The 172,633-nt window shown below is 48.6% G+C and carries 152 protein-coding genes and 5 tRNA genes; 73 read left to right on the forward strand and 84 right to left on the reverse strand.

The genetic code is table 11. The features are described from left to right. The first annotated feature begins 57 nt into the window (after positions 1 to 57). The 8 genes from J7619_RS22410 (at position 58) to J7619_RS22445 (ending at position 11,747) form a co-directional block, all read left to right on the forward strand. On the forward strand, positions 58 to 1,854 hold the full coding sequence (locus tag J7619_RS22410) for a hypothetical protein (RefSeq protein ID WP_291203959.1): 1,797 nt from the start codon (positions 58 to 60) through the stop codon (positions 1,852 to 1,854). Positions 1,855 to 1,954: 100 nt separating this feature from the next. Continuing rightward, on the forward strand, positions 1,955 to 2,989 hold the full coding sequence (locus J7619_RS22415) for a tail fiber domain-containing protein (RefSeq protein ID WP_291203961.1): 1,035 nt from the start codon (positions 1,955 to 1,957) through the stop codon (positions 2,987 to 2,989). A 132-nt stretch (positions 2,990 to 3,121) separates the two neighbouring features. Beyond that, the gene (locus J7619_RS22420; protein WP_291203963.1) at positions 3,122 to 4,216 is read left to right on the forward strand and encodes a tail fiber domain-containing protein; all 1,095 of its coding nucleotides are present in this window, start codon (positions 3,122 to 3,124) and stop codon (positions 4,214 to 4,216) included. Positions 4,217 to 4,245: 29 nt separating this feature from the next. Continuing rightward, complete coding sequence (locus J7619_RS22425; RefSeq protein WP_291203966.1) at positions 4,246 to 5,241, forward strand: T9SS type A sorting domain-containing protein; 996 nt, start codon at positions 4,246 to 4,248, stop codon at positions 5,239 to 5,241. A 158-nt stretch (positions 5,242 to 5,399) separates the two neighbouring features. After that, positions 5,400 to 8,966, forward strand: coding sequence for a PVC-type heme-binding CxxCH protein (locus J7619_RS22430; RefSeq protein WP_291203969.1), 3,567 nt, complete (start codon positions 5,400 to 5,402; stop codon positions 8,964 to 8,966). 53 nt (positions 8,967 to 9,019) lie between these two features. Further along, positions 9,020 to 10,207, forward strand: a complete 1,188-nt coding sequence (locus J7619_RS22435) for a VCBS repeat-containing protein (RefSeq protein WP_291203971.1) — start codon at positions 9,020 to 9,022, stop codon at positions 10,205 to 10,207. Positions 10,208 to 10,213: 6 nt separating this feature from the next. After that, positions 10,214 to 11,059 (forward strand): sugar phosphate isomerase/epimerase, encoded by an 846-nt coding sequence (locus tag J7619_RS22440; protein ID WP_291203974.1) that lies wholly within the window; start codon positions 10,214 to 10,216, stop codon positions 11,057 to 11,059. 97 nt (positions 11,060 to 11,156) lie between these two features. After that, complete coding sequence (locus J7619_RS22445; RefSeq protein WP_291203977.1) at positions 11,157 to 11,747, forward strand: Uma2 family endonuclease; 591 nt, start codon at positions 11,157 to 11,159, stop codon at positions 11,745 to 11,747. 54 nt (positions 11,748 to 11,801) lie between these two features. On the opposite strand, the gene J7619_RS22450 is transcribed toward J7619_RS22445, so the two are convergent. Both J7619_RS22450 and J7619_RS22455 read right to left on the reverse strand, forming a co-directional pair. After that, entirely contained in the window at positions 11,802 to 13,331 is a 1,530-nt protein-coding gene (locus J7619_RS22450) for a malate:quinone oxidoreductase (RefSeq protein ID WP_291203980.1), read from the reverse strand. A 230-nt stretch (positions 13,332 to 13,561) separates the two neighbouring features. Next, complete coding sequence (locus J7619_RS22455) at positions 13,562 to 14,152, reverse strand: hypothetical protein (RefSeq protein WP_291203982.1); 591 nt, start codon at positions 14,150 to 14,152, stop codon at positions 13,562 to 13,564. Positions 14,153 to 14,536: 384 nt separating this feature from the next. Between J7619_RS22455 and J7619_RS22460 the strand changes: the two genes are divergently transcribed. Both J7619_RS22460 and J7619_RS22465 read left to right on the forward strand, forming a co-directional pair. Then, positions 14,537 to 17,491, forward strand: a complete 2,955-nt coding sequence (locus J7619_RS22460) for a C25 family cysteine peptidase (protein ID WP_291203985.1) — start codon at positions 14,537 to 14,539, stop codon at positions 17,489 to 17,491. A 265-nt stretch (positions 17,492 to 17,756) separates the two neighbouring features. Further along, positions 17,757 to 20,876: a C25 family cysteine peptidase gene (locus J7619_RS22465; protein ID WP_291203987.1), complete on the forward strand. Its 3,120-nt coding sequence runs from the start codon at positions 17,757 to 17,759 to the stop codon at positions 20,874 to 20,876. A gap of 58 nt (positions 20,877 to 20,934) precedes the next feature. Here J7619_RS22465 and J7619_RS22470 read toward each other — a convergent pair whose 3' ends face one another. From J7619_RS22470 to gcvT, 8 genes are all read right to left on the reverse strand, one after another. After that, positions 20,935 to 22,872: an asparagine synthetase B family protein gene (locus tag J7619_RS22470; protein WP_291203990.1), complete on the reverse strand. Its 1,938-nt coding sequence runs from the start codon at positions 22,870 to 22,872 to the stop codon at positions 20,935 to 20,937. Positions 22,873 to 22,904: 32 nt separating this feature from the next. Beyond that, positions 22,905 to 23,060 carry a lasso RiPP family leader peptide-containing protein gene (locus J7619_RS32310; protein ID WP_409012758.1) on the reverse strand — a complete coding sequence of 52 codons (156 nt, stop codon included), beginning with the start codon at positions 23,058 to 23,060 and terminating at the stop codon, positions 22,905 to 22,907. 135 nt (positions 23,061 to 23,195) lie between these two features. Further along, positions 23,196 to 23,915, reverse strand: a complete 720-nt coding sequence (locus J7619_RS22475) for a hypothetical protein (RefSeq protein ID WP_291203992.1) — start codon at positions 23,913 to 23,915, stop codon at positions 23,196 to 23,198. A gap of 23 nt (positions 23,916 to 23,938) precedes the next feature. Continuing rightward, positions 23,939 to 24,592, reverse strand: a complete 654-nt coding sequence (locus J7619_RS22480; protein ID WP_291203994.1) for a uridine kinase — start codon at positions 24,590 to 24,592, stop codon at positions 23,939 to 23,941. Between the two features lie 48 nt (positions 24,593 to 24,640). Further along, on the reverse strand, positions 24,641 to 26,467 hold the full coding sequence (locus J7619_RS22485; RefSeq protein WP_291203997.1) for a T9SS type A sorting domain-containing protein: 1,827 nt from the start codon (positions 26,465 to 26,467) through the stop codon (positions 24,641 to 24,643). 9 nt (positions 26,468 to 26,476) lie between these two features. Continuing rightward, on the reverse strand, positions 26,477 to 28,444 hold the full coding sequence (locus J7619_RS22490) for a hypothetical protein (RefSeq protein WP_291203999.1): 1,968 nt from the start codon (positions 28,442 to 28,444) through the stop codon (positions 26,477 to 26,479). Between the two features lie 21 nt (positions 28,445 to 28,465). Next, positions 28,466 to 29,176: a 2-phosphosulfolactate phosphatase gene (locus J7619_RS22495; RefSeq protein WP_223402319.1), complete on the reverse strand. Its 711-nt coding sequence runs from the start codon at positions 29,174 to 29,176 to the stop codon at positions 28,466 to 28,468. Positions 29,177 to 29,205: 29 nt separating this feature from the next. Continuing rightward, positions 29,206 to 30,288 (reverse strand): glycine cleavage system aminomethyltransferase GcvT, encoded by a 1,083-nt coding sequence (gcvT, locus tag J7619_RS22500; protein ID WP_291204004.1) that lies wholly within the window; start codon positions 30,286 to 30,288, stop codon positions 29,206 to 29,208. A 160-nt stretch (positions 30,289 to 30,448) separates the two neighbouring features. On the opposite strand from gcvT, the gene J7619_RS22505 reads away from it, so the two are divergent. After that, complete coding sequence (locus J7619_RS22505; protein ID WP_291204005.1) at positions 30,449 to 31,618, forward strand: VCBS repeat-containing protein; 1,170 nt, start codon at positions 30,449 to 30,451, stop codon at positions 31,616 to 31,618. 151 nt (positions 31,619 to 31,769) lie between these two features. Here J7619_RS22505 and J7619_RS22510 read toward each other — a convergent pair whose 3' ends face one another. The 4 genes from J7619_RS22510 to panD all read right to left on the reverse strand — a co-directional run bounded on the left by J7619_RS22510 (position 31,770) and on the right by panD (position 34,453). Further along, a complete protein-coding gene (locus J7619_RS22510; protein WP_291204008.1) occupies positions 31,770 to 32,447 on the reverse strand; it encodes a zinc metallopeptidase in 678 nt (225 codons plus the stop codon). 8 nt (positions 32,448 to 32,455) lie between these two features. Beyond that, on the reverse strand, positions 32,456 to 32,944 hold the full coding sequence (rfaE2, locus tag J7619_RS22515) for a D-glycero-beta-D-manno-heptose 1-phosphate adenylyltransferase (protein ID WP_291204010.1): 489 nt from the start codon (positions 32,942 to 32,944) through the stop codon (positions 32,456 to 32,458). A gap of 80 nt (positions 32,945 to 33,024) precedes the next feature. Then, complete coding sequence (locus J7619_RS22520) at positions 33,025 to 34,062, reverse strand: lysylphosphatidylglycerol synthase transmembrane domain-containing protein (protein ID WP_291204012.1); 1,038 nt, start codon at positions 34,060 to 34,062, stop codon at positions 33,025 to 33,027. A gap of 40 nt (positions 34,063 to 34,102) precedes the next feature. After that, the gene (gene panD, locus J7619_RS22525; protein ID WP_090157403.1) at positions 34,103 to 34,453 is read right to left on the reverse strand and encodes an aspartate 1-decarboxylase; all 351 of its coding nucleotides are present in this window, start codon (positions 34,451 to 34,453) and stop codon (positions 34,103 to 34,105) included. 304 nt (positions 34,454 to 34,757) lie between these two features. On the opposite strand from panD, the gene J7619_RS22530 reads away from it, so the two are divergent. Then, on the forward strand, positions 34,758 to 36,236 hold the full coding sequence (locus J7619_RS22530) for a Gfo/Idh/MocA family protein (RefSeq protein WP_291204017.1): 1,479 nt from the start codon (positions 34,758 to 34,760) through the stop codon (positions 36,234 to 36,236). Positions 36,237 to 36,365: 129 nt separating this feature from the next. Here the strand turns inward: J7619_RS22530 and panC are convergent, their stop codons facing one another. After that, positions 36,366 to 37,208: a pantoate--beta-alanine ligase gene (gene panC / locus J7619_RS22535; RefSeq protein ID WP_291204019.1), complete on the reverse strand. Its 843-nt coding sequence runs from the start codon at positions 37,206 to 37,208 to the stop codon at positions 36,366 to 36,368. Positions 37,209 to 37,414: 206 nt separating this feature from the next. Here panC and J7619_RS22540 point away from each other — a divergent pair, with 206 nt between their 5' ends. From J7619_RS22540 to J7619_RS22555, 4 genes are all read left to right on the forward strand, one after another. Continuing rightward, a complete protein-coding gene (locus J7619_RS22540) occupies positions 37,415 to 38,221 on the forward strand; it encodes a glycogen/starch synthase (RefSeq protein WP_019941941.1) in 807 nt (268 codons plus the stop codon). Between the two features lie 207 nt (positions 38,222 to 38,428). After that, the gene (gene glmS, locus J7619_RS22545; protein WP_291204021.1) at positions 38,429 to 40,267 is read left to right on the forward strand and encodes a glutamine--fructose-6-phosphate transaminase (isomerizing); all 1,839 of its coding nucleotides are present in this window, start codon (positions 38,429 to 38,431) and stop codon (positions 40,265 to 40,267) included. A gap of 128 nt (positions 40,268 to 40,395) precedes the next feature. Continuing rightward, positions 40,396 to 40,989, forward strand: coding sequence for a gliding motility lipoprotein GldD (gene gldD / locus J7619_RS22550; protein WP_291204023.1), 594 nt, complete (start codon positions 40,396 to 40,398; stop codon positions 40,987 to 40,989). Positions 40,990 to 41,065: 76 nt separating this feature from the next. Further along, positions 41,066 to 41,773, forward strand: a complete 708-nt coding sequence (locus tag J7619_RS22555) for a hypothetical protein (protein WP_291204025.1) — start codon at positions 41,066 to 41,068, stop codon at positions 41,771 to 41,773. 2 nt (positions 41,774 to 41,775) lie between these two features. On the opposite strand, the gene J7619_RS22560 is transcribed toward J7619_RS22555, so the two are convergent. Together J7619_RS22560 and J7619_RS22565 are read right to left on the reverse strand one after the other, a co-directional pair. Beyond that, positions 41,776 to 42,573, reverse strand: a complete 798-nt coding sequence (locus tag J7619_RS22560; protein ID WP_291204028.1) for an SDR family NAD(P)-dependent oxidoreductase — start codon at positions 42,571 to 42,573, stop codon at positions 41,776 to 41,778. 10 nt (positions 42,574 to 42,583) lie between these two features. Further along, positions 42,584 to 44,302: an IlvD/Edd family dehydratase gene (locus J7619_RS22565; protein ID WP_291204031.1), complete on the reverse strand. Its 1,719-nt coding sequence runs from the start codon at positions 44,300 to 44,302 to the stop codon at positions 42,584 to 42,586. A 149-nt stretch (positions 44,303 to 44,451) separates the two neighbouring features. Here J7619_RS22565 and J7619_RS22570 point away from each other — a divergent pair, with 149 nt between their 5' ends. Then, positions 44,452 to 45,666 carry a serine hydrolase gene (locus tag J7619_RS22570; RefSeq protein WP_291204034.1) on the forward strand — a complete coding sequence of 405 codons (1,215 nt, stop codon included), beginning with the start codon at positions 44,452 to 44,454 and terminating at the stop codon, positions 45,664 to 45,666. 2 nt (positions 45,667 to 45,668) lie between these two features. On the opposite strand, the gene J7619_RS22575 is transcribed toward J7619_RS22570, so the two are convergent. Further along, positions 45,669 to 46,064 carry a MerC domain-containing protein gene (locus tag J7619_RS22575; protein WP_291204037.1) on the reverse strand — a complete coding sequence of 132 codons (396 nt, stop codon included), beginning with the start codon at positions 46,062 to 46,064 and terminating at the stop codon, positions 45,669 to 45,671. A gap of 191 nt (positions 46,065 to 46,255) precedes the next feature. Between J7619_RS22575 and J7619_RS22580 the strand changes: the two genes are divergently transcribed. Continuing rightward, complete coding sequence (locus J7619_RS22580) at positions 46,256 to 46,666, forward strand: Fur family transcriptional regulator (protein ID WP_291204040.1); 411 nt, start codon at positions 46,256 to 46,258, stop codon at positions 46,664 to 46,666. A gap of 92 nt (positions 46,667 to 46,758) precedes the next feature. Here the strand turns inward: J7619_RS22580 and J7619_RS22585 are convergent, their stop codons facing one another. Beyond that, entirely contained in the window at positions 46,759 to 47,313 is a 555-nt protein-coding gene (locus J7619_RS22585; protein ID WP_291204043.1) for a hypothetical protein, read from the reverse strand. Between the two features lie 81 nt (positions 47,314 to 47,394). Beyond that, entirely contained in the window at positions 47,395 to 49,725 is a 2,331-nt protein-coding gene (locus J7619_RS22590; RefSeq protein WP_291204046.1) for a TonB-dependent receptor, read from the reverse strand. A 195-nt stretch (positions 49,726 to 49,920) separates the two neighbouring features. On the opposite strand from J7619_RS22590, the gene J7619_RS22595 reads away from it, so the two are divergent. Further along, the gene (locus J7619_RS22595) at positions 49,921 to 50,646 is read left to right on the forward strand and encodes a hypothetical protein (RefSeq protein WP_291204048.1); all 726 of its coding nucleotides are present in this window, start codon (positions 49,921 to 49,923) and stop codon (positions 50,644 to 50,646) included. Between the two features lie 41 nt (positions 50,647 to 50,687). Here J7619_RS22595 and J7619_RS22600 read toward each other — a convergent pair whose 3' ends face one another. The 5 genes from J7619_RS22600 to J7619_RS22620 form a co-directional block, all read right to left on the reverse strand. Beyond that, positions 50,688 to 51,749, reverse strand: coding sequence for a 6-bladed beta-propeller (locus tag J7619_RS22600; RefSeq protein ID WP_291204051.1), 1,062 nt, complete (start codon positions 51,747 to 51,749; stop codon positions 50,688 to 50,690). 73 nt (positions 51,750 to 51,822) lie between these two features. Continuing rightward, positions 51,823 to 52,782: a 1-phosphofructokinase family hexose kinase gene (locus J7619_RS22605; RefSeq protein ID WP_106597721.1), complete on the reverse strand. Its 960-nt coding sequence runs from the start codon at positions 52,780 to 52,782 to the stop codon at positions 51,823 to 51,825. A 113-nt stretch (positions 52,783 to 52,895) separates the two neighbouring features. Then, positions 52,896 to 53,588: an SDR family NAD(P)-dependent oxidoreductase gene (locus J7619_RS22610; protein WP_291204054.1), complete on the reverse strand. Its 693-nt coding sequence runs from the start codon at positions 53,586 to 53,588 to the stop codon at positions 52,896 to 52,898. A 112-nt stretch (positions 53,589 to 53,700) separates the two neighbouring features. Further along, positions 53,701 to 54,945, reverse strand: coding sequence for an ATP-dependent Clp protease ATP-binding subunit ClpX (gene clpX / locus J7619_RS22615; RefSeq protein WP_291204057.1), 1,245 nt, complete (start codon positions 54,943 to 54,945; stop codon positions 53,701 to 53,703). A gap of 243 nt (positions 54,946 to 55,188) precedes the next feature. Then, positions 55,189 to 55,863 carry a ClpP family protease gene (locus tag J7619_RS22620; RefSeq protein ID WP_291204059.1) on the reverse strand — a complete coding sequence of 225 codons (675 nt, stop codon included), beginning with the start codon at positions 55,861 to 55,863 and terminating at the stop codon, positions 55,189 to 55,191. A 249-nt stretch (positions 55,864 to 56,112) separates the two neighbouring features. On the opposite strand from J7619_RS22620, the gene J7619_RS22625 reads away from it, so the two are divergent. Next, complete coding sequence (locus J7619_RS22625) at positions 56,113 to 56,487, forward strand: helix-turn-helix domain-containing protein (protein ID WP_106597725.1); 375 nt, start codon at positions 56,113 to 56,115, stop codon at positions 56,485 to 56,487. A 79-nt stretch (positions 56,488 to 56,566) separates the two neighbouring features. Here the strand turns inward: J7619_RS22625 and tig are convergent, their stop codons facing one another. Together tig and J7619_RS22635 are read right to left on the reverse strand one after the other, a co-directional pair. Continuing rightward, the gene (gene tig, locus J7619_RS22630) at positions 56,567 to 57,913 is read right to left on the reverse strand and encodes a trigger factor (protein WP_291204062.1); all 1,347 of its coding nucleotides are present in this window, start codon (positions 57,911 to 57,913) and stop codon (positions 56,567 to 56,569) included. Positions 57,914 to 58,080: 167 nt separating this feature from the next. Continuing rightward, a tRNA-Leu gene (locus J7619_RS22635) sits at positions 58,081 to 58,162 on the reverse strand. Between the two features lie 168 nt (positions 58,163 to 58,330). Here J7619_RS22635 and J7619_RS22640 point away from each other — a divergent pair. From J7619_RS22640 to J7619_RS22650, 3 genes are all read left to right on the forward strand, one after another. Then, positions 58,331 to 60,619 carry a bifunctional (p)ppGpp synthetase/guanosine-3',5'-bis(diphosphate) 3'-pyrophosphohydrolase gene (locus tag J7619_RS22640; RefSeq protein WP_291204064.1) on the forward strand — a complete coding sequence of 763 codons (2,289 nt, stop codon included), beginning with the start codon at positions 58,331 to 58,333 and terminating at the stop codon, positions 60,617 to 60,619. 128 nt (positions 60,620 to 60,747) lie between these two features. Further along, a complete protein-coding gene (locus J7619_RS22645; RefSeq protein ID WP_291204066.1) occupies positions 60,748 to 61,248 on the forward strand; it encodes a Fur family transcriptional regulator in 501 nt (166 codons plus the stop codon). A 78-nt stretch (positions 61,249 to 61,326) separates the two neighbouring features. Beyond that, positions 61,327 to 62,619: an adenylosuccinate synthase gene (locus J7619_RS22650; RefSeq protein WP_291204069.1), complete on the forward strand. Its 1,293-nt coding sequence runs from the start codon at positions 61,327 to 61,329 to the stop codon at positions 62,617 to 62,619. A gap of 133 nt (positions 62,620 to 62,752) precedes the next feature. Here J7619_RS22650 and J7619_RS22655 read toward each other — a convergent pair whose 3' ends face one another. The 7 genes from J7619_RS22655 to J7619_RS22685 all read right to left on the reverse strand — a co-directional run bounded on the left by J7619_RS22655 (position 62,753) and on the right by J7619_RS22685 (position 70,415). After that, positions 62,753 to 65,695 (reverse strand): DEAD/DEAH box helicase, encoded by a 2,943-nt coding sequence (locus J7619_RS22655; RefSeq protein WP_291204072.1) that lies wholly within the window; start codon positions 65,693 to 65,695, stop codon positions 62,753 to 62,755. A 234-nt stretch (positions 65,696 to 65,929) separates the two neighbouring features. Beyond that, a complete protein-coding gene (locus J7619_RS22660) occupies positions 65,930 to 66,700 on the reverse strand; it encodes an isocitrate lyase/phosphoenolpyruvate mutase family protein (RefSeq protein WP_291204075.1) in 771 nt (256 codons plus the stop codon). 93 nt (positions 66,701 to 66,793) lie between these two features. Then, complete coding sequence (locus J7619_RS22665) at positions 66,794 to 67,606, reverse strand: helix-turn-helix domain-containing protein (RefSeq protein WP_291204077.1); 813 nt, start codon at positions 67,604 to 67,606, stop codon at positions 66,794 to 66,796. A 105-nt stretch (positions 67,607 to 67,711) separates the two neighbouring features. Then, complete coding sequence (locus J7619_RS22670) at positions 67,712 to 69,253, reverse strand: FAD-dependent monooxygenase (RefSeq protein ID WP_291204080.1); 1,542 nt, start codon at positions 69,251 to 69,253, stop codon at positions 67,712 to 67,714. A 41-nt stretch (positions 69,254 to 69,294) separates the two neighbouring features. Continuing rightward, complete coding sequence (locus J7619_RS22675; protein ID WP_291204083.1) at positions 69,295 to 70,113, reverse strand: helix-turn-helix domain-containing protein; 819 nt, start codon at positions 70,111 to 70,113, stop codon at positions 69,295 to 69,297. Between the two features lie 79 nt (positions 70,114 to 70,192). After that, positions 70,193 to 70,278 (reverse strand) — tRNA-Leu (locus tag J7619_RS22680). Positions 70,279 to 70,342: 64 nt separating this feature from the next. Further along, a tRNA-Gly gene (locus tag J7619_RS22685) sits at positions 70,343 to 70,415 on the reverse strand. 378 nt (positions 70,416 to 70,793) lie between these two features. Between J7619_RS22685 and J7619_RS22690 the strand changes: the two genes are divergently transcribed. Further along, positions 70,794 to 71,867 carry a TerC/Alx family metal homeostasis membrane protein gene (locus J7619_RS22690; RefSeq protein ID WP_291204086.1) on the forward strand — a complete coding sequence of 358 codons (1,074 nt, stop codon included), beginning with the start codon at positions 70,794 to 70,796 and terminating at the stop codon, positions 71,865 to 71,867. Between the two features lie 25 nt (positions 71,868 to 71,892). Continuing rightward, a complete protein-coding gene (locus tag J7619_RS22695; protein WP_291204089.1) occupies positions 71,893 to 75,891 on the forward strand; it encodes an AAA domain-containing protein in 3,999 nt (1,332 codons plus the stop codon). Here the strand turns inward: J7619_RS22695 and J7619_RS22700 are convergent. Further along, positions 75,886 to 76,590: a DUF1080 domain-containing protein gene (locus J7619_RS22700; RefSeq protein WP_291204092.1), complete on the reverse strand. Its 705-nt coding sequence runs from the start codon at positions 76,588 to 76,590 to the stop codon at positions 75,886 to 75,888. The two genes, J7619_RS22695 and J7619_RS22700, sit on opposite strands and share 6 nt — an antisense overlap. Positions 76,591 to 76,717: 127 nt before the next feature. Here J7619_RS22700 and J7619_RS22705 point away from each other — a divergent pair, with 127 nt between their 5' ends. Next, positions 76,718 to 77,107: an HIT family protein gene (locus J7619_RS22705; RefSeq protein ID WP_291204095.1), complete on the forward strand. Its 390-nt coding sequence runs from the start codon at positions 76,718 to 76,720 to the stop codon at positions 77,105 to 77,107. A gap of 3 nt (positions 77,108 to 77,110) precedes the next feature. On the opposite strand, the gene J7619_RS22710 is transcribed toward J7619_RS22705, so the two are convergent. The 13 genes from J7619_RS22710 to aspS all read right to left on the reverse strand — a co-directional run bounded on the left by J7619_RS22710 (position 77,111) and on the right by aspS (position 95,078). Next, complete coding sequence (locus tag J7619_RS22710) at positions 77,111 to 78,595, reverse strand: capsule assembly Wzi family protein (RefSeq protein ID WP_291204098.1); 1,485 nt, start codon at positions 78,593 to 78,595, stop codon at positions 77,111 to 77,113. 107 nt (positions 78,596 to 78,702) lie between these two features. Beyond that, positions 78,703 to 80,145 (reverse strand): capsule assembly Wzi family protein, encoded by a 1,443-nt coding sequence (locus J7619_RS22715; RefSeq protein WP_291204101.1) that lies wholly within the window; start codon positions 80,143 to 80,145, stop codon positions 78,703 to 78,705. A gap of 47 nt (positions 80,146 to 80,192) precedes the next feature. Further along, positions 80,193 to 81,614 carry a capsule assembly Wzi family protein gene (locus tag J7619_RS22720; RefSeq protein ID WP_291204104.1) on the reverse strand — a complete coding sequence of 474 codons (1,422 nt, stop codon included), beginning with the start codon at positions 81,612 to 81,614 and terminating at the stop codon, positions 80,193 to 80,195. 37 nt (positions 81,615 to 81,651) lie between these two features. Further along, complete coding sequence (locus J7619_RS22725) at positions 81,652 to 82,653, reverse strand: sugar transferase (RefSeq protein ID WP_291204107.1); 1,002 nt, start codon at positions 82,651 to 82,653, stop codon at positions 81,652 to 81,654. Positions 82,654 to 82,992: 339 nt separating this feature from the next. Beyond that, positions 82,993 to 84,060: a glycosyltransferase gene (locus tag J7619_RS22730; RefSeq protein WP_291204110.1), complete on the reverse strand. Its 1,068-nt coding sequence runs from the start codon at positions 84,058 to 84,060 to the stop codon at positions 82,993 to 82,995. A 48-nt stretch (positions 84,061 to 84,108) separates the two neighbouring features. After that, complete coding sequence (locus tag J7619_RS22735; RefSeq protein ID WP_291204113.1) at positions 84,109 to 85,224, reverse strand: glycosyltransferase family 4 protein; 1,116 nt, start codon at positions 85,222 to 85,224, stop codon at positions 84,109 to 84,111. Between the two features lie 30 nt (positions 85,225 to 85,254). After that, positions 85,255 to 86,331: a glycosyltransferase family 4 protein gene (locus J7619_RS22740; RefSeq protein ID WP_291204116.1), complete on the reverse strand. Its 1,077-nt coding sequence runs from the start codon at positions 86,329 to 86,331 to the stop codon at positions 85,255 to 85,257. After that, positions 86,324 to 87,631 (reverse strand): hypothetical protein, encoded by a 1,308-nt coding sequence (locus J7619_RS22745; protein WP_291204119.1) that lies wholly within the window; start codon positions 87,629 to 87,631, stop codon positions 86,324 to 86,326. Before J7619_RS22745 ends, J7619_RS22740 begins: the two co-directional genes overlap by 8 nt. After that, positions 87,621 to 88,352, reverse strand: coding sequence for a glycosyltransferase family 2 protein (locus tag J7619_RS22750; protein WP_291204123.1), 732 nt, complete (start codon positions 88,350 to 88,352; stop codon positions 87,621 to 87,623). Before J7619_RS22750 ends, J7619_RS22745 begins: the two co-directional genes overlap by 11 nt. Positions 88,353 to 88,355: 3 nt before the next feature. Next, positions 88,356 to 89,507 carry a glycosyltransferase family 4 protein gene (locus J7619_RS22755; RefSeq protein ID WP_291204126.1) on the reverse strand — a complete coding sequence of 384 codons (1,152 nt, stop codon included), beginning with the start codon at positions 89,505 to 89,507 and terminating at the stop codon, positions 88,356 to 88,358. A gap of 160 nt (positions 89,508 to 89,667) precedes the next feature. Continuing rightward, on the reverse strand, positions 89,668 to 90,750 hold the full coding sequence (locus tag J7619_RS22760; RefSeq protein WP_291204129.1) for a hypothetical protein: 1,083 nt from the start codon (positions 90,748 to 90,750) through the stop codon (positions 89,668 to 89,670). 2 nt (positions 90,751 to 90,752) lie between these two features. Then, complete coding sequence (locus J7619_RS22765; protein ID WP_291204132.1) at positions 90,753 to 93,176, reverse strand: SLBB domain-containing protein; 2,424 nt, start codon at positions 93,174 to 93,176, stop codon at positions 90,753 to 90,755. A 132-nt stretch (positions 93,177 to 93,308) separates the two neighbouring features. After that, positions 93,309 to 95,078, reverse strand: coding sequence for an aspartate--tRNA ligase (gene aspS, locus J7619_RS22770; protein WP_291204135.1), 1,770 nt, complete (start codon positions 95,076 to 95,078; stop codon positions 93,309 to 93,311). Positions 95,079 to 95,170: 92 nt separating this feature from the next. Here aspS and J7619_RS22775 point away from each other — a divergent pair, with 92 nt between their 5' ends. The 7 genes from J7619_RS22775 (at position 95,171) to J7619_RS22805 (ending at position 107,547) form a co-directional block, all read left to right on the forward strand. Further along, entirely contained in the window at positions 95,171 to 96,091 is a 921-nt protein-coding gene (locus J7619_RS22775; protein WP_291204138.1) for a PE-PGRS family protein, read from the forward strand. Positions 96,092 to 96,100: 9 nt separating this feature from the next. Beyond that, entirely contained in the window at positions 96,101 to 97,987 is a 1,887-nt protein-coding gene (locus tag J7619_RS22780; protein WP_291204141.1) for a CocE/NonD family hydrolase, read from the forward strand. A 32-nt stretch (positions 97,988 to 98,019) separates the two neighbouring features. Next, a complete protein-coding gene (locus J7619_RS22785; RefSeq protein WP_291204144.1) occupies positions 98,020 to 100,110 on the forward strand; it encodes a prolyl oligopeptidase family protein in 2,091 nt (696 codons plus the stop codon). A gap of 178 nt (positions 100,111 to 100,288) precedes the next feature. Further along, the gene (locus J7619_RS22790; protein ID WP_291204146.1) at positions 100,289 to 101,962 is read left to right on the forward strand and encodes a leucine-rich repeat domain-containing protein; all 1,674 of its coding nucleotides are present in this window, start codon (positions 100,289 to 100,291) and stop codon (positions 101,960 to 101,962) included. Between the two features lie 24 nt (positions 101,963 to 101,986). Next, positions 101,987 to 103,819, forward strand: a complete 1,833-nt coding sequence (locus tag J7619_RS22795) for a T9SS type A sorting domain-containing protein (RefSeq protein WP_291204147.1) — start codon at positions 101,987 to 101,989, stop codon at positions 103,817 to 103,819. Between the two features lie 251 nt (positions 103,820 to 104,070). Beyond that, on the forward strand, positions 104,071 to 106,194 hold the full coding sequence (locus J7619_RS22800) for a bifunctional aldolase/short-chain dehydrogenase (protein ID WP_291204148.1): 2,124 nt from the start codon (positions 104,071 to 104,073) through the stop codon (positions 106,192 to 106,194). A gap of 69 nt (positions 106,195 to 106,263) precedes the next feature. Beyond that, positions 106,264 to 107,547, forward strand: a complete 1,284-nt coding sequence (locus tag J7619_RS22805) for a sugar isomerase (protein WP_291204149.1) — start codon at positions 106,264 to 106,266, stop codon at positions 107,545 to 107,547. 90 nt (positions 107,548 to 107,637) lie between these two features. Here the strand turns inward: J7619_RS22805 and J7619_RS22810 are convergent, their stop codons facing one another. Beyond that, positions 107,638 to 108,657, reverse strand: a complete 1,020-nt coding sequence (locus tag J7619_RS22810; protein ID WP_291204151.1) for a GntR family transcriptional regulator — start codon at positions 108,655 to 108,657, stop codon at positions 107,638 to 107,640. Between the two features lie 141 nt (positions 108,658 to 108,798). Then, positions 108,799 to 110,040: a DUF6600 domain-containing protein gene (locus J7619_RS22815; protein WP_291204152.1), complete on the reverse strand. Its 1,242-nt coding sequence runs from the start codon at positions 110,038 to 110,040 to the stop codon at positions 108,799 to 108,801. Positions 110,041 to 110,168: 128 nt separating this feature from the next. Between J7619_RS22815 and arfB the strand changes: the two genes are divergently transcribed. Together arfB and J7619_RS22825 are read left to right on the forward strand one after the other, a co-directional pair. Continuing rightward, entirely contained in the window at positions 110,169 to 110,576 is a 408-nt protein-coding gene (gene arfB / locus J7619_RS22820; RefSeq protein ID WP_291204154.1) for an alternative ribosome rescue aminoacyl-tRNA hydrolase ArfB, read from the forward strand. Between the two features lie 14 nt (positions 110,577 to 110,590). Beyond that, on the forward strand, positions 110,591 to 111,832 hold the full coding sequence (locus J7619_RS22825) for an MFS transporter (protein ID WP_291204156.1): 1,242 nt from the start codon (positions 110,591 to 110,593) through the stop codon (positions 111,830 to 111,832). A 22-nt stretch (positions 111,833 to 111,854) separates the two neighbouring features. Here J7619_RS22825 and J7619_RS22830 read toward each other — a convergent pair whose 3' ends face one another. The 4 genes from J7619_RS22830 to J7619_RS22845 form a co-directional block, all read right to left on the reverse strand. Beyond that, entirely contained in the window at positions 111,855 to 112,199 is a 345-nt protein-coding gene (locus J7619_RS22830; RefSeq protein WP_291204158.1) for a DUF6984 family protein, read from the reverse strand. Positions 112,200 to 112,226: 27 nt separating this feature from the next. Further along, positions 112,227 to 113,258, reverse strand: a complete 1,032-nt coding sequence (locus J7619_RS22835; RefSeq protein WP_291204160.1) for a hypothetical protein — start codon at positions 113,256 to 113,258, stop codon at positions 112,227 to 112,229. Positions 113,259 to 113,775: 517 nt separating this feature from the next. Further along, positions 113,776 to 117,207 carry a PVC-type heme-binding CxxCH protein gene (locus J7619_RS22840; RefSeq protein WP_291204162.1) on the reverse strand — a complete coding sequence of 1,144 codons (3,432 nt, stop codon included), beginning with the start codon at positions 117,205 to 117,207 and terminating at the stop codon, positions 113,776 to 113,778. A 233-nt stretch (positions 117,208 to 117,440) separates the two neighbouring features. Beyond that, the gene (locus J7619_RS22845; protein WP_291204164.1) at positions 117,441 to 118,646 is read right to left on the reverse strand and encodes a DUF763 domain-containing protein; all 1,206 of its coding nucleotides are present in this window, start codon (positions 118,644 to 118,646) and stop codon (positions 117,441 to 117,443) included. A gap of 144 nt (positions 118,647 to 118,790) precedes the next feature. Here J7619_RS22845 and J7619_RS22850 point away from each other — a divergent pair, with 144 nt between their 5' ends. Next, a complete protein-coding gene (locus J7619_RS22850; RefSeq protein ID WP_291204165.1) occupies positions 118,791 to 120,083 on the forward strand; it encodes a hemolysin family protein in 1,293 nt (430 codons plus the stop codon). 117 nt (positions 120,084 to 120,200) lie between these two features. On the opposite strand, the gene J7619_RS22855 is transcribed toward J7619_RS22850, so the two are convergent. The 7 genes from J7619_RS22855 to atpA form a co-directional block, all read right to left on the reverse strand. Continuing rightward, on the reverse strand, positions 120,201 to 120,890 hold the full coding sequence (locus J7619_RS22855) for an SDR family NAD(P)-dependent oxidoreductase (protein ID WP_291204166.1): 690 nt from the start codon (positions 120,888 to 120,890) through the stop codon (positions 120,201 to 120,203). Positions 120,891 to 120,910: 20 nt separating this feature from the next. After that, positions 120,911 to 121,774 (reverse strand): UTP--glucose-1-phosphate uridylyltransferase GalU, encoded by an 864-nt coding sequence (galU, locus tag J7619_RS22860; protein ID WP_291204167.1) that lies wholly within the window; start codon positions 121,772 to 121,774, stop codon positions 120,911 to 120,913. A 161-nt stretch (positions 121,775 to 121,935) separates the two neighbouring features. After that, the gene (locus J7619_RS22865; protein WP_291204169.1) at positions 121,936 to 122,931 is read right to left on the reverse strand and encodes a mevalonate kinase; all 996 of its coding nucleotides are present in this window, start codon (positions 122,929 to 122,931) and stop codon (positions 121,936 to 121,938) included. A gap of 184 nt (positions 122,932 to 123,115) precedes the next feature. Next, the gene (locus J7619_RS22870; RefSeq protein WP_291204170.1) at positions 123,116 to 123,643 is read right to left on the reverse strand and encodes a YceI family protein; all 528 of its coding nucleotides are present in this window, start codon (positions 123,641 to 123,643) and stop codon (positions 123,116 to 123,118) included. 127 nt (positions 123,644 to 123,770) lie between these two features. Beyond that, positions 123,771 to 124,502 carry an outer membrane lipoprotein-sorting protein gene (locus J7619_RS22875; protein ID WP_291204172.1) on the reverse strand — a complete coding sequence of 244 codons (732 nt, stop codon included), beginning with the start codon at positions 124,500 to 124,502 and terminating at the stop codon, positions 123,771 to 123,773. Between the two features lie 151 nt (positions 124,503 to 124,653). Further along, the gene (atpG, locus tag J7619_RS22880; RefSeq protein ID WP_291204173.1) at positions 124,654 to 125,538 is read right to left on the reverse strand and encodes an ATP synthase F1 subunit gamma; all 885 of its coding nucleotides are present in this window, start codon (positions 125,536 to 125,538) and stop codon (positions 124,654 to 124,656) included. A gap of 90 nt (positions 125,539 to 125,628) precedes the next feature. Beyond that, the gene (gene atpA, locus J7619_RS22885; protein ID WP_106597775.1) at positions 125,629 to 127,206 is read right to left on the reverse strand and encodes a F0F1 ATP synthase subunit alpha; all 1,578 of its coding nucleotides are present in this window, start codon (positions 127,204 to 127,206) and stop codon (positions 125,629 to 125,631) included. 289 nt (positions 127,207 to 127,495) lie between these two features. Here atpA and J7619_RS22890 point away from each other — a divergent pair, with 289 nt between their 5' ends. Continuing rightward, positions 127,496 to 128,254 carry an FKBP-type peptidyl-prolyl cis-trans isomerase gene (locus tag J7619_RS22890; protein WP_291204175.1) on the forward strand — a complete coding sequence of 253 codons (759 nt, stop codon included), beginning with the start codon at positions 127,496 to 127,498 and terminating at the stop codon, positions 128,252 to 128,254. 11 nt (positions 128,255 to 128,265) lie between these two features. Beyond that, a complete protein-coding gene (locus J7619_RS22895) occupies positions 128,266 to 130,392 on the forward strand; it encodes a carboxy terminal-processing peptidase (protein ID WP_291204177.1) in 2,127 nt (708 codons plus the stop codon). Positions 130,393 to 130,457: 65 nt separating this feature from the next. On the opposite strand, the gene J7619_RS22900 is transcribed toward J7619_RS22895, so the two are convergent. Then, complete coding sequence (locus J7619_RS22900; RefSeq protein ID WP_291204179.1) at positions 130,458 to 130,715, reverse strand: helix-turn-helix transcriptional regulator; 258 nt, start codon at positions 130,713 to 130,715, stop codon at positions 130,458 to 130,460. A gap of 173 nt (positions 130,716 to 130,888) precedes the next feature. Here J7619_RS22900 and J7619_RS22905 point away from each other — a divergent pair, with 173 nt between their 5' ends. From J7619_RS22905 to J7619_RS22915, 3 genes are all read left to right on the forward strand, one after another. Continuing rightward, on the forward strand, positions 130,889 to 132,352 hold the full coding sequence (locus tag J7619_RS22905) for an SGNH/GDSL hydrolase family protein (RefSeq protein WP_291204182.1): 1,464 nt from the start codon (positions 130,889 to 130,891) through the stop codon (positions 132,350 to 132,352). 46 nt (positions 132,353 to 132,398) lie between these two features. Beyond that, on the forward strand, positions 132,399 to 134,114 hold the full coding sequence (locus J7619_RS22910) for a sialate O-acetylesterase (protein WP_291204185.1): 1,716 nt from the start codon (positions 132,399 to 132,401) through the stop codon (positions 134,112 to 134,114). Positions 134,115 to 134,244: 130 nt separating this feature from the next. Next, positions 134,245 to 135,543 (forward strand): hypothetical protein, encoded by a 1,299-nt coding sequence (locus J7619_RS22915; RefSeq protein ID WP_291204187.1) that lies wholly within the window; start codon positions 134,245 to 134,247, stop codon positions 135,541 to 135,543. Between the two features lie 41 nt (positions 135,544 to 135,584). Here J7619_RS22915 and J7619_RS22920 read toward each other — a convergent pair whose 3' ends face one another. The 4 genes from J7619_RS22920 to J7619_RS22935 all read right to left on the reverse strand — a co-directional run bounded on the left by J7619_RS22920 (position 135,585) and on the right by J7619_RS22935 (position 142,038). After that, positions 135,585 to 137,030 (reverse strand): efflux transporter outer membrane subunit, encoded by a 1,446-nt coding sequence (locus tag J7619_RS22920; RefSeq protein WP_291204190.1) that lies wholly within the window; start codon positions 137,028 to 137,030, stop codon positions 135,585 to 135,587. A gap of 65 nt (positions 137,031 to 137,095) precedes the next feature. Further along, a complete protein-coding gene (locus J7619_RS22925; protein WP_291204192.1) occupies positions 137,096 to 140,254 on the reverse strand; it encodes an efflux RND transporter permease subunit in 3,159 nt (1,052 codons plus the stop codon). A gap of 28 nt (positions 140,255 to 140,282) precedes the next feature. Next, the gene (locus J7619_RS22930) at positions 140,283 to 141,428 is read right to left on the reverse strand and encodes an efflux RND transporter periplasmic adaptor subunit (protein WP_409012760.1); all 1,146 of its coding nucleotides are present in this window, start codon (positions 141,426 to 141,428) and stop codon (positions 140,283 to 140,285) included. Between the two features lie 190 nt (positions 141,429 to 141,618). Beyond that, complete coding sequence (locus J7619_RS22935) at positions 141,619 to 142,038, reverse strand: hypothetical protein (protein WP_291204197.1); 420 nt, start codon at positions 142,036 to 142,038, stop codon at positions 141,619 to 141,621. 325 nt (positions 142,039 to 142,363) lie between these two features. On the opposite strand from J7619_RS22935, the gene J7619_RS22940 reads away from it, so the two are divergent. After that, positions 142,364 to 143,626 carry a phage integrase SAM-like domain-containing protein gene (locus J7619_RS22940; RefSeq protein ID WP_291204200.1) on the forward strand — a complete coding sequence of 421 codons (1,263 nt, stop codon included), beginning with the start codon at positions 142,364 to 142,366 and terminating at the stop codon, positions 143,624 to 143,626. Here J7619_RS22940 and J7619_RS22945 read toward each other — a convergent pair. From J7619_RS22945 to J7619_RS22955, 3 genes are read right to left on the reverse strand one after another with little or no spacing between them, the layout of a single operon-like run. Continuing rightward, complete coding sequence (locus J7619_RS22945) at positions 143,618 to 144,850, reverse strand: hypothetical protein (RefSeq protein ID WP_291204203.1); 1,233 nt, start codon at positions 144,848 to 144,850, stop codon at positions 143,618 to 143,620. The two genes, J7619_RS22940 and J7619_RS22945, sit on opposite strands and share 9 nt — an antisense overlap. 60 nt (positions 144,851 to 144,910) lie before the next feature. Then, a complete protein-coding gene (locus J7619_RS22950; protein ID WP_291204204.1) occupies positions 144,911 to 145,351 on the reverse strand; it encodes a hypothetical protein in 441 nt (146 codons plus the stop codon). A gap of 7 nt (positions 145,352 to 145,358) precedes the next feature. After that, positions 145,359 to 146,123, reverse strand: coding sequence for a helix-turn-helix domain-containing protein (locus tag J7619_RS22955; protein ID WP_291204206.1), 765 nt, complete (start codon positions 146,121 to 146,123; stop codon positions 145,359 to 145,361). A 428-nt stretch (positions 146,124 to 146,551) separates the two neighbouring features. Between J7619_RS22955 and J7619_RS22960 the strand changes: the two genes are divergently transcribed. The 25 genes from J7619_RS22960 (at position 146,552) to J7619_RS23080 (ending at position 160,734) form a co-directional block, all read left to right on the forward strand. Next, positions 146,552 to 146,628, forward strand: a tRNA-Pro gene (locus J7619_RS22960). Positions 146,629 to 146,837: 209 nt separating this feature from the next. After that, positions 146,838 to 146,967, forward strand: a tRNA-OTHER gene (locus tag J7619_RS22965). Between the two features lie 226 nt (positions 146,968 to 147,193). Then, a complete protein-coding gene (locus J7619_RS22970) occupies positions 147,194 to 147,973 on the forward strand; it encodes a phage antirepressor KilAC domain-containing protein (RefSeq protein WP_291204209.1) in 780 nt (259 codons plus the stop codon). A 47-nt stretch (positions 147,974 to 148,020) separates the two neighbouring features. Then, positions 148,021 to 148,224, forward strand: coding sequence for a hypothetical protein (locus J7619_RS22975; RefSeq protein WP_291204212.1), 204 nt, complete (start codon positions 148,021 to 148,023; stop codon positions 148,222 to 148,224). 6 nt (positions 148,225 to 148,230) lie between these two features. Next, entirely contained in the window at positions 148,231 to 148,404 is a 174-nt protein-coding gene (locus J7619_RS22980) for a hypothetical protein (protein WP_291204214.1), read from the forward strand. After that, positions 148,401 to 148,751, forward strand: a complete 351-nt coding sequence (locus J7619_RS22985; protein WP_291204216.1) for a hypothetical protein — start codon at positions 148,401 to 148,403, stop codon at positions 148,749 to 148,751. The genes J7619_RS22980 and J7619_RS22985 overlap by 4 nt, the downstream gene beginning before the upstream one ends. 31 nt (positions 148,752 to 148,782) lie before the next feature. Then, positions 148,783 to 149,514 carry a hypothetical protein gene (locus J7619_RS22990; protein ID WP_291204218.1) on the forward strand — a complete coding sequence of 244 codons (732 nt, stop codon included), beginning with the start codon at positions 148,783 to 148,785 and terminating at the stop codon, positions 149,512 to 149,514. Positions 149,515 to 149,556: 42 nt separating this feature from the next. Further along, a complete protein-coding gene (locus tag J7619_RS22995; protein ID WP_291204219.1) occupies positions 149,557 to 149,916 on the forward strand; it encodes a hypothetical protein in 360 nt (119 codons plus the stop codon). Further along, positions 149,909 to 150,094 carry a hypothetical protein gene (locus tag J7619_RS23000; RefSeq protein WP_291204221.1) on the forward strand — a complete coding sequence of 62 codons (186 nt, stop codon included), beginning with the start codon at positions 149,909 to 149,911 and terminating at the stop codon, positions 150,092 to 150,094. The genes J7619_RS22995 and J7619_RS23000 overlap by 8 nt, the downstream gene beginning before the upstream one ends. Before the next feature lie 345 nt (positions 150,095 to 150,439). Next, on the forward strand, positions 150,440 to 151,444 hold the full coding sequence (locus tag J7619_RS23005; protein ID WP_291204224.1) for a DUF4373 domain-containing protein: 1,005 nt from the start codon (positions 150,440 to 150,442) through the stop codon (positions 151,442 to 151,444). Positions 151,445 to 151,463: 19 nt separating this feature from the next. Continuing rightward, a complete protein-coding gene (locus J7619_RS23010; protein WP_291204226.1) occupies positions 151,464 to 152,246 on the forward strand; it encodes an ATPase in 783 nt (260 codons plus the stop codon). A 201-nt stretch (positions 152,247 to 152,447) separates the two neighbouring features. After that, positions 152,448 to 153,281 carry an SPFH domain-containing protein gene (locus J7619_RS23015; protein ID WP_291204228.1) on the forward strand — a complete coding sequence of 278 codons (834 nt, stop codon included), beginning with the start codon at positions 152,448 to 152,450 and terminating at the stop codon, positions 153,279 to 153,281. Positions 153,282 to 153,303: 22 nt separating this feature from the next. Beyond that, positions 153,304 to 153,834, forward strand: coding sequence for a hypothetical protein (locus tag J7619_RS23020; RefSeq protein ID WP_291204229.1), 531 nt, complete (start codon positions 153,304 to 153,306; stop codon positions 153,832 to 153,834). A gap of 26 nt (positions 153,835 to 153,860) precedes the next feature. After that, the gene (locus tag J7619_RS23025; RefSeq protein WP_291204231.1) at positions 153,861 to 154,229 is read left to right on the forward strand and encodes a hypothetical protein; all 369 of its coding nucleotides are present in this window, start codon (positions 153,861 to 153,863) and stop codon (positions 154,227 to 154,229) included. Further along, a complete protein-coding gene (locus tag J7619_RS23030; RefSeq protein ID WP_291204234.1) occupies positions 154,226 to 155,449 on the forward strand; it encodes a hypothetical protein in 1,224 nt (407 codons plus the stop codon). Before J7619_RS23025 ends, J7619_RS23030 begins: the two co-directional genes overlap by 4 nt. 54 nt (positions 155,450 to 155,503) lie before the next feature. After that, entirely contained in the window at positions 155,504 to 155,734 is a 231-nt protein-coding gene (locus J7619_RS23035) for a hypothetical protein (RefSeq protein WP_291204237.1), read from the forward strand. A 23-nt stretch (positions 155,735 to 155,757) separates the two neighbouring features. After that, positions 155,758 to 156,111, forward strand: a complete 354-nt coding sequence (locus J7619_RS23040; RefSeq protein WP_291204240.1) for a hypothetical protein — start codon at positions 155,758 to 155,760, stop codon at positions 156,109 to 156,111. Between the two features lie 85 nt (positions 156,112 to 156,196). After that, positions 156,197 to 156,484: a hypothetical protein gene (locus J7619_RS23045; RefSeq protein WP_291204243.1), complete on the forward strand. Its 288-nt coding sequence runs from the start codon at positions 156,197 to 156,199 to the stop codon at positions 156,482 to 156,484. Between the two features lie 24 nt (positions 156,485 to 156,508). Beyond that, a complete protein-coding gene (locus J7619_RS23050; protein ID WP_291204245.1) occupies positions 156,509 to 156,706 on the forward strand; it encodes a hypothetical protein in 198 nt (65 codons plus the stop codon). Positions 156,707 to 156,727: 21 nt separating this feature from the next. After that, entirely contained in the window at positions 156,728 to 157,060 is a 333-nt protein-coding gene (locus J7619_RS23055; RefSeq protein WP_291204247.1) for a DUF3850 domain-containing protein, read from the forward strand. 22 nt (positions 157,061 to 157,082) lie between these two features. Next, the gene (locus J7619_RS23060; protein ID WP_291204249.1) at positions 157,083 to 157,724 is read left to right on the forward strand and encodes a DUF3560 domain-containing protein; all 642 of its coding nucleotides are present in this window, start codon (positions 157,083 to 157,085) and stop codon (positions 157,722 to 157,724) included. Between the two features lie 70 nt (positions 157,725 to 157,794). Further along, entirely contained in the window at positions 157,795 to 158,460 is a 666-nt protein-coding gene (gene thyX, locus J7619_RS23065; RefSeq protein WP_291204251.1) for an FAD-dependent thymidylate synthase, read from the forward strand. A gap of 5 nt (positions 158,461 to 158,465) precedes the next feature. Next, positions 158,466 to 158,873 carry a PcfK-like family protein gene (locus tag J7619_RS23070; RefSeq protein WP_291204253.1) on the forward strand — a complete coding sequence of 136 codons (408 nt, stop codon included), beginning with the start codon at positions 158,466 to 158,468 and terminating at the stop codon, positions 158,871 to 158,873. Positions 158,874 to 158,880: 7 nt separating this feature from the next. Beyond that, positions 158,881 to 160,179 (forward strand): PcfJ domain-containing protein, encoded by a 1,299-nt coding sequence (locus J7619_RS23075; RefSeq protein WP_291204255.1) that lies wholly within the window; start codon positions 158,881 to 158,883, stop codon positions 160,177 to 160,179. A 57-nt stretch (positions 160,180 to 160,236) separates the two neighbouring features. Further along, complete coding sequence (locus J7619_RS23080) at positions 160,237 to 160,734, forward strand: DUF4494 domain-containing protein (protein ID WP_291204256.1); 498 nt, start codon at positions 160,237 to 160,239, stop codon at positions 160,732 to 160,734. Between the two features lie 194 nt (positions 160,735 to 160,928). On the opposite strand, the gene J7619_RS23085 is transcribed toward J7619_RS23080, so the two are convergent. From J7619_RS23085 to J7619_RS23095, 3 genes are read right to left on the reverse strand one after another with little or no spacing between them, the layout of a single operon-like run. After that, a complete protein-coding gene (locus J7619_RS23085; protein ID WP_291204259.1) occupies positions 160,929 to 161,843 on the reverse strand; it encodes a hypothetical protein in 915 nt (304 codons plus the stop codon). 45 nt (positions 161,844 to 161,888) lie between these two features. Continuing rightward, positions 161,889 to 162,671, reverse strand: coding sequence for a DNA-formamidopyrimidine glycosylase family protein (locus J7619_RS23090; protein ID WP_291204262.1), 783 nt, complete (start codon positions 162,669 to 162,671; stop codon positions 161,889 to 161,891). A gap of 27 nt (positions 162,672 to 162,698) precedes the next feature. After that, entirely contained in the window at positions 162,699 to 163,151 is a 453-nt protein-coding gene (locus J7619_RS23095) for a hypothetical protein (RefSeq protein WP_291204264.1), read from the reverse strand. 75 nt (positions 163,152 to 163,226) lie between these two features. Here J7619_RS23095 and J7619_RS23100 point away from each other — a divergent pair, with 75 nt between their 5' ends. After that, the gene (locus tag J7619_RS23100; RefSeq protein ID WP_291204266.1) at positions 163,227 to 163,514 is read left to right on the forward strand and encodes a hypothetical protein; all 288 of its coding nucleotides are present in this window, start codon (positions 163,227 to 163,229) and stop codon (positions 163,512 to 163,514) included. On the opposite strand, the gene J7619_RS23105 is transcribed toward J7619_RS23100, so the two are convergent. From J7619_RS23105 to J7619_RS23115, 3 genes are read right to left on the reverse strand one after another with little or no spacing between them, the layout of a single operon-like run. Further along, positions 163,503 to 164,369, reverse strand: a complete 867-nt coding sequence (locus J7619_RS23105; RefSeq protein WP_291204267.1) for an SOS response-associated peptidase — start codon at positions 164,367 to 164,369, stop codon at positions 163,503 to 163,505. The genes J7619_RS23100 and J7619_RS23105 overlap by 12 nt on opposite strands. Beyond that, positions 164,362 to 164,619 (reverse strand): hypothetical protein, encoded by a 258-nt coding sequence (locus J7619_RS23110; RefSeq protein ID WP_291204269.1) that lies wholly within the window; start codon positions 164,617 to 164,619, stop codon positions 164,362 to 164,364. Before J7619_RS23110 ends, J7619_RS23105 begins: the two co-directional genes overlap by 8 nt. A gap of 41 nt (positions 164,620 to 164,660) precedes the next feature. Then, positions 164,661 to 165,146: a hypothetical protein gene (locus tag J7619_RS23115; RefSeq protein ID WP_291204272.1), complete on the reverse strand. Its 486-nt coding sequence runs from the start codon at positions 165,144 to 165,146 to the stop codon at positions 164,661 to 164,663. Between the two features lie 134 nt (positions 165,147 to 165,280). Between J7619_RS23115 and J7619_RS23120 the strand changes: the two genes are divergently transcribed. The 4 genes from J7619_RS23120 to J7619_RS23135 all read left to right on the forward strand — a co-directional run bounded on the left by J7619_RS23120 (position 165,281) and on the right by J7619_RS23135 (position 167,238). After that, on the forward strand, positions 165,281 to 165,712 hold the full coding sequence (locus tag J7619_RS23120) for a hypothetical protein (RefSeq protein WP_291204275.1): 432 nt from the start codon (positions 165,281 to 165,283) through the stop codon (positions 165,710 to 165,712). Positions 165,713 to 165,730: 18 nt separating this feature from the next. Beyond that, on the forward strand, positions 165,731 to 166,267 hold the full coding sequence (locus J7619_RS23125) for a hypothetical protein (protein ID WP_291204278.1): 537 nt from the start codon (positions 165,731 to 165,733) through the stop codon (positions 166,265 to 166,267). A gap of 156 nt (positions 166,268 to 166,423) precedes the next feature. Continuing rightward, positions 166,424 to 166,639 carry a DUF6965 family protein gene (locus J7619_RS23130; RefSeq protein ID WP_291204280.1) on the forward strand — a complete coding sequence of 72 codons (216 nt, stop codon included), beginning with the start codon at positions 166,424 to 166,426 and terminating at the stop codon, positions 166,637 to 166,639. Between the two features lie 173 nt (positions 166,640 to 166,812). Continuing rightward, a complete protein-coding gene (locus tag J7619_RS23135) occupies positions 166,813 to 167,238 on the forward strand; it encodes a hypothetical protein (RefSeq protein WP_291204282.1) in 426 nt (141 codons plus the stop codon). Between the two features lie 58 nt (positions 167,239 to 167,296). Here J7619_RS23135 and J7619_RS23140 read toward each other — a convergent pair whose 3' ends face one another. The 5 genes from J7619_RS23140 to J7619_RS23160 are packed head-to-tail and all read right to left on the reverse strand — an operon-like array spanning position 167,297 to position 170,791. Beyond that, on the reverse strand, positions 167,297 to 167,743 hold the full coding sequence (locus tag J7619_RS23140; RefSeq protein ID WP_291204284.1) for a M15 family metallopeptidase: 447 nt from the start codon (positions 167,741 to 167,743) through the stop codon (positions 167,297 to 167,299). Beyond that, a complete protein-coding gene (locus tag J7619_RS23145; RefSeq protein ID WP_291204286.1) occupies positions 167,740 to 168,324 on the reverse strand; it encodes a hypothetical protein in 585 nt (194 codons plus the stop codon). The genes J7619_RS23140 and J7619_RS23145 overlap by 4 nt, the downstream gene beginning before the upstream one ends. 7 nt (positions 168,325 to 168,331) lie before the next feature. Further along, entirely contained in the window at positions 168,332 to 168,544 is a 213-nt protein-coding gene (locus J7619_RS23150; RefSeq protein ID WP_291204288.1) for a hypothetical protein, read from the reverse strand. A gap of 40 nt (positions 168,545 to 168,584) precedes the next feature. After that, positions 168,585 to 168,917 (reverse strand): hypothetical protein, encoded by a 333-nt coding sequence (locus tag J7619_RS23155; protein WP_291204291.1) that lies wholly within the window; start codon positions 168,915 to 168,917, stop codon positions 168,585 to 168,587. Beyond that, entirely contained in the window at positions 168,914 to 170,791 is a 1,878-nt protein-coding gene (locus J7619_RS23160; protein WP_291204294.1) for a hypothetical protein, read from the reverse strand. Before J7619_RS23160 ends, J7619_RS23155 begins: the two co-directional genes overlap by 4 nt. A gap of 110 nt (positions 170,792 to 170,901) precedes the next feature. On the opposite strand from J7619_RS23160, the gene J7619_RS23165 reads away from it, so the two are divergent. Continuing rightward, positions 170,902 to 171,090, forward strand: coding sequence for a hypothetical protein (locus tag J7619_RS23165; protein WP_291204297.1), 189 nt, complete (start codon positions 170,902 to 170,904; stop codon positions 171,088 to 171,090). On the opposite strand, the gene J7619_RS23170 is transcribed toward J7619_RS23165, so the two are convergent. From J7619_RS23170 to J7619_RS23185, 4 genes are all read right to left on the reverse strand, one after another. Further along, complete coding sequence (locus J7619_RS23170) at positions 171,087 to 171,425, reverse strand: hypothetical protein (protein ID WP_291204300.1); 339 nt, start codon at positions 171,423 to 171,425, stop codon at positions 171,087 to 171,089. The genes J7619_RS23165 and J7619_RS23170 overlap by 4 nt on opposite strands. 27 nt (positions 171,426 to 171,452) lie before the next feature. After that, on the reverse strand, positions 171,453 to 171,764 hold the full coding sequence (locus tag J7619_RS23175; protein ID WP_291204303.1) for a hypothetical protein: 312 nt from the start codon (positions 171,762 to 171,764) through the stop codon (positions 171,453 to 171,455). Next, positions 171,754 to 172,221 carry a hypothetical protein gene (locus tag J7619_RS23180; protein ID WP_291204305.1) on the reverse strand — a complete coding sequence of 156 codons (468 nt, stop codon included), beginning with the start codon at positions 172,219 to 172,221 and terminating at the stop codon, positions 171,754 to 171,756. Before J7619_RS23180 ends, J7619_RS23175 begins: the two co-directional genes overlap by 11 nt. 29 nt (positions 172,222 to 172,250) lie before the next feature. Further along, positions 172,251 to 172,633 (reverse strand): hypothetical protein (locus J7619_RS23185; protein WP_291204307.1); only part of this gene is annotated, 383 nt, incomplete at its 5' end.

Below are 172,633 nucleotides of genomic sequence, written 5' to 3' on the forward strand. Positions count from 1 at the left end.
AGAATTGTAGAAATGAACAGTCCAATAAGGTGCAGCGCACCGCAAGAATTGTAGAACATGAAAATCAGATATTGCAACATTGTGTGGATGTTGTTTTCGGGATTTTTCATTCCGAATGTATTTGCACAGAATTACACCGCCGACGTCACCGCCACCGACGCAGTGGGCCGCAAGCTGCCGGATCATGCCGAAGTCGGCGATTTGAAAAAGGACAAATTCGTGGGGCTTTTTTACTGGACATGGCACACGCAGCAGGCCAAAAACAATCCTCCGCTGAACGTGACAGAATACCTCGCGCGAGATCCGAAAGCTGTCCACGATTTCAAGAACCCTATCTGGCCGAAGCGCAGCAGTCCGTGGTTCTGGGCTGAGCCGTTATTTGGGTATTACATCGATACCGATGAATGGGTACTGCGCAAACACGCCGAAATGCTAGCCGACGCGGGCGTGGATATGATCATTTTTGACTGTACCAACGGCAACATTACCTGGAAGGAATCGTACATGAAGCTTTGTGAAGTATTCACGCAAGCACGAAAGGATGGTGTTAACACGCCGCAAATCGCATTCATGCTGCCATTTTGGGTGAGTGACGGCGGAAAGGAAATCATCCGTGAAATCTACCGCGACCTTTACAAGCCCGGTAAATACAAGGATCTGTGGTTTCAATGGAAAGGTAAACCGTTCATTATGGCCGATCCGGCATTTACCGAAACAATGAAAGGCCAGCCGGCTCAGCCGGAACTGGAAAAGGAAATGCGGGAATTTTTCACATTCAGGCCCGGCCAGCCGGTATATAACAAAGGCCCCGAAAAAGCCGATCATTGGGGGTGGCTGGAAATTTACCCGCAGCATGGTTTTAGAAAAAATGCCGATGGAGGTTTCGAGCAAGCCACAGTGGGTGTCGCGCAGAACTGGACCAAAGAACGGGGCCTGACCGCATTGAATGCAACCGGCTCGTTCGGGCGGAGCTACACGTATGCGAAAGGGCACATTACCGATGCCGGCGCGGTGAATTACGGGCATAATTTCCAGGAACAATGGGACCGCGCGAGGGAAATCAATCCCGAACTGATATTTGTCACAGGCTGGAATGAGTGGATCGCCGGGCGTTATGACGTATGGCAACAGCAAACCAACGCATTCCCCGACGAATTCGATCAGGAAGGCAGCCGCGACATCGAGCCGATGAAAGGCGGGCACGGGGACAATTACTATTATCAGATGGCCGCCAATATCCGGCGCTTTAAGGGCCTGCCTGCGCCACAGCGTGCCTCGGCGGCAATTACCATTAAGGTTGACGGGCAGTTTAAAGAATGGGAGCGCGTTTCGCCGACATTTAAGGCCCATAAGGGCAATACGCTTCACCGAAATAGCCCGGGCTGGGGTAGTATGGTTTACCGCAATACCACGGGACGCAACGATATTGTGCTTTCCAAAGTCGCCCGTGATCAGGACCACATTTATTTTTACGTAGAGACCGCCAAAGCGCTCAGCCCGCCCACAGACCCAGGCTGGATGCGGCTTTTTATCAATACGGATCGGGACAAGAATACCGGTTGGGAAGGCAATGACTTTGTAATCAATCGCATTAACCCGGGGCCGAAAGCCATTGTCGAAAAAACGGATGCTGCCTGGAACTGGCAAAAAGCCGGGGAAGCGGAGTATTCTGTTTCGGGGAACAAGCTGGAAATCAAAGTTCCGAAATCTGTGCTGGGCATATCGGGAGAGCCCGATTTGGAATTTAAATGGAATGATAACATGCAGAATGACGGCGACGTGATGGATTTCTGGTTGAACGGGGATACCGCGCCGGCGGGGCGGGGAAACTATCAATATAAGCCCGGAAAATAACTGAACCCTACCGAACGGAGATCGGGTAACGTGATTGTAAATCAATACATTGAGATTGAAGGTTTCAATTTTCAATGTTAAACCAAATACATCACGAACGATGAAAAAATTAAATGAAGCGGGACGAATAGTACTGAGTGCAGTTGCTTTGAGTTTAGCCGCGTACAATGCGAACGCACAGGTAGGGATCGGGACGACGTTGCCACAGGCACGATTGCATGTTCATGATGGATCGGTACTGGCCACCAGTAAAAGTATGGATCCTCAGAATCATCCGTTGTATGATCCGTCAAATCCAACGCCTATCGAATATATGGTCAAATGGTTTTACGACAAGAGTGCTTTCAGGGTTGTAAGTCAAGCTGTTGGCGGAGGCATTTTAGATCCGTTAACGACGGGCAATTTTTCGTTTGCCTCAGGATTTGAAGTTTCCGCGCAAGGTATTGCAGGAACGGCGCTGGGAATAAAAACATCGGCGAGTGGGCGGGCTTCGCTGGCGACGGGATATTTTTCGGCCGCAAGTGGTCTACAGTCGTTCGCGCACGGGACTTTTTGCACAGCTAACGGAGATCGTTCCGTTGCAATGGGTTATCAGGTTTCGACCAACCAAAAAAGCAGCTCATTCATATTCGGGGATGGCAGTGGTGTTTCACAAAATGATGCTGATAACCAGATGATGATGCGGTTTGCGGGAGGATACAAATTATATAGTAGCGCTAATGCCGGTACAGGTGTTTTCCTATCCCCTAATGGGAATGCATGGTCGATGGTTTCCGACGTCAACAAAAAAGAAAACTTTGCCCCTGTTAATGGCGAGGACTTCCTGCAAAAGATTAGCAAGATGAGCCTGACATCATGGAACTATAAAGGTCAGGATCCTAAGCAATACCGCCACTACGGACCAATGGCGCAGGATTTTTACAAAGCATTCGGACAAGACGCGTATGGCACGATCGGATCGGACACAACCATTAACCAGGCAGATTTCGACGGCGTGAACCTGATAGCCGTGCAGGCATTGATTCGAAGAATGGAAGAAATGAGTGCGGAGATTGCCACAATCAAGACTGAGTTGGCAGCGGCCCGATCCGAACAGGGAAGGAAGAAGAAACGTATACTGGCGGTTCGGAAGTAGTATCCGTGGAACTACTACATTCCGGCAAATAAACATAAAGAACCACTCGGGTATCGATCTGTGTGATTGTAGAGTAATTGGCTGACATTCGGCATTAAAATGTCAAATGTTAAACTTTTACAATCACGCACGATGAAACATTTAAAGAATGCAGGGCGCATTGCATTGGGTGCAATGGCTTTGAGTTTGATTACACACTTTTCCAAAGCCCAGGTTGGGATCGGTACCGAAACACCGCAGGCTAAGTTGCATGTACATGATGGCTCATTTTTGATTACAACGCCCCAGTTACCGGCCGAAAATGATCCATTTTACGATCCGGGAATGCCGGAACCCATGGAGTATGGTTTGTTATGGGCGCAGAGCAAAGGCGCTTTTCGATCAATAGGGCAGCGCGTAGGAGTAGCAGGGCTCGACCCGAATGGTTTTGGAGCATTTTCGTTCGCAGTGGGTTACGAAACCTTCGCTACCGGGAATAGCGCTTTTTCTTTTGGGCAACGGACATCTGCAAGCGGAATGGGCTCCTTCGCCGGTGGGTTTAGCACGAGTGCGTCAGGTAATTATTCATACGCTTATGGGAGCCAAACCCTGGCAAGCGGACACAATGCGATTGCTTTGGGAAGCGGTGCCATTGCAGACGCAACCAATTCTGTCGTCATTGGGAACGGCTCGACCAACGGCAAAACAGGCTCCTTTGTTTTGGGTTATGGAAATACACAAGTCAAGAGCGTTTCCAATTATCAAATGACAATGGCATTTACAGGTGGCTACCGATTGTATACGGATAATATGGCTACCGTCGGAGTTCTCCTTCCAGCCAATGGAAATGCCTGGCAGGTTACTTCTGACGTAAACAAGAAGGAAAACTTCGCCCCGGTCAACGGCGAGGACTTTTTGAATAAAATCGCCAGAATGAACCTCACATCCTGGAACTACAAAGGTCAGGACCCGAGGACACTCCGGCACTACGGCCCCATGGCGCAGGATTTTTTTGCGGCATTCGGGAAAGATGAATATGGCACGATCGGGACTGACACGACGATCAACCAGGCGGATTTCGATGGCATTAATCTGATTGCCATTCAGGCGTTGGCTAAGAGGACTGAGCAGTTGGAGAAGCAAAACCATGAGTTGCTGGTAGAGCTGGCGGAAATCAAGGCTCAACTGGCAACAAGCAACAGAATGCCCGGAGGAAGTAAGGAAACGGGGTTTGCAGTGAAAAAATGAATATCGGTTCACACACAAAATTTTTACAAATGAAGATCAAAACATCAATTGCGTTGGCATTGTGTTGTATATGGTCGATGCAGGTGCAATCGCAGATTGTAACAGGAAATAGTATGTATGTCAAAATCGGGACGATATTGGCGATGGACAGCCTCGTTTTGGTGCCCAGCGAAGATCTCAATCTCGGCAACAACTATTCGCTCACGGTAGAACATACCGCTGTGCCGGGTAACCCGAACGCCAGTATTAACAAGAAGTATGTTTTCAATAATCCGGTCAATTTTCACGGGAATTTGGGTATTATATACGATCCGGCCGAGTTGAATGGCAATACGGAATCCCTGTTGGAGTTGGCGAATTCATGGTCGGATGAGTCGGGGTTTGTGACGATGTCAGGCTCTGCACGTGACCTGGGTTTGCACTTTGTGTCCAAGGACGTCGCCGACCTGGACATTAAGTTGCTTACGCTCGTAAATGCTCAAAGCGCGCTGCCGGTTACGCTGGTGACATTCGATGCGGAAAAGGAAGGAAGAAGTGTGAAGTTATCGTGGAAAACGTCCTTTGAAACAAACAGCGATTTCTTTGAAATCCAGCGAAGCCATGACGCAAAAGATTGGAAGGCATTGGATCAGGTGCGGTCGGCGGGTGAAAGCAGCCGGCAATCAAGCTATGGTTATATAGATGCTAAGCCGGTTACAGGGACGGGTTACTACCGGTTGAAAATGGTTGACCGTGACGGCACTTTTGCATTCAGTCAGATCCGGAAAGTATTGTGGGACGGATCGGATCTGGTTGTCTTCCCCAACCCGGCAGGCGATCGGCTTGAAATGGGCGTAAAAGACTGGTCAAAGGTCACGAAGATCAGTGTATTGAATGCCGGCGGTAACGTTGTCAAGGAAGCCCGTGGAATAAATGGACCAAAGGAGAAATATGTTCCTTTAACCGGCTTCCAACCGGGGACTTACATTCTGCAGGTCGAATATGGTGACGGAAGCTCCGAACGTGCACATTTTGTCAAGTACTGATATTCCCCGATCCGGGCTATGGTGTTGCCGGTAACGCACACAATAGCCCGGATTCTGATTTTAATCCTAATTATCATAGTAAAATTACCGGCTTGCCGGGTTTAGTTACCAATACTTATTCAACGAAATTCCTTAACCCTGCTTTCCTTCTCGATCGTATGCCGCCATTCCGAAGTGCTTTCAGAATCGGTCTGTCATTGCTGACCGCCTGCCTGTTGTTCTATGCACAAAGTTGCAAATCTCCCAAAAAGTCTGGCCAGAATGTAACGGTGGCCAACACGCCTCAGAAAGCTGAACCGGACATTTACGCAGAACATATCCGGACGACTGGCTTCCAAACGCCGGAAGATGAACGCCTCAGTTTTGTACTCCCCGAAGGTTTCGAAGTGACCCTTTTTGCTTCCGAACCAGACATTACCAAACCGATGAACATGGAGTTCGATGATCGGGGTCGGTTGTGGGTGACGCAATCATCGGAATATCCGGTGGCAGCGGGAGAAAGTGACGGCAAGGACCGGATCACGATCCTCGAAGACAAAAACGGCGATGGCCGGGCCGATACTTTCACGCATTTCGACGATAACCTCAATATCCCGATCGGCATTATGCCTGTTGCCGACGGCGCGATCGGGTACAGCATTCCCAATCTTTATCATTTCAAAGACGCTAATAACGACGGTAAGGCCGACAGCAGGGAAGTGCTGCTTGGTGGTTTCGGGCATAAGGACACGCATGGGATGGTGAATAACCTCATGCGCGGGTACGACGGCTGGCTGCATGTGTGCCACGGTTTCTCTAATGTGTCGAACGTTGCGGGGACGGATGGCGATTCGATACGTATGACTTCCGGGAATACTTTCAGGGTGAAAATGGATGGGAGCCACGTGGAGCAGACTACCTTCGGGCGCGTGAACCCATTCGGCTACGCCTATGATGAGAAGGGCTATTTGTATTCCGTGGATTGCCATACCAAACCTATTACCCAGCTGATATTTGGCGGAGATTATCCGCATTTCGGGAAGAAGGCACCTGTCGGGCTGGGTTTTGCACCGGCGATGATGACATACGACCTAGGTTCGACCGCATTGGCAGGACTGATTTATTACACGGGAAGACAATTTCCGGCCAGGTACCGCGGCAGTTTTTTCACCGGCGATGTGGTCACCTGCCGCATCGACCGGAATACGGTTAGCTTTAATGGTTCAACACCCTCTTCAAAAAAGGAAGAGCCGCTCCTGATCAGCAAAGATCCGTGGTTCAGGCCGGTAGATATCAAAGTAGGGCCGGATGGGGCCCTTTACATTGCCGACTTTTATAACAGGATCATCGGACATTATGAAGTCGCCTTAAATCATCCAGGTCGCGACCGGGTTAGCGGGCGGATTTGGAAGGTGACTTATAAGGGCACCGAGGCACATGAAAACCTGCCGGTTACCGATTGGTCGAAAGCCCCGATAGCACAACTGTTGGAAGGGCTGAAACATCCGCAGTTGAATACACGCCTCAAAGTGGCCGACCGGCTTGTGGATACCTGGAAGGAGCGTGCTATCGTACCGGTAAAGGGCCTTTTGGGCCACGCCGATGCCGTTGCTCAGGTACATGCATTGTGGATATTACACCGGCTTGGCGCGCTCGACGACCGGCTACTGGATAATGCATTGGTAAGCACCGACCAGGCAGTGAAAATTCATGCATTGCGTATTTTGGGAGAGCGAAATGCGATCACCGATGCGCATTACCAAACGGTTACCGAAGTAATAAAATCTGATGATCCGTTTATCCGTAGAGGAGCTGCGGAGGTTTTGACGCGTTTCCCCAAGCCTGAAAATCTGGCGTTGTTGATGGATTTGTATGAAAAAACGTTGCCTGAGGACACGCATTTGCGCTATACTGCATTGCTGGGCGTTCGTAACAACCTGAAAAATACCAGCGTGATGTGGCGCGTTCCTGCGATGCGATGGACGGACAGGCAATTGGCACTGCTGAATAAAGCGCTATTGGATGAGCCGTCATCCGCGGGCGCTGCATTCGTGCTCAACTACACGCTCACGCACGAGCTGGATTCCAACGACCTTTTGAATAACCTCGAATACATTGGCCGGCTCGCAGCGCCTTACCAGATCGAGAAGGCTATTGGCCTCATCAATGCGAAGTTTGCCCATGAACCGGAAAAGCAGCTTTCGCTGTATCGTACAATTCAGGCGGGTATACGGCAAAGCGGAGCTGCGCCGAGTCCGAAAATGGTTGCCTGGGGCGAACAGTTGGCCCGTAAATTTTTGGACAATATATCGGCTGAGGCCGAAACGTGGAAAATCAGAAAAGTTGCTAAGGATGCCGATCCGGTGAATTCCTGGACTGTTTCCGAGCACTTTCTCGTAGATGTAATGCCTGCATTTCGAATTGTTTTAAGCGAAAAAGGAGGCTATGGGCCGCAATCGGCATTGTACTCGGTGCCGTTCAAGCTGCCGTCGACATTGAAAATGAATGTGTTTGATAATGATGTCCATAATCGCGCCGAGAAAAGGGGCATTTCGAAAAACTCGGTAAAAATCCGCTTAGCCGATAGCGGAAAGGTCGTGGCGGAGTATCGGGTTAATCAGGCGGAGCCTATGCAGTTCAGGGAACTGATCCGCAATGCCACATTCAATCTGGCCGGGTATGAAGGGCAAATGGGGTATATCGAGGCACTGGACAGCTCGCGCACGGGTTCGATTGGCATCGGTCAGTTTGAGCCGGCTGTCGTTACGATTCCCAAAATAGGGCCATCCACCACTTCGGAACAAAGGATTGCAGCTGCGGAAATTGCCGGAGAGTATCGTATTCAATCCCTTCAACCTGCATTGAGAAGTATTTTGCAAACCAGATGGATGGATTACACGGTAAGAAGTGCCGCTGCGGGGGCGCTGATGAACATTGATCCAAAAGGAAATACGGATGTGCTTTCGGATGTGTTCAACGATCCGGCGGAGCTGCCGACCCTGCGAGAGAAACTTGCCGTGGCCCTCGGGCAGGCAGCGTCTCCGTCGGTTTACGAAATATTGAAAAAGCAACTGGCAACTGGCGCACGTAATCTTCAGATCGTAATTGCGACCGTACTGGCCAATACTTCGGAAGGTATAGGCTATTTGTTGAATGCATTCAAAGACGAGGAGCTTGGGGCCGATATCGCCACCGAGGTGCCGGTGCAGGAACGGCTTACCAACAATGCGGACGCTTCGCAGCAAACCCAAATGAGGCAGCTGCTTACATCGGGGGCATCTGAGCGGGAAGAACGTCAGAAGCTGATCGATGCACGCATTGCGAATTTCAAACCGGCTGCTACGTTTTCAGACGCAGGAAAGGTCATTTTTGTACAGAATTGCAGCGGTTGCCACCAGATACAGGGCTCGGGAGGGCTCGTTGGACCGCAACTTGACGGCATCGGGAACTGGGGCCATAAGGCATTAACCCAAAAAATCCTTGACCCCAACAGGAATATAACTGAGGCGTTTCGTACTTATAATATCACATTGAAAAATGAAAAGACCCTCACGGGCTTGTACCGCAGGACCGAAGGCGAGACGATTGTGTTCGCGGACATGACAGGACAGGAGTTTTCGGTGGCAAAAGGCGATATGAAAGAATACCGGGCGTCCAAGTACACTTTAATGCCCGACCAGTTCCGCAATATCATTCCTGAAAAGGACTTTTATGCATTGCTCGACTACCTGTTGGGGGTAAAATGATATTTGAGTATTAATCCTAACCCATAAATCCGATGCTGTTAACCGGAAGAGTTTTGAAGTGGTTTTGTTTGATCAATATAGTTGCTTTCGCATGGACGAATGCGTCGGCACAGAAGAAAGGAAAGAGCGGAGCGGCTCTTGTATTTAAAAAAACAGAGCTCACCAAGCGATTCATTGCGGAAGGTGCCGCCATGGGCGATGTAAACAAGGATGGCAAAAAGGATATTCTTTCCGGGGCCTATTGGTTCGAAGCGCCGGACTGGAAGGAACACGAACTCGCCAAGCCGCAAGAATTTATCGTGAATGGCAGTTACAGCGATTCTTTCCTGGATTTCGCCATGGATGTGAACCAGGATGGCTGGATAGATCTTATTCGCATTGATTGGCCGGGAAAGGCTGCTGCCTGGCACGAGAACCCACAAAACAAACCGGGACATTGGCCGGTGCATACCATTTATTCTTCGGTAGGGAATGAGTCGCCGCAGTTGGTGGATATCGATGGGGACGGCCGGTTGGATCTACTTTGCAATGATCCGACGGGTAAGAAAGTGATTTGGTTGAAATGCCCTTCCAAAAAAGGCGAAACGACCTGGGAGAAATATGTGATCAGTAACGATCCCAACAATTCCACGCATATGTACACGCACGGGATCGGCTATGGCGATATTAATGGTGATGGCCGTAAGGATGTGCTCGTGCGAAGCGGATGGTGGGAAGGACCGGCGGAAGGGCCTGCCAAATACCCCAAGGACAAGGACTGGAAGTTCCATCCGGCTGATCTGGGACAGGATTGTTCACAAATGTATGTCTTGGATTTGAATGGCGACGGCCTGAACGACGTGTTGAGCGCTTCTGCGCATAACTACGGCATCTGGTGGCACGAGCAGCGGAAGGAAGGCAATGAAACGGTCTGGATCCATCACGATATCGATAAAACCATTTCGCAGACGCACGGCCTCGCGCTGAAAGACATGAATGGCGACGGACACCCCGATTTTGTAACAGGCAAACGCTATTTCGCGCATAATGGAAACGACCCCGGCGAGTTCGAGCCGGCATTTATATCATGGTTTGAATATAAGCCCGGTAAAGTCCCCACCTGGATCAGGCATGATATTGATGATAATTCGGGGGTAGGCTTGCACGTGACTGTCGAGGACCTGAATGGCGACGGCTTGCTCGACATCGTTACCGGCAACAAAAAAGGCGTACGCATCTTTACACAACAAAAAGGGAAGTAAGCTCGGATGAAGTTTGGCATCAATACCTACCTGTTTTCTTCACCATTCACGAACGAAAGCGTGTCATTTTTCCCGCAGTTCAGGGAATGGGGCTTTGATTTTGTTGAAATAGCTTTGGAAGACCCGGCGGACATCGATCCGGATTTTGTCCGGAAGGCATTAGACGATAGCGGGCTTGCATGCAGGTCTGTATGCGCGGCTACCGGCCCGGGGCGTGACCTGCGCGGAACGCGCAAGGACCAGGTGACGGCCATCGAATATGTGGAAGCACTTATCCGCATTGCGCCGGTGTTGGGAAGTAAGTTGGTGGCCGGACCTATTTATTCTGCGGTAGGCCGTGCGGAACTGGTGCCTGATGATCAAAAGCGTAAACAGTGGGACCTGGTTGCGGATAACCTGAAAGTACTGGCAGATTTTGCCTTAAAGCACGATGTAAAGCTGGCAATTGAGCCGCTGAACCGATACGAGACTGATTTTATCAACACCTGTGAGCAGGCGTTGCGAATGATCGAGACAGTAGGTAGCGATGCATTGCAGGTACACCTCGATACTTTTCACATGAACCTGGAAGAAAAGGACCCGGCGCTCGCTATCCGGAAGGCGGGAAGCAAGCTTGGCCTGCTGCATGCGTCCGGCAGCGATCGCGGTACACCCGGTGGTGATCAGATCAACTGGGACCGCATTTTCGCTGCGCTGGACCATATCCACTATCAAGGCGACATCGTTATCGAATCGTTCACACCGGATGTGAAGGTGATTGCCAAAGCGGCTTCCATCTGGCGACAAGTAGAGCCCTCACGCGAAGCGATCGCGGTCGAAGGTTTGCAATTTCTGCGGTCGCTGGCGTTTTGAGCCGGATGATTTTCAATCGGTTCTTTTGTTATATCGTTAGCATTCGTTGTGGGAATGGGCAGCGGGATTTGGTAATATTGTAAAAACGAACTGGCTCATGATCACAAGTTTTGACGAACTGGACCTTACCAAGCAGTATACTTACGCTGATTACCTGAAATGGCAATTTCAGGAACGTTTGGAGTTGATTAAGGGGTATATTTATAAGATGTCGCCTGCGCCGTCACGGCGGCATCAGGACATTGTCTGGAACTTGAACGTAGCTATTGGGAACCATATTAAGGGGTATCCTTGCAAAGCTTATTCTGCACCATTTGATGTAAGGCTACCGATCAAAGACAAAAAGAGCAATCAAGAAATCACAACGGTTTTGCAGCCGGACATTTGTGTGATATGTGATTTGACGAAACTAGATGATAGGGGATGCCTTGGAGCGCCCGATCTTGTAATTGAAGTTCTTTCTCCTGGCAATACGCAGAGAGAAATGAGCCAAAAATTTAATGCGTATGAAGAAAGCGGCGTTCGGGAGTATTGGGTAGTGTATCCTGAATATGGACATGTCAATATCTTTTTGCTTGACGGAGACAGGAGATTTGTGGGACAACATCCGAAAGTAAACGGTGAGATATTACGATCGGTTGTGTTTCCGGATCTGGAAATTAATCTCTCTGAAGTATTTGTAGATTAAAACAGAAAGCCCCGGCACCGGCCGGGGCTTTAATGTTTCTATATTAACCTAAAATCAAGCAGTCACTTCCTCTTCCAAATGCGGGGCGCTCAAATGCAGCACTTCGGTAGTCCAGGCACGGGTTTTCGCGGCCAAGTCTTTTTCTTTGGAAAGTGATTTGCCGAATGAAGGAATGATCTTCTTGAATTCGCGCTGCCATTCCGGAGATTTAGCTTCGGCGAAACATTTGTGAATCAATTCCAGCATGATCGATACGGCGGTCGAAGCGCCGGGAGACGCGCCCAGCAACGCAGCCAATGAACCGTCTGCGGCAGTTACCATTTCGGTACCGAATTCAAGTACACCACCTGCTTTTTTATCTTTTTTGATCACCTGAACACGCTGGCCGGCCGTTTCGAGATTCCAATCTTCCAGTTTCGCTTCCGGGAAATAGTCTTTCAGCGCTTCCAACCGGTCTTGCGGCGATTGCCGAACCTGGTCGATCAGGTATTTGGTGAGCGGAATGTTGTGCAGTCCCGCCGCCAGCATTGGTTTGATATTGTTCAGTTTAATAGAAAGCGGAAGGTCCAGGTAGGAACCGTTTTTCAAAAACTTGGTTGAAAACCCGGCATATGGCCCGAAAAGCAATGCCTTTTTACCGTCGATAATGCGGGTATCGAGGTGAGGAACAGACATCGGTGGTGAGCCCACGGAAGCCTTGCCATACACTTTCGCCTGGTGTTTTTCGACGATTTCCGGTTTGTTACATACCAGCCATTGTCCGCTGACGGGGAAACCTCCGAACCCTTTACCTTCGGGGATATTCGATTTTTCGAGCAATGGCAACGAGCCGCCTCCTGCGCCGATGAATACGAACTTTGCATTGACCTTACTTTCTTTTTTTGTGGCGCGGTCCTTCACCTCGATGAGCCAGGAGTTATCCTTCTTGCGAGAAAGATCATCAACCTCGTAGTTGAGGAAGAGATTCACGCCATCCTGCTTTTCGAGGTAGTTGAACATGGCTTTGGTCAGCGCGCCAAAGTTGACGTCCGTACCAAGTTCCATGCGGGTTGCAGCGACCTTTTCATCAGCGTTCCTGCCGTTCATGACCAGCGGTATCCAGCTTTCGATCGTATCCTTGTCCTCGGTATATTCCATTCCGTGGAACAAATGGTGGCTGGTTAGCGCTTTGTAGCGCTTGCGGAGATACTCCACGTTTTCCTCGCCCCAAACAAAGCTCAAATGAGGAATATTGTGGATAAATTCGTCAGGTGAATCAATCACGCCATTTTCAACCAGGTACGCCCAGAACTCCTTCGATACTTCGAATGACTCGGCGATTTTGACGGCCTTTTTGGTTTCGATGGAGCCGTCGGCCAGCTGTGGCGTGTAGTTCAATTCGCAGAAAGCGGAATGGCCGGTACCGGCGTTATTCCACGGATCTGAGCTCTCCGCGGTTACGCGGTCAAGACGTTCGAAAACCGAGATGGTAATGGATGGATTAAGCTTTTTCAGTAGAACCCCGAGCGTAGCGCTCATAATGCCTGCCCCAATCAAAACCACGTCAGGTGAGCTCGTTTTTGAAGACTTCTTGGTATTCATCACGAAAAAAAGAAATATGGTAAGAAGGCCTAAGCCCGGAAAAGTACAAATCACTGTCAGGTAACAATCGTCCTAACAATATTTGTTTCGAAAATAGTATAATTTCAAAAATAAAAGTTATGGCGATCTGTAAGTTCTTGGCAGGGGGCAATTAAAACTTTCTTTGTTGCAAAAGTGGGGCGGGGTAAAAGAAAAAGGCGACCCTAAGATCGCCCTTTCTTTGGATGGGATAATTACTTAACGTCGGCTTGCAAAATATCCGATTCTTTTATTCCGAAGGTTGATACAACTTCCTCGTAATTCTTCATATCTACCTCGGCATTTAGTCTTAGTTTTTCGGCAGGAATGATCACCGCACGAATAGCTTCAAAATCGCGCTCAGGAGCTGTATCCTGTTGTTCCGACCAACTCTGGGGTCTGATGTCGACGAAGAATGTGTTGTTTCTGAGAAGTGTTACGAACGTGAAATTTGTCCATTTATCATCAGCGAAACGGACAATTCCCGGTTGAGACCACCACACTCCCTGACTCTTAATGAAAACGACTACTACGCTTTTGTTAATCAACGCGGTATCTGCTGCCGACAGATTCGATTTACCGAGGGTATATCCTCCTTTCGTGCTTTTCACCGCCGTTGCAACGATCTCTTTGGCCCCTACACCGTCCTTACCGTCTTCGCCGTCCGCACCATCTTTACCGGGGGCTCCTGTTTCGCCTTTAGGACCTGCCGGGCCCGCTGGTCCGACGTCACCTTTGTCGCCGTCGCAACTTGCAATCAGACCGATTAATGCTATCCAAGCGATAAAAGTCAGCCTTCTAATCATAATTGTATGAGTTTAGTTTATAAGTGAGAAAGAATTTTTAAGCAAATAAAGCACGAATTAACTCGGATAACAATGATTAAAAAGATACACTTTATTAACGGTAGATCATTGGGGTATTGCCGAGCGATAAATAAGACTAAAAAATTGTACCAGCGAAGCCACATTTTGCGTTGTACGATCGTGCGCGACAAGTAACCGTTGAAATTTTTTGCGGCTAAAAACATAATAGGCGGGAGATAAGCAGGTTACTACACTTTGATAATTATATTTGCTGCAGTATTAAAGATATTGTAGCTTTAATATGGTACAAATCGCGAATATCCTGATTCTGACACATCTAGAAGAAGGAGAATAAATCACACATAATAATTTAAACAGGACTTTATGAGCACAAAAAAGTTTACTACTCTTTTTTTCATTGCCGCCTCACTACTAATTCAACTGAATGGATTTGCGCAGACGCCCTGGAGTGGGAAGTACGGAAATGAATGGTTAAATGGAAAGTATGGTCAGACATGGGTGAAAATTGCCGTGTCCAAGGCGGGACTATACAAGGTAACGTTGCCGGACGCATTCAAGAACAAGCCGAATTTCCTCCACCTTTACCACCGGGGAGAAGAGGTTACCTTGGTAAGCGCTTCCAATACGGAGATCGAATTTTATGGCGTTCCAAACGACGGCTCTACCGATGAGTTGCTCTATCGTTTGCCGACAACGAGAAAGAATACTTATTTCAGCACGTATTCAGACGAAAGCTCTTACTTCCTGACATTTGATTCCAATGCTCGACCGGTTGCAACGAGCGAGACGCTTTCGCCGGATCAGGGATTACCGAAGCAGGGATTTCACAAATTTACTTTTTTGAAGAAGTTCGTGATCGAGAATTCGCACATGACTTCTTATCCTACACGACCAGCTACTCTGAACAGCTATTTTGAAGAAGGAAAAGCGGGAACCGGCACAAGAATTGCGAACAATCAGGCTGTGCGTACAACGAACGCGAAACCGGCGGTTTTTACGAACACTTATGTGGCGGAGCCTTTCGCTTTTCAAATCAAATCGAAGTACGGATCGAATGCTCCGGAAGTCAATGTACACTTCAAAGGTCGAGGATATCAATTCAGTGCCAATCCAATCATAGAGACGAGCGTCGGTAAAGATGCCGGCACTTTGCGTGTAGTAGGCACCACTGGTGTTACAGGCTTTCTCGACGCGGATTATCCTTTCACACTGCAGGATAACGATTATGCAAACGGAGCAGGATTGCTGGGCTTCCGGGCGACTGGCGCGGCGACGGACGGTTTCTCGGTTTCGTATTATACTGTGACTTACGACCAGAACATCGACATGCAGACGTTAACCTCTTACGAGTTTAATTTCCCTGCAGCGTCTGGTAATACACGTTTTACGATTCTCAATCCACCGGCAACAGGGACATTGCGGCTTATCGATGTTTCCAACACTCACAGCCCTAGGATCATTAATGGCTCCGCGGCTGATTTGATGGTATCCAGAAATGGAGGTGCTATGAAACTGTTTGCGGGGACCGAAGTTCTGACCGGTACGCCTACTGCTGTCTCATTCCAGCAAATTAATCCGGCAGCATTCGATTATCTGATCCTGACTGCGGACACGCTGCTTAGTTCTGCAAATGAATATGCGACTTACCGGCAGACCGAATCTCCTGGTAAAAAGTATAAGCCGTTGGTTACGAGGATTAAAGATGTATACAACCAATTTAACTATGGAGAGCCGAGTCCTGTTGCAATCAGAAGATTCGTGGATTACATGGTTTCTGATAGCAACACGGATAAATTCCTGTTGTTACTTGGACGATCGGTGACCTACTATGAACGAAGCGTTCGTGAAATTCCGGACGAAATACCGACAATAGGCTTTCCAGGGTCGGACATGTTGCTGGCAGATGGATTGGGCGGCGCTCCCGATGACGTTCCTGTAATCCCGGTCGGAAGGATTTCAGCGATTACGAACCAGCAGGTGAAAGACTATCTCCAAAAGATCAGGACTTACGAAAAACAAAAAGACCTGGCCTGGCGAAAAAATGTAGTACATATCAACGGCGGAAAAACGTTGGACGAAGTTAATGCGTTTGCCAAGTATTTGTCAGATATCAGCGGTCCGATTTTCGCTGCCCCTTTCAAGGGTGACACGATTCAAAGAAAGAAATTCCCCATAAGTTCTGCGACAGTTCCTACGACGATTTCGGCCGATCTGAATGGAGTAGGAGCTGGTATGGTCACCTATTTTGGTCATGGAAACGTTGATGCCACTGACTTCGATTTCGGTTATGCTACGGATCCCGCAAAGGGTTATGCAAATACGGATAGGTACCCTGTGTTGTTCTACAACGGATGTGGTGTGAATAACATTTATAGCAACAGGTTTTCGCCATTTAGCGGAGCGGTTCCACCTAACTATCCAACTTCTTCAGGGAAAAGACCATTGTCGCTCGACTGGCTTCTGGCTCCTAACGCGGGCGCGATTGTAGTATTTGGAAATGACTGGGATGCTTACGCTTCTACATCCAACGAGTATCTTGATCGCCTGTATCCGAAAATTTTTGGTCAGGACGATGCAAATCGAGGTACTATCGGACAAATTCTGCGTACAGTAGCGCTGGAAACCAAAACTGCAAAAGGGTATACCTATAATCCGGCACAAAATGCGCGCGTTGCCTCCTACTATGACGCGGACAGAGCGAATGTTCACCAAGTTATTCTTCAGGGCGACCCTGCGTTGCGCATCTTGATAAACGAAGGGCCAATGCCTGTTAGCCTTGTCTCATTTGATGCAAAGGCGGCAGGAAGCGATAAGGTGAATGTTACCTGGGTTACCGCATCAGAAAAAAATAATAGCCATTTTGTAATCGAAAGAAGCTACAATGCAAAAAACTTCGTGGAGATTGGCTCGGTAGAAGGAAAAGGAGACAGCGATGTGGCGACTTCATATGAATTTGCGGACCGGAACCCACTCGCAGGAACAAATTATTACCGTCTGAAGCAGGTTGACCGCGCCACCACGGTGAATGGCCAAATAGTTGAAGGCGAAATTACCTATTCAAGAATTGTATCTGTAACAAGAGAAGGTACTTCTGCCTTGGTAGCGTGGCCAAACCCGACCCTTGGCAAGGTGGATTTGAAATTGAATGTGCCAACCAAGATCAAAAGCTGGGATGTTATGGACCAGAAAGGCATATTCTATCAGAGAGAAGGAACCGGGACAGAGGTAAACCTGGAAAACCTACCGTCAGGCGAGTACATCATTAAGATTTCGACCGAAAATGATGACGTATACCTGCGTAAGGTTTTGAAAAAATAAACGGAAGTTAAAACGAGTATCAGTAAGGGAAGAACGAAAGGCCAGTATGTTCCACACAGAATTGAAGACGAGGATAGCTATTACAGCAATATTGTTTTTGCAATGTTTTAAAGTATTAGCTCAATGGGGGGCGCCATATGCCAACAGTTGGATTCCTTACAATAAACCGTTTGTCAAAGTAACGATAGCGCAGAAGGGGGTTTATAAAATCCCCTTCACTTCGCTCCCTGCAGGGTTCTCCACAAATGAGCCGGAAAAACTCCAGTTGTGGCATCGTGGAAAGCAGATCGCTCTCCTAAGCGCCTCCAAAAGTGAAATATCGTTCTACGCAGTGCCTAACGACGGCCAGACGGATTCGCTGTTTTACCGGCCCATGAGTGCGCGTAAGAACCCATATTTCAGTTTTTATTCCGACCAGAGCTCATATTTTCTGATCAATGGCGATACGGCCGGCTTGCGTGCCGAAACGCAGAATGTAGGCAACGACCCTGCATCAACACTGCTGACGGAAGCAACAGCAGCGGCGGCGAATGTCTTCTTACAGGAATATTCGTTAAGTACTGAGTTCCCGATTCGCCCCAACTTCTTCAACAGTTTCTTCGAGCTCTCGGCAAGCAAGACCGGTAAAGTACAGCTTGGCCAGAAACAGGTGCCATATGCATTTACGCTTACCAGCCTTGGTAAGGAAGGTGCTGAAAAAGCAACATTGAAGTTGCTTGTGCACGGGCGTAGCAACAACTCCAGGAATATTGAGATTTACATCGGAAAAACCGATCAATCGTTGAGACTGGTACAAACCGTAAGCAATGCGGGATTTGCTGGCACAGAAACTTCTTTCGAATTGAAAGCCGGGGACGTTGGTGCTGATGGAAAAGGAGTTTTGGCTTTGAAATCGGTTAGCGCAGACGCGCTTGACCGGTTCTCTCCAGCTTACTTCACTATTTCCTATGCACGTGATCTGGATATGGCAGGACTGAAAACGCTCCAATTTGCGGTTCCTGCAACGACTTCCAAAACCTCTCGTATTGGTTTAAAAAATGGAGCAGTCGGTGCGCGAATTCTGGACATTACGAACGAGGATAAACCGGTCATTATTTCAGGAAACCTGACCGATTTCACTTTTAACCGTCAGGCAGGTAAGGTAGCTAATCTGCTCGTTACCTCCGACGTTACCACGGTAGCAGCAGCTAATATCAGCTCTGGGAAGTTTACCAAAATTGATCTCGCTGCCGCAAATTACGTCATCATCACAAGCGAAAACCTGCTAGACGGAGCCAAGCTATATGCCGATTATCGGGCCAGCGCCGCCGGAGGCAATTACAAGACGCTGGTAGTAAGCATTAAAGATATTTACAATCAGTTCAACTATGGTGAGCCCAGCCCGGTTGGTATCCGTAGATTCGTGGACTTCATGCTTACACAGGGAAACAGAGATAAGCAACTTTTACTTATTGGCAAGTCGATTACCCACAACGAAAGAATGAAGCGCGAGCTTCCGGATGAGGTTCCGACAGTTGGGTACCCTGGCTCCGATGTGTTGCTCGTAGAAGGACTTGGCGGCACACCGGCTAATGTTCCAAGTGTGCCAATAGGCAGAATTCCGGCTGTTACCAATGATAATATCAAGGACTATCTTCAGAAAGTGAAAGATTATGAGTCCAATGCATTTGGTGATTTAGGATGGAGGAAGAAAATTCTGCATTTGAATGGAGGTAAGTCAATTTCGGAGATTACCCAACTTAAGAACATGCTGGGAAATCTGGTGCCGGTTGTGAAGAATGGCCAGGTTGGCGGGCAAGTTACCGCATTTGTCAAGCAGCAGGGAATTATTGAGGTTGAGAAGGTAAATATAACTCCCGAAGTTAACGCCGGTGTTGGCTTGATTACCTATTTCGGGCACGGTTCAACAACAGTTACCGACCTTGACATGGGTTATGCTACCGACGAAGCCAGAGCGTACAACAATGCATTGAGATATCCGATGATGTATTTCAATGGCTGTGGTGTAGGGAATATTTTCAGCGGCAGGTTTAACCCGGTAGCTAACACAAGTGACCGGTACTCGCTGTCGATGGACTGGTTATTGGCGGCAAGGCGGGGAGCGATCGTCGTGGTGGCCAACTCGTTTGAGAGTTTTGTAAGTCCTTCCGAAGATTACCTTAGCCAGTTGTATCAGGACCTGTTTAATAACCCGGAGATGGTCAATCAAACAATTGGAAAAATTCAGGTGGCCGTCGCCAAAAAAATAGCCAACGAGGACAAGGGAGTATATGCTACTGCTAACATTCACCAATCGCTGCTGCAAGGCGATCCGGCGCTTAGATTGATTACGATAGATAAGCCCGACTATGCAATTGATCCGGAGGAAGGTATTTCAATACATTCAGAATTCGGGGATAAAACAATCGGGAATTCCGCCAATTTGAAGTTGCGAGCCATTCTGTCTAACAAAGGCAGGTTCCTGAAAGGAAGTAATGTCCCTGTGGAGATTTCGTATCGTTACAAGGAAGGTAATGTTACCAAAACGGAGTCAGTTCAGGCTTTTGGCTATTCCGATACGGTTGAAGTGACTTTTGCGAATGACAAAATTCTCCAGAGCGTTCAGGTAGTAATCGATCCGAAGATCACATTGTCGGAGATGACTCGTAAAAACAATGTTGCAGAATTGCTTATAGACTGGGACCATGCAAAAGATGAGAAAGTATATCCTGCGACCGCAATCAAAGACATTGTTCCGCCAGTGTTGAGTGTAAATTTCAACGGCAGGCAGCTGGAAAATAACGAGGTGATCAGGCCTAATCCGAGAATTACGGTCAATCTCGAAGACGACAGACTGATTATAGCTGATACCAGCCTGATAGAAGTGTTTTTGAAAGCTTGTCAGGATGAAAGCTGCAAGTTCAAAAAGCTCTATTTCTCGGATCGTAACCTGACTATCAACTCTGTAAGTAGTCATGCAATTCGCTTAAATTATGTATCGACAGAGTTGGTCGCAGGCAAATACGAGCTGTTGGTTAATGGAAGGGATGCGTCGGGGAATGCAACTGCTCAGCCGTATCAACTGTTCTTCGAAATTAGTGACAGCAATATTGCGGGCGTAGAAGTTGTAGCCAGCCCGAACCCAGCATTCTCTTATTTGCGGTTTGAAGCCAGAATGGGAAGCTTTGGAACGGAAAGGGCGTCGATAAAATCCCTTCTTTTTGATAGGAATGGAAATCAGGTTTTTGAAAAAGTGATCGATATCGATGTTACCGAGAAGTTCACTTGGTATATGCCGGTTGATTCTCTCAGTTCAGGCCTGTATGTTTATAAGGTTAAAATTACCCCGAAAAACGGTTTCGGTGGCGAGCTTGAGAAGACAGGACGAGTGGTCATTATCCGATAGGAACGAGGAGCAAGATAGAAGAATATCGAGCCGCTGTCAGCTATTTGCTGGCAGCGGTTTATTTGTTACCGGATAGCCAGTCCAGCCAGGATGACAATGTAACCACGCGGGTGATGTGGACCCAAGTCTTAGTTTTATGATCGTACGATACATTGGGGTTGTTCAAAATCCCGACTTCATGCAACAGTTTTTTCCGGTCTATAAAATCCCACAGAAGTTGCGAGTCCATCACGGACTCCTTGGCCTGATTCCAAAGCCGAGACGTCATGTCTTGTCCGTATTGTGAGGAGAGCGTTGCTTTACTGGCACGGTTATAGACCTCCTGCGGCAGCAAATCCTTCATGGCTGCTCTAAAATGCTCGCGTCCCCTGCCGTCTCCATACTTTATCAAATCCGGAATGGACATACACAGTTCTAACAGAACCTTGTTCTTCATAGGTGATCTGCTACTGATACCGTAGTAGTTATCAAGGTCAAACTGATTTTCAGCAGCCCAGCTTAATGTAGGATTGAAGACATCATCGAATAGTCCTGCAAATTGTGCTGGATTCAGATCACCTAGTAGTGACCGGGAAATCGAAAATTTAGATGTTGGGTCACTTAATTCAAGAAGTTCATCTTTTCCCAGGGTCATTTGACCATTGACATTAGGCTTGTTTCGTCGGTTTAACAAACTTGCAAACCCTCGTTTCAGCACGAAGCCATGAGACAGATTGAGGTTTCTGGCTAGTTCAAAATACGTTCTAGTCAAAGTTAGGGGGGAACGCGAGACCCTGCGAAGTCGATTATAATAGTAAAATTGTTCGACCAGAAAATGCCTCTTTTCGTAAGAAAATGATTCCCACCCTTCATAAATGGTCGAACTGAAATATGGAACCCGTTTGGCCAACAGCTCTTTCAGAAGTGCCCAATTCTTTGTTTCAAACGCGTGCTGAAAGACTTCCATCCCACTTCCAATCACCGAGTCGCCACCGCTTCCGTTGAGTAGTACCTTACTGCCAAGATTCTTTGCATATAAAAGCATGGTGGATAAAAGTGCAGGAGACAGCCGGGATGCCAGCGGTTGCGCCGACAGCGATGTTTGCAGCCTTATGAGTCTGAGGTCTTCTTCTGATTGAAAGACTTCATGGTGTATGGAGCATATTTTTTCAACAACGGCCTGTGCATAGGCAGTTTCGTCAGAATCGGGGTACTTTGATTTGTTGTGTAGCGTATGAATGGTGGCATGTGGATTAATAAATCTCAGCATAGCGCTGACGGACGAGGAATCTAGACCACCGCTCAAATGTGATGCGAACGGCTGACCTCCGTTATCCAATGAACATCTTTCGACGCTTTGGCGGAATACTCTAAACAACGCCTCATTTACTTCGCCGTTTGTTTTGAGTGATTTCCATTTAAATGGATCGAACGAGACGTAACGCTGAACTTTAACACTAGTGGGGCTTAGCTCAACTATATGGCCCGGCGGCACCGATTTTATGTGTGAATAAAACGTTCCCGAAGATTGAGATAGAATGTGTTCTCTTCTCAGATCAAGATGCGCCAAAATTCGGAATATATCGAGATCCAGATATTTTTTCCTGACGAGATCAGAAGTGACGATGGATGATAAGTTCGTCGAAAAATAGGCAAATTTGCCTGGGATGTGTAAGTAATAAAGTGGAACAGAGCTAAATGCATCTCTTGCCAGGAAGGTCGTCAATCTTTCTTCATTGATCCATGCACCAACGGACAGAGGTACTCCCGATTCATCCAGGTCTTTTAATCGGGTATAAAAAGAACCGGAAAGTTTAAGTGCCATGTTACTTAAACTTTCCGGTTCACTAAGTTCTTTCTTTTGAATTCCCAGTATGAAGGAGTAAAAGGAGTTTTCCTTGAATCCTGATTCTACTACTGTCGCATTGGTTCCAATAAGCCTATTGTCATATTTTCCTTCGAATGCAATTTGATTTTGAATGCTTTCGTCAAAATAGACAATACCTTGAAGTACCACGTGAAGTCAAAAATTGCCTTCTTACCAGCTAATCAACCTTCGTTTGAGAAGTCGAAATCAGCAGGGTTTAGATCTTGAAGGCTTCCAAGTTTTCCCTTAGTGAGTTTCCTAACGTCACCATGAAGTACCAGGACCGGCTTGCGGTAAGACTTTTTTGTCTGTGTAGAGTGCGATGTCAATGTTTTCATTGTTTATCGGTTAATGAATGATTAATACCAGTATCCGTCGTAAATTTAGACAGATAAATTGAATTTGCAAACGTTATTGCAAACGAATATGAAAAAATCAAGTTTTGGCTGACTGAACCGGTTGTCTTCAGTTAATTAACGGTTGCCAAATTCGATGATTTTACGCGTTTTGTGACTACCAGACTCAACTTTCCCCGATCCGATGCAATCGTCGTTTTGGCAAAATTCGAAGGCAGTCTCGTCATCGGAAATGAGGCCCACACCAAGACCGTATTGCTTGATAGTTACATACTTGTTTATGATCGACGTGTCTTTACGCTCAACGACCGTCAGTACATTGTCGAATGATTGCTCGCCGACTTTAATGGATTTGACGCCCGGCTCATAATAGCATTCCTGCTTGTCGAGGTTATTGTAGCTGTTACCGTTCCATATAGTACGTGAGTCAATCGGAAACGTAAGCGACAGAAATGGCTGGTTATCCAGATTGGTCAGCAGCTTGTCAGGATATTTATGAATCGCATATTCCTTCACTTTTTGCCAGTAGTCTGCGGATGAATTACGGGTCGACCTCGCAATAATATAGGTAACGATCCCAGCCGAGTCGGAAGCGATCCTGTCGACTTCATCTCTTTCCTGCCACTTGGTTATAACCGGTGCCGACTGCCCGGCCGAATATACTTCCTGATTGACATCGTAGACGACATAGTGTCCGATTTCTAAAGGGTAATATCGGTATGGATCGATAGGGTCTGCGTCCTTGTCGTCGCATCCGGAAAAAGCAATTGAGGCTATTGCAAGAATAGTAATGTGTTTAGCGAAGGCCCCGCAAATCGTCAGTAAAGAATTCTTCATTAACTAGATTAAATTTTGATGGACTATGACGAATGTTTGTATTGTTCTTTCAACTTCCCTTTCAAAAACCCTATCAGCACCTGTAAACCAGTATCAAACCGGGAATTGTTGTTGATGATCATGTCCGCTTCCGCGCGCAGGGGAAGTATAAATTTGTCGTAAGTCGGGGCGACGTGATGTTCCCAGCGGTACAGGACATCGTCGAGGTCGTAACCCCGCTCGCTATTATCACGAATAATCCGGCGTTTTATTTTAACGTGCTCCTTCGCATCCACAAAAATTTTCAAATCGATAAGCCGGGCAATTTCGGGAAAATAGAAAACAAAAATCCCTTCAACGATAATGATGGGCTTTGGTTCGAAATGCAGTATCTCGGGTTTGATGAGCGGATTGTTGAAAGTGTACTCTTTTTGTTGGACAGAACGCCCGGCCCGGAGCACGGCAATATGCTCCGCGAAGAGATGATGGTCTATCGTTTCCGGTAAGTCGAAATTTTCCACCCCATTTTCGTCCCGAGGGATTTCGTGAATGGGGCGGTAGTAATTGTCCTGCGAGATCCGCGTGACTTCATCCGTACCAAACGCGTCGATGAGGTTTTTCATAAAATAGGTCTTCCCCGACGCGCTGCCGCCGGTAATTCCTACAATGTAGGGTGCTTTTTCCTGATTCGACATCATATAGTCTGCTGCGTCCGCTAGTCTGAACGCCTGGATTAATTTATGATTTTAATTAATAATTGCCAACTTACCGGCTTGATGCTCAGTGCCGTCGGCCGATACGACGAACACCATATATATTCCCGCCCGGGCCCGCCGCCCGGTGTAGTCATTCAGGTTCCAGGAGGCAAGTCCCCCTTCCGAACGTGTTTCGAAAACAAGCCTGCCCGCCAGGTCGGTGATTTTAACGGTCGATTGGCCGGTCAGGCCGCTGATGCCGACATTACCGGAATAGCCAGGTCGGATCGGATTAGGGAAAATGCTGATGCGGCCAATGTGTTCCGCTGGGGCCTTGGCGTCACTCTGGTAAGAAACCATTCCGGCAGGTGTATCGATGAACAACAAACCGGTTTCGGCTTCAAACCGGAGCGCGTTGACCGCATCGGAAGGGAGCGGACTATCGGCGGATGTGAATTTCCGGATCAACTCGGTACCATCTGCATTAAAAAGGTAAAGTCCCGTCCGTGTCCCGATCCATTTCCGGTTGCCCGGTTCAACGGCCAGGGCGGTACATTCTTCATTGTTGAAAAGCCTTCGCTGGCCGTAAATGGGGAGTATCGCATCTACGCGGGTGGCTTCCAACACGCCATCCGGGACAAAATAGCCAACTCCTTTTGCACCGGCGAACCACACCAATCCGTCCTGGTCCAGTGCGAGGCTATTGACTTTCGAAGCAGGCAATGTGCCGGTGCCTATCGATGTTGAAAGGACTTTTTTTCGTGAACCATCCGGGTTAGCCACCATAATGCCACCCCCCAGCGTTTCGGGCAAGCGTGTCCATGACAAGCCATTGAGATCGGTGATTGTCGAATCAAGGCGTGGTGAAACGGTCGTATCCCTCTGCGCAGGTGAAACTTGTTTGAAATCTGAAAACTGATTGGTGACTAAACCACTTTTCTGATCAGCAATCCATAGTGCCTTTGAGCTTGTACGAACACCTGACAGGATATTTCCCCAGAATGGGCTGGTAAAAGTCTGAACTGTATAAAGCGAATCTAGTGTGACAACATTATTCCCGGCAGAAATTGTCAGAAAGTCTCCGGTATCGAGGATACGCGTAGCAGGCGCGCTGGAAGCATAAACGACTTTCCAAGTTCCCTTTTCATATTTACAAATACCTTTTCCCGGAACAGCAGCATGAATTGCTCCGGAAAAGAATGCAATGCCTGAAACACTGCCGGGACTTGATACCGGTTTCCAATTTCCGAAATACTGCCTGTTCACATCTCCACGCATGGACGTGGCCAGTATGCCTTGCGAGGTTACGAGATAAAGTGAATCTCCCGAAAATGTGAGGTCGCTCACGGCTAACTGTGTGCCATTTGAGCCGATGTACCGATAGGTTTCTTCGACCTGCCGAAGTTGGGTGTTCAAAACGATCACGCCGAAACTGGTGGCCAGATAGGCCAGGTTTTCTCTGAAATCGATACGGCGGACCATTTTATCGGCCGGCAATCCCTGGGTTTCGTTCAAAAGATCCCAGGTTTCGATCTGGTCGAGCTGGGCTTTTTCATCCAGGTAGGCAAAATCAATTGTACCGTTGCGGTAAGCGAGCATCAGTAGCCTGGCGTCCGGAAAGAAACCCATTGCGCTGACGCCCGTATGGCTGAGACCGTCAGCTTTAGAGAGTGTTCTGGTTTCTCCGTTTCCCGGATTTATAGAGAAAAGACCGTTATAAGAAGCACAGTAAACCAGTGCGCCGGCATCAACAACCTGTCTGGCAGAAAGAAAGTTGAAATGGCTTTGCCATTGGCCCAACGGCAAAGCCTGTCCGAAAATGCGCGAAGGGCCGAACACGACAGCCAACAAGAAAAACAATATCTTCCCTTTGCGCATGGCCGTATGCTAGTTTTCTACCGTCACAACGGCGGAGCCCCGCCCGGTTCCGGTTCCGCATCCACTTTTCAGCGAACTGATGGTATATTCTGTGGTAGAGGAAGGTGAAACGGAAATCAGGTACGGGTTAAGGAATGTGCCGTTGATAGCCGTGCCGTCGGAAAGTGTAAATGACCACGGCGGGAGCCCGTTTTTGAACCTCAGTTGAATGCGGGTAGAGCGTCCTGCGGAAACCGTGCCGCGCCCCGAAACCTCTGCAATCGCTCTGTCAGGGGCGATCACTTCCAGTTCTTCAATGGCGCTCGAAACCGCCGGAGAAGAAGAGACGATGCGGATCTTTTGAATCTTGGTCGTATCTCCCGGCGCTGCCGCGGCGATTTTTACCTGCATGGCGGTAGGCGTTACAGTGGTAGGCAGCGTCACAAAACGGCCGGATTTATCGGTCATCTGAACCGTAAATTTGTTATTCGGATTATAGCGCCCTTCCGTTTTGTAGGGGATATCAATGGTCGAACCTGCACAAACCATATTCTGCGGGAGTTTTTCAAGTGTAATGCTTGCGGGAGGTGCTTTTACAGTGACTTTCGCCGAGCCTGAGAATTTACCTACCCCACACAAACCACCGGCCGAGTTGATCTGGTAATTGGTATCATAAAATGGTTTTACCTTGATCTTATGCGGCGATTCCTGAATGTTGTTCTCGTAGGTCCCGTCCGAGAGCAGCACAAACCACGGTCCGCCGCCGGTGAATTTCACCGTCAGCTCCCCCGATTCGTTTTCGCCCAGCCTTAATGAGTCCTTTTGAAGCGTTGCGACAGTAGGTGATACGATCGAAACATTCGTGATCTGGCTTACGAGGTAAGGCGCAGTGGAAGTAACACGCAGCCGATATTCGCCGGGCTTGTAGCTGTCGGGAATTTGGGTGGTAATATAGCCGGACGAATCAGGCGTTGAAATATTCTTGAATGCACCGCTGCGTTCTGCAATTTGAACGACGAATTTGTTGCCCTCTTTATACTTTCCCGTCGCGTTGAAAGGAACCTGAAATGGCACGCCTGCACAAAGCTTGGCAATTTTTTCGACCTCTTTCAGTTCGAGCTTAGGTTCCGGGTTATTGTTGACATTGACAATCGCCTCTCCCGAAGTGGTGCCGCTTCCGCAGGCGTTTGAAACGGCCGTCACACGGTACGCTTTCACGTCTGTTGGTTTAACCGTAATGTAATGCGGGTTCGACAGCGTTTGCAATACCGTGGTGCTGTCGGAAAGCCTGAACGACCAGGGCGCTGCTCCTGCGAGGTTTACGCGCAAATGCGCTTCCTGCCCGGGCATAATGCGCACCGTTTGCGTCCCGTCGATCAGATCGATCTTAGCTGCGGGCGCTTGCAGCAGCCTCAACGGTACTTCCTGGCTTTTAATCACCGGGATAGAAGAGACGATCTGAAGCCGGTATACTTCACCTCCGACTTTGTAGGATGGTATTACCGCTTTGGCCGGACTTTTCTTCACAGGAAGCGAAATGGGTACCGACTTGCCGGTTGCATCTATGATATGTACAATAAAAGTATTGTCCTCCTCGAACGGCCCTTCGGTTTTGAATGGAATGGTCACATTCGTACCGGGGCAGACCGAGAGGTATGAAATATCCTCGATCGTGATCTTGTAAGCATGTATGCTGTCGGCTTTTTCAACGGGTAGTTTGGCTTCATTCGCCGCTTCGGTGAGCGTATCGCCGTTGGCCGAAATTCCGCTGGGCATAGTGGTGTCCGCCGCGGCGGTGTCTACTGCCGCAGCACCGGCTGCCGGAACCTGCACCTTTGTAGTATCCTTTACTGCCGGTGCCTGCGGCCTGGCTGGTTCGGGAGCTTTTTTCTTGGGAGTGATGAGTTGTTTTCTTGGAGAAACGGTCCTGCGCTGAGCCTCAGCCTGGCCGGTCATCAACAATAATCCTAGAAAAATGACAAAGACGAATCGGAACATGCAATTGGGATTGAGTAAATATTAATTCATGGAAACCAGCGTGCTGCCTCTGAGAACGGGTACGACGTCGTACAAATCGGTTTGCAGGCAGTAAGAGATATCTTTCTGAATGCCCAGGCGTTGCAGACGACGTACGTGCGATGAGTTGGATACGCTCGCCAGCAGGTTGTCGCGGCTTTGGAGGTATAAACGCTGTGCCATCAGGGTTCCGTCTTCGAGCAACATAAATTGATCCTTCAAGGCTTCGGCCAATGCCCCCGCAAACAGGGTATCTTCGAGGTTTGGGCGACCTTTCCAGCCTGCACACAGTACAAGCACATCATAAGGTTCGGTTTTCAAATGATTGGCCAAAGCACCCAGATTCAGGAACGAGCCGATCATGACTTTCACCGCCGACGATTTTGCTTTGGAAATAGACAGTGTCCCATTAGTCGTCGTCATGGCTATCTGCGCGCCGATCAGGCTTTCATGCATGTAGCTGAATGGCGAGTTGTCCAGGTCAAAACCTTCTACTTTCCGTGCGTCGCGTTCGGCAGCGGCGATATATCCTTTGTCTTGCAAAAACTTACATTCCTCTACGCTCGCTACGGGGGTAATGCTTTTCACGCCATAAGCGAGGCCGGTCACCATGCAGGAAGTCGCCCTGAAAATATCGGCAACCACCACTATTGAATTATCGAGTTTATGCAGATGAAGTAAGTCGGGGGTGAGACAAACGTCAAGTTGTTTCATAAAAATGCAATCGGACTGAATAGGAGGGATTAGTTTTTAACAAAAGGTGTTTTTACAACCTGTGCTTTCAACAGTCTGTCACGCACTTTTACGAAAATTTCGGTGCCTGTTTTGCTGAATTCGGCGGGTACGTAACCCAAACCGATGCCTTTCTGCAAAGTAGGGGATTGGGTGCCGGAGGTCACTTCGCCCAGTTTGTTGCCCTCCGAATCGCACAATTCATAATGCCCACGTGGAATGCCACGGTCGATCATCTCGAACCCGATCAGCTTTCTTTTCAGTCCTGCTTCTTTCTGTGCTTTTAATGCTTCGGAATTGATAAAGTCTTTGGTGAACTTGGTTACCCAACCCAGGCCGGCTTCCAAGGGGGACGTTTCGTCGTCGATATCGTTACCATAGAGGCAAAATGCCTTTTCCAGTCGCAATGTATCGCGTGCGCCCAGGCCCACGGGCTTGATACCAAATTCTGCACCCGCTTCGAAAATGGCATCCCACATTTTCTCGGCGTCCTCATTCTTTACATATATTTCAAAACCACCCGCGCCGGTGTAGCCGGTTGCAGAAATGATAATGTCTTTGATTCCCGCCATTTCGCCAATCCGGAACGTGTAATATTCCATTGAAGCGAGGTCGACAGTGGTTAGTTTCTGCAATGCAGCCGTAGCGCCAGGCCCCTGCACTGCCAGCAGGCATAGCGAATCCGATAGGTTTTCCATCGCCACGCCCTCGGTATTCTGGCTCTGGATCCAGTTCCAGTCCTTTTCGATGTTCGAAGCATTCACCACCAGAAAATAATCGTCTTCGGCGATACGGTATACAAGCAGGTCGTCTACTACCCCTCCCGTAGCGTTGGGTAGGTAGCTGTATTGCACTTTTCCGTCATACAATGCAGTGGCATCATTGGCGGATACTTTTTGGATCAATGCGAGCGCACCAGGCCCTTTTACGCTGAATTCGCCCATATGCGATACATCAAAAACACCCACGGCATTCCTAACGGTGTGATGTTCATCCAGATCCGACGAGTAGCGGACAGGCATTTCAAAACCTGCAAATGGGACCATTTTTGCGCCCAAACGGATGTGGAGCTGATGTAAAGGGACTGTTTTCATGAAGGATATTTGGTTTTACAATAATTCACAAAAGTAGGGAATGCAGGGCAAAGCGACACAAAAAACTGTTTTTTCAATGTCCGTGGAGCGCATTTTGAAGTATATTGTTAAAAAATAGGTCAAAACTTTTATCCACCGGCGGTTGTCGGTTTTCAGGAATATGAATAAACGACTATTGTTCTCGATAGCATTTTCAATAGCAGGCAGTGCGTTTGCACAAACTGCTACTTTCAAAGGCGAGACGATCGACGACAAGGTAAGTATCGGTTATGGGGTAGCCTCCGGTGACGTGGATGGCGATGGGAAACCGGACATTCTACTGGCCGATAAAAAGGAAATAGTATGGTATAAAAATCCGGGGAAGAAAGACGGTGCGTGGACGCGCCACGTGATCGCGAAGGACCTCACCGAGCAGGATAACGTCTGCATTGCCGCCCGCGATATCGACGGCGACGGTAAGGTAGAAATTGCCGTGGGCGCAGGTTGGAACCCGTCCGAAACGAAGGATTTGAAAACTTCGGGTGCCGTATTTTACATGGTTGCGCCCGATGACCGCACGAAGCTCTGGGAGCCGGTACGCTTGCATCATGAAGTAACTATCCACCGGATGCATTGGGTTAAAACAGCGGACGGATCCTTTCAACTGGCCGTTTTGCCATTGCATGGCGAAGGAAATACAGGCGGAAATGGAGCGGGTGTGAAGTTGATCGTTTTCGATGTTCCTGAAAACAAAAAGGGCATTTGGCCTTACAGTCTGGTTGAAACCAATATGCATATGACCCACAATTTCCAGCCGATGGAAATTCCCGGCAGGATGGCCGGGCTATCCATTGCGAGCAAGGAAGGTGTGCAGGTGTTTCTCAACGGAGCGGACGGCTGGGCACCATCGGGTAACTGGATGGTGCCGGAACGCGGGGTGGGAGAGATCCGCACTGGCAGCCTGGGTAAAAAACAATTATTTACAGCTACCATCGAGCCGATGCACGGAAATACATTAGTGGTGTATACCAAAGACAGCCGCACCGTTCTTACCGACCGCATTAAAGAAGGCCACGCATTAGCCTGCGCCGATTTCTTCGGGCAAGGCCGCGATCAGGTGGTGATGGGCTGGCGTAACCCCAATGTGACCGGCGAAACCGGCGTGCGCATTTACGTCGGCACCGATCCCGAAGGCAAGAAATGGACGGAATATACTTTGGATGAAAGTATCAAGATTGCCTGCGAGGATTTACTCCCGGCGGACCTGGACGGCGATGGAGATCTGGACATTATAGCCGCCGGCCGCGCGACGCATAATCTGGTGGTGTATTGGAACCAGCGGAAGAAATGAGTGTAGAGTTTATGAGTTGAGAGTTTAAAGTTTAGAGTGAAATATTGGGATAAAAAAAATGTCAGTCTTCGGGCGTGAAGACTGACAACAATATCGACTTAGTCTTTAAACTCTAAACTCTAAACTCTAAACTCATAAACTCTGAACTCCACTAGTCCCGACGCCCCATCAAAAGGCTCACGTAGTAGAGCAACGTAGCCAAAGAACCAATCGCGGCGACGAGATAAGTACGCGCAGCCCATTTCAATGCATCGGCAGACATAACGTACTCACGCTCGTTCACGATGCGGTTTTTCTGGATCCATGCCAATGCACGGTTACTCGCATCGTACTCTACCGGCAATGTGATAAAGCTGAACAATGTAGTTACAGCGAACAATGCGACACCGATGGTCAGCGGAATGACGGTTGTATTAATCAAAAGTACGCCGATCAGGATGATCCACTGCATGTATTGTGATGCAATGCTCAGGAACGGCACCATCTGCGAACGGAATTGCAGCCAGCTGTAAGCGGTAGCATGTTGCACCGCGTGGCCGCATTCGTGGGAAGCCACAGCCGCAGCAGCTACGCTACGTCCGTAATATACATCGGGACTCAGGTTGACCGTCTTATCCTGCGGATTGTAGTGGTCGGTCAGGCGGCCTTCCACGGACACCACTCTTACGTCGTAAATGCCGCTTTCCCGAAGCATCGTTTCGGCGATTTCCTTACCACTCATCCCGTTGCTCAACCCTACCTGCGAATATTCTTCAAACTTGCTCTTCAAGCGCCATTGTACGTAAAAGCTGACGCCCATTACGAGGATTATGATCAGGTAACCTCCCATATTTGTTGCTATTTATATCCTTGTTTTATTTTCTCGATTAGTGCGGTCGTAGAATAGCCTTGTACCAAAGCGATCGTTTTTACCTCACCTCCTCTACCCAAAACAAAATCCGCGCCAGCAATGTTTTCGATCTTATAATCGTCGCCTTTGACCAAAATGTCAGGTTTTACGGCCTCGATCAACTGACTAGGCGTCGGTTCGTCGAACAAAATGACAGCATCGATGAACGATAATGCGGCCATCAGCCTCGCTCTTGCATATTCATTGACGACCGGTCTCAACGGTCCTTTCAGGCGGCTGACCGAGGCGTCGGTGTTGAGGCCGAGTACCATTCTGTCGCCCAATGCGCGGGCTTTTTCGAGGTAATCGATGTGCCCTAAATGCACAATATCGAAACATCCGTTGGTGAAAACAACTTTTTGCCCGGCGCTTTGCCATGCTTCTACCGTCGGGATCGCTTCTTCTAGTCTCAGGATCTTGCTTTCTGTCAAATTCATTGTAAAAGACAATATGGATTTAAGAAATGGAATAACGTAACATACTCCATTTCCATTTTTCAGGACTATTAAAGTTACAATTAGTTTGCCGCAGACACCTGCTCCGGTTCTTCGACTTTGTTTTTGTTTACGATCAGCACATACAAAAATGCCAGTGCGCCGATCACCAGCATAAACAGCATTTGCGCACCGTGAATGAATGTCGCCAATGTAATACCGTCGTTCTGCGAAAGTCCGTAAAGCACCATCACGTTCCCTACCAGCAGGTGGTAAGCACCGATCCCGCCTTGCGTAGGCGCCGTCATACCGATCGCGCCCACGACTAGCAATGTAAGACCCGCCAGCGGGCCCAAGTGGGAAGTTTCGGGAATACAGAAGAAAAGCACGTAGGAAACCAGGTAATACAATACCCAGATTAGAATGGTGCTGAAAATGAAAAGGCCGGGATTACGCAGCTTGCGTACGCTGAGCAAGCCTTCCAGCATGCCTTGCGCGAAACCGATGACCTTAGCGATGATTGCATTTTGCTGCAACTTATCACGCAGCGAAGCATTTTTGAAGATCACAATGCTCGCTACCGCAATGGCGAGTAACCCGACGATCAGAATGCTCAGCAGCATGCCGCTACCCGAGCCACCGCCCTGGCTGCCGCCTATTTTGCTTTGAAAAAAGTCAGTGAAAAAAGTGCTGAGGCGATCGAATTCGAGGATAAAGTTCAATCCAATCATCAACACCAATATAATTACATCAAAAATCCGCTCGGCTACCACGGTACCGAAGCTCAGGCTCACCGGAATGCGTTCCAGCCGGTAAAGCGTTCCGCAACGCGTTACTTCACCCATGCGGGGCACAATGTAGTTGGCAAAATAACCCGTGAGTACCGACATCGTGCTGTTCACGATGCCCGGTTTGTGGTCCAGCGGCTCGATGAGCATTCCCCAGCGCCAGGCGCGCACCATGTGCGCGAGCAGGAGGCAAAAGCATGATACGGCGATCCACCGCCAGTCGGATTGGGCAAAACGGTCGAGCATTTCGCTCAAGTTGATATCTTTAAACACAAACCAGAGCAGACCGCCTGCCAGAACAAGCGATATCGTGTAACGCAGTATATTTTTCATGCTATGCTAATTGCTGTATCGTGTAGGTAGGTGCCGGAGGTTAGCTTACCAAATGATTGTTGTGATCAGGGAAAACCACCATCGGCTTGAATGTCTTGGCCTCTTCCTGGCTCATGCTGCCGTATGCGATGATGATGATAATGTCGCCGATTTGCACCCTGCGCGCCGCAGCGCCGTTGAGGCAAATCATACCCGAACCCCGCTCGCCTTTGATAACATATGTGACAAAACGCTCGCCATTGTTATTATTCACAATGTGAACCTGTTCATTTTCTATGAGTCCCGCGGCGTCTATCAGATCCTCGTCGATCGTGATGCTGCCAACGTAGTTCAATTCCGCCTGAGTCACCTTTACCCGGTGAATCTTCGATTTCATTACTGTGATTTGCATTACCCGGTGGTATTGGTCTAATTGAAATGCATTACCCTGCAAAGTTACAGGAATAATACCCAGCCATCAAAACATAGTCGCCGGTGGGACGGTTCCCGCGCGCGTATGCGGGAGATTTACACCGTGTAAATAGCCTGAAATGCAGCCTTTCGGCGTATTTGAACTAGTAATTGAAATGGCCCCGCGCATGGGTTTTATGAGAACATTATTATATTTAAGCGGGATTTTATAGTATTCGATCCTTAATAAGAACTTATTCCTTTAATCTATATTAATCTACTTTATTTTTTCATTACCAAAACCGATGAGTACAGAAAACAAACCGAAAGACGTTAATCGCCGGGACTTTATCCAGAAGACCTCCGCGGCGGCCATTGGAAGTTTCTTCATAGTACCCCGCCACGTGCTGGGGAAAGGATATAAAGCCCCCAGTGACAAGCTGAACATCGCCGGTGTCGGTGTGGGTGGAAAAGGTTTTTCTGACACAAACAACGCGTGGAATAAAGGTGCCGAAAATCTGGTGGCACTTTGCGACGTGGACTGGTCACAGGCGCAGGTGAAAAAGAATTTCGAACTGCACCCGGATGCAAAGCGGTACAAAGACTTCCGCAAGATGTTCGACGAAATGGATAAGAGCATCGATGCGGTGACCGTTTCGACAGCGGACCACATGCACGCGATCATCGCGATGGCCGCTATGCAGCGCGGCAAGCACGTGTACGTGCAGAAACCTCTTACCCACGATATTTACGAGGCTCGTATGCTTACCGAAGCTGCGCGTAAATACAAAGTGGTAACCCAGATGGGTAACCAGGGTGCTTCTAACCCTGCGCAGAACCAGATGAAGGAATGGTTTAACAAAGGCCTCATCGGTAACGTCCACGAAGCACACGTATGGACCAACCGTCCCGTGTGGCCGCAAGGTATTCCCGTGCCGACCGGCAAGTTTGACGTTCCTGCGGACATCGATTGGGAACTGTGGGTAGGCTGCGCTGAATGGGTGGATTACAACCCCGCATGGCACCCGTTCAAATGGAGAGGCTGGTGGAACTTCGGTACCGGCGCATTGGGCGATATGGGTTGTCACCTGATCGACCCGGCGTTCCGTACACTCGGCCTAGGTTACCCAACGGAAGTAGAATGCTCGGTAGGCCAGGTGTTCATCAAAGACTGGACTGCGGAGTACATTCCGGAAGGCTGCCCGCCGTCGTCACGTGTTCAATTGAAGTTCCCTGCGAACAAAATCAATAAATCGGAAGTGACGCTGACCTGGCACGATGGCGGTCTCCGCCCGTTCCACCCGGATCTGATCCCTGCGAACGACCCGTTGGGCGAGCCTGACAGCAGCAACGGTGTGCTTTTGATCGGTGAGAAAGGGGTAATGACTTGCGGAACTTATGGTATCGCTCCGAAAGTGTACCTCAAAGACGGCACCAAGCTGGAATACAAACAAGGCGATTTCGGTAACAAATACACGACGATGCCGGAATTCGGTCACCACGTGTCATGGGCTGATGCTTGTAAAGCTGGTTTCAACAGCAAAGAGCATAAAGCGCTTACTTCATCGTTCGACTATGCAGGTCCTTTGACAGAGACTGTGATCATGGGTAACCTCGGTATCCGCAGCTACAACCTCCGCACCGCGAAGGCCGACGGCAAAGGATTCGACTACCCAGGCCGCAAGAAACTCTTGTGGGATGGCAAGAATATGAAGGTTACCAACTTCGACGAAGCGAACCAGTTCGTACAACGCAAGTACCGCGGCGACTGGAAATTGGCATAATTGTTGTTGTCACGCTGAGCGGACGGCCCCGTCTGGCGGTCGAAGCGCGGTACTGCAAGCGCGCTTCGACTCCGCTCAGCGTGACACTACTAATGACACTCCTAAAAAGATTCAGAACGACATTCTCCGTTAGAATATGATATTGTCGATCAGCCTTACGGGGCCGAGGAAAGCCGCTACACAGATCGCATTGGAACCCGCCGGACCTATTTTTTCAATGGAAAGCAGGGTTTTGAGATTAATAACTTCAAAATAGTCGAGCGTGAACTCTTTAATCTTCTCAAATTCACTTTTTGCCCGGCTAATCACCTCGTTTACTTGTTCACCCGCACGCAGGTGCTCGCCCGCGCTCGCGAGGATGCGGTAGATATGCGGCGCGATTGCACGCTCAGTTGCGTTTAAGCGCGTATTACGCGAGGACATGGCCAGTCCGTCCGTTTCGCGCACGGTAGGGCATATGACCAGCTCCAATCCGAATGCCAGATCGCTCACCAGCTGCCGTACGACCGATACCTGCTGCAAATCCTTCTGTCCGAAATAGGCACGATGCGGCCTTACGATGTTGAACAGCTTCGAAACGACAATGCCGACGCCGTTGAAATGTCCGGGCCGTGACGCACCTTCCATCACCGTTTCCAGCGCACCGAAGTTCATTTTGAGCACCGGTTGTTCGGGATACATTTCTTCTACCGATGGCGCGAACACCGCCGAGCAGCCCGCGTCTTCGAGCATGGTACGGTCCGCTTCAAACGTTCTCGGGTATTTGGCCAGATCCTCGGGGTTATTGAACTGGGTCGGGTTTACAAATACGCTGCAAACGACGATATCATTGTCCTTTTTCGCGGCTTCGATCAGCGAAATGTGGCCGTTGTGAAGGGCTCCCATGGTGGGCACGAGGCCTATGGTTTTCTGCTGTAAAAGTGGCTGATCCAGGTATTGGCGGAGGCTTTTGACCGAAGTGAATACTTCCATGTAAAATTCGAAAACTGAGGGAGTAACCTGCGGGCTACGGTGGCTTTTTTAGAATAGCACAATTCGTAAAGCAGATTATGGAAACATCAGGACAGGGAAATCCCAAACTGGGCGCAATATGACAATTAGTTTGGAATATCTTTTGAAATTGCCATTTTTTTTGTATAATTTTGCAAAACTTTTTTTCACAAACTGCTAAAAGATCTATGGAGAAACTACGAATTTTGTATGTAGCCAGTGAAATCAATCCCTTCCTCCAAACAACCGATGTTGCCGACTACGTGAGAAAACTACCTCAGGCAATGCAGGAAAAAGGGGCAGAGATCCGGATACTCGTTCCGCGTTTCGGGTTGATCAACGAACGCAAAAACAGGCTTCATGAAGTAGTTCGACTGTCAGGAATCAATATTACCGTAGGAGATGAAGAAAAGCCGCTAATCATTAAAGTAGCTTCGATTCCCAATGCGAAGTTGCAGGTCTATTTTATAGATAACGACGATTACTTCCATCGCAAATCCGTTTTCTTCGATAAGGAAAACAATTTCTTCGATGACAACGACGAACGTGCGATCTTCTTTTGCAAGGGTGTTTTGGAAACAGTTAAGAAACTGGGATGGGCCCCGGATGTGGTGCACTGTAATGACTGGATGACGGCTCTGATTCCATTGTACCTCAAAACCACTTACCGTAACGATCCGATGTTTAAGGACACGAAAAGTGTGTTTACCGTACACAACAATGCATTTGACTACAAATTCGATGCGGATTTGCAGAGCAAAGCCAAAGCCATGGACGTGAGTGACGAAGCGCTGGCGCATTTGCATTCTGCCGATTTCGAAGGTTTTGTCAAAATCGGATGTGCTTATGCCGACGCGGTGCTGAAAGCCGAAGAGCATTGCAGCGCGAGCCTCAACGAAATTTTCAACAATGCGCCGAAACGCGTGCAGCTCGACGAGCAGGATGAGAATTTCTCAGAGTCTTACTACAATCTCTACAACGATCTGGTAAGCTAACAGATAGATTTCACAGGGCAGAAAAGCCGGCGATTCCAGGAGTCGCCGGCTTTTTTGTGTTTTTCAGGAATGTTTCGTGTGTTCGAGCACTGTCGGTAAATTGGATATTTTTTAGTATTTAATTAAAAATTAGCTTGCTAACGACCGCTGTTTGCCATTTATTTGCCTCGTCTAGGGCATACACAAAAATTAAAATATTTTAAGAATATGTGCGGAATTGTGGCTTATGTTGGAAACAGGGAGGCATATCCTTTGATTTTAAAAGGGCTGAAACGTCTGGAATATCGCGGCTATGATAGCTCCGGGATCGCGCTGCTGGAAAACGGTGAATTGAATATTTACAAGAAGAAAGGGAAAGTGTCGGATCTCGAATCGGAGCTGAACGGAAAGCAGCTTCCGGCTACGATCGGCATCGGCCACACCCGCTGGGCCACGCACGGTGAACCCAACGACGTAAATGCCCACCCGCATTATTCGAACAACCGCCGGTTGGCAATCATCCACAACGGCATTATCGAAAACTATGCGGCGATCAAGCAGAATCTGATCGGCAAAGGCCACAAATTCCTGAGCGATACCGATACCGAAGTCCTGATTCATTTCATCGAGGACGTTCAGAAGGAAACAGGTGCCACGCTCGAAACAGCCGTACGGCTGGCCTTGAAAGAGGTGGTAGGCGCGTACGCGATCGTAGTAATATCACTCGATCATCCGGGGCAACTCGTTGCAGCCCGTAAAGGCAGCCCGCTGGTGATAGGTGTTGGGGAAAATGAATATTTCCTCGCCTCCGACGCCACGCCTATCGTGGAATACACTAAAGACGTGGTTTACCTCGACGACTATGAAGTGGCGATAATCAATGAAGGCAAGCTCAGCATTCAGAATCTCGACAGCACGGAAACCATCCCCTATATTCAGAAACTTGAAATGGAGCTCGAAACCATCGAAAAGGGTGGTTACGACCATTTCATGATTAAGGAAATTTTTGAACAACCCCGCTCCATTGCCGACTCCATGCGCGGACGCCTGCGGGCGCACGATGCGCACTTGCAACTCGGCGGCCTGAACGAGTACCTCGATAAACTGGCACAATCCGACCGCGTGGTAATTGTCGGCTGCGGGACGTCGTGGCATGCCGGCCTCGTTGCAGAGTACATGTTCGAAGAGCTGGCGCGGATCAATGTGGAGGTGGAATATGCATCCGAGTTCCGCTACCGGAATCCGGTGATCAAGGAAAACGACATTGTCATAGTCATTTCGCAATCGGGTGAAACGGCGGATACCCTGGCGGCGATTGAACTTGCGAAATCGAAGGGCGCGACGATTTTCGGCGTTTGCAACGTGGTGGGCTCGTCTATCGCCCGCGCTACGCATGCAGGTGCCTATACACACGCAGGTCCGGAGATCGGCGTGGCCAGTACGAAAGCATTCACTGCCCAGGTGACGGTGCTCACGCTGATGGCGATCGCGGTAGCGAAGCGCAAAGGAACCATTTCGGAAGAAACCTACCGCAGGCTGCTGGTTGAACTGGAAACGATCCCGTCAAAGGTGGAAAAGGTGTTCGAGAATGCGGCCAAAATCAAGGAGATCGCATTCATATTCACCTATGCGCGCAATTTTATTTACCTCGGTCGGGGTTTCAATTTCCCCGTCGCACTGGAAGGTGCATTGAAACTCAAAGAGATTTCCTATATCCACGCCGAAGGCTATCCGGCGGCCGAGATGAAGCACGGCCCGATCGCATTGATCGACGAGGATATGCCGGTGGTGTTCCTGGCCACCAAAGACAGTTCGTACGAGAAGATCGTCTCGAACATCCAGGAAGTGAAGGCCCGTAAAGGCCGCGTGATCGCGATCGTGACAGAGGGTGACACGTTGATCCCAGGCATGGTCGATTTTGTGATCGAGGTGCCTGATACCCATGAAATTCTGACGCCGCTTGTTTCCGTGATCCCGCTGCAACTGCTATCGTACTACATTGCAGTGATGCGGGGCCGGAATGTAGATCAACCAAGAAATCTTGCCAAATCTGTTACTGTCGAGTAACGGAAGAGGGGGCCGGAGAGCGAGACTGTCATCGACGGTTTCGCTTTTTTGTTTTCAGGCGTTGGGATGAAAATAATGTTTCCCGGTTTTCGTTAGTTTTGCGCATGTTTGCCAACGGGACCTATTATATGTACAAATTCATTTTCGCTATCTTCCTGCCTGTATCACTGCTTTTTATCTCAGGTTGCAAAAAAGAAGGAGAACAAACCTACGTCCCGAAACCCAAAGGTTATAACCGCATCGACCTGCCCAAACACAGCTACCGCCAGCTGGCCGAGGCGCATCCCTACACCTTTGAATACTCCAAATATGCGGTAGTGGAGCCGGACACGTTCAAAACGGCGGGAAAGGACTGGATTTTTATCAGTTATCCGCAGTTTAAGGCCAATATCCAGATTACCTACAAATCGCTTAACAACGATCCTGCATTGCTGAAGGCTTTTATCGATGACAGCTACAAGCTCGCCAGCAAGCACCAGATCAGGGCGTCGTCCATCCAGGAACAGCGCGTTTTGGGCAAGACAGGACGTACGGCTATGCTGTTTAAAATTGAAGGCGACGTGCCGAGCCCGTACCAGTTTTACACGACCGACAGTACCGGGCATTTTCTAAGAGGTGCCATTTATTTTCCAACAGCTACGAAAAACGACTCGCTGGCACCTGTAATCGATTATTTGCAGGCCGATATGTTGCAATTGCTCAACACATTGGAGTGGCGATAATATTACCCGTTGGTTGTTGCGGCGGAAATCGTAAGGACGTATCTTTGAAAGTTAACACCTCAACAACGACCTCGATATGGCCCGGAAACAGCCCAAAAACCAACTCCTTCTTGATTACTCCGTCCGCGGTAACCGCATTGTCCTCCATTTGGGCCAGGTAGAAAGCCAGCGGATTGCGGACCATCTCTTCGAAGGTTTGGTGAATGGCGACTGGATGATCGAACCGGCTGGTGAGGTGGCCGATATTTCCTACGCGCAGGATATCGTGCATCAGATCGGGCACAAGCTGCCGTATCCCGACGGTATCAAAATCGCGCAACTGCATAACGTAGATCCGCTTTTTAAAGGATTTTCAGCCATTTATCACCAGAAAGGATGGGTATTCGTAAATGCAGCTTCGGATATCAACGAACGCAATTACCACATCCATTTGCTTACCGTTTCGCTGGGTTTGCATACTATTTATGCCAACACGGCCTCGCTCGCGGCACGTTCGGAGCAACTTATTTTTGAAGCATTATTGCCTTTTGAAGAAGTGGAAAGCTTTTTCAGGAATGACATTTCCAAAATCCCGGAATTCCTGGCGTCGGATATTGCCAACTTTTTCAAGGTACCTTTTCCAATGGTACTAAAAAGGGCGTTGAATCTGAAAATCATCTCGGACGATCAGTACCGCAGCTTTATGACCGTCAACCCGAGCGCTGCTGCCAAGCCACGGGAGCTGTTCTTTTCAAAAGACGGCAGCATCGATGACCTGGAAGCACAGCTTTTTTCGGGAGAATAATCCTAGTTTTTTTTGACATTCATATTACTCAGATCGGGCAGAGGGCTCACGGATGTCCAGCCGCCGTCGACGATCAGGCTTTGCCCTGTGATATGCCCTGAATGCGGCGACAACAGGAACAATGCGGCATTGGCAATGTCTTCACAAATGGCTGGCCTGCCCATCGGTGTGATCGCCGACCAGGTTTTAGGGTAAGTTGGATCTTCGGCCAACGTACGTTCGGTCAAAGTAGCTCCCGGTGCCACGGTATTGATGGTAATGCCGTGCGGGGAAAGTTCGAGCACGAGGTTTTTGGCCAGCATTTCCAGTCCCGCCTTAGTCATCGCATAGGCGCCGAGGAACTGGTGCGCCTGATGACCCACTACCGACGACATCAGCAATATCCTGCCACCTGATTTTTGCTTTCGCATTTGTTTCGCGGCCGCCTGCGTGAGCAGGAAGGAACCCATTAAATTCACTTCGAGCACTTTCCGCAGGTTTTCGACAGGATATTCAAAGAAATCGCCGAACAGGGTAATACCTGCATTGCACACGGTCAATGTGAGTTTGCCGAAGCATTTCACGGCCTCGTCGACCATTGCATCGATGGTTTCGGGCAGGGAGGCGTCGCCCGCAAAAGCGACGCATTCTCCCTCCTTATTCCGTATTTTCTTGGCTGCCTCGGCGGCGAGTGCCTTATTGGTATCGTTCAGGATAACCCCGGCGCCCTGACAGGCCAGCTGTTTGGCTATCTCGAAACCGATACCCTGCCCTGCTCCGGTGACGATGGCGACGTGGTTATCAAAAAGTTGACTGCTCATTGTAATGCTGTTAATGCGAATCTCTCGTTACTTTATCGCCCGAGCCGCCTTTGAGGAAGTCAAGGTCGGCGCCTTCGTGCGCCTGCGTGACGTGGGCAATGTGCAGGTGCACGTAACCCCGATTGTAACCCAGTTCGAGCGGTTTCCAATACTGCCGCCGGCGCGCGAGCTCTTCATCCGACACTTCCAGATGCAGCTTCCTGTTTTCCACGTCCAGCTCGATATAGTCACCGTCCTGAACCAACGCAAGGTTACCGCCCACAGCTGCTTCGGGTGACACGTGCAAAACAACCGTTCCAAAACCGGTACCGCTCATCCGGCCATCGGAAATGCGAACCATGTCGATCACGCCCTGTGCAAGCAGCTTTTTAGGTAACGACATATTGCCCACCTCCGGCATGCCCGGATAGCCTTTCGGGCCTACATTTTTCAAAACCAATATGCTGTTTTCATCCACATCGAGGTCGGGATCGTCGAGGCGAGCCTTGTAATCGTCGATATCCTCGAAAACGATCGCCTTGCCACGGTGCTGCATCAGTTCCGGTTTCAGCGAGGCTGAGGGTTTGATCACCGCGCCATTTTCGCAAAGGTTACCCCGCACGACGGCCAGGCCGGTCAGATCCTTGATCGGTTCTTCCATCGTGCCGATTACCTCGGGATTGAAGCATTCCGCTGTCGCGCTGTTCTCGGCCATTGTTTTGCCATTGGCCGTAATCACCGACTGGTGCAATATGCTGCTCAGCTCCTTGATCACCACGGGCAAGCCTCCTGCATAATAGAAGTCTTCCATAAAATACCCGCCGGAAGGTTGTAGATTGAGCAACAGTGGCACTTTTTTACAGAGATCATTGAAATCATCCAGGTTCAAATCCACCCCAATGCGGCCGGCAATGGCGAGCAGGTGGATCACAAAGTTCGTAGACCCGCCAATCGCCGCATTAATCATGATTGCGTTCTCGAACGCTTCGCGGGTCAGGATCTGTGACAGACGGAGATCTTCTTTCACCATGTCCACAATGCGCCGGCCGGATAAATGCGCCAGCACTTTTCTACGTGAGTCGGCAGCTGGTATTGCCGCATTTTCAGGCAATGTGAGCCCGAGCGATTCGACCATACAAGCCATGGTGGAGGCTGTGCCCATTACCGCGCAGTGGCCATCGGAGCGGCACATGCAGGCTTCGGCGGTGTAGAGTTCTTCTTGCGTGAGCTCGCCTTTGCGGTGCATTTCGCTGAAACGCCACACGTCGCTGGTAGCGATGGTTTTGCCACGGTAGCGGCCTGTGAGCATCGGCCCACCGGAAACCACGATCGTGGGAATATCCACGCTAGCTGCGCCCATGACGAGCGAAGGCGTTGTTTTATCGCAGCCGCAAAGCAGCACCACACCGTCGATCGGGTTGGCGCGGATGGATTCTTCCACGTCCATACTTGCCAGGTTGCGGTAGAGCATTGCGGTGGGTTTGATGAGCGTTTCGCCCAGCGACATCACCGGAAATTCGAGCGGAAAGCCGCCCGCTTCCCACACCCCGCGCTTCACCGATTCGGCCAACTCGCGGAAATGCCCGTTACAAGGGGTCAGCTCCGAAAATGTATTACAAATGCCGATCACCGGCCTTCCTTCAAATTCATCAGAGGGATAGCCCTGGTTTTTCATCCAGGCACGGTAAATGAACCCGTCCTTACCCGACTTACCAAACCAGCCTCTGCTACGCAACTTGTTTTCTTCCATTATTCGCCCTATTTTATGTCTAATCAGAAAAGGAGCCAGGGAGTAAAAACTAATTCCGGGTACCCTTTAAAATAAAAATCGTATATTCGGCTAACACGTGCCCGGTATTCTCCATGCTTTTTTTTAGAAATTATAAACTGTTGCTTTTCTTGTATTTACAGTTGGCAGCCCTACCTATTTACGCACAGTACCATCCGGATAATTTCATCGAAAAATTACTTAAAAAGCATCCGGAGCGCTTTTCGGCGATCCTGCAAAATCCGGAAAAATACAAGGTACAGGTGCTCTACACGAAGATCGACCGAAATAAAAACAACGTCCCGCATTTTACTACGCACGGTTACCGGGTGAATACCGGCGAATATTTTTATCCGGCAAGCACGGTTAAGCTGCCGGCAGTAGCACTCGCATTTGAAAAACTGAACAAGCTGGGGATCGACAAGTATACGCCGATGTTCACCGATGCCGTGAGGCCGGAGCAGACTGCCGTGAAAGCAGATACCAGTTCGGAAAACGGGTTGCCGTCGGTAGCGCATTATGCCAAAAAGATATTTCTGGCGAGCGACAACGACGCGTTCAACAGACTGTACGAATTTATCGGGCAGCAGGAATTCAACGACAGCCTGCATAGCAAGGGTTTTAAGGACGCTCGCATTCTCCACCGCCTCGATTCGCCGATTGGGCCGGAGAATAATCGCTATACCAATCCTATCCGGTTTGAGAAGGATGGCAAGATCGTGTTTGAACAGCCCGCGAAGTATAATGAGAAGGAATACAACGCACCGGGGCCGATCATGCTCGGGCAGGGCTACATGAAGGACGGAGCGCTAGTGAACGAGCCGTTTGATTTTACCAAAAAAAACTTTTTCCCGCTTGAAGAACAGCACCGGCTGCTGAAAACGCTCTTCTTTCCTGATCAGGTGCCGGTGTCGCAGCGTTTTAACCTGACAGAGGACGATTACCGGTTTATGTACCAGTATATGTCGCAATTTCCCGTCGAAACGAGCTTTCCGGCAAGCTATACGGATGATTATTATGATGGGTTCGTGAAATTCCTGCTGTTTGGGGCTACTAAAACGCGCCTGCCGCGGCATATCCGGCTTTTCAATAAATGCGGGGATGCGTATGGCTTCCTGCTCGACAATGCCTACATCGCCGATTTTGAAAAGGGAATAGAGTTTATGGTAACTGCTGTGATTTACTGTAACGAGGACGGCGTTTTCAATGACGATAAGTACGATTACGACACCGTGGGTTTTCCTTTTATGGCGAACCTGGGGAAAACACTCTTCGAATACGAACTTGATCGCAAACGTCCGAACCGCCCCGATTTAAGCCGTTTTGAGGTGGAATATGATAAGTGATTTTAGCGGGTTTTGAACTTCAACCGCGGTGCAATCTGGCAAATGTAGAGGTTGATCAGGTGGCCGATAATCAGCAAACCCGACCCCGCATAACCCAGCCAGGAGAATACCTGATGACGACCTTCAAAGACCAATGAGACTGCGAAGATGGCCAATGCGCCCCAAAGGAGAATGCGGAGCGGTGTGGAACGGTGGTCGCGTGTGGCGTAGTAGACCGCAATACCGTTGATAAGGATAAACAGGTAATCCAGCGAAATGAGGCCGATATGCGCGTGGTTATGTGTCGCAACCGACGAACCTATCGCCAATGCAGGAACCAGTATGCAATGGATAATGCACAACACGGATCCGAGAATCCCTATATAGTCGGCCCTGCCATGTGAGTGTACTGCTTTCATTTCCTACATACAATAATGTTGCAAAAATAACATCCCTGGTTCGGACTTGCAACGGGGTTGCAGAATATTTTTGAGGTGCGGTTGCCCAATCCATGAAAGTGTAATCGGAATCCTTGGAATTTGAACCGGTTAGAACTTAACTTTGACGGGAAAGGTTTTAGAAGGGAGGAATTATTAAACTGTTGGAAACAATGGACCAGTTAAGAGAAACGCTGAAAGTGCATCACCTGCGCACGACTACGTGCCGCGAGGACGTGCTTTCAACATTTATCAATCGGAAAAACGCATTATCGCACGGAGATCTGGAAGGCGAGTTAGGAGAGAATTACGATCGTGTGACGATATACAGGACCCTCAAAACATTCCTCGAAAAAGGCATTATACACAAGGTCCTCGACGATGAAGGACTGCGCTATGCATTATGCTCGCACAGTTGTTCGGAAGAAAAGCACCAGCACGACCATATTCATTTCAAATGCAGCTCGTGCGGTGAAACCAATTGCCTCGAAAACCTGCACATCCCGGCGGTGCAACTGCCGGAAGGTTACCATCCCGAGCATTTCAATCTGCTGATACAGGGCGTTTGTCCCAAATGCAACTGATTGTCACGCTGAGCGGCCCGGTCCGCCGGGCGGTCGAAGGCCGTTTCGGTACCGCGCTTCGACTCCGCTCAGCGTGACAGTGCATTCTAGTTTTACTTCACTTTCAATATAAAATCCAGATTCACATCGTCGCTGCCGGGCGTAGGAGTGCCGTTTTTGGCGCCGGGCTGATGGCGTAGCTGTACTTTCAATTTGCCGTCACCTGCCGCGCCGGTTTTGGCGGAGCCCGTGAGACCAATCGGATAATTGTTCTTGTCCTTATCGCCGTAAGTGTAGGTCAGCAATGCCGCAGGGGTGGGCGTGTATACAAACAGGTGCTCGTCGGACTCTTTTTCCACTTCCTTGGTAATATCATCCACCGGTGATTTACTCTCGTCGAGCAGTTCGATAGCCAACGTATAGGTCGTATTCGGTTTCAGCGAAATAGTATCGAATTTAGTGGGCGCATTGCCACCGTCGCCGTCGGCATCCTTGTAGGAAAAAGTGCTGACATTGGACGTGCCCTGCTCGGTGAATTTCAATGTCACGGAGGTGATCAGTTCATTTTCATCGTCCGGTTCTACTGCCTCCCCCGAATCTTTACATTGCACAAAGACGGTTGTCATCGCGGCGAATAGCATCCAGGTTAGCTTACGGTTCATTTTCATACGTAATAGGTTTAAGTACTATATCAAAATTCATTTTTGGGCCGGGCTGCGGCCAGTCGGGCTTCGTTAAGCCGGGCTTCGTCAAGCGCCAAACTTCCATTTCAGGCGGAGGGAAGCATTGCGCCCCATATCGTCGGCATAATAACGGAAACGGTTCAGGTAATCCCTGTAAACGGTATTGAACAGGTTCTGCACATTGATACCGATTTCCAGCTGTTGTTTTTCTGAAACTTTCAACGACGCGCCGGCTTGCAGGCTCCACAGCGAATAACCTTTCGGCGGCGGCAGGAAGTCGCTGTTGGCAGGGACGCGCTTTTGTTCGGCTACCAGCAGGTTTCCAATTGAAATAAACCCATCCTTCCATTTGCCACGATCGGCGAGCTGGTATTTCAATGTATTATCCAACCGGTTCGGCGGGATCATGACCAGGTAGCCGTCGTTGCGCTCGTCGTACACGCGTAGGTACGTGAGCTTGCTTGAAACGGTGGTGCGTTTTACAAATTCCCAGCTTCCCGAAATGTCGATGCCTTTAAAGGAAGCGTCGGTTTGAGTGTATTTGAAATAGGGGAATGCGCCGCGGATTGTCAGAATGGGCTCTGGTTGTGGTTTTAGGTAGATAAAATCAACAATGTAATTGTAATAAGCGCCTACTTCCACGCTCCATTTCGGCGTGGCATATTTCACGCTCGCTATTGAATTGAGTGCTTTTTCGGGCTGCAAAGTAGCATCCCCTTGCTCATACGCGGCCGCGCCGTGGTGTACACCGTCGCTGAACAGCTCGCTCACGTTAGGCGCACGCCAGGCCGTACCTATGTTCACACGCGCGGAGAAACGGTCGGAAAAATTGCGTGTAGCACCTGCCGTTCCCGAAAAGTTACCGAAATCGAAATGGCCAGCGATTTTCTCCCGGTTCACGATCCGGTAGGTTTTCAACGTCCGGTAATCGTAGCGTAAGCCGGCTTCGAGCTCCCATTTGGCGGTCACGTACCGTTCAATCCAGAACAGCCCTATGTTGAATTGGTTAAAATTGGGGATCAGCGGGCGGCCGCTCATGAGGTTGTATTGGTATAATGTGCTTACACCAACCTGCCCGCTGATTTTCCCGGCAAGAGGTTTGTGGTCCCAGACCACGTCGTTTGTCAATGAAGTGAGTTTAAATGTCAGTTCAGGATGGTTGAGCGCCGCTATACTGTCGTTTCGCGGGCGGTGCAGGTCGAACTCGTTTCGGTTGTTGTACTGCCGCGCGATCGTCCACTGCAGCCGGTTGCCATCCCTGAAATGGTAGTGTGTTTCGGCTTTCAGCAGCTCGTGCGTCGCATTCTGGTTAGGCCGGTTAATGGCATAGCTGAACCCGGATTTGACGAACGGCTCGCCATTTTTGATCACATTCAGTAAATCGGTAACACTGCCGATATGTGAGCCGGAGAAAATGCCGATCTGTGTATCGAACCGGCTGTAAAACACATCGATACCCAGGCCTTTATGACGATACCCGGCGGCCAACGAGAAGTTGTTTTCACTAATGCCGGTATTGTCGAGGTAGTAATTCGGCGTACGGATATTCCCGCCGCGCTTGATCGTTCCCTGCGCCCGCCAACCGAAGCCCTTCACGAAGTTCAGTCCGCCCTGCACGGTTCCGGACAATACACCCTGTCTGCCATTGGAAAATCCTACCGCATTCAATTCGCCGGTAATGGGTTTGTCAACAGGCAGCTCCTCCGGTTCTACCAATATCACTCCGCCGATTGCATCCGAGCCGTAACGCACACCGGCAGCGCCCTTCACCACCGATATTCTCGTCGCAATGAACGGATCTATTTCCGGCGCGTGCTCGGAGCCCCATTGCTGGCCTTCCTGGCGGATACCGTTGTTCATAATCAGCACGCGATTGCTGTGCAGGCCGTGAATAACAGGCTTGGCGATAGATGACCCGGTTTGCAATGTGGTAACGCCGGTCACTCCTTTAAGACTCTCACCCAGCGTCTGGCCACGTGTTTTATCCAAATCGGCTCCTGAAATGGTGGTTAGCGGCTGCGATGAAGGCGCATCCGTGCGATGCGCTGTGATTTCCACATCTTTTAAATGCACTTCCTGTTCAAGGAGGTTGAAGTTCTCCTCGTGTCCGGCCGTCAGGTCGATTTTTTGCTGAAATGGACTGTAACCGACAATGCGGCATTCCAGCGTATAGTTGCCCGGGCAAAGGTTCCGGAGCTCGTAACGCCCATTCTGATCGGTGAATACGCCGTTACTCTGCCCGACGATCAGAACGGTCGCGCCTACAATGGGCTGGCCGGTGTGTGTGTCCTTCACGACCCCTTTCACGAAGCATTCGCAAGCCGGTTTCTGGGCAAAGGCCGTCACCGAAAACAGCGATAGCAAGAGAATAAAGAGTGAAAATCGGACAGAAGGCATCGCGTTTGCGCCGGTAGCGGGTTACGTTCTTTTTGTTACAACGTTGCAAAAATAAGATCATTGCAACTTTGTTGCAATTAAAATCACGAAGTATTTTCTCAAATTTTCAGCGGATTAGGTCCTTACATGTAAATTTGTGCTCCATTTTGCCGCATTGAATCCTTGTCCGACCTGCTTTTAACCAAAATTATGCTGATGCCCCCGCTCATTGCCGGGGTAACAATGGCCGTTCGTAAATGGGGCGAAGGGCTGGGCGGCTGGATCGGCGGGTTTCCGTGGGTAGCGGGGCCGATCTCTTTCTTCATCGCATTGGAGCATGGGGCCGCATTTGCGGCGTCTACGATCCCTTCCGCACTGCTGGGGTCGGTTGGTACGATGCTCTTCGCGCTGGTATACGCGTCGCTTTCCGCGCGGTTGCGCTGGTTCCCGACGGTGGTCATCAGCTACGCGGCGTTTTTTGTGGTTGCGATGCTTTCGCTGGGACGGGATATTTCGCTCGCGGCAGGCGTAGGGTTGAACCTGGCGGTGCTGACGCTGGTCTTATATTTTTTCCCAAAACCTAAAACAAAGGCGGAGTTCAGGAAACAGCCTTCCTGGGATATTCCATTGAGAATGCTGGTGGCGACACTCTTTGTGGTTATCCTCACGCAAGCAGCCGACTATCTCGGCCCGACTTGGAGCGGGATATTGACGCCATTCCCGATAATGACTTCCACATTGGCGGTTTTTACGCATTCGCAGCAGGGTTCCGATGCGGCGATCAGAATCTTGTATGGTTTGCTGCTGGCGGGGTATGGGTTCGTCGCTTTCCTGATCGGCGTGGCGTGGCTGGTACCGCAAATGCCTATCGGTGCAGCTTATGGCATTCTGACGGTATCCACCATGGTCGTGAATGGGATTACCATAAAAATGATCCGCTAGCCAGGCCAACGGATCATGCATTTCTATTAAAGCTTTTTAGCTTAAACCCTTTCGAGTTTTACGGGATAAGTCTTCTTCGCATTCCATTGGCACACGTAAATGTTGTGATCGTTGTCAACGCACACATCGTGGCAATGCATGAATATCGGTTTTTCCTGCACCATCAGTTGCAATTCGCCGTTGCGGTATTCCGGTTTGGTGCCGCCGGGATTTGAAATCACTTTGTTGGCTTTGTCGATAATCGTCACGAAACCTGAATTCGGCGTCTGGTTCAGGTAGCGCAGGCGCGACCAGCACACACCCGCGTAAAGGGTGTCGTCCTTGAAAACCGGGCGGCAAACGAATGCGCCGGGCAGGAAAATAGTGCTCAGGTATTTGCCATCCAAAGTGAATTTCTTGAATGCATTGTGCGCACGTGAAGTGACGATGAGTGTCGGATTGGCCTTGTCACGGTAATCGATGGCGATGCCGTGAGCGGTAGAAAACTGAGAATCGCCGTCGCCGGAGCCTCCGAACTTATCGATGAACTCACCTTTGGGAGTGTATCTCAGAATCCATTGCGAGCCGTAGCCGTCGGCAATGTAAATCGTACCGTCAGGGCCAATAGCCGTTTCGGTAGGCTTGAATGGATCTGCTTCTTTATAGGCACCCACTTTCGAGGGATGTTCGATGGTCAGCAGGATTTTACCTTTCAAATCTGTTTTGAAAACCTTCCCGATGTTTGGATCGCTGATAAACAGGAATTCTTCTCCGTTTGCATTCCATAGGGTGAGCCCGTGCCCGCCTGGAAATTCATGTCCCCAGCTTTCCAGCAGCTTTCCTGATCGGTCATAGATCAGGATATTGTTTTTAATCTCATCACCCACCATAATCAACCTGCCTTTGCTGTCCTGAACCATTTCGTGGCAGTTGTTGACCGGAAACTGTGACGCGTCGAGATTACCCCAGCCCTGGTGTACCTTATAGCGGTGGTTACCATGGCCGATTACCTCGCCATCCACCTTCGGTTTGGCGTGCAGGATGTAGAACGGTTTAAAAGTAATGGCTGCGGCAGTGGCTGCGGTAATCTTCGCGAACTGACGGCGGGAATGTGTTTCGGACATGACGAATCTTTTTAATTTTTTGAAAAAAGACCAAATCTCCGATTTCTTACTATTTGTTCATACATAGTTTTGATCAACTGGCGGAGTAGCGCTTTCCGTAGCGGTTCAACCAGTCGAGCAGGCGGTTTACATCCTGCATTCTAAATAGCTCGCTGCCAGAGTTCATCGTGGCAGCGGTACCGCACGCAACACCCATTCGGACGGCTTCGCGGTAAGATTTGCCTTGCGACAATGTCCATACAATGCCCGCCAGCATGCTGTCGCCCGCGCCGACGGTACTTTTCGGTTGCACAGGAGGCGCGGGGATATGCTCTACCTGGTCTTCGGTAACAAGCATCGCGCCCATGGCACCCATGGATACGATCACGATCTCGCATTGCCCGCGTATGATGAGCGCACGTGCAGCATCGTCGACCTCGTCCATTTCCAGCTTGTCGACACCTACCAGTTCACTGAGCTCGGTAATATTCGGTTTCAAAAGATACACACCAGCTTCGGTAGCATAACGAAGCGCATCGCCGGAGGTATCGGCAATGAACCGTGCCCCCTGATTATGGGCTATTTTGGCAATTTGTCCGTAAAAATCGGAAGGTACACCTGGCGGAAGGCTACCGCTGGCGATAATGTAGGACGGTTTCGGATCGAGCTCCTCCATCGTTTCAAGGATCGAGCGTACTTCCGTCGGCATCATTTCGGTGCCGGGCATTCCGAAGCGGTACTGGAATCCGGTGCTGGTTTCCAATACGTGAAAGTTCTCACGCGTCCACTGTTTCGTTTCGATCACCATAGTTTCGACGCCCTCGCTTTTTACGAGCTTATGCAGGCGTTGGCCGGTAGGGCCGCCTACTGTAAAAATAGCGATCGGGTTTCCCCCCAGGCGGTGAATGGCCTTGGCTACATTGATCCCCCCACCGCCTGCCTCGAAATTGGGTGCGTCGCAACGCAGTTTGTTATCGGGTACGATGCGCGGTACATTGGAGCTTTTGTCGAGCGCGGGATTTATTGTAAGGGTTACAATCGGTCCGGTAGCCATAGGAGTACGTGTCTGGTGAACTATTTTACGCGAATAAAAGAAAAAAAGCGATTCTTTCTGCGTTCCTATCGCATCCGCAGCAATTTCTTCACAACACAATCGTTTGGCGGTCGCTAGTATTGCTCTTCGAGCACGCTCCTGCCACCGTCCACCACGAGTACTTGCCCATTGGTAAAGCGGGCATGATCCGATAGCAGGTATACGGCAGCGCCGTCGAGATCCGCGGGTATGGAAGTGTCGGTGGAAATCACGTTGATCCGGATATCATGGCCTGCATATGCGGCGGCAATAGATTTGGAGAAACCGATCATAGCCGCTTTGGAGGTAGCTCCGGCATGGCTTGAAAAGTTACCGTCCGTTGAAGCGGTTTCCGGACTCAGGTTAAGAATGGAGCCGCCTTTGTTCATGCCCATAAAAGTCCTTACGGCTGCCTGGTTCGAGAGCATAAGCGAAGTCAGGTTCTGATCCAGCGTTTTGCGCCAGCTTTCGAGGCCCAGGTCATGCAGCGGGCCGTCGGTCGCGGGTTCGTCATGTTCTTCGGGTGCGTGATACAATGCATCAAAACTCCCAAATTCACGTATACAGAGCTGAATGGCGTCCAGCGCCGTCTGAGGCTGCGTAGCGTCACCTTGTTTGGCTCTTGCATTGCTTCCCAGGTTCAGTTCTGCCATCAGACAGCTCTCAGGGTTGCGCCCCACTACCACCACATTCGCGCCGTTTCGGACAAAGGCTTGTGCCGCGGACAGCCCCACGCCGGTGGTTCCTCCGATAACGACGATCGATTTATTTATGAGCCAGGTTTCCATTTAAAATAATATAGTGTTTTTGTGTAAAAATAGGATTATTGGGGTGAAAAAAGAAGCGCCCTGCTTCTTTGAAAGAGGCAGGGCGCTTGTAAATATGCTAATGTAATGATTGCTAGGCCACTGAGCGAAGCAATGCCATCGAAGATTTTTCGAATTTATCTTTCGCATAATCGAGCGATAACGTGAATTCTTTCACATCCTTTTGCGAAGGCAGATCGAACATCGCGTCGGTCATGATCGACTCGCAGATCGCGCGCAAACCGCGGGCGCCGAGTTTGTAAATCATCGCCTGATCCACAATGTAATCCAGTACCGCGTCTTCGAAATGCAGGTTGATACCTTCCATCGCGAAAAGTTTGGAATACTGTTTCACCAATGCGTTTTTAGGCTCGGTGAGGATGCGGCGCAAAGTCTCACGGTCGAGCGGGTTCAAATGCGTGAGTACGGGCAGACGACCGATTAATTCGGGGATAAGTCCGAATGATTTAAGGTCCATAGCCGTCACGTAGCGCATCAGATTACCTTTATCAAAGATCTCGATAATGCGGTTGTCGCCATTGAAACCGATGGGGCGGGTGTTGATACGTTTTCCGATGTGGCGCTCGATGCCGTCGAATGCACCGCCGCAAATGAAGAGGATGTTTTCGGTATTCAGCGAAATCATCTTCTGGTCAGGATGCTTGCGGCCGCCTTGTGGCGGAACGTTCACGATCGATCCTTCGAGCAGTTTCAGCAAAGCCTGCTGAACACCCTCGCCGCTTACGTCGCGGGTAATGGAAGGATTGTCCGACTTGCGGGCGATCTTGTCGATCTCGTCAATGTAAACGATACCGCGTTCGGCTGCTTCTACATTGTAATCCGCAGCTTGGAGGAGGCGGGTCAGGATCGTTTCTACGTCTTCACCCACATAACCCGCTTCGGTAACCACCGTTGCATCGGCTACGCAGAACGGAACTTGCAGAATGCGTGCAATGGATTTCGCCAGATAGGTTTTACCGGTACCGGTTTCGCCTACCATAATGATGTTCGATTTCTCGATCACAACGTCGTCCTCGGAGCTGGCCTGGTTCAGGCGTTTGTAGTGGTTATATACTGCCACCGCCAGCGAGCGTTTCGCTTCGTCCTGGCCTATGACATATTGTTCGAGGAAATGCTTGATATCAGCAGGAGGAATGGGCTTTAATTTCGGAAGCTTCGATTTCTTCTCTTTCTTATCCTCCTTCGGTCCCAGCTCTTCGGTAACTACCTGGTGCCCCTGGGCAATGCAGTGGTTACAAATGTGAGCGTCAATCCCGGATAGAAGCAAATCTACTTCGCTTTTTTTACGTCCGCAGAACGAACAACTTACTTGTGCCATCGATTCGATTTTAGCAGTTTGGTGAATGTTTCCGGCTTGCCGCCGTGTTAAACATACGTGTCAAGTCCATGTAACAAGAAGACTGAATGTATCGTTTCAAATCTTCTTTTCCATTGACAATTAGCGGTTATCTTTTTACAAATTTCCGGTTTTTTGACCGGGTTACCAAATCAACCTTGGGCCATATACTAAAAACGCCCCGGCAGCCTGGCTGCCGGGGCGATATTTGAAAGGTTGTTCAACTTATTTATCGCGGGTCAGAACCTCGTCGATCAAGCCGTATTCTTTCGCTTCGGTCGCTTTCAACCATTTGTCACGATCTGAGTCGAGTCCGATCTGCTCAGGCGTCTGACCGGTGTGGTGCGCCAGGATTTCGTACAGTTCATGACGCAGTTTCACAATCTCGCGGGTGGTGATCTCGATATCAACCGAGGTTCCCTGCGCGCCACCTGATGGCTGGTGGATCATCACACGAGCGTGCGGGAGCGCCGAGCGCTTGCCTGCCGCGCCGCCTGCGAGCAACACCGCGCCCATAGATGCCGCGAGGCTGGTACATACGGTCGCTACGTCAGGGCGTACATATTGCATGGTATCGTAAATACCCAAACCGGCATAAACCGAGCCGCCGGGGCTGTTGATATACATCAGGATGTCCTTCTTAGGATCGGCCGATTCGAGGAAGAGTAACTGGGCCACAATAATGTTGGCGATATTGTCGTCCACGCCGGTGCCCATAAATATGATACGGTCAGCCATCAGACGGGAGAATACGTCGACCTCGCGGAAGTTCATCGGACGTTCCTCGATTACCGAACGGGTCATGTTCTCAACAGAGTGGTTCATGTAACCGTCCACGGTCAGACCATTCATTCCCAGATGGTGAACGGCATATTTTCTAAATTCATTTCCGTAATTCATCGAAAAAATTAATTTTTAATTTATCAATAGTTAAAGGGCAACTGAGTTCGAGAACAAAAAGCAATATAGCTTAGTTTCTATTTATATCGCCGCAGGTTTCCCGGTTGCATGGCACAAATTTGACTAATTCACCGAATAATCCTTGTCAATTTCGGCGATAAATTATCGAAAAATGCGACAGTCATCAGCCCTGTTCAATGACTAGATTGCAGCATAAAAACGTTATACCACGCTTAATAACCGGACATTATGAACGTGACATCCAATTTATCAGAGAAAATACGGCAGATAAGGCTGCAAAAAGGCCTTTCGCAGGAAAATATGGCAGACATGCTCGGGCTGTCGACGACGGCCTACGGTGATATCGAGCGCGGCCGCACCGAACTTTCGGTTTCAAGGCTTGAAAATGTGGCCAAGCTGCTCGACGTGCCATTGCCCGAGTTGCTGGGCATTGACGTTTCGATGTCCGAAACAGAATGGCTGCGACAGGAGAATACCCGCATACTAGCCGAGAACCGCCGGCTGCAGAATGAGCTGGATCAATGGAAGTTGAAATTCCGGCAGTTGTTCGGCGACGGCATTATCCGTCAGATAGGAGAGGAGCGCCAGCGCATTGGTTTTTAAAATGCATTGGTTTTAAAAAAAAAACACCGCCCGATTGCCCGGGACGGTGAAAAAAAATGCTTTTTATATTTTCGGAAAATTAAGCTTCAGCTTCCACTTCGCCTTTCGCCAATTTCTCGAATTCTGATACTTCTACGGTCTGCTCGTCGGTGCTTACCTGGCCGCGGATAACTTCCAGAACCTTGTTGTCGAACACCTGGTTGAACACGCTCGTATAGTTATCCCGTTCTTTATCGGCGAGGTAACCTTGTGCTACGCGGTCGATCGTTTCACGCATCGATTCGTCGTCGCCGTAGATACCGAATTGTCCTTTCACCATTTCGCGGGTGAACGCCAGGATTTCAGGGTATTCTACTTTCACTTCAGACTTATCGGCGATCTTGTTTTTGATCAGGCTCAGTTTCAAAGATTTCGCGAAATCACCGAACTGCTCGTCGATTTGCTCGCGGGTAAACTTGCCTTCGTTGGTACGCTCCAACCAGCTTTTGAGGAATTCCTCAGGCAATTCGATTGAAATGGCGTCCAGTAATGAGGTTTCGATATCGCGACGGAGCAATGCTTCGGTTTCGCGCTCGTAGTTGCTTTTGATGATTTCAAGAACCTTTTCGTTGAACTGCTCTTCGCTTTCAACTTGGCCTGATCCCAATACTTTGTCGAAGAATTCTTGCGTCAATGCAGCTGGTGCAGAACGGGTTACGTCTTCCACGGTTAAGGTATATTCGCCTGAAAGGTCAGCGATATCTTCTTTTTTCTTACCGGTTACGTGAGCGATAGCCGACTCGTCAGAGAATGTATCCTGAATGTCGAAAGTGATCACATCACCTTTTTTTACACCGATGAACTTCGCAACAGCTTCTTCTTTTACCTGTTTGGTAGGAATCGCAGTGCGGGTTGTAAACTCACCTTGTGTCAGCTCACCGAAGATCATATCTCCTGCTTCGCTTACTTCGGGGTGGATGCTGTCGGCGAAACGCTCGCGAAGGCTATCGATAGTCTTCGTTAGCTCGTTATCGTCTACATTAATGGTGTAACGCTTGATAGCAGGCAATGCGCTGAGGTCAGCTTCGAAATCCGATGCAATACCCAGGTCATAGCTGAATTCGAATGAGCTTGGGGTATCCCAGTTCACTTCTGCGGCTTTGTCGCGATCAGGTACGGGATCGCCTACCACCTGCAATTTGTTTTCGCGGATATAGTTGCTTACTGCATTGCTGAGGATGTTGTTCACCTCGTCAACCAGAATGCTCTTACCATACATGCGCTGGATCACATGGGATGGTACTTTGCCAGGACGAAATCCTTTCAGGTTCACGCGTTTAGAATAATCCTTGATCGTTTTATCAACTTTTGGCTGATAATCTTCCTTGGTCAACGTTACTTTCAGAGAGGCTAAGGTCGGCGAACTCTTTTCTAACAAAACTTCCATGTGTCGCTAAGCTATTGGTAAATACCTTTGTTACGTTTGAACTGAAAAAAATAAAAATGCCCTCAAAACGAAGTCCTGAGGGCATTTGACGGGTTTCAATACTACGGAGCAGCTCATTTTCCCAGGTAAAATAGGAATCTGACGCCCCGTCATTCCCTTGTATTTCGTACGGGCGGAGGGAATCGAACCCCCACGCCTTGCGGCACTAGATCCTAAGTCTAGCACGTCTACCAGTTCCGCCACGCCCGCTCACTTATCCCTTTTTTCAACACATTCGTCGAATTGGGAGTGCAAAGGTATTTCTATTTTTCCAAAACATGCAAATTATTTTCAAAATTTTATCTTTGGGTAAAAGCGTATTGAAAAATGTCGCTAAAATTTGTTATTTTGGTGAAGCATACCAATTAGAAAATAGCAGTGGAGCAACTGGTTGAATCCCTCAACATTGACCTGGAACAGGAGCGTAAGGACATCCTCAAAAAATACCGCAGGCTTTTAAGAACAGCGAAGCCTTTTTTGAAGGATAATGATGCTAAATTAATCAAAAAAGCCTTTTATACTTCCGTCGATGCGCACAAGGACATGCGCCGCCGGTCGGGAGAGCCATACATTTATCACCCCCTCGCAGTAGCACAAATCGTAGTAGAGGAAATCGGGCTCGGTACCACCGGTATTGTGGCGGCATTGTTGCACGATGTGGTGGAGGATACCGATATGGGAATCGACGATATCGAGCGGCTGTTTGGGAAAAAAGTGGCCAAGATCATCGACGGGCTGACCAAAATCTCGGGCCGTTTCGAGTATGGTTCTTCGCAGCAGGCCGAGAACTTCCGGAAAATGTTGCTTACGCTCTCGGACGATGTACGGGTGATCCTCGTGAAGCTCGCCGACCGCCTGCATAATATGCGTACGCTCGATAGCATGCCGCGCGACAAGCAGCTCAAAATCGCTTCCGAAACGATATTCATTTACGCGCCGCTCGCGCATCGGCTAGGGTTGTACAGCATCAAGTCGGAGCTCGAAGAATTGTATTTGAAATACACCGAACCCCTGGAATACCGGGCCATTGCAAGAAAGTTGCGCGAAACGAAAAACATCCGGGACCGCTTCATTTCGAAGTTTATGGAGCCCATTGCGCAGGATCTGGCATCGGCCGGGCTGAATTTTATTCTCAAAGGCCGTCCCAAGTCGATTTATTCGATCTGGAACAAAATGCGGAAGCAGAACAAGCCTTTCGAGGAAATTTATGACCTGTTTGCGATCCGGATCGTGCTCGAATCGCCGCCGGAAAGCGACCGGGAAAAAGCGATCTGCTGGCAGGCCTATTCCATCGTTACCGACCATTATAAGCCCAATCCCGACCGGTTGAAAGACTTCCTGAGTACGCCCCGGGCGAACGGGTACCAGTCGCTGCACTCGACTGTGATGAGCAAGAGCGGGCAATGGGTGGAGGTGCAGATACGTACTTCGCGCATGGATGAGATCGCGGAGAAAGGTTACGCCGCGCACTGGAAGTACAAAGGAAATGATACCAAGGTCAAAGGCAATATCGAGCAGTGGATCACGCAGGTACGCGAGACCTTGGAGAATGGTTTTGGCGATAAAACGGCTGCTATCGAATTTCTGGACGAGTTCAGAAGCAACCTTTTCAATGAGGAGGTATTTGTATTTACCCCAAAAGGCGAGCTGAAGGTATTGCAGGCGGGTTCAACTGCGCTGGACTTTGCATTCGATATCCACTCCGAAGTAGGCGCGCATTGTATGGCTGCCAAAGTGGGCGGTATCCTGGTGCCGATCAGCTACGTGCTGAACAATGGGGACCAGATCGAGATCATTACTTCGAGCAAACAGAAGCCCAATGAGGACTGGCTGCGCATTGTGGTTACCTCCAAGGCCAGGGCGCGGATCAAGGATTTTCTCAAAGAGGAAAACCGCCGGTACGAAACCGACGGGCGCCAGTTGGTGGAGAAAAAGCTTAAAATACTCGGAATGGACGCTACCGCCGAGGTAATGAACCAGCTCCGGGCATTTTTTGAGTGCAAAACCACGACCGACTTTTTCTACCGCATCGGCAAGGGCTACATTCCGATCGACGACCTGAAACGCTTCAAGCGCGATCGCGACGCGAAGGAAAAGAAGGCCGCAGAGAGCAGCGCAGCCAACAATACGCCGCCAGCCACCGGCACAGACGGGAAGGCATTAACCAAATACCTGAAACAAATCCATGGCGACCGTGCAGACAGCGACACGCTGCTCATCGGCGACGATATGGACAAGATCGATTACAAACTCGCGCAATGCTGTAACCCGATTGCGGGTGATGACGTTTTCGGCTTTGTGACGATCAATGAAGGTATCAAAATACACCGCACCACCTGCCCGAATGCGGCCGAGCTGATGTCCAAACATGGCAACCGCATTATCAAGGCCAAATGGTCGGGTAAGGACGAGGCGTTCCTTGCGGGACTTTACTTATCGGGCACCGACCGCGTGGGCCTTGTGAACGACGTCACCAGGATCATTTCGAACGAGCTGCACATCAATATGCGCGGGCTCACGATCGATACCAAGGATGGCGTATTCAACGGGGATATCAAACTTTACGTGCAGGATACCAGGCACCTGGATATCCTGATCGCCAAGCTGGAACAGGTCGAAGGCGTGTACAATGTCCAGCGTTTCGATACCAATCTGAACGGCAAATAGTCATTTTGAACCATTGCCGCTCCACGGTGTTATTGAATTGGTAATTAATGAGGTTAGCAGCACTATGCTTGCGAATGTGAGAGTGATTTAAGTAAAAAAGCGTATTTTCGCGCAAGATTATCAGAGATATGCCACAAGCCAGCAAACCAAATTTCGAGGCCGCTAAGAAAATATTAACGGCTTACCTGGAAAATAAGGGACTTCGTAAAACGCCCGAGCGCTTTGCGATACTCGAAGAAATTTACACCAGGGAGGATCATTTCGATGTAGATGAGCTGTATATCAGCATGAAAAACAAGCGTTACCGCGTGAGCCGTGCCACGGTTTACAACACGCTCGACGTACTTGTGGACTGCGATCTGGTTACCAAGCACCAGTTTGGTAAAAACCTGGCGCAATTCGAAAAATCGTACGGTAACAAGCAGCACGACCACCTGATTTGTACAGATTGTCATAAAGTAATGGAGTTCTGCGATCCGCGTATCCAATCGATCCAGAACATGGTAGGAGAGATGCTGAATTTCAGCGTTATGCACCACTCGCTTATTTTCTACGGAAACTGCAACAAGGAAAACTGCCAGAACCGCACCGAAGCACCGCGGGAAACGGCCGTTTACGAAGACAGATAATTATCACGATCAGGCCCGGTAATGCACCCATTGCCGGGCCACTTACACCATATTAAGTTTCAGTAATCCAATATTTGAATGAAAGTTGACGTACTACTTGGTCTTCAATGGGGAGACGAGGGAAAAGGAAAAATTGTGGATGTCCTGGCGCCACGCTATCAGGTTGTAGCCCGTTTTCAGGGTGGCCCTAATGCCGGGCACACATTGGAGTTTGACGGTATCAAACACGTTCTGCACCAGATCCCATCCGGGATTTTCCGCAGCGATATCCAGAATATTATCGGAAACGGCGTCGTGCTCGACCCGGTTGTGTTCAAAAGAGAGATTGAAGGCCTGGCTAAATATAACCTCGACCTGATCAGCAACCTGTTCGTGTCGAAAAAAGCTTCCATTATCGTTCCTACCCACGCTTTGCTGGACGCTGCTTACGAGCGTTCGAAAGGCGATTCCAAGATCGGTTCAACTTTACGCGGTATTGGCCCTGCATACCAGGACAAGGTGGCGCGTCTGGGCTTGCGTGTAGGTGATGTGTTATCTCCTAATTTTGCAGCCAAATACAAGAAACTGGTCGATGCACACAAGGTAATCCTTGATTTCTATTCATTCGACTATTCCGAAACATTGCCTGCTGCGGAGGAGAAATTCTTCGAGGCGATTGATTTCATGAAGCAATTCACGCTCGTGAACAGCGAATACATCGTGAACGGTGCATTGAACGAAGGCAAAACCGTGTTAGCAGAAGGTGCACAAGGATCATTGCTCGACATCGATTTTGGTTCATACCCATTTGTTACCAGCTCTACGACCATGACAGCCGGTGCTTCTACCGGATTGGGCATTGCGCCACGTCAGATTGGTGAAGTGTTCGGTATCTTCAAAGCTTACTGCACACGTGTGGGAAGCGGTCCGTTCCCGACTGAATTGAATGACGAGGTAGGCGAGGAAATCCGTAAAGAAGGCCGTGAGTTCGGTGCGACTACCGGCCGCCCGCGCCGTACCGGCTGGCTCGACCTGCCTGCATTGAAATATGCGATCATGATCAATGGTGTAACGCAGCTGATCATGATGAAAGTGGACGTTCTGACCATTTTCGATAACATCAAAGTTTGTACACATTACCGCCTGACCGACGGAACTTTAACCGACCAGGTTCCTTATGACCTTTGCGACGAAGCCGTTGAACCGGTTTACAAAGATTTCAAAGGCTGGAAAACCTCCCTGGACGGCGTGCGCGATTTCGACGCGATCCCGGCGGAATTGAATGCATATGTGAAGTTCCTCGAAGCGGAATTGAACCTGCCTATTACATTTATTTCGACCGGCCCTGACCGCGAAGCGCTGATCAGCCGGGAGGCGGCTGAGGTAGCGTAATTGTGATCTAAAATCAGGAGTGTACAACGTTAATGTCACCCTGAGCGGAGTCGAAGGGTATTTGCATCGCGCAAATACCCTTCGACTCCGCTCAGGGTGACATCGTTTTTATGTAATTCAATAGGAAATCAACCTAAGAAAGCAAATTCAAAACATCCTCCCGCGTCAGCGACTTGATAAAGCCTTCTTCACTCGAGATCAAATCATCGGCCAGCTGCTTCTTCGAGCGCTGCAATGCGAGGATCTTTTCTTCTACTGAGTTTTTCGTGATAAATTTATAAGTGAACACCGTACGGTCCTGACCAATGCGGTGCGCGCGGTCCACAGCCTGTGCTTCAATGGCCGGGTTCCACCATGGATCGAGAATGAAAACATAGTCCGCCGCCGTGAGGTTAAGACCTAATCCCCCGGCTTTCAGGGAAATGAGGAAAATCTTGATGTTCTCGTCGTTCTGGAAAGACTCCACCTGCTCCTGGCGGTCGCGTGTGGCGCCGTCGAGGTAGGCGTAACTGATATCCTTTTCGTCCAGGTAATTCCGGAAAAGATCAAGGTGTTTAATGTACTGGCTGAAAATCAATATTTTATGATCCTCGCTCATGACGGTTTGCAGCTTATACAACACGTCTTCAAACTTGCCCGAATCGTATGCATAGTCGGGATCGACCATCACCGGGTGGTTGGCGAGCTGCCGGAGCTTGGTCAAACCCTGCAATACCACGAGTTGTGATTTCGACATACCCTCCGAATCGATGCTTTGGAGGATGAGGTTACGGTAATAGGCTTTCGCTTCCTCGTAGGCCTTTTCCTGCTCGTCCGACATATCGCAGTACTGAATGCTTTCGACCTTTTCGGGCAAATCCGTTGCAACCTGCGATTTTAATCTCCTTAATATAAACGGCTTAATGAGGTTATAAAGCCGCTTTGTTTTTTCTTCATCACCTTTCTTCTCGATCGGGATCTGGAATTCATCCCGGAAAAACGTCTGGCTGCCGAGTAATCCGGGGTTCACAAACGACATTTGCGACCACAAATCCAGAGTATTATTTTCAATGGGCGTACCCGTCAGAACGAGCCTGTTTGCCGAATTGAGGCGTCTTACAGCCTTGGTAATGATCGATCCCGGGTTTTTGATCGCCTGCGATTCGTCGAGGATCACGTAATTAAAACGGTAGTCCTCCATGAGTTCAATGTCCAGCCTGATAATGCCATAGGAAGTCAGTATCAGGTCGTAATTATCGAACTGGGCGGTGTCTTTCTCACGGTTGGTACCCGTATACAGGAGCACGCGCATATCTGGCGTGAATTTGCTGGCTTCGAGCTGCCAGTTGTAGAGCAGCGACGTCGGCATAATGAGGATCGACGGACGATCCGCGCCGCCTTCTTTTTCGGATTGCAGCAACGCGAGTGTCTGCACCGTTTTTCCCAAACCCATATCGTCTGCAAGGCAGCCTCCGAAGCGGTATTGTTTCAGAAAACGCAGCCAGTCATAACCTGTTTTCTGATAGGGGCGCAGCAGGCCCTGGAAATGCAATGGCGATTCTGCCGGTTCGATATGCTGGAAATTTCGCAGGTTTTCGAGCTTGCGGCTGATCACCGCTGTGGCCAGGTTATCCTCTTTCAGCTCTTGCACCAATGCCAGGTGGTGCATTCGAAGGCGCAGTTGGTCAGTTTCATGACTGCTTTCGGTAAACGAGAAAAACTCCGAATATTTGGTAAACCACCATTCGGGGATCACCGCTATTTCGCCGTTGGGCAACGGAAATTCCTTTTTTCGGTTGAGAATGTAGTTCCGCAGCTGAATAAACGGAATCTCAAACTCGCCGAAAAGTACTTTTGCGTGAATATCGAACCAGTCGCGGCCTTCCTGTATGGAAATGTCGAGCGACGAATAACCCAGGAAATAGCGTTTGGTATCGGCCGTGTTCTGCCGTACCGCAATACCGTGCTCGGCCAATGCGATCGCATTGCTTTGCAACCAGCCGAATGCTTCCGATTTGGGCATCTGGACCTTTCCGTTGCGGATATTCAGGCCCAAATCCTTCAATGTCCGCACATGCGCGCCCTCGACCTCGATATTCCTTTTAACTTTATTGAAAAAATACTCGTTGCCTTTCTTCTCCATGTGTACGCTCGACGCATGCGCGAAGCTGTCGTAATGGAACGAGAAGCCCGCATACTGAAAGGAAAGGTCGAATGCCACGTCATTATCTTCTTCTTCCAACACTTCCACATCCTCGTTATCCTGGAAAAGGATAGCGGATTTCTTTGGATTGGAAGAATATTCCGAGATCGTAAGAATGGTTTTTGGCACGGACGACACATTTCTGATTTCGAAACCGCGGGCCACCACATCGTAGGAGGCAATGAGCGGAGCTACAAAACGGCCGTAATACTGCTCTTCAACCTGCCCCGGAATGGCAATGAACTTCTTCGCGAGGAACGGTTTGATCTTTTTGCCGTCCACATTGCCCTCGAAATGGTAAAGATGCCCGTCGAGCACGAGCCACGCGGGATCTTCGCAAATCAGGAAAGCATTTTTGTACTGGAATTCCAGTTTCTGCATTTGATGCCGGATCGTCGGGAAATAGTGGGTGTTATCCTCATTCCGGATGAAGTGGAACCGAATCGTCGCTTTTTCAGACTCCCAGGTAACGGGCTTCCATAGCGGATTGCCATCATTACCCATGATGAAAATGTCCTTTCCGGCGAGCCTTTCGAGGATGCGCGATTTGCAGCTTTCAAGATAGCCCGCAATTGTTTCCTGAATGGCCTTGTCGCCCTTTTGAGGGTCATAAACTTTCAGGAAGAAATCTACCGCATTCAGTTTCTTCGGGTTGTATTTTTTGAGCACTACGTCCTGCTGAATGTCGTCGATCAGCTTGACGAGCTCAAAATCCCTGGTATCGAGGCCCGAGCGGAATTCCTTGATGTTTTTAGAGGAAATGTTCTGCACCTGAAACGAAAAGTCGCCCTGCGCATTAAGCTGGACGACAAAGGCTTCGAAGATGTACCCCAGATACTCATGGTTAAGAATTGAATAAACAATTTTAAACGGCTCTGAGGGAGAAACTTTCATTAGGATATCGTTGGCTAAGATTCGTGTTGATGCCGAAGAAGCCCTTCCGTAAATCAGCAGGGTTCTTTCGATTTGGGAAACTTCAAATATAATTTAAATCAACCCGAAAAGAAAGCCCCTTTCCGCCATTCCCTAAAAAATATTGTCGAATAAATTAGTAGCCAGGCTACAATATTTTCGTAACCTGGCTGCCAATGGTATTTAGTTATGATGCAAAATATGAATGAATACCTGCTAGGCAAATAGGGGTGAAAAGCTTTGCGCTTCGAGGATATTTTTTGCCAATGTGCCGGTTTGGGTCGTCATTTTGCTGAAAAGAAAAGGTCCCATGCTGATCCTTTTGACATTCAATGATTTCAACGTGTCGAAGTCGGGGAGCGCAGGTACGCACATGACGTTCACGGGCAGGATTGTTTCGCGGGTGATAGTCTGAATATCCTCGGTCCTCGCTACACACGGCACGAAAATCCCGTGTATACCCGTCGTTTCGTAGCTGTTAATGCGGCTGATGGTTTCGTCGAGTGCATTAGGCAGGCCCAGCAGGAACGGGTCGGTTCGGATGTTGAGAAATATTTTGACATTTTCCCGTTCGAGCCGGTTCACGATTTCTGTAAGTAAGTTTTTGAAATCCCCAGCAGGGCGGAGCTGGCGCGTGGGCTTGGGCAGCGTGTCTTCCAGGTTAATTCCGGCGACACCGACATCATAAAGTTGCTTAATGTGCCCGGCAATGCCTCCCGCCGTATCACTGTATCCACCTTCAATATCGACTGTGAAAGGGATTTTAACAGTTTCGGTGATCCGTTTCGCGACACGCAGGATCGTGTCGAACGGCAGGTTTTCGCCGTCGTCGTAACCGAATGCTGTGGCGAGGGCGTGACTAGAAGTACCAATGGCCTTGTAACCTGCAGCCTCGAAAATGTGTGCGCTGTTGACGTCCCAAATATTACCCAGCAGGAGTGGTTCTGTTTGTTGATGAAGTTGCGAGAATGTTTCGAAAGTGTTCATGATCTGAAATTGCCTTTGTTTGAAAATGCATTGATAGAACAAAGGTATTTCAGTTGCCCGGCCGGAAATTGTACAAACCGGAACGGCCCGATTTTAATTGATCAGCATTTGGTTAACGGCCGAAAGGTTGCTCAGATAGGCCGATGGCGTAAGTCCGGTGAACGATTTAAAATCCCTTATAAAATGCGACTGGTCGAAGTAGCCCGCGTCATAAGCAATGGAAGTGAGCGGCAACTTGTTTTCTCCGATTAGTTTGAGGCTCGTTTTGAAACGGTGGATCTTATCGAACGACTTGGGCGAAAGGCCGGTGTGCTGGTAAACCAGTTTGTGCAAATACCGGGTCGTAATTCCGAACGTGCCGGCTGTCCGGCCGATATTATTTTCACTAGGGTCTTTCGTAAGGCTTGTCAGAATGCGGGCGATTTTATCCAGCCGGTCTTGCCGCCGTGATGCGCGCATGAGCTTGCCGGTGAAAAAGTCGTCGAGCAAGGTAATGCGTGCGGCAGCCGAATTAGCTTCTTGCAAACGGCCGTGCAAATCCCGGATATCCTTGCCCATCACATCGGTCAGGTCGGAAACCTGATCGTTGAAAATCCCGATTTCGTCGTCCAGTAAAAACGAGGTAGCATGCGTGAAGAAGCGGACGCCGAGCATCAGGTGTGCACCCGACGACCGGATGGGCAGTGGGCGCGTGATTTGTCCCCAGAGTTCAATGGCCGGATTTTTATGGAAGCTGTTTTCTTGAAAAGATTCCCAGATGCCGTCGCCCAGGTTAAAAATTACCTCCATGTCGCCACTGGGAAACACCGTATCCTCATAGGCCGCATTGCCCTCGGATTCGAAGATGTAATAGTGCCGAATGTACGGGGCTAATATTTGGGCTGGTTGAAAATGCTGAAATTCCATGTTTTGAGCATTTAGGTTGCTTCTCCCGGTGCCCGCTTTCGCGAATCAACGGGTGGGCAAATATAGATTTGGCTAACGATCCGTCATTGTATAAAACGGAACAAATCAATGGGCCACAACATTCCAATAACTGCTGAGAATGTGACTCAACTGCCCATGCTGGTCACCAGCGTTTTCAGAAGCCCATGCGACGATCCCGTCTGGTCGTATCAGCAGGGCGCTTAAATCAAGCCGGTTTTTAACACTGCCAGAAATGTACCTGAGTCGGTCACCATATTCATTTGCCAGTGTTTGAAGTGATGCATTTGTATTCAAGTCAAGGAGTATCATCCGGCCATCGTGCATCAGCTCGCCGATTTTGATACCATCTTCAAACTCAAAGTCGGGAGTACTGCGCCCCATGATAGGGTGGCCTCCGCCGAGATCGTAACGCGTGTGGACGCCCCAAATTCTGCCCGCCATGTAGGTGGCGCCGTCACGGGTGTTGATAAGGTCGCGGAGAATCGCGTACAGTGCACGTGCGTGCGGGGCAGGCTGCATAATGGCCACCTGCGCGCGTGACCAATCGAGAATTTGTGCACCGATCGGGTGGCGTTCGGTGTGATAGCTGTCCAGTAGCTCGTCGGCAGCGTGGTTTTGAATGGTGGCGGCGAGCTTCCAGCCGAGGTTCATGGCATCGCCCAGGCCGAGGTTGAGTCCCTGACCACCCAGCGGAGAATGAATATGTGCAGCGTCGCCGGCCAACAATATCCGGCCGTCGCGGTAGCGGGTAGCCTGGCGGGCCCGGTCGGTCCAGGTGGTAGCGGTGTGCAACACATTAATGGTCACATCGGTCTCCGAAACACGGCGTAAAACCTCCTGGACGTGTTCGCGTGTGATCCGCTGATCGGAGTTGTGGAATGCACCGCCATCAAAGTCCTGGATAAGTACATAGCCCGGCTGTGATTGCATGTACATGCCCGCGGAGGTGACGTTGCGCCCGGGACGAAGTTTTTCCGGATCCGCCATATCCACGAGCGTTGTATAGCCTGTGAATTCAGGTTCAGTACCGGCAAACTCAAAACCGCCCATTTTGCGCACAATGCTGCGGCTACCATCGCAGCCGACGAGCCATTTGGCCTCAAAGGACTGGTCAGCCGACCATACCGTTACACCTTCATCGGTTTGATGAACGCCGGTAACCGGAAAGCCGCGCCTGATTTCGACACCCAGGGCCGCTGCGCGACGTGTCAGGATGGTTTCAAGTTCTGCTATTTCGGATATCAAACTGGTTTCGGGCGAGCCTGGAAGGCGGTATTCCCATTGAGAAGAGTCAATATTGCCTTCCAGAAGCGGAATGCCTGCAAAATGCCCCACCTGCCTTTGGGTCCCTGGCTGGGGCGTCGCGGTGGTGTGCGGATTTTTGAGTCGCTTGTGTATTTCCAGTTCTGCGAACAGTCCGCGGCGGTAGAGTGCCTCGATAGTGGGCGCAGAGAGTCCGCGTATTCCAAAGGGAAGGCGTTTTAATGGTGAATGCGGGTTTTCGGCCTTTTCCAGGATCAAGACCGAGCATTTTGCCAATGCGAGCTCGCAGGCGAGAAAGAGGCCCACGGGGCCTGCGCCGGCAATGACGACGTCGTGTATGGATTGTTGGGTTGTAGCTTTCATATTTGGATGATTGAGCTACAAAATTCCGCAATGCCCGCGCCTCAGGCTTGAACAAACGCGACAAAATCGTTGCTGATCGCCAGTTTTCGTTTTTTTGCATTTCGTGCGAATGTGGCCGGTGTAGTACCGCTGTATCGTTTGAATTCCCTGCTCAGATGTGCCTGATCGGCGTAGCCCAGCTCGTGTGCCAGACCGGCAAGATTCGTCTCCGGGGCGTGCCAAAGGTGGTTTCGGACCTGTTCAAAGCGTATCAGCGCGGAAACGTCCTTCACCGTAAAGCCCGAAGATCGTTTGAATTTTCGCTCCAATGTACGGATCGTTGCATCGGCTGCTATGGCCACGTGACTCACGGGAATCGTACCATTTGCTTTCCGCATTGCAGCGCCGGCCTTTGCCAACATACTATCGATCGCTACTTGCGACGGTGTTTGCAGAAAGTATTGTTCCAATTCTATAATGACCTCATTGACCTTCTCCGAGGCCATTAGATTATCGAGTTTTGCTTGAAGTTGCGCTACGGGATGCACGAAGATGTGCACACCAGTCTTTCCGGAGGGAGGGAGTCCAAGCAAGTCGAATACTGTCCAGGGGAAGCACCTGACACCAATGACCTGCAAACCGCCCTTTGTCTGAAAAATAGCGGGCTGATTGAGCAAGCCCATCAAAAATGGGGAAGGCAGCGGCAGCAAGCGGTCATTTTCGGAAATAGTATGAAGCGTTCCGAAATAGAAAATGATTTCCGCATACCCATCCGGCTCGACCTGGAAAATGGATTCCTGATCTCCGAAGTAGCGGTTATCATACCAAAAGCATTTGATAATATCCCGAAGTACCTCGGGTGGTTCAAATTCCTGGTGCATGGTGCAAGATAACGCGCGCAAGAAGGGAGCGCAACAAAAAAGGAGCTGCGATTGCTCGTAACTCCTTGGGAAATTTTAGTACCGGGGACGGGAATCGAACCCGTACGGGCGTTTCGGCCCACAGGATTTTAAGTCCTGCGTGTCTACCAGTTCCACCACCCCGGCAAAGCCAGGTACCGGTACCAGTGAAGAGAAAAAAAGCACCGTCTCCGGTGCTTTGCTCTCTCTGAGCGAAAGACGGGGTTCGAACCCGCGACCTCGACCTTGGCAAGGTCGCGCTCTACCAGCTGAGCTACTTTCGCGTATTTTTCATAACCGTTCCCGATTATTGTGGTGCAAATGTAGGGACGTCTGGTATTTGACGCAAGTTTTTGATGAAAATATTTTGGTAAAAAATCTCACAAAAACATTAACAAATTGTAAATCAATTGGTCTGTGCTGAAATTTTTTTCACTAAAAAACAGCATAGGAGGGAAATAGAGGCATTTTGCCTTTGAATGTGCTCATCCTACCGAAACAGATGTAATGTAAGCTTCATTTACCGCCCGTCAGTTTTCACCTATCCACTTCATATTTTGTTTACCTTTGCCTCCTTTAACCCGCGTAGGCTGCGGCTCACGGGCATGGCTCGGTTTTAGTAGAGGTCCGGCCTGTTCTTTTAAAACTAAATTTGCTTGTTCATGTTTTCCAACGAAGTGTTGTTTTTTGGAGGTTTTATTCTGGTGATCAGCGTCATGCTGCTTTTGGATCTGGGTGTTTTCAACAAAAAGGACCATGTGGTCAAGTTTGGTGAGGCCGCTGCCTGGACTGTCGCCTGGATAGCGCTTGCGTTGGCTTTCTACCTGGTCATCAATACACACGGCGACCTGGTGCATGGCATGGACAATTATGGGCAGCTCGAAGCGATTAAGAACAAGTACGCGCCGCATTTGAAACTCATACCGGGCGATTTCGAGGAAAGCCTCGAACTCTACCGGAAAAACATGTCGTTGGAATTCATTACCGGTTATTTGCTGGAATACGCGCTTTCTGTCGACAATATTTTTGTTATCATCCTGATTTTCTCGTCGTTTGGTGTCCGGCCCAAGTACTTCAAAAAAGTGCTTTTCTGGGGTGTCCTGGGAGCGATCATCATGCGTTTTATATTCATTTTCGTAGGTTCGGCGCTCATGCAGCGTTTCGAATGGATCATCTACATTTTTGGTCTGTTGCTGGTTTATCAGGGAGGTAAGATATTTTTCGAAGGGGGGGAGGAGGAGAAGATCGATCCCGCGAAGCACCCCGTCGTGAAATTTGCTTCCAAATACCTGCCCGTGTTCCCTCGCTATGTACATGAGCATTTCTTTGTGTTGAAAAAGGGTAAATGGCTCGTTACACCGCTCTTTGTGGTGGTGTTGATTGTAGAATTTACCGACCTTATCTTCGCTGTGGATTCGGTGCCAGCGGTTTTCTCGGTGACCAAAGATCCCTACGTGGTATTCTTCTCCAACATTTTTGCGATCATGGGATTGCGATCGATGTTCTTCTTTCTGAGCAACATTATGGGCCTTTTCCGATTCCTTAAATATGGTTTGGGGGTATTGCTCGTCTTCATCGGCAGCAAAATGCTCGCGCACCATTACCTCGAATCTATCGGGTTCAAAACCGTGTATTCGCTGTATGTGATCATCGGTATTCTGGCAGTGAGCATCCTGGCATCGGTGATCGTTCCTGAAAAAAAGGAGGTTGAGGACGAGGTCTTATCCAATAGTTAGGCATCGGGCAGCGTTTTGAGTACCTATGAGCCGGATTCTTAAAGCCTATTTAAAACGACTTACCAATCTTAGTACCCGCAACAAGTCGTTGTTACTTACGAGCTTGTCTGCCGAACAGTTCCTGGATTTCCACGATACGGACTTCCTGTTGTCTAAACCGTCTATCGATGTGTTGAAACAGGTGATCCAGGGAAACAACCGGGTTGCGTTGTGCGATGTGGCGGATCCGCGTTTTGAGAAAGTAAACGAAACTAGCAAGCGGGTGCGCAAAATAGCGCGTACCGAACGCTTTATCGAAGAGGAGAGAGGTTCGCGGGATCTGTACGTGGGCTATCCGTTCGTGAAGGGTAAGCTTTCCGACGGAACGCCAATCCACGCTCCATTGCTGTTTTTCCCGGTGACCTTGCGCATGGATCGTGAACAATGGTGCCTGTTTGAGCGTGATGACAGCAATGTGGCTATAAATCAAAGTTTCGCGCTGGCGTATGGGCATTTTAATGAGGCAAAAATTCCCGATGAGGTGCTCGAAAAGTCATTCGAGGATTTTCCTAAGGATTTCCTTGAATTCAGGACACAGCTCTATGAATGGTTGAAATCGACCCCATTCAAAATCAATTTTAATCAACAGCTTTTTGAAGATAAACTTGTCGCATTCAGCGGGGAAAAAAGTTCGGACATTGTAGCAAATGAGCGTAATGGCGAGCTGAAACTCTATCCCGAGGCTGTTCTCGGCATTTTCCCGCAAGCGGGCTCCTACCTGGTCCCGGATTATAACAGGCTGCTGGACCTGGAAGAGACGGAAGGTTTCAAGATCCCTTTGATTGGTTTTTCAGGTGAATCGGAGGTAGATGAAAATGATTTTGAACCAGAACTTCCGGTGCGGGAACGCAGGCAGGCGAGGGAGGAGGATGTACTGACGCCATTTCCGGTAGACGAATCCCAGGAAGAGATTATCCTGGCCGTCAAATCCGGTAGTTCGGTGGTGGTGCAGGGGCCGCCGGGAAGCGGCAAATCGCAGTTGATCTGTAACCTGATTGCCGATTTTACGTCGAAAGGGAAGCGTGTTTTATTGGTATGCCAAAAGCGGGCAGCACTGGATGTGGTTTACCAACGTCTGGCGACTACCGGTATGAGGGATTTTACCGGTCTTATCCACGACTTCAAAAATGACCGCTCGGCATTGTATGCCCAGATTGCGTCCCAAATAGAAAAAGTGGAGACCTATCGCCAGCAGAATTACAGCCTCGATTCAGTATTCCTGGAAAGACAATTTACCCAGGAAAGCCGCGCGATCGATAAGACGGTGGAGGAACTGAATGGCTTCCGCTCCGCATTGTTCGATGAAAAGGAGTGTGGTGTGAGTATTAAAGAACTGTATCTCACGAGCGATCCCAATGCCCCGCATGCCGATATGCGCTCGTACTACCGGCAATTCAGGATCGATACCTGGGATGGTTTCAAGAGACATTTGAAAACCTATTCCGACTACGCGTTTTTGATCCATCCTGACCATCCGTGGCGTAACCGACGGAGTTTTGCCGCATTTGGCATGGCAGAGTTGAGGACGATGGAAAATATGCTTTCGGAATGGCCTGCTGCCTTTGAAAAGCAAACCCGTGCTTTTGAACAAATAACGGGTGTTGCATTTGAAAAGGAGTTCATTCGCAATCGAAAGGAGATTGCGGAGCGGCTCACCGACATTACCGGTCTGGTTGCTGACAACGCTTCATGGAAATTGTTAAAAAAGTACGTGGGTGCGCCGGTAAATCCACACGAGCGATTGGCATTGGTGCGGCAGGCAGTGGATGTAATGGAGGGTTTCGTTGCCGAGGGAGGTATTGAAATGTCCCTGCCGGCGTCGCAGCTGAATACTTTCGAGGTAATGCTGAAAAAGTCACTGGAAACGAAACAGTCGGCTGTTTCGGGCTTTTTCTGGGATGTTTTTAGTAAAGAAAAGAAAGAAGTAGAGCGGGTAGCGGCGGCCAATGGGCTGACGGTTTCCCTCGAACACCTGGTGCGGCTGGAAGAACGGCTCAGAAACCGCAGGCAGCTGGAATCCTGGTTGCAACATGCTAGCCTGGGTTTTGAACCGGTATTCATTGATGATTTTTCGGCGGACCGTGCCGGAGAGTATCTGTCATTTTTCAGGTCGGCCGAGCGCGCCGCGGACGCGGTTGCACGTATGGATACCGGTGCGTGGAAGAAAGTTTTTCATGAAATAGTCGGTACCAATAGCCAGCTTGACCAATTCTTGGAAACCATTCAAAGTCTCAGGCAATGGCTGGAAATATGGGGCCGCATGGAGAAAGCGATGTTGCCCTACCTGCTGCCAGAGCAGATAGCCGCGCTGATCGACGATCCCTCGGGTTATAGCGGTGTTTTGCTGGAAGCGCTCCGTAATGATTTTGACTCGCTGGCCGATATGGACCGGTTGTGGGAAGAAATGACGGAATCGCAACGCGGTGCTACGCAAGCGATTTTGACAAAGGGGGCGGAACTCGGTTTGACGAACGCGAACGGGGTGCTGGACGTTTTTGAAAATAGCATTAAACTGGCCTGGATCGAGCATATCGAGAGCAAGTACCCCGCACTGCGATCGGTGACGTCGCTTAAAATGAAGCAATGGGAGGATCAGGTGCAAGGTAGTATTGCATTGAAACAAAAGCTGAGCTCGGATATTACCAATATTAAATTGCGTGAGGCCACTTATGAAGATGTAGAAAAGAACCGTCTGGGGAACCGGGTGACGTACCGCGAACTTGGGCATCAGGTGACGAAAAAGCGCAAGATATGGCCGATCCGTAAATTGCTCGAAAACTACGCCGACGAAGTATTTGCCCTCATACCTTGCTGGATGGCTTCGCCGGAGGCGGTTTCCGCCATTTTTCCGATGGAGAACGGGTTGTTCGACCTGGTTATTTTCGACGAGGCTTCGCAATGCTACGCCGAATATAGTTTGCCGGCTGCATTCAGGGGAAAACAATGGGTGGTTACCGGCGATAGCAAGCAGCTTTCTCCGAGTGATCTTTACCGCGTGCGGTTCGAAGACAGATCAGAGGATGAAGAATATTCAGCTGCGATTGAAATCGAGTCTTTGCTGGACCTGGCCGGGCAATCGCTGGATCACTACCAACTGACAGGCCATTACAGGAGTTTGTCACTGGACCTCATTGATTTTTCAAACCGGAATTTTTACAAGAATAGCCTCAAACTGCTGCCCGACTTTCATAAAATCAACGACCGCGAGCCGGGCATTCAATATATCAAAATGGAGGGTGTCTGGAAGAACAATATCAATACTACCGAAGTAGAGGAAGTACTGCGACTTATCCGCGAGCTTGCGCGAAGTGGAAAGAGCATTGGTGTGGTGACTTTCAATTTTTATCAGCAGGCGGCCATTCAGGATGCATTGGAAAAGGAAGTCGCGTTACCGGAAGGCCTTTTCGTAAAGAATATCGAGAATGTGCAGGGAGACGAGCGTGATATTATCATTTTCTCCATGGGTTACGCGCCGGATGAGAAAGGGCGCGTTTCGATGCAGTTTGGTACGCTGAATATGCAGGGTGGGGAGAATCGCCTGAATGTGGCCGTAACGCGCGCCAGGGAGAAAATTTACTTTGTAACAAGCCTATGGCCGTCGCAGTTGCAGACGGAGCAAACCGCCAACGAGGGGCCGAAACTGCTCAGGGCTTATATGGATTATGCATTGCAAGTGTCGGAAGGTAGGTTTGAACCGGTACCGCTTGCCACCGGGCAATTCCGCTCCGACTGGTTGCTGAAAGAACGATTGGTGCGACAAAACGCCGCATTTGAAAAGGAACTTCCATTTGGCGACATTACCATTAAAGAAGAAGGGGCCTACAAGGGTTTGGTACTTACGGACGACGATCTTTACCATTATAGCAAGTCGTCCAAAGAGCCTCACGCTTATTTGCCCCTTCTGTTGCGGTTGAAAAACTGGCCGTTCAGGCGCGTTTACAGCCGCGAATATTGGTCGGGAAACCTCAAAAACGGTGTATTATAGTTCCTTGATCCGGATATTGCGGTAAGAAACTTTGTCGCCGTGGTCTTGCAATGCAATCTTGCCTTTGGAAGATGCACCAAATCCTTGCCAGGTTTTGAACTTGCTATTGGCAACGAGCTTATCCCATTCAGCGCCCTGAGTCGGGAATTCCACTACTTTTTTGCCGTTCAGCCAGCTCTCACCTTTGCCATTTTTGATGATCACTTTTGCTTTGTTCCATTCTCCGGCAGGCTTCACTGCTGTGAAATCGGAGGGAGGAAGCATATCGTACAATGAACCGGCTTTGTGGTTACCTTCTTTACCGGCTTTGGCATCAGGGTGTTTCGCATCGTCGAGCACCTGGATTTCCGGGCCGGTAGAGTACGGGCAGCAGTATTTTTTGTCTTCTATCACATGGTAGATGATCCCGCTGTTACCACCTTCCGCGATTTTCCATTCGAGTTCGAGTTCAAAATCGCCATATTCTTTGTCGGTAACGAGGTCTTTTCCACCTTTTTCGGCCAAGACCACGGCTCCGTCTTCTATTTTCCATTGTGGCAGAACTTTGTCCTGTTGCCAGCTATGCCAGCCTTTCAGGCTTTTGCCATCGAAAAGGGTAACCCATTTTCCCTTTTGGGCTTCTGCATCATTCGAAAATGCCAACGCAGCCAGGGCGAGAACGGATGCTTTTCCGAAAGCCTTCCATTTTGTACAATTCATGTTTCGCTTGTTAAAGTTTTAGTCCACAATATTAAGTACTTTTTGAGTTTTCAAAGGCATATTTGGATCGAAAGTTGGCGGCTCCTATTTTTGGGAGTAGCTCAAAATAATCCGACAACCTATCCACATGGCTTCTATATTTTCAAGAATCGTAGCAGGGGAGATCCCTTGCCATAAAATCGCCGAAACAGAGGATTTTCTGGCGTTTCTCGATGCATTTCCTATTGCGCAAGGACATACGCTTGTTATTCCCAAAAAGGAGGTGGACTATCTTTTCGACCTTGACAACGATTTGTACACCGGCTTATTCCAATTTGCCAAAAGCATCGTCCCTGCATTGGAAAAGACAGTTCCGTGCCTGCGCATTGGCGTGAGTGTAATCGGTCTGGAAGTACCTCATGCACACGTGCACCTGCTCCCGCTCAACAGCATGGCTGACGCCGATTTCAGCAAGAAAATAAAAACGTCGCAAGAAGAACTCGCGACGCTGGCTGAAAAGATCAGAAGTAATTTATGAGGCTCAGTAAAACGAAAAGTCTTTTCGTACACCCAGCATGAATCCGTAGGTTTTGCGGTACAAATCGCCGATATCCGCCGCGTAGGCTCCTTTGACGGTCAAGCCGCCAAGTACGTCGAGTTTGGATTGCATCATGAGCATTCCGGAGAACTGCCTGGGTGAGCCGAGGAATGGTTCGAGGTATGCGCCGCTATTCTCGGAGAAAGAGAATTTACCCATCCACTGCACCTTCCGAAACAATGTGCCTTCCAACCCAAGGTGGAACATCATGACGCGGTTATTGCTGGTGAAGTTGTCGGCGTAATTCGGCCATTTCCACCTGGTCTGCGAAGTTGGAGGGATAAACGGCGTACCGATCGTCCTGTCGTAATAGCCCCAGCCATCGCGGACCTGCTGGTTGTTGAAATAGTTGTCGTGCCCGCGTTTTTTGCCATCCGTCAATACAAAATCGTCACCACCCTGATCCTTGGTATACAGAAATTCCAGAACGGCCGCATTGATCTCGAAATTGGCTCCATAGGAGTTTTTACGTTTGATCCTGGCACCATAAAGGCCATCTTTGAGCCCTGTCAGGTAAAACAACGAGCCGTCTTCGTAAATGAACTGCCTGTAAAGGAAGATGCTGGTCTCATAGGTCTCTACTTCCATTGCGAGGTCAATCGAGCCAAGGTGATTACCAATCCGGCTGGTGCTGTCGAAATAGGTAATATCATCGCCGGTGCCGCCAATAGACCCTAGGACCGCGTTGACGTAGTTCTTGAATCCGGTAGGCATTTGCAATGATTCACCATTAACGCCCAGGTTCTTTTTCAATTTTCCACCCCATTGAACCTGATGATTGAAGCCTCCGTAAAGTTTCAGCAATGAATTGGCCTTACCGATGCGCAGATAGAATGCCTTCTGATGGAATTTCAAATTCTCCGTAATAGGCCTGCTATTTTCGAATAAACCGTCGGAGTAAAATGCCTGAAACGAAAGCCAGCCTTTTGTGAGCGGCACAGGCACGAACCGCGTAGTTCCAAAGTAAATTTTGGGGATCGGCAACGCATTACCCGACCAGGCGTAAGAGCCTGAGCCTATCGTAGAGTCTGCGAGGCCCAGCGCCTGCTTCTTGCGCCCAACGTACAGCTCCCAGTTTTTGTATCGCAACGTCACGTGTGCTTGCGGAAGAATGAATTTGTTGGTTTGTACAAAATTACCAACGGCTTCCACACCCGCGCCAACACGCCACTCATTGCGGGTTTTGTTTTCGGATATGGTCCAGTAATGCTCCAATCCTGCACGCGCGCTTAGGTTCGGGCCGGTTTTAGGTACTATTCCGTATTGGTTGGATTGTATCCAGAATGGCGTGTACCCATTGGTACTACCCATTCCGACGAATTCCACGTAGTTGGTAGTCGAGTCGGTGTAGATTACGGGTTCCTTGATCTCAGATTGGGAAAAGCCAAGGATGGGCACTAGTAGTAATATGAATAAAAGAAATCTCATAGGTGTGCCCTCACGCTTTGTCCATAATGTGTATAATAGCCAACAAAAATAAGTATAACTTTTCTATTATCATATTGAACATATACGTCGCTTAGTTGCTAAACCGATTAATCCAGAAAGCCGCTTTTCCGCAGGCCTATGGCTAACCCGTAAGTGTTGGGATACAATGTGCCAATATCCGACGATAATGCGGAATAAACACTGCATCCGTTGAAGATATTTAAGTTTTTTTCAGCACCCAGCCACAATGATACTTGCTGTTTGACTCCCCGGAAAGGTGTGAGGAAGGAGCCAGAATTCCGCGAGTAAGTGCCGCGGAACGACAATTTCAAATGCAGCCAGGTGGCAGTTACTCCTGTATGAAACGCCCAGAAATGATTATTATTCGTGAATTCTGAATTATTGCGCGGTAAGTTATTGTCGGTAGTGGCCGATGCCGGGGCTAATGGGGTGCCGATACCCGAACCATAATACGACCAGCCGCGTCGATATACGTAGCTGTTGAAATAGTTTGCCCTTTCGAACAATGCGAGTTCAGATATCGGATAACGGTTGACCTGATTGTTCGTGCCGATCACTTCGAGCAGAAACGAGTGAAATGCAAAATAGGAAGAACCTTTCGGAAGCGGTTTTGTACGTTTGACGCTCAACCCGTTCAACCCATCCTCAAAATTGGTAACTTTAAAAAGAGAGCCGGTTTCATAGATATTCTGGCGGTACAGAAAGAAATTCCAATCCTTCCCATGCCATTCGCCACCGATGTCGAACGTCCCGAAATGGTTGCCGACCTTTTTATAATCGAGCGTTTTACCGGAAATCGTGTACCAGTAGGCTTTCAGCATATCGAGACGATACAGGGGCATTGTTTCCTTCTCGCCGCCCCAAATCGCCTGGTGATTGGCACCGAGATAGATACGGTAGCGATGGGATTTGTTGCCTAGCCGGAAATCGAGTTGTTTTTGATGCAGGTAGGTATCCGAAATGCGGGGAACGCTGCCGTAGTTAATGTCGCTGGCGCCGAGGTACCCATCGGAGTAGGTAAATTTAAGCGAGACGAAGTTGTTGGTAAAGTAAAGCGGCAGGTACTCCTGAATGGCCACTTGCACCCGGGGGTAGGGCCTTGCATTCCCGGCCATTGCCAGTGAACCGGAAGAAAGGGTCGTGTCAACGAGCCCGGCGGTCATCCTTTTCTGTCCCGCGAGAATTTCGACTTTACCGATTTTTACTGCGGCATACAGGTCGGATAGAAAAACATTCGCCGTTTTGCCGTAACTGGCGATCCCCTGGATACCGGCGCTCCATTGTATTGGCCGCGGGTTATGTGGATTATAAATCTTGTAAATCCCCGCGTCGACAATGCCAAAATTGCCGTTTAGGGGAATGCTGCCGTTTTGATTGGCATGTTGCCAGAATGGAGTCTGGGCCGTTGCCCCGGCCGCCATTACCGATGCTTTATAGTATACTGTCGAGTCCTGGGCTTGTAATTTGAAAACGATGAGTAACAGATAAAGGGGCAGGTAAACTCGTATCAGGAAAAATAGGGACGACATTGAGTAAGACAGGGAAATAGTTCAGCCGAGTATGTAAAATCTTAAAGTTACCAGATAAACCCGGATTTCCGCCAACTGACCATTACCGCTATATTTTGTGTATACAGCCTGCCAAAATCAGAGGCTAAACTTAAACCGAAAACATCTCTTTTCGCGCTCAAAAGCGGCGCCTCAACTCTCAGTAGCAGAGAAGTTTGGTTCGCAACCGGCCTGATAGGATCGTCATAGGTGCCTGAATTTTGGGAAAAGCTGCCTTTAAGTAAAAAATTGAGCTTTTTCCATGAAGCCTCGGCGCCAAGATGGTAGGCGATGATCAGGTTGTTAGCAGTAAAAAGGTTTTTGGTCGTAAAAAGGTTATCTCGCGTGGTTGTTTGCGGAGCGATCATCGGTGTGCCGAGGCTTCGCCCGCGATACGACCACCCCTGGTTGTAAACGTAATGATTGAAGTAATTATCTTTCCCGAAAATGCCATTCAGATAATCGAATATCGCGCCGCCCTGGTTTTTGGTGTAGAGAAATTCAAATAGCAGGGTGTTGAACCGGAATGCGGGGACGTTTTCGCTTTTTTGCCTTCTTTTGAATCGCAGGCCGCTCAAACCGTCGGAAACCGTGGACAGGTTGCTGAGGGAGCCATCTTCATAAATCGTTTGGCGATACAGAAAAATATCCCAACGTTTTCCCTTCCATTCCGCAGCAACATCGATCGTTCCGAAATGATTTCCTACACGGCTATGGCTCCAAGGCTTCCCAAAGACAACATATTCGTAGGCTTCGGCCCTTTTGAGCCCCCCGGTAAAAATCTTGTCTTCTCCCCCCCACATGGCCTGATGGTTAAAGCCGCCAAACAAATTGAGCCTATGCGTACGCTTGCCGAGTTTGAGATAAAGGGATTTTTGATGTAGATAAATATCGGGTACACTGGTGACGTTGCCATAATGTACCGCTGCCGAGCCGAGAAGCCCGTCGCCGTAAGAAAACTTGAAAGAAAAAATGTCGTTCCCGGGGATCAGGTTGACAAAGTTGGGTGTCGAAAGCTGGATCTTAGGATAGGGACGGTAGTTGGGCGACATGGCGATGGGGCCCATCGTGAGCAGGCTATCGCCCAGGCCCATAAATTCCTTCCTCTGGCCAACACTTAATTCTACCGGTCCGGCTTTGCCGGCAATGAACAAATCGGTAAAAAATGCATCGGATTTCTTACCGGCATAAGCTATTAGCTCAGCGCCTCCCGCCCATTGGAAGAAGCGGGGATTGTTTCTGTTATAGATCCTGTGAAAACTGGCTGCACCCTGCACAAATGAGCCCTTTTCGAGGAGCGATGCATTCTGATTGGCATACAGCCAAAGCGGCACACCGGCAGTTGAGCCCGCTGCATTGATTCCCGCGGAGTAGAAAAAGGTAGAATCCTGTGAGTAGCTTTCAGCGCAAAGTGCTGCCGAGAACAGCAGCACATAAAAGAATTTCCTCATTCCAGGACTATTAAGAATTTACGAGGTGTCAGAGGGATTACCTGCCCTTCTTGCCAAAAATAACGACGGCTGTCAGGAGTATGATCTTCAATTCCAGGAACAAGTTCCAGTTTTTGATATAGTAAAGGTCGTACATGAGCTTGTGACGTGCGTCGTATACACCTGCTCCATACGAATACATTACCTGCGCGTAGCCGGTGATACCGGGCTTGATGTTGTGGCGGAGGTTGTAGTACGGAATGATCTCGTCAAATGTTTCGGTAAATACGGGACGTTCCGGACGCGGACCGATCAGTGACAGGTCACGTCTGAAAATGTTGATGATCTGAGGCAATTCATCGATACGTGTCAGACGCATGAAAGATCCATACGAGAATATCCTGGAATCGTTCTTTTTCGAAAACGATGCCCCGTTGCGTTCCGCATCGAGTCTCATGGACCTGAATTTGATACAGTTGAATGGCCTGTTGTTCATCCCCACACGTTCCTGAAAATAGAACACCGGGCCTGGCGATTCCAGTTTAATCCGGAAATAGCTGAGGATCCAGATCGGGAATGTAAGAAGGAATAGGATGATTGAAATTGTGATGTCGATGATCTTCTTGGGGTAACGAACCCTTCTGCCGAACGTGGGGACTGTCAGAAGATTGGGGTTGATTTCGGTGACGTCGTCCGGGATGTATACTTTTTTGAGGTCTCTCTCGCAGAAATCGTATACGGTGGTGATTCGAATTGATTTGTTTTTCCGGACAACCAGTTCGTAGATTACCCGGTTACGTCGGTCATACTGCGGGTTGGTAACCAGGTGTATTTTTTCAAATCTGTCCAGTAACGGCCTTACGGTGTGATTGAGAAGATAATCGTCGTTATCTGAGTGTGGTATCAGGATAATCTCCTTGTATCTTTTGAGAAGTAACGCCAGATCTTTTTTTTGAAGAAAGTAGTCGTAGCTGGTGACAATCAGGACTTCTTCTGAAACGGCAGTTTTGCTTAGAAGCCGGTGAATGTACTTGCGGTCAGATACGTAAGTGTTGCTCATATGTGTGTATTTTATGAACTAAAAAATAGTGTGATTGTAGAATATACGTGTGTTAAAGCTACAAGTTTAGGAATAAACTTTTGAAATACGAAATTATAAATATGGTCAAATCAAATATAATTTTTGGCAGAGAAGGGATTTTGTGCTAAAAATTTATATTTGGTGGAGAAGGGATGAAACTAGTACCAGCAAATATAGGGAAGGTTTCGGCACAAAATATTATTTTACTGTAAAGATTTTTTCCTTTTTTTTCTAACTCCCGGCATTTTATATCTACCAGACCGATTTATCACATTTCCTATAATTATTATCCATCCGTATGTACCCGGGCGGTGAAGTTCAGGCCATCGACTTGTAGAGGGAAAGGTACATCCGGTACATTGCCCCGACAGTAAAGTACTGTTCATACGATTTTCTGGCTTCGGCTTTCGCACTGGTTAGTTCCGCCGGATGGCTTGCGTAATGCAAAATCTGGTCGGCGAACTCACTTGCTGTATTGGCTACCGCCCTGCCGTTCAATCCATTCAATACCTCTCCGATACCGCCTACATCCGAGGCAATGACGGGAACCGAGTAACACAATGCTTCCAGGATGGACATCGGCATACCCTCGTAGTTGGAAGGAAGCATGAACAGATCGGCGTATTTTAACAGACGGTGTGCATCTTCCGCTTCCCCGAGGCAGTAAGCATTTACCGGAAGGTCGGCCATTTCATCTTTGTTTCCTATCCAGAAAAAATGAATATCATGACCGGCGAGCATTTCCGCTACTTCACAAAAAAGCTCAAACTTCTTCTGAGGCGAAATCCTGGCAATACACATCACTTTAAAGCCGGATTTCGACCGGATCATCTCGGCCAGACGACGATAACTCTCGCTTTGGTTCTCAGGAACGTCGGTGGAGTAATCGGTAATGCCATTATAAATGTAGGAGACGTTTTTTTTGATCCCCTCGCTGAGCAGGTTATCGTAATCGTATTTGCTCACTCCGACGATATGCTTGGCCCTGATCTGAAGCAGGCGTTCCAGGTGGAGGAACTTTCTGAACGCAACCCGGATGGAATCAAAACCATGGACGGTGTAAACGATCTTTTTCCGGGGGAATGCAAGGCGACCCAAAATACCGATTTTGGAAGAATGCAGGTGAACCACGTCAGGCTTGAAAATCTGGTAGAGACGCCGCAGCTCGTTCACGACCTTATGTTCTTTGGAAAGGCTGATTGAGCGCTGCAACGGATTAATCTTCCACTGGCCTACTTCGGCGGGAAGAACTTTCCACAGCTCTCCGTCTTCCGAGGACGCAACCATTACCTCATGACCGTCGTTAACCGATTCGCGTGCCAAATTGATCACCACGGATTGAGCGCCACCGAGTTCAGCAAGCGTGATGACATGTAATATTTTCATAATCTCAATAACAACTCCAAAGGACCTGCTTTCCTGTTAAATGCAATATTAATGACTGTCAACGGCATTATTCGCTTTCAGTACTCCCCCGATACTGCGTATCAGGGATTCAGAATAGGTGCCTACCGTTTTAAACCCTTCGTAACTAGCTGTCGAGATCCGGTTGTAAAGATGCGGATCGGCGATCACGGATTCCAGTTTTTTCAACGACTGGCCGAATGTTTCGGTTGTGCTAATATCTGCAAAAATAGCTGTCTTCATGTCCTCTGCATAGTTGGGAATCTCACCTACCGCGGTCACGAAGCAGGCGAGCCCGTTTTGCATCGCTTCCGCCACGCTCATGGCCATCCCTTCGTTGGTACTCAGTTGAATCAGGAAGTTATATTTCCCGAATATTTCCAGCTTCTTGCTGCCGTTGACTTCGCCCTGAAACCGGACGCGGTCTTCGAGCTGATGGGTTCGGATATATTCCATCACCGTTTCGAGCATTCCATCATCCCTGCCGTAAATATCCAGAGATACATTATAACCGCGGTCAGTCAGGTATCGGATGGTGTCGATAGCCAAAGGTAAGTTTTTTACAGAATTGATCCTTCCCAGAAACATAAACCGCACGTTCTGATTATCGAAGGGTGGGGCTGTTTTAAAATCCGGCGAATGACTGGTAAAAAATGAAATGACTTCGACAGGTACGGAAGGTTTGAAGCGTTCGGTAACGAATGTGGCAGTGGCCTGGGAATCGGTGAAGATCGAATCGGCATGGCGGATTGCTGCCTGACTAAATAGCCGGTCGAAGCGATGAAAAAAAGCCGTATTATGGATAAAGGAAATGAAACGCAATTGCGGTCTGAGCTTTTTAGCAATGACGCCGAGCAAAGATGCCCGCCACAGCGAGCAGATCATGACGTCAGGTGCGAAACGTAAAATGAAGCGGATCATTTTCGGAATGACCAGCGGGTACATGCTCAGTTTATAATCGAACGGAACCATACACGCTTTTTCCTCCGCAGAAAGGTGGCTGGTTATATTCGCATCGATGGAACCCAGAACCATTACCTTCAAATCAAATTGCCGGTTCAGCTCGGGTAATGCCGATAACATGGCGACTTCAACGCCGCCGATCTGCACGTCGTGCAGGATGTAAAGCAGTTTTTTCGTTTTCAAAGCTAGTGTGTTCTTACATATGGTGGTTTTCTATGTCAATACGCGGCTCCACTGCTCCATGATCCCGCCCAGTTCGAGTGTATGGAGTTTTTGTGATTTGTGATTTCGCATGCGCCTGCGAAGGGCATCATCCCTCATGAGGGTGGCCAGTGATTGCGACAGTTTGCTTACATTACCTGCTTCTACCAGGATCCCATTTTGTCCTTGTTCGATTAACTCTTCCGGCCCTGTGTCGCAATCGAAAGCCACAATAGGCAGGTGGAATGCCAAAGCTTCCAGAAGTACCATCGGCAATCCCTCGAACCGCGAGCTCAGGCAGTACACGGATGCTTGTTCAAAATAGTCAAAAACGGCTTTCGTAGCACCCACGAGCTTAACCGAATCCATCATTCCGAGTTCGTTTATTTTCTTTTCAAGAAGGGGTTTCTCTTCTCCATCGCCGATAATGAGCAGCTTCCATTCATTCCGAAGTTCTGTGGGGAGCAGAGCCCACGCGTCTACCAGCAAGTCAAAACCTTTCTGAAAAGTAATCCGTCCGACTGAAATGACTGTTTTGGAAGGGTTTTCATTGACTTTTTGTTCTTCCAGAAACATGGGATTTGGAATGTGTACCAATTCTGCACGGCGGTACCATGCGCCGTGCTTCCAGAACTGGATATCGCGGGCCGTCAGCGTCACGATGTTGTCGGCGAAGCAAAGTGCAAGCTGCCGGGCGAATGACCGGGCGGCTATACCCAGACTTACTTTGAAATTAAAATGCTCCCACACCACATGCCGGATGCCGGTAAATGCGAGTGAGGGCACCGAGTAAGTGGCCATGATCGATTCGACCGTGACAAATGTATCGATATGGTTATTGTTGACGAACTGGCGGATCTTATGCTGCGAGTAGAGGATTTTCCGGACGCCTTTCAACTCTTCGATATGCAGGCTGGTTACCTTTACATTCGGCTCGAAAGGAAAGAAGATCTTGTCCGGATCGGCATAAAGGCCCAACACGTGAACATTATAATTTCGTTTGGCAAGTTCGTTGATGATGACCGAAGCTACGCGTTCCGTTCCGCCGACCGCCGAGATATTATAAATAAAAAAAACAATATTAGGCATACGATTTTGATCCGGTGATCACTTGGAGCACCATGTACAGGATTTTGGCTATCACATAAGATATTGTCAGGAATAGAAGGGCCCAGAAGCTTGTATTACCAAATAGCAAAAGATCGTCTACCAGGCGGGTTGAGCAACTAATCAGCACCACAATGAACAGGAATGAGTAGTAGTTCATGTTGACCGGATTGAGGTTTTTATAGATGTTGCGCAAATAGCCTAGCAGAAGACCGATGATTAGCGCATAGAGGATTCCTCCCCAGAGTCCGAAGAAATGGTAGGCGAGGTAATTGTATCGTCCGTTTGCTCCCGAAGTTCGGCGGCCGGAATAATACGCAAATACGTCCACACCGATGGGCTCCGGTGGCGTAATCTCAAAACCGAGGTTTTTCAGGATTGTTCCCCAGCCAGGGTAAAACGCGTATTTAAAAAACGAGGATTCCTGGATGCTGTCCATGACGTCGTCGTAATAGCCCAGCAGGAAAATATCGCCGCTCGCCATAAGCCGTAGGCCTACCTGTTGAACAGCCGAAGACGCATCGGCGCCTACGGAGATCATTACGATAGCAACGGGAAAGCTCAAGAGGGCCGCCATCAGCGGCCAGGAGATCTTGATCGTGCTCATCCGTCCCTGAGCAACCATCGGATACGTAATCAGGAAGTATGTGACGAAGAAAACCACAATGCCCGATTTGGACCCACTGGTAGCAAGGTCGAGCAATAGCACGAAACAGATGAATAGTTCAAAAAGATTAAGCCTTTTTTTGAGATAGAGGATCTTGTAGTACAGTGACATGATCACCAATGTCCGGTAAGACAACAGAAATGCCCGTACAATTCCATGACCCTCATAAGCGGAAACGTGGTTATGTTCTGTATCGAGGAGTACGATCCCGACCGTTTTCAGGTTGACAGCCTCCACAATTACGTAGGCAGTGCAAACTACAAAAACGAACAGATCGAACTCGCTTATGCCTCGCGTTGGTATTTCAAGTTTATTTGTATTCCCTCCGAATTTGATTGCCGGTACATATGTTGCGATTGTTAATCCTACGAACAGCGCGATTTCGGTACCTAGAAAAGACCAGCCGTATATGGGTTTGAGGGTTTGGTCGGAATATAAGAAATACACACAAAACGCCCCTCCGGTGAGGTTGACGACTGTCATCAGGAAGGGGTCGAGAATACCCCAATAGATTTTGCGATACAGGAAAAGATAAAGGCATAAAAATCCTGCATAAACAGCCCCGTAGTAGAGCCAGTTATCGAGGATCGCCCTTACGAAAAACTCATTTCCCACCTTTCAAACTGTTTTTAAAATTCGAAACCTTTACGCGGAGCCAGTAGTAGGAACCCACCGCGCTGCCCAGATTGTTGTAAACGATGCCGATGATGTCTTTTTTATGCTGATGATCAATATTTACTGAGCTCATACCCAGGTCATTGTATATTGAAATCAGTTTGGGCATGTAAACGAAGTGAGCAGCGAAGCGGCTGTACAGCTCCACGTTGTAGACGTGATCGGCCGTTAATTTATAGTCTAAGTTATACTTCTTTTGCTTATAAACGGACCTTGGGTAGAAAATGGCCTGGTGCGAAATGTTCCGCAATGCAATATTCCATCTGCTGACTTTACCGGTGTAAATCTGATTGCTTTTTTTCAGATAGGTGTTTCCGTAATAAATACCGTCGGTTTCGGTCATCTCGGCCACAACCTCTTCTATGATGGTCGGTGAAGCCAGTACATCGTCACATCCGAGGAAAAAAACCCAGTCGCCGGTGGCGAGATCGAGCCCCTTGTTCATGGCGTCGAATATCCCGCGGTCGGCTTCACTTTTCCAAAGGGCGATCGCGTGCTCGTATTTCCGGATGATATCCAGTGTCCCATCGGTCGATAGCCCATCCAGAATAATGTACTCAATATGATCGTAGCTTTGACTAACGACACTTTTGATGGCATTTTCGAGGTCTTTCTCGCCGTTCCTTACAACGGTGACGATCGAAATTTTAGGGTACTGCATAATTTAGCTTTGACGGCAACTTTCTACTTCCCTGATGAAGTTGTCGCGATATTTGGTAATCGTGAAATTTTGAAAAACATGCTCCCGCGCTCGCTCGGCTATGCCTGCGTAAAGGGAATAGTCATTAAGCAATCTATCTAACTCGGCGGCAAGACTGTGTTCGTCTGACCGGTAGAGCAGGCCAGTCTGCCCGTGCTGAACGATCTCACTGGTACCAGCCGAATCGAATGCGACCACCGGCACACCGTACATCATGCCCTCGATCGTCACGCGCCCGAGCGCCTCGTTGGGCGAGCACATGAGCAGCACATCCAGGCGACGATAAATGCTTTGAATATCTTTGGTAAACCCGGTGAACTGAATGTGATCACTGATGCCCTGTTCCTTAATATAGGCCGCAATTTCCTCATAATAAGCCGGATCGCCAATTTCGCCTACAATTTCCAATCTTATGGCGATCCCTTTTTTAACGAGCGCATTCACTGCTTTTACGGCTGTCATCTGGCCTTTGGCGGGGTCGATGATGCCTACTATGCCTGCCAGGGGTGTTTCACCACGCATACGGGAAGATACCTCCGGAAGTGCGTCGACCAATCCGTTGTATATCACCACATAAGGAGCTGTGATACCTGCATCGATAACTCTTTTTTGGGCAATGCTCCTTGAAATACAGATAATGCGTGCTGCCTTATTAGCCCAGAACCGGAATGACGATTTGCCAAAGTTGTATTTCAAATGATAGTCCTCATATACAAACTCCCGGATGTGCCACAGGTGTTTCCGGCCCGAAAAGAATGCGACGAGCGCGCCAAAGAAGATCACCGACGAGTTGGTGTGGATCAGGTCGATCCGTCTTCTGACAACCAACAAGGCAACATACAGCGCGGCCAGCACATTAAATGCAAACCTTTTAATGCTGTGAAACCATTGGGGGAACCGGGGGACTTTGTGAATGTCGTTCGCAAATGCGACAACCCTGTATTCGATACCATTCCTGGCCAGTTCTTTTGCGAAATCGCCATCTTCCAGGCATATCACCCACCAGTCGATCTGATCCCGGGTCGCAGTAAGTAAAGTTAGAAGTGACCTGTTGGCACCGTATAGTGTTCCGTAATGGCTGAATGACAGTATTTTAGGTTTTTTATCGATCCTCATTACTTACTTTTCAAGTGGCTCAGCTTTTGACATAAGGTTCGATCAGCGGAAACTTGAAGGCGATTACCAGCCCCGATGATGCGAAGTTTGACCCCCAGTGCAATAATCAGCATGAAAGGTGCGGGAAGAGAGCAACACGAATGTGATAGCGCACCGCATGCTATTCGTTTACGCCCGAAACGATCTTCTGAACTACTTTTTCTTTAACGAGGAGGATATATAAAAGGGTGAAAAAGCCACCAAGAAAGCCCCATATGAGGCCTATGCGCAACCTTTTCGGACTACTTTTGAATAAAGGTACTTTCACCGGTTCGAGTACTTTAAATACCGGTCGCTCTTCTTTCACACTAACTTTGGCTTGCTCGTACCGCCTCACCAGGTCGCTGTAAAGTGATTCAGACAACACGTATTCTGCCTGCAAGCGTTGTTCTTCGATTTTGGCTATGTTTGAAAAGATATTCCTGTTCTGGTCGCGGTAGCTTTGAAGCGCATATTCGGCAGTGCGAAGTCTGGCTTTGGCTTCCTTCACGCGGTCGGCCAGCAGGCCTTCACGCTGGCTTGCTTTGGATGAGCGGTAGTCTTCTACATAGTCGACCAGGTATTTTTGGGCCGCTTCCACTATGATCGCCGATACAAATGGATCGACCGTTTCTGCGCTGATCAGAATCACCCCGCTTTTCTGGTCCACTTCCGCCGAAAGCAGGGAAATGGCACCAGCGATATTGGATTGCTCTGAAAGCGAATAAGACAGAATCCCTTCCCTTTTCAGCTTAACCTCTTTGGCGGGGGCTTTGGGAGAAGACGAGAATAAGCCGGATAACAACCCTGGTTTGGCCTGGGCTCTCATGAAATCCATGAGTGTTTTGTACGACTTGTTGTCCTGATCCACCACCGGTTGTTTGAGCAGGTATTCACCAAATGGCGAGCTTTGCATAATGGTGGGGTAGAGGTCTGGCTGCAACTTTTCCGCACCGTCACCGTTAAGGCCCGCACCCAGCAGGGAGAACGACCCTCTTCTGGAAGTTCCGTATTCCGGTAACAGGCTTACTTTGGCTTCATATTTCTTGACGAGCGTGAAACTATACGCTATACCGGCGACCACGGAGACGATCACTGCGAGTATCAGCAATTTGATATACTTTCCTACGAACCGGATGATATCGGTGAAACGTATTTCCGAAGCATTAAATGAGCTCTCCTTGCCGTCGGCTACTGTCGGCTTGTTTTCTGGATGGGATATCATGGTTAATTATTTCTGCTCAGGGTAATTACCGCCAATGTGAGTGTACTAACCATTGATGCGATGAAAGAGAACAATGCAACGCGCTCGCCAGGTGTCCTTTGACGTTCCGGCTCGGCTACTTTCACTGGTACGGTCACAACCGCACCCGGTTCAACTTTGGGATAAGATCTGAAAAACAGAAAATTCTTGGTTCTGTGTGTCCGACCATTTGGATACGATACGTACACGCGTTTCTTCCAACCCTGCTCGGTATAACCGCCGGCCTGGGAGATATAATCATCGTAGCCGAATTTGGCATCGAAATTCATGACTGACGGATTATGCACGCCACCCTGGATCCGGACTGTTTCGAGGCGTCTTGGGATCACGAGCGTATCGCCGTGCATCAGTAACAGGTTCGATGAAAGCGAGGGCTTGTTGACGACCGCTTCGATGTCGACGGCAATCAGCTCCTGGCCACGGTAGAAACGCGCACCGGGCAGGTATGCCTCGGGCCGCAGCCCGCCTACCTTGCCGAACAGGTCAGAGATCCGTTCGAAATTATTGATAATGGTATAATTACCCGGATATCTCACTTCACCGATAACCGTAACCGATTTCTGGGGCTCATAACGTGGCGACTTGCGCACCACGATGATGTCCTGCGGTTGGAGCTTGAATTTCTGATCGTCGGGATTGAGAACCAGGTTATCGGCCACGTCGATGGAGAAAATGCGGACGTTTTGTGAAGAAGGCAGGTCGAGCGTATCGTTTTTCACACGGCGCGATACTTCGATGCGGTAGGGGATACCACCTTCCGTGTAGCCGCCGGCCTGGAAAATAAGGTCGGCAATCGTAATGTCTTTGTAATAATAATAGTTACCCGGGTTGATCACAGATCCCGAAATGGTCAGATAGGTGAATTCTTTCAGGTCCTCCACGGATTTGATCGTCAGGATATCGCCTGCGAGCAATGGAATATCGGCTATTTCACCGTTTACAAGTTTCCGAAGGTCAATCGCCACAATGCCGGTCTGTGTTTCGCCGCTGGACCTTTCGAGGATAGCGCGGTTCAGGAAGGCACGCGGGCTAAGCCCCTGCGCCATCTGGATCAGTTTCAGGACAGAATTACAACGCTCTTCCAGGGCGTAAGGGCCCGGTAATGTAACGGCTCCCCGTATCTCGACCTGATTGGCCACAACATCCAGTATCCGCTTTACATTGAAAATATCACCGTTTCGGGGTGCGAATGTTTCGATTTGAACCGAATCAATGCTACCAATTACATAGTTGGTCCCGGTATTACGCTGGTAGTTGAAGGTCTTGGTGTAAGCTTCCGGCGTGAAACCCCCGGCGTAACGGATCAGGTTTCCAAGGGATTCACCTGGCTTCGCTTCGAAAATACCAGGGCGTTTTAGTTGGCCGTTCAGCTCTATTCTTGTTTCAAAAGGCCTGATGAGGATAATGTCCTGATCTTGCAGGGCGATGTTGTCGCGTAGGTCGGCGTCCACAAGGAACTTATAGAGGTCAATTGTTCTGATAACCTTGTTGTTCCTGATCACTTCGATGTTGCGATAGGAACCGTTCAGGCTAGGTCCGCCGGATATCGACAGTGCATTAAATGCAGTGGCGAGAGACGACACCGTATAAGTGCCCGGGCGGGCAGCCTCACCTGTGATCATCACATGTATGCTACGCACATTACCCAACGTGATCGATGAATAGGTTCCCGAACCGGGGCGGTTGAGTGTCGAGTAAGCCTGCCGTAAGCGGTTTACAATGCGTTCGCTGGCCTGTTCGATGGTCAATCCATTGATGTATACAGGAGCGAGGTTGAGCATTTTGACCGTTCCTTCCGGGCTGATCTTCATGCGGAAGTTATCCACCGCATTTCCGTAAATATCTACAACGATTTCATCTTCAGGGCCGAGGATATAGTTCCGCGGAGTAGCGATGCGCAGGTTAGGTTCGAAGGTGGAAGTAGTGCGTGCGAAGAAAGCGGAACCGAAAGTACGGCTCAAGCGACGGTTTCGCGCACGGCGTGCATTGGTCGAGTCGCGTTCGTTGTTCGCCTCGTCTTCGAGTTCGTCCGCATCGTCCTGTTCCCTGGTTTCATCCAGCTCGTCGCGGTTCGGATCGTCCACCTTTCTTTCATCCGGCTTTTGTTGAAGCCGTTTGCGCATGGCAGATATCTGATCCAGTGTATATCCCCTCTGCAATGCTGCTTTCTCGATATCCATATCCGACATCCCGGCCGATTTAGCCTGGTTATAAAAGTCGACAGCCTGCTGGTTGGTAATCTGCGAGGGGTCGATCTTGGGTTGTGTCGGATCCGTCGGAAGCTGGGGAGAAGTGTTGTTTTGAGCAAAAACCCCGATGTTGGCCAGTAAGAGCAGCAACAAAAAGGAATTTCTGAAATAGGTTCTTACAAAGGATTGATAATGCATGCAGTGTAGTTTAATTACAATCAGGACCTCTCCGTTTCCGGATGGTCCTGCGGTTAAATTTAAATGATGCCCGGGGCAAATCTACAAAATCTTACTTTATTTAAATTATCTGTCAGATCTATCTCATTTAGATCATGCATTTGCACCTTCCACGCGGATTGCCAGCTCTTTAAGCTGTCCGTCCGAAATCGTCGAAGGCGAATCGATCATCACGTCGCGACCCGAATTGTTCTTAGGGAATGCTATGAAATCCCGGATGGAATCCGCGCCACCGAAAATAGAACAGAGCCTATCGAAACCGAATGCGATACCGGCATGAGGAGGGGCGCCGAATTCAAATGCATTCATCAGGAATCCGAATTGTTCCTGGGCTTCTTCGGCCGAGAATCCTAGGATCTCGAACATTTTTCGTTGAAGCTCTTTTTCGAAGATCCGTACAGAACCTCCGCCAACTTCAACGCCGTTGATCACCATATCGTATGCGTTGGCCCTTACCAGCCCCAGATTTTTATCCAGTAATTCGATATCCTCCGGTTTCGGGCTGGTGAATGGGTGGTGCATCGCGAACCAACGATTTTCCTCCTCGCCAAATTCCAGCAATGGGAAATCAATCACCCACAAAGCGCGGTACTCCGCAGGATTACGCAGCCCCAGGCGTGAACCTATTTCGAGGCGCAGTTCGTTGAGTTGCTTACGCGTTTTGTCGCCCTGGCCCGACAGGATCAGTAGAAGGTCGCCTGGTTTTGCATCGAATGCTTCCACCCATTTCTTAAGCTCCTCTTCGGTATAAAATTTATCTACGGACGATTTGATCGATCCATCGGTATTGTAGCGAACATACACCAGTCCTTTCGCTCCGATTTGCGGACGTTTGATCCAGTCGGTCAGCTCGTCGACTTGCTTTCTCGTGTAAGCCGCGCAGCCGGTAGCATTGATACCCACTACAAGGCCCGCGTCGTCGAATACGCCGAAACCTTTTCCGGATGTCAGGTCACGGTCGTCGCCTTTCAGCTCTACGAATTGCATCCCAAAGCGAATATCCGGCTTGTCGGAACCGTACAAACGCATGGCATCGGCGTAAGTCATACGCGGAACTTCGGGCAGATCGATATTTTTCACTTTTGCGAAAAGCTCGCGGATCATGCCTTCGAATGTATTCAAAACATCTTCCTGTGTTACGAATGACATTTCGCAGTCGATCTGCGTAAACTCCGGCTGACGGTCTGCGCGCAGATCCTCATCGCGGAAACACTTCACAATCTGATAATAACGGTCGAAACCGGCCACCATCAGCAGCTGTTTGAATGTCTGCGGGGATTGAGGCAATGCATAAAACTCGCCCGGGTTCATACGGCTCGGTACCACGAAATCGCGGGCACCTTCCGGGGTAGATTTGATCAGTACCGGGGTCTCTACTTCGATGAAATTCAGGTTATCCAGGTAAGCACGGGTGTAGCGCGCTACCTGATGGCGCAATTGCAGATTTTGACGAACCGTATTTCTGCGGAGGTCGAGGTAGCGGTATTTCATGCGGATATCGTCGCCGCCGTCGGTCTCGTCCTCAATCAGGAACGGAGGTAATTTCGCAGGGTTCAGAATAGTGAGCTCCGACACACGGATCTCGATATCGCCGGTCGCGATCTTGTCATTTTTTGACAGACGCTCGATCACCGCACCTTTGGCCGAAATTACGAATTCGCGGCCCAGAGAACGGGCAGTTTCCAACACATTTGCGGGGGTTTTGCCCTCTTCGAACAGCAGCTGGGTGATGCCGTAACGGTCACGCAGATCGAGCCAGATCATGCCTCCCTTATCGCGGACGCGCTGAACCCAACCACATAATACAACGTCTTGATTTACATGTCCTAAGCTTAATTCCCCGCAGGTATGTGTACGTAACATATAACTATTTTAATACTGATATAATGAAAGTCGCTGATAATAAATGCGGCAAAAGTACGTATTTTTAGCAAATCTAACATGAAGTGTTTTCTATGAAAATATACGACGGCGTGGGCGGACGAGTGGGGCTGATCCTATCTTCACTTGTATTTTGCGTAACCTGTTCATGCAGCGACCCCGAGCCTTCTCCTGGAAACGGGGGCTTGTCGGACCAGTTTGAAACGGCGCCCGAACAGTTCCCGATTGTCACCGGTATCATTGATGAAGCATCCGGCCTGGCAGCAAGTGCTACGATGCCCGGTTACTTGTGGACGATCCAGGATTCGGGTCAGCCGAACTCGTTGTACCTGATCAGTAGGGACGGCAAAAGCATTAAAGAATATAATGTACCCGGCAGCAGCAACCACGACTGGGAGGAAGTGGCAGTAGGCCCTGGGCCGGATAACGGCATATCCTATGCCTACATCGCCGATATCGGCAACAACAATCAGCCGGTAACCTCTACCAACACCATTTATCGCATTCCTGAAATCACAGGTGCGGACGGGTCATTCAGCCAAAGTGCTTTACAAAAGATTACTTTCAGCTATCCCGACGGCCCCAGGGACGCGGAGGCGCTCATCGTCGATCCCGTGACGAAGGACATTTTTGTATTATCAAAGGAAGCGCAGACCTATATTTACAGGTTGCCATTCCCTCAATCGACGAGCGAAACCATTGTTGCTGAAAAGGTAGGGGTTGTCCCGGGAGTAGCGACTGCAACAGCGGGAAGCATTTCCAAAGACGGAAGTGAAATGGTGGTCCGTACCTACTTTGGTGTGTATTACTGGAAAAGAGGCAATGGAGAATCCGTCGGACAGACGCTCGTTAAATCTGCCAGCAAAACTTTGACCGTGGCGTTTGAACCGCAGGGGGAGGCGATCTGTTTTGAAAATGAAAGTAAGGGTTTTTATACGCTGAGCGAAAAAGGCAACGCCGCCGGTGTATCATTGAATTACTATAAGAGAAAATAATCACAAACTATGATCAAAAATCTACTCCGCGCAGCGCTTATCGTGCTGGCACAGCATGCTTATGGGCAGATTGCTTCCGACGAGCAGTACATTCGTGAAAATTATTCCAAAGCCGAATACGACATTCCGGTGAGGGACGGCGTGAAACTGCATACCATTGTTTATTCGCCCAAAGACGCCTCAGCCGATAAGAAGTATCCTTTTTTAATGCAGCGCACCTGTTACAGCGTGGCTCCATACGGCGCAGACAAGTATCCGCCCCGGCTTGGCCCAAGTCCGGCGCTGATGCGCGACAAGTTCATATTCGTGTACCAGGATGTGCGCGGACGTTACCTGAGCGAGGGTACCTGGACGAACATGACCCCACATATTGATCAGAAAAAAGGCAAGAATGATGTGGACGAAGCTTCGGATACGTATGATACCATCGAATGGCTGCTTCAAAATGTCGCGAACAACAATGGCCGCGTAGGACAATGGGGCATTTCGTACCCCGGATTTTATACTACGGCCAGTGCGTTGGCCGGCCACCCTGCGCTGAAAGCTTCTTCTCCGCAGGCACCGATTGCCGATTTCTTTTTTGACGATTTCCACCACAACGGCGCATTTACCCAGGGATATTACCTCACATTCCCGGTTTTCGGAATCAAGCCGCCGAAGCCTACGACCGATTCGTGGTTTGCGGGGGAAATGTTTACCCCGAAGCCCGACGGGTATACCTTCAACCTGGAAATGGGTTCACTGAAGAACTTTGATAAATATTATTCACAAAACTTTTACTGGCAGGAGACGGTCAACCATCCGAATAAAGACGAGTTCTGGAAAAAGCGTGATATTCTGCCGCATTTGAAAGGAGTGAAACATGCGTTCATGACTGTCGGCGGTTGGTTCGATGCGGAGGATTTGTATGGACCGTTGAATACCTATAAAACCCTGGAAAAGAACAACCCCTCCATGTACAACACATTAGTGGTAGGGCCGTTTGGTCACGGTCGCTGGAGTCGGGAGACTGGACATACTTTGCATAACGACATTTATTTCGGCGACAGCATTGCCACCTTTTACCAGAATAATATTGAAGCGAAATTCTTCAAGCACTTCCTGAAAGAGGCGGGCGACGGAAAGACCAGTTTGCCGGAAGCTTATTTGTTTGATACAGGTAAAAAAGAATGGAAGACGTTTGATAAATGGCCGGTAGCAAATGTCGAGAAACGCAAATTGTATTTCCATTCAAAAGGCAAACTGGATTTTGAAGCGCCGAAAGCAGGCAAATCGGCGACCGGATACGTGAGCGATCCGTTGAAGCCGGTGCCTTATACCGCGAATTACAAGCAAATGTCAGGCTTTACGCCGTTTGAATATATGTCGGAAGACCAGCGTTTCGCTGCTACCCGTCCTGATGTGTTGGTTTTTGAAACCGATATACTGACCGAAGATGTTACGCTGGGCGGCGAGATTAACGTTTTACTTAAATTCAGTACTACCGGTACCGACGCCGATTTCTTTGTAAAGCTGATCGACGTGTACCCGGACGACGAAAAGAACCACGCTTACATGCCCGACCCGAAAGTGGTGCTGGCGGGTTATCAGCAAATGGTGCGCAGCGAAGTAATGCGGGCCCGCTTCCGCAATAGCTTTGAAAAACCTGAACCTGTGGTAGCAGGTAAAGTGACCGACCTGAAATTCCGTTTGCAGGACGTGTTGCACACCTTTAAAAAGGGCCACCGCATCATGGTGCAGGTTCAGAGCACCGCATTCCCGCTTTTCGACCGTAACCCGCAGAAGTACATCGAGAATATCTATAAGGCGCAGGATTCTGATTTTACCACTGCCAAACACACTATCTATCATCAGGCCGACGCTCCGAGTTCATTGGAAGTGGACATCATTAAATAACGGCCGTTATCATGGATTCAAAAATTTTTGTAATGACTTTAATGACAGCATCGGCATTGTCGGGACAAGGCAGTGCACAGCAATTGAAATACCCTGAAACCCGAAAACAGACGCATTTTGATGAATATCATGGCGTAAAAATAGCCGACCCTTACCGCTGGCTCGAAGACGACCGCTCCGAGGAAACGGCTGCGTGGGTAAAGGCGCAGAACGAAGTGACCTTTGGCTATCTGAATGCGATACCATTCAAGAAGAAAATCTTCCAGGACCTCGAAAAGGCTTATAACTATCCCAAATATTCGGCGCCGAAAAAGAAAGGGGAGTATTTCTATTTCTACAAAAACGACGGTTTGCAAAATCAGGCTGTATTATACCGCCAGAAGGGGCTTTCCGGGAAGCCGGAAGTGGTGATTGACCCAAATCAGCTTTCTCCCGACGGGACCACGCGGCTTACTGTTTTCAGCTTGTCCAAAGACGGCGCTTATGCGGTTTTAGGTTTTTCGAAAGGCGGCTCCGACTGGCAGGAATACCAGGTTATGCAGATGAAAGACCTTTCTATGCTGGCCGACAAGGTAGAGTGGGTGAAAGTCTCGGGTGCCGCATGGCAGGGCGACGGCTTCTATTACAGTCGCTATCCCAAACCGGATGGTAGTGCATTAGCCGCCAAAAACGAAAACCATCAGGTATTCTTCCACCGCGTTGGAACAAAGCAGGAACAGGATAAGCTGATTTTCGAGGACCCTGCAAATCCCCAGCGCTTCCACACCGTGGGCACGACCGAGGACGAGCAATATGCGGTCCTGACCGTCAGCGATCGGGGTAAGGGCAAGGATGGCAATGGTGTTTGGGTATTGAAAAAAGGCGAGAACCGTTTTGTCCCTATACGTGAGGAGATCACCGACGCCAGTTTCAGTGTAATCGAGAATATAGGTGCGGATTTCCTGATCGAAACCAATGATGAAGCACCGAATGGCAAAGTAATGCTTTTTAAAACCGCCGACCGCACCTGGGAAGCAGTATTGCCGGAGCGCCAGGAGCCGCTGGAATATGCGCATCTCGCCGGCGGGAAACTGTTTGCATCCTATTTGAAAGACGTGACCAGCCGCGCGTACGTGTACAACACGCGAGGCGTACTCGAAAAAGAGGTCGAACTGCCGGGCTTGGGTTCGGCGACAGGTTTTGGTGGTGACCAGGAGGATACTTTTGTCTTTTATACCTATACTTCCTTTAATTACCCTTCGACGATATTCCGTTACGACATCGCCAGCGGAAAAAGCAGCGTTTTTCGCGAACCGGAGGTGGCTTTTAAGCCGTCGGACTACGAAACGAAGCAGGTATTTTACACCAGCAAGGATGGAACGCGCGTTCCTGCATTCATTACCTACAAAAAAGGGCTGAAACTCGACGGTACCAACCCTACGATCCTTTACGGTTATGGCGGATTCAATATCAGCCTGCCGCCTGCGTTTAGCCCTACCCGTATGCCGTTCTTCGACCAGGGGGGCGTATTTGTACAGGCTAACCTGCGCGGTGGCAGCGAGTACGGTGAGAAATGGCACGAGCAGGGGATGAAGCTGAAAAAACAGAATGTGTTCGACGATTTCATTGCCGCAGCGGAATTCCTGGTCCGGGAGAAATATACCTCGCCGGAGCGGCTGGCTATCCAGGGAGGTTCCAATGGTGGACTGCTTGTCGGAGCCGTTATGAACCAGCGCCCCGAGCTTTTCAAAGTGGCGTTCCCGGCCGTAGGCGTAATGGATATGCTCCGTTTCCACAAATTCACCATCGGCTGGAACTGGATCGCGGACTATGGAAGCAGCGATAATGCGGAGGAGTTCAAGGTGTTATATGGATATTCTCCACTTCATAATATCAAAGCAGGCGGCCATTATCCTGCTACGATGATCACCACCGCCGATCACGACGACCGCGTTGTTCCGGCGCATTCATTTAAATATGCCGCTGAATTGCAGGCAAAGGCGGGAAGTACTTCCGCCAATCCATTGCTGATCCGGATCGATACCAACTCTGGCCACGGCGCCAGCAATACCAAAAAGGCGCTCGAAACCCAGGCGGATATTTACGCATTTCTCTTCCGCAATATGGGCCTCACCTGGAAGTAACTAGCACTTAGCAGAAACGCTGTATTAAGCTTCGATAATTTTTTGTAACCGGTGTGCAATTTTGTTGCGCATTCGGTTACATTTGTATATACAATATTCTTACAGTACCGGCAGCATTATTCTGTCGCCCAGGCACCCGCTCAACGTTTCGAGGAATTTACTAACCTTTTATGACGCTATGAAAAGATGTCTACTTGGGCTTGTCTGCCTGTTTTTTTTCATTCAATCATTTGCTCAGACTCTGGAGAGTGACCGGCTGGCGCTGGTGGCATTTTATGAAGCCACCGGTGGAAACAATTGGTACGACAACAACGGCTGGATCGTTCCGGGAAATCCTGGCGATAATCCATGCGGCTGGCGCGGAGTTACTTGCGAGGGAGGGCGGGTAACCAGCCTGATTCTGGAAGAAGAAGACATCGTTGCGCCTATTCCGGCAGCTGTCGGGAACCTTACTGCGTTGAAGCATCTGGATCTTTCAGGCCCTGGTGGCGAGATTCTTTACTTCTACGGTGATTTGCCTGTGGAACTCGGAAATCTAGCTAATCTTGAATACCTGGATTTAAGTGGTAATCAGTTGACAGGGGTTAATGTTTCTGTAATAAACAATCTGACTAAACTTAAACATCTCTCATTGACTCCTTATCTAAACTGGCCTGCCCTTCCATCGCTGGCAAATCTGGTCAATCTGGAATATCTGCGTCTTGCAGTGGAGGACGCCGCTATGCAAGGGGAGGGTTCGGTAGGCGCTATTCCGGCATATATAGGGAATTTTACTAAGCTCAAAACACTGATCATGAGGCACGGAGGTGTTACAGGAACTATCCCGTCAAGTCTGGGTGGCTTGACAGATCTCGAAGTGCTGGATTTGAGTGAAAATCAACTGACAGGCGCTATTCCTGCATCGTTTAACAACCTGACAAAACTGACGAAACTGGATTTGTCTAACAACAACCTCAATGGCCCGGTTCCGAATATCCTGGGGATCCCTGTCGCAGCTGATGTAAGAATCAATAACAATGCTTTCACTTTTTCGGGCATGGAGACGAATATTAGCAGGCTGGACTCCTATGGTAATCAGGAAAAGTTTAAGTTGACAGCCATTATTCCGCTACGAACCGTTAATAATTTGAGGACAGCCAGAGCTTTGGGAGGAATGTTGATCGCGGATTTCGCCGGTGGAACAGCGGCCAATAACACTTATAAATGGTATAAAAGCGGGGTGCTGGTTGCTACGACCGTAGGCATCCAGTATTTCAATACTGCAGACGGAATTTACCGGGTGGAAGTTACAAATAGCTTGGTGCCAGGACTTACCATGGTTAGTGAGGATTACGTTCTCGTTGGAATGCCTGTAACGCTGATCTCTTTTGATGGAAAGTTGGAGAACAATCAAGCTAAACTTACCTGGAAAACTGCCTCTGAAACCAACAACAAAGGTTTCGAAATAGAACGCAGCGCGGATGCTCGCACATTTGAAATGATTGGTTTCGTAGATGGGAGCGGAGACACGAAAGAAGATCAGTTTTATCACTTTACCGATCTCAACCCTTCTACAACCAGCTACTATCGCTTGAAGCAATTGGACCACGACGGCCAATTTGAATACTCGAAGGTTATCACCGTGAAAAGCGACGCGGTAATCTTAACGGTCTATCCAAACCCTGCACAGGATTATCTTACCATTTCAGGCATTAGTCAAAAACAACCATTTTCTGTCGTCGACGGGAACGGGCGTGTAATGTTGAAGAAGCTCGTAACGAATAGTGAGCGGATTGATATCAGGAAGCTGGAAGCCGGTCGCTATGTCGTGAAAGTAGGTGAAGATGCTAAAGTATTAGTGATTAACAGATGATTGAAGTAATTAACAAGAGATGCCATGCGTAAATTTTTACTACTCATTCTATTAATAACATTCAAATCCTTCGGGCAGACGCTGGAAACGGATCGTCTGGCGTTGGTAGCGCTCTATAACGGTTTCGCAGGAAATAGTTACCCCGAACTTGCAAACTGGAACGTACCGGGTAACCCCGGGGATAATCCCTGCGGCTGGTATGGTGTCACCTGCGAGGGAGGCCGGGTGACAAAGCTGGTCTTAAAGGAGCTGCTGCTGGATGGACAACTTGCCCCTGAGGTAGGGAACCTGACTGCCTTGAAAACGCTGGATATTTCAAAATCAGGCACTTGGATGGGCAATGTGACGGGCGACCTACCCGTCCAACTTGGCAATCTGATCAATCTGGAATACCTCTATATCGCCGACCAGGTTTTTAACAGTACTAGTTTGGGCGTAATCGGGAGCCTTACCAACTTGAAGGGATTGTCGCTGTTACCGACGGGTGAAATTCCTGCAAATTTCGCGAACCTGGTCAACCTGGAAACTTTGTATTTAGGGTCCGGCGATCCAATGGGAGGGATGGCTGATTTTAGTTTTCCTTCCCATCTCTCAACGTTACCCAAATTGAGGGAACTGTATCTCCAAGGCTGGGTGAAGGGGGAACTTCCGGCTGTGATTGGTAATTTTTCCAATCTGGAAGTTTTATCCCTTAATACCAATGGATTTCCAAATGTTACGCCATTGCAGATCGGTAACTTGACTAAGCTCAAACGCCTTTATATCAGCCGTTACCAGGGGCTTGGCGATTTTTCATTTTTGAGTAATCTGCTCAACCTCGAAGAGCTGGAACTGCATGATAGCTATTTTTCAGCAACGCTACCCGCCGATATCGGGAACCTTACCAAACTGAGGAAGATTATTGTCCGCAGCGCGGACTTTCATGGTCCGATCCCTTCGAGCATAAGCAGCCTACCTGATCTCACCGAGCTGGACCTGCGCTACAATTCATTTTCCGGCCCGATCCCCGACCTTTCCAATGTCCCTGTTTCCGGAAATGTTGATCTTTCCGAAAATGCTTTCACATTCGATGGCATGGAATCGAATATCAGTCGGCTCGACCAGTACGGACAGCAAGCGAAGATAGTCGTCACCGGGCAATTTGTAGGACCGGGTACCCGCCTTACGGCACCTGCGGGGGGAACTTTGGCGAACAATACTTACACCTGGTACCGGGATGACGTGCTTATCGCAACCAATACGGGTAATAATACGCTCATGATAATCGATGATGCATCATATCGCGTCGAAGTTACCAATAGTGTAGTCGTGGGGTTGAAACTGGTCAGTTATAATTACAGGAATGTGGCGTTCCCTGTAACCCTCATATCCTTTGAAGGCAAATCCCAAAACGATCAAACCAAACTCACCTGGAAAACCACCTCCGAAACCAATAACCAAGGCTTTGAAATCGAACGCAGCGCGGATGCGCGGACGTTTGAAAAGATCGGTTTTGTGGATGGTAGCGGAGATACGAAAGAAAATCAGTTTTATCACTTTACCGATGTCAATCCGCTTTCAATGGCATATTACCGCTTGAAACAGCTGGATTATGATGGAAAGTTTGAATATTCGAAAGTGATTGCGGTGAGGGCCGGTGAAGGAATTGTCAAGATGTATCCGAATCCGGCGCAGACAGAACTTACTGTCGAAGGTGCTGCCGAAAACGAGGTGGTATCGGTATTTACGTTGGCGGGAAGGCCGATCGTGACGGGAGCGAAGTTGTCGGGTGGTAAGTTCGATGTGAAGGATTTGAAAGAAGGCATTTACACCATCAAAATCGGCGATGTCGCTAAGAAATTGTTAATAAAGCGATAGCGCAGTAAGGTTATTTTAGCTTTTCGTGGTCTGAACTGTTACAAGTATGGTTCAGACCATTTGTTTTATATCAAACTTCCAAATCTCACATTAATTCTCAATTTATTTCAACATGCAGGATACAACAGGACGGTGTGCATTGCTAAGTTTCCTAATCTTGCACATACGTTCAGAGTAGTATTAATCTGTTAAAATACTTTCAGGAAAGAAGAACTTTTACCTCAAAAATGATAAATAATCAGGAAACAAATATGAGCAGTTCTAAAGTAAGCCAGTACAGGTACGTAAGCTATTTATGGGATGAAGAGAAAGCCGCTTCCCTGGGTGATGATCAGGTTGCACTTCTTCTGTACCGTTCAAATCTGTTGGGTGCCGATCTTCGCCTGACCAACTATGCTGGTGGAAACACGAGCTGTAAAACCATCGAAAAGGATCCACTGACAGGCAACCCTGTCGAGGTGATGTGGATCAAAGGGTCGGGTGGCGATATTGGTACTTTAACAAGAAGCGGACTGGCCGGCCTTTACGTCGATCGCCTGCATAGCCTGAAAAATATCTACCGCGGGCTCGAATTCGAAGATGAGATGGTAGAGCTGTTCAACCACTGCATTTACGACCTGAAATCGAAGGCACCGTCCATCGACACGCCGCTTCACGGCTTGCTGCCTTTCAAGCACATCGATCACCTGCACCCCGATGCATTGATTGCAATCGCGGCATCGAAGGAAGGTGAAGCTATTACGAAAGAATTGTTCAACGGCGAGCTGGCGTGGGTACCCTGGCAGCGTCCCGGTTTTGACCTTGGTCTGCAACTGGAACAGGCATTGAATGACAACCCGGGCATTCGTGGTATCGTTTTGGGTGGTCACGGATTGTTCACCTGGGGTGATACTGCTTACGAATCTTACATCAATACACTCGATACGATCGAAAGAGCGTCGGAGTACCTCGCTGAAAACTATGGCAAGAGCCGCCCTGTTTTTGGTGGAGCGCGTCTGGAAAGCGAGTCGAAAGAGCGTCGTGCTTCCATCGCGGGCAAGCTGGCACCTTATTTGCGCGGTCTGGCTTCCGAGCAGCAGGCGATGATCGGTCACTTTACCGATGACGAGCGCGTGCTGGAATTTATCGCAAGTAACGACCTGGACAAACTGGCGCCGCTGGGTACCAGCTGCCCCGACCACTTCCTGCGCACGAAGATCCGTCCGTTGGTTTTGGATTTACCATTCGAGAAGCTGGAAGCTACGGATACGGAGATTCTCGAACACATCCGTCCGCAGTTCGAAGCATACCGTGCGGATTACATTGCCTATTATGAGCGTTGCAAGCATTCCAACAGCCCCGCAGTACGTGACCCGAACCCGGTGATCATCCTGTTGCCAGGGGTAGGGATGTTCTCGTTCGCGAAAGACAAGCAAACTGCCCGTGTTGCAGCGGAGTTCTATATCAATGCTATCAATGTAATGAAAGGCGCCGAGGCGATCTCTTCTTACGTTTCATTGCCTGAGCAGGAAGCATTCGACATCGAATACTGGTTGCTGGAAGAAGCTAAATTGCAGCGTATGCCGAAGGAAAAATCGGTATCCCGCAAGGTCGCATTCGTAACAGGGGGATCAGGCGGTATCGGAAAAGCAATCGCTCAGAAACTATTGCAGGAAGGTGCCTGTGTGGTGATTTCGGATATTGACGAAAAAGCATTGGCCGAAACCAAGGCGGAATTCGATGCGAAATTCGGTAAGGACTTTTCTGATACCACGGTAGCGAACGTGCTCGACGACGAGGCGATCAAGGCCGCATTGCATGCTACCAAATTGAAATATGGTGGTGTGGATATCGTGGTAAACTGCGCAGGTTTGTCTATTTCAAAACCATTGGCGGATACCACCATCAAAGATTGGGATATTTTGCAGGATGTATTGGTGAAAGGCCAGTTCCTGGTATCGCAGGAGTCGGTGGCGATCATGCGTCAGCAAGGCCTAGGCGGTGATATTATCAACATTGCAAGCAAGAATGGTATCGTTTCCGGCCCGAACAATGTGGCTTACGGAACGGCCAAGGCTGCTCAGCAACACATGTCGCGCCTTTTGGCGGCGGAACTCGGTCCGGACAAGATCCGTGTGAACGTGGTAAACCCCGACGCGGTAATCGCCGGAAGCAAAATCTGGGAGAGCGGCTGGGCTGCCGGACGTGCGAAAGCATACGGTATCAAAGTAGAAGAGCTGCCAGCTTACTACGCGAAAAGAACGGTATTGAATGCAGAAATCCATACGGACGACATTGCAAACGGCGTGTACATTTTCGTGAGCGGTTTGCTCAGCAAGAGCACCGGCAACGTGATCAACGTTGACGGCGGTGTTCCTGCGGCATTCCTGAGATAATGATCAAAATATGTTAAATCAGACTTGGCGGGTTGTTCTAACTTGCCAAGTCTTTTTAATTCTATCCAGATGAAAATTGAACAATATCAGATCGATCAGCATAACGACAGCCTGTTTTCGCGGCATAACAACCAGTACATCTTCCTGCAAGAGCAGCTGGGTGAACAGGGTATTCATGCCAAAGACATTGTAAAGCAGCTGGAAGCATTCCAGGTAGCGATCCCGAGCTGGGCATTGGGTACAGGCGGGACCCGTTTCGGCCGTTTTTCAGGGGTAGGAGAGCCGCGTTCGCTGGAAGAGAAAATCGAGGACGTGGGTTTGCTGCACGCATTGAACCGTTCAAGCGGCTCCATTTCATTGCATATTCCCTGGGATATCCCCGGCGCAGCACAGCCGATCATCGATCTGGCGACTTCGCTGGACCTGAAATTCGACGCGGTTAACTCCAATACTTTCCAGGATCAGAAGGATCAGGAGCTTTCCTATAAATTCGGCTCGCTCTCGCACGTAGAAGCGAAGGTGCGCAAGCAAGCCGTGGAGCACAATATCGAGGTGATTAAGCACGGTGTCAATCTGGGATCGAAGGCATTGTCGATCTGGTTGTCGGACGGATCGTGCTTCCCCGGCCAGTCGAACTTCGTAAAGGCATTTCAAAACACTTTAGAATCTTTACAGGAAATCTATGCCGCATTGCCGGATGACTGGAAGGTTTATGTGGAATACAAAGCCTATGAGCCTAATTTCTATTCGACAGTGATCCAGGATTGGGGCAGTTCACTGCTTTTCTGCCAGAAACTCGGCCCGAAAGCGGATGTACTGGTGGATTTGGGCCACCATTTGCCGAATGCAAACATCGAGCAGATTGTCGCCACGTTGATGATGGAAGGCCGCCTGGCAGGTTTCCATTTCAATGATTCCAAGTACGGCGATGATGACCTTACGGTGGGTGCTATTCGCCCTTACCAGCTGTTTTTGATCTTCGTAGAGCTGGTGGAAGGCATGAAGCGTGCCAGCCGTGCCAGCGATACTTACGCCTGGATGATCGACGCGAGCCATAATGTGAAAGATCCGTTGGAAGACTTGCTGCAATCGGTAGAAGCGATCCTGATCGCCCAGGCGCAAGCATTGCTCGTGGATAGAAAGAAGCTGGAACAGGCGCGCAACGAAAACGACGTGGTATTGGCCCAGCAAATATTGCAAAATGCTTTCCGCACGGACGTGCGTCCCCTCGTACGCGAGGCTATGCGCCTGAGCGGCGGCTCGCTGGACCCCATCGCATTGTACCGTAACCTCGGCGTCCGCAACGAATTGTTGAACGAACGCGGGAAACTTACCGTGGCGACTGGACTTTAAGAAGATGTCAATGTCAGGAGCGGACGGGGCCGCCCGGCGGTCGAAGCGCGGTACAGTACCGCGCTTCGACTCCGCTCAGCGTGACACATTTTATAACGACTTCCGCCTGATCAACGTAAACGGGTTTTTCACCAGCGCCCGTTTCCCTTCCTTAATGATCTCCGCCGCAGTTTTACCCATTTGCTCGTGATCGGTGGAAATGGTGGTAATACCGTCGAGCAGAATTTCTTTCAGCGGCGTCTCATTGTAGGAGATAATGCCTACATCTTTACCCACGACGAGCTGCTGCTCTTTACATTTTTTAATCAGGTTTACCAGGTCGTTTTCCTCGATCACCACGTAAGCCGTATCCTTCACGGCTGTGCTGTTTTCATGAAAATCATACATGATCTCATGCTCAAACTCGTGTTGAATGCAAAAAATGCGGAAGCCTTTGAGGATTTCCTTCGGATAGCGGATCATGGTCGGGAAAATGAGGACCAGCTTTTTGTAGACTTCTAACAGGTCTACCGCCTCGTTGAGCGCATGTACAATGTCCTTCTCGAAATTCTGGTAAACCGATGAATGCTTTTTGGTGGTAAATTCAATATCCTTATCAAGCAGAATCAGTTTCTCCGGCGGGATCATTTTCAGCGTTTCAATCGCCTCATCCATCTCTTCATAGAAATGCGGCATGATCACGTAATAATCGTATTCGCCCAGGCTGTTCTTGATCAGGTTTTTGAAAATATTGGTATTGGAGTGATGAATATGGAGGTCGACATTCACATTTCGGCCGATATTCTCCACAAATGCATTGTAGACTTGCTTCTTGTAATTGCTTATTTTGTTGAAAACCAGCAAAATGCGTAGCGATGTTTCGATGTCCACGCGGTTGATGAAATAACCTTTTCCGCGAACCGAAATCAGTACGCCGTCCTTGATGAGGTGTTTGTAGGCCTTTTCGACGGTATCACGGGAAAGCAGGTACTCTTCACTCAACTGGTTAATGGAAGGGATCTTGTCGCCTCGTTTCAGCTTTCCTTTACTAATCGCCTGTAACAGCGATTTGATAATCTGCATGTACTTGGGTGCACTTTCCTTGAACTCAATGTCAAATTGTATTTCCATTCAATGCTGTGGGTTGGAATCAAGCTAAAAATAACATTTTTATCTGTTTTCGAAGCTTAAATCGAAAGTCTTCATAAACAAAAACAACCCGACGGAAAATACTACTATCCCGCCGGGTTGTTTTTATGTTAAGGGTTGTAATTATCTCGGTCCTCTGCCGCTGCGCTCGCTGGAACCACCGCCGTGATTACCATTGTCGCCACCGCCGCGGTTGCCCCCGCCATTGTCGCCTCCACGGTTGCCGCGGTCGTTGCTACGAGGCTCCGGAGCACTTCTTTCCTGGCGTTCTACACGTGGTGCAGGCTCGTATGACCGGTTGCTGCGTTCTTGTCTCTCGGGGCGTTCGATGTTCGGGCGTTCCACGCGCTCTGAACGGTTGTCGAAGCCGCCGCTACGCTCGGGGCTGTTGCCCGGGTTGTAGTCGCGGTTACGTTCGGAGCGGCTTGGCGCTTCGTAACGATCGTTCCGGCCCGGATTAGGCGTTTCGTATCGGTTGTCATTCGATTCGCGGTTACGTTCGTAGCGGCCGTTCCGCTCTTCATACGGATTACGTGAGCCACGTCTTGAATTGTCCCCCGGTTCAATGCGATTGTCGTCGTTGCGGTTGCTGCGGTCGATGCGCGGATTGGCGTCGATGACGCGGCCTCCACGGTCATAGTCCCGGGTGCCGTAGTCGTAGCGGCCATTTCCACGGTCGGCGATAATCACCCGGCCGCGGCCTCTCGGGCTCGCATCTATTGTACGTATAGGTACGCTTCTGCGGGTAATACGCTCAATCTCGTCGCGGCGGGGGCCGTATACATAGGTGCGGTTGTTGCTGCGGTAATAGTTGTTGATAACGACGGTATTGTTATAGTAATACGATACACGTCGCTGCGGCGCGCAGTACGAATGCCAGCTGGGACTCAGGATATAGCGTTGCGGTACAAACACCCACCAGAACGATGGAATATTAATGGAAACATTGATATTCATGCCCGGACCCAGCGGTGCCCAGCCGTAATAGTCGCCACCCGAGCGCCAGTTCACCCACGCAGGTCCCCATTCGTAATCGGGAACCCAAAACCAGCCATAGTAATCGTCGTACGACCAGCGGCCGTAGTGGAAGGGTGCCCAGCCCCAGTCATATTCCGAAACCCAGGTATTTCCGTATTCTGTTTGTTCCCAGTAACCCGCGGTGGAGTAGGGCTGGAAGCCACGAGGGACGTCGGGGATCCAGACGGAACCATACTGCGGATTGCGCATCCAGCGGCCATAAGGGGCAAGTTCGTCGTAAAAAGTTTCGAATGTGATCCTGAAACCGGGTTGTGCCTCGGTTTTGTTGGAAACCGAAACGCCGACGAACATGAAAATGAACAGGCCGATTATTCTTAGTGTACGCATGGTGCCCATTGCTTTATGTGTTAATTGTTTTCCTGTTGTTTAAAAATCGATTCTTGGACGTTACTTTTAGATTCTGGTTTAATGGTCCCGCCGGACATTAACACGTATTAACAAAACTTCCATTTCAAATGATTGATCCTGAAATCCTGCATCCCGAACTCGTCTTTCAGACAGCACGGAGCGGTGGTAAGGGAGGGCAAAATGTGAATAAGGTCGAAACAAAGGTAGAACTGCGTTTTGATATTCCGAATTCGCAATTCCTGACCGGCGAGGACAAGCAAAAGCTGACCGAAAAATTGTCCAACCGATTAACGAACGGTAAAGTGCTCGTATTATACCACCAAACCGAGCGCTCGCAACTGGCCAACAAGGAAAAAGTGGTCGAAAAATTCGACAGGCTTATCCGCCAGGCACTTACGGTAGAGAAAGATCGTAAAGCAACTAAACCCACATTAGCCTCGAAGCTGGAAAGATTGAAAGCCAAGCAGCGTAAGGCCGCCGTTAAATCAATGCGCCGTAAGTCTTTTGAAGAATAAACGAAAACACCTTTATGACCGCCGTCACTCCTGTTCAGCCTAAACTCAGCGCCGTTTTTACATTGCCCGTTATCGTAGCCTCGCTGGGCTATTTCGTGGATGTTTATGATTTGCTGCTTTTCAACATTGTGCGCGTTCCGAGCCTGAAAGACCTGGGGCTTTCGGAAGAGGAAATCTCGCAGATCGGCGCGAATATTTACAATTGGCAGCAGGCCGGGTTGCTCATTGGCGGCTTTTTGTGGGGGATATTAGGGGATAAGCTGGGCCGCCGTTCCGTGCTTTTCGGTTCGATACTGACTTATTCCCTCGCCAATATCGCTTGCGGTTTTACGCAGAATGTCGAAATCTATTCAGTATTAAGATTCATCGCCGGTTTCGGGCTCGCGGGGGAACTGGGCGCGGGGATCACGTTAATAGCGGAGATTCTGCCCAAAGAATTGCGTGGTTACGGGGCCTCAGTAGTAGCCAGTGTGGGCCTGGCGGGAGCCATTGCCGCATTCTTCGCCGTAAAGCTCACCGACTGGCGCATGGCCTATTTCATCGGCGGCGGGATGGGGTTGATCTTGCTGATCCTGCGTGTAAATGTACTGGAATCCATCGTTTTCAATAAAAGCCTGGAAAAGCGCGGTTCGAAGCCTGTACCCTGGTGGACGATATTTACGAGCTGGTCACGTTTTGTACGCTATATGCGATGCATGGGTATTGGTTTGCCTACCTATATGGTAATCGGCATTTACTCGACATTCGGAAACGAATTTGCCAAAGCGCTGGGTATTGCGGAGGAGGTTCAGGCGGGCACGTGCGTGTTGTACACCTACATAGGAGTGGTTACAGGAGACTTTTTCAGTGGGATACTAAGCCAATGGCTGCGGTCGCGCAGGAAAGCCATTTTGTTGATGATGCTGATGACGCTGGCCGGCGTGGCCTGGTTATTATCCGGTGGCATCAACAATGCCACGACGCTATACATTTGCTACATGTGGCTGGGCTTTTCGATCGGTTACATTGCCATGTTCCTGACGACCACGGCCGAACAATTTGGCACTAATCTGCGCGCAACGGTTACCACATCTGTCGCCAACAACGTGCGTGCGACGGTGCTGCTTACACTCCCGTTATTTCAATTCCTGAAAAAGGATTCGGGCGTATTGCATTCGGGAGCTATTGTCGGTGCGTTGTGCTTTTCATTGGCATTGGTCTCGCTCTGGCGAATGGAGGAAACTTACGGGAAGGAGCTGGATTACGAGGAAAATTAGGCGCATTCCCGATTTTTCAAGATTACTCTTCGGGCGTCTTGCCGAATATCAGCTTGTCGGGGGTAGGATATTCCAGCAGTTTCGAAAAATCCACTTTCCAGAAATCGAGATCGAGTAACTGGCCGTTGGTGTCCTGTGTCAATGTAATGACGACAGGCGTATCATCAATATCCACATATTCGGCCTGGATAAGGTCGCCAGCATAGCCATTCACATCGCCGCCGAGGCTGATACTGCCCATTTTCCCGCCTTCGTACTCATCCACCATTTCCGAAACCGGGAAATCGATCGGATCCAGGTTCAGTTTTTCGAGAAGAAAATGAATTAGATCCAGTTCTTCACCACGTATCGGTCTGATATTGCCCATGATATTGTTTTAACTAAAATAAATGCACTACCCGGCGGTTCTGCCGCGCCATTGCTCGGCTTTTTTGGCCACGAACCAGAAGGATAAAGCCAGTAATGCAAAGAAAATCCCTGCATTGGTACGATCCCAGAAATATTCGAAATAGCGCGTATAAATGTTTAGCAGGAAGAAAACCAGGCACAAGTCGCGCAACGTTTCTTGTTTGTATTGGAATGCATAGTAGAGCATTCCGGCCAGTACCAGTGTAAAACCCAGCGCCCAGAACCAGAAATCGGTTTGTTTGAGTGCTTTCCAGCCTTCGTAGTCGGCGTAGTTACCAAAAATCGACAGTGTCCAGCCAGCCACCAGGAACAGGAACAACCCGATTGTGTAATTAACCTCTTTTAGGAATGCCAGCGAACGGATTTGTCCGATTACAAAAGAAGAGCCCCAGATTACCAACCCGAAAACCGTCATACGTAGCGGATAATTCATGCCCATGAAACGGAAATTGCCTCCGGACCAATAGTGCGTCTGAGCGCCCCACCAGCCTGCGAGTGCAAGGATGGCCGCGACCCAAAGCAGCGTAGAGCGCAGGAAAATGGCGACGCCTCCGTAAGCTAATGCCGCAAATAGCAGCGGTAATGCATAATTGCCAGGCCCGTCGAGCATTCCGCGCGTCCAGTAAGTAATGGCAATGGCAATCGTCAGGATAATGGCAATGTTGTAAACCTCGTTGCTTGCTTTCGCACCCCTGGGGCCATCCATTCGCCGCCGGGCGAGGTACACAAAAAGCCCCGCCACGAAAGTGAAAAGTATGCCCACGATGTTTTCCGAAAATCCCCAACGCTTGCGAAGCAGCTCGATCCATTTTTCATCCAGTACCAATGCCCCGAAAGCCAGCAATCCACAGGAAACCGCAGAAATTAATGCATATATGGCAATCGCGTCCACATTAGCATTTCTTACGCTATAACTTCCCCTCAGCCCTGTCGCGAGTTCCTTGGAAATGCGCGCCTCATCTTCCCAGGATTGAATCGCCCGGTTGACGATTTCGGCTTCTTTTTTATCGAGTTCCATTCAGATTTTTGTGTTGATGAATTAAAAATTGCGCCTGTTATAATCCGCATTCCACGAATATTGGCTGTCCGTTGCAGATTTTGGGATCGGTAGCGATGCGTTCTGTTAAGTACGTTGTCATAATTCATTCATTAGGAGGCTCCTACGGAGCCGGGGATGTGTGTTTGCTATCGTTTGCTATAAACAAGGTGATTCTCCGGATCAGTTATATTAGCATCGGCTGCGGAGTTTTCAATAACACATCTCTATTGCCTGGCCGCAGAGCGGCACCCTGTTTTAGTAAAACCAAACGATCATATATCAATTGGGCTCCGGAGAAGCCTCCTGAACGCTGCCGAACTGCTAATTTGCTTTTTATCAAATATGTCCTTGCTCCTACATTTTATGCCGAAACATCGTGGCTCAAATATACTCATTTCGGAATACCATAAACATTCCATTAATAATCCCGGTTACATAAAAATAAACCCCGGAATGATCAAATCCCGGGGTTAGATGCTGTATGGTAATTTTGAGTTTACTTCTTCAAATTCGAAAGGAACTCTACCACATCGCGGATCTCTCTCTTCGACATGATGTTGCCCATCGGCGGCATGCTGGACGGTACGTTTTCGCGTTTCGCAATGCGTGAAGTGGCAATTTTCAGCGGTTCCGCTTCCGAGGTTTTCAGGATCAGTTCGTGCTCGTTTTCCTGTGCCAGGATACCCGCGGCCGAAGTTCCGTCTTTCAACGTCAGCATTACCATTCCAAAGCCAGGCGACAGACGCGCGCTAGGCTCGATGAGCGCCTGGAGGATTTGCTCGCGCGTGAGAACACTACCGATGTTCGAAAGGTTAGGACCTACTTCTCCGCCCTGGCCACCGATCGAGTGGCAGCGCACGCATTCAGCAGCGGAGCTGGTCATGAAGTAGCGACGGCCCGCCTGCGCATTTCCGCCAAACAATGCGTCCTGATAATCGGCTGCGGTGTTGCCTTGCTTACGCAGCGGCGCTATTTTGGCAATCAACGTGCTGGATTTGGTAGAGTCGACCGCTTCACCGAGGTCGAGTAGCAGGTTTTGCGGTAACTTGTTATCCGCCATTTTACCGATCAGACCAGTCAGAATGGTTTCCGTTTTGGCAACAGGCAGGCTACCCAATACTTTCAGGATTTGCTGCTGCTCACGGACGCTTCCTTTTTTGAAAATGGTATTGGAAATATCTGCCAATGCCTCTTTAGACATATTAACGCTTCCTACCATGCCTAATGCGGCAGTACGAACGTCGGCGTCGGAGTCGCTCATGCCTTTTTTCATGACCGTTTCCATATCCGAGTATTTCAGGTCGTTCAGTGCGACAAGCATTGCGGCCCGGACTTTCGGATCGTTGCTGTCGTTCAGGATTTTCGCCAGCGCCGCGTTGTTATCGCTCACATTAAGGTTCGTCAGCATTTGCGCCGTCGCGATCAGGATCGCCGGTTCGTTTTCCTGTAAAAGATCGGCCACTACCGGTTTGATTTTTGCTTTCACACCCGCCGGATCACGTTCCATCGGGCCGCGGTAGCGTCCGTCGACGCGGTCGGTTACCGATGGACTTGCCCAGGTTCCGAGCGTCGCCAATGCTTCGGCGCGCATCGCTTTGTCCACATCTTTACGCTTTGCAAATGCGATCAGGTCGTTCAGTTGTGCATCGCCGCCCACGCGTAATGCCGCATTGATCGCCCGGCGCAGCAATGGTTCGGAAGTAAACCCTTTTTCATTCAGCACGGCTGCCAGTGCGGGCAATGCGGCAGGAATGGAAAGGTCGTCGTTGATGCCGCGCGCAGCTTCTGTTACGATATATTCGTCCTTGTCTTTCAGGAACGCGCTGATTTGCTCGTTTTTCATGCGGCGGAGCACGAGTACGCCCGCAATGCGCAGCGATTTTTCCGGGCTGTTGGCCAATGCGGCGATCGGTGCGACCTCGCCGATGCGTGAGAGCGCCAGCACGCCCGCGTGACGGATGTACACGTCCTGATCGTTATTGGCTTTCACCATATCGATCAAAGGCTGCACGGCATTCTTATCCTTTACCCGGCCAAGTGCCTGCGCTGCGAAGAATTGTACGCGCGGATTTTTGCTCGCCAACATCGGGATCAGCATCGGGCCGGCCTCCGCGATTTTAGCATCGCCCAGCACTTTTGCGGCTTGCACCGTAATTTCTTCGTCGGAATCTTTCAACAAAGTCATCAGCACATTGGCATACGCCTTATCCTGACGAGCGAGTTGCCCCATTCCCCAGATGCCATGAATGCGGCCGAACTGGTTACCTTTTTGCTCAATGGCCTTGCTCAATACCGCAGCACCTTTCGCACCTCTTGAAGCGAGCTCAAACTGTGCTTTCTGGCGGATACGCATGTCTTCGTACGAAAGCAACGGTAATAATGCATCGTCGGATTGTTTGGTATAATCCAGCTGCATCAGGCGTTTGGTTTCAGTGCGGATCGCCTTCAAGTCATTTTTCTCGTCGGTCACGTCGAGTTTCCAGACACGGCCGTAGTTTTTAGTATCCCAACCATTGATCCAGTCGGCTACGTACAATGCACCATCCGGGCCGAAACGGATACCGGTCGGCAGGATACCCGTCAGAATGTTTTTCTCGCCATCCAGCACGAAAGAAGCCCCTTTGGGTTTCAAGCCAAACGACCAGATTGGCGAACGCGCGGGGTTACCTACGAACTCGACAAGGAAGAACTTGTTTTTCCACTCCTTACCCAACGCGGTTCCCGGGTTGTATTGCATACCGGTAGGGCCGTTGTGGTAGTTTTGAATAGGAGGAATGATATATGCGGCCTGCCCGTCCCAGCGTGGTTTGAACAACTTTTCGTCCATCCACACCTTGTAGCTGTTGTTTTTCGGGTCGGTGTACTTACCATATTGCCAGTTGGAGCGCCAGCCGGCGTCGGAGCCCTCTACCACGTGAACCAGGCGCTCGCTTTCGCCAGGGTGGTCGCCGTCGTTGTCGGAACTGATGAGGTTACCATATTCATCGAAAACAAACTCGTGCGTATTACGCAACCCGTGCGCGAAGATTTCGAAATCGCTGCCGTCGGGGTTCGAGCGGGCGATGATACCCGAGTTGGGATGCTCGTGCTTCACGCCTTCGGCAGTGGTAATGTTCGCGCCAATGTCTCCGATATTCCAGTAAATCTTGCCATCGGGACCTTCTATCGGGTTGGACATTCCATGTCCGCTGAAACCGATATGTACGCCGTAACCATGGCTGATCGATGTTTTTTCATCCAGTACACCATCTCCGTTGGTATCTCTCAAACGCCACACGTCCGGCGCGATCGTTACGAAAATGTCTTTCGCCCGCACGAGCAAGCCGCCGGCAACGTCGGAAACTTCGTCGAAGAAATCGTCGAGGATGCGCATCGATACGTCGGCGATGCCGTCGTTGTCGGTGTCCTCAATGCGCCAAACTTCATCTTTTTCAACTGCCAAATCCTTCCAGTCGTGCGAACCGTCACCGTTGAGATCTTTCAGCCAGCTGTTTTCCTTGCTTTTTTCAGGAGCAAATGTCTTGTGGAGGAATTTGCGGCGGTCTTCCACAGTCTGCAAAGCAATGGATTCGGTGATCCAGTTACGGTGCCCGCGGATATCGAATTCGGAGTTTTTCTGGCGGTTAGTCCGGTTGAGGTATACCCTTCCGGCATCGTCCATGGCGATGGCTACCGGATCCGGAGCCAGTGAATCGGATGCCCAAAGGTCGAGCTTTAAGCCATCAGCCAGTTTTACGGCTGTTTTTTCACGGATTTCTTTGGCATGTGCCTTACCGGTAGCGGGATCTTCTTTCACCACTACTTTGGTACTGTTGGTCTTCACGACCGGCCCCGACGACATCGGAGCCATTTTCATACACGACACTACCGCCACCGTGGTAGCTGCCATCAGGGTTAGAGGTGTTTTGAGATGTTTTTTGGAGATCATTGAGGACGTTGCTTAATGCAGATTAGTCTGGCTCAATTATGAACCGGATACAAAGGAATTAAAAATGGGGCTAATAATTGCTTTTACTGTCTGGAAAGAATGCAGATAAACCTTGGAATGGTAATTTATTTGGCAATATGAGTCGTCAGCAGTTCGCGCACCGAAATATCGAAATCTTCCATCACCGGATATGCCGAACAAACATCCAATTCTGTGCAGATTTTGATATTTTTTCAAAACAACTCCAGCTGCCCATCCCAGCCCTTCGGTTTCTTGGCCTTACCTTGTACAGTCCGGCCTTCGTATTTCCAGGAATTGTCCCGTTCATGCTGAACGATGTCATTGAAACGGTTATTGGGCTCGAAATCTTTTTCCAGCTGCGCAGACACTTTGGAGAGGTTTTTCAAGGCATCGGATTTATCCTTATCTCCCATTTTGGCAAGCTGAATGGCGCGGTCGAGAGTGAGAATGGACTCGTCGTATACTGTGATAGGCACCGGGAACGGGTGGCCGTCCTTGCCTCCGTGGGCGAACGAGAAACGTGCCGGATCGCTAAACCGCGACGGGGTGCCATGGATGATCTCGCTCACGAGCGTGAGCGACTGGATCGTGCGCGGGCCGACGCCTTCAAGCATGAGCAGCGACTCCATATTATCCACCGGATTGTCGTGTGCCAATGCGAGTACCGCGCCCAGCCGTTTGAGATTCACATCTTCGGCACGGACGTCGTGGTGGTCGGGCATGACGAGCCTTGAAACCTCCCGCATAATTTTGTCAGGATTTTCTTTCGTCAGTTCGAGAATGCCGGTGCGGGTTGGAGCGGCTGCTTTGGCAGTCAGGTTAAGGATATTACCCTGATTTTGCCCGTAAATGAATGTATGGGGCTCTTCGATGAACGATTGGATACTCGGGGAATGCCAGTGGTAGCGGCGGGCGAGTCGGTCGTCGGTGTTCATGCCTTGTTGGATTACCGTCCAGTTGCCTTCTTTCGAAAGGACAAACGAATGCAAATACAATTGAAACCCGTCCTGAATGGCCGTGTTATCGACTTTGGCGGAGAGCTTGCTATGATGCACCAGGAGGTTGCCATCCAGGCCTGTCCTATCCGCAATCGCCAGCAGTTCGGCAGGCGTTTGCCTCGAATATTTACCCCTGCCGCCACAAATGTAAATGCCTAAATCCGTGGATCTTCGATTTACAGATTGCTTCAAAGCGCCCATTACCGACGTGGTAATGCCCGACGAGTGCCAGTCCATTCCCAACACGCAGCCCAGCGACTGAAACCAGAACGGATCGCTCATTTTTTGCAGCAATGCATCGCGCCCGTACTCCATCACGATCGCCTCCACAATGGCGCCACCGAGCGCGCTCATACGTTGTGCGAGCCAAACGGGCACTTTCCCGTAATGCAGGGGTAAATCGGCGTGACCACTTTTCATAGAACATTCAATTTACAAAAAATCGGGTAGGAGCAGGTCGCCGCACATGTATTAATGCGGCTATGGGTTTCTCAATGGTACAATTTTTTGTTAAAATGCAGCTTTAAAACGCATTTTCACTTCAAAACGGATTCTCCGGCCTCCATGGTTTTACAGGTTATCATTACCCTTGTACTCGTTCTGCTCAATGGTTTTTTTGTCGCTGCCGAGTTTGCAATAGTCAAAATCCGTGCCTCACAGCTCGAACAGAAGGCCCAGGAAGGTAACCGGATGGCCATTCTTTCCAAACAAATTGTCTCTAATCTCGACGGCTACCTGGCCGCTACCCAGTTCGGGATCACGCTTGCGAGCCTTGGATTGGGTTGGATAGGAGAGCCGGTCGTTTCGAAAATGATTATTGGTGCAATGGACCTCGTGGGCCTTTCCATCGACCCGGAAGTGGCGCACCATATTGCATTACCTACGGCATTTGCTATCATCACTGTGCTGCATATTGTATTTGGTGAGCTCGCCCCGAAGTCGATCGCGATCCAGCGGCCGGAGTCGACTACCTTGGCTTTGTCCTATCCGTTGCATGGCTTTTTCCTGATATTCAGGCCGGTGGTATGGCTGTTGAACGGCATTGCTAATGTGATTCTGAAAGGTGTCGGCATTACGCCGTCACACGGTAGTGAAGTGCACAGCAGCGACGAATTGCGCTATCTCGTTCAGCAACAAAAGGAAAGCGGCATGATTGAGGCGGCAGATTATGACCTGATTAAGAATGCATTCGATTTTTCGGAAAGGGTAGCACGGCAAATTATGATTCCACGCCCGCAAGTCGTGGGGATTGACGTGAACGACTTCACGGATGTTAAACTCGAAAAAGTAATAGAAGAAGGTTATTCCAGAATGCCGGTCTATGAAGATACCCTGGACCAGGTAATCGGTGTTTTGCATTTGAAAGACTTGTTGCTCAAAATGCGGCAAGGTAAGGAAATCGTCCTCCGCGAGCTGATCAGGCCCATCGCGACGGTCCACGGCTCGAAACCGATTGGCGCTTTATTGCGTGAATTTCAGGTGAGCCGTCAGCAAATGGCTGTGATCGTCGACGAATATGGCGGCGTGGATGGCATTGTAACAATGGAGGATATCCTGGAAGAGTTGGTAGGAGAAATTCAGGACGAATACGACAATGAAGCACCGGTCGTCAAAAACGAAGCGGATAATACCTATACCGTGCAGGGTGCAGCCTCTATCGTGGATTTGAATGAGAGGTTGCCGCATGACATTACCAAACGCCCCGACTACGAAACGCTGGCCGGTTATCTGATCTGGAAGTTCGGGCGCATTCCCGCGGTGGGTGAGAAACTCAATACGAAACACTACGAGTTTACTGTGCTCAAAAAGCAGCGCAGCACGATTTCGCAGGTGAAGATCGCGGTGCTTGATAGTTAGTGATTTGACCGCCGATGAGTCATAGGTCAAGCATAGTCAGGTGTGGTCAGACGTTGGAGTTAAGTTTTGTCAGGAAAGGTTTGACGGCCGACCACCGTTAGCCGACCGCTGACTCTGTCAAGCCTCGTTATAGAGCTTCAAAACTGTCTGACGCAATTTTTTCCCCGTATCACTTAAAACAAACGCAATACCCTCGGCCATGTCTGAGGCCGGGATCCATTTGCTGAAATCTGAATTGGGCATCGCAGCGCGGTTATCGGGCGTGTCGATAATGCTTGGAACGATGACCGTTGCAGTAATATTCTTCGATTTCCCTTCCGCGTTGATCAGATCGGCCATCTGGAAAATCAATGTCTTGGCAAGTGTATAGGCAAAACTTCCCGTACCCGCCTCAGGTACGAGCGCGGGGCGCGCGCCTATGAAAATGAATTGTCCGCCTCCATTTGCCTCGAAATGCTTCATCAAAGGCTTTACGATGTGAAATGCCGTTTTAAAATTCATCGCCATCATTTGCTCAATGTCGGCGTCGGTCGTGTCGGTCAGTTTGGCCATAGCAAAACCGCCTGCGAGCAATATGCCGGCATCAATTTTTCCTGCATTGGTAATGGCCTCGGCTACGAATAATTCGGCTTGCTCTGCATTGGCCAGATCTGCGAGATAGTTCGAAACGTTTGCATTGTCGGCGTATGCATTGGTTTTTCCTTCGCGGACATTAATATGCAAGCCATAACCAAGCTCCGTCAATTTTTTCACAACATCTTTACCGAGGTTTCCCGTGGCTCCGGTGACAATTACTTGTTTGGGCATGGTTATGGCTTTTTAAATGCTTATTTGTTTAGAATATCAACCAGGAATTTCCGGAATGGTTCGGCAAACTCCTTTCTTTTTAATGCGAACTCGACAGTTGTTTTGAGATAATCCAATTTGTCGCCGATATCGTGGCGCTTCCCTTCGATATGGTGTGCAAAGATATTCTCGCGCTTCAAAAGGAGCAACAGCGAGTCGGTGAGCTGAATTTCGTTGTTTTTACCTTTCGGAGTCTGTTCGATGGTGTTGAAAATTTCCGGGGTCAGAACGTAGCGTCCGGCAATGGCAAGGTTGGAAGGGGCCTTGTCGATGGCTGGCTTTTCTACCAGCGTGCTGAGCTCCATAATGGAGTCGCTCAGCGAGGTGCCGCCGACGATACCGTATCGATTTACCTTGTTGGCAGGTACCTCTTCGACGGCGATCACCGAGCCACCGTATTGTTCGTAGGTATCCATCAATTGCTGTGTTACAGGGATCACCGAATCCATAATGGTGTCGCCCAGCAATACGGCAAATGGCTCGTTACCCACGTGGTGACGTGCGTAATAGATCGCGTCGCCAAGGCCGTTTGCTTCTTTCTGGCGTACGAAATGTACGTTGGCCATGTCTGCCAGACGGCGCATCTCATTGAACCACAACAAATCCTCCTTCTCTTCCAGACGGCTTTCGAGCTCCACATTCCGGTCGAAATGGTCTTCGATGGCACGCTTGCCTTTTCCGGAAATGATCAGAATATCTTCAATACCCGAATCTACGGCTTCCTGCACCACATATTGAATGGTCGGGATGTCGATGATCGGTAGCATTTCCTTCGGCATCGATTTGGTTGCCGGCAGGAATCGGGTTCCAAGTCCGGCAGCAGGTATAACGGCTTTGCGAATCATAGGTTTGGTGGTAAAAGGCTGTAAGCTATAAGCGATAGGCTATAAGCTTGGCTTTGGTATTTTTTTAATTATAGAATCGAACTGCGTTGATATTTAAACGGTCAGATGGTGATAGGCAATTTCAAAAGAGCTTACAGCCTCAGGCTTACAGCTTATAGCCGCTAAACCACAAACGGCCTGATCACCCGTGCATTGAATTTCTTCAATTGCACGAAAAGCTGGTTCAGCATATCGTCGTCTTTATAAATGCCGATAATCGTGCCGCCGGAGCCTGCGAATTTGGCGGATGCTCCGCATGCGCGAGCGGCGTTTATCAGCTTTTTATTGGATTCTGGTACATTGTAAATCTTGCAGCGCAAGTCGAAATTCTCGTTCATGAGCGAATGCAAGTCGTCGGGACGGCCTTCGAGCAATGCGGTACGGCCGTCTTCCGCTTTCTGGGCAATCTGGCCAAGTACGTCGATTACCTCCTGCTCCCCGCGGTCGTAGCGCGTGCGCACGTCGTTATGCACCTTACCCGACACCTTGCTGAGATTGGTATTGTAAGCCACGTACAGTTTCGGTAGCAACTCGGGGTTAATGCGCTCGTAGCGACCGTGGCCCTGCGTCTGGATCATGGTTTTATCAAAATCCATATACACGCAGCCTTCGTAGCATTGAATCACACGGTCCTGCAAGCCGGCGGTAATGCCTAGCTCCTCGGTTTCAGTTACCATGACCAGCTGGGGCAATATTTCAAGAGGTATTTCAACCTTGTAAAACTGCATCAGTGCCCTGAACAATGCGACGATAATCGCGCTGGAACCCGACATGCCTACCTGGCGCGGGATCGAAGAGCGATAGCGGACTGTAAAGTTCTTATTAGGCAACTTGATATTGTTCTCCTCACAATAATCCCCGAACTTCTTGATCCCGGCCTTAATGAGCGGGATTCCGCCGTTATAGCCCAGCATATTCACCGAATCGCGCAGGTGAAAAATGCTGCGGAACGTGTTCAGATCCTGCGGCTGAGGTTCGATATGCAGCTCGGGCGACTCGTAGAGCGAGATGGAAGCCCCAAAATTTCTTACGGATATGGAAATCGTTTTACCGAAAAAGCCGTCAGAAGGATTGCCTAAAAGCCCCGCACGGGCATAGGCGCGTGTTTCAATGATCAATGTAAATGCGTGTTTAGCCGGAAGTAATAACTATCTGGACGATAAAATACCATTTTGCCCTTATAAGCAGGTATTTCGGAATTTTACCCAATGCGGCTTGAAATCTATGAATGAACGGCCTGGAAACAAAAAAAGCGCGGATAAAAATATCCACGCTTTTCTTAAGAGGAACGGTTTATTAATATTATTGTTTCACGACCTGAACGTTCGCGATCAGTTTTACTTCGTCACCTACAACCACACCGCCTGCTTCCGTTACTGCGCTCCAAGCCAGGCCGAAGTCCTTACGGTTGATTTTACCGTTGATCTCGAAGCCTGATTTGTTGTTGCCGTAGAAGTCGGTCATGTTGCCGCCGAATTCGGCAGCGAAATCAACAGTCTTGGTTACACCTTTTACAGTCAACGAGCCTGTCAGGTTGTAGTTGTCGCCGCTTTTCTTAGCCAGTTTACCTGTGAACGACAGTTTTGGGTGGTTCTCAGCGTCGAAGAAATCAGCTGATTTCAGGTGTTGGTCACGTTGTTCTTGTTTGGTATCTATACTTTCTACATCAGCAGAAAAATGGACGGTAGCACCGTCGAAATCGTCACTAGTTGTTTCAACTCCGCCTTCGAAGCTGTTGAATGCGCCAGTTACTGTGGAGATCACAAGGTGTTTCACTTTGAACTGGATTTCTGAATGTGTTGGGTCAATTACCCATTTAGTAGTAGCCATTGTCTTTGTTGTTTTTATGTGTAATTACATTTAATGTATATACATCTAATTGTGAAATTTAGTTTCAAATGCATAAAAAAAATCCCAAAAAATTTATTCCGGGATTTCAAAAGTGCTTTGGGAGCGTCTATTGAGGCATTTCGAAAATTTTGGGATCTACTATGGGATTCACTTCAAGGGAAGTGATTTTTAGCCCCATCTTGGTGCCGGGCATTGCGGAGGTCGTTACCTCGGAGGCAAACGGGTAATAGATGCCGTCTACCGCGCGGAAATCGGATTGCACGTTTTCCGACATAACATCCTGGCCATTGACTTGGGTTTGGGCCACGATCTTCAAAATGTAGAATGTGTCTTTGGAAATATAGTTGACCCTGCGGACGCCACCGGGCAATGTCATGGTCACCTTGTACACCTTCGCACCAGCCAGGTCTTCTTCTCCGTCCAGCGTGACCTTGTAACCTTTTTCTTTGTAATTATAAAGGCCAGTAAGGTCGGTTTCATTGGATAGGGATTTTACTGCATCCTCCGGTAATGCCGTCGGTTTGTTATTGCCGGCCATCGGGTTGATCGCCCATCCGGTATTGCCGTTCACTGCCTGCACGACTGTCATTCCCTGGACAGTACTCTCGCTTCGGAAGCCTTTATTCTGAACGATGATCGTTGTAATCGGTACTTTCATGTTCATAATGTCCATTTCTGCGGAAATCTTCATGCTTTGAAGCTTGCCGAGCTTGTCGCCACCCATCGCTTTCACGTGTTTGGCAATAATTTCATCAACCGTCTGCGCGCTTACGGCATGGGTAAAAACTGCGATAATCAAAAATGCGAGTAGTTTGAAAAGGCTTTTGGAATGTTGCATATGGTGTGGTTGGTTGGTAATGGTTGTCAGGTGTAGTCAAGAATAGTCAGGTGTAGTCAGGTGTTGTCAGAAGGTTAGGGTATTAGTAAATAAACAAAAAAACGGCCGGATTGTTGTAATCCGGCCGTTTGGAATATGGTTGGAGGTAACCCTAGTTTTTCAATGCTTCGGCACCACCTACGATTTCGAGGATCTCCTTCGTAATCGCTGCCTGACGCGTACGGTTGTACACGAGGCGCAGGTCTTTCAGCAATTCCTGTGCGTTTTCCGTTGCCTTGTCCATGGCTGTCATACGTGCTCCCTGTTCCGATGCATTGGATTCGAGAACGGCACGGTACAACTGGATTTTCAGCGACTTAGGAATCAGTTCCGCAAGGATTTCTTCTTCGGCTGGTTCAAAAATATAGTTAACCTCGGTCTTTTTCGACTTGGTCGATTTGTTTTCAGCTACGATCGGCAAATAAGGATCGGCGTGGATGATTTGCGTCGCAACGTTCTTAAACTCGTTGTATACGATATCCACCGCGTCGTAACGACCTTCGGAGAAATCTTTCATGATTTCTTCCGCAGCACTTTTCACGTTTACAAAGCTCAGGCGGCCGAACAGGTCGGTGTAAGCAGTGTTAACGGTGAACCCGCGGCGTACGAGCGTTTCAGCGCCTTTTTTACCGATGGCAAAAATCTCTACATTTCCTTTCGCTGCCTGAGCCGCATATTTCGACTCGATCAGCTGGATTGTAGCCTTGATAACATTGGTATTGAATGCTCCGCACAATCCACGATCGGAAGTTACGACGATGACAAGCACCTTCTCTACCGCGCGAACGGCTTTCAAGGGGCTGTCGGCAGCGCTTTCCGATGCTGACGAAACTGTCAGAAGCATTTCCCCAAGCTTCTGTGCATAAGGGCGCATTTGCAGAATGCTGTCCTGTGCACGACGCAGCTTGGCTGCCGCCACCATTTTCATGGCTTTGGTGATCTGCTGTGTGGAATTAACCGAAACGATACGGTTACGTACTTCTTTTAAGCTGGCCATTTTCTGGGGGTTTTAAGCGATCCGGTGATCCTATTATATATGTACTAGGAAAATGCCGGAACGGATTATGCTCCGGCATTTTTACCGGTGTTAACGATATTTTACAGCAACTTCTTTAGCTACTTTCTCGATAACGTCTGTTACGCTGTTGTCCAGTTTTCCGGCACGCAAAGCAGCGAGTGCTTCTTTATTCTGGCTAGCCAATACTGTCGTGAAATCCTTTTCGAATTCTTTCACACGGGCTACGTCTACGGTATCCAGCAAACCTTTGGTGGATGCGTAAACGGTCGCTACCTGTAATTCAACAGGAACCGGCGCGTATTGTGCTTGTTTCAAAACTTCCTGGTTGCGGCGTCCCCGGTCGATCGCCAGCTTGGTAGCGGCATCGAGGTCGGAACCGAATTTCGCGAATGCTTCCAGCTCGCGGAACTGCGCCTGATCCAGTTTTAGGGTACCCGAAACTTTCTTCATCGATTTGATCTGCGCGTTACCACCCACACGTGATACCGAGATACCTACGTTGATCGCAGGACGGATACCCGAGTTGAACAGGTTGGATTCGAGGAAGATCTGGCCGTCGGTGATCGAGATTACGTTCGTAGGAATGTAAGCCGAAACGTCACCAGCCTGTGTTTCGATGATTGGAAGGGCTGTGAGTGAACCACCACCTTTTACTTTACCTTTCAATGAAGGCGGAAGGTCGTTCATGTTCGCAGCAATGCTGTCGTCAGCGATTACTTTCGCAGCACGTTCCAAAAGGCGGCTGTGGAGGTAGAATACGTCACCTGGGTAAGCTTCGCGGCCCGGAGGACGACGGAGGAGCAGGGATACCTCGCGGTAAGACACCGCTTGTTTCGAAAGGTCATCGTAGATTACGAGTGCAGGACGGCCGGTGTCACGGAAGTATTCACCGATCGCAGCACCTGTAAACGGAGCATAGAATTGCATCGGAGAAGGATCCGAAGCACCTGCCGCTACGATTACCGTGTAATCCATCGCGCCATACTTGCGGAGGGTAGCTTCGATCGACTTGATAGTCGAAGCTTTCTGACCGCAGGCAACATAGATACAGAATACGGGCTCTCCTTTGTCGTAGAACTCTTTCTGGTTAATGATTGTGTCGATCGCCACCGCAGTTTTACCTGTCTGACGGTCACCGATGATCAACTCGCGCTGTCCGCGTCCGATGGGGATCATGGCGTCGATCGCTTTGATACCGGTTTGGAGCGGCTCGGTTACCGGCTGACGGTAGATTACCCCCGGAGCTTTACGCTCGATAGGCATCTCGAAAGTCTCGCCGGTAATAGGTCCGTTTCCGTCGATCGGCTCAGCCAGCGTGTTCACCACACGGCCGATGATTCCGTCACCCACTTTCACGGAAGCGATTTCTTTGGTACGTTTTACAGTAGCACCTTCTTTGATGTCACTGAAATCCCCCAGCAATACGGCACCCACATTGTCCTCTTCGAGGTTAAGAGCAAGAGCCTTAAGGCCATTCTCGAAAACAAGCAGCTCACCTGCCTGTACCTGGGAAAGACCATAAATGCGGGCAACACCGTCACCAACTTGAAGGACTGTTCCTACTTCTTCGAGTTCTGCTTCTGATCTAGCGCCTGCAAGTTGTTCGCGCAGGATGGCCGAAACTTCATCCGGTCTAACAGATACCATAGTATAATTGACTTATTTAGAGTATAGTAGTAAGTTTTCTGAAAACTGCCGCAAAGGTAGAGTTTTATTTTGGTAAAAACAGAATGATTTAACTAAAACCTGCGATATAAAATTAGATTTTTCCAAGGATAGGGGCAGAAGGGCGTCGCGGAGCGCAAATTTACCGTTTATCAGCTTGTAATAACATTTTTAAAACTTTTTTAGGTACTGATTGTGTTTTTGTTGTAATTGAGATCGTTAATAACACTTATCCATTAAATTTTAATCTTTTCGACCGTCTTTCAGTATAATGTACAAATTAGAAAAAACCATTTTAGCAGCCCTGGCATTTGGAGTATTGGCAACCGCAGAAGGCAACGCACAGACTATCAAGAAAACTACCAAACCCGCCGCAACTGTAAAGAAATCAGCGGCAACACCTGCAAAAACAACAGCAGCCCCTGCAACATTGAAAACAACAGCCGACTCTTTGTCTGCGGCAATTGGAGTTAGCTTCGCAAATTCGATAGCGTCACAAGGGATTAAGGACCTGAATGCCGACTTGCTTACACAGACGGTGAAAGCGGCACTGAAAGGCGAAAAAACGGCATTTACGTCGGATGAAGCGAATATGTTCATCCAGGGTTATTTCACCAAGATGATGGAAGAAAAAGGAGCTGTGGTGCGCAAGGAAGGTGAGAAGTTTTTGGAAGAAAACAAGAAGAAGGAAGGTGTAGTAACCACTGAAAGCGGTCTGCAATATCAGATTATCAAGACAGGCGACGGTCCAAAGCCGGCAGCAACAGATAAAGTAAAAACACACTACCACGGCACATTGACCAATGGAACGGTTTTTGACAGCTCGGTCGACAGAGGCGAGCCGGTTGAATTCCCGGTCAATGGCGTGATCAAAGGATGGACCGAAGCGCTTCAGTTAATGCCTGTCGGATCGAAATGGAAGCTTTTTATTCCATATCAGCTGGCTTACGGTGAGCGTGCGGCAGGACCTCAGATACCGGCGTATTCAGCCCTTGTATTTGAGGTTGAATTATTGGAAATCGTAAAATAGCAAACGTGCAAATGAAAAAGTATCTTATCACTCTTATTCCGGTTGTGTTGCTGGGTTGGCAGCGGGGCCCTGTTCAGGAACGAGTGGGGGCAATGGCACCAGCGGCAGCCTCCATGGATGAAGATATCAAACCGATTCCGGCGCAATACAAGGCGGAGGAGCTGACGACGAGGATCTTATCCAGCTATCATTATAGAAAGACGAAGCTGAATGACTCCCTTTCGGCAGCGATTTTTGATAAGTACATCGATGCGATAGACCACGGCAAGCTCTATTACCTGGCTTCCGACCTTGCGGATTTCGAGCAGTATAAGAACTCTTTCGACGACTATTTGCAAAAAAGAGAGCTGGACGTGCCCTTCCAGATGTATAACGTTTTCAGAAAGCGCTATAAAGAAAGAAGCGAGTATATCCAGACGCTCCTGAAGGAAGCGAAACCTTTTGATTTTAATCAGGACGAGTCGATGAACACCGACCGCGAAAAAGCGGCCTGGGCGAAAAGCACCGACGAATTGAACGATACCTGGCGGAAATACCTGAAAAGCGAGGCATTAGACCTCAAACTGTCGGGTAAAGCGGACACAGCGGTGGTAAATACCCTGCGCGACCGCTACAAAAGCCGCGACCGCGCGCTGGGACGCATCCGTACAGAGCAGGTATTCCAGATGTTCATGAATGCGTACGCGGAGTCGCTTGACCCGCACACAAGCTACATGGCGCCTACATCGGCCGACCGTTTCAAACAGGAAATGAGCCAGTCGCTGGAAGGTATCGGTGCATTGCTTCGTGAGGAGGACAATTACATCAAAATCGTTGAAGTGATTCCAGGAGGCCCTGCATTCAAAGGAAAGCAACTTAAAAAGGAGGATAAGATCGTAGCCGTTGCGCAAGGTGACGAAGGTAAGTTTGTGGATATCGTCGGCTGGTTTGTGGACGATGCCGTAAAACTGATCAAAGGCCCGAAATCGACTGTGGTGCGCTTGCAGGTAATCTCTGCCGATGCATTGCCCGGTACACCTCCGAAAGAATATCGTCTCGTCCGCGAGAAGATCAAACTGGAAGAACAGCGCGCGAAGAGCGAAATCGTATCCATTAACAACGGTAACAAGGATTATAAAATCGGCGTGATCGATATTCCATTGTTCTACCGTGACTTCGAGGGTGCGCAACACCGCGAGAAAGAGTTTTCGAGTACCACCCGTGACGTGCAGAAACTAATCACCGATTTGCAGGCTTCGAATGTAGATGGTATCGTGATAGACTTGCGTAACAACGGCGGTGGTTCGTTGACAGAAGCTGTTTCTTTGACCGGCTTGTTTATCAACCGTGGGCCGGTGGTCCAGGTAAAAGAGAGCCAGGGCGAAATCGAAGTTCAATCGGACAACGACCCTAGCATTGCTTACGACGGTCCATTGGCCGTAATGGTAAACCGTTTCAGCGCATCGGCTTCCGAGATCTTTGCGGCGGCGATCCAGGATTACAAACGTGGCCTGATCGTAGGTGAGCAGACTTATGGTAAGGGAACAGTCCAAACGCTGATCGACCTGAACCAATGGGTGCCGAAAGAGCAGGATCAGCTCGGACAGGTGAAACTGACCGTTGCTAAATTCTACCGCATTAACGGTAGTAGTACACAGCTGAAAGGTGTAACGCCCGATTTGGAACTGCCTACTGCATTCCAGGTAAATGAATACGGTGAAGGCTCTCAGCCAAGTGCACTGCCTTGGGACCAAATCGCGTCGTCAGACTACAAAGTGACCAGCAATATCAACGCAAAAATTGTTGAGCAGCTTCGCGATAAATACAAGCACCGCCTCAAAACCGACGAGGAACTGAAAACGCTTGTAAAAACGCTGAATGACTTTAAAGAAGCTCGTGAGAACAAAATCGTGTCGTTGCAGGAATCCAAACGCAAAGCTGAGCGCGACGAAGCAGAGAAAAAGCGCGCCGCTATGAAGCAATTGGGCGAGGATAATGTGGACGGCGACGACGAAGACGAAGCGGACGCAAAAGTGGCAGATGCTCCGAAGGATGTGAAGAAGAAAAAGGATATCTATCTCACCGAAACCGGCAGAATGCTTGCAGATCTGATCGTGATCTCGAAAGAGCCAAGCCTGGCTGGGGCTAAGAAGAAATAGTATCTGAGATATTAATAAATGAAAAGGGCACGGGTTGAGAGATCCGTGCTCTTTTTGTGTTTGAGTTAGCTGGGCTCTTCAAATCCGTTGATGCCGATACGGCTTTTATTTACGTGTTTCTCGTAGAAACTTTCCATTTCGGCGCCATTATTGAACCCCAAATACTTGGCAATTTTATCGGCAACCGATTTTGAGACGCGTGTTTTGCCGTTTTCCAACTTGCTTACTGACTGCTGTCGAACCTCTAAAAGTTGGGCGATTTCGGTTTGCTTAATACCTTTCATCATCCGTACTGCCCTGATCATCTGGAAGAACTTTGTCATATGCTGATGAGTGTGTGAAGGAGGAATGCTGCAAAGTAGATGATTTGTAATTGAAGGTCAAGTTGTAAAATACAACCGGTATGGTTGTAAAGTACAACCGGTTCTTTTTTGTGTGCTAAAAATAGATTGGTCTCTTTGTAGAGTTATATCTTGAACCTTTTCTATTAGTAGCCATGAAAAGACTTTTCACTTTTTTTGTGTGCGTGTCGTCTTCATTCTTTGCGCCCGTTTCGGCATTTGCGATGTATTTCGAACAGGAAAAGCCTGCTTGTCCGGATTCATTACTGAGCTCAAAACTACACTTTCCGATTGAGGATGGTATTGTCATGGCAGACAGTATTTCTGAAAGCCTTTTTGGCACGACTAGCAATCCTCTTACCAGCGAAGTTGGCGCATTCTCATCCGCTACTGGCGGAGAGCCGCGTTATCTTGCAGTTGGTGGATCGTTGACTGCCGGTGTGCGAAATGGAGGTCTTTATCGATTTGCCCAACTCACTTCTTTCCCTAACTTAATTGCCCGGCAAATGGCATTGAAGGACTTTATTCAGCCATTGTTCAAGCACGATGAGGAAAATGGCTCCGAATACTTCAAGCTGACACGAAAAGGCCCATTCCCAACATTTCGGAAAGTCGCAGGAAGTTCAGCAATCATTCAACCGGAACCGCTAACCTTTAATGCGTATAGTGGTAGAGTTGATAATCTTGGATTGCCATTTGCTGGAATTTATGCCTTCGGTGATCGCCAGGATTGGCGGCATAACTGTGATTTAATCCCGTCGATTCCCTATGATTTTTCATACCGCCATTTCTTCCGGCGGTATCTTTCAGAAAGTGGTAATTCTCAATGGGACACCAGCGTGCTTGACTATGCTTTAAACCAAAAATCAGATTTGTGTACAATCGAACTTGGCATGGATGACTTCATTGTCTACGCGACTACCGGCGGCTATAAAACATCTTCGTTGCCATTTGCGGCCATCAATGAGGAGGGAAACCCACTAATACAGCTGCTAACCAGGCTAAAAAATGCCGGAACGAAGGTTATCCTCGCAACTGTCCCAGACATCATCGATTTTCCATATTTCCATTTTGTTACTCCTTCAATGGCGCGTCAACACAATGGAGATGCGGCACTCTACGCCATGATTAGCGATGATCTCTTCGAAAAGTCAAAAGGGTCCCCTCAATTCCTGACCGAGATAAAGGATACGGATTTGCTATTGCCGACTAAAAATATTGAAGCGCTGTTTTCCAGCTCTGAAATCAAGCGAGGAATTCTTCCGCAAAAGCCGCTGGAAAGCAAAGATGTGCTGACAGAGGATGAACTTGGTGTTTTCGATATAAATAAATCATTAAATGATTTGATCAGGAATTTGGCGGTAAAGTTCGAGTATCCGGTCATTGATCTGCACGGAGTTTACAGGAGTATCCTAGATGGGCAATTTGTTACTGATGACGGTGTTAAGATAGACCCATCGTATCCTAACGGTAACTTCTTCTCCGATGATGGTCTGCATCCAACAGCATTAGGGCAAGCCGTGCTCGCTAATGAGTGGATAAAGGTTATTAATAAACACTATGCCACCCGTATTCCTTTATTAAGGACTTCTGAATTCAGTCAGTTTCAAAAGCATTGACCAACTTGTATGCCTTCCTTTTTAAAATTTAAATAACCATCACACTATGAGATACTATTCATTAATAAGCCTTCTGATTGCAGTCTTGCTGACAGGCAGCGATGCATTTTCACAAATTTCTATCTCCTGGCCAGTTGATAAAACTGTTTTCCAAAGGGGAGTCAACAACAGCTTTTGGATCGCGGGGCAATGCTTGATCAGTAACTCGGATTACCAACTACAATACCGGGTAAAGTCGATAAATCTTGAAACAGGTCTTGAAACCGGAGCAATTTCAATTGATTGGACGACATTTGAATATTCAAGACCATACGGAGGTATATTCTCAGTCCAAGTATATGTCTCGCCGGGAATGTATAATATTGAAATTAGAGCTATAAATAATGGTTTTCCCATGGCAAGTGGAGGTGTATCCGTGGGCTTGGGGGAAGTTTTCATTATAAGCGGGCAATCGAATGCCCAAGGTGTTGCAAGCGTTTTGCCCGCCGATCCAGTTTTTAAAGGCGTAGTATCTGACACTCGGGACGAACCTTGCGATCTAAAACTACCTCCGTTTCCCTCAATGTTTACAATAGATGTTGGGAGCAAGATTGGAATGCGAGGTCCCAATAATTGGTGTTATTCAAGGCTGGGAAAGAAAATCTCACAGAATAAGAATGTGCCCGTAGCTTTTTTCAATGCCGCGATTGCCAATACGGGACTTAGAAATTGGATTGATGGTATTAACGGAGTAGCTACAACCTCCACCTACGGTCAATCTATTTGTTCTGGAAATATAGGAGCACCCTACAAAATCTTAAAGAATGCGTTGAATTACTATGGCTCTATGTTCGGCGTAAGGGGCGTTCTCTGGCATCAAGGCGAGAATGATGCACACGATGAATGGGCGGGTTTGACGACGAGTGCTCAATATCAAACTCGATTGAACACCTTGATCAACACTTCCAGGAGTGATTTTAATGCGAATCTCATTTGGTATATCTCTCGTGTTTCTCGCAATAACGAGACAGGCGGCTCGTTTCAGCCGACAAATCCTGATATTATAACGGCCCAAAATGCTGTTGCTGGTTCCAACAAATATGGTCCCGCAACGGACAATATTCAGCCAGTCAGGCCCGACAAAGTTCATTTCTCAGGAACCGGCCTGATTGATTTAGGCGATGCGTGGTATAATGAGTTGAACAACGGAAATTTTTCAGGCAATTCGTCTATCCAGGCTAGCACTTTTCCACAGGTCACGGCATCTGCGAATGGCGGAAATGTTACATTGACTGCCCCCGCCGGGTATAGCATTTACCGATGGGTGAGTGGCCAGTATACCCGTTTTGATGATCCGCCTTTTGCCACCACGCAGAGTATAACCGTCTCTTCCGGTGTATACAGGTGTTATATGGCACAAGCAGGAAATAAGAATGTCGTTGTATCGCAGGCTATTTATACGCCGCTGCCATCAGGCTCTTTTCGTATGTCCGCGGAGGAGATCGTTTCAACGGTCGACTACGATCAGATACTTCATGTAAGTCCTAATCCCGCGAATGACCAGGTTAATATTGAATTTGGGGTCAATTCCCCCGCTACTGTCAGACTTGAAATTGTCGATGAACGTGGTGTAATCATGACTACCATCGCAGACAACTATCACGCAGCCGGGGCTTACCAATATCCTTTTAACATGACGAATCTACCCGCAGGAGCCTATATATGCAGAGTTAAGATTGGAGATCTGTTTTTGAGTAAGAAGTTTGTCAAACTTAGCAGGTAAAGGTATGAGGTCTTTATGTATTACCAGAACTAGCTTTTCGTTGACGCGAATTCTGCTATGGGTTGTCGCACTCATTTGCGCATGCGAGAAAAAGGACATTCTTCCCGACGACAAACCACGTATTGTGGAAATGGAAGTAGTTGGGATCGATAAAAAGAGTGTCTCTATCGATCAGGTAAAAAACAGGATTACTGTTGAGCTACCCGAGGGAATGAATCACTCACTATTGTACACCAAAGTTAAGCTAACAAAGGGAGCGGAGTTGGTGCCAAGAATGTACGGCACTCGAATAGATTTGATTTGCGGCTCGCAGGAAGATAAATTTTTCATGGTTACCCGAAAGGATGCTGGAATGATGCCGGATACCGTCAAATATGAATTTCAATTTACTCAAAAGGCACCTTTAAGGATCGAACTGGCCGATGAACACAAGGAGAACCAATATCAGATAGCTGGGGGGGAGTCACTCTATATTAAAGTGGAGAATTTCCTTGATGGATCACCCGGCGAAATTCGTTTGGAACACCAGTTGGATCCGACAGCACCAGCGATAACCATAGGCGGTTGCGACTTTGGATTTGAAGAGCATCCTGGGGTGGGCACGCTGGATGGGCAATTGGAATTAGTAATACCCCTTACTACTCCCATCGTGCCAGGGCCCTATGCGGTGTCGTTCCGCAAAAAAAATGGTCGGATGGCGACGGCGTCAAAACCTGTTGTATTGACGAAAGGGCCCATTCGATTGTCGTGGAGCGGTTACCTACCTCAACGTTCGATTAATGGTGCACCTGTCGCGATTACTGGATATAACTTGTATGAAAGTAGTAACCTGGCTATCGGACTTATTGATGCGGAGGGAAAGAGATATCAAACGAAAATCACGAAATATGACCCATTCGGACAAACCCTGACATTTGATCCTGGTCGTAACATCAAGCCCGGATATTACACTTTGCAAATATTTACAAACGGAAAATTAGCCTCTTATTATGATGGAACTTGGGCCTTTCAAAATTATCGGTTTGCTGTGACGAAAACCTCGCAGCAACCATTCATCATGATGTTTGAAAGGTCGAATGATAAAAACCAGGAGTATGCTGACGTTTATTCATACCGGGATAAGCCATTGGCTTTCCAAAAAGGTATCGGAGTAGGATTCTTATATTGGGGATTTGCAAATCTTAAAACCTCCACGCTCTGGTTCGATGTGGAACTGGAATCCATTACCCAGCCGGGTTACGTTAAGCGAACAGATATTGGGATAAGGAATTTAAGCACCTATCCGGAAGGCGTTGAATGGACGATTGGAGACCCGTTTTATCCAAACTACCCGCCCGGGAAATATCGCATGCGTGTGGTTGTCACAAACCCGGAGACGCATGAGGAGTACAAAAGTGAGCCATTCGAACGCGTAGTGGAAATCAGGTAATTATAACAGGAGGCTGTGAGCCCTCCTGTTATAGCTTGTATTTACTCCCAGCCACCCCCAAGCGCCCGATACAACTCCACCAATGCCAAAAACTGCTCCTTCTGCACATTCGTCAAGTTCAACTCCTCCTGCAAAACGCTTCGTTGCGCGGTGATTACTTCGAGGTAGGAAGCGTAGCCGGTTAAGAAGAGGTCTTTAGAAGTTACTACGGCTTGTTGCAGCACTTCCACTTCCTGTTTCTTCAAATCGCCGATCTGGCGGGTGTTTTCGAGTTTTTTGAGGCTTGTACTTACCTCGCGGAAGCCATTCAAAACCGATTTGTTATAGGCGTAAAGCGCTTCCAGGCTCGCCGCTTCGGCGCGTTTCTGGTTGGCTTTTAATGCTTTCCGGTTCACGAGAGGGGCTGTCAGGCCACCCAATGCGCTGTACGCGAGCGAGCCGGCCGAGAATAGCAGGTTGCTTTTAAATGCATTGAACCCGAGGAATGCAGTGATATTCAACGACGGCAGAAATGCCAGCTGTGCGGCTTGCTGTTCGGAATAGTTGGCAAGTAAGTCGAGCTGCGCTTGTTGAACGTCGGGTCTTCTGCGCAGCATTTGCATGGGCACGCCCGCGCTGACGGATGCCGGCAATACCTGCTCCTGCGTGCTGCTTCTTGTAATCGGCTGCGGGAAGCGGCCGGTGAGCAGGTTTACATTGTTTTCGATTTCGATGATCTTTTGCTGAACTTCGAATTCCAGGCTGCGCGTGTTGAGTAATTGTGCGGTAAGCTGACGTACGCCCAGCTCGTTGGCCCTACCTGCCTCTTTCTGGATTTTGATAGTCTCTACCGCTGATTCCTGCAATGCGATGTTTTTGCGGATAATATCCAGCTCCGTATCCAGCGCCATCAATTCGTAGTAAGAACGGGCGATTTCGGCAATGAGGCCGGTAATGATCGCCTGGCGCCCCTTTTCGCTGGCCAGGAAACGGGTGTAGGCCGCTTTCTTCTGGTTTTTCAATTTCCCCCAGATGTCGATTTCCCACGAACTGCGCAGGCCGACGAAGTAATCCGGCAAGAATGGGGCCGGAAGGCGCCTGTCGCCGTCGAGGTTTTGGGAGAAGTTGGTGTCGTAGTTGCCCACGCCATCCATGGTGTAGTCGCCGAACTTGCGGCCACCTCCGGAAACATCGCCTGTTACCACTGGCAGCATGGCGCCGTGAGCTGCCATGATACTGCTTCGGGCCATTTCAATGCGCTGGACGGCCATTTTCAGGTCAAGATTGTTTTGCAATGCGGTATCGATCAGCGCAACGAGGTGGCGGTCATTGAAAAAGGTTTTCCATTGCAAAGCCCCGATTCCTGCCGAATCGGCCTGGCCTGCGAACGTTGCCGGGGTTTTGATCTGTGCGCGCTGCTCTACCGGTTGCGTTAGCTTACAACCTGTTACAGAGATCAGGATGGAGGCGAACAGCAGGCCGGAGGCAAACTTTTTATTTTTTTTCATCAATATAAAATCTGATTTGAAAGGCCGCAGGGATGCCCTGCGGCCAGAACTGGATTCGAGGGGGCTTAGTGCAGCAATGCCTCTTCCTCCGTAGCCACTACCGGAGGAGGCGTTTTTTTCTTTTTGGCCATGCTCGCAAATACGACATACAATCCCGGAATGATGATCACCCCGAAAATGGTACCGATGAGCATGCCGCCTGCGGCTGCCGCGCCGATAGACCGGTTACCGATCGCTCCGGCACCGGACGCCATCACGAGCGGGATAAGTCCCGCCACGAATGCGAAAGAGGTCATCAGGATCGGGCGTAGGCGCTCGGTCGCACCTTCCAGTACGGCTTCTATAACCGTGCGACCTTCTTTTTGGCGGATAATGGCGTATTCCACGATCAGGATCGCGTTTTTACCCAGCAAACCAATGAGCATTACGAGCGAAACCTGGGCGTAAATGTTGTTTTCCAGACCCATTAATTTCAATGCAAGGAACGCCCCGAAAACACCGGTAGGAAGCGACAGGATTACCGGCAGCGGCAACAGGAAACTTTCATATTGCGCCGCGAGCAGCAGGTATACGAATACCAGGCAGATGGCAAAAATGAATATGGCCTGGTTTCCGGAAAGAATTTCTTCCCGGGTCATACCCGACCAGTCGTAGGTATAACCCTTGGGCAAGCTGGTAGCAGCCACGCGCTCGACGGCCTTGATGGCGTCACCACTACTGTAACCGGGTGCCGCATCGCCGTTGATCATGGCCGACGTATACATATTATAGCGCGTCAGCAATTCGGGGCCGTACACCCGTTCCAATTTGATGAAAGTGGAGAACGGCACCATTTCACCCCGGTTGTTTTTGACATACAATTTGAGAATGTCCTCGGGGTTCTTGCGGAAGCCCGCATCGGCCTGGACCATCACTTTATACATCTGTCCGAAACGGATGAAGTTGGACGCATAATAGCTACCGATCATCGTTTGCAGCGTGCCCATCGCAGCGTCAACAGAAACGCCCTTTTTAGCGGCAATGTCAGAATCGACGTGGATCAAATATTGCGGGAAGCTTGCGTCGAAACTACTGAATGCGGCCGCTATCTCCGGCGTAGCAGCCAGATCTTTTATAAACTTGTTCGTAACCTCGGCGGTCTTTTGCAAATCTTCGTTACCCGACCGGTCCTGCAATCGCAGCTCGAAACCGGACGAGTTACCAAACCCGGGCACGGTAGGAGGCGGGAAGAACTGAATCTCGGCATCTGTAATATGCTTTGTTTTGGCTTCCATTTCTTTAATAATGTCCTGAACAGAAGCTTTCCGCTGATCCCAGGGTTTCAGGTTGATCATCGCCATCCCGTACGACGAACCAGCCGATTCAGTAAGCAAGCTGTAACCTGACAATGATGAAACGGATTCGACGGGTTCGAGGCTTTTGGCTACCTTTTGAATCTCATCCAGTACCACTTCGGTCCGCTCGACGGTGGCGCCTACCGGCGTAGTGACATTAACGTTGATTACCCCCTGATCTTCCGTCGGAATGAAACCGCTTGGGAGGATGCTGTTCATACCAAATGTGGCGACGCAGAACCCGATCAGCAACCCTATGGTGATCATCCGGCGGCTTACAATGGACGAAAGGAGCTTCCGGTAACCGCTTTGCAGGCCGTCATAACCTTTGTTGAAACCATCGAAAAACCTTGTAAGCGGGTTCTTCTTCACCGGCTGGCCGTGCGTGTTTTTGAGCATGAGCGCGCATAATGCGGGCGTGAGCGTAAGGGCGTTGATCCCCGAAATGACAATGGAAATCGCGAGGGTAATGGAGAACTGCCGGTAGAAAATCCCGACGGGTCCCGACATAAATGCTACGGGAACGAATACCGCCGACATCACGAGCGTGATCGCAATGATCGCGCCGCTCATTTCCTTCATCGATTCGATGGTCGCTTCCATCGCGTCCAGATGCTTTTCGGCCATCTTGGCGTGCACCGCCTCGACGACCACAATGGCATTATCGACCACAATACCGATAGCCAATACCAACGCGAAAAGTGTGAGCAGGTTAATGGAGAAGCCGAACATCTGCATGAATGCAAATGTACCTACGAGCGCCACCGGCACCGCCAGGGCCGGAATGAGCGTGGAACGGAAGTCCTGTAAGAACAAATACACGATCAGGATCACGAGCACGAATGCTTCGATGAGCGTACGGATTACCTCGTGAATGGAGGCGTCCAGGAAGCGGGAAACGTCGTAGGATACGAAGTAATCCATTCCGGGAGGGAATGTGGTCTTTTTGAGTTCTGCGACTTTGTCCTTGATATTCTGAATAACCTCCTGGGCGTTGGAGCCCGGGCGCTGCTTGATCATGATCGAAGCGGAAGGGCGCCCATTGGATTTGGATGCCATATCATATTCGAGCGTACCGAATTCGATCTTGGCGACGTCTTTCAGTTTCAGAATGGAGCCGTCCGGGTTTGATCGCAGCACAATGTTCTCATATTGAGCCGGCTCGAAGAGCTTGCCGGTGTATTTCAATACATATTGCAATACATTCTTTTCACGGCCGGAGCTCACACCTGTCTTACCAGGGGCGGCTACCACGTTCTGGTCGCGAATCGCCTGGATCACCTCGTCGGCGGATACATTATAGCTATTCATGCGGTCGGGTTGTAGCCATACGCGCATCGAGTAGTCCTTGCTACCCATAATCTGTGCGCGGCCCACGCCGTCGATCCTTTTCAGCTCTTTCAGGATATTGATGTCGGCGAAGTTGTACACGAAATCCTCGCCCACGGTGGTGTCCGAGCTCATGATGTCGAGGTACATGAGCATACTGTTTACCTCTTTTTCGGTCTTTACCCCGGCCTTGATAACTTCTTCCGGAAGTTCGTCGATCACCGTTTGCACGCGGTTTTGAACGTTCACCGCAGCGAGGTCAGGGTCGACGCCCACGGCGAAGGAAATATTGATCGTCGTTACGCCGTCGTTGCCGGAAACGCTCGTCATATAGGTCATGCCGGGCACACCGTTGATCGCCTTTTCGAGCGGGACGGCTACGGCGTCGACGCCGGTTTCCGCGTTGGCACCTGTGTAGGTAGCCGTCACGACAACCGAAGGCGGAACAATATCGGGAAACTGAGAGACAGGCAATTGCAGCACTGCCAGAATCCCCAGCAGGGTAATAAATATGGAGATGACCAGCGAGAGTACCGGCCGCTCGATGAATTTTTGGAACATGATCTACAATTCAGGTGAAAAAAGAGTGCTATCGCGCCGTGAGCTCGATTTTTTCGGTCGACACCGTGTCGGCGGACACCGTTTTCGGGTTGATCGTCGCGCCGTCGCGGAGGGATTGAAGCCCTTCGCAAACAATTGTTTCGCCTGGTTCGAGACCTGATTTTACAACATAAAAAGTAGATAGCCGGGATTGCGGCACAAAGCTGCGTGTCTTAACCTTGTTATCCTTTCCAAGCACATACACGAAGTTTTTATCCTGAATTTCGAATGCAGCTTGCTGCGGGATCAGTATTGCATTCTCTACGGTGTTGGTGAGGCGGATTGTGCCGGTAGAGCCGTGTTTCAGGAGCTTTTCCGGGTTTGAAAATCGCGCACGGAAGGCGATAGAGCCCGTACCTTCGTCGAAAGCACCTTCCATCGTTTCGATAACACCTTTGTGTTTGAAAAAGGAGCCGTCTGCCAGTTCCAGTTCTACTACCGCTTGTTTGGTAGCCGCTTTGTCACGGGCTTTCACGTATTCAAGGTATTCGTTTTCGGATACATTGAAATAGGCATAAACCGTTTTGGTGTCCGATAGTGTGGTGAGCAATGTGCCTTCGTCGATGAGGCTGCCCATTTTGGTCGGGAGGCGATCGATTACCCCGTCGAAGGGGGCTTTGATCACGGTATGCGCGAGTTGAATAGCGGCATTCGATTTCTCCGATTTGGCTTCTTCGATTTTGGCATTGGCCGCGGCCAGCTTCGCTTGTGCCACTTCGAGCTCGCTTTTCGCAACCACATTCTTGTCAACGAGCAGTTTTACGCGTTTCACTTCCAGTTCGGCACCTTTCGCATCGGCGATCGCACTTTGCAGGTTAGCCTTTGCTTTGGCCAGCTGTGCTTCATATTCTTCATTATTAATGCGGAACAAAGTCTGTCCTTTTCTGACCTCTTTGCCCTCGTCCACATACACTTCTTCGAGGTAGCCTTTCACACGGGCATATATTTCGACGTTCCGCAGGGCGTGGATGTTGCCTACGTATTCGCGGTGCAGCTCGGTTTTTTGGGGCCTGAGTTCCGTTACGGGGATGGTAGGAACACTGTCTTTTGTCTCCGTCAGCGTTTCACTTTTTGAAGCGCAGCCGTAAGCGAAAATGCTGACGAGCAACAGGAGCGGCCATTTTAAGTCTTTTATCATGATGCGTTTGTATAAATTGGTTGGCGGTAATGCAAGGGAATAGGAATAGCCCTTTGGCCGCGCGGGAAGGCCGTGCAGCAAAAGGAATAGCATGAATGTCGGGAGCGGCTCGTGTATGCGCGTACAGGCATGGCGAGACGGTCCGTCAGCTACGAAAATTGGGGATTAAAGAACGCTTGCGGCGGGTTCAAAAAGGGCAAAGGCGATGGAGGAAGCTGTAATAATCGGGCAGCTTGATGTCTCCATTGCTAACGAAAAGCAGTTGGACGGATTCCCGGATCAGCTTGGGAACCCTGGTGATTTCGTACTGGGGCGCTGTTTGCGAAACCAGTGTGAGAAAGCGGTAGGTGGAATGCCGGTGGCGTAAAAGATCGGAAAGCGATTCTTTCCATTCTGTTTCATCCGCCCTTACGATCGTTTCGTTTTTACAGATCGTATCATCGATTAACACAATATGCCCGGTTCCTTGCTTCTCCTCGATTTCGAAGGGAGAGAAGGCCTCTGTTCCAATATCAATCTTGCACGCAACAGCCCTCTGTTGCCCCAGGAGCAACGAAACGGCGAATTGAGCGAGCCAGAAAAACAATACAAAAGTTCTTTTTGTCATGATGCTGATGGGAATCAGGTCATTGAAAAATTCATACTTTTATAATGAATTCAAGAATGATTGGAACTATTAGAACGGAATTGTGATACTAAATGGGCAATACTTCAAATATAACGTTTCGAATGTAGATTGCAAATTTTCAGGATTGTTAATGAACGTTAATTCTGAATCGGCAATTATTATTTAAGAATCCTTAAATAATATAATATATCCCTAAAAAACAGATAGTTACGATTTTGAGAATTTAAGGATCATCTACATAATTGCACCATCTTTGATGTCATTCCTTCCCCCATTCCATCCCCCGGGGGAGAAACTTAAAATTATGGTCATAGCAAATTTCTACCTCAAAAACCCGAAATCAGAGAAAGCGACTCCGATCAATCTAGTATTCAGCTATGGCGGAAAAAAGCCATTCAAGTACGCCACCGGCCTAACCATTGAACCATCGAACTGGTCCTTAGAGAAGATGCGCCTGAGAGAGAAAAGAGGGGTGTCCGAAGCCATCCAACGCAACGCCTTCCTCAACAAGGTCGAATCTTCAATTACCGCAATTTACCACCGTCTCCTCAACGAAGGTCTGCATATCGACAATGACAGCTTACGCCACTCCTTGGACATCGAGCTTGGTAGAGCTTCCTCATCCAAGAAGATGGATTTAACCCAATACATGGACTACATCTGCAAACTCAAAGATAACATAAATTCGAGCGATCGGAGGATAATCAAGGCAGTTGTGGACAATATAAAGCTGTTTTCTGAAAAAGAGCGCCGGCAGCTTGATTTCGAGGATATGACGCTTTCTTTCCGTCATGAGTTTAATGCCTTTTTGGAAAGCCGCGATTACAAACAGAATTCAATTTCTACCTATTTTAGGGCGCTGAAAATTATCCTGGACCAGGCGCAAAACGATGGCTTGAACCCTTTCAATTATTTCCGAAGCCGAAAATTTAGCGCCTCGGCTGAGAAAGTGAAGCGCCCCTCTTTCACCTATGAGGAACTTTTGAAAATACACCGGCTTGATTTATCGAAACAGCACCGCTCATATCGGGATGTTCGAGATATATTCCTGATTGGCACCTTTTCGGTTATGCGAATATCCGACTATAATGGACTTGACACCGGCAACTTTCAAAACGGTTTCATCACGAGGAAGACGCAAAAAACCGGAAAGCAGGTTGTCGTTCCTATGCACTGGATTGTCAAAGAGGTTCTTGATAGGAGGGGAGGCGTTCCTCCGAAAAAATACTCAGATATCACTATAAACCGAGTTATCAAGGAGGTAGCTAAATTGGCAAAGATTGATCACAAATTATTGCTATCTTACACCAAGGGAGGGAAAAGGGTAGAGGAAATTGTTTCGAAATTTCAACTGGCTACATCTCACAAGGCGCGGAGGTCAGGAGCCACCACAATGGTTGAAGCGGGGATTGCCCGCGAAAAGGTAATGATCCTTGGCGGATGGGAGTCGGAAGCATCATTCATTCGGTACCTCGATATAAAAGAGGAGAGAAATGCTGAGGAGCTGGCAAAACATGAGTTTTTTACCCGATCTAAGCCGCCCAAAAATAGCACTGAATTATCTTGAAGGACTCACTTTGTCAATAATTTTGCTTATGGCGTCAATCGCTTCGTTTTTAAAGGCCCCCTCAGCCTCCACTTTGCGTGGTCGCTGAGGGTCTTTATGAATTTCAGTCAGAACCTTATTTAGATATTCGACAACCTGATCCTGACTTCGGCTCTGAATTTGGTCAATAAATGCTATGATTGACTGAGACAGTACGACCTTGTAAGCGTAATCCTCTACGATGGACTTTTGGCGTATGTATTGTTTCGAGCAAAAGGTAGCACCACCCAGCAATATCGTTAATACAGCAATTCTTGATACAACCTGAGCCCAATCATTACCCGTCGCCTTATCTTCCAACAGTAGGTAGGTAACAATTGCGGCAGCTATCAGGAAAAGAATTCCACCAAATAGCCAATATCCGATATTCTCTTTACTTGCCTTGTGCTGAGCAATGAACGCTGCACTAATACCTTCGGTCGCCTTTAATCCAACAGTGTCCTCCGCGGCTTTTAGCAAACCATTTATATGGTCTGCCTTGTCAGTCACCGCCTTTGTGCTTAAAATAGCTGCTTTTATTTCCTCCTCGTAACCCGTAAACTTGAAAGTTGCCTCTGACAGACGCGCTTCATATTCTTCTATCTGTTTATCTTTCAGTTTTTGATCTACGCGAAGTGATTGCAACTCTCCCCAAACATTAGCGATTGTCTGATTGGCACTAGTTGCCTTCTGAACTTCTTTATTCAATGCATCACGGGCAGATCCGGCGTTTTGTGAAAGAATTTCAAGCTCGTTGACGATAGCCTTTCCTCGAACTCCAATTTGGTCAAGAGAATTTAGTTGGTCTTTGATCTCTTGAACCCTTCTCGATAAATAATCGAATTCCTGGCGCAAATCGTTACCGGTGTTTCTTTGGAAGTTCCTGCCAATCGAATCTAGATTACCCGAAAAACTCGAAAGAGATTGCTTGAAGCTCTCCGCATCTTGTGGATCATCGATTGGGCCTGTCCGCAAGAGGAAGTCGCGAAATGCAATCAAATCGTTGAGAGTGTAAGCCGCGAGCGGGTAAGTTGTCAGTGACTCCCTTATAGATCTGAGACTAAAATCCGTTGGCATCTTAAACTGTACGAGTCCCCTGTCGGCCAAAATCCTTTCAGAAAATATGTTTTCAATGCGAAAATTATCAAGTATGTGGATAATCTCACTTGCAATTTCTGGCACTAGTGGGTCTAATTGGGAGTCCATTAACAGGAAAATGAAAAGTTTATTAGAGGAGGTTACTTATGTTAATTTGCAATCTCGGGCTTAATTACATTCAAAAACTTTAGTGTTTTCTCCATTCTCGTCGAAATCGAAACACCATTGTTCAATATTGTATCCACCGAAAGAATTTTTTGCCCTGTATTTGATCCAAGCCTGAAAATGCCTCTTTTTCGTCGGCTTTTCAATGGCATATTCTTGATGATCAATTTCTTGAAAACTATCTGGATCTTTTAGGTTTTCTTTGATATGATGTTTTACCTTATATCTCAAATTTCGGAGAAATTCCGCACGGGCTTTCATCTCTGACTGCTTAGCATCTTCCACTAATTTAGTAGAGTCCGCGATCGACTTTTCTCTTGGTTCAGATGCGGTGAGAGGCTTAGTTTCTGTACCGCATGATCTACCTATTATTCCAACCCAAACAAAAATTCCTACTAAAATGAGGATCCAAATTCCTCTTTTTGGGTTACTAGGCTGCCTCATTTGATTGTTACAAAAATTTAGTCTTTCTGTACAAATCTACCACATTCATCATTTCGTACACATCCGAAAGATAAATTTCCTGGTCCGGGTACAGAGACTTGTCTGGATTTAATGAGGAAACCACCAGGCGGCCATCGTCAACTCTATGGTCCTTGATGTTTTTAACCAAGATTCCATCCTTGTGGACTATGATAAAGTATTTGTAGCTGTGTAGGTGAAATCTGGACTCCCAAAGGACCTTTTCAATAATACGTCCCGTAATTATGTCTCCTTCGATGATTGATTCAAGCGAACCATCATTCATGCTCTCGCCTCTAACTCGAAAGGCGCGGTAAACACCCTTGTTGTATACGTCAACACTGATCATATGCTTGGGAAGGTCTTCTACAAAGTCCGGGTCACTCCATCCAGATAAGTAACCACCGTACGCGTAATACTCCACCAAAGGAACCAGCATGAAAGAATTACCCTTTTCGGTATCGATAAATTCGTTACCGGTCTTTCCCAAGAGTATTGTTTCCGATCCGTCTGGATAGCCGATTTCCTCAACTTCCGGCGAAAGCATGCTACCCTCGCCAGTTATCAACCAATGTTCAGATACTTTCAAATAGTCGCTTATCAAAGCAAGAGTACTTCTATTGTAGGTTTTTCCTTCGTTCTTTACGATTCTACCTATTGTAGATTGGGAAATGCCAGTGTGTTTTGATATGGCGTAATTTGTTGAATTCCTGAGTGTTATTGCTCGTTCAAGCCGCTGTCCAATAGTTGACATTTTTTTAGAATGATTCTAAATTGCTACATAGAAGTAATTTATTGCTGCAAATACTTGCACGATACTTCTATATCGAAGTATATTTGTATCAACAATTGCAGCAAATATAGCAAGCGCAATTGCAACAAGCTAGATAAATCTTGGCTTATGATTTAACGGTTTCGTACTGAACAGGAAAGCTATGTATGGTTGTCAGGTGTATCAAAAATGGAAAAGGTTAAGGGTTTAGGAATAGTCAGGACTGGTAGCGGGAAATTTCTGCTGCCAGTTTAAAAGAAATAAGTCCCCTGCATTGTGGACTGCCCGGAGGTAGCAGGTAGGTACGGGAGCCAAGCCGTGACGGCGTTATAGTAGTGTACTCGCAACATTAAGCACACGGTATCAATGAGAGTGAGGTTACTCCCACCAAGACAAGAAACGGGAGACACATGGTAATAGCGCAGCCAGGTAGCGTACCTCATTTGGGATGAGGGGGGCGCAGGTTCGAATCCTGCTTACCATACCAGGGATGGTAATAAGACAGTAACAACAACCCTAGAAATGTTCGCACCTGTCCCCAACGGATCGAAATGGGCAAAAATTCGACAACATGACAAGGGCGGGGGATTGCAGCTAAAACTTTTTAACCCGTGCAGCGAAGGTAGTTGGGCTGCGATCAACACCCGAAGGCACGCGTCAAGTCCCGGCAGCAGGATGGCTCGTTAAAGTCCTGGGTACCGTGTAGCTCAGTTGGTCAGAGCAGGAGATGTGTTTAGTTATGATTATGGGGAGGCCGCGAAAGCGCTGATGATCTTAGTAACTGGCATGAGTACCCTAGTCGAAGGTTCGAGCCCTTCCACGGTAACGGTTTTTGTAATGTTGTATTCAACAGCATCAGGATTGGCGGCAGGCGCTTGCAGGTCGCCAACTTTAAAGAACCAAAGATATTGGCCGAGAGTAGGCTTTCCGGTGTGCCGCAACAAAAAACACCGGGCTTTAAAGGGTTCTCAATTTAGAGACCCCTTACTCAAAATTGAGTAACCCAATAAATGAATTTCTAGAATTTTAGAAACCCAAAATACTTCATCACAATGCAGGAGCTTATTCAAATCCAGACCAGTAAGGGTGGGAAAAAAATTGTCTCAGCGAAAGAACTTTACGATTTCCTAGACTTAAAAAGCAGGTTCAATGATTGGATCCGGAATCGTATCAAGAAATACGGATTCATCGAGAATCAGGACTTCGTTTGCCTTACTAAAAATTTAGTAACCCAGACCAAAGGCGGCAGGGCCGGAGCGGCAATTGAGATTGACTACGCTTTAACCCTCAACATGGCGAAGGAGCTTGCAATGGTAGAAGGGAACGAAAGAGGCAAGCAGGCCAGACAGTATTTCATTGCCTGCGAAACCATGTTGAAAACTATGGCGACGCCGCCGGCATTCCAATTACCAACCACCTACGCAGATGCATTGCGAAAACTTGCCGAGGAAGTGGAATCGAAAGAGCGCTTATTGCAGGAGAATGCCGAGTTAAAGCCCAAAGCCGCATATACCGATATCGTTTTGAATTCGGTAAGCGATATGACCACAACCATTGTCGCAAAAAGCTTAGGAATGTCCGCGGTGGCGTTAAACGGGCTTCTTTCAGCAGAAAGAATCATCTACAAGAAAGATGGCTGCTATGTGCTGTATCAGAAGTACGCCGATAAAGGGTATGCAACCTATCGGACCCGGGCATATCGCGATCCGCAGACCGGCGAAACCAAGACTGTGAGGTATTTGGTATGGACCGAGGCCGGCAAGGAGTTTATTCACAGAATGTTCAACTATCAATACCAACAGTACCAACTCGGGCAGCGCGCCCACGCTTAACTGTCCTCCTCAGCACTGGAATGCGGTTAAACAACAACCTTAGAATCATGGAAACATTACTTATCACCGATTTTAGAGCAAATCGCGAAGCAAGGCACAAGAAAATAGCAGCTCGATACCGCTCGCTGATCGACCAAGGAGCTATGTCAAAAGTCGCCGTCAAAAAGGTGATGGAAGAGTTTGAGATACTTGATGCTAGCACAGTTTACAGAATTGTTAAAAAGGTACCGGCCGACATCGCTAAAAAATAAACCACCATGAATCAATTGGCAGTATTTGCAGGTCTCTTCCTGCTGGGATTTCTTGCGTCCGGTGTTGACCGGATTTATGACCTGATCGCCGCAAAATGTAATTGGACCGCGGTTTTAATTATTGGCATCGCACTCCTGATCACCAGAGCCGTTCGAAAATCAAACCAGACACCGAAATGAATTCCCTGGAAGAAATCGGCAAATGTCTGCGGCAGATCCTCCAAGACCAAGCCGACATTAAAAGCCAACTTGAAATCATCAAACCCGCACCGGCAATGCCAGAAACCTACATCAACAGCCTCGAAGCGCAACGTATTCTTGACGTTTCCGCGCCCGTATTACTCGACTACATCCGGATTGGTTTGGTGTCAAAACACGAGAATAAAAATGCGCCTACCAATAAGTTTCTAGCCTCAGAGATCCATTGGATATCCAAGCAACGATACAAGCGCCTTAGCGGCCATGAGATCAAGAAGCTGATTGCTCGCAAAGATCAGGAGCTGATCAGAGCCGGCGTATATTCATAATAGTTATCACTTTTTAAACACTTTTTATACAATGGGAAGACGCGACGAATCCATCGGGCAAACACAAAACCCCGCCTCTTGTTTTTTAGAATGGAGGTCTGACGAAGGCACTTTTTCCTTCTGGGATAAGGACAGTGAAACCAGAGTTCCAATTGACCTACCTCTACGTTTTTTGGTCTTAAAGCAGATGATCCGAATTACCGGATTCGATGAAATCAGGCAGCAGGGGATATATTCAAACGAAGTCAAGGATATCAGATATTCGCCGTTTAATGTCCGCTACCAGGATGGAACTCCATTAGCCAAGGGCCTCTATTCGGAAATAAAACCCACCCTGAAAGCAGCCATGGCGCAGTACAGCAAAAGCATTTACGCCATGTCCGAAAAAGGAGAACTGATCTGCATCCGGATCAAAGGGCAGGGACTCATGTCCTGGGAAAACTCCATCGGCAAGGGCGGTCAGCGCTGGCAAGATGAATGGGTAAGTGTTGCCGATTTCGAAACAAGAGAGCATAACAGGGACGGCCAGACCGAAACTTACAGTGTGCCAATTTTTAAGTTCGACGGATCGCTTGGGAAGGATCAAGATGAGTACGCCGAGGGCTTGTACGAGCAAATTGATACCTATTTCAAGTTTGCTGGATCCGCGCAGCCGGAAGCTCAACAACCCTTGCCAGCTCCTGCCTCAACAGTTACAATGCCTCAAACGGCAGCCGCAACCCTTCCACTTACACCGGAAGACGACGACGATTTGCCATTCTAGTGTCAGATTATACTTCATCACCATCATCATCAAATTGCATTAATGAATTTCGAAATCATTTCCATCACAACGCCCTGGGGGAAATTCAATATTGGCGACAATATTCGGGTTTACACCATTCCTCGTCAGCCATTGGCAAAACCACCGTTCGGAGGGCCGACGCTTGATACTCCACAGTCCTATACTGGTAAATTTCTTGGCATAATGGCGCCAAACAGCAAAAGGAAGAGCGGTGGGCTCGGATTCCCTGCCCTGAACTCCTACATTTTATTAGAACGCAATCAGGAGATACCGGTAATTAAGGAGTGCGGAGACATCAACAAGCTCGTAGGCTTCACGAACATCGGAGCTAAACAGCAAGAAATTCCATTTCCAAACATAGCTCAAATTCGCCATGAATGAGATAAACGCAGTTTCCGACTGGATATCAACCATCGTGTGCCTGGCTATTGCTGCCGGATGCTTTTGGTTTGCCTTAAAGCTGATATGGGAAATTAAAAGGGCTCCGAGGATCGACGACGATTCTCCCAACGAGAGACCCAAAAATGCGCAAAACATGCACAAAAGAGGGGTGTGGTAATACTGTCTTTTCCAAGGGCTATTGCAAAGATCATCAGCGTTTAGCCGGAAACGTATATATCATACCGAAGGTAAGCAAGAAGCGAAAAGAAGCCAACAAGAAGTACAGTGAATTACGCTTGGCATTTCTTCATGATAGGAGACTGTGCGAAGCCAAATTGCCAGGCTGCACACGCCGCTCGACGGATGTTCATCACCTGGCAGGAAGAGGAAAGTTCCTTCTCATTGTCAGCACATGGATGGCAATATGTCGGCCGTGCCACAGGACAATTCACGATGAAATGAGCGCGGAGGAAGCCTATGAAAAAGGCTTTAAAATGTATAAATGACTTAGCCTTAATACGAAATGGCAAGACCGCAAAAGCCCGGATTGGAGTATTTTCCAAAGGATTCGGACATGTACAGCGATCGCAAAATCAGGAGACTGATGGCGAAATGCGGACTGGCGGGGGTAGTGGTTTACGATTACTTACTTTGTTTGATCTACGGGAAGGAGGGGTATTTCCTCAGAATTGACCAGGAATTGGCATTTGATATCGCAGACTTTATAGGCTGCTCGGTAAGTGAAGACGATGTCATGTCGATCATTGACGCCTGCCTGCAATTCGACCTTTTCGACAGGGATTTGTTTGAAGCGAGAAGCGTTTTGAGCTCATTTGGAATTCAGGAACGATATCTCATCGCAAAGCGAAACGGATTCATTCGTGAGCAGTACGTTATTGCGGACAAAACCCGAGTTTTTACAGCAGAAACCCAGGTTACTACACGGGAATTCACAGAAACCCATGTTAATGGTGCAGAAAGTGCAGCAAATCAAGCAAAAAGTACACAAAGTAAAGTAAAGGAAATTAAAGTAAAGGAAATTAAAGGAAAGGATAGTGTATTAGGCGCGACTGACGTCGCCAATCCACCACCACAGAATTTGAATTCCGAACTACCTTTTAAACCGCCAGATAAAAAAAACACCCCCCCAGTTCCGCGGCGCCCCCCCACCGACGATTCGGTGAAAAAGTTTGAGCTTGTCGAGGATGAGCGAGGGGTAGTTCGATGCACGGTGCTTCAAGCAATGATTGAAGAGTACAAAAAACAGCATCATGGGCTGTACACCGATCAGATGTATGAAGAATTCCTAACGCACTGGTCAACGCCGCTGGAAACCGGCAAGCCTAAATGGCGAGAGCAAATTGAAAGAAAAAACGGCGCCTTCCATATTCCTGGACGCCTGGCAACTTGGAAAAAAAATGAATTCAGTTCAACATTACAACGAGGAGCAGTACCGAAACCACATCCTACAGCCAAAGGGAACTTTGAGTACCGAGGAGGAAGAGTTCTTAACGACGTGGAAGAGTGAGGGACCGCAAACGCTTCCATTGACCGACGAAGAACGGGTAGCCGTTGAACAGGTCGCGATCCGCTTAGCTGTCGCCGAAGCAGAGAAAAAGAAAGGGCTGGCAAGGTACAATGAGCTGTATTGGCGATCAGTCGAGGACGTAAGATACTTCCCTCAGCTTTCAGCAGACGAGTTTTTCGAATTCATTGTGGAAGCCGGCAAACGTAGGTCCGTGGAGCGGAACTGGTCGCAAGAGTTCCAAATTGATAATGACAATCGGGTTATTGTCAAGGCGCTCGCTCGATATTTTACCGATACACCTTCCTTCGTGAAGATGTCAGAGGGCTTTTCCCTAAACAAGGGAATTCTCCTCATCGGAGACACCGGATGCGGCAAAACGCAGCTAATGGAGCTCTGCACACGGAACCAGAAGGCGCCGTACACACGGCACAATTGCCAGCAGATAGCCCGCGAATACGCCGGCAGTGGGCAAAAAGGAGGGGAAACGGTGATTGTGGAGTATTCCGGCAATGAGCGAAGTGTGAACGGAGTCCTTTCGATGGGCTATGAATTTTTCGGCCGCTTTTTCGACGATCTCGGGGCAGAGAGCACCAACGTGAAGCATTTCGGCAATGAGAGCAATGTAATGGCCGAGATTATTTCAAAACGCTACGATGCCTACCAGCACCATATGACCCACTTTACCAGCAATCTAACTCTGGAAGAGCTTAAAACAGTCTACGGGAAGCGGGTCTACGACCGACTGCGAGAGATGTGCAACATTATCGAGTTCTCTGCCAGCGCCAAATCAAGGCGCAAATGATCAAAAACGGATTTTATCCCAAAACCAAGAAATAGCAATGTATTACGCTCTAAGAGTCCTGGCAATTGTGGTACTGGTCAATGTATCCGTTTTGCTCATCAACATCCCCAACGACTTCACATTCTATGGGGCATTTATCCCACTCGGGATAATCATTTACCTGGCATATCAAGTTTTCAAACATCTAAAAACTAAATTCCAATGAACAGAAAGTTAATTATGGGCGGAATTACCGGTGCTCTCATCTTCCTCGCCATTTCATGTCAACCATTCACCTACGAGAACATCGATGCTGGCAACGTTGGTATCCAAATCAACCTCTACGGTTCGGACAAGGGAGTTGATGATATTTCCATCGTCTCAGGCCGCGTATGGTACAACGATTGGACAACAAAGGTTGTAGAATTCCCAACCTACACGCAGAGCGTAGATTATGAGCCATTCGCAGTCACCACCAAGGACGCGGCCGAGTTCAAAGTCGATCCAAAGCTAAACTATCATATTAACCCGGGTATGGCACCAAAGATTTACCGGCAGTACCGGTTGTCGCTACCGGAGATCCAGCAGGGGTTTATGAAAAATTTAGTCTACGACGCTTACCGGATTGCCGCTAACAGTTTTACATCCGATAGCGTAATGGCTAACCGGGAAACATTCGAAAACAAGGTCCAGGATGTTTTAAAAAAGACGCTCGGGAAAGATGGATTTGTGTACGATCAGCTGACCTCAGCTATTACGCCCCCCGCATCTCTTCGCGCCATGATTGACGGCAAGAATGCATCGATTCAGGCCAAGCTGAAAGCGGAGAACCAGGCGAAGCAGGCGATCGCCGAGGCGACCGTCACCAAAGCAAAGGCAGAAGGAGCCGCGGCCGCAACGATTATCCAAGCCAAGGCAGAGGCCGAAGCCAACAGATTAAGGCAGCAAACACTAACGCCGCTTCTGATTCAACAGCTTTGGATTGAGAAATGGGATGGCGCTCTGCCAAGCACTCAAACCGGCTCAGGATCCTTGATTCAAATTCCAGTAAAGTAATCGCGAATAGTTAGTACCGCACATGAAAAAGAAAGTCAGCCAGTCCGAAATTTTAAAAGACACCATTTCAGTCCTCGAATACACAGGAAGATCAAATAAACGGTTCATTGGGGGAGTTGACCCCGACGTAAAGAAGCCAGGCTTTGCGGTTTGGGACCAACAACTAAAAGAATGGGCCGCTTACGGATCGGTCGCTTTTGAAAAACTGGCTGACTCTTTTTCGGATTTCCCAAAGGAAGACACCACGATTTATGTGGAAGCCGGATGGATGAATAAGATCACCAACTTTCATGGGGTGTCCGGCTATGCTGCAAAAGGAATTGCAATGAGAGTTGGGCAAAACCACGCAGCGTCCAAAATAATCGCTTCTGAGCTGCGATCATTAGGGTTTGAGGTGGTAGACGTCAAGCCACTATTCAAAGGACGCCTAAAAGGCAAAAACGGATGGACGCAGCAGGGGAGGGAGCACATCGAACAAGTTACCGGCATTACCAGCCGAATTAACGACGAAGTCCGAGACGCCCTTTACATCGTCGTCAACAAAACCAAGTAATTCACCTTCATCAACAGATTGAAATTATGCCACTACCAGGCGACAACCTCAAAGAGGCCTACCGCCTTCTCCGCGAGGCTATACAGCGATTGAAAGAAAAAGGGCCCGAAGCCGACCTAGCCAAAGTGAGAGATCTAATCTGGCAGTCCGCCGACATCTTGCAGCGAGAAGAGACTGATATCGTTCGATGGGGAGACATCACAAGGCTTTCAGATCATACTTATGAGCCATATAATTCGATCAAAGCGGCGATCTCCATGCTAATGAAAATCAACTTAAATAAACTTCCAAAGCAAGGCGGTGTCGATATCATCGAATGCATCAAAACGCTAGAAGCTACCGCAAAGGTGCTATCTCATCCAATTCAAGAAAGATTATTTTTTAGCTACTTATGAGCCCATCAACAACACAAGCAAGACAGAAAAAGAAGAGGCCGGGTACCGAGCTTTTGAAGGTCACTGTCAATTCTAAGGAATTTTTGAAAGCCTGCGCTGTCGTCGCCCAGGCGATCAATACAAGACCGGTAGTTCCAGTGTACGGATATATAAGGGTAGAGCTATCTGAGGGAAAACTGTTTTTCTGCGGAAGCAACCTCAATCAGACGGTAAAAACGTCGTTCGAGCACACGTCCGAAGCAAATGGCTCGTTCCTTTTTCCGGCCGATATCGGGCTAAATCTGCTTAGGTCACTACCGGACGGACCGATCGGAATCGGACATTTTGTTAACAGTGAAACTCAGACGACGACAACCACCGGCGGCACCTCCACGGTCACCCAGGATGCTTATCGTTTGGAGCTCGAAATCGACGGTAAATTTTACATTTTGGAAACAGAAAATCCAAAGGACTACTCAATTCCGGTCAAACCAACTGAATACCAGGAAATCTACCTCACCGTTCATGAGCTTACAAAGTCCATGACCTATTGCAAGGACTCTGTTATAAGCGAAAAAGCGGGCCGGCCGTCGTTAGAAGGTATTTTAATCAGTATCGTCGGCGAATCATTGACCGTTGTAAGCTCGGACGCCTCGGTACTTATCGAACGGAAGACATTGATCCAAAACAGTGATGGAATTTCAACACAAGCAACTGTTCCCGTTGGTTTTGCTAATTTGTTGTCGATCTTTTCGGCGGAAATCGCGGCCGTAAGGTTTCACTCCAATTCTTTGGAAGTGTCGGACGGGACGTCCACCGTTGAAACACTAGTCTGCGCTGAACCATTCCCAGATTATGCCCCTCTACTTCCCAAAAGCTCGGTATCGGAAGTGCTGCTTTCGATGGAGTCTCTAAAATCAACTTTCAGCAGATCCGCATTTTTCGCAGATAAGACATCGGGAACAACAAAGTTGTCATTTTCAGAAAATGAACTGCTGGTGGAGGTTCCACCAGGCGCCTACTCAAACGAGTCGCTAGAAAGTATCGAGATTGCGCAATGGTCTGGCCCGTCAGCCGATGTTTGGCTCAACATTCACAAGGCTAGTCGTATACTGTCTAAGGTTCATAGTCAGGATGTCGAAATTAAGCTCAACGGATGGATGCGGCCGGTTATGGTACATCCTAAGTCTGACCCAGGGCTTACAATTCTGGTCATGCCGGTTGACCCTGAAAAGCTCTAAGATCTGCCAGCATAGCTCACTGAAAAAGACCACAACCATTCAATTCCCTCAGTAATGTTTTCAAAGAAAATCAGCGAGACTGAGCAGGTAGTTATTACCCGTTCTGACGGTCAAACGATTGGCCGATATCAAGAAAAGAAGGAAGGGAAATGGGTGAACCAAGTTTGCCGAATTTACCCAGGTGATCACAAAGGCAATATCGTTGAAGAGCTCCAAATGGCCTTTCAACAGCAAAAAGCCCAAGATCAAGCCTACTTCGAAAGTAAATTAGAACCATATCATTAATCACTTCAAAACAAACAGCAACAATGAAAAAGCTCTTTTTTCTTATCGCTTTCCTTTTAATGATTTCCTGCAAAAAGCGAGTCGAAGTTATACCGGTGCAGCGCACCTTGAATGGCACAGTTTGGAAAAAGTACGAGCTGAGGAGCGGCGACCGGGACGTACACAAGGTTTTAACCTTCCGAGCACCGAATATCATCAACATTGCGGTCCGAGATGATCATGGTTATCTGTTCGCCGACTTCCAAAAGGAGTACACCTACATCTACGAGCATCCAAATTTCACCGTGTTTGCTCCCAATAATCTTCCCGATTTCGGTCGCCTGATGAATGAGGAGACTATCGAGTTCAACGGCGAGATATTCCTGAAATCTAAGTAGCGCTGAGGCCGGGAAGCTAGGTAATGTCGCCTCTCCGAAACGGACATTACCCGGAATATTACCTATCCATATTTAGCCCAACATTATGAGCACAATCATTATCACGCCGGCAGTGATCGAAATGTTTCAGAAATCTCTCACTGATCCCAAAGGCAATAATTTACCCTTCGATTCGATGACAGAATGCTTTGAAAAATCGGAGACGGTTACAGCCAAACACACCCTAGCGGAGCAGTATCAACAGCGAATCAACCGCCACATACCTAAGCTCATTCTGTACATCGTAATGGATAATGTTTTGGGACAGTGCGACGGAAAGGATGAGAAAGGATGCCTCGGGTACCACCTGCGGATAACAGAACCAACACCTTAACTGAGTCGAACCATTATGAACGAATTGATCCTACGAATAAACACGGACGAGGCCGCGAGTGAATGGCTATTCGAAGTATATAAATCCCTGGATATAGTGATTGATCACCTGGAAGAGAAAGGAGAGCTGACCGAACAAGAACGCGAAGAACTTGCCCGGAAACAGGCTCAACGAGAGAAAGCTTTGAATGCACTCCTCACACTCCAAGATCACAAACTGTAACCTTAAATGAGTTGAACCGGTATGACGAAGATCACCTCAAAGGAACTAGTACTGCTTGAAAAGTGCCACGTTACAGTACACTATCTGAAAACATGGCCGGAGCACTATGACGATGTAGAAAGTGGCCGCAAGAAGGCGGAACTGCGCAAAAACGACCGAAAGTTTAAGGTTGGTGATTATTTAGTGCTGCAACGCTGGGAGCCAAATTTAGAGCAGTTCACAGGCGAAAATGAGTTATTGCTAATTAGTCACGTCCTGCATGGCGGGTCTTTTGGCCTCGAAACGGGACATGCTATGCTCTCTTTCTACCATCCAGATTTGCGGTTCCTGTATTACAAGAATATCAAAACGTAAACTTTAACAATCTCAAACTCATATGAACACTTATAGCAAATATTGCCCCAATGTGTTTTTAGCGAAATGCGAGGAGCAGCACGAAAAAGGCTCGACTATCATTTTGGGAACAAAATATGGGCAGGAGCATGAATGTATTGTCTTCAACCTAATCTATCAGAAAGACGGCTTTTACTACTATTCCATAGTTCGAGCTGATGGATTCAACACCCAGGAATGGGCTAAGAGAAAAGCTGAACGACTGAACGGCGCCAGTGCCAGAGCAGATGCAAAAAGCAATGAATACTGGAAAGCTTCCCAAGAAGGGAAAGACTTTCTCGTCCTGGCCGAGCCAATTAAGGTAGGGCACCACAGCGAGAAGAGACACCGGGCGCTGATCGAACGCAACCATAACAGAATGGGTAAGTCGGTCGAGCTTTCTAAAAAGGCAGACAGTTACAGCAGTAGGGCGGAATACTGGGAGAAACGGGCCAGTACCATTAACCTTTCCATGCCGGAAAGTCTTGAATACTATGAATTTGAACTCGAAAAAGCCATTCTGACGCATCAAGGACTTAAAGACGGTACGATTGAACGAAGCCATTCCTTCTCACTTACCTATGCGAAAAAGGAGGTCAATGAAATAACTAAAAAAGTCGAGTTGGCAAAAAAACTTTGGGCCTAACGAAGGTCAATACGGCTCAACTAACATTGTCGAGTTCTCCATTTCTCATCATCTAACTTCAAATCGCGTTATGCAAGTATCCTTAGTTTCGATAACCAAATCTTGCCTCCCAATGGGAGAGCAGCTAACGGCAGAGCAGCTCATAGTTTTCATTGCCAGGGTAAGCAATCCCGGAAATCAGCTAAACCACGAGACTGCGGACAAGCTTATTTCTTACCTCATCAAAAATAAACACTGGTCACCGTTTGAGATGGTAGACATGACCGTCGAGATTGAGACAAGCCGCGGGATCGCTCAGCAGATTCTCCGACACCGATCGTTTAGCTTCCAAGAATTCAGCCAGCGTTACTCGGAAGCCACCGACATGGAACCTATCCAGCTTCGGAAGGCAGGCAGTACAAACCGGCAAAGCAGCACGGAGCAATTCAATCCGGAGATTGAGGCGAATGGTAACGTTTGGAATGCCGACGAACTGATCGAACTTCATTTGAAAAGTGCGAACGCTTTGTATCAGCAGCTCCTGCGCGCCGGCGTCGCGAAAGAGTGCGCCCGGTTTGTACTGCCAATTACCACTCAATCCAAAATTTACATGAAGGGAAGCGTCCGGAGCTGGATTCACTATCTGCAAATCCGCTGCGACGAACACACCCAATTGGAGCACCGGCAAGTTGCCGAATGCATTCGGGTTGTTTTTATCGAGCAATTCCCCAACATAGCCACAGCCCTTGGGCTTTGATCGAGATGAAAGGAACAGAAAATTTCAAAAAGGTGATCAGCCAACACCTGGAAAGCTTGGCCGCGGTGGACTCGCTGTTTGCCGAAACGCTGAAAAAGCCGAGCAAGAGCATCGATGATTGTATTACCTACATCCTCAACGAGGTTCAAAAAAGCGGATGTAACGGCTTTGACGACTCGGAGATTTTCGGAATGGCGGTTCACTACTACGATGAAGACAACATAACCGTTGGAAAACCGGTAAATGGCAGGGTAGTGGTCAACCACTCCGTCGAACTTAGCCAGTCCGAGATTGACCAGGCTAAACAGGCCGCACTCGACAAGGTTATTGCTGACGAGAAAGAGCGAATTAAGAAAAAGTCCAACCCTAAAAAGGAGCAGGCGCCAGCGGCAGCTCAACAGCTCCTCTTCTAAATAGACGATGATACCTAAAACAGCATTTCAGCGGAAGGTAGCGGGTTTTAAGGCCAAATTGAAACCCGTTACCGACAAACAAATCAGTTGGGGATACGACCAATGTTTTGAGAAAAGAGGCCGCGTACAAAAACAGCGCGCCGGCTGCTTCGAATGTGGGCATTCCTGGAAAATAGAATCCAACCTCGTTGCGCAATTGGCGGGATGTGAGTGCCCTGCTTGCGGCCAGCAATTGAAAATGGATCCTACGCCAAAGCGGACCCGGCAGGAAGTGGCCTATATGTCGATTCTTACTACGTCAAATGGCTTCCAGGTAGTGCGGACTATTTTCATGAAAAAGACCGGCAAGATCGGCGGCGAAGCAGAATACTTCGCAAAGGAGGTCATGCAGCACTGGATCAGTGAGAAAGGCAAAGCGCTAGTATTTTCGAGATCGGTAGGCGGTTTTAGTTACTACTATGATAATTGGCTTTTTTTCTCCGATATGGAAATGCGAAGTGTAGGATCACAGCGATATGCACAAAGACACTTGATAACTCCCAATCGGATTTATCCACGGCAATCGATTTTGCCAATTATCAAGCGGAACGGATTCATGGGTGACTTTTGCAACATGCAACCTGCAAGGTTTTTTGAATTTCTCCTCAGCGACAACAAGGCAGAAACCCTCTTGAAAACTGGCCAGACAAGCATGTTTCAATACCATGCCCAGCATCGAGATCACATTAACTGGATCGATGAATATTGGCCGAGTATTAAGATTTGCATTCGTAATGGTTACGCGATCCCGGATGCATCAACCTGGAAGGACTACATCTCCCTGCTCCGAACATTTAACAAAGACCTCCTCAGCAGCGTATATGTGTGTCCGGTTGATTTACACAAGTCTCATAATAAGCTTGTCGAGAAGCGTATCGAACAGCAGCGACGCGCAAGGCTGGAACAGCAGCGCCAGGAGATGGAGGCGGCTCAACTGCTGTACGAACAGCAAAAGGGTAAATTTTTTGGGGTCGCATTTAGCGACGGCGACCTAACCGTCAAAGTGCTTGAATCCGTGAGCGAGTTCGAAAAGGAGGGCTATATACTTAAACATTGTGTGTTCACGAATGGCTACTATAAAATGGCCGATTCGCTGGTATTGTCCGCCCGGATTGGGGAGCAGTTGATCGAAACTATCGAACTCTCCCTGTCGTCACTGCAAATCCGCCAGTCGCGGGGACTTCACAATAAAGCCACTGAACACCATGAGAAAATAATCAACCTGGTCACTCAAAATCTTCCCGCCATTTCCCGGCTGTTGAAGTGATATGACCAGCTGATCAGTGCAATCAATTTTTATTTATCAACAACTAAAAACTATCACATGGCATCGTGGTATCTATGCAAAATCCGGTTTCAGAAGGAAGATGAAGCCGGAGCTCTCAAAACAATCAATGAAGCCTTCCTATTCGACGCAGTTTCGTACACTGAAACTGAGGCAGCGGCTTACGCACAAATCGTCACCGGCGCGAGTGATTTCAGCATTACCAGCATCACCCGTTACCGCCTGGCTGATCTCTTTTCCTATGAGGACGGCGAGCAATGGTTCAAGGCAAAGCTGATCTATTTCTCAGTAGACGAAAAATCGGGCAAGGAAAAGAAGATCGTGAATTACATGCTGGTGAACGCAGAAGGCATTCAGCAGGCGCTCGACCGCATCAACGAGGGCATGCGCAATTTCCTCATCCCATTTGAGATTGTCGAAGTTGCTCTCACGATTATCAGCGATGTATTTCCGTACACTGGTGAAAAGAATGACGAGCTGGAAGTGCCCGAGAATATGCTCACACTTTCCGAGGCTATTGCAGAACGACGTCAATAAGCGGAGTAGAATAGTCGGAATTTATATACGGGCTAGAAATCCCCCGTATATAAATTCTAGTTTTTGCCGGTATAGGAAATTGCTTTCAGAGGGAAATGAAGAAACTTAACAGAGAATACAAAACCTTACCCTGGTTATATTTTTATTCGTCTGATTTTTAGTGACCTATTTTATAGTGAAGTACAATTGATTTCCTACTCACGAGGATTCAAGAAGCCATCTTCATCAATTGCAACTTCTCTTTTTACTTCTTCGTATTCCCTTGGTGTCGGCTTGGAGGAATGGATCAACTTCTCCTCCAACGTTAAGTGATTTCGAAGAAAATCGACGCAATCCATCATCTTTTCAAGTGTCGATTCAATCATTTCTGGTGATGCGAAATCTACGAATTCGTTTTTCTTGAACTCAAATTTGCCAAAATCTAGTTCAAAAGTTCGATCTTTTAGGGGCCTGCTATTAAAATGAAGGCAATTTCTCAATGTATTCACAAACTCCAAGAACTCTTTGAATTTTTTGATTTGACTAGACAATTCTTGATTTTCTATTTTTTTAAAAACAAGGTTGTATTTTTCCCCTAGTCCGACAAAATCTGAATGAAGTTTTCCTTGGATCTTTTTTATTGTTAGTTCGGTCAGTCCAGCTAAAAACTTGGATATCTGTGAAAAAGTTTTGTTTGATTTAATTTCTTTTTCTTCATCAGTTGCAAGTTTTTCAAACATTACATCTATCATATCTTCAAATACAATCCAGATCGAAAATATCAACTGTGCTTTGTATCTGTCGTGATATGCTTTTAATTTGTCAGGAGATCCGATATGGAAAATATTGCTGTAATGATCATTTTCTCTCTTTGCATCTTTTGAAAAATACGGATTTAAAGTTCCATCTGCCAAGGCCGGATGTATTTTGTTTACGAAAAAAGGCAATTGCAGGTCAACATAAAAGTTGTAAATTAAATGAGATAAATTAGCAAAGAATTCGTTCCGAAGATCTTCCTTTTCAAATTTTTTGTTTTTGGAAAGTTCGGCAGCTCGCGATTGTAACTTCCAAAGCATATCGAGGTGATCTAGGAATTTGTTGTGATCTTCAAATCGCGGGAATTTTGGCATGTTTTAAGAATTTGAGTAATTAAATGTGTTTTTCGATTCGTTAGTTCAATAAACTGTTTGACTCTCAGTGTAATATGTCTTTCCGCTACCAAGCTTGCCAACGATAATTTCCTCGCCCTCGGGAGATGTCTTCCTTTTCGGATTATGGACGAACCTGTGATCCTTGTTTTCCATTTCGAAGACGTCGTCGGACGTTTTGAGCTTTTCGAGTTCCTCAGTCGCTTCAACCGTTACAGTCTTGATCGCGTTGTGCAATTCCTTCACCTTGCCGGCTGGGATGTTCTTCGCGATCGAGTAGGGGGAGATTTTCGCGCACCAAAGAATCTCGTCGGCGTAAGCGCTCCCAATCCCACGAATCTTGTCCTGTTTCTGTATAACCTCCTTGATTTTCCCCGAGGCCTTCGAGAGGTACTTCGCGAAATATTCCAGGGTAAAGTCGTCGCTGAGAATATCAGGAACATTTGGCACCTCTGGGTTCAGTATTGGCTTCGCCTGGCCCATGCCATCCAGCACCATTATCCCCGCTCCGTTTTCAAACAGGAGTTCAAAGATTGGGTTTCTAAGGTTCTCTTCGGTCGGTAGTAGCACCATTTTCCCGGTCAGCATCATGTGTATGCCCAGAACGTTACCATTATCGAAATGCAGGTGCAGCTCCTTTCCGTTACGGTCTACATATTGAAGCCTAGACCCCTTGAATGCGTCATTAAATTCGTCGTTGGAGGCTTTCACGCGCTTTTTCCAAAGAACGTCGATGCTTTTGAATTTCTGACCCTTGAAATGCTTTTGCAAGGTGATCCCTACGATGTTGAGCTCTGGTACTTCTGGCATGGCTGTGGTGTTTGTTGTTGAAGTTTACTACTGAATATTTGCCGATAGAAAGGCGGTAATTCCTTCCAGATACTTGTCGATCGGACTCACCTCCATTGGAAGGCGTGCCAAATTCATTTCCCGAACCGTGACGTTAAATGCACCATAAGTATGTGCTTGTGACAAGGTAATCATTGTCTCCATTACCGAAACGGCGTGATCTGTCACACCGAACGTAAACAGTCCGGGCTGTTCAATCTTAAAAACTGTTTTGCCCTTGAATGTCAGCAGCCTTTCCGGTTCGGCTATGTCTACGGTACCTTCACTGACTCTCCCAATCTCGATCGTAGTCAAAAATGTGATCATGTCACCGTTATAGTCGGAGATAGTGGTATCTACCAGTAGGCCATGCCGGGTGATTGTCTCATTTGTGATTTGATCGAGCTTCGCCTTATCAAAATCGAACAGTTTGGAATCGGATGTGTAGATGAAAAAATCCATGTGGTTTATCTGGCGGTATTGAATTGCAACTTACAGGAAGTTTTGGCTATTTTACTGGTCTAAACTCGATGTTCTATGGAAATTGATAAAAGCTTTAAAGGGTATAAGTCCTGGAAAGAAGGATCCAAGCAGACGGTAATTGCTGAACCTGGCGAAACGAAGGATGATGCTATTCAATTTATGCATGCTCATCTTGATCATTTTAACCTCAGGGGAGAATTCACGTTCAATGCTGGGAACGTCGTGCAGAATGGTAACGAGTTTATTTTTACAATCAACAAATTAGGCGGTAAACCAAGAGTCAACAGGCTCCGTTTGGGCCTCGGAGTGCAACCAGAAATTGATAGTGCCTCAAAAAAGTGAGAGCTGGCTCGGCGGCGTTTCGTTGGCGATCGTTTGGTCTAATGCCGGCATTTCAGGATAGAAATAAGGGGTTGTCGGCTCGTCTGAGGTACGGAAATCCTGCATGATAGTGCATGCCTGCATTTTCTCGCTGTCATATTGGGTGGTTGCGATCTGAGTTATTCTTTCTTCCGACAAGTCCCCCGTAATCCACTCCCATGCCAACGCAGGATCCAATATCACCGGCATTCGGTTCTTAGCGTTGTGTACCTGCGACATCAGCTTGTTGGCTTCAGTAGTGACGATCGTTACTGTTTCAATATGCTCTCCTGTCTTGCGATCGGTCCAAGGGTTCCATACACCAGCCATGAAGAAATATTCCTGATCTTTCAGATTAACGAAGTACGGGTACTTGTCTGCGGTTTTTAGCGGCTCTCCGGTTTTCTTGTTTCGACGGTACACATGGCGCCAGTCAAAGAATCCAGTCGACAGGACCAGACAGCGGCGGTGAAGGGCGGCATCGCGGAACATCTTTTCACGACCCGTCTTGGGATCGATCGAAAGAAGTTCCTCGCCCCGGGCGTTCAACGTGGTAATTCCTTGCTGATAACTGCCGTCCGGTTTCTTATATCCATTCCGGAACTCTTTCGCTCGGTCGCGGTCAGAAACATATGGCGGCAGGAATCCCCATTCCATTTCGACGATATCATAGTCGTTTTTCGAAAAGTTGGGTTTGATCACGAATACGGGGGCATAATCGAAACCATTGTTGATCGGCTTCGCCTGGTCCAGTTTGAACTTTTTAATGTCCTTCTCGATATCTTTCAAGGTAACGTACTCAGTACGCAATACCTTTTGCCTGTTGTAGTTACACATTTTTTCTTTCTTTAAAGTATGCAACAATTGCCCTTCCTATCATCACAGCGTCATCCTGTCTTTTGGGATCCTCCGGGACGGACATCCAGTGCTTTCGGCCGTTGGTTAATTCCGCTCTGGTAAGAAATAAATCTTTTTGTCCGTCTGAAAATATTACCCTAAAAACGACACGTCCCTGCATTTCCAGTACTTGAATGTGCAGAACCTGTCCTCTGTGGTCAATTTTGAAATCATCTGCAGTAAATGCCATGACGTACCATGTTTGTGCCTAAAGTAGTAAATTCTTCAAAATCATCGAATGCCGCGCTCTGGAACGATGTTGTTATGGATCAGCTCGCATGAGCCTGTGTATTCATTCCCTTGCCAAAAGAAAATCTTTGCAGGGGGATCGCCGTACATTTCTTCGCAGTAAATCCACCGGATCCCTTTTTCGTTTTTTACACTGGTGACCACATATCGCCCTGATGGCAGCATCACTTTTACCTCCTTCTGCTCCCGGATTTGGTTAAACAAGAATCGGTCCAGAATCTTAACATCTAGCGGGATCTTCAACTCGCTGAATATTTCTATTATGCGTGTCCTTACCTCGATTCGCTCCTCGAAAACATCTTGGCGGCTGAAATACTCGAATCCCAACTTGAACCGTCCCTCTGTCAAAGTTTCGTCGTATGGGCTGTAATAGTGGCTTATAACCTTTCTGGGCACTTTTTCGCACCCAACCATCATGCCCTTTTGTAAAAATAGGATATCACCTACCTTCAAATAGGTCGTGTTCATGGGTTTACTTTTTGTGTTGATGAAATTTGTATCAAAAAAATGATAGCAAAAGTATCAAAATGTTGTGCACGATTCAAAACCATTTTTTAACTTTGGTTATCAATCTTTAACAATCCTTTAAGTTGGGCAAAAACATGGAAAGCATTCAGGGCGCCGATATCATCGAAATAGGCCAGGCCAATCCCCCCAAAGCATGGGTTGTAATCACAACCTGTCCTTCACGAGCTATTGCAGCGGCTTTTTATGGTAGAGTCTGGGCGGAAAAATTACACAGAATGCTTGCAGAGTCTGAACCCCCTGTGCTGATAGGATTGGATGAAATCCCCGTAAAAGTTGATCTGTATCTGTGGCAGATGAACGAAGGGTTAATACCCTATTCCGTTATTCTTGAAAATGGGAGGGCATTGAGAGAGGATACTTACGAAAGCGAAATTTTCAATATATCGGAACCAGATTTTCAGGAAGATCATCCTGAAATATTTGCCGGGACGTTCTGGGCGCTTTCTATCGGTGATGCCATTGAGCGCGCCGAACTTCTTTGGGAATCAAGACGTAATCATCAATAACTTTAATCATCAGCAACTATGAAATTTGGACCAACTAAAACAGAGGAAGAAGAACTTGAAGAATATAGCGCCGAAGGAATGAGAAATCGCCTTGCAGCGGCATATACTGCGTGGCGCGACGAAGTGGCAGCGAAATTGGAGCCCGTGGTTTATCCGAACCATGCATGGGTGGTTTACGCGGGAACCGAAACTCAGCAGCCCCAGGCTGCTTTTACTAACCGCGAGTATGCCGATATCCTCGCCGGGCACATGGTGGGTGTTATTGATCCGGTACTTCGTGAGCGGAGCGAGATCAAGGCAATGAACATCGAGGTTGACAAATACAAGGAGCAGGTCAGTTTCGGGAAAATGCCGTATGAAATCATACTGAATGCCAAAGGGGAAGTTTATGATAGTTGGGGACCAAATGATGGGATACCGGCGATCAAAGAACCTGTTCCGTTGACTGACAAGTGGCCTGCTCTGTCAGGAACATTCTGGGGGTGGACCGGCGGCGAAGCCATTGAAAATGCACAGAAAATGTTCCAGGAGTTGAAGGGAAAAGCACAACTGTAATGCCGTCAAGTAGTTATAGAGAAGGAGCTTTACCCCGTTTAACCCAGATAATTTAAAGTAGAGATTTTGAATGTTGCGTGAGCAGCGATTTCAAATTGATGAAGATAGTATCGACACCCTGCATACAATGTGTGCGGGGTGTTTTACATTTGTGCTATGACAGTACAAGAACTTAAAGAATGGTTTGAAGGCCGGGAAATACCATCTGGCCCGATCTGGATACACAAGTCCATGAAGGTGGAAGACCCTAAGCAATTTCTCCAATTGCACTTCAACTCGATCGAAGCCGATCCAAACGATCGGGCAAATGAACCTTTGATCCTGCGATTAACTTTGATGAAAGAATGGATGGAAGCGAATGGGCGTGCATAGCATCAGCACACCGGCGCATTCGTAATGGATGGGTAGGCCCACGGAATAGGTAAGATCCTCGGCCAGACCGGGGAGACGAGAGTTCGAACCTCTCATGCGTCGGGTGCTGTTTTTTTTGAAAAGGAAGTGATAATGTTTGATATGGAGGTCGTATAAAGAAATAAAAAACATATATGAACAATCTCCTTCCCGATCCAGCCCTGTTAAATGAATTGTTTGACTCTGAGGGTTTCCAGGCAGCGGTATCCGCCGGTGACAAAGATCTAGCACGCGATCTTTTCTATTTGAAGTTATTTCCTGGTGCCAAGCAGTTGTCTAGCAAGAAAGTACTGGACGAAGCAGAATTAATTCCGTTATTATCCGGAGCATTTGACCGGCCACTGATGCCCGGCTTGGGTGTTAACAAAGGCGAATATTTCGAGATTACATTAAGCCCGATGACCGTTGGAGATCGCGCCGTAGCAAGACTTTATTTTGATGGGCGAATAACTGCGGAATTTGACAAAAATGATCTCTTTATATTGCCTGAAATTAAACCAAGGATTAGTGAGACTGATATGAGGGCGCGTATTCTTGCGGCGGGGTATTTTCCTAGTTAATAAATCAGGGGCCTATGAAGCCCCTTTTTTATGCAATACCCCTAAACTAAATCGAATGTCAAAATCCTTCCCACTGAAAGTGCATGCCGTCTTTTGATGCTGGCGACCAATCAGCCCCGCATATCCATCCGATATCCCGCCACACCTGCAGAAATTCTTTGGACCAGGTGACCGCCCCACGGAAAGGATTTGTGGCCGCATTCAAATCTACCGCGATGCCGAATGCATGCGCTGATATTCCGCTGCTCCCGCGTTTCTTTCGAATGTTGAAACATCCGTTCCATGTCTTGATTTCCTCGTGCATACCGTGCGAGATCAAGCTTCGCAATGCTTTCTCCAACGGAGCTTCAATAAGCTTGTTCAGGTAGATTTTTTCCGGCATGGCAGGAATTGCCTTGCGAATGTCTGCCGGCACGATCCAAACTTTCATCCACTTGTTTTCAAATGGAAGCCTGTTAACCTCTGGATTACCGAACTTGGCGATTAGTTGAGATTGCGTTTTCATTTTACAACCTCCTTTCCCTCCTCACTTTGGAAGCTCAACATGTCTTTCATGTCGCCAGTCTCGCGGAACTTCCGGAACGGAGCGGCAAACCACTTGGGTACAAGGTTTGGTATGATCTGTTCCACGAGGTCGCAGCATTTCACGAAGTAGTAGGCGATCATTACCGAGTAACCGGCAAAAATGAAGTATAACGATACGCTAGGAATTGGGGTCGCTTCGGGTACGGCTTGTGTTACGACACTGAAAACAACCCCGACAACGAGTGATGCGACGTATCCAAGTAACACTACCGCAACCATTACCACAAATTGCTCGACGGTCTTTTTTAGAAAAATCTCCGCTTTCCACTCTCCGACTTTGTAATGCTTCACCATCCCCAGGAAGGTCATTAAAATGAAGCAAATCCCCACGGCCGCAACCAGCTTAACGGTTAAGTCCTTTCGGTAGGTGAATACCTGGACAACGCCGACAGTAGACGACGAGAGGAGCAGTAGGGTAGGATTTGTGAATATCCCTTTGATGGTCAACCATGCCGTTGCAAGCACGCTCGATACTACATCCAACTTTTCATAAAATTTCATGTAAATGCTATTTACGGGCCCGGAGCCCTGTTAATAATCCTGTTCCGTAGCCGGTGCCAAACCCCCACTTGAATCCTCGCCAAAATCCACTTTCTTGTTTCGCCTTGCGGACCTGGGCTTCAAAACTTTGTTTCTGCACCGCAGTTTGCAGGTTTTGCAGGCGCACGGCTGCTCGTAGCTCTTGAATTTCTTTCCCTTGGGATTCATAGGCTGTTTTCAATGGTTTAAATACCAGTTTCAACTTTTCGAAGCGGTACGCGCTATCGAGGAGTGCGCTTTCGAATGCTGTCCGCTTTGGCGGCCGATTCGATACTTGCGCCCAGCCTGTCACGCTCACTGCCGTCAGGATCCACAGAATCAGGGACAGCGCTTTTACGATACCCTTCAAGTTTGTTTTCATAATCTGGATGATGTTTTTTGACCGTATCGGCGTACTGATAAGCCCGGCGCTGGTTTTCGCGAATTGTATCGCCGAAGTATGGCGCATCAGGGTTTGGTGTAGGTTGCCGGAAGCCCTGATACCACAGGACGCAGAACAGCCCGAGGATCACCACCAGCAAGCCGGCGATGATCTTCCAATGGTTGAGCTTCATTTCAGTAAGATTTTGACAACCTTGTTGACCCCGCCGCCGCGTCCTGAATAGATTTCACGGTACTCCTGCAAGCCTGCATACCTGGTAATCGGGAAAGTGAAGCCTTCCCCCTGGGAGATACCAGTCATGCCGGAGTCTGAGTCGATGAATTCAGAGCGGAGCCGATAAAGTGCTGGCCCCAGCTGGGCATTGATCTTTGGCGCGTAAAAAGACATTGCGAAATGAACGATCTCGCCGCCTCGCCGAAAGAATGATGATGCCCAATAGTAAAGGATGTCGCCGTTAACATCTTCATCCTCGCGAGTTTGCCAGTCCTGATCTACCGATAAATCGTTAGGGTCAAACTCAATAGCATACCCGGAACCTGGGAATGTCGCCGCATTAAGGTCGGTTGCCATCGGCTTGCTACTCTGGCTTCCCGCGTCGCCTTCACTCGAATAGATTAAATCAGGCTGATCACTGGTACCAGCACTGAAAATCTCATTCAGCTTATAAAGGCCGGTCCAGGTTCCTGACGGCGCGCCACAACCGGCGTACATTCCCATCGATCGAACTTTCCCCTTGCCGCCTTCCCGGACTCCCTGCACAAATGCCGCATGAAAGTCTTTCAATCCTTTGGTACGGAACTCGTACCATTTCCGGCCGGCCTCTGAATTATTGAACAGGTAGGCTAGATGTTCCTCGTTATTCTGCGCGGGATACGGAACGGCCATTCCCCCCGAATATTCGCGCCAGGCGTTAAGGTCAATTTGCCCATATCCAGTAAGGAGTATCTGATTATTTGCCCTGCGTACGATAACCGTTTCATATTCTTCCCCCGGACTGGTTGCCGTCGAAATGTAATCCACGTACTCCGGATATTTTGCCATAAACTCGGCTAGATGACGGGCGGCATTTTTGAATCTCTCCCTGCCAGTAGTGCTGTTAAAGCTTGGTAGGTAGGTTTTATCTCTGACCGGAGTTTGATCCTTGTCATGCCATATTAAATCCTGCGTCGGTTCGTCCTTGGAGGGATTCCAGTTCGGATCCGGCAAATGTTCGAGCATTTCAAAGCGATCCAGATAATCATCACCAATCACACGCCATGGAATGAGTGCTACGGATAGTTTGAGGCCTCGCTGCTTACAGTAATTGATGACATCGAGTAGTTTATCGTCACGAAACACATCTTTTTTAGGCTCGTAATCGTGCCACTTCATATTGATCCGAATCCCATCGATACCCCGGAATTTCTTCCCGTTGTAGGTCAGATTGCAGAACGCTTCAATGCGAGGCAGCCAGTCCTTATTAATCCCGGTCGGCGCATCGACGTCAAAGCCGTAGCCGGTCAGGTTCATATCGATCTGCCGTTTTCCGTTGCTTACGGGCGGCGGGCCTGAATTACCGCCGTCCCCGCCATTGCCTTCGCCTGTTGGCTTTGGAACAGTGAACGTACGCGTGTATACTTTGCTCAAACAGGTATTACCCTTTAAAGCCAACACGTATTCACCTGGCGCCAGTGCATAAGAAATCGGAACGGTATTCTTTTGCAGCCTCTCGGCGCCAGAGTTACCGGTAACCTTTACAATGCCGTCCTGGGAAATAGTGAAGTCCCATCCGAATACGCCCTCGCCATCAAACAGGACGGTAGCGCCGGATTGAGTGATATTGTAAACGTCGTTAGGTACCGGACCGCGTGTGCAGCTATCGCCCTTCGGTACTTCCGGTTTCGGATCTACTCCGCCGTTTCCTTTCTTGAAAAGGCTATCCGCGTAAGCCTTTTGCCGGGCCTCCGACGCCTTGATTTTGTTATCGATAACCTGATCGATCGATATCGATTGCGCGGTTACCAGCTGGCTACACGCCAGCAGTACCGCAATCAGCAGTTGTTTCATGAAATGGTTTTTAGTTGTTGATGAAATTATTATTCGGTTACAAAGTCGAAAGGCAGGTTACTTACATTGGTTCGTCAGTTCAATTTTTTCACCTAACCTTTCAGTGTATCATGGATACAGATCAAGAAAAATGGAATCGTATTTGGCTTAGAATGTCATTCCTTGAAAAGTACGTCACGTTCCTGACGGACAACAACCCCGGTTTAGTCCATCCAAATGACGAACAAAAGCAGTACTTACTGGAATCAGCAGCTACTGAGGTTGAAGATGACGGGATGACTCACTTCTTCAAGGATTAGCCGATAAACTTCCATGAGCCCCTGGTGTAGATATACCATCCAGGGGCAACACCGTCTACCTGATTAACCAACATCCCGCCATGATCCGGAACAAATGCCAGCCTTTCCTCTTCGGTACACATCGGGGGGCTAAACAGGTTTGATTTGTCAGATCTTGCCATCCAATCTCTTTTTCCCGATAAATCATGACTCACCCCATTGATTGTAATCGTGCGAGATGAATTATTGTTTACTTCGGGCACGGAAACGCCCTCGGCCTTCACAAGCGCGGAGACCGTGGGAATCGCAGCAATAGCCGCAACCGCCGTCTTAAAAAAGTTTCTACGTGTTCTCATTTCTCTTGTTGATGATTGGCAACTTGATTATTGAAGCAATGCGCCGAGTGCCTCTTTCAGCTGCTTTGCCTTTTCGTTCTCTGAATCGTAAGAGTCCAGAGCACGTTTTACCAGTTTCGGAATGACTTCCAACAGATACCCTTTATCCTTCAAAGTATTGTTCAGCTCGCCCTCATTGTTGAAATTCAGACTGGCCGAATCATTGAAATTGAAGGCCCTCGGCTCGCCGGTGCTTACTTCGCGGCCAGAGATTGAGAAATTCAGGCTCGCGTAATCGAATTCGAATCGCGGAGCCGTTACGGGAGTTTCACCCAACAGAGCATTAATTTTACTCGCCATCGGTCTGATTGTTTTTAGTTGTTGGTAATGAATTCAATAGTGTTTGGGCTGGGGTCGCCTCCGCCCCGTCAGGTTCGATTACGAAGCCAACCAGCCATTTACGGGCATGCTTAGGGACGCTTGCCGGAATGGACTCATCATCGACGTACTCAGGCTCAAATTCGATTCCGGTATGGTTATAGAGCTCGTCAATTTTCGCCTCCATAGCCTCTTCCTGATCCTTCTTGAATCGATAGTTGCCCCGCTCGTCACGGAGGATACATCCGAATTTGTCCTCAGCCGCATGCTTGCGCTGGATCTTCGTAACCTTTTTTCCGTAGTCCTCGCGCTGCTCATCAATCTGCTCGATGACAGTGTTCAATGCCGCGATGAACTTCGTGTCTTTTTCGTCCGATTCCTTAATTAGGATCTGTGCTACCTCGACGAATCTGAATGCACTTTTGTAGCTGGTCTCCATTGTTTTTGATTTAGTTTATTGATGAAAAATTAAATTGTTACCCACGATGACCCATTGTAATATTTAGGTCGGTTGATTGAAGTATTAAAATAGAAGGTGCCTATGTTTGGGCTGGATGGGTCACTTGAAAACAGACCAAGGCCGAACACCCCACTGTTTATAATCAAGTGTCCACCAATAGAAATCTGAGTGCCGATATCGGTCATAATACTACTGGACGTTATCGAGCCACTGGAATTCCATACTGCAGTACGGTTTGTTATCCCGCTACCAGAAACACCTGTGGATATAGTCCATGACCTATCCAATGATAAATCGTATGAAACGCCGTTGATCGTTAACACGCGTGAAGTCGGCACCCCGCCGCCACTTGGCAGAGCATACCAGCCCTTGCCACCCGATCCATCAGTGC

Source organism: Dyadobacter sp. (assembly GCF_017744695.1).
Lineage (GTDB): Bacteria > Bacteroidota > Bacteroidia > Cytophagales > Spirosomataceae > Dyadobacter.

What these genes read in the sequence shown, in the direction of transcription:
- J7619_RS22985 (WP_291204216.1), top strand. Translation starts at nt 148,401, where the DNA reads ATGAATTCCCTGGAAGAAATCGGCAAATGTCTGCGGCAGATCCTCCAA.
- J7619_RS22810 (WP_291204151.1), bottom strand. Translation starts at nt 108,657, where the DNA reads ATGGAAATACAATTTGACATTGAGTTCAAGGAAAGTGCACCCAAGTAC.
- J7619_RS22555 (WP_291204025.1), top strand. Translation starts at nt 41,066, where the DNA reads ATGGCCCGGAAACAGCCCAAAAACCAACTCCTTCTTGATTACTCCGTC.
- J7619_RS22480 (WP_291203994.1), bottom strand. Translation starts at nt 24,592, where the DNA reads ATGATGTCGAATCAGGAAAAAGCACCCTACATTGTAGGAATTACCGGC.
- J7619_RS22895 (WP_291204177.1), top strand. Translation starts at nt 128,266, where the DNA reads ATGAAAAAGTATCTTATCACTCTTATTCCGGTTGTGTTGCTGGGTTGG.
- J7619_RS22520 (WP_291204012.1), bottom strand. Translation starts at nt 34,062, where the DNA reads ATGAAAAATATACTGCGTTACACGATATCGCTTGTTCTGGCAGGCGGT.
- J7619_RS23030 (WP_291204234.1), top strand. Translation starts at nt 154,226, where the DNA reads ATGAGCCCATCAACAACACAAGCAAGACAGAAAAAGAAGAGGCCGGGT.
- aspS (WP_291204135.1), bottom strand. Translation starts at nt 95,078, where the DNA reads ATGTTACGTACACATACCTGCGGGGAATTAAGCTTAGGACATGTAAAT.
- J7619_RS22775 (WP_291204138.1), top strand. Translation starts at nt 95,171, where the DNA reads ATGAAAATATACGACGGCGTGGGCGGACGAGTGGGGCTGATCCTATCT.
- J7619_RS23005 (WP_291204224.1), top strand. Translation starts at nt 150,440, where the DNA reads ATGGCAAGACCGCAAAAGCCCGGATTGGAGTATTTTCCAAAGGATTCG.
- glmS (WP_291204021.1), top strand. Translation starts at nt 38,429, where the DNA reads ATGTGCGGAATTGTGGCTTATGTTGGAAACAGGGAGGCATATCCTTTG.
- thyX (WP_291204251.1), top strand. Translation starts at nt 157,795, where the DNA reads ATGCAAGTATCCTTAGTTTCGATAACCAAATCTTGCCTCCCAATGGGA.
- J7619_RS22905 (WP_291204182.1), top strand. Translation starts at nt 130,889, where the DNA reads ATGAAAAGACTTTTCACTTTTTTTGTGTGCGTGTCGTCTTCATTCTTT.
- J7619_RS23090 (WP_291204262.1), bottom strand. Translation starts at nt 162,671, where the DNA reads ATGCCAGAAGTACCAGAGCTCAACATCGTAGGGATCACCTTGCAAAAG.
- J7619_RS23160 (WP_291204294.1), bottom strand. Translation starts at nt 170,791, where the DNA reads ATGAAACAACTGCTGATTGCGGTACTGCTGGCGTGTAGCCAGCTGGTA.
- J7619_RS22655 (WP_291204072.1), bottom strand. Translation starts at nt 65,695, where the DNA reads ATGAAAGTTTCTCCCTCAGAGCCGTTTAAAATTGTTTATTCAATTCTT.
- J7619_RS23135 (WP_291204282.1), top strand. Translation starts at nt 166,813, where the DNA reads ATGAACAATCTCCTTCCCGATCCAGCCCTGTTAAATGAATTGTTTGAC.
- J7619_RS23055 (WP_291204247.1), top strand. Translation starts at nt 156,728, where the DNA reads ATGACGAAGATCACCTCAAAGGAACTAGTACTGCTTGAAAAGTGCCAC.
- J7619_RS22455 (WP_291203982.1), bottom strand. Translation starts at nt 14,152, where the DNA reads ATGATTAGAAGGCTGACTTTTATCGCTTGGATAGCATTAATCGGTCTG.
- J7619_RS22600 (WP_291204051.1), bottom strand. Translation starts at nt 51,749, where the DNA reads ATGTCCGAAACACATTCCCGCCGTCAGTTCGCGAAGATTACCGCAGCC.
- J7619_RS22845 (WP_291204164.1), bottom strand. Translation starts at nt 118,646, where the DNA reads ATGAAAAGTGGTCACGCCGATTTACCCCTGCATTACGGGAAAGTGCCC.
- J7619_RS22940 (WP_291204200.1), top strand. Translation starts at nt 142,364, where the DNA reads ATGGTCATAGCAAATTTCTACCTCAAAAACCCGAAATCAGAGAAAGCG.
- J7619_RS22815 (WP_291204152.1), bottom strand. Translation starts at nt 110,040, where the DNA reads ATGCGTACACTAAGAATAATCGGCCTGTTCATTTTCATGTTCGTCGGC.
- J7619_RS22935 (WP_291204197.1), bottom strand. Translation starts at nt 142,038, where the DNA reads ATGACAAAAAGAACTTTTGTATTGTTTTTCTGGCTCGCTCAATTCGCC.
- J7619_RS22870 (WP_291204170.1), bottom strand. Translation starts at nt 123,643, where the DNA reads ATGGCTACTACTAAATGGGTAATTGACCCAACACATTCAGAAATCCAG.
- J7619_RS23110 (WP_291204269.1), bottom strand. Translation starts at nt 164,619, where the DNA reads ATGGCATTTACTGCAGATGATTTCAAAATTGACCACAGAGGACAGGTT.
- J7619_RS22415 (WP_291203961.1), top strand. Translation starts at nt 1,955, where the DNA reads ATGAAAAAATTAAATGAAGCGGGACGAATAGTACTGAGTGCAGTTGCT.
- J7619_RS22440 (WP_291203974.1), top strand. Translation starts at nt 10,214, where the DNA reads ATGAAGTTTGGCATCAATACCTACCTGTTTTCTTCACCATTCACGAAC.
- J7619_RS22690 (WP_291204086.1), top strand. Translation starts at nt 70,794, where the DNA reads ATGTTTTCCAACGAAGTGTTGTTTTTTGGAGGTTTTATTCTGGTGATC.
- J7619_RS22825 (WP_291204156.1), top strand. Translation starts at nt 110,591, where the DNA reads ATGACCGCCGTCACTCCTGTTCAGCCTAAACTCAGCGCCGTTTTTACA.
- J7619_RS22665 (WP_291204077.1), bottom strand. Translation starts at nt 67,606, where the DNA reads ATGGAATTTCAGCATTTTCAACCAGCCCAAATATTAGCCCCGTACATT.
- J7619_RS22910 (WP_291204185.1), top strand. Translation starts at nt 132,399, where the DNA reads ATGAGATACTATTCATTAATAAGCCTTCTGATTGCAGTCTTGCTGACA.
- J7619_RS23165 (WP_291204297.1), top strand. Translation starts at nt 170,902, where the DNA reads ATGGATACAGATCAAGAAAAATGGAATCGTATTTGGCTTAGAATGTCA.
- J7619_RS22975 (WP_291204212.1), top strand. Translation starts at nt 148,021, where the DNA reads ATGGAAACATTACTTATCACCGATTTTAGAGCAAATCGCGAAGCAAGG.
- J7619_RS22805 (WP_291204149.1), top strand. Translation starts at nt 106,264, where the DNA reads ATGAAAATTGAACAATATCAGATCGATCAGCATAACGACAGCCTGTTT.
- J7619_RS22560 (WP_291204028.1), bottom strand. Translation starts at nt 42,573, where the DNA reads ATGAGCAGTCAACTTTTTGATAACCACGTCGCCATCGTCACCGGAGCA.
- J7619_RS22625 (WP_106597725.1), top strand. Translation starts at nt 56,113, where the DNA reads ATGAACGTGACATCCAATTTATCAGAGAAAATACGGCAGATAAGGCTG.
- atpA (WP_106597775.1), bottom strand. Translation starts at nt 127,206, where the DNA reads ATGGTATCTGTTAGACCGGATGAAGTTTCGGCCATCCTGCGCGAACAA.
- J7619_RS23025 (WP_291204231.1), top strand. Translation starts at nt 153,861, where the DNA reads ATGCCACTACCAGGCGACAACCTCAAAGAGGCCTACCGCCTTCTCCGC.
- J7619_RS23130 (WP_291204280.1), top strand. Translation starts at nt 166,424, where the DNA reads ATGACAGTACAAGAACTTAAAGAATGGTTTGAAGGCCGGGAAATACCA.
- J7619_RS22785 (WP_291204144.1), top strand. Translation starts at nt 98,020, where the DNA reads ATGACTTTAATGACAGCATCGGCATTGTCGGGACAAGGCAGTGCACAG.
- J7619_RS22430 (WP_291203969.1), top strand. Translation starts at nt 5,400, where the DNA reads ATGCCGCCATTCCGAAGTGCTTTCAGAATCGGTCTGTCATTGCTGACC.
- rfaE2 (WP_291204010.1), bottom strand. Translation starts at nt 32,944, where the DNA reads ATGAATTTGACAGAAAGCAAGATCCTGAGACTAGAAGAAGCGATCCCG.
- J7619_RS23115 (WP_291204272.1), bottom strand. Translation starts at nt 165,146, where the DNA reads ATGAACACGACCTATTTGAAGGTAGGTGATATCCTATTTTTACAAAAG.
- J7619_RS22475 (WP_291203992.1), bottom strand. Translation starts at nt 23,915, where the DNA reads ATGAAGAATTCTTTACTGACGATTTGCGGGGCCTTCGCTAAACACATT.
- J7619_RS22620 (WP_291204059.1), bottom strand. Translation starts at nt 55,863, where the DNA reads ATGAATTACGGAAATGAATTTAGAAAATATGCCGTTCACCATCTGGGA.
- panD (WP_090157403.1), bottom strand. Translation starts at nt 34,453, where the DNA reads ATGCAAATCACAGTAATGAAATCGAAGATTCACCGGGTAAAGGTGACT.
- J7619_RS23155 (WP_291204291.1), bottom strand. Translation starts at nt 168,917, where the DNA reads ATGAAGCTCAACCATTGGAAGATCATCGCCGGCTTGCTGGTGGTGATC.
- J7619_RS22760 (WP_291204129.1), bottom strand. Translation starts at nt 90,750, where the DNA reads ATGATATCCCATCCAGAAAACAAGCCGACAGTAGCCGACGGCAAGGAG.
- gcvT (WP_291204004.1), bottom strand. Translation starts at nt 30,288, where the DNA reads ATGAAAACAGTCCCTTTACATCAGCTCCACATCCGTTTGGGCGCAAAA.
- J7619_RS22420 (WP_291203963.1), top strand. Translation starts at nt 3,122, where the DNA reads ATGAAACATTTAAAGAATGCAGGGCGCATTGCATTGGGTGCAATGGCT.
- J7619_RS22490 (WP_291203999.1), bottom strand. Translation starts at nt 28,444, where the DNA reads ATGTTCCGATTCGTCTTTGTCATTTTTCTAGGATTATTGTTGATGACC.
- J7619_RS23105 (WP_291204267.1), bottom strand. Translation starts at nt 164,369, where the DNA reads ATGTGTAACTACAACAGGCAAAAGGTATTGCGTACTGAGTACGTTACC.
- J7619_RS22505 (WP_291204005.1), top strand. Translation starts at nt 30,449, where the DNA reads ATGAATAAACGACTATTGTTCTCGATAGCATTTTCAATAGCAGGCAGT.
- J7619_RS22730 (WP_291204110.1), bottom strand. Translation starts at nt 84,060, where the DNA reads ATGAAAATATTACATGTCATCACGCTTGCTGAACTCGGTGGCGCTCAA.
- J7619_RS22850 (WP_291204165.1), top strand. Translation starts at nt 118,791, where the DNA reads ATGGTTTTACAGGTTATCATTACCCTTGTACTCGTTCTGCTCAATGGT.
- arfB (WP_291204154.1), top strand. Translation starts at nt 110,169, where the DNA reads ATGATTGATCCTGAAATCCTGCATCCCGAACTCGTCTTTCAGACAGCA.
- J7619_RS22585 (WP_291204043.1), bottom strand. Translation starts at nt 47,313, where the DNA reads ATGAAAATGAACCGTAAGCTAACCTGGATGCTATTCGCCGCGATGACA.
- J7619_RS22780 (WP_291204141.1), top strand. Translation starts at nt 96,101, where the DNA reads ATGATCAAAAATCTACTCCGCGCAGCGCTTATCGTGCTGGCACAGCAT.
- J7619_RS23120 (WP_291204275.1), top strand. Translation starts at nt 165,281, where the DNA reads ATGGAAAGCATTCAGGGCGCCGATATCATCGAAATAGGCCAGGCCAAT.
- J7619_RS23085 (WP_291204259.1), bottom strand. Translation starts at nt 161,843, where the DNA reads ATGCCAAAATTCCCGCGATTTGAAGATCACAACAAATTCCTAGATCAC.
- J7619_RS22695 (WP_291204089.1), top strand. Translation starts at nt 71,893, where the DNA reads ATGAGCCGGATTCTTAAAGCCTATTTAAAACGACTTACCAATCTTAGT.
- J7619_RS22670 (WP_291204080.1), bottom strand. Translation starts at nt 69,253, where the DNA reads ATGAAAGCTACAACCCAACAATCCATACACGACGTCGTCATTGCCGGC.
- J7619_RS22950 (WP_291204204.1), bottom strand. Translation starts at nt 145,351, where the DNA reads ATGAGGCAGCCTAGTAACCCAAAAAGAGGAATTTGGATCCTCATTTTA.
- J7619_RS22830 (WP_291204158.1), bottom strand. Translation starts at nt 112,199, where the DNA reads ATGGGCAATATCAGACCGATACGTGGTGAAGAACTGGATCTAATTCAT.
- J7619_RS22795 (WP_291204147.1), top strand. Translation starts at nt 101,987, where the DNA reads ATGCGTAAATTTTTACTACTCATTCTATTAATAACATTCAAATCCTTC.
- J7619_RS22995 (WP_291204219.1), top strand. Translation starts at nt 149,557, where the DNA reads ATGAATTTCGAAATCATTTCCATCACAACGCCCTGGGGGAAATTCAAT.
- J7619_RS23175 (WP_291204303.1), bottom strand. Translation starts at nt 171,764, where the DNA reads ATGGCGAGTAAAATTAATGCTCTGTTGGGTGAAACTCCCGTAACGGCT.
- J7619_RS22920 (WP_291204190.1), bottom strand. Translation starts at nt 137,030, where the DNA reads ATGAAAAAAAATAAAAAGTTTGCCTCCGGCCTGCTGTTCGCCTCCATC.
- J7619_RS23035 (WP_291204237.1), top strand. Translation starts at nt 155,504, where the DNA reads ATGTTTTCAAAGAAAATCAGCGAGACTGAGCAGGTAGTTATTACCCGT.
- J7619_RS22510 (WP_291204008.1), bottom strand. Translation starts at nt 32,447, where the DNA reads ATGGGAGGTTACCTGATCATAATCCTCGTAATGGGCGTCAGCTTTTAC.
- J7619_RS22765 (WP_291204132.1), bottom strand. Translation starts at nt 93,176, where the DNA reads ATGCATTATCAATCCTTTGTAAGAACCTATTTCAGAAATTCCTTTTTG.
- J7619_RS22445 (WP_291203977.1), top strand. Translation starts at nt 11,157, where the DNA reads ATGATCACAAGTTTTGACGAACTGGACCTTACCAAGCAGTATACTTAC.
- J7619_RS22840 (WP_291204162.1), bottom strand. Translation starts at nt 117,207, where the DNA reads ATGATCTCCAAAAAACATCTCAAAACACCTCTAACCCTGATGGCAGCT.
- J7619_RS22425 (WP_291203966.1), top strand. Translation starts at nt 4,246, where the DNA reads ATGAAGATCAAAACATCAATTGCGTTGGCATTGTGTTGTATATGGTCG.
- tig (WP_291204062.1), bottom strand. Translation starts at nt 57,913, where the DNA reads ATGGAAGTTTTGTTAGAAAAGAGTTCGCCGACCTTAGCCTCTCTGAAA.
- J7619_RS22755 (WP_291204126.1), bottom strand. Translation starts at nt 89,507, where the DNA reads ATGAGGATCGATAAAAAACCTAAAATACTGTCATTCAGCCATTACGGA.
- J7619_RS22945 (WP_291204203.1), bottom strand. Translation starts at nt 144,850, where the DNA reads ATGGACTCCCAATTAGACCCACTAGTGCCAGAAATTGCAAGTGAGATT.
- J7619_RS22410 (WP_291203959.1), top strand. Translation starts at nt 58, where the DNA reads ATGAAAATCAGATATTGCAACATTGTGTGGATGTTGTTTTCGGGATTT.
- J7619_RS23045 (WP_291204243.1), top strand. Translation starts at nt 156,197, where the DNA reads ATGAGCACAATCATTATCACGCCGGCAGTGATCGAAATGTTTCAGAAA.
- J7619_RS22675 (WP_291204083.1), bottom strand. Translation starts at nt 70,113, where the DNA reads ATGCACCAGGAATTTGAACCACCCGAGGTACTTCGGGATATTATCAAA.
- J7619_RS22890 (WP_291204175.1), top strand. Translation starts at nt 127,496, where the DNA reads ATGTACAAATTAGAAAAAACCATTTTAGCAGCCCTGGCATTTGGAGTA.
- J7619_RS22595 (WP_291204048.1), top strand. Translation starts at nt 49,921, where the DNA reads ATGCCCCCGCTCATTGCCGGGGTAACAATGGCCGTTCGTAAATGGGGC.
- J7619_RS22650 (WP_291204069.1), top strand. Translation starts at nt 61,327, where the DNA reads ATGAAAGTTGACGTACTACTTGGTCTTCAATGGGGAGACGAGGGAAAA.
- J7619_RS22800 (WP_291204148.1), top strand. Translation starts at nt 104,071, where the DNA reads ATGAGCAGTTCTAAAGTAAGCCAGTACAGGTACGTAAGCTATTTATGG.
- J7619_RS22980 (WP_291204214.1), top strand. Translation starts at nt 148,231, where the DNA reads ATGAATCAATTGGCAGTATTTGCAGGTCTCTTCCTGCTGGGATTTCTT.
- J7619_RS22720 (WP_291204104.1), bottom strand. Translation starts at nt 81,614, where the DNA reads ATGAGGAAATTCTTTTATGTGCTGCTGTTCTCGGCAGCACTTTGCGCT.
- J7619_RS22495 (WP_223402319.1), bottom strand. Translation starts at nt 29,176, where the DNA reads ATGAAACAACTTGACGTTTGTCTCACCCCCGACTTACTTCATCTGCAT.
- J7619_RS32310 (WP_409012758.1), bottom strand. Translation starts at nt 23,060, where the DNA reads ATGAAAACATTGACATCGCACTCTACACAGACAAAAAAGTCTTACCGC.
- J7619_RS22580 (WP_291204040.1), top strand. Translation starts at nt 46,256, where the DNA reads ATGGACCAGTTAAGAGAAACGCTGAAAGTGCATCACCTGCGCACGACT.
- J7619_RS23170 (WP_291204300.1), bottom strand. Translation starts at nt 171,425, where the DNA reads ATGAGAACACGTAGAAACTTTTTTAAGACGGCGGTTGCGGCTATTGCT.
- J7619_RS22970 (WP_291204209.1), top strand. Translation starts at nt 147,194, where the DNA reads ATGCAGGAGCTTATTCAAATCCAGACCAGTAAGGGTGGGAAAAAAATT.
- J7619_RS22660 (WP_291204075.1), bottom strand. Translation starts at nt 66,700, where the DNA reads ATGAACACTTTCGAAACATTCTCGCAACTTCATCAACAAACAGAACCA.
- J7619_RS22740 (WP_291204116.1), bottom strand. Translation starts at nt 86,331, where the DNA reads ATGCCTAATATTGTTTTTTTTATTTATAATATCTCGGCGGTCGGCGGA.
- J7619_RS22460 (WP_291203985.1), top strand. Translation starts at nt 14,537, where the DNA reads ATGAGCACAAAAAAGTTTACTACTCTTTTTTTCATTGCCGCCTCACTA.
- atpG (WP_291204173.1), bottom strand. Translation starts at nt 125,538, where the DNA reads ATGGCCAGCTTAAAAGAAGTACGTAACCGTATCGTTTCGGTTAATTCC.
- J7619_RS22855 (WP_291204166.1), bottom strand. Translation starts at nt 120,890, where the DNA reads ATGCCCAAACAAGTAATTGTCACCGGAGCCACGGGAAACCTCGGTAAA.
- J7619_RS22900 (WP_291204179.1), bottom strand. Translation starts at nt 130,715, where the DNA reads ATGACAAAGTTCTTCCAGATGATCAGGGCAGTACGGATGATGAAAGGT.
- J7619_RS22590 (WP_291204046.1), bottom strand. Translation starts at nt 49,725, where the DNA reads ATGCCTTCTGTCCGATTTTCACTCTTTATTCTCTTGCTATCGCTGTTT.
- J7619_RS23060 (WP_291204249.1), top strand. Translation starts at nt 157,083, where the DNA reads ATGAACACTTATAGCAAATATTGCCCCAATGTGTTTTTAGCGAAATGC.
- J7619_RS23145 (WP_291204286.1), bottom strand. Translation starts at nt 168,324, where the DNA reads ATGAAATTTTATGAAAAGTTGGATGTAGTATCGAGCGTGCTTGCAACG.
- J7619_RS22790 (WP_291204146.1), top strand. Translation starts at nt 100,289, where the DNA reads ATGAAAAGATGTCTACTTGGGCTTGTCTGCCTGTTTTTTTTCATTCAA.
- J7619_RS23020 (WP_291204229.1), top strand. Translation starts at nt 153,304, where the DNA reads ATGAAAAAGAAAGTCAGCCAGTCCGAAATTTTAAAAGACACCATTTCA.
- J7619_RS23000 (WP_291204221.1), top strand. Translation starts at nt 149,909, where the DNA reads ATGAATGAGATAAACGCAGTTTCCGACTGGATATCAACCATCGTGTGC.
- J7619_RS23075 (WP_291204255.1), top strand. Translation starts at nt 158,881, where the DNA reads ATGATACCTAAAACAGCATTTCAGCGGAAGGTAGCGGGTTTTAAGGCC.
- clpX (WP_291204057.1), bottom strand. Translation starts at nt 54,945, where the DNA reads ATGGCACAAGTAAGTTGTTCGTTCTGCGGACGTAAAAAAAGCGAAGTA.
- galU (WP_291204167.1), bottom strand. Translation starts at nt 121,774, where the DNA reads ATGATTCGCAAAGCCGTTATACCTGCTGCCGGACTTGGAACCCGATTC.
- J7619_RS23140 (WP_291204284.1), bottom strand. Translation starts at nt 167,743, where the DNA reads ATGAAAACGCAATCTCAACTAATCGCCAAGTTCGGTAATCCAGAGGTT.
- J7619_RS22575 (WP_291204037.1), bottom strand. Translation starts at nt 46,064, where the DNA reads ATGAAAGCAGTACACTCACATGGCAGGGCCGACTATATAGGGATTCTC.
- J7619_RS22955 (WP_291204206.1), bottom strand. Translation starts at nt 146,123, where the DNA reads ATGTCAACTATTGGACAGCGGCTTGAACGAGCAATAACACTCAGGAAT.
- J7619_RS22605 (WP_106597721.1), bottom strand. Translation starts at nt 52,782, where the DNA reads ATGGCTACCGGACCGATTGTAACCCTTACAATAAATCCCGCGCTCGAC.
- J7619_RS22610 (WP_291204054.1), bottom strand. Translation starts at nt 53,588, where the DNA reads ATGGAAACCTGGCTCATAAATAAATCGATCGTCGTTATCGGAGGAACC.
- J7619_RS22925 (WP_291204192.1), bottom strand. Translation starts at nt 140,254, where the DNA reads ATGTTCCAAAAATTCATCGAGCGGCCGGTACTCTCGCTGGTCATCTCC.
- J7619_RS23095 (WP_291204264.1), bottom strand. Translation starts at nt 163,151, where the DNA reads ATGGATTTTTTCATCTACACATCCGATTCCAAACTGTTCGATTTTGAT.
- J7619_RS23070 (WP_291204253.1), top strand. Translation starts at nt 158,466, where the DNA reads ATGAAAGGAACAGAAAATTTCAAAAAGGTGATCAGCCAACACCTGGAA.
- J7619_RS22530 (WP_291204017.1), top strand. Translation starts at nt 34,758, where the DNA reads ATGAGTACAGAAAACAAACCGAAAGACGTTAATCGCCGGGACTTTATC.
- J7619_RS23015 (WP_291204228.1), top strand. Translation starts at nt 152,448, where the DNA reads ATGAACAGAAAGTTAATTATGGGCGGAATTACCGGTGCTCTCATCTTC.
- J7619_RS22540 (WP_019941941.1), top strand. Translation starts at nt 37,415, where the DNA reads ATGGAGAAACTACGAATTTTGTATGTAGCCAGTGAAATCAATCCCTTC.
- J7619_RS22725 (WP_291204107.1), bottom strand. Translation starts at nt 82,653, where the DNA reads ATGAGCAACACTTACGTATCTGACCGCAAGTACATTCACCGGCTTCTA.
- J7619_RS23125 (WP_291204278.1), top strand. Translation starts at nt 165,731, where the DNA reads ATGAAATTTGGACCAACTAAAACAGAGGAAGAAGAACTTGAAGAATAT.
- J7619_RS23080 (WP_291204256.1), top strand. Translation starts at nt 160,237, where the DNA reads ATGGCATCGTGGTATCTATGCAAAATCCGGTTTCAGAAGGAAGATGAA.
- panC (WP_291204019.1), bottom strand. Translation starts at nt 37,208, where the DNA reads ATGGAAGTATTCACTTCGGTCAAAAGCCTCCGCCAATACCTGGATCAG.
- J7619_RS22700 (WP_291204092.1), bottom strand. Translation starts at nt 76,590, where the DNA reads ATGAATTGTACAAAATGGAAGGCTTTCGGAAAAGCATCCGTTCTCGCC.
- J7619_RS22710 (WP_291204098.1), bottom strand. Translation starts at nt 78,595, where the DNA reads ATGAGATTTCTTTTATTCATATTACTACTAGTGCCCATCCTTGGCTTT.
- J7619_RS22875 (WP_291204172.1), bottom strand. Translation starts at nt 124,502, where the DNA reads ATGCAACATTCCAAAAGCCTTTTCAAACTACTCGCATTTTTGATTATC.
- J7619_RS22750 (WP_291204123.1), bottom strand. Translation starts at nt 88,352, where the DNA reads ATGCAGTACCCTAAAATTTCGATCGTCACCGTTGTAAGGAACGGCGAG.
- J7619_RS22715 (WP_291204101.1), bottom strand. Translation starts at nt 80,145, where the DNA reads ATGTCGTCCCTATTTTTCCTGATACGAGTTTACCTGCCCCTTTATCTG.
- J7619_RS22705 (WP_291204095.1), top strand. Translation starts at nt 76,718, where the DNA reads ATGGCTTCTATATTTTCAAGAATCGTAGCAGGGGAGATCCCTTGCCAT.
- gldD (WP_291204023.1), top strand. Translation starts at nt 40,396, where the DNA reads ATGTACAAATTCATTTTCGCTATCTTCCTGCCTGTATCACTGCTTTTT.
- J7619_RS22990 (WP_291204218.1), top strand. Translation starts at nt 148,783, where the DNA reads ATGGGAAGACGCGACGAATCCATCGGGCAAACACAAAACCCCGCCTCT.
- J7619_RS22565 (WP_291204031.1), bottom strand. Translation starts at nt 44,302, where the DNA reads ATGGAAGAAAACAAGTTGCGTAGCAGAGGCTGGTTTGGTAAGTCGGGT.
- J7619_RS23100 (WP_291204266.1), top strand. Translation starts at nt 163,227, where the DNA reads ATGGAAATTGATAAAAGCTTTAAAGGGTATAAGTCCTGGAAAGAAGGA.
- J7619_RS23040 (WP_291204240.1), top strand. Translation starts at nt 155,758, where the DNA reads ATGAAAAAGCTCTTTTTTCTTATCGCTTTCCTTTTAATGATTTCCTGC.
- J7619_RS22835 (WP_291204160.1), bottom strand. Translation starts at nt 113,258, where the DNA reads ATGGAACTCGATAAAAAAGAAGCCGAAATCGTCAACCGGGCGATTCAA.
- J7619_RS23180 (WP_291204305.1), bottom strand. Translation starts at nt 172,221, where the DNA reads ATGGAGACCAGCTACAAAAGTGCATTCAGATTCGTCGAGGTAGCACAG.
- J7619_RS22485 (WP_291203997.1), bottom strand. Translation starts at nt 26,467, where the DNA reads ATGCGCAAAGGGAAGATATTGTTTTTCTTGTTGGCTGTCGTGTTCGGC.
- J7619_RS22645 (WP_291204066.1), top strand. Translation starts at nt 60,748, where the DNA reads ATGCCACAAGCCAGCAAACCAAATTTCGAGGCCGCTAAGAAAATATTA.
- J7619_RS22915 (WP_291204187.1), top strand. Translation starts at nt 134,245, where the DNA reads ATGGAAGTAGTTGGGATCGATAAAAAGAGTGTCTCTATCGATCAGGTA.